Genomic DNA, 230,686 nt, shown 5'->3' on the forward strand with positions numbered 1-230,686 from the left:
TTTTGGAGGTGGCATAGTGAGCCTGTATACGATAGTGAATGAAACAAAATTAACGATACAAGGGCGCGCTCTTCCTTTTGAAATTACAGATGTAGTACCATTAGGATTTAAAACTACTACGGCAGGAACATTTGTCATTAATATTGGGGAGCTGGATGGTATATTTACAGACCAGGATATATTCTTAAAGGATAAGCTATTGCATACCACTCACAATCTCAAGTCCTCTTTTTATAGTTTTACTTCCCAGGCGGGGACATTTGATGACCGCTTTGAAATTGTATATGCAAATAATGCGTTATTGGGCATGGAAGAGAAAGCGATTGACCTGAACTCGATTATTATGTATAGGCAAAACAATACTTTGCATATCGATGCAGGAAAGAATAGCATAAAAAATGTATTGATTTATGATGTAACCGGGAAACTGATTTATACGAAAAACGGGATAGGAGCCTATAAAACAGCATTGTTTGATTTTGTTCCCCAGGAGCAACTCTTATTGGTGACTATAGTAACGGATCAGGATAAAAAAGTGACCAAAAAGATTGTTTATTAATAGTCCATTTTGAAAAATTAAAAGCTCTTTCGGTATTTTCGGAAGGGCTTTGTTTTATGTTGTAGCTGAGGTTTAATCAGGCAACTGAACTTTTGTCAAAAAGGAAATTGTAGATTTTTTGATACAATTCACGATTATGAAGGCTGTGCCCCAATCCTTTGGTTCTGATGAATATTGCCGATTTCCAGGCTTCTGCAATTTGTTTGCCTTCTTCAAAATCGACAATAGTGTCTTCTTCATCATGTGCGACAAGGCCTTTGATTTTAAGGCGGGAAGCGAATTTTTTGCCAGAGAAATCCGCTGCTCTGATTTTAAAATGCTGGAATAGGTATTTTTCCATCATTCGAAATACCTTAGTGTTAAGGCTAAGCATATTCCTGAAATTATTGAGTATGGTCTGCAGTTCACTTGGTGCGCCTAATATCACAACTTTTTCAACAGAAGGATGCTGGTAATGTTCCAGAAAATAAAGACAGGTTGCTCCGCCAAGGGAGTGGCCTACCATCATCTGGGGTTTGTATTTCTCGACCAGTATATTCACAAATTCGGCATATTCTGGAATATTGAATTCGGTTCCGCTGGACAATCCATGGGCTGGTGCGTCGAGGGCGATAATAGTGCTTCCGGATTTTTTGAGGTAGGGCAGGAAGTTTTCCCAGCGCGAAGTATTGCTTTCCCATCCGTGTACTAACAGAATGATCTGGTCATTCCCTTTCCAGGTGTAGGTTTGAAAAATCATATCGTCGTGCGTAATCATATCGGCCATAGCTTCCTTGAGCATCTCAGGGACTTCCTCCGGACGAAAACGGCCCTCCCTTGGCTCGCTGAACAGTCGATAGGCTAAGCGGGTTGCTTTCTCAGGAAAAACATAACTCAGCAGATTGATGTAAAGCCCGATTGATTTGACGATAATTTTTTTAACCAGCTTTCGCATATAAAAATAAAGCCTCCGAGTAGGAGGCTTTGTTATTAGAATTTAGAAAATAATTGTTCCATTTTTTCTTTTTCTTCTTCTGCCAGGGCGCTGTCGACTAATATTCGTCCACTGTGCTCGTCAGTAATGATCTTTTTGCGCGATGCAATTTCCATTTGTGTCTGTGGTGGAATAGTAAAGAAAGATCCTGCCGAAGCACCTCTTTCAATAGAAACTACTGCCAATCCATTACGTACACTGGTTCTGATTCGGGTATATGCAGCTAATAGGCGATCTTCAATAAGTGCCTGGTATTCTGCAGATTTTTCGTTTAAGAATTCTTCTTCTTTTTGCGTTTCAGACATAATCGCATCCAACTCTGATTTTTTATGTTTCAGGTGATTGGATTTAGCTTCCAATCTTTCTTTGGACTGGCTAATAACATCTTTTTTATGATCAATAGAAGCTTTCATCTCGCGGATTTGTTTCTCTGCAAGCTGGATTTCCAATTCCTGGAATTCTACCTCTTTAGTTAAAGAATTAAATTCTCTGTTGTTACGAACATTTTTTTGCTGCTCAGTATATTTTTTAATAGACGCCTTGTGATCATCAATAGCCGTTTTTTTCGATTTGATCTGCTCTTCGATAAGCTCTAAATCGCTGCTTAATTTCTCTGAACGGGTGGTTAAACCAGCAACTTCATCTTCCAGATCCTCTACTTCAAGAGGCAATTCACCTCTTACATTTCTGATCTCGTCAATTCTTGTATCAATTAATTGCAAATCATAGATTGCTCTTAACTTGTCTTCCACACTCAATTCTTTCATATTCGCCATATTCTTATAAGTACTTAACTGGATTTGTATTCTCTTCACATAAAATGATGGCAAAATTAAGAATTTTTTTCGTAAGATACTCAACTATATAATTTTTTGTATAGCGTTCGCTTTCAAAATGTCCAATATCGGCCAATAATAATCGATTTTCGGCTTCATAAAATTGGTGGTACTTTAAATCTGCGGTGAGAAAAGCATCTGCTCCAGCCTGGATGGCATTTGGAATGGCAAAACTTCCGGACCCACCCAGAACAGCCACTGACTTAATTGGCTTTCCGGTAAAAGCGGTGTGGCGTATGCCATGAGCCTGCATGGTGTCGCGTACAAATAATAGAAAATCCTGCTCTGGCATAGCGGTTTCAAATTCTCCAATCATTCCCAGCCCGATATTTTGGTGTTTATTTTGTATGTCATATACTTCATACGCAACCTCTTCATAACAATGAGTAGCGAAAAGGGCTTTTAAAATTTTGCTTTCAACGTGTTTTTCAAAAGTGACTTCGATTTTTATTTCCAGTGCCGTTGTAAATTCACCGCGTTTCCCAAATTCAGGATTGCTATTCTCATTCCCCCGATACGTACCTTTTCCTTCACTGCTAAAACTACAATTGTCATAGTTACCAATATTCCCAGCGCCGGCTTCAAATAAAGCAGTGCGGAGTTGTTCCTGATTTTCCGGTACGGTATAAGTAACCAGTTTGCGTATAAAATGCTGTTTCGGAATAAGGATACGGGTATTTACTAAGCCTAAATGATTGCAGAAAATCTTATTCACCCCTTCCTGATGGTTATCGAGAGCAGTATGTACGGCATAAATTGCAATATCATTTTTGATGGCTTTAATCACGGAACGTTCGACATAATTTTTTCCGGTTATTTTTTTAAGGCCGGAGAAAAGGATGGGATGGAAGCAAACTACAACATTGCATTTTTTTGCAATAGCTTCCTCAATAACACTTTCAAGTGCATCATGGCAAACCAAAACTCCAGTAACAGTACTTTCCGGATTTCCCGTCAATAGCCCCACATTGTCAAAATCTTCTGCATAGGCCAATGGCGCCATTTCTTCAAGGACAACGATTAATTCTTTAATTTTCATGATATAGCAGTAAATTAGTGGAGGAATGCCCATTGATTCCAGGAATAGGTGCAAAGCATAATTCTGGAAACGGACAATTCTTTTGCCGTTTTTAATTAGATTCAAAGATAAATATTATATTTTCGTATGATGAATTTCATTCGAAAAATACTTTTTCCATTCTCCATATTGTATGGAGGAATCGTCTGGTTTCGTAATTTTTTATTCGATTGTGGCGTGTTGAAATCCTATTCTTTTGAACTCCCGGTTATTGCTGTAGGAAATCTTAGTGTAGGAGGAACGGGAAAATCGCCACAGATCGAATACCTTATTCGGTTATTGACCAATTCTTATACCGTTGCCACTTTAAGCCGCGGGTATAAACGGCAATCGGAAGGATTCATACTGGCTGATGCCCATTCCAATGCGATCACCCTTGGAGACGAACCTTTTCAGTTTTATAGCAAATTTCCAAATATTCAGGTGGCCGTAGATGCTAACCGCAAAAATGGGATCGAACAGTTATTGAAAGGTACTGTAAAACCGGACGTAATATTATTGGATGATGCGTTTCAGCATCGAAAAGTAAAAGCGGGTTTTTATATCCTGCTCACGGCTTATGGCGACTTATATGCTGACGATTATATGCTGCCTACCGGAAATCTGCGGGAAAGCCGTAATGGGGCAAAACGAGCCAATATAGTAGTGGTTACTAAATGCCCTCCTGACCTTAGTATGGCAGACCGGCAAGCGATTGCTCGGAAATTAAAATTAAAGTCAAACCAACAGTTGTATTTTAGTTACATCCATTATGATGATTTTGTTTTTGCCGGGCATCAGCAGGAGGATGTGACAGCGGTAAAAGCAATGGATAAAGTGCTGGTAGCGGGGATCGCCAAGCCAGAGCCATTTTTTAACCATTTACAAAAAGAGGGCGATGTAATGATGACCTTTGCCGATCATCATCATTTTTCAGAAAAAGACATTAAGGCTATAACAGAGAAAGCCCGGGGAAATAAAATCATTACAACAGAAAAAGATTATGTGCGTTTAAAAGGCAGGCTGCCGGAGGAACAGTTATTTTACCTGCCGATAAAAAGTGCCTTTATTTCGGACAGTAACAATTTTGATAAAACAATTTTAAATTATGTGGGACAAAGTACAGGAAACCGTAGCGTATATTAAAGAGAAAACAGGAATTACACCTGAATTTGGTGTGATTTTAGGATCAGGATTGGGAGGTTTTACAGAGGACATCCAGATAACCCATACATTGTCCTATGATACCATCCCGAATTTTCCGGTTTCAACAGTAGAGGGGCACCAGGGAGCTTTGGTTTTTGGGACTATTGGAACTAAAAAAGTAGTGGCCATGAAAGGCAGGTTTCATTTTTATGAAGGCTATGATATGAAGGAAGTAACTTTTCCGGTACGGGTAATGAAGTTTTTAGGTGTTCAGAAACTCATAGTGTCCAATGCATCGGGAGGAGTGAATAAAGAATATAAGGTAGGGGATATAGTACTGATCAATGATCATATTAATTTTATGCCTGAGCATCCATTACGGGGTAAAAACGATGAACGTTTTGGCCCCCGCTTTGTCAATATGAGTGAACCTTACTCGAAAGCGATGATTGCAAAAGCCAAAGCATTGGCAGCAACACTGGGAATAGCAGTCAAAGACGGTATTTATTTAGGCTTACAAGGCCCGACATTTGAAACACTCGCTGAATATAAAATGGTAAAAAATGTAGGTGCAGATTGTGTGGGCATGTCAACAGTACCTGAAGTTATCGTTGCCCGACACATGGAGATGGAAGTTTTTGGCGTATCGGTAATAACAGATATGGGGGATGAGGAAAATATAGAAATGGTCAACCATACGGAAGTATTGGAGGCCGCAAAAAAAGCAGAACCTCAGGTGCGTAGATTGATCAGTGAGCTGATTCGAAATTAACCAGATTACTATAGTTACAAAAGCGGCTTTATCTCATGGGATAAAGCCGCTTTTGTCGTTTTTGAAAACGGGTCAATAAAATAATTTTATAAGGAATAATAAAAAAGTGTATCTTGGATGGAGTATATTTTAAAGTATGTGTAAATTTGCATCCTTGTTTTTAATAAAATAACAATAGCGTATGTATCATTCTAAGATAACGGGACTGGGTTATTATGTTCCTGAAAACGTTGTGACAAACGACGATCTTTCGAAAATTATGGAAACCAATGATGCCTGGATTCAGGAGAGAACAGGTATAAAAGAACGCCGGCATGTGGTAAAAGGAGATGGAGATACCACAACTACTATGGGCGTGAAGGCAGCTGAAATTGCTATTGAACGTTCCGGTGTTGCAAAAGAAGATATTGACTTTGTAGTATTCGCGACACTAAGCCCTGATTACTATTTCCCGGGACCTGGAGTTTTGGTACAGCGTGACTTGGGTCTTCGCACTGTTGGTGCACTTGATGTCAGAAATCAATGTTCCGGATTTATCTATGCCATCTCGGTAGCAGACCAGTTTATAAAAACAGGAATGTACAAGAATATATTGGTGATCGGTTCCGAACTGCACTCTACAGGATTGGATATGACAACACGTGGACGTGGTGTATCGGTTATCTTTGGTGATGGTGCCGGAGCGGCTGTACTCAGTCGTGAAGAAGACCTGACGAAAGGAATCTTATCGACACACTTACATTCTGAAGGGCAACATGCAGAAGAATTATCACTTATTGCACCGGGAATGGGGAAAAGATGGGTAACAGATATCCTGGCCGATAATGATCCAAATGATGAAAGTTACTTTCCGTATATGAATGGGCAGTTTGTATTTAAAAATGCAGTTGTGCGTTTCAGTGAAGTAATCAAAGAAGGATTGGCAGCAAACAATCTGCAGGTTTCCGATATTGATATGCTGATTCCGCATCAGGCGAATTTGAGGATTTCCCAATTCATCCAGCAGAAATTTCAATTGACCGACGATCAGGTGTATAATAATATCCAGAAATATGGTAATACCACAGCAGCGTCAATTCCGATCGCTCTGACAGAAGCCTGGGAACAGGGTAAGATAAAATCGGGTGATACGGTAGTATTGGCTGCTTTTGGTAGTGGATTTACCTGGGGAAGTGCCGTTATAAAATGGTAAGATAATCACCTCTTTCTATATCAGGATAGTATTAAAATCGAAAAACCCGAAGGCATCACTCTTCGGGTTTTTCTTTGAACTAACAATATTAATAAAAAAAACTAATACACTTGGCTTAGAACATACCACCACTTCCTTGTTTGGTGTTATCTTCTCTTTGTTTGCGCTGTAGCGCTCTGTTTTTACCGCCGCCGAATAAGTAATTCAGACCGAAATAAACACTATGGCTTTCCCAGGTAAATTGCCCGGTTTGTGGGTAAGGATTCTGTGCGTCAAAAGCATAACGCATCGTGTCGAAGATGTCATTGAAACGTACGCTGAAAGTCAGTTTGTTGTTTAGCATCGCGTAACGCCCACCAGCATCTATTTTATACATTTCCTTACTGTTATTCTGGATTCCATCTACCGGACCTCTGTAAAATCCGAATAGTAGGAAGCTTAACTGTTTTGTAGCTTTGAAATTACTGTTTATGCGGGTGTTGAATGCTGCCACATCTACTTTTTTATTCATCGGTTGTGAATCACCAGTTACAGGATCCAGGACGAATACAATTCCTTTTTGGTTTATGCTTGAGAAATCTACAGAAGGCTGAACATCCCACCATTTCGTTATTTTATAATTTGCAGACACTTCAAAACCATAAGCGGTATTGTTGCTGAAATTGGTATAACTCATAATTTGCTTTTGGTTGGTAGGGTCGGAATCATCAGGATATAATGTTCTGCTGATTTCATTATTGATACTTCTCACATACACACCAGTTGTAAAAGAGCCTTTGCTGAATGTTTTGGTATAATTCACCTCTACAGAATTCGTAAATTGTGGTTCCAGTTCTGTGTTTCCTAAAGAGGTAACCAAAGGTGTGGAAAATTCACGGATCGGTTTAGTTTGTTCTAAGCTTGGGCGGTCAACACGACGGCTGTAGCTCAGTTGGAACATGTTTTTCTCATTCAGGTTATACGTGAAATAAGCAGAAGGATAAACCGTCATATAATCATCTTCAAATGTTTTTTGGCCATAGTTGAGGTTTGCCTGTACTTTATAGCTTTCAAAACGAGCACCCAACTGATAGCTGAATTTCTCAAATTTTTGCCCGAATGTGGCATAAGCAGAATAGATATCAATATCGTATGTGTAATTTGAAATACGGTTTTCGACAGCAATTCCTGGATTTCCAGTCAGGTAATCATTGGTAGTTCGGGTGATACGGGCTTCCGCTCCCAATTCTAATGTTGATTTTTCACTTAATGGATTTACGTAATCGAGGTTCATCGTAGTGTTTTTACGGATATCCTTAATATTGTCCTGATACAGGATATTAGGCTCTACATCCGACCCGGTATTTGGATCGGTATCAAAATTTGCATTTTGGGTTTGCTTGTAGTCGTTGAAATTTCCTTCGAAATCTAAAGTATGTCCCTCTTTTTCGAATAAATGTTTGTACGCCAGATTGTACGATCCATTGCGGCCGTCAGTGTCATAAGTAGCAAACTGTCGGATGTTGCTGCGATCGCCATTTCTGTAATTAATATTGGTTCCGATTTCGCTCAGCCCACTGATCGCATTCTGATTGGTATATACAGAAATGGTATTCTTATCATCGATGTAGAAATCCATTCCTAATTTATACAGATAGGAATCATTATCATTTACAATTTTTAAATCCTGTACCATATTATTGTCCAGTCGTTCGATTTGACCACCATTGAAATATTTACCGAAGTTTTTTCCGCCATTTCCAAAGAAGTTTACCTTCCCGGTTCTGTAATTCATGTCCAGTGAATTGTTGTATTTCGGAGTATCCCCAAAAGTGATTCCGGCATTTAGATTACCATTAAAACCATCATTGGTATTCTTATGTAACACGATATTAATAATCCCTGACATTCCTTCAGGATTATATTTCGCACTCGGATTGGTAATCAATTCAATTTTTTTGATCGAAGAAGAAGGAATCTGCTTTAATAACTGGGCAGGATCTACGTTGGAAGGTCTTCCGTCAATTAAAACCCGTACATTCTGATTACCTCTCAGGGAAAGTTTACCGTCCTGATCCACATTTACCGAAGGGATATTATTCATTATTTCCGATGCGGTAGCTCCTGCAGTCGTAAGGTCACGGCCTACATTGATCACCTTACGGTCAATTTTTTGTTCTATCGTTGAACGCTCTGCTACAACATTTACATCCTGTAATTGTGTTGCTTCTTCTTCAAGAATTACTTTTAGGGTAACATTTTTATCGCCCGTTTCAAGATTTGCATTCGCACTGTATGGCTTGAATCCAATGTATTGAATTTGTATGGTATAATTCTTTGGTGCAAGTCCTGTTATTTTAAAATTCCCATTTTCTTCTGTAATGCCACCACCTACGATTTTAGTGGAATTTACTTCACGGATTTCGATAGTAGCATACCCGATTGGAGCTTTTGTTGCCTTTTCGGTAACCGTACCGGAAATGCTACCCGTGTTTTGGGCATTTACTGAAAAAACTGCGCTGAATACTAAAAGCAGTAATAATTTAAGTTTCATTTTTGAATTTCTTTTTAATATTTGATTTTGATTGATGGAACAAAGATATGTAAAATATATAATACTTTGTATTACATAGTACCGTTTTAACTTTAATACTCTATCAATACTTCCTAATAGACTATCAAAAGTTATTTTTGTTACAGGTTTGCGTGAAATAAATTTTAAAAAATGTAAAATTTATCGGCTCATTGGATTGGAGCGTTTCATAATTAGCGTTTTAGGGTAAAGTGTGCCCTAAACTCTTTTTCTTCCCCGAATTCAGTATAGGTTACCGTAAACCAATAATCTGTAGATGGCAGGGGCTGCCCGTTATAGGTACCATCCCATCCTGCACCCCGGGGTCTTATCTTAGTGATGAGCTTTCCGTAGCGGTCATAGATGTAAATAAAGGAAGAAGGCTGGAAGTACAAATCGGTAATATTCCACGTGTCGTGATACCCATCTCCGTTCGGTGTGAAATAATGGGGATAATTGATGATTAGAGCTTTTATCAGTACAGGTTCACATCCATTTTTATCATTTACAGTTATGGTGTGTTCTCCCGAAGCTACGTTGTTAAATACGGGACTATCCTGAAATGGCCCGGAATCCAGTGCATATTCATAATCGCCTCCAAAGCCGAGTGCTGTTACTGTGATGGAAGGGTTGTCGTCAAAAGCATTACTGGTAGTATAGGTTACTGTCGCTGGTTCGGACTGGATAACTTGTATGGTGACAGGCGCAGAAACGCAGGCTGTTGATGAATTGGTAACTGTCAGGGTAAAAGTCCCGGGTACTGTGGTAGTATAGGAATTTCCGTGCGCATTGCTGAGCACACCGTTGGCATCAGCCCAGATGTAGGTATATCCTGTCGATGGTGGGCCAGTTGTAATAGTATAGGGGTTTAGTAAATTCCCGGTTTTAGAATCAATACATACCGCTCCATTTTTTACTATAGGCTGTGGAAGTTTATGGACTGTAATCGTAATTGGGCGGACTGAAAAACAATCTTCTGCTAATAAGCTGCTCAAACGGACATAAGCAACTGTGCTTATCGTTGATGTGATCGGGTTACTATCGTTTTGGGCAGCTGCAGCGCTTTGAAAATAATCTACCCGGTATTCGGCAGGGTTGAGGTTACCTAATACGGCAGCATTGAGTTGTGCAAGATTGAAAAGTGTAATCCCATCATTTGTCCCGTCTTCGTCACAAACCGTTGTCAGTGTTGCGGGAATAGCGGGGATTTGTGGCGTTTTTACAATAGTGATATAAAAACTGCTTTCATCCGTACAGGCGGGTGTCCAAGGGGCGGTACCATAAACGTATAAAAGAATGGAATTGGTAATCGTGCTACCGCTGGCGACCTGGCCGCCGGTTCCGTTGGGTCCCCGATAGTATTTGCCAAATGTCAAAGGGGGCAACACATAACTCTCACAGGCGAATACATCTTCCGGTTCTTCTACATTAAAGATAGAAACGGAAAAGACTTTTTGATCGGAACAATTAACGGCTGTCCCGGTTTCCGCATACACATATACGACTTCGCTTGCCGTAAGGGTATCACCGGCATGAAGCATAGTGCCAACACCATTGGGCTGCGTAAAGTAATTTCCAACAGCCAGTGCAGGCAGGACATACGCATTGCAAATCTTAATATTGGCAACGGGGGCTACTACAGGAGTAGGGATGATGGTAATGAGAAAAGAATGTTCATCAATACAATTGAACCGTTCATTGGTTTCAGCATAGATATATAAGGTTTGCGTGGTGGTGATACTATCTCCGGCATGCATTGGAGTGCCTGTTTTTCCCGGTCCGGTATAATAATTTCCTACAGTAAGTGCAGGAAGGACATAAAGATCGCATCGGGTTACATCAGCAGGCGCATCAGCATGGATATTATGGATGGTGACGGTAAAACTATTACCAATACCACAGGGTGGATTCGTAGCTGTAGTCGCATAGATATAAATAGTTTGGTTTTCGGTAATAGCGGTGCCGGCAACGAGTTGGGTTCCTGTACCGTCAGGGCCTGTGAAATAATTTCCGACCGCCAGTGGTGTTAAGATATAAGGCGCATTGCAGGTGTCAACATCAGCTCTGGAATCAATCAGGGGATAATCATTAATAATGATGTTCTGGCTGATTTGATTGGTGCAGTTTTGTCCGCTATTGAAAGGATTATAGATGTAAACTACCTGGCTTTGAGTGATTACAAATCCAGGAGTCAATTGTACGCCCGTACCGTTAGGCCCCGTATAATAATTACCGACTTCTAATGAGGGTAGTGTGTAAGTGGCACAAGCCTGTACTTCTGTAGGAATGGTCTCAAAGGGTTGGCTTATGATGATATCAAAATGCATAGCATCCGTACAATTAGGTACATTGTTGGAAGGAACATATACATAAATTGTCTGTGTGCTTGTGATTACAGTACCAGCAGTAAGCAATGTTCCGGTTCCGGCCGGCCCTGTATAATAATTTCCAATCGGTAGTGGCGGTAAAATGTAATTCGAGCAATCTACTGCTGTAGCCGGCGGGGTGATTGTAATGAAAACGGTAAAACTCTTTTCGTCATGACAGATGTTATTGGTTTTGTATACATAAATTTCCTGCGTACTTGTAATTACAGTACCAGCAGTAAGTAATGTTCCGGTTCCGGCTGGGCCAGTATAATAATTTCCGCTATTGAGTTGTGGCAAGGTATAGGAAAAACAATCAAATACATCTGTAAATTCTGGTAATGCTTCAAACGGGATAACGGTAACCTGAAAAGAAGAATTAATCTGGCAGAAAGGCGGATCGGGTGAGACATAATGCACATAAACGGTCTGTGAAGTGGTTAGCGTAGCGCCAAAAGTAAGTGGCGTACCATTACCGCCCGGTGCAGTGAAAAAATGACCATAATCCAATGCGGGTAATGTATAGCTATTGCAACTGGTTGCATTATTGGGCGTTACCTCCTGGGCACTGACAACAGTAACTTTAAAACTGCTTTGACTCGTGCAAAACGGGGTAGTAGTGAATGCATTAAAAATATAAATCAATTGGGTACTGGTGATTACATTACCGGCAAAAAGAGGTGTTCCGGTTCCGTTAGGCCCTGTAAAATAGTTTCCGTTAGTGAGTGCTTCTAAGGTGTAAGTATCACAAACGATCACATTGGAAAGTATATCCACAGGCGGCAGTGGGCTTACACTGATCTCAAATTGTGTAGTGGTGTAACATTCAGGATCTGACCCATTTTGGACACGCACATAAATTGTGCCTGCCGGGGCTTCATAGCTTGTAGCATTCAAAGGTAGATTGCCGGCATTGGCATTTTCCGGAGTGGTATGGTAGGTCACGGTATAAATTGATGGCGATTGCCCATGGAGTATTTCGGCGTTTAACTGTGAGAAATTGAAATTTCCATTTGCGGGATTCCCGGGTACTGCACAACTCACTAAATTATGGGGAACTGTAGCTGTTGGAGGAGGAGTGAGCAATAACTGAAATGATTTTACAATAAAGCAGGAATTGGTTTTCGTAATGCGAACATAAATGGTCTGATTCCCGGTGCTGTTATAAAAGTTGGGTAACGGATTGTTGTCAGAATTGGCATCAGCAGCACTTTCGTAATAGGAAATTTGCATTCCGGGATTTAGGCCGGCTAAAAGGATTGGGGTATTGAGTCCAAGGTTATAACTGTATGTTGTAGCCCCTGTATTGCATTTGTAAAGCGGAATAGGATTTTGGGTGATCAAAGCCGGATAGAATTCAACGATAATCGTGTCGCTGGCAGGATTCACACAGGGAGTATTGATATTATTGTAAATAACACCATAGGTGCCAGGCTGGCTGACGATCAGGTCCGGGCCATTTTGATTGGCAATAATAACGCCATTTTTGGTCCATACAAAAGTATATTCCAAAGGATTTAATCCCGTTGTGAGCGTATGGGACGTTCCGGCACATACTGCATTTTGAGCGGCAATTGTGAGATCAGGCCCTAATACGTTTTGCCCGATGTTAAAGCTGCTGGCGGAAAGAAAAATAGCAGAATCTGACTCATAATCCAGCCGGTCTGCAATGACCAGTTTGATATGGTAAGGCGTGTTGGGAATCAATACTGCAGAGGCCTGCATGACTACTGTCTGACCATTGTAATTTGTTGCCGAAGCCAAAGCGTTCGATCCTCCGTTAAAACGATGGAAAAACTGTGAATTGGCAGAAGGGCAGGTCGAATTGTAAAGGTAATCCCGTATCGTCTGTACAGAGATGGGAAGGCTCGTTCCGGGCACAACGGCTAAATTGGTTGTCTGTCCGGTAGCAGTATTCGTCAATAAAAAGGCAAAAGCATCTGAAAACTGGCATTGGTAATTTCCATATTCCTCTGAGGCGAAAAGAAAATCAAAGCTGAAACTGGGAGAAATAGGCGTAAAGTCGAATTCCAACACTGTAGCATTAGTAGAAGTCATAGGAATCCCCGCTTGTGCCAATATTGCCTCAAGATCGGTGTCGCCAATCCAGCTGGCATTACCGTCATTGAGTATGCTTGTATTGGGACCGGGTGCATTGGCAGCATTCCCACTGGTGAGGATAACCCCACTTTGCATCGGAAATCCCGGATTGGTATTTTCAAAATAACCAATCCCGTTAGTAGTGCCAAACTGGGTACCCGTACGCCACGTGACGTTGGAAGAAGGGTTACAAGGAGAATTGATCAGTACTTGGGATACTAATTGGGGTACGGTGTACGTGGAAGTATCCACTGTTATAGACTGTGCCATACAAATAGCACCGCCGTACATCATAAAAAAGAGTAGTAGGCCTTTTTTCATGACAGGGGAATTTACGTGATGCAAAAAATAAACTAACTTTTAAAATGGGGCTCTTAAAAATTAATTTCTCATATAAAGTTACTTCAAAAAAACATACGTTATTTAAAAATATGCAGCCAAAACGCATTAATTATCAATATATTAACGTTAAATAGTGGTCTTTTGCCTGCTAAATGAATCATCAAACTAAAATGATGGAACTTTGGGTTTTAATTCCCTTTTTGGAGGGTAATTGTTAGGGGATAAAATGAAAAAAATTCCCATTCATAATTTGGGTCAGAATGATTATCTTTGCACGCTTAAATAAAAAGAAAAATGACTTTACAGGATATTTTACAAAAACCTATTGAAAATGCAGTTCAGAATTTGTTTGGAATAGCACTTGAAAAAGTGGAATTTCAGGCAACACGACGAGAATTTGAAGGGGATATTACTGTGGTATTGTTTCCTTTGGTAAAAATAACAAGAAGCAATCCAGCCGATATCGGAACTAAAATCGGTAACTACTTAGTCGAGAATATCGCTGAGGTGGATCGTTTTAATGTAGTATCAGGATTTTTAAATATTGTAATTTCTGATGCATTTTACCTCAAGTTTTTCAACACGATTAAAGATGATGCCCAATTTGGTTTTGTAACACCCAAAGAAGGCGATACCTCCATATTGGTAGAATATTCTTCTCCCAACACCAATAAGCCACTCCATTTAGGGCATGTTAGGAATAATTTATTAGGATATGCTGTTGCAGAAATTATTAAAGCTTCCGGGAAGAAAGTTTATAAAACCCAAGTGATTAATGACCGTGGTATCCATATCTGTAAATCCATGCTGGCTTGGCAAAAATTCGGTAATGGTGAAACTCCGGAAAGTACCGGATTAAAAGGAGATAAGCTGGTAGGAAAATATTATGTTGCATTTGATAAAGCCTATAAAGCAGAAATAAACGAATTAATAGCGGAAGGCAAAACAGAGGAAGAGGCAAAGAAAGTAGCGCCAATTTTACTTGAAGCCCAGCAGATGCTTCAAAAATGGGAAGCTGGTGATGAAAAGGTAAAAGCCCTTTGGGAAATGATGAATAAGTGGGTGTATAAGGGATTCGAAGAAACCTATGCAAATTTAGGCGTTAATTTCGATAGCCTTTATTATGAAAGCAACACCTATCTGTTAGGAAAAGATATTGTGCAGGATGGCCTGGAAAAAGGCATTTTCTTTAAGAAAGAGGATGGTTCCGTATGGATCGACCTGACACCTGACGGATTGGATGAAAAAATTGTATTGCGTTCTGACGGTACTTCGGTTTATATGACACAGGATATCGGAACCGCAATCCAGCGTGTTAAAGATTTGCCGAATGTTGGCGGAATGGTGTATACCGTAGGGAATGAGCAGGATTATCATTTTAAAGTGCTGTTCCTGATCCTGAAAAAATTAGGATTTGACTGGGCAGAGAACCTGTACCATCTTTCTTATGGAATGGTAGACTTACCTTCGGGAAAAATGAAAAGCCGTGAGGGAACTGTCGTAGATGCTGATGACCTTATGGAAGAAATGACACTGACAGCCCGAAAAATTTCAGAAGAACTGGGGAAACTGGAAGGATATAGTGAAGAGGAAAAATCAAAATTATACCGTACCATCGGACTTGGCGCTTTGAAATATTACCTGTTGAAAGTAGATCCTAAAAAAAGAATCCTTTTTGATCCGGAAGAATCGGTTGATTTTGCCGGGAATACAGGCCCGTTTATCCAATATACCTACGCGAGAATCCAGTCGATTATCAGAAAAGCTGATTTTGATTTCTCCGGAGTATTGGAAGGTATTGTATTACATGAAAAAGAAAAAGAACTACTGAAACAATTGATCTTATTCCCTGAAGTGATACAATCTGCTGCACAAAATCATAGCCCGGCGCTTATTGCGAATTATACCTATGACCTGGTACGCGAATACAATTCATTTTACCAGGGCGTGCCTATTTTGGCCGCTGCCGACCTGAATGAAAAAGCATTCCGTGTGCAATTGTCTAAAAAAGTGGCCGATACCATCAGTGCGGCACTGAAACTTTTAGGGATTAGTGTTCCCGAGCGAATGTAAAAATGGGTACTAAGAATGTTGTTTATACGTTAGTGTTAATCCAATGAAGACACCTAAATCATATTTTTTTCAGTCTTTCAGCATATTGTTGCTGGCAGCAGCAGCTTTTTTAATATTTAAAAAAGTACTTCCCAATAAAATCTTCTCGGAGAAACCAGGCCTTACTAAAAATGTCCTGGTGGACAGCCTGATGCTGGAAGCCGTGGCGGAAGATGATACTGTTGCAGAAGCCAATGATTCTACATTAGCCAAAAAAGCCGTGGTTTTCGATGAAACCAATGGTATTGTTTTTCCGAACGAAACCTTTACTGATTATAAAGGGTACCAATACCTGATTTCTTTCTTTGAAAAATTATTCAAGCTGGAAACCGAACAGTCAGGCGCAGTGCGCATCGCTTATTTTGGTGATTCGATGACCGATGGGGATATGATTGTTCAGGATATCAGGTCAAATTATCAGGCCAAATATGGAGGACAGGGCGTAGGGTTTGTATCCATTAACTCGGAATCTGCAGCTTCCCGAAGCACCATTACCCATGAGTTTTCTAAAAACTGGAAAATGCAATCCTACCTTAACGTAAAACGACCAATTCGCCCTTTTGGGGTGAATGGCCGCGTATTTTTTGCCAATGATACAGCCCACGTGGAATGGGTACGCTATAAAGCAAACAAAACACGTTTTGCTACCGAATTGGATAATCCTACATTATTTTATGGTAAATCAGGAAACAGAAGTGGCTCATTGTCCATTCTTGTAGATAAGGATACGGTAAAAATGACTAAAAAACTAAATCCTTCCGGAATATTAAATACCCTGCAGATCGCTCCTCATGCGATCAAAGGATTTAAAGCCAATTTTATACATGCCGATTCCATTCCGATTTACGGATTTAACTTTGATGATGGAAAAGGAGTACATGTCGATAACTTCTCGCAAAGAGGAAATTCAGGTTTGCCGATAACGACTTTTAATGTAGGGTTGATGCGTGCCTTTCAAGAAAAATTAGATTATGACCTGATTGTATTGCATTATGGGACCAATGTATTGAACTACGGAACCAAAAATTACAGTTGGTATGAAAAGAGCATGACCAAGGTAATAAGCCACCTGAGGGAATGTTTTCCAAATGTGCCGATCCTGATTATTTCTTCGGCAGATAAAGGCACAAAATATGACCTGGAAATGAAAACGGATTCCGCTGTCGTACCGTTAACAACGGCTCAAAAAAGATACGCACTTAATAATAAAGCAGGATTTATCAATTTATATACCCTGATGGGAGGAGATGGATCGATGGTGAAATGGGTGGAAGAAGTTCCGGCTATGGCCAATAAAGATTATACCCATTTTAATTTCAGAGGGGCTAAAAAAGTGGCTGAAATGTTATATGGCCAACTGGATCAGGGGTATGAGCAATATAAGGTTTTACGAAAAAATAAAAAGATAACCGTCAAAAAAGCACCTGTAAAAAAGGATAGCATTTTTACACAATCCGATACTACAAATGCTCAATAAAGTACTGTTTACTTTTATCGTGATGCTGTTCGGGTTTACCGGATGTGCGCAGACACCCGATTCCCTGATTGTGGAAATCGATTCCATGTCGGTCGATTCAACCGATATACCTATTGCCCCAAATGTATTGGTGAATGCGGCAGTATTGAAACCATTTTTTACCAAGTTGCAACGACTGGAACAAGATAAAACAGGCCAGATTAATATTGTCCATATCGGGGATTCGCACATACAGGCCGATTTGTATTCCGGGGTTGTGCGCAGTGGCTTCCAGCAGGCCTTTGGAAATGCCGGGCGCGGATTGCTGTTTCCACACAATCTGGCACGTACCAATGGCCAATTTGATGTTCGGTTTTCGTCCAATGAAACCTGGCAGAGTTACAGGAATATTTCTCCGGTAGTCGGTAATCCTGTAGGATTAAGTGGGATTGCTTTGTTCACGAAGTCCGATGATTTTGCGATTGAAATCAATATCAAATCAGAAGAGAATTACTTCAATACCCTAAAGCTGATTACACCTCAGAACAAGAATATGTTTGAACTGGCTACCAGTAAAAAAATAATCAAACTGGAAAGTACCAAACCCAAAACGGTTACACATCGCATCCGGAATGGAGAAGCACTTTCAATCATTGCAGACAAATACAATGTTTCCCTTGCGGCCCTGAAAAAAGCCAATAAGTTAACATCAAATAATATCAGGGCTGGGCGTACGTTGAAAATCCCTTCCAGCCAAACGGAGAAAAGAGTAATTGAGCGTTCGGAATTCATCAATTTCCCGCTTGAAACCGCTGCCAATTACCATTATTATAAAACTGGCGAAGCATTGGGTAAGATTTACCTGTTGCCCAATAAAGAAGAGCGTGATTTTGCTTTGAATGGAATAGTCCTGGAAAATAATAACCCCGGTGTACTGTACCATAATATCGGTGTCAATGGCGCTAAATTTTCGGATTACAACAAATACCCGGTCTTTTTTGAACAGCTGAAAGCCCTACAGCCCGATTTGATTATCCTGTCTTTGGGAACCAATGAAAGCTTTGATAAAATGATTGTGGAGCAGTACATGGGCCAGCTGGATCTGTTTATTAAGAGCTTAAAAGATAATGACATTAAAGCCGAAATCATTGTTTCAACACCACCGGTATCTTTATTCCAGCGCAAATACCCGAATGTTTTTTGTGCAGATTATGCCAAAAACATCCTGGATGGAGCGGTTAAAAAACAATATGCTGCCTGGGATCTCTATACCCAATTGGGTGGATTGTACGGCGCACAACGCTTGTCGGAAAAAGGATTATTAGGATCAGACAAAGTACATTATACAAAACAAGGCTACGAAAAACAAGGGAATCTTCTTTTTCAGGCGATTATGGATGCTTATTCAAATTACAAATTAACTAAAGTAAATTAATGACTGCCGATATTCTAAATTGGTTCACGGAAGATCAGAACAAACTGACCTGGGAAAATATTCAGTCCTGGTTCATTTATAATCCTAAACAGCCGCTTTTATTCAATTCGGGTTTGTTTCTGGGGATGTTTCTTCTATTTTATATCGTTTATATTACGACGCGAAAAACGTTCTACCTGCGATTGGTCTATGTGATTTTATTCTCGCTGTTCTTTTACTACAAGTCGAGTGGGATTTACTTTCTGTTGCTGATATTGTCCTCCGTAGTCGATTATTCACTCAGTAGTGTCATTTATAAGGAAGACCGCGTAGGGTGGAAAAAATTCTATTTGTTCATTAGTATCGTCGTTAACCTGGGGCTATTGGGGTATTTTAAATATACCAATTTCCTGATTGGAACGTACAACGATTTATTTACGGCACATTATGCTTTCCATAATATTTTGCTGCCTGTAGGGATTTCATTTTACACCTTTCAGTCGATCAGTTATATCATTGAGATTTACCGTAAGGAAATTGTACCGACCAATAATTACATCGAGTATTTATTTTTCGTCTCCTTCTTTCCGCAACTGGTGGCGGGACCGATTGTACGTGCAAAAGATTTCCTGCCACAGATTTACCAAAAGCTGAACCTGACGCGGGATGATGTAAATCGGGCATTATTCCTGATCATCGGTGGATTATTAAAGAAGACGGTAATCTCTGATTATATCTCACTGAATTTTGTGGACCGGGTTTTTGACAGCCCCTCCAGTTATACCGCTTTTGAAAACCTGATGGCTTCCTATGGATATGCCATCCAGATCTATTGTGATTTCTCCGGATATTCCGATATGGCCATTGGAGTAGCATTATTGCTTGGTTTTAAATTGCCAACCAATTTCCGCACTCCTTACCAATCGGTATCGATTACCGAGTTTTGGAGACGCTGGCATATTTCGCTTTCCACCTGGTTAAAAGATTTCCTTTACATTTCTGTGGGAGGGAACCGGGAAGGTACTTTTGCCGGATTCTTATTTCCAACGGTCTTTTTTGCCGGTTTAATTGCCTGGGGCGTATATTATATGAATGTGAGTATGATACCGCTGATCATTAGTATTTCGGCTTCGGTAATTTTTATCTTGACTTTTTTGCTATCCAAAGAAAAAAACAGGACAATGTATACCAATGTCAATCTGATGACGACTATGTTATTGGGAGGATTATGGCATGGCCCAAGCCTTAGGTTTATTATTTGGGGAGCCCTGCATGGTATGGCCTTGGCTGTTCATAAAATTTTCATGGAATTTTTTCCTTCCAAAAAAGATTCAAAAACCGTTTGGAGTAAAATCTCAATGGTGCTTTCAGTATTACTGACTTTTCACTTTGTTGTTTTTTGCTGGTTGTTTTTCCGGGCAAAAGATTTTGCAACCGCATTACAGATTATCGATAATATAGGACAGCTGCAGTTCAATATAGAACAATGGCAGACTATCATAATGGGGTACCAAAATGTATTTTTACTGATGCTGATTGGGTATGTATGGCACTTCCTGCCGGAAAGAGTTATCGGATTCTTGCGGGATGGTTTCTATGCCATGCCAATACCGGTAAAAGCAATAGTGCTTGCGCTGATATTCTGGGTAGTTTATGCAACCGCTTCTGCCGAAGCACAGCCCTTTATTTACTTCCAGTTTTAAGATTAGACCATCAAAGGATCCGTAGTCACTCCAGATCCTTTGTTGCTTTTAGAATGTATATTTCACCGATAGATTTGGTGTCCGTGACAGGGAATACGTATTCACGCTCTCAATGGAGTTCGTGTCGGTGTTCACACGGTAATAGCGATTGATCAGGTTCTTTTTATCCAATATATTTAATACGGCTGCTGCTAACTCCAATTGAGCGCCACATTGAAGCTGCCAGGTATAGGCTGCTGAAAAGTTTACCTGGAAATAATCACTTAATGTCGTATTGTTGGGCATATTGTAGTTGATTGTTGGTTTTAACGGATTGTCCAATGCTACTACAGAACTCAGCGGAGTAGTTTCGGGCCTTCCGGAATGCCATTTGGAACCCACAGCTATTTTCAGCTGCTTGTATTCATAAACTCCCGCCCAGGAGATACTATGCACAACCTGAAAGTTATTGGTAAACTGGGACGGAATATAGGTGTCGAAGGTATATTCGCTATTTGTTATCCCATAACTCAACCAGGAATATACCCGGCCAAAATTGCGCTGTATCAGGAATTCCGATCCCAAAACGCTGTAATCCCCATTGATCTTAATAAATTCCAATTGGTTTTGAAAAGCCTGGCTCCGACTTGAAATCCCGGAAACTTTCTTGTAATAGTTATCCATGCTTAACAGCCAGTCCTGTGTTTTATAAGTAAAGCCTATTGCTATTTGGGAGCTCCTTTGAATAGGGATTGTGGTTTCATTAGACAATGTCCATCGCCTTTTTTCGATTCCTAAAAAGTCCTGTTGCAGGTCAATGATTTGGGATGCGGTCTGGCTTTTTCGCTCTCCGGAAATCTCAAGATGCAGGGATGTTGTCAGGGCATAATCCAATTGCAGCCTTGGTTCCAGGATGAATTTAGAAAACGTTTCGATGTAATTGGTACGCAAACCCGTTTTTAGAAAAAAACGATTGTTGGGCTGGTAGACGGTTTCCACAATGGCAGCATGGCTCCTTACTACTTCTTTTACTTTTCGGGAATATACCGGTTTGTTGATATTGTCATTATTAGTGATGCCAATTTCATTGTATTGATAACCGCTGCTAAAGGTGAAATCGGAGGTGATTTTTTGATGGTCTTCAATCCGGATTCCCATGTCTGTAACCCTATTTTGCTGATTCAGGTTTTGATTGTTTTCCAGTGCATTGTTGGTTGCATCGAGATTGTAATACGAAATATAACCATCAGCTTTAGTAGTATGGTTTTCGTTCCAATGGTGCTGTATACCTGTTGTGACGCCAAAATTTTGTTGTTCCAACTGGCTGTTTTTTGCACGGAATTGTATGGCGTTAGCATTTTCCTGATGGATGTCCAATACATTGCTGATCCCGATTACTGCTGCGGTGACCTCCGAACGGTTTCCTATTTTCTGCTGGTATTGCGCAGTAAAATCATAAAAATAGAATGTTTCGGCGGAGTGATAGGCTGCATTTTTTTGACTGTGGATGTCGGTTACAATGGTATTTTGAAAAACCCTGTCGTAGTAGTTCTGATAAGTTGGGGTTGCTAATAAATCAGTATAGGAACGACGTGCCGAAATCCGGAAATTGGCACGTTCAGAAAGCGGCATTTGCGTATGAAATTCAGCACTGATAAGATTACTGCTAAATCCCGTCGCCGGTTTGACTTCATTTTCTGTAAAAGACGTAATAGCGACGAGGCTGGAAGTGCTTTCACCATAAAAAGCAGAAGTGCCATTTTTAAAAATAGTGACCTTTTCTGTCAGGGTGGGACTGAATACCGAGATCATCCCGAAAAAATGACCAGTCTGGAACAGCCGGATGCCATTCCATAAAAATAAATTCTGATCGTGTGTCCCACTGCGTACATTCAGGTTGGAGGTAGTTTCGTCAGCACTGTAAATACCCGGTAGCTGTTGCATCGTTTGTAAAACATCAGGTTCTGTAAGGCCGGGGAGGATACCAAAATGTTTGGGTTTTATAATAAATGCTCCGGTTAGGCTTTTGGAGATACCGGTAGTCAGGTACCGGGCAATGGTGATTTCCTGAAGCGGTATAGTGATTTTTTCCAGTGATTCTGTCTCGGGAATTGATTCGGCCTTTTTCGAAGAAACAGCAATGTATTTTTCGTTGATTCGGGCAAATTGTAATCCGGTCTGCTGTTCCAGATAGGTAAGCTTGGCCGAAAGAGATAGCTCTTTTGATGGCGGAACTACTTGGATAGCGGCTACTTCTTTTTCGAGGTAATTAAACTGGACCTCATGCATCTTGGAGATTGTAGCCAATATGTTTTGTAAAGGAACAGGGCGTGCGTTGTGCTGGCAATATACAAATTGACCGATTAAAAGAAATGCAAGTAGCCAAAAGGATTTAACGGGTCGAATCATTTGGGGTTAAGCTATACTTTTTATCCGATATTTTAGAATAGGTCAGGTGATAAGTGGCAGAGATGATTTTTAAAGTGGTTTCCAAATCATTTCCGGGTAGCGTTCCGGTAAAATGAGCCTCTGAAATAGGTCCCTGATAGGTAAGGCTAATCGCATAGGTACGTTCAATTTCGGTGAGCATCATCTTCAGGGAACTATCATAAAAGGCAAGTGAGCCCGAAATCCAATCCGGCGCTGTAGCCTGCAATGGCAAAGCATTACTGTTTTTTTTATCCCGGATAATAAGCTGTTCGCCTTTATGGAGTTTCGTTTGAATGGTACCCGAAACGACCCATACACTCCCTTCATAACAGGCAACTTCAAAAGCACTGTCACGGGATTTTACATTAAATTGTGTTCCGGTTACAGTAACGGTTCCCTGTGGTGTAGTGACTTCAAATTTTTTGCCCTTTGCCACTTTGAAATAGGCCTCACCATCCAGGTGTAGTTTACGGCGGGAAGACCAGAACCATTTGGCATAGGAAATTTCAGAGCCGGAATTCAGGGCTACTTCGGAATGATCTGGTAAGGAAAAGTTTAACTTCTCTCCGGCTACTGCTACTACGGCAGTGGTGCTAGTGTAGGCCAGCACGAATGCCAGCCCTAATACAACGACAATCATGGCGGCTATTTTTAAAAAAACACTCGGTTTCCAGATCCTTTGCGGTTGCTTTTTTAAAGTGGTTATTGTTTCTAGCTGTGATGTTGTATCAAAATCCGGAGCTTCCAGCATACTGGAATAATGCTTGATTTTGGCATACGTTTCAAATTCCGGAGTAGCTTCAAAAGCCTCCAGTTCTTCATTAGTCATTTCTCCAGCAAGCCATTTCGCTAAGTCAAAATTGCGTTCCATCCTTCTCTTTATTAGTTCAGTTTAATCATTAAAAAAACGTATTCACAGTATCGATCTCCTTTCGGAGTGCGACCAAAGCGGCATGAATCCTCTTCTCAACTGCTTTTACACTAATGTCCATTATTTCAGCAATTTCACGGTATTTTTTTCCATCAATGCGATGCAGGAGAAAAGCAGTACGCTGGGCTTCTGTAAGCTTTCCAATTACTCCGCTCAATTTGGTTTTAAATTCAGCTTCTTCCAGTATAAATTCGGGGCTTTCAATAGTATAAAACGTGTTGTTTTTGGATTTGGAATACTGCAGCACAACCTTTTGATGGGCAATCTGGTTCAATGTGGCATTGTTAGCTACTTTATAAACAAAACCTTTTGCTTTTTCCAAAGGCACTGCTGCACAATTTTCCCACAGTTTTACAAACGCTTCCTGTGAAATGTCATTTGCCTGTTCTTTATTCCCGAATTTATAAAACAGATAGTTCCGTAATGTTTGGGCATTCAGCCGAAAGAAATTGGAAAAGGCCAATTCTTCACACATGCCGGCTATTTTTTGTATTTTGTTCATGGATGCAAAATAGACAGTGTTGGTTACAGAACAGCCAGAAGCATAAAAACCCTACTTTCAGTTGTTTATTTTTTTCAAATATAGTTTTAAATTAAAATAGTGACTTTCTTTGGGGAGGGTTTTTTGAAATTCATTTGTTTACTATCCAACAACCTAAAACAAATCCTTATGAATAATTTTAAAAAATTACAATTGTTGCTTCTCTGCGCTCTTTTTGTAGGGTTACTTTTTGCAGCATGCCAGAATGACGATGTTGATATTAATGATCAGGACACGAAGCTATTAACCAGGAATTCTCCCTTAACCAATTTATTGCAACGTGCTTCCATGTACGATACGACATTGGATAACGCGATTGACAGCACCAGTTGCTTTTCGGTCAAACTACCCGTACAGGTAGATGTTAATGGGCAGTTGGTGACACTCAGCAGTCCATCCGATTACCATTTGGTGGCCGATATTTTTTTACAATTCCCCAATGCCGACAATTATATGGGGTATCAGTACCCGATAACAGTAATTTATTCTAATTACGATGAAGCAGTAGTAAACAATAGCGATGAATTGAATAGTTTACGTCAGGAATGTGGCGTTACGCTTCCTGGTGAACCCATTTATTGTTTTGCGATTAGCTATCCGATACAGGTTTTTGGATATGACAGTAATTTTCAACTCGCCCATACCTATACCGTTACTAATAATACAGCATTATTCCTGTTGCTATACAATTTGGAGGCAAATGAATTTTATGCGATTGATTATCCCATATCCATAATGATTAACCCAGTAGGGGAATCGGTTCCTGTGAATAGTAATATGGAACTTATGGCAGTGCTCAATACTGCTATTATAAATTGTAGTGGCACGACACCACCTTGTATCCCTACCAATCTAAATGACGGCCTGATTGTGTATTATTCTTTTGGAAATGGCAGTTTGCTGGATTCTAAAGGTGGCGCACACCTGACCAATACAACTACAGCCCATTTTGCTGCCGATAGGGGAGGGAATCTAAATTGTGCCTACGAGTTTGATGCCGCAACCGGTACGTTTTTAAGCGCCACGAATACCACCGCATTAAATGGCCTTACCCAAATGTCAGTTTCCTTATGGTACCAGCCGGGAGTAGATCAATCGGAATATGAATTGCTGATTGGACGTGATACCGGAATGCATTGTCCCGATACAAATGGGCAATGGTCTGTAGGGTTGTATGACCTGAGGCGGGCAGTATTCGGTTACAAGAACTCCGTATGGCAGGTCAACGGATCCCAGGAAAATATCTGGTATCATGTAACAGCAACTTATAACCAGGTAAATAATACGATAAAAATATACACCAATGGGGTATTGGATGAGACTGCTACCGGAATTGCAAATTGTGGTACGGCAGGACCACCGACAGTACAGGATATTGGGGATTTATTTATCGGTAAAAATTTCACGGGCAAAATTGATGATGTCGCTATTTACAACCGGGAACTGAACGCTGCAGAAGTTACACAGTTGTATGGGCTTCAGCCTTGTTGTCAATAAATTCAAAAATAAGAACAAAACGAAACCAGTCTGTAACAGACTGGTTTTTTTATTGGCAGAAATCTGAAAATTTCAAAATCAAATCCTTAAATTTGCACCTCAATAAAAGCGATATAACGTATGTTCGATAATTTAAGCGATAAATTAGACAAAGCCTTTCATATATTAAAAGGGCACGGAAAAATTACAGAAGTAAATGTGGCCGACACTTTAAAAGAAGTACGACGCGCACTTTTGGATGCCGACGTCAATTTTAAAATTGCCAAAGAATTTACCACCAAAGTAAAGGAGAAAGCGATTGGACAGGATGTATTGACTACGTTGCAGCCAGGACAACTTTTGGTAAAACTGGTAAAGGATGAACTGACAGAATTAATGGGAGGGGATGTAGCTGGGATCAATCTTTCCGGGACACCTACAGTAATCCTGATGTCAGGGCTTCAGGGATCTGGGAAAACGACTTTTTCCGGAAAACTGGCTAATTTCCTGAAAACAAAGAAAAATAAAAAACCACTTTTGGTGGCTTGTGATATCTACCGTCCGGCGGCAATCAACCAGTTGCACGTTGTGGGAGATCAGATTGGGGTGGAAGTATATTCTGAACCTGAAAATAAAAATGCTGTTGCTATTGCAGAAAATGCAATCAAGTATGCAAAAGCAAATGGTTTTAATGTCGTTATCGTCGATACAGCAGGTCGTTTGGCTATTGACGAAGAGATGATGAACGAGATTGCCAATGTGCATAAAGCGATTCAGCCGCAGGAAACCTTATTTGTTGTGGATTCCATGACAGGTCAGGATGCGGTAAATACAGCAAAAGCATTTAACGACCGTTTGAACTTTGACGGGGTAATCCTGACAAAATTAGATGGTGATACCCGTGGTGGGGCTGCTATCTCGATCAAGTCTGTTGTCAATAAACCGATTAAATTCATCGGTACAGGAGAGAAAATGGAAGCGATTGACGTTTTCTATCCGGCTCGTATGGCAGAACGAATCCTGGGTATGGGTGACGTTATCTCCCTGGTGGAAAGAGCGCAGGAACAATTTGACGAAGAAGAAGCCCGTAAATTACAAAAGAAAATTGCCAAGAATGAATTTGGCTTTGATGACTTCCTGACACAGATCCAGCAGGTGAAGAAAATGGGAAATATGAAAGACCTGGTAGGGATGATTCCTGGTGCAGGCAAAGCCCTGAAAGATGTAGAAATTGAAGATGACGCCTTCAAGCATATTGAAGCCATAATCCACTCCATGACGCCTACTGAAAGGACCAAGCCAGCGATCATCGACGCCAAGCGTAAAACGAGGATTGCCAAAGGTTCCGGAACCAATATCCAGCAGGTAAATCAACTCATGAAGCAATTCGACCAGATGAGCAAAATGATGAAGATGATGCAGGGCGGCGGCGGAAAAAACCTCATGAGAATGATGGGAGGAATGAAAGGAATGCGATAAAAATACTTTGAGGTTTAAAATTCTACGGAATCTTAAACCTTAAATTTTTTACATAAACAACACTATTACCAACTGAAGTATCCAGGGTTCCAAAGGACTCCGGGCTTCAAATTTTAAAACTACTACGAAATGCAACTACTAGACGGAAAAAAAACATCCGAAGACATTAAAATTGAGATTACTGCCCAGGTGCAGAAAATGAAAGACAATAACGAAAAAGTGCCCCATCTGGCGGCTATTATTGTTGGGAATGATGGTGCAAGTCTTACCTATGTCGGAAGTAAAGTAAAAGCGTGTGAGCGTGTAGGATTTGAATCATCCCTGATTAAAATGCCAAGCACGACCTCTGAAACGGAATTACTGCAAAAAATAAAAGAATTGAATGAAGATGATAACATCGACGGATTTATCGTTCAGTTACCATTACCGGAACAAATTGATACCCAGAAAGTATTATTAGCCGTAGATCCAAGTAAAGATGTGGATGGTTTCCACCCGGAAAATTTCGGTAAAATGGCACTTGATATGACTACTTTTATTCCAGCAACACCGTTTGGGATTTTAGAATTATTGGAGCGTTATGGTGTAGAGACCCAGGGGAAACATACGGTAGTAATCGGTAGAAGCCATATCGTAGGCCGTCCAATGAGTATTTTAATGGGAAGAAAAGGATTTCCTGGAAATTCAACCGTAACATTGACACATAGTTATACCAAAAATATTGCACAAATAACGACACAGGCAGATATCATTATCACTGCTTTAGGAGTGCCTAATTACCTGAAAGCAGAAATGGTTAAGGATGGAGCTGTAGTAATTGACGTGGGTATTACCAGAGTAGCGGATGACAGAAATGAAAAAGGGTATGTGATCACAGGTGATGTTGATTTTGAAAATGTAAGCAAAAAAGCGTCATTTATTACCCCGGTTCCTGGCGGTGTAGGTCCTATGACCATTGCGATGCTGCTGAAAAATACCTTACTGGCCCGAGAGCAAAAAAGATTAAAACAATAATAGTTTACCGAAAGCCCCAAGCAATGTTTGGGGCTTTTTTATGAAGGAGGCATAAAAAAAATCTTAAAGTTGGTGATTGCAACTGTTTTTTAGGAAATAAACAATACTTTTGCAGTCGAAATAAAAAAACACTTAGAAATGGACGATTATTATTCGAGTTGTTAAACCGGAATAGAGCTTAATTAAGGATTACTCTATTCAAACTCACCCCCACGATTAGAGAATTATTATAAAAGCTTTACCGAAACAAAACGAATGTGTTTCCATTGAAGTAGGCAATCCAAAACTCCGGATTGCTTCCGAATTCTATTTTTATCTACTATAGATTCTTTCAATGATTACCCTTTTTTGCTGCTTTTTATAATGATCAGTTACCAAAATCATTTAAAAACAATTAATAACAAATTAGCGTTATGACATTGAATATTCAAGAACTGAACAAAAAACACCCAAGTGATATTGCTGAAGCCATTGCTAAACTTAGCAAAAGCGAACAGGCACTTTCTTTTCTCATGCTTTCCGGAGTAGTCGAAGGGGAAGTTTTTGCCTATTTTGATAAAGATACTCAGGAAAATATATTAAAAAGCCTCGGTTCCAACGAGATTGTTGAGATCCTTAAAACCATGTCGCCTGATGACCGGACCCAGTTATTCTCTGATTTTCCGGATCATATTGTGAAAAAGGCGGTGAATTTATTACCTGAGGAAGAAAGAAAAATAGCTCTCACACTTATCGGATATGATGAGAAAAGTGTGGGAAGGATGATGACACCTTATTATATCCAGGCCAATAAAGAATGGACCATCCGGCAGACTTTGTCCCACATTAAAAAAAATGGGCAGAAGGCAGAAACACTCAATTTCGTGTATGTGGTAGATGAAGCCCTCCGGCTCATCGATGATATCCGGATCGGGAACATTCTTATGGCTGATGAAGATGACACTATCGAATCCGTAATGGGAAACCATTATGTCGCTTTATATGCAACGCAAAATGTGGAAGAAGCCATTACCATATTTGAAAAATACGACCGTGCAGCCTTACCGGTGATTTCGGATAACGGAATTTTGGTAGGGATTGTTACATCAGATGATATCTTGGACCAGGTAGAAAAAAGAGATACGGAAGACATCCAGAAATTCGGTGGACTGGAAGCTTTGGAACTTCCCTACGTGAAAACACATCTTTTGGAGATGATTAAAAAACGTGCCGGATGGCTCGTGGTTTTGTTTCTCGGAGAAATGCTTACCGCTTCGGCAATGGGCTATTTTGAAGGTGAAATTGATAAAGCTGTCGTGCTGGCGTTGTTCATTCCTTTGATTATCTCCAGTGGGGGAAATTCCGGATCACAAGCTGCAACACTAATTATCCGTGCGATGGCATTGAAAGAGTTAAAGCTCAAAGATTGGTGGTACGTGATGAAACGGGAAATCTCTTCCGGCTTCATGCTGGGGTCTATTTTGGGAATTATAGGATTTCTGAGGATAATGATCTGGCAGGAATCAGGATTGTATGACTATGGCGTATATTGGGAGCCTGTAGCATTCACAGTATCCTTATCATTGGTATTTATAGTGTTATGGGGTACATTATCCGGGTCAATGATTCCGTTCGTTTTGAAACGGCTGGGACTTGATCCTGCAACATCATCAGCACCATTTGTGGCGACACTGGTAGATGTGACCGGATTGATTATTTACTTCTCCATCGCTTCTGTAATATTGAGCGGTAAACTATTATAAAAAGAAAACCCTAAACGATTCGTTTAGGGTTTTCTTTTATCATCAGATCGGTTAGTGTACCGTGTTGGTGCCGGTCGGCCAAAAGGCCTTGGAGCATTCTCTTTCGGTAAAGAACCTTCTTCGGTTTTAGTAGAGGGAGCAATTAACTGGTTTAATTCAGTAATTTCAGCCTCGGTCAGTTCACGATAGCGGCCTACAGGAATATCCAGGGAAATATTGATAATCCGGATTCTTTTCAGGGCGACAACTTCATAACCTAAATATTCACACATTCTTCGAATTTGCCGGTTCAATCCCTGGGTCAGGATAATTTTAAAAATGTATTTGCTTACCTGTTCCACCTTGCATTTTCGGGTTACCGTGTCTAAAATAGGAACACCATTTCCCATCCGTTCTATAAAACGATCGGTTATCGGGCGGTTTACGGTAACAGTATATTCTTTTTCGTGATTGTTTCTTGCCCGTAATATTTTGTTGACAATATCGCCATCATCTGTCATAAAAATCAGTCCCTCACTCGCTTTATCCAATCGTCCGATTGGGAAGATACGCTTTGGGTAATTAATATAATCAACGATATTGTTTGGCGTGTCAAGATTGGTAGTGCACTCAATGCCTACCGGTTTGTTAAAAGCCAGATAGATATTTTTGCCTCTTTTCTCCAATATAAGTTTACCGTCAACGCGTACTTCATCATCAGGCGATACTTTAGTGCCCATTTCCGGTACGATACCATTGATGGTCACACGGCCTTCTTCAATAAGTTTGTCTGCCTCACGGCGGGAGCAATAGCCGGTTTCTCCTAAAAATTTATTCAGACGTTTTAGATTCTCTTCCATACAGCAAAAATAAGTATTTAGATCGTGGTTTGTTAGTGTGCTTTATTGAGGAATAAAATCAAATCGATAATACGGGACGAATACCCGATTTCGTTGTCATACCATCCCACAACTTTTACCATTTTGTCAATAACAGAAGTCAGTTGCGCATCGAAAAGGCAGGAATTAGGATTGCCAATGATATCTACAGATACAATAGGGTCTTCCGTATAGCTTAATATGCCTTTAAGGCTGTTTTCGGCAGCATGTTTAAAAGCAGCATTAATCTCTTCAATGCTTACTTCCCGGGTAACATAGCAGGTAATATCGGTTAGGGAGCCGTCCGGTACAGGTACGCGTATGCCGCTACCTCCAATTTTATCATTCAGTTCCGGGAAAATTTTATTTAGTGCTTTTGCTGCACCGGTAGTGGTGGGAACAATAGATTGTGCAGCACCCCTTGCTCTTCGCAGGTCCTTATGGGGCTGGTCATGCAGGCTCTGGTCTGTCGTATAGGAATGTACTGTCGTGATGTAGGCCTGTTTGATACCGCAAAGCTCATTGATGACTTTAATCATCGGTGCAGCATTATTAGTGGTACAGCTTGCATTGGATACTATGGTTTCAGAACCGTCAAGGATGTGTTCGTTAACGCCTAAAACTACGGTTTTAATCTGGTCGGTTTCTGCGGGTGCCGAAAGGATTACTTTCTTCGCGCCAGCAATAATATGGGCATTGATATCCTCAAAGGATTTATATTTCCCGGTCGATTCAATTACGAAATCAATATCCAGGGCTTTCCAGTCCAGGTTAGCGATTTTCTTTTCGTGAAAAAATAAATAAGGCTTTCCATCGATTAAGATCGCTTCTTCAGTATGAGTTACGTCTAATGGTAAAACACCATGAATGCTATCGTATTTGATAAGGTGTGCCATTGTCCGGTTGTCTGCGATATCGTTAATCGCTACCACCTCTATTTCGGGATGGGTTAAAAGCAAACGGAAAAGATTACGGCCAATTCTTCCGAATCCGTTAATGGCAACTTTGATTTTTGTATTCATTTAAAGTGACTAAAGAATATGTTTTTGGGCTTTATAAGAAGAACGTACCAAAGCACCACTCTCCACATGGCGGAAGCCAAGTTCAAGTCCTATTTTTTCGTATTTTTCAAATTGCTCCGGCGTGATAAATTCTTTTACCGGAAGGTGTTTTTTGCTCGGTTGCAGGTATTGTCCAATGGTAACCACATCAACTTTGGCATCGCGTAAGTCATGTAAAGTCTGGATTACTTCTTCTTCCGTTTCGCCCAGTCCAAGCATGATACCTGATTTTGTCCTATTGATACCTTGTTCTTTTAAATATTTCAATACAGCAAGGCTACGGTCGTATTTCGCCTGAATCCGTACTTCACGGGTTAAGCGGCGAACTGTTTCCATGTTGTGGGAAACTACTTCCGGGTTGGCTTCAACAATACGGTCAATATTACGCTCTATTCCCTGGAAATCAGGAATTAGGGTTTCTAGTGTTGTATTAGGGTTCATCCGCCTGATGGCTTTAACGGTTTCGATCCAGATGATGGAACCTCCATCTTTAAGGTCATCACGGTCTACACTGGTTACTACAGCATGTTTGATATTCATGATTTTAATGGAGCGGGCCACTTTTTCAGGCTCGTCCCAGTCAACCGTTTCCGGGCGTCCGGTTTTTACACCACAAAATCCACAGGAACGTGTGCATACATTTCCTAAAATCATAAAAGTAGCTGTTCCTTCTCCCCAGCATTCGCCCATATTAGGGCAGCTTCCTGAGGTACAGATGGTATTCAGTTTATATTTGTCGACCAAACCGCGAAGTTCAGTATATTTTTGACCCGTTGGGAGTTTTACCCGTAACCATTTTGGTTTTGGTGCAGGTAGTATATTGGTTTCTAAAACAGTTTCCATAGACACAATTTTCAAGCTACAAAGATAAGGAATGTTGTTGGAATGCATAAAATTTAACCAATAATTCGCAACAACGTTTCAGTACTGGAAAATCAATGCGTCCTATCGGGAGGTAAAATGACAAAAGCAGGACTATTGTCCTGCTTTTGTTGGCTTTATCATACTATGCTTATTGTACATTTACAGTAATGGGGAGGTTATAGGCAGTTCGTACTGCTTTGCCATTTTGCATTCCCGGTGTCCATTTGGTTTTGATGGATCGTAAAACACGGATGGCTTCCTGTCCTAATCCGTATCCCGGATCTTTAATCACCTGGATATTGGAGATGCTCCCGTCTCTTTCTACTACAAAATTCACATAAACGCGTGCAGTTGTTACTTTTTCTTCTGCACTGCTTGGTACTTTGAATTTACGGCCTACCTCACTAAGAAACTGTTTTATACCTCCGGGGTAGGTGGGCATTTTTTCAACAGCTGCAGTATTGTAAATAGTTCCTTCAGTATCACCGGTTCCGGTAGTAGCTCCCAGCACTTCAGGGCCGTTGCCTTCTCCGGCTCTTCCCAGTACCACACTGCCATTCTCGCTACCAATCACATCGGTGCTACCTGCTTTTGTGGTTTCCAATACCGCAACAGTCGGAAGCTCTTTCACGATTTCCGTTGTGTTGGTTACTACCGGAGCGACGTAGCTCGTCTGCGTTTGGATAGCTTTTGGGGCAACTGCCTTTGGAGCAGCCACAGGTTCAGTAGGAGCGGGTGGGTTATATATTTTTTGAAAATCAGTGACTACAAGAACATCATCTATCGTACGATTAGTAGGGATTACGATGGCCTCTTTCATGTAATTACTGATTACCGGAATACTAATAAAAGCAGCAATCAGGCAGGTGCCTAAAAGGAAAGCTTTTATTGTAGTTCTGTCATTTTCATTTCTGAGCTGATAGGCTCCGTAAGATTTGTTTCTGCCTTCAAAAACAAGATCATTCCAATTGGTTTTAAAAATAGTGAGATTTGACATAACTATACGTTTTTAAGGTGAGATGAAATAGAGTGCTCTTGTTAAAATAACGAATAATATTTTGATATTATTGTGTACGTTTAGGAATAATTTACAAAACAAATCAAAAAAATGGATTTTTGAAAATAACTTGTTTGCGGTAGATGCTTAGTTGTATTTTAAAATAGAAATGGCCTGTCAGGGGTAGTGTCTTTGTAGTCAGTATTTTATAAAATCCTGCAGGAGATTATATATGTCTTTTGGTGATAATTTCGGTGAGTAATTTTTTGGCCCGTAACAGTTTAATTTTAACATTACTGAGGGGTTCCTTTAGTTCATCGGCAATTTCCTGATAACTCATTTCCTGAAAATAGCGGAGTTGGATTACTTCCTGGTAATTCGATTTAAGTTCCTTGATGCATTGGAGTAGCATGGAAAGGTTTTGTTCGGTAATGAGTTTGTCCTCAGGGGAAGGAGCGGTGTCGGCTACGTTATAGGCTTGTTGGTCCTCCTGGTCGGTGATATCCAAGAAAAGATGGGATTTCTTTTTCCGCAACAGGTCGACATGGGCATTTTTGGCAATAGCAATCAGCCAGGTATTGAATTGAAATTCAGGGTTGTAGGTGGCTATCTTGTCAAAGGCCTTAGCGAAAGTTTCCAATGCAATATCTTCGGCATCCGTCTCGTTTTCAGTGCGCTTAAGCATAAAACCGTAGACTTCATTCCAATAAAAATCCAATAGGGAAGTAAAGGCATTCTGGTCGCCTTTTTTTGCTTTTTCTATTTGAATGTTTATTTCCAATGCATTGGTTTTGAGAAGGTGTTGGTGATGAAAATATTCAACTGGGTAAATACCATTATAAATTCAATTACAGGATACCAGTACATGACATCTTTTTCATTTAATTTTTTAGCCGCATATCCCAAAGAGATATAAGCATAGGTATAACGTAAAAGTACAATAGGTAGTACAAATTTCCAGTTAAATTGAAAAGAAAATAACAGGATCGCCAGCAGTAAAAATAACAATTGGGAACTATAGAATAACCCCAGCTGCATTTTGTCAAACGTTTTATAAAATGAAGCTGTAGACGTATGCCTTCTTTTTTGTTGGAACCATTCTTTGAAAGTGGTTTTGGGTTTCGATAATGTAAAACTTTCTGGGCTATAGCAAATAGCGGTATTTTTTCCGGTAGCGGCCTGGTTGATGAACAGGTCGTCATCACCCGAACGGATTTTCATGTGGTCGATAAAACCGTTCATATTGAAAAACTCCTCTTTTTTATACGCAAGATTTCTTCCCACGCCCATATAGGGATGACCGGCTTTGGCCCAGCTGAAATATTGTACAGCCGTAAGTATGGTTTCAAAACGAATTATTTTGTTCAGGAATGATTTGGCTATTTTTTCATAAGCACCATATCCCAATACAATAGTTTTTCGCAGGGTAAGCTGGGAGCTCATATTCGTGATCCAGTTTTTGGATAGCGGGTAACAATCGGCATCGGTAAACAGGAGGTAATCTTTTTTGGCAGCTTTGATCCCCAGGGTAAGGGCAAATTTTTTGTTGCCCCAAAAAGCTTCATTATTTTCTACATTTACGATACGCACATGCGCATATTGTTTTTCGAATTCTTCAAAAATATCCAGTGTAGTATCGCTGGAAGCATCATTGATTAATATGATCTCATAATCCGGATAGTCCTGCTCTGCTAAAAGGGGGATGAAACGGGCAACATTATCTTCTTCATTTTTCGCACAAACGATTACGGAAATCGGAATTCGCTTCGGGGTAATTTTTTGCTCTTTGGCAAAAGAGAACTTTCCAAAAACAAAAATATAGTAGCAAAACTGGATTGCGGTGATTCCAATAAACAGATAAAAAATAATATTCAGCATATAGGCTTATCGTTTTTTTAAGTGTGCAAATGTACAACTCAAATATGGAATATTAGAATGGAAAAGGTAATAAAAAGGGCTAACTGTGAGCTTATTTTTGAAGTATAAAATAGCGTAGAAATAGGAATAAGGCATGAGTCGTTTTTTTGATCAGGGTAATTTAGGCATTCAGTGGGAGTAGTCGTTAGATTGTGTAAACGTAGAAATTGATTTTAATTTGATTTGAGATTTTAAGGCTTAGCCAAAAAACAACAGATCATTAAGTATAGAATTTAAAAGAACTACATTTAAATAATTTAAAAAGAGCGGATTATGATCGAAGATGGTAAATTACCCAAAGATTTTGCAAAGCAATTTAAAAACAAAGAAGACTTCCATACTTTTTTTCAAGACCTGTATAAACAAGGCATTGAACAGCTACTCCAGGGAGAATTGGATGCTCATCTGGGATATGAGAAGCATAATATTGACGGATACAATACAGGCAATAGCCGTAATGGTTCTTTCTCAAAGAATATAAAATCAGAGACTTTGGGCAATATGGTCCTGGCTATTCCCCGGGATAGAAATGGTGAATTCGAGCCTCAGGTCATCGGAAAAGGCCAATCGATGAGTGAAAAGATTGAAGATGCTATTTTAGGAATGTACAGTCGTGGAATGACCCGTAGTGATATTGTAGAACAAGTTAAAGAAGTTTATGGGATATCAGTAAGTGAGTCCACGATTTCGACCATCTCTGATAGAATACTGGCTGATGTTGATTTATGGACTAAAAGGGCTTTAGAACCACAGTATCTGATTGTTTGGATGGATGCTGTGCATATGAAAGTAAGAACAGATGGGAAATATGAAAACCATGCAATTTACATTGTAATCGGACTAAAAACAGATGGTAAGAAAGAAGTATTAGGAATGTGGCTAAATAAAGAAGAGTCGGCTTCATTTTGGATGACTGTACTCTCTGACATAAAATCTCGTGGAGTAAAGGATATTCTCATTGCCTGTACAGATAACCTTACCGGATTTACAAAAGCTATCAGAGGTGTTTTTCCAAATACAGAATCCCAGCTTTGCATTGTTCATCAAATAAGGAATAGCCTTAAGTTTGTAGTAGTTAAGGATAGAAAAGCATTTTGCAGTGCAATGAAAGAAGTATATACTGCAATAAATCAGGAAGAAGCCGTTTTAGCTCTGGCTGAATTTAAAAAAAACTGGGAAGCAAAATATAAATATGCCGTTTGCTCCTGGGAAAAGAATTGGGAAAATCTCATGCCTTTTTTGGCCTATCCTGCTGAAATCAGGAAAATAATGTACACCACAAATACAATAGAAAACTTAAACAGGGGAATTAGAAAATATACCAAAACAAAAGTGCAGTTCCCAGATGAAAAAAGCGTCAAGAAATCAGTCTATTTAGCAATACAAAATTGTGAAAAAAGCTGGATAAATGCAATACCAAGCTGGGGATTAATCATGAATCAGTTCTTGGTCATATTTGGAGAAAGGTGTAATATTAAACACTAAGAACTGTTTACACAAAATTTCGACCAGTCTCAATTCAGTTAAAAAACGGCGCCATTTGATTGCAATGGCGCCATTATTTTTATTCCTCTGTGATTACAATGTAGCTGGAAACATTTCCGTTGGTAGGGTTTATAACCTCTGTCCATACTGCTTTAAGTACCGTTCCCCAAGGTGTTGGCGATTGTAAAACGTCATTGTAGGCGGTGCTATCGTAGAAGTTCAAGAAAAACTCACCTGTAGCATTGTTTTTATAACTCCTCTCGTCTTCTGTCATAGTATATTCTGTGTCATTGTAGCGTGAAGGATAAGTAAGATATCCTGCGACAACTGCATCACCGTTTCCGGCGGCCAATTTGATTTCATGCCATTTTTGAGAAGGACCATAGGTAGTCTGTGCAAGCTGTTTCGTTATTGTTGACCATGTGGTCCCGCTAAGGAGGACGCTTACTGTTGGGATTATGGGCAGGCTTGCAAAAGGTAAACCATTAAACGAGTTGTTAACGATCGTCATGTTGCTATAAGGTCCTACGGTATATAATGTCGTATAAACTAAAGGGTATCGATCATTGAGATCATGCGTTCGGGGTTCAAAACGTAAGTCGTAATCAGTTAAGTTGGATACATATAATGGTCTTCTTTGAGCAAATGAAAACAGGGAAACCAATAAACAAATAAATAGGGCTAATTTTTTCATGATTTTACTTTTTTAAATTGTTATTGAGTTTTTGAATCATTTCCAGGTGTTTGTCTAATGCAGCTTTAAGAAGGTCTTCCTGCGGAATGTCGGTAGTCGCTACTCCGTAATAGGCAAGGTATTCTTTTGCTTTTTCAGTAAGATCCACTGTGGCTTTTTGACGGGAAGCAGGATCGGAGGCGAGCTGTCTGCTGTAATCACCAAAGGATTTTTCAAAACGTTGCATTTCCTCTGTTTTCTGCATTTTTGAAAATTTTGCATGTTCAGCATTTTTGTTGTAGCCGGACTGATCTGTGACAGCATCATTCGCTTCACATGCAATGCACAGCGTTGCTGCAGCGACCATAAAGATTAATTTTTTCATGATTAAATAGGAATTTGGGGTTGAATAATTAAATATATAGGTTGTACTATATCGTATAAAGCGCTACTGATAATAACCATAATGAGTTATACTGGTGCCAATTTGATTTTAGATTCCTGATTAAAATAAATGTGCATAAAAACAGGCCAATTATTTTTTGAATCCTGTCTGGTAATTCTAAACAGGTTTTCTCTCAATACGGATTATTTTAAAGTCAAAGCAGTAGCTAACTGTAAAGTGTAGGAGGTTGCAGTATAGTGTAATATTCTAAATGGACGGAATGATGTATTCTGCAAAGGGTAAAATACGTTAGGAATGTTTTTTCTGATATCATTAGATTAAAATTTGGGGCTTAAATAATAATAACGACTTAACTTGTAGGAAGTTAATCCTTTGCTAATATAGAAAAATAAACTGATTTTAATCTTTTAGTTGTAAGAAAAATAAAGCATAATTATGTTTTCCCAGTGTTTGTTACCTGTGACGTGAGAATTTATTTTTGGATCGTGTAACAGAAGGATTGTTTTTAAAATAAACAAAAGCGCTGTTTTAACTGTGCTGTATCGGGCATTTTGCCATGATAGCTGCAACAGCGGCTGCTTCTGGAGATCCGGTTTTGTTTAATTCCGTGATAATGTTACTGTGGTTTTTGGCATCGCGATTTTGTGACATCTTATTGACGGCTTCGATACTGGTAATCTCAATTTCAAAAGCGACAATACCGCGCACCTGGCGCAGGGATGATTTGGATAAATCCTCAAAATGCACCGGATTTGCTGAGAAAGCCTCGTATTTGTCCATAAGTTTTTTTAAGGAGGATAGGGCTGCATCACCTTCGATGATTTTTATAGTGCCATAGACATGGACTGCGGCATAATTCCAGGTAGGGACGTTTTCATGATCGTACCAGGAAGGAGAAATGTAACTGTGAGGCCCTGAGAAAATAGCCAGTACAGACTGATTGGAGGCAAAACTATGCCATTGGGGGTTTTCTTTTGCAATATGGCCCTGCAGTACTTCCTTTCCGTCAGCATTGATGTCGAGTTCCAGTGGAATATGGGTTGCCCATAATTTGCTGTCCAGCTGGTTGATTAATATGCCAAAGCTGTTTTGTTCTAAAAAAAGCCTGATGTCTTCTTTGTTTTCGTTCTTGTAAAGGTCTGGAATGTGCATGAAGCCTTATTGTTTTTTAGATGATATTTACTTCGGCTTCAATTTTGATTCCAAAAGTATCGTATACGGTTTGTTGTATCGTTCGGGCTACATCCAGGATTTCCTGTCCGGTGGCATTTCCATAGTTTACCAATACCAAAGCCTGGTTTTTATGGATTCCCGCATCGCCAAAACGTTTGCCTTTGAATCCTGCCTGTTCAATAAGCCATCCTGCAGGGACTTTTACTTCCGTGTCTGAAATAATATAATGGGGCATTTCGGGATGCAACGATACGATGCGTTCGAAATCGTTTTTAGGAAGTATCGGATTTTTAAAGAAACTACCGCTATTGCCTAATTCTTTCGGGTCTGGAAGCTTGCGTTGGCGAATTGCGGTAACGGCATCGCTCACATCTTTTAACGTGGGCGTTGTAATTCCTTTTTGGGTCAGTTCGGCAGCGATATCGCCATAGGAAACATTGATTTTATGGGAATGTTTTGTGAGCTTAAATACAACCGATGTAATGATATATTTGTTTTTCTCTTCATTTTTAAAAATACTTTCCCGATATCCGAAAGCGCATTCTTCTTTGGTAAAGGTGCGGGTTTGTAATGTGGCAATTTCCAAAGCCGTGCAGTACGCAAAAGTATCTTTGATTTCGGTTCCATAAGCGCCGATATTCTGTATGGGTGTTGTGCCTACATTTCCGGGAATCAGGGACATGTTTTCCAGTCCGCCGAAATCCTGGTTGATGGTCCATAAAACAAATTCATGCCAGTTTTCGCCGGCGTGGGCTTCTACCCACACGAAATCATCGGAAGTTTCAATAATTCTTTTTCCTTTCAGGTCTACATGAATAACAAGTGCGTGGATATCCTGGGTCAGCAGCATATTGCTGCCACCGCCTAAAATGAATTTAGGGTCATCCGGATGCTGCTCCAATACCGTTTTTAATTCGTCAGTTGTATGTACCGAAATGAATTTTTGCGCTTTGGCTTCAATGCCAAAAGTATTGTAGTTTTTTAAAGAAAAATGAGACTGAATTTCCATGAATGAATTGAGTTTTTATCGGCGTAAAAGTAATGGAAACCTTTTGGAATTCATAATTAATCTTCGGTGGTGAGGGCGCGGTTTAAAAAATCATTTAAGGGCTTCAGCAGTATAAGTTTCTGGGCTATTTCTTGGACAAAATCAGGATCGGTCAGAAGGCTGTCGTCCAGTTTATGCATGGCTGTAAAACTTTTTAGTTTTAAAAATTCAATGGCCGGATGATCCTTTTCGTAGCCCTTTGGTGCATTTTTTAAGGCAATGGTATCGTTGTGTTCCAGGCTGCCAAACTCCTTTTTGAAATTTTTATCGGCTAACAATTCATCAAGGTCTTCGGTGAAATAAGCGATTTCCTTCCTGATTTTTTTCAGGTCTTCCGCATTAGGCCACCAGACACCACCGCCAATAAAGCTTGCGCCCTTTTCGATATGGATGTAATAACCGGCTAAATTGGTGTTTTTAGTCCCCGGAGAAAGCCAAATGCCCATGTGGGTTTTGTACGGTGTTTTGTCTTTTGAAAAACGGATATCACGGGCTATCCGGAAAGCACAGTTTTTAGGTTCCAGATTTGCTAATGAAATGTCTTTTGGGATCATTTCAGCCAATACATTTTCAATTAACGTGTGGTATTCCTGTTTGTAGGTTTCATAACGGGATTTGTTGGCGTGGAACCATTCCCGGTTATTGTTGGCTTTGATATCGTCTAAGAATTGGATGATCTTTTTTGAAGGCATAATCTTATTTTTTGAAGATTAAAAGTAAGGATAAAATATGAGAAGGTAAAAAAGGAAATGCTAAAAGGTAAAAGCGAAATCTGGGAAATAAGGGTAGGAGTACCATAAGTAAAACGGATGCAGATTGTGGTCTTGGATACGGATTTACAGCTGGAAAATTTTGTAGCTCTGATGCGTCGACTGGATTACGGCTTCCGTTCTCTCTGGGTGTGTATCGGATATAAAAAGCTGCCCAAAAGTGTCATTGTTGACCATTTCGACAATTTTCGCTACACGGATCTCGTCCAGTTTGTCAAAGATGTCATCAAACAATAGAATTGGTTTTACACCACTTTGTTTTTTTACAAATTCAAACTGCGCGAGTTTAAGGGCAATCAGGAAAGACTTTTGTTGTCCCTGGGAACCGAATTTTTTAATGGGATAAGCGTCAATTTCAAAGGACAGGTCGTCTTTGTGGATTCCTGCACTGGTATATTGCAATGCCCTGTCTTTTGGGAGTGTTTCTTTGAAAAGAGCTAATAATTCCTTGTCGTGCAATTGACTGTCATAGACAATTTGTACGGTTTCGGCACCATCGGTTATGGCCTGGTGGTGTTTGTTGAAAATGGGAATGAAATTTTTCAGGAACTCTTTCCGCTTTTCAAAAATGCTTTGTCCTAATCCATCCAGTTGCTCGTCATAGATGGACAAAGTGTCGTTTTCAAATACATGGTTCAGGGCAAAATATTTTAATAGCGCATTCCGTTGGCTCAATATTTTTTGATATTGAATCAGGTGTAGCAGGTAGGTGTTGTCGAGTTGTGAAATCACGCTATCAATGAATTTCCGCCGTGTTTCACTACCCTCTACGATCAGGTCGCGATCAGCGGGGGAAATTATGACTAATGGGATAAAACCGATATGATCTGAAAATTTATCGTACGCTTTCCCATTGCGTTTCAGGATTTTCTTTTGTCCTTTTTTCAGGCTGCATACGATTTGTTCCGTGCGCTCGTTTTTTTCAAATTCGGCATCAATAACAAAAAACTCTTCTCCATGACGGATGTTTTGTACCGCCAAAGGATTGAAATAACTTTTGCCGTACGATAGGTGGTAAATGGCATCAAGGACGTTGGTTTTACCAATGCCATTCCTGCCGACAAAACAATTTATCCTGCTGTCAAAGTCAAAAGAGGCTTCGGAAAAATTTTTGTAATTGAATAAAGATATTTTTTTTAAATACATCTGCAAATGCCGTGCTGATAGTGAGAACTTTGTGGTTTTAACCGCTTTTTTTCTAAGAAGCTGCAAATTATTGAAAAATAACGAAAAAACATCTTTTACATTTGAATAAAAATTTTATTTTTGCACCTCATTAAATTAAATGTAAATGGCAACTTATAACAAGAGAGGATATAAAGCTCCAAAACCAGAACAAGAAAAAGAAGTTTTAGAATACGACCCGATTGATGCAGTTTCAGAAAAAGACAGTACTACAGCTGAAGTGTTTAATTCATTAGATACTGGAGCTTCAAGAATTGAAGAATGGGTTGCCGGTAATCAAAAAATTATCTTTGGAATTGTAGGTGCTTTAGCTCTTGCTACAGTTGGATATTTTGCATACGACCGTTTCGTTGCAGAACCAAAAGAAGAGGTGGCTGCAAATGAAATGTTTCAGGCACAACAATACTTTCAGCAGGCTGTTGATGGTGTAGCCAGTGATTCCCTATACAACCTTGCGCTGAATGGTGGAGAAGGTAAAATGGGCTTCCTTAAAGTAGCAGAACACTATTCTGGTACTGATGCAGGAAACTTGGCACACTACTATGCAGGAATCTCTTACCTGAACCTACACAAGTATAAAGAAGCAATTACAGAATTGGAAAAATTCAGTTCTAAAGATGCTTTCCTTTCTGCACTTTCTAAAGGAGCTATTGGAGATGCATTTGCTCAAAACAATCAATTGCCAGAAGCTTTGGACTATTATGAAAAAGCAGCAACAAGCAATGAAAATGACCTGACTACACCACGCTTTTTGCTAAAAGCAGGACAAGTAGCTTTGGTATTAAAGAAAAAAGATAAAGCTTTAGAATATTTCACTAAAATCCAGGACAAATATGATACTGCTCCTGAAGCAGCGAATATTGATGCCCTGATTGGAATGGCACAATAAATTATGGCTACAGAAAATAAAAATTTATCAGAATACGATAAAACAAAACTCCCAAACGTAGCACAGTCTTCGTTTGGGATTGTTGTTTCTGAATGGAACGAACAGGTAACGGGCGGCCTTTTTAAAGGGGCTTATGATACGCTGATTGATAATGGGGTATTGCCGGAAAATATTATTAAGTATGATGTTCCGGGTAGTTTCGAACTGATCTATGGCAGCCGTAAGATGATGGAGAAACAGCCACATCTTGCAGGCATTATCGCGATAGGCTGTGTGATTCAGGGCGAGACCAAACATTTTGATTTTGTATGTGAAGGCGTGACTCAGGGCATCAAAGACCTGAATATCATGGGGAAAATGCCTGTGATTTTCTGTGTGCTGACGGATAATAACCTGCAGCAGTCAATTGACCGAAGCGGTGGTATTCATGGAAATAAGGGCGTGGAAGCGGCAGTAGCAGCAATTAAAATGACGCCTTTTTTATAAAAGAAAATTTCGAAAATAAAATTAGTCACAAAAGCCTGTACATGATGTTGTACAGGCTTTTGTGTTTCGGGGAGTTGGCCGGAATGGTGATGGTTGATAAAAACCCGGGTTTCCGGAGAATAGTTTTTTTTATCGTACTATTAATTCCTTAACTTTGAAAACTTTATTTTTTAGGGCTTCAGCCTTAAATTTTAAACCTGAAACCCAAATAGAAATGTCGAGTATAATACAATTGCTTCCGGATCACGTTGCGAACCAGATTGCTGCCGGTGAAGTGGTACAGCGTCCGGCTTCTGTCGTAAAAGAATTATTAGAAAATGCTGTTGATGCGAAAGCAACGGATATTAAATTAATCATTAAAGATGCCGGGAAATCCCTGGTGCAGGTGATTGATAATGGGGTAGGAATGTCAGTAACCGATTCCCGTTTGTGTTTTGAACGGCATGCCACCTCTAAAATCAGGCTGGCGGAAGATTTGTTTTCACTGGACACCAAAGGATTCCGGGGTGAGGCTTTGGCTTCCATCGCGGCGATCGCGCATGTGGAAATGAAAACCAAACAGGACCAGGAAGAATTGGGTACGCATATCATCATCGAAGGAAGCAAATTTGTTTCTCAGGAGGTAGCTGTTTTGCCAAAAGGAACCTCCTTTGCTGTAAAGAATCTTTTTTTTAATATTCCTGCCCGCCGTAATTTCCTGAAATCGGAAGTGGTGGAACAACGCCATATTGTAGACGAATTTCAACGGGTGGCATTGGCTCATGCCAATATCCATTTTACAATGTACCATAATGGCAGCGAAATGTTCAACCTGCCACCTTCTAATTTCAGGCAGCGTATTGTCAATGTTTTTTCTGGTAAAACCAATGAAAAATTAGTGCCGATCCAGGAAAGTACCGAGATCGTTTCCATACAGGGATTTGTAGGGAAACCGGAATTTGCCAAAAAGAACAGGGGAGAGCAGTTTTTTTTCGTCAATGACCGTTTTATAAAAAGCGGGTACCTTCATCATGCAATTATGTCTGCTTATGAAGGATTGCTGAAAGATGGTTGTCAGCCCAGTTATTTTATCTACCTGAATGTACCTCCCAATACGATCGATATCAATATACATCCGACCAAAACGGAAATAAAATTTGACGATGAGCATGCACTTTATGCGATATTGCGTTCCTCGATCAAACACAGTTTAGGGCAGTTTAATGTGGCTCCGGTGTTGGACTTTGACCGGGATTCTAATTTAGATACGCCTTATGACTATCAAAATAAAGATGCTTCCATGCCTTTGATCCAGGTCGATGCCGCCTTTAATCCATTTTCTCCGGAAAAACCGATTAAGAATTCCTATTCCTCATCTTCTTCCTCTTCCTATCGCAAGCCGGATACTTCCCATTGGGAAGGATTGTATGTCGGATTGAAGAATACAACAGAAGAGTTTTCCGGTATGACGGAAATCACCGAAATGGAATTTGAAAGCGAAGAAGTAACGGGTTCGTTATTTAATGAGCGTGAGGTAGAAGAGAAGATCAATGCGACCTATCAGATCCATAAAAAATATATTGTGAGCCCGATAAAATCCGGGATGGTGATTTTAGACCAGCAACGGGCACATCAAAGGGTTTTGTATGAGCAGTTTTTGACGAATATTACGGTACTTCAGGCTTCCAGCCAACAGCTTCTTTTTCCATTGCATTTGTATTTTTCTCCGGGAGAAATAGAGCTGATCCTGGAATTGCAGGAATCGCTGGTACAAACCGGATTTATATTTGAAGAGATCAATAGCGATAGTATCGTGATTTCAGGGCTTCCGGTCAATGTGACAGAAAGTGAAGTTTCGATACTGTTGGAACAGTTATTGAGTGATCTGCAGGACGGGATTCCTGAAAACAGTTTTAGCCAAAACGACAGCATTTCGAAATCGATGGCCAAAAGTTTAGCTGTAAAAACAGGAACATTACTGACCGAAAGGGAACAGGAGAACCTGGTGAATTCGCTTTTTGCCTGTAGAGAACCCGGAGTTTCACCTTTTAATAAACCAACTTTCATCACGATGAGTGTGGAAGATATAGATAAAAAATTCGCGATATGATGAATGTTACAGAGACGGTAAAACACCTGATCATTATTAATATTATTTTCTTTATAGGAACCTACTTGTTGGGGGATGTTGCTTACCAGTATTTGTCGCTTTACTATCCTGAAAATGCGAAATTTCAATTTTGGCAACCGATAACCCATATGTTCATGCATGGGGGGCTAATGCATATTTTCTTTAATATGTTCGCGCTTTTCTCCTTTGGGAGTGTGTTGGAGCAATTTTGGGGATCTAAAAAATTTCTGTTTTTCTACATTTCCTGTGGGCTCGGAGCTGCTTTGCTACAGGTGACAGTTAATTATTTTACTTTTCATGAAAGCATTGCAGTATTAGTTGACAATGGTTTTGCCAAAAGTGATATCATTGCGACTTTAAATCATCAGGGGAAATTAAGTCCGGACTGGATCCCATTTTTGACGCCTAATGGGATTGAAAATATTAAGATGAGTTTTGGTGCGCCAATGGTAGGTGCTTCCGGGGCTATTTACGGATTATTGATTGCTTTTGCTTTCATGTTTCCTAATGCAGAACTGATGATGATGTTTATTCCTATACCAATTAAAGCCAAATATTTTGTACCGGGTATTATTGCAGTTGATTTATATTCCGGATTTAGCGGGAATTCAATTTTCGGGGGTGGTAGCAATGTGGCACACTTTGCCCATATTGGAGGGGCTATAACCGGGTTTATAATGATGTGGTACTGGAAGAAAAACCAGTTCGACAATAAACGGTGGAATTAAAAGATAACTGTATTCGCATACTGTAAACAAGCAATAAGTAAGGCAACACCACGTTTGATACATGAGGGTGGGCTGTAATTTAATCAGTCAAATAATACAAAATAAATGGGGATTCTGGAAGATATAAAACAGCAGTACAAGTTTGGAGGGATTTCGCAAAAACTGATTTTTTGGAATGTCGGATTGTTTATACTTTCCCTTATTTTCTTTTATAATTTCCAAAACCAGTTTTTTATATATCCCGAATGGCTGAAACTGTCTTCAGCTCCCGGGAATTTACTATACTATCCCTGGACACTGCTTACGTATTCATTTTTTCATGCTGGATTTCTGCACCTCTTTTTTAATATGATGGTGCTCAATTTCTCAAGCCGGCTGTTCCTGACCTTCTTTAATGAAAGACAATTGTTAGGGCTTTATCTTTTGAGTTCCATATTTGCCGGAGTTGTTTTTGTAGTGGTCTATTTTGTGTTTCCGGGGCTTTCTCCTGTAGCGACATCGGTAGTGGGTGCGTCTGCTGCTATTATGGCGGTTCTGGTCGCTACGGCCACCTATGCGCCTTTGATGTCTATACGCTTGTTGCTGATCGGAAATGTGAAGCTTTGGCATATTGCAGCCGTGATTATACTCCTGGACCTGCTTCAGATCAGGGCCGAAAACACAGGTGGGCATATCGCGCATCTTGCCGGTGCTTTTTTTGGATTTGTGTTTATCAAATTATTACAGCAGGGAACCGATTTAAGTAGTGGTATTGCGCGCATTATTACTTTTTTTACGGGGTTATTCCAGCCTAAAAAAACAACACCTTTTAAAAAGGTACATAAGAATCCGGTGCGGACTACTATTGCTCCGGGAGCGGGTAAAGATATCACGCAAAAACAGATTGATGAAATTCTGGACAAGATCAGTCAGTCCGGTTATGACAGCCTGACAAAACAGGAAAAAGAATTTCTTTTTAAAGCCGGGAAATAATACTCCCTGCTACACTACTAAATTTAGGAAAAATGACGAAGCTTTCATGGTTTAATAAGGTAATGTTTGTGCTTAATATAGTGTTGACTGTATTGACATTTGCTGCTTATGTATTGCCTTTTTTAGCGCCTAAATTTTTCCCTTTCCTGTCTGTCCTTACTTTAGTAATGCCATTGATGCTGGTTTTTAACCTGCTTTTCTTTATGTATTGGCTGTTTCAGGCCCGCAAGCAAATGTTGTTGTCGGGGTTGGTACTGCTGTTGGGGATTACTTTCATTAATAAATTCTACAAGCTGTCTTCGCTGGATCTTACCGTAGAAGAATCGGATTTTACCGTAATGAGCTATAATGTGAGAATGTTCGATTTATATGAATGGATCGATGACAAATACATACCGGAGAAGATTTCTGATTTTGTAAAAGACCAAAACCCGGACATTATATGCATCCAGGAGTATTCGGGCAACTTGGCCGATTTTGACCAGTACCGGTATAAATTTATTTTCTTTGAAAATAAAAACAACAAAATGGGGCAGGCGATCTATTCTAAATTCCCTATAGTAGAGAAGGGCGATATTCACTTTCCGAATTCGGGGAACAATGTGATTTTTGCCGATATTAAAAAAGGAAAAGATACTGTGCGGGTGTACAGCATGCACATGCAATCTATAAAAATCAGTCCCGATGTACATGAGATCGACGAAGACCTGAACCAGATTGACAAAAAGAAATCCAAAATGATCTTCCGTAGGATGAGCCAGGCTTTTAAAGAGCAGCAACAACAGGCCGAGCTTTTTAAAGAACATAAGAATTCATGCCCTTATCCGCAAATTATCTGCGGAGATATGAATAATAGTGCTTTCTCGTATGTTTACCGAAGCATTAAAGGGCAGCTCAATGATAGTTTTGAAGAAGCCGGAAGCGGTTTTGGAACGACCTACAATTTTAAGTATTATCCGGCCCGTATCGACTACATTTTTACCGATAAGAAGATGAAAATTAAAAGTTTTAAGAACTTTACCAACTTCGTAAATTCAGATCACTATCCGATTATGGCACGGATGTCGTTTGAGTAATATTCCTTTTACAGAACTTCCCAGATATACTATTTCAGTTCCAGTTTCCTTTGAGCCTATAGCGTATGTTCTTTTAGGTAGTCTAATGCATAACGGCCTTCATTGAAAAGAAGATCCAATATGCTGAGGTTGTTCAGGTACCCGTGCTTTTCTCCAAATACCTGTGTGTATTCACTAAATAGGGTGTTGTCTTTTTTTCCGTTGGCCAAATACCGAAAATCAGTAATGCCCGCCTGAGGCTCCCGAAAGTATTCGATGGTTTTATCGTACTGGAATTTCATGCCCAAGCAGGATTTTAGGATTTCAATCGTTTCATAATTGAGGTCGATCAGGAAATTGTGCTTTTTCTCAAATACAGGCATCAGTTCGTCTTCAAAGTATTCGAAGAAAGGGGAGCTCCGGTAGGCGGCTTCCAGCGATTTAAAATGGATCTTCTGCCAGTTAAAAGCCGATTCAATTTGGACATCCTTATATTTTTGATGCAGGTCATTGCTGTGCTTAATGGGAATATTGAGCATTTGCAGGCCATTAGGACTGTAGATATACATCCTGTTACGGTTGGTCTGCTTTTGGAAGTTATCGTCCATTTCAAAGGTAATGTTCTCTGCCTGTGCTAAGGCTACAAAATGACTTACGGATGGGAAATAGGTAGGGTGGAGTAAAATATTCATGAGGTGCAGGTATCAAAAATCCTCCCGGTGAGGGGAGGATGTATATTTTTAAACGGGTAACTATTGCAACTTATTGGTTTTCCATTCTTTTTTTCTTGCGGGCTTTTATGCCGTAATCCAGTGCGATACACAGTCCTACAAAAACAAGGAAGTAACGGAAATAAGATTGTGGTTGTCCTTCGCCACTTACGGTGGTAAACATCCTGTCCCAACGGATTTTAGCAAATCCTTTAGCATTCGGATCTAAACTCAGCCAGATGAAAACCGGTTTTCCAACGATATGCGTTTCCGGAACGAATCCCCAATAACGGCTGTCTTCAGAATTATGACGGTTGTCTCCCATCATCCAGTAGTAATCATCTTTAAAAGTGTAACTTGTAGCTACTTTTCCATTAATTCTGATTTCGTCTCCAATAACCTGAAGGTCATTCTTTTCATATTCTGTAATGATCATTTTATAGAATGGTAATGAGGCGGTGTTCAGGGCTACTGTTTTGCCTTTTTGAGGCACATAGATCGGTCCAAAATTATCCACATTCCAGTTTTTGGTATAAGGGAAAATTCCCGGATCCGGAACATTAGCAAGCTGGAGCGTGACACTTTTGATGTTTGGCGCATTTTTCAATCGGTCTACAGCGTTTTGTGTTACCGACTGGAAAATATAGCTGTTAGGTTCATTAGGATATACCCCGATGTAATCGGTAATCTGCAATTCCCGGCGAATGAAATCCTCATTGAGCTGTGTGCCGTCTGTTGTAACGATATACGTCATTTGTGGGCGGGCACGTCCTGGCAGGATCAGCTCCTTACCGTTGATATACACTACGCCATTTTTGCCCTGGATGGAATCCCCCGGAGTAGCTACGCAACGTTTTACGTAGTTTGATTTTTTGTCGATAGGCTTGCGGATCCCTACACTTTGGGTGTCGCGGAAATACCGCACGGTGTCTACCGGCCAGTTGAATACTACAATATCATTTTTCTGGACTTCCCCAAAAGCAGGAAAACGGAAATAAGGAATCTGTGGTTTGTTCAGGTATGATTTTGTATTGATTACCGGAATAGTATCGTGTACCATTGGAAAAGCTACTTCTGTCATAGGAGTACGCGCACCATAGTGGAACTTACTCACAAAAAGATAGTCGCCTACCAATAAAGATTTTTCAAGGGAAGGTGTTGGGATGGTAAAAGGCTGCATTACATACGTGTGTACTAATGTTGCAACGATTACAGCAAATAATATCGAGCTGATAACATCCGAAGCCTGATTTTTAGGTTTGGTGCTCCGATCACGGATATAATCGGCATCCTGGGTGTAATTGATATAGACGATATAAAACCCAAGGGTTACAATACCAAGGATAGCATCTGAAGTTTTGTCTTTACCAAAGGATCTCAGGGTTTCTACCCATATTACAGGAGCCATGATGATATTGATAACCGGTATAAAAAGCAGGATTACCCACCACACCGGACGGTTGATGATTTTCATCAGGACGATGGCATTGTATACGGGAACTAAGGCTTCCCATGGTTTTCTGCCTGCTTTGGCATATAGTTTCCAGGTACCCAAAAAGTGTATTACCTGAAGTATCAAAAAGAATATAAACCACTGAATTGCTGTCATTGTAGGTCTGTTTTTATTTTAATTCTAAAACGTCTTTCATCGTGAAAACGCCTTTTTTATCCAAAAGCCATTCGGCTGCAATAACCGCGCCTAAAGCAAAACCTTCACGGTTATGTGCCAGGTGCTTGATCTCAATCTGATCGACATCAGAGTCATAATAGACGCTGTGTGTACCCGGTACATTTTCAATACGCTGGGCATCGATGTGGATGTCATGTACTCCGGCATCGTCCAGTTTCCAGGCGGTATAACCCGAATCGGCAATAATATCGTTTGCCAGTGTGATGGCTGTTCCACTCGGGGCATCCAGCTTTTGGGTATGGTGTATTTCTTCAATGCGGACTTTATATTGGTCAAACTTAGCCATAATGCGGGCCAGGTGACTGTTCAGTTCAAAAAAGATATTCACGCCAAGGCTAAAGTTTGATCCGTAAATGAAAGCGCCGTCTTTTGCTTTGCACAAGGCTACCATAGCATCATACTGGTCTAACCAACCTGTGGTTCCGGAGACTATTGGTGTATTAGTATCCAAACAGGCAGAAATGTTACACACTGCTGCGTCCGGGATACTGAAATCGATAGCGACATCTGCATTTTCAAGCCCTTCGTAAGAATCAGTGCTGGATTTTCGCATCGTAATCTCATGGCCGCGTTCCAAAGCAATCCGTTCGATTACTTTCCCCATTTTGCCATAACCTAAAAGTGCAATTTTCATTCGTATTATTTTTAAAAAGAATAATTTAAAGTCAGTCCGACATTGCGTTTGTAATCAATGTCGTTCTGTGGGAAGTCCGGTCTTAGCGAAAGGTTGTCATTGACGTTAAACTGCATCAAATGGGCACTAACATTCGCTTCGACGATATTCAGGATGTAAAAGCCCACCGTAATCAACAGGGATAAATCCCGGTTGCGCTGGTAGTATTTTTGGGCATCTACGATTCGTTCGGTTTTCAGGCGGCTCCAGTACGGATCAGCAGGATCGCTGGTTCCGGCAAGCCTTCGTTTGTATTCGTCACGGTAACGGTGGTATTGCCTGTTATTGCTGACATAGAAATAGGTACTCGTTCCAATCGCGAGGTATACGACCGGGACTTTCCAGTATTGGCGGTTATAGGCCTGTCCAAGACCCGGAAGGATTCCGGAATAAAAGGCGGCTTTGGCCGGGGAAAGCGGGTCAATTTCGTCACCTTTGATACTGTCAGCGGCAACCAGCTGCATTTCGGTAGTTTTGGCCTGGGCAAAAACAGAAAAATTTCCACAAAGGAAACCGAAAAGTGCTATGAGTGCAATATTCTTCACTAGTCCCTTATTAGTTTCATAATACGATTGAAATCCTCTTCGGAATGAAAAGGAATCGTGATTTTGCCTTTCCCATTCGCTGCAACTTTTACATCTACTTTGGTTCCGAAATAATTGGTAAATGCTTTCTTTTCGGATTCTTCGACATCAAAAGAGGTGGCTTTGGCTTTAGTAGCCGGTTTCGGCTTCAGGCTTTCCTGGTAGTTTTTAACCAGGGTTTCGGTTTCCCGGACAGAAAGATTCTGGCTTACTATTTTTTGATAGATATCGGTTTGGATATCCTGGTCTTCAATATTAATAATGGCACGCCCATGTCCCATACTGATAAAACCATCACGGATACCGGTCTGAATGATCGGATCCAGTTTTAAAAGGCGCAGGTAATTGGCAATTGTAGAGCGTTTTTTTCCGACCCGGTCACTCATCTGTTCCTGTGTCAGCTGGATTTCATCCATCAGGCGTTGGTAGGATAAAGCGATCTCGATAGGATCCAAATCATGACGCTGGATATTTTCTACCAGGGCCATTGTCAGGGATTCATTGTCGTTCGCAATACGGATATAGGCAGGTACAGCGGTAAGTCCGGCTAATTTAGAGGCCCTGAGTCGTCGTTCTCCCGAGATCAGCTGGTATTTGTTGAAATCCAGCTTTCGAACGGTGATCGGTTGGATTACACCAAGTTCCCGAATGGAAACCGAGAGTTCACGCAACGCTTCTTCGTTGAAGTTACTTCGGGGTTGGAAGGGGTTTATCTCAATCGCATCAAGTTCAAGCTCAACAATACTGCCAACGACCTTATCTGCATTCTTGTCATCTACAGATTTGATGTCATTTTCAGGATCTTTTAATAATGCTGATAATCCTCTTCCTAATGCTTGTTTTTTTATAGCCTTTGTCATAAACCTACTAACTGTTTTTCTTTATAATTTCTTCTGCAAGATGCAGGTAATTTGTTGCGCCTTTGCTGGTTGCGTCATAGTTGATGATGCTTTCTCCAAAACTCGGGGCTTCACTTAATTTTACATTACGCTGGATGACGGTATCAAAAACCATATCATGGAAGTGTTTTTGCACTTCTTCCACTACCTGGTTGGATAACCTCAACCTGGAGTCATACATCGTCAATAGTAACCCTTCAATATCTAACGCCGCATTGTGTATTTTTTGTACACTCTTAATCGTATTTAACAGTTTGCCTAATCCTTCCAATGCAAAATATTCACACTGAATCGGGATAATGACAGAGTCTGCTGCCGTAAGGGCATTCAGGGTTAAAAGTCCCAGTGAAGGGGCACAATCAATCAGGATATAATCATATTTGTCTTTGACACTTTCCAGCGCCTGTTTCAACATATATTCCCGATTTTCTTTATCTACAAGCTCGATTTCAATCGCTACCAGGTCAATATGAGCCGGAATAACGAAAACATTCGGAGCAGAACAGGTAATCGTTGCGTCATCCGGAGTGTTGCTGTGTTCTAATATCTGATAAGTCCCGATCTCGACAGTTTCTACATCAATACCTAAACCTGAGCTCGCATTGGCTTGAGGGTCAGCATCTATAAGTAAAACTTTTTTCTCTAAAACCCCTAAAGAAGCGGCTAGATTTACTGAGGTCGTTGTCTTTCCAACACCCCCTTTTTGATTGGCAATAGCAATGATTTTACCCATTTAAATTTTAAAATTTTGAACCGTAAAAATACAATTATTTATGGGTTTTGAAAATCTAATTTGTTAACAATTCCAGAAAGTACCAAAGTCGTACTGTATGATGGACATTAGGAGAGAATAGCGCAAGGATGCATAGTGGGATAATACCGAGGGCATAAAAAAAGGAAAGCCTTAAAAGGGTTGGAGCCTGCTGGAATGAAGCGTCGGATTCCTTTTTTGGGCTGTAGTGCCCGGAATTCCTGTGCTGTATTTTCCAGACTGCTGTCCCGTATTTGGGGGCAGCTGTCTCGTACCGGTTTAAGGCTTTTATGTCCTGATAAAAAGGACTTTATTCTTTGTTTTTCTTGGCTTTAATCATCGCTTCCAGCTGATCCCAAAGTGCTTCGGGTATCGCTTCCAGCAGGTTAAACTGCCCGGCGCCTTTTAGCCATTCGCCACCATCGATCGTAATCACTTCACCATTGACATAGGCAGAGAAATCGGAAACGAGGTAAGCGGCAAGATTGGCAAGTTCCTGGTGGTCTCCCACACGGTTCAGCGGCACTTTTTTGGCCATATCAAATTTTTCAGCCAGGTCTCCGGGAAGTAAACGGTCCCATGCTCCTTTGGTCGGGAAAGGGCCCGGTGCAATCGCATTGGTACGAATGCCATATTTAGCCCATTCGACAGCCAGGCTTCGCGTCATTGCTAGTACGCCGGCTTTGGCTGTTGCCGAAGGGACAACATAGGCCGATCCGGTCCAGGCATAGGTGGTTACTATATTCAGCACTGTGGCTGTTTCCTGTTTTTGGTCGATCCAGTGTTTTCCGAAAGCCAGTGTACAGTTTTTAGATCCTTTCAGTACAATGTCGATTACGGTATCAAAAGCATTGGCAGATAACCTTTCGGTAGGGGAAATAAAATTGCCGGCAGCATTGTTCAGCAATACATCCACTTTTCCAAAGGCTTTTAATACTGCCTGTAACATGTTTTCGACTTCGTCATAATGGCGAACATCACATTGTACGGGAAGGCATTGGCCTCCGGTTTGGGATTCGAGTTCCTGTGCGGTATTTTTTAGCTTGTCAAGATCCCGGGAGGTAATGGCTACTTTAGCACCCAGTTCCATGAAATATTTTGTCATTGCTTTTCCCAGGCCGCTTCCGCCTCCGGTTACTACGATTACTTTTCCTTCCAAAGCATCGTCACGAAGCATTTTCTTTGTAAAATCCATTCTGAATAATTTAGTATCGTAAATATATAAAATAATGGCTGACTTCGACCGTCCGAATCGCGTATTGCGCTTTTTTTGATGATTTTACCGCCTGGTCCGGATTGTGCCCGAATGGCTATTTCAGGTGCAATCATCAGGCTGTACACCGGTCATTACTCTCCCTGATGGAATCGGTAACCCAAAATTAACGGGATAGTTTATTCGCTTCGGGGACGATCCTTTTTCTCGGTTTTCGGGTAGTCGTTTTGGTTTCTGCAGCACTTTTGTTTGCCTGTTCACTACTGTAGAACTTTTGTATCGTTCGGGTAATGTGCACTGCCTTGTTGTAAATCGTATTAAAATCCCGAAGGGCTTCCATACTGGTTTCCGGCATTCCTAAAGGTGCATTTTTCATCATGCTGTGATCGGCAAGGCTTTCGGTAAGGGTACAGATCTGATCCAGGATTTCAACGGTGATTCCATCAGCTATCAGCTCACTTTTCAATTCCGGAGTGAGTTGGGTCGTAAACTGGTGCAGGAAACAGACCAAGGCTTTTTGGTTTTTGCCAATGATATTTTTCAGGTAGGTCTTGAAACCCAGTTGTTTCAACAGGTCTTTTTTGCGGGCCGGATTGTCTTTATAGTGTTTGTTGAACTGGGATTTGGCGACTGTCACGGTTTCAATTGCCCCGGGAAGGATGTCGGTCATCTGTTGATTCGCTTTTCGCAATGCGGCAACATCCTCTTCGTTCAGGTGTGTGCGTATGGCAACATTGATCTGGTCCATGATGCTGTCAAAATAGGGGTCTGCCCATATTTCGCGTTTGGATTGCAGCCAGGCCTTATTGGCAATCGCATTCTCGATTACGGTTGCTGCGGTAAGCACCATATCTACATCTTTAACTTTATAATCTCTTTTTCTTTCAGCCATACTACTTTAAATTTTTATTGTGCATTGATAGCAAAATTAAATAAACAAAAATGTTTATTTATGAATTTTAATAAATGTTTTTATTTCTATGGTACATTTATTATAGTAGTGGTCGGGGAGCGCCATGAATTACAGGGGGATTGCAATACATGGATTTGCGTACTGTTACGTTACGCTATAGTAAGATTCTATAGTGCCGTAAAGGTTGCGTGGCAAAGTTGAAAAAAATAAACGTAAAGCCGATTTATTTGGTATTTGTTTAACTAAAAAAAAGGCTTTTTTTAGTATCATTTGCGGAAGCGTGATTTTTTTTGAGCTACATTCGTAGACTATCTATCTTAATTCAGACTGCTATGCCGCTTTCATTCCTACGATGTTACTATTTTATAGTATTGGGTATTTTTTCCTTAAACGCGCAGGCGCAAATGACACCCAAGAAGTTTGCCAGCCCGGATTATGAGGAATTTGATCTTGTGGGTAAAGTAAAAAAATGTGTGTGGCAGGTTTGGGATTACGATGTTATAGGAACGAATACCGATTTATATTCGGGCAGTTATAAAGGGCAGGTGAGCAGTATTGCAGTTCATTTCAGCGGGGCTGGAATATTGTTGGATGCAACTGGGGAGCGCAGGGCCATCACAACGTATAGTGTGCAGCACCAGGCTATGGTTGCCAAAGCAGATAACGTAGTGCTGGAGCGGCTTTCCAAAGTACGGGGTACGGCGATTGATTATAATGATTATACGAAATATAGGGTATCGGTTTCGAAATTGCTGGCTCAGGATGCTTATTTTGAGTACCGCTATAATGCACAGGGTGACCTCATCACAATGGTGTACCGGGACAAAGATGAACCCCGGCATTTTACAATTACCTATCGGTATGATACGCAGGGAAATTGGGTGGAACGCATCCGTGCAGAAACGGGAGTACAGGAGCCAATCCAGAAAATAATACGGGAAATCACCTATTATTAAGCAATCGGGATTTTGACAATACTGTAGTGTAGGGGGACAGGGCTGCCATTTGTAAGGTATTATTCAGATTCATCCATCCATGCTGCGGGATACAGGGCATACAGGCGGTCTACTAATTCCTGTTGTTCGGGATCCTGCAGGTCTTTTAGGAATGATGTCAGGATCCAGATATGGCTTCGTTTATCAGGCAGTACGCGTGCGGTATCGGTAAAACGGTACAGGCAATGTTGGGAAGCGGCTGTTTTGCTGAGTACCAGTATGAATATAAATCCCCAGAAGGTAGCATCGCTAACGAGCGGGCAATTGTGTACGAACTGTATGTGTTCCAGCGCCCTGATGACACGTTGTACTATTTCTGGATTTTGTGCATAAGTCTGGAAGAGTGCCTTCTTTTTCCGCATATTGGGAAGGCTGCTGTACTTGTTGCACTGTACGATAACCTCCCTGTAGCGCATGTAATCGGTATAGGTGGTGGCGGTTACTTTCTCGGCATCGTTGGCTTCCAGTGCGCCAAAGAGAAAAGCGCCCTCGAGCTTATTAAAACAATTCCGTGGATAATGCTCTTCCATTACGGGCAGCAATTCCTGGAAAGCCTGCTGCAGGAATACATATTGTTTTGAAGTGCCGGGATGTATAACATGGCCCAGCCGCATTAGATGATAATAAAATAAAACAGCTTCCCGGTCGTCTAATCCGTAGGGAAGTTTCTTCATCATCGGAGTGATTTGATGGTGATGCAAAGGATAAAATCCACCCTGTGCCCATCCCTGAAATGCATTTTCTTCATCATTGATGAATTCCAACGCCAGTAGCGTTTTATCCATATTATTTTTTGTTTAAGCAGGTGAATGGCAAATATAACCATTGCTGTATTAAATAATGTTCGTTTTATGATGAAAAACAGTTTTTGTGTGAGTTTTTTATTTAAAAGACATTAAATGTATAAAAAAGCAACAGAAAGTAGTATTTGCCTTATTTTTTGATTGTACGGTTTATAGGAGGGGTATTGCGGTACAGTATATACTTTTTGCAGGAAGCGTATCTAAAGTTGCTATAGGTATGTATTGACCTTCGGTAGGGAGTAGTCGTTAGATTGTGTAAACGTAGAAATTGATTTTAATTTGATTTGAGATTTTAAGGCTTAGCCAAAAAACAACAGATCATTAAGTATAGAATTTAAAAGAACTACATTTAAATAATTTAAAAAGAGCGGATTATGATCGAAGATGGTAAATTACCCAAAGATTTTGCAAAGCAATTTAAAAACAAAGAAGACTTCCATACTTTTTTTCAAGACCTGTATAAACAAGGCATTGAACAGCTACTCCAGGGAGAATTGGATGCTCATCTGGGATATGAGAAGCATAATATTGACGGATACAATACAGGCAATAGCCGTAATGGTTCTTTCTCAAAGAATATAAAATCAGAGACTTTGGGCAATATGGTCCTGGCTATTCCCCGGGATAGAAATGGTGAATTCGAGCCTCAGGTCATCGGAAAAGGCCAATCGATGAGTGAAAAGATTGAAGATGCTATTTTAGGAATGTACAGTCGTGGAATGACCCGTAGTGATATTGTAGAACAAGTTAAAGAAGTTTATGGGATATCAGTAAGTGAGTCCACGATTTCGACCATCTCTGATAGAATACTGGCTGATGTTGATTTATGGACTAAAAGGGCTTTAGAACCACAGTATCTGATTGTTTGGATGGATGCTGTGCATATGAAAGTAAGAACAGATGGGAAATATGAAAACCATGCAATTTACATTGTAATCGGACTAAAAACAGATGGTAAGAAAGAAGTATTAGGAATGTGGCTAAATAAAGAAGAGTCGGCTTCATTTTGGATGACTGTACTCTCTGACATAAAATCTCGTGGAGTAAAGGATATTCTCATTGCCTGTACAGATAACCTTACCGGATTTACAAAAGCTATCAGAGGTGTTTTTCCAAATACAGAATCCCAGCTTTGCATTGTTCATCAAATAAGGAATAGCCTTAAGTTTGTAGTAGTTAAGGATAGAAAAGCATTTTGCAGTGCAATGAAAGAAGTATATACTGCAATAAATCAGGAAGAAGCCGTTTTAGCTCTGGCTGAATTTAAAAAAAACTGGGAAGCAAAATATAAATATGCCGTTTGCTCCTGGGAAAAGAATTGGGAAAATCTCATGCCTTTTTTGGCCTATCCTGCTGAAATCAGGAAAATAATGTACACCACAAATACAATAGAAAACTTAAACAGGGGAATTAGAAAATATACCAAAACAAAAGTGCAGTTCCCAGATGAAAAAAGCGTCAAGAAATCAGTCTATTTAGCAATACAAAATTGTGAAAAAAGCTGGATAAATGCAATACCAAGCTGGGGATTAATCATGAATCAGTTCTTGGTCATATTTGGAGAAAGGTGTAATATTAAACACTAAGAACTGTTTACACAAAATTTCGACCAGTCTCCTTCGGTAGGCGTGTTTACAATTTCTATAGGCGTGTATTGACCTTCGGTAGGTGTGTTTACAATTTCTATAGGCGTGTATTGACCTTCGGTAGGTGTGTTTACAATTTCTATAGGCGTGTATTGACCTTCGGTAGGTGTGTTTACAATTTCTATAGGCGTGTATTGACCTTCGGTAGGCGTGTTTACAATTTCTATAGGCGTGTATTGACCTTCGGTAGGTGTGTTTACAATTTCTATAGGCGTGTATTGACTTTCGGTAGGCGTGTTTACAATTTCTATAGGCATGTATTGATCTTCGGTAGGTGTGTTTGCAATTTCTATAGGCGTGTATTGACTTTCGGGAGGCGTGGATCGAATTTCTGTGTGTGTATTGGAAATGGAAGAATAGTTGTATTGGCTTTCGGTGGCTGCTTGTAATCGTTGAATGGGTATAAAAAATCCCGTGGGGTTGCGGGATTTATGGGCAGTGGTTTAGCGTTCGATTTTGGTTTCCCTTGCTTTGGTCGCCCTGCTGTTTTTAAGCGTCTTGGCAATTTTGATAAAGCTGAACTGATCCTTTATTGTGGGTTCTTGCTTGTAGAAGTTCTGCGCAATCCGGCTAATGCTGATTACCGTATCATATACTGCATTGAATTCCGTGATACTTTCAACAGTAGTGTTTTTACGGTTTCCTTTTTGGGTTTCCTGAAATACATTGGTTCCTGCGAGTGCATCGGCCTGGGCGACGATTGCTTCCAGTGTTGCTGCTGCAGTACCTTTGGCAATAATAGCGGCTTTTAGGTTTTCATTCAGGTTGGTTTTAAACTGGAAAAGCAGATTGATCATGGATTCCTGGCTGCTGTTCCGAACGCCTTCCATGTAGGTGGTAAAGCCGAGTTGCTTTAGGATTTCATCCCGAAATCCAGGTTCTGATTTAAAATCTTCTTCAATCTGCACTTTTACTTCTGCCAGGTCTTTTCGGGCAGCAAGCTGGATCGTAGCTACTTCCTGGGTGGCGTTACGCAATTCTTTGGCACCGTCAATACCCAGATGTACCTGGATCGCGGTATCAATTCGCGTTTTGATGTCTTCAAAGTAAGAATCGCCCCAATTTTCCCGTTTGGATTGCAGGAAGGTTTTGTTTGCAATCGCGTTTTCAATGAGCGTAGCAGCTGTCATTAGCATTTCGACATCTTTGACATTGTAATTTCTGGCTTTGTCCATAATTGTAAGGTATTTGAAATTAATAAAAATAAGTTACATACTATTTCGGGGAAGCAAGACTTGTTATAATATTGTATGATATTGAGATTAACGTTTGTTTTTTATTGATGTTGTGTTGTAATTGTAAAATAAAACACTTTTAACATCATTTATTTTTCTTTAGAGGCTCCAGCTGTACCAGGACGCATCATTTGTTTTTAATTAACAATGTGTGTTAAAATTATTTTTAAATTAGGTTGGAAATGGATAATTACTAAATTTACGAAACCTATTCTACCCCTAAAAACAGGTTTTGTGTACCGCAATGCCTATTTGCTTCTTTACTAATTTTAATTATAGATAATGATGAGAAAACAATTGGGTTCAGAAATTGGGGTATGCGGGGTGGTACTGATACTGCTTTGGATTGGTATTTTTAAATTTACGCCTGTTGAAGCTCACGCGATTCAAAGACTGGTGGAGTACAGTCCGCTGATGTCCTGGATGTACAAGGTAGGCAGTGTTCAGGCGGTATCGAATGTCATTGGGATATTTGAAATTATCACTGCATTTTTATTGGCAATTTCGCCTTTTTCAAAAAAAATCGCTTTTATGGGTGGGCTTTTAGGTACTGTTATCTTCTTGACAACCCTGACTTTTTTACTGTCCACACCGGGTGTATTCCGGATTGTGGATAATGTTCCGGTAACCGACTTCTTTATCTTAAAGGATATTATGGCCTTGGGAATCTGCCTGCAGGTCCTTTTAGACCACTGGCCGGAAAAGCGAAAAATAACAGCATAAAAAAATCCCGGAATACAGCGTATTCCGGGATTTTTTTATGCATTTCAGTATAGCTTTATCTTAGAAAATACGGGATTCAGGTTTGGATTCAAAAATGGTATCCAATGCTGAAAGGAGGGGAGCATCTAATAGCGGTGCCACAGTGGCGGCTTTGAGGTTGTCCTCCAGTTGCCCGGTAGTGGAAGCGCCAAGCAGGACAGTGGAAGCATTAGGATTTTTAAGGCACCAGGCAATGGCCAATGCTGCCGGAGTACACCCGATCGTTGTAGCAATTTCCATCAGCTGATTGACCTGCCCGATTCTTTTTTCGGTATGCATCACGTCTTTCAGCCACGAAAAACCTGCAGTAGTGAGGCGGGATCCTTCTGGAATGCCTTTGTTGTATTTTCCGGTAAGCATGCCACTGGCCAACGGGCTCCAGGTTGTTGTTCCCATTCCAAATTGTTTGAAAAGCGGCAGGTAATCCAATTCCATTTTATCCCGGTAGAAAAGGTTGTATTGTGGTTGTTCCATAGAGGGGCCAATGAGGTTGTAACGTGCTGCGGCATAATGGGCTTCGGTTATGGCCTGTGCACTCCATTCGCTGGTACCCCAATAGAGAATCTTGCCCTGGTTGATCAGGATGTTCATCGCCCATACAATTTCGGCAACAGCGACATGGGGATCGGGACGGTGGCAGAAATACAAATCGAGGTAATCGGTTTTAAGGCGTTGCAGTGCTTCTTCACAGCCTTCTATGATGTGCTTCCGGTTTAGTCCTTTTTGGGAGGGCCTGGTTGCTGCACCATGTGCGCCAAAATAAACCTTGGAAGAGAGGATGTAACTGCTTCGGTCCCAGCTTTTTTTAGCGAATACTTTTCCCATGACTCTTTCACTTTCGCCATCGGCATAGACTTCCGCATTGTCAAAAAAGTTTATCCCGGCGTCATAGGCCGTACCGGTAAGGCTGTCAAATTGCTTTTCGTCTACTTTCATTCCTGTAGACAGCCAGGTGCCCAGTGATAATTCGCTTAGGGGAAGCCCGGTGTTTCCCATGTATCGGTAGTTCATAATGTATAATTTTAAAATTAGTAAGTAGGATATTTTGGAATATATGTTCCATTTTTGCTGCAGTTTATTTTACGCCTTGCAGCCATCCCAGGCCGATTGGATGAAAAATTCAATGTCCTGTTCGGAGATTATGATGTACTGGCTGTGGTGGAGTTTGACTAATGCCAGTAAGGATCCGCTTGTAAAACCAATCCATTTCCTGATAGCACCCGGTTTTATAATTTCCAGTGCCTGGCCGTCAGTGTATACCTGATCTAATACTTCAAGGTGGAGGCTGCCCTGGTGCTTGGCTTCGGGATTTATGGTTGGGGAATAATAGAACTGCTCGAGGAACATAAAGTCCAGCGGTTCCTGCAGGAAATACTGCATCATCTTTTTCCATAGGTATACAAAACGTTGTTTTACAGGTTTCGTATCGTCGTACCCTTCCATAATCAGCTGTGCTTCTTTGCGTTTTAAGTGGAAGTAGAGTTCATTTAATAATAGTTCCTTGGTAGGGAAATAGTTGTAAATGGTACCCATTCCCGTATGGGCCGCTTTGGCAATTTCGGACATTGGTGTGGCATGTATTCCTTTGGAAACGATAAGCTGGAGGGTTTCCTGAAGGATTTGCTCTTTTTTTGTCATGGTGTTTGGTAATTGATACCATCAAAAGTAGAGTTTTGGAATGAATATTCCAAAAGTTTGCAATTTAAAACTTTTTAAAGTCCTACTGTTGGTGTGTAACACGCATTTTGTATTTCAATTTTTATATATTTAGGGGATAAAAGCATGAGGGGATACTCTGTATGCTATCAATACTACTTTTATGATGAAAGCAATCACCTGTCCTTATGCCTGGGACTGCGGAATTACATTTGAACCTGAAGCATTAAGTAACCACAATCTGGACTTTTTACAAACTGCGACAGAAAAAAGAATGACTTTTATGATGCTGGATTGTCCACATTGCTCCCGTGAATTTAATTTTGATACCGTAGCATGGCAGGCAACTGGGATGGGCTATACTGATCCTGCTATTCCAGTTGCAAAGCAGAAAAAAACGGTTCCACAATTAAAAGCTATTCTTAAAAAAGCAAAGATTGAAATCCCGGCTCCTTATTTGGATTATCTGAATAGTGGTCACTTTCGTCCCGAACTGACCGTTTTTGAATCGGAAGCACATTTTATCGTGTATGATCTTGCGGAACTTTGTGAACCGACCGTAGTGGACGGAAAGTCTTACCTCACAGTAGCGCAATTAAAGGGTTTTGCACATTCCCTGGCAGCGCTCTTTCCTTTCCCTAAAAAGGATACATCTGAATTTACATGGGCTATGCTTTCTGAATGCCTGGTTATAGGGTACGAGGGTACCCGTTTGCTGTTTATCGATTGCCGGGACAACAACGATTTGTGGATTTTTCATCCTGACGGAGGTGATGTGGAGCAAACACACCTAACCATAACGGCGTTATCGGAGCAAACACCATAGCTTTAATGGCTGTAAAGTAACGGCTTATTTCTTTTTGGCTTTCAGGAGCCGGCTATAGGTGTTGGCTTCCTGCAGTAAAATTTTTTCCGGATCGAGGGCATCGTCTTCAAACCGGTTGTGTCCGGTAGTACTAAGATCTCCCAGATGATTTTCTTTAAAATAGTACCGGCCTTCAAACGTCCGGCTTGTTTTGGTATAGTCAAAAGTGCCTTTGGATTCAGTATAGTCATAGGCATTGAATACTTCATACACAAAAATCAGCTGACCATCCTTAAAATAATATTCGATTTGAGTCATACCGTTGGAAAGTCCTATTGTGGCCACAATTTTACGGAGCTGCCCCTTTTTATAATATCCGGAAAGCTCCCGTCCTCCATCAGTGGGAGTGTCTAAAAAGGCACTGTTGTCGAGTGTGACCTTTTTTAGGCTTTTGTCGGCAGCAATTGCCTGGTATTCTTTTTTGATGGCCAATAGGTCCTGTGCTTTCGTTTGTGCTCCAACAGTAGGGGACAAAGCAAAAAGGAATAACAGGAGGAGGAATTTAGGATAGGCCATAGCTGTAGATTAAAGACTTGTTTTTTGCTGGTCCATGAATAGGGTTAACTGACGGGTAAAGTCATCGAGTTCTTTCAGCTGTGGGTATAACGCTTTCAGTAATTGTCGTACTTCCTGCGGATTGTGCTGTGGGTCTTCGATTTCTTCGGCTATACCCAACATGTTGGAGATAGGGTGACGCACTTTGTGGTTGGTGATAAACAGCATTTCTTCCAATGCTTTCCGCTGCTTTTCTTTGATCCCTTCTTTCCGGTCGCGGACGATACGATAGCGAATAATCACATAGGCCACCACCCAAACGGATAATACCGAAAGCGCGCGGTCGATATAAACGGAAGTACGGGTGCTGCCAAAATAGGCAAGATTTTCCAAAATAAGGAAGGAGATGATTGCGGCAAAAATGACAATTGTTTTCTTGCTACTATCGATAAGCATCGGAAGCGCAGCTAAATAGAGCATTCCGATAGCGGTCCCAGGCGGGATATAATAATCCAGGATAAATACAAATACGATGGTAATAATGGCCGCAAGCTGCGAAGAACTGATGATGTTTTTCATACACAAAGGAATCTTGAATGAAGTTAATTTACGACTTTATTCTGAAAAAAGGGAGGGGACGCCTGAATCTGAATGAATTATGGTGCAAAAGTAAAATATTATTATATACAAAAAACAAAAAAGCGCTACTTGCTTCGAAAAGAAGCAAATGAACATGTAGGCATTACAGATAAGAGCCTTAGCTACTGAAAACAGTACCCATAACAGTGTTATTGTGCTTGTTTTTACGGTTTTACCGTAACCTACTAAAGGCTATTTGGGGTTAACTTGCCTTTAAATTACGAAACCCAATGGGAAAGACGATTATAACTATTGAAATGAGCGATAAACTGAAAACATCCCCACAATTATCGTATGAAGAGAATAAGAGATATGTACTGGATCAATTGAAAAAAATCATAGCGCATGAAGAGATGAAAATTATCACCTACATCGAAAGTAAGGAAACCCGGAATACCTATGTGATGCTGGATTCCGATGCCGTAAAATAAAGTACTACCCAATAAAATTCTACAATAAAAAACACCTTACAGGGTGTTTTTTTTATGCCTTAGTAATTAGAGGTTTACGATTTCCTGTAGGAAAGCAATTCGTTCCTGTACGGTTTTTTTAGGCACTTCAATAATGGTGTATCCATAATCCTGATAGGTTTCGGCCATTACAGTATGGGTACGCACGGCTTCTGCCCAATCCTGTTTTCGTTCGCTATCAGTAGTATAAATCGCTTTCCAGGGTGGGAGCAGGAATACCGATTTATGATACCGGTAATCCCAGGCTGCCTGCTCCATCTCAGTACTGATTTCCAATCCAATTAAACGGGCATAACAAAGGGTGTCGGGAAGGCCACGGTCGAAAAAAGCCGGGCTGTTGTTTTGGGCGGCTTCCTGATAGGAAACGATAGAACGTTCCAGCATGAGTTGGGTATAGCGTTCCCGGTTTTTCCAGGGCAGCGCATCACCACCGGTTTCCATTTGTTCCTTTATAATATCCCGGGCTACTTCGGGAATGGTTCGGAATCCGGAGGTATGGAGAGCTTCAATCAAAGTGGTTTTTCCGCATCCGGGACCACCTGTAAGGACAAAATAAGGGTGTTGCTCTGTGGGTAACATGTAGTATAAATTAGGTTACTATTCGATTTCCAGTCGGTGTTCGGGGCTACTGGCATGGTCAAAAACAACAATTAGGGGAAAAGAAACGGCTACAGTATCAGTTGGGAACCAGTTTCGGTTGTCTTTTACCAGTATCAATAGGCCTGTTTCATCACCCAAGGCTGTAAAGTTTTCTGCAGCCGGCTGTTTGGTGTATACTTCGAGCGGATAGCGCTCTATTAGTTGCTCTGCCAGTTTAGGCACATCATGGGTTACAATCCCAATTTCACTTATAGCGACTATAGCGGTACTGTCAAAGGGTTGCGTGGAAGCGGTAGCGCTATCAAAACGGGCAATGCATTCCAACAGGTTGCCATTATTGTCATAAAAGTAAAACGATTTGGCATTCCACAATGTAAATTCTGAAAAATCGGATTCGGGACTTACAGGCAGAATGGCAGTGCGGGGTTGGAGCCAGGCATAGGCTTCCTCCAGTTGGTTGTGGGGAATGTCAAGCGCAATATGATAGACTGGATTGCTATTGGGCACCAGTGTAAATTGTACAAGGGTAGTTCCTAAATAAAAGGTTACCTGGTTTTCCTGCTTATGCCTGACAGGTATTTGTAAAACAGTAGTGTAAAAATCGATTGTGGCAGCAAGGTTGCCAGTAGTGAGGTATAGGGCTTTAATTTTCATGTGGAGCGTGTATTAAGTGTAACAGGGTTACCTGATAATGCTCCTTCAAATGTACAACCTCCATTGCCATAACCTGCGTTCAGGGCAATGATAGTGTCGATACTAACATAACCAGAACTGATACAGGTTTTTTAAAAGCGCAACTTTTTGGCTGCCATATCCGTTTTCCATTCCGAAGGAAAAAGACCATTCTTGTCTTTCTCGATCCGGCCCATAATGGAAGCGATTTCATGGCGTATTTTTATGGGTAGGGTATAAAATGCAGCATCCACTTGTATATTCCTTTCTGAATCGAGTGGGCTTTCATGGTGGCGAATCATAATTTTCCTGCCTTTGTAAAGCACCAGGATTTTTATTTGCCCATAAGGGCCTGCATCTTCTCCTATGGTTCCCCATACGATTATGGGATCGGTGAGGCCATCACCATCCAGGTCTTTTAGCGTAAGGTATTTGGTCCAGAAGGTAATCGAAAACTCATCGGATACCTCGTCTTCTTTGGGTTTGATATAATCGAATACAGTAGCTTCGGTTTGGAGTACTCCTGATTTTTCAGTAATTAAAAAAGCACGAATGCTATCATTAAGCACGCCATCCTTTGTTTTTTGGTACTCCCTTTCGGTAAGGGCCAGGTAATGCAATCCCGAAGTGTCCCTGTAGCTATAAGTTCGAAAGATTGGAAAGGTAATCTTAAGGTTTTTTCGGACTGCTGGCGTTATTACTTTTGCAGCAGTAGCTGCATCAAGCAGGTTTTCTACAGGTTTTTGGGACCAGCAGTTTAGCGGTAGGAGGAGTAACAGGAATATTGTTCGGAGCATCTGGGATTGTTTTTACTTATAGAAATCTTTCATGTATTGCTCTTTGTCGCAACCGCCAAAATCGATAATGCCATTAAACCCATCATAATAGCAGGTTTTGGAAACGGTCGTTTTATTGATGATGGTCAGGTAGGAATAATCGGGTGCGAAAAGGACAAACTTATTTTCTTTTTTCAAATCCCAATAGATCCCATTGTCGCTATTCGGATTTTTAGTGCCTTTACCATAGCGTGCCATAAGGCGTTTGCCTACTTCAGGGATGTCTTTGTCCTTGAGCTGTATCATGCAGGCATATACGTTAGGGTCGGCTTTAAATTCCGCTAATAACTTCCGGATGGCTTCATTGGATTTAGCCGGCTTCATATCAATTGAAGCACCACCAGTACCGGATTCCATACGTTTTTTGAGGGTTTCTGTAGCGACTTTGGAATGGATTTTAAAGTACACATCCACAACATCCAGCGCATAGCCATCAATACTGTAATTGGGGCTGTCACTGACCCATACCGCGAGGGAATTGGGGGCTTCCATTGTGGATATTCCAATAAGGACGTTTTCTTTCCCGGCATAGACTACTTTTTCGAGCGGTTCATCCATGGACAATGACAGCAGGTCAATAGTAGGTATCGTTTTTTGACAGGAAAGCAGGACCAAAAGCAGTAGCAGGGCAATCGGGATGGATCTTTTCATGATTCTCAGGGCTATTTTTTTCTTGGGTTTACCAATGGCAGTGCTTTATAAACACTATTGTGAAGTATCGTCAGGTGGTTTTCCTCCGGCATTGGTGTCCAGTAGACGGTTAGTTTTTTAGGATCTGCTTTTTTCAGTGTTTTCGACAATTGTGCAGCATCTTTTTCCATTTGTTTGCCTTCGGTTCCTACGGCAAGAAAAACGGTAGTTGGAGTCTCAGGAAGATTTTTTAGCAATTCCGGAGCCTGATTTAGCAGGGATTCGTCATCCCACCATAAACTTGGACTGATAATAATGTAGTTATTGAATAAAGCTGGTTTTTTCAGCAATATCTCTGTTGCAAGCAAACCTCCCAATGATTGCCCGATCAGGGTTTTGGTTCCATTGGTTTTGTATTTTTTTTCAATGTAAGGTTCTAATTCTTTTTCGACAAAGGCAATAAATTTATCGGAATTACCACTGGAAGGCATACTAACTTTATCGGCACGTATGGAAGTAGGATAAGTGAAATCCCTTTTTCGGTCAACATTTGCGATACCTACTACAATAGAATTGGGCATGGCCTGGATCATGGATTGAAATTGGATTAATCCGGCGATATGGAGGAAGTCTTCATTCACGCTGCCATCCAGAAGATAGATCACAGGATATTTCATATCGGAAGTGTTGGAATAACCGTCCGGGAGGTAAATATTCAGGATCCGTGTTTCGGCTAATTCCTTAGATTGTACCGCATCAATAATACCGATAGACAACGGCTGTGTGGTTGTCTTTTCTATTGTTTTATGGACTTTCTTCTTGTACTTTTTCTGGGCGTGTAGCGGCAAGGCGAAGAGCGCAATTACCATTACACATAGTAGATTTTGTTTCATAAGAGGTGATTTAAGGTGGTTTAATACAACCAAATATACAGAAGTTTGTGTAAAAAATACAATTGGCAGGGCGAATTGTGATAAATGCATATGCCTGTCAAGGCATTTGAGGCATAAAAAAAGCCGGATGTAAGCATCCGGCTTTTATTGAGCGTATCTGAAAATTATTTTTTACTCCCGCTGATCATGTTGGAAACGATTCCTTTTTCGGAGGTCATTTCGGCAATCAGGACGCCACCGATATGAAGGACGATAAAGGTGATGGCATAATATAACGATTGGACATGTACGGTTTCCATGGCATCTTTAAGTGTTTTAGGCCCATTAACCACCATAAATCCGGTAAACAGGGAAACGCATACCAAACCATAAAACAGGATATAAATCCAGGATTTGAATTTTTCTTTGGTGCTGCTATCGGGTGCAAAAGGATTGGCAAATCCCACTCCCTGCCTGATTGTGATAGCAATCCGGATAACATAAAGTCCGATAAGGACATAACCGGCTATTACATGGTACTGCCACATGGGGCGCCGTACTTCTTTACCAATTTTAGCTGCGTCTTCTTTACTGATGGTAATCCCGGACTGGCTGAGGTTCTCCTGGATAATATTGCCCATACTTCCTTTATTCATCCAGCCTGTCCGAAGGAATACGGTGAGGAGTATAAAAAGGAAGGTAAGAGCAAGCGCCCAGTGAATCAGGCGGTTGGCAAGATTAAATTTATTCGTTTTCATGATGAAAGGTTTTGAAATGATATTTGGGTTATGCGGGTTCTACATGGATCATTACATCGGAGAACTGTGGCAGTTTTTCCTGTATGTGGTTTTTGACTTCATGGGCAATAGTGTGCCCTTCGGCAACGGTGAGGTCTTTGCCTACCCGGATGTGCAGGTCGGCATGGCTCATGATTCCCATTTTTCGAGTCATGCATTTCTCCACATTAACGACGCCATCAACTTCATTGGCTAATTTTTTCAAGGTATTGCCAAGTTCGGGATCCAGCTGTTCATCCAGGAGTTCTCCAATTGCAGGGCGGCAGATTTTATAAGCATTGATAATAATAATCCCTGATGCGAGCAAGGCTGCCCAGTCATCGGCAACTTCATAGCCCGGACCACCGATGAGCCCGATTGTAATTCCGATAAAGGCTGCGGCAGAGGTGATCGCATCACTACGGTGGTGGAATGCATCTGCTTTGACCACTTCACTATTGATTTCAGTTCCTGTTTTAATCACATACCGGAATAGTACTTCTTTGGTAAGAATGACCAGCACTAAAATAATTAATGTAAAGGCTTTTGGTGTTTTGTGCGGGGTATTGATATTTTCGATGCTCTCCCGGGCTATCACGAAAGCCGCAATGCATAACGCAAGTGCAATTCCGAGTGCAACCAGTGCTTCTGCTTTTCCGTGTCCATACGGATGTTCCTCATCTGCGGGTTTGGCAGACCATTTTAAGCCGACCCATAACAGGGCTGACGTAACAATATCTGCTGTGGATTCGATGGCATCTGCAATCAATGCATAGGAATTGCCATATATTCCTCCAAGTCCTTTTATTACGGCTAAGATGGCACTGACGATAATGCCGATAAGCGTTGATTTTAACGCCTTTTTTGAGGTGTCTGATTTGAGGTTTGTAACTTCCATCCTAAATTTTTATGCTAAATAATTACCTTTATTACTAAATGTACCAAAAAGAGAAACATTCTTTTCTTTTTTAGTATCATGATTGTCTGTCGGAAATTAAACTACTGATGGAGGGCGGAAGAGTGCGGCCAAGGCCGGGTTATTATGTTGGTTTGCCTTGTAAAAAGGGACTTTAAGATCTTGAGTAGCATGTACGACTACAGGAATATAGTGCCGCTGAACGGGAATGTACAGTAGGCTTGGGGAATGGAAATCGAATTTTTTTAATGGTAGTTGCATATCGCGGGCCTCATCGTCGTCATTCTGATCCTGTCCCCAGTAATGCATTGCCAGGAAATCGATAGCACTTATAGCAGGCTTTTGCTGGTGGTGTTCGGCAAAATGTTCTACCAGTACGGGAATTTTAAAAAGTTGATACACAACAGAATTGTTGGCAGCAATCAGAAAAATTAATATGTAGAGGTATATTTTTTGCACGTCACAAAAATAAGTTTAAAAAAGGGCTTTACAAAATAAACACTGCCCAAATAGGAACAGCAGTGGCATCTCTAAAATACGGTATAAAAAAAGACAGCATAAATGCTGTCTCAGTAGTAAGTGTGATGGTAGGTATTATCGTGCAGCAATAGTTTCTACAAACATTTCATTTTTGTATTTCATGACAAAAGTCAATTTGCCTAAAGCTGAATTTTTAACGTCAAATTTTTTGGTCAGTTCCTGTTTTCCAGTCATCGTTTCATTGTATAACTCTACATTATTCTGATCGTATACTTTAATTTCTACCGGAGTTCTTTCCGTATTCGGGATCGTAACCGTTACCATTCCGTCTTTGTTGAGCAAGGTTGGTTTTGCAATTTCAGCAACCGCTTTTTCAGAGATAGTAGCTGTTTTATTGCGTACCTGTATTTCATAACGTGCTACTTTAGATCCTGTTTCCGCTTCTAAAAAATACGTTCCGTTTGGGAAAGCTGTAAGGTCATATTTTCTGTTGGTATTGTTTTTACCGAAAATTGTTTCTTCAAAAAGCAAATCGTTTTTAGTGCTGTACAAGGACAGGTGTACCGATTTTACTTCGTTAATGGAAAAACTTACCATTTTTCCTGTTTCACTTTTTACTTTCAGCAGGATGTCTGCTTCATTGGCATGCGCCCCAAAAGAAAGTACGCTCATCGCCAGAACTAAACCGAATTTCATTACATTTTTCATAGTAGCCCTTTTTTAGTATTTTGTTAGGGCTAATTTAAGGAGCAAGTATAATTTTTATCGCTGCCATATTGGCTAATATCTATGGTATATTGTCTTTACGAAAACGTTTTCATGTTAAAAAAGGCAATTTTGTATATTTATTTTGATTAACTTGCGGTATAAATCCGATTGAAAATGAAGATCATCAAGCCTGCTTTAGAACTTATTGTGCCTTCTTTTGGGAGTTCATTTTATTATTCCCGTTATGTGGAAAACGAGAATATCAAGACCCATGTATGGCATTACCATCCCGAAATTGAATTGGTATTTGTAAATGGTGGTTCCGGCAAGCGCCAGATAGGGAGCCATATTTCGTATTATACCGATGGCGACCTCATCCTGATTGGCAGTAACCTGCCACATTGTGGGTTTACGGATGACCGCACGGGAAATACAAATGAAACAGTAATCCAGATGGCCCCTGACTTTTTAGGACCTGATTTTCTAAAACTTCCCGAAACCCGGAATATTACAGCACTTTTTGAGCGTGCCCGTGGTGGTATTGCTTTTGGTGCCGAGACTAAAAAAAATATGGGTGCTACTATTGAAGCAATGGCAGGGCTATCGCCATTGGAACGTTTGCTTTCGATGATCCATGTATTGGATGCATTGGAGCAGGCTACCGACTTTAAGGTATTGAATGCTGCGGGTTTTTCGATGGAAACGCAGGTACAGGACAATGATCGTATCAATATGGTCTTTAACCATGTGAAAGATCATTTCCGGGAACCGATCAGCTTAGAAGAAGTGGCGGCAATGGCTAGTATGACTGTACCTTCTTTTTGCCGGTATTTTAAAAAGATGACCAAAAAGACCTTTACGCGTTTTGTGAATGAATACCGTATTGTGCATGCGCTGAAACTACTGGCCGAAGAACCGATGGGAATTACGGATATCAGCTATGAAAGCGGGTTTAACAATTTCAGTCACTTCAATACGTCATTCAAGGAATTTACCGGAAAAAGTGCCTCTCAATACCGACAGGAACTCCGTTCTGTCATGAAATAAATTCCGGTACTAAGCGTGTTACCATAAAGTAATTTTCGCAAGGTACTTCCTGTACTTATTTCTTCAATTTCTTTACGATCCAGGGTAAGGTGAGCCCTTGTCCCAGCAATGTAAAAAGCACGACTACCACCGAAATAAAAATAATCTCATTCCGGAAAGGGAAGGGTGTCCCATCGGATAAGGTGGTGGGTAAACCGATGGCCAGGGCGAGGGATACAATGCCTCGCATTCCGGCCCAGCTGATGATAAGGCTGTTGGAAAAATCCAATAACGCTTCTTCGGAGACTTTTCGTTTTTGGGATTGAAAGGCGCGTTGTAAATTAATCTTTTGCAAAAATACCCTCGCCAGCCGTAATCCTAAGGCTACAATAGTAATGATAAGTGCATAACCGATATAAGGCAGCACCTGGGTTTTGTCGATGTTTTTCAATACATAGGGAAACTCGAGTCCAATCAGGATAAAAATTAAGCCATTGAGCAGGAAAACGATAATATCCCAAATGGTCCTGGACTGCTCTTTTAGGTTTTCCGGGAATACATTGCGGCTGATGCGGGACATTCCCAAGCCTAAAACAACAACAGCAATGACGCCCGAAACACCAAATTCTTCCGCAATCAGGTACGTCACAAACGGGATTACGATAATAAAACTAATGGTCACCATCCTGTCCCGGTGAACCAGTTGGAGCAGGCTTGTGAGGAGTTTACCCATGAGCATCCCAATCAGGAAACCACCCCCCATAAGGAATAAGAATTCCAAAGAAGCTTTCCAGAAAACAAATGAGGCTCCGGTTACTGCAGCTACGGCAAAACGGTAGGCTACTAAGGCAGAGGCATCGTTGACCAGGCTTTCGCCCTCCAGTATCGTTGTGGTTTTATGGGATAGCCCCAATCCTTTGGTGATACCAATGGCGGCTACGGCATCTGTGGCCGAAAGGATGGCCCCGAGCACAAAAGCCCCGGGCCAGTTCATATCCGGAATTAGGGAATGAGCGGTAACAGCGATGCCGGTAGTGGTCAGGAAAACCAAACCAATAGACAATGTTCCGATGGTATTGCCATGGGTTTTGAAATCCTGGAACGAAATATTAAAAGCCGCATCATAGAGCAATGGGGGCAAAAAGAGCAGGAAAACAACTTCCGGGCTCAGTTCAATTACGGGCATGGTAGGAATAAACCCAATTGCAATTCCGGCAGTGATTAATAAAATAGGATAGGGCAGTTTGATTTTATCGGCTATGGCCGTAAGGGCAATCATTATGACCATAATGAATATGACGATGCTGTAATTTTCCATTAATACGATTTAAGTTAGGCTATCATTTTGACCGCCAGGATGTGTTTGCAAATTCCCCTTTTCCCCTGATAGGCCGTAAACCAGTCACAGGTACAGCGTTGGCTTTTGGCATCGATAGTTACTTTGTGGAAAACCCCGGAACCTTTTACAATGGCTTCCACATGGCCGTTGGTATTGGCCACGATCTGGATGTCTTTATTATCGATTAGTTTTTTTGCGTTTTTGAGCCTTGGATTTAAACTCAGGATGCGTTCTGTTTTAAAGGGTAACTGTCGGTAGAAATGATTTCTTTCGGTTAGGTCATAGCCCAGAAGCCCGATGGACGATAAACTTGATGTTAGGTGATCCATGGTGCCAAAGTCAATATCATTTTCGATAGCCAGCATAGTAGGATCAAATGCCTCATTGGATTTTAATAGCTTGTTCAGGCCGAAGATCCATTCTTCGGGCAGGCTTTGGGTCATGTTTTCCAAGGCTTTGCCTTCACCGGAAAACCCTCTGTAGGCGTCGGGAGAGAATGCCATCAGTAATTGCATCTTAGGAAAATCACACACTAACGCACAGGTCTGTTTGTCGGAAGATTCATAAATCGATATTTTTTCTACAATAGGCAAAATGCCTTCGAGCAACCGCAACCGCTGTACTCCGCCAATTCTCACACTGTCTGGTGTAGCCAGTGTGGAAAACATACATTTTCCGGCTCTTTTGGTGATGAAGAAATCCCCTTTTATAGTGCCTTTGGGCAAACTTTGGAACAATTGTATGGCCTGTAACCTGCTTACTTCTAACTTGAGGTCCATATCGGCCAGGTAAAGCTGCACACTGGTAAGCCCTTTTATCCATCGTGTAGGGAGTGTTACTTTTTTTTCTGATGCACTGGTTTTGGCTGTAATCACCTGTACTTCCTGTTGCCCTACAGCCAATGTTACTTTCTCTCCTTTTTGTATCGCATTCAGTGCATTCAGCAGCGGATCATTGAAATCTACATTAGTGGTGCCACTGGCGATGAATTCACCATCAATGGCTTCGGGTTTCATGTCGAGTCTTACATAGACACCATTGCAGGAAGAGAAGCCTTCAAACCGCATGCGTTCGGCACCTGCAGAGACAATTGGATCCCGCAAACTGGGCGGTACGGGACCAAAGCTGGAGCGCACGACTTTCGCAAGGGTAGCCCAGCATTTTGCAGTAGTGTAAGGCTCCGTGAGTGTACCCCAGAAAAAGCAGGGTATACTATTTACAGTTTCAATTTCCGTTTGATGAGCCAACACCAAATTATGAATGCCGTTTGTTTTGGTATGGGTAGAAACGCTTTGATAATCGTATTGTAAATCCGTCATGTGGCTTATTTTAAAATTTGTTTGAGCAATGGCTTTAGTGCGGTATTGGTTTTCCACTTCTCAAAAAACGCGATGGCATGCTGTGAGGGTTCTGCCTTAGTTTTGTAACAGACATCGATATAATGCTCTACCATTTTTTTGAAATTAACCGGAAGCTTATCGGTGATATCAAGGTTTTTGAAAAAGTGGTCATAGATTATCAAGAGTGCGGCGTTATGCAGTCCGGAAATATCTTTGAGGCTGCTCAGTCCATCTGCCAATCGTAGAAACACCCCATATTTATGGGAAGCCAATAGACTTATTTTCTCAGCAAATAATTCCAGTAGGATGGATTGTTTTTCGATGCGGTTCATTAAAATTTCGGATGCTAAGAGCCTGATTTCTTTTTTCTCTACCAAAAAACAACAAGCAAATACTATCATAGGTGTTTCAGTCAGTACAAATCCGGGACTGTTGACACAATGAAGGAATCCTTTTAAGTCTTTTTTGGTTCCATCATCGGCAATTACGCAAGAGGACTGCAAGAGTAGGCAGGATAATGCGCTATCATTTTGCGGCATCAGGCTGTGCCAAAAATAAACATTGCCTTCGGTCTCGAGCATATGATGCCAGGGTGAAGCCTCACGACGATAGGCATCGATACTGTAAATCAGGTTCGGGGGTGTTTTTTCATAAGAGGGCATTTCCGCCTTCAGTTCATACCAGGACGGTGTCCTGACAGTTTTATTGGTTGAATATTCCTTGTATTCATTCCACCGCTCTTTGAAATGGATTTTGGGAACGAAAGGCTTTTCTACAAAAGGAAGGCCTTTTAATGCGGTTTGTTCAAATTCCGTAAAGGTTTCTTCCGGATAATATGTCTGTGCAGCTACTGCCCACAGGCTCATGATTTCGTCTTCCCGATTGATCCCCGGCGTTGTTTTTAGAATATTCGAAAATAAATCGGTATTCTGGGAGATCTCTTTTGTGTTACCCAGACAAAAGCTCATCAGTTCTTTAATTCCACTCTCTAATCGATCCAGTAGCGGAAGTGCTTCGGCTGTATTTTCGCGTGGCATCCTACTAATTGCAATACTAAAATCCACGGAGTCTATTTTTTCCTGTTGATCCTGATAGGAGATCAGTCGTTCCATTAAAACTTTAGGAGTAATCCAGTAGGGTTCATGGGTGGGGAATGAAAGTAATGGCAGTACCGATCCCTGTTTTATTTTTTCCTCGATCTGGGCCAGCCTCCGATTGACAATAGCTAAAGTCACCGATTTGTAATGGCTGGCATTTTTTTTATGGAATACAGCATTGATGTCGGCTATTTTTTGCGTCAAAAAGGCTTCAAAAGAATATTTGTGAGCACTGTCAAAGTAACTATTTTGAAGTTGTTTCGCATAGGGTTGCAACTGTTCCGAATAGTCGGATGGGAATAAATGCCGTTGCGTGGTATAGGCATTCATCAGCAGTTCGGCATCGAGCACCTCATGAGAAGCAATAAAACTACCGAAAAGATATACGATATCATTCCAGTCTTTTGGCAGTTTCACAGGCTGGGTAAGCAGTTCCTCTTTTACAGGAGCATAACGGTAAACGGCGGTTTCAAATTCAGGTTTTGGAGTGCTTTCTGCGGTTAAAAAGTCGGTGAGTGCCGATTTGATATTTCCCTGCATCAATGGGCTATATTCTGATAGTTTAACGCTGAGGTCAGTATCTTTTTTCGAGGCTATTTTCAGGAGGCTCTTTGTCACTTTTTCCTGCAGGCTTAAATCCGGGATGACATAGGCATTGGCCAGGACGGCAGTAATTGTCGTATTGTAGGCTGGATTTAATTGATGTATTTTTTCCAATAACGGAATGATGCTCTTGATGGCTGCTTTACAATCACTTCGCAACAGTAAAGGTTCGAGCCATTCTAAAAAGGATCCGGTAGTAAATTGCGGGCTTTCATATATTTTTTTAACCAGTTCTATGGCATAACTCGTCACTGGAGCATAGGGATGGTGCAAACAGGCAAATATACTTTCCTGAAACGGAATAAGTTCTTCCGACGTTGGGTTCAATGCTGTCAGTCTTTTTCGGAAAAAGGATTTCAGGTTGTTATTCCATTCTTTGGTTTGTAGCAATATAGACTGCTCTATAAAGTGGCTGCGATCCAGTTTTCCGGCAGCTAACAGATTGGTAAAAATAATATCCCAGGTGCTGAATTCATTATAAGACTGGCGTTCTTCTTCCCGGAAATTATTATTCTGTAGGCTGGTTTCGTAATGAAATAATTCGGGGATGTCTCTTTGATATGCGCGAGGATCATTTTCTATTGCCTTAATAAAATCCCTGGTTTTTATACCCGAAGTCCATTCATTGAAATCGGCTAAATGCAGGCAAAATAATTCCGGATTATAGGCAATCAGCCCATGATCTTCCAAAAAGCGTAGGGAAAAGTAATTGAAGGAACGCCAATCCTGTTTTTTGCTTTTTGATAGTAAATAGTCCTGGATCCAGTCTGGTTTCGACCATTGTAGCAACGCCAGGGTATGTGGTGCTTCGGGCTCGTTCAAAAGGTCAAAAACTTCATCCCAGGACATGATTTCCGATTTATTAAACAGCGCAATCGCACTGAGCGTAATAATATTGGTATGTTTTTCATCACCGCGGGTATCCCAGTTGCTGGTTTTGGAGGTGAGGTATTGCTTTTCGGCCGTTAAATCCATGTAGGTCATCCAGAAGCGTTTGTTTTTCCGCACCTGCTTTTTTAAGATCTCCAGGTTTCCCTTTGCATTTTCCATCAGGAATGGTAATAGTGCTGCTATTTTTTTGGATTTTATGATAGCATCATATGCCGCGAGCATTTCGGTTGTATTGGATTTATCACCAGATTTTGTCACCGATTTCACAGCGGATTTCACTTTTTCGGTACCTTGTACTTCACCGTTTTCCGAATAGCCTTTTTTTAGTTTTTCAGCTACAAGTTTTTCGGCCATTTTCAGGCATTCCGCAGCATCTGAAAATTGCTTTGTCTGTACGGTTCCATTGGTTCCGTTTTTACCATAAGTAACCGTGTACTCTGATTCGTGTGCTTCAATCTGCCAAAATTTATCGGAATTTCCGTCAATATATTTTAAGTGTTTTTTCATAGGTTCATTTGATTTTTCGGTACGGGGATTACCGAAGTCAATTTTAATTTAGGACATATTCATAATTTAGGACTTACCTATTGTGGTACGGTAAGTATTCGAAAAGTACTAATTTTCCGGTAAATTTCCATATTGCTTTCGAACTCTTATTCGAGAATTGTCTGTAATTATAAATAACAATTGATCGGAATAAAAAAATGAGGCAGTACAAAATAAATTAGGACTATACCTGTTCCTTCAATTGTCTTCCGGCTTTCATACGGGTTTTTCCGGTATTCCCTTCTTTTCTATTGAAATAACGGTAAGGAGCCCGTAGTATTACCAGTAATCACTCGTAAAAAAAACAGACATACAAATTACGATCGCAGGTTATGCAAAACATCTTATGGCCAGCTAAAGTGCTACGGCTTTGTTTCGGGAGTGGGTAGACGCGTAGTAGCGCAGGAATATTAAGTCAGGATTAGTATAGCTACTATATTTTTGCCGGCTTGATTCGATTATCAAAGACCAGTTTTGCAGTGGAAATAACTTTGATTTTTTTAGCATCGGGATGCTGTGGATTTATTAAGTAATTATATTCGGGAGGAACGATACAACTGGGAACTTTTAGCACTGCTCCATTGTTTTGTTGTACAAAGTCATCTCCTATGTATTGTGTTTCCAGTAGTGGTGGCCTGGAATCCCATCCTTCGGGCATGTCGTCAATGGATAATTCTGTTATTTCAACCTCATCGGGTATTTCGATCTCAACATAATGCCGGTCTGTGGGCAGATCCTCGCTTAAATCCAAATGAACTGATACTTCGAGCGTGGCCAGTGCCCTTGATTCTGCTGTGTAAACCAAATAGGTATTTAAACTATTCCATCGATAGCCTTCGGTTAAAGCAGCACCAATTCCCTGGAGGGTTGTTTTAAGGTATTTTTCTCTTTCGATTCGATATACTTTCATTAGGCCAGGTTTCCAAATTCAAGCCTGTTCAGACAATTTCTCACTTCCTGTATCCCTGTGATAGAATCCAACAGGCTTTCCGGGGTATTATCGCCTAAAGCGACATTGGTCTTTTTTAACCACCGTTGAAACTTGTCCTGTTCATTATTGAAAACGTCAATCCCAAAATCGATGAGTTCGGTTAAAAGCAAAACGATCTCACTGTCCCTACCGTTAAGCAATGATTTTTCTTTCTTTTTTTTATTATAGGTAGTCTGTGGCAGATCAAAAATGTGCAGCATTTTTTTGACGGGAAGATTGATCCTGTTGCCAATTACTTCAAGGGTACCATAAGGAACACCTTCTCTAATGATGCCTATTTTGTCCATTTTTGATTCCCATACATATTCTTTACCCTCTGCAGCGAGTCGCCATTTAGGATACGTTTTCTTTACTAAGAGTGCACGTTCAATGCTTTTTTTAGGGTCGAATTTTATTTTTTTATCATCAGTTTTCATAGTAAGCAGCATTTATACTGTAAATGTACAACATATTTGCTTTCTATTATTCTTTTACACAAAAATTAAGACATACCATTTAATGGCCTGTATTGAAACTACCGTTACAGAGGGAATTAAACGTTTCGGTAAAATCGATGCTTTGGTAAACAATCCGGGCTATGGTGCTTATAGCCCACTGGAAGTTTTTGAACGGGAAAATATTATCAGCAAATTTAATACGAATGTTATCGGTTTACTCGATGTAACGAAATAGATACTACCTGATGACCGTAATGATAGTTTTGTAAAGCAACAGGGAAAATGGCTTTTTTCGATCGTATATTGCTCTTGGGCTGAATTGAAAACCGATAACCTGAAATAACTTTTGTTTTACATGACAGGATGATTTTGTACGCTCAGCGCATATCGATTTCTTAAATAACAATAGTATTAATTGTAATGAGTATAAACGAAAAAAAGAGGCTATTGCCTCTTTTTTAATTCGAAGTCGGGATGACTGGATTCGAACCAGCGACCCCTAACACCCCATGCTAGTACGCTACCAGGCTGCGCTACATCCCGATTGTGGAGTGCAAATATATTTTTTTTCGGGATAAAAAAAGTAGTTTTCCGGAAAAAATTTATACTGTAAAACAGCAACTGAATTATTTTTTTTAGCCAATCGCTTGGATAATTAAAAAAATAATTGCAACATTTGCGTCTGAAAAAATAAGTAACCTTTTAAAAACGAAGAACAATGTTTGTATACAAACTATCCTTACAAAGCTTCACGCCAAATAATTTTGGTGGGGCATTCCTTCGTGGCTTATTTCAATCGTAGAAAAAACTTCTTATACATAGAAAAAGCCCGAAGACATTTAGTTTCGGGCTTTTTTATTTTTATTCCAAAACGAAAATAGTTCCCCGAAGAACCGATTTTAATTTATCCACACTGGATAAAATGTTGTGCATTCCTGCATCACCTCCACCTGCATTGCAGTTTGGGTAACGCAGCTTGCAAAAGAAAACAATTGTATAAAAATTTATGGGAAATAAATTATCCGGAAGAGACCTGATTAAATTGGGCTTTCCAAAGAATAATAGTATCAATATAGCCTTAGGGCAAATCAGCCGATATCGGAAAAGAGAAAAAAAGGAAAGAATTATTGCAGAGGCAAAAGATGTTTTGCTGCATCCTGAAAACTATAAAAATGACGGAACCTGGGGGAAAGTAGCGGAAGGATTGGTAAATCCGGTACAAATGCGCATGCACCAGCTGAATACCACCCGCGCACCATTTACTATTTATGGTGAAAATGAAATTGACCAACAGGCAAAATTCCAGTTGTACGATGCCCTGAAGCTGCCTATTTCGGTCGCAGGTGCCCTGATGCCCGATGCACATTCGGGCTATGGGTTACCGATTGGTGGCGTTTTGGCAACCGATAATGCCGTAATCCCTTATGGGGTAGGAGTAGACATCGGGTGTCGTATGAGCCTCTCCATTTTTGATTTACCGGAATCCTATAGCAAAGGGCGGGAACTTCAACTGGAAGCGATCTTAAAAGACCATACCAAATTTGGGATGTATGAGGCACATGCGGTTAAAGCAGATCATGAAATTTTCAGCCGGGCAGCATTCCAGGATATTCCATTGCTAAAGGGATTGTTAGGCAAGGCCTATAAACAGCTGGGAACTTCAGGAGGCGGCAACCACTTTGTAGAATTTGGAGTGGCCAAAATCGACTATCCGTTAGCAGAATGGAAACTGGAGGCAGGAAGTTATTTTTGTGTGTTATCCCACAGTGGATCGCGTGGAATGGGAGCCGCGATTGCGAAACATTATACGTATCTGGCAACCAAACAATGCCCGTTACCTAAAAATGTACAACATCTCGCCTGGCTGGATCTCAATACACATGACGGTCAGGAATACTGGTTGGCGATGAATCTTGCCGGGGATTATGCGAAGGCATGCCACGAGGATATCCACCGTAGAATTGCAAAAGCATTGGGCAAACGTATCGTTGTGACGATTGAGAACCATCACAATTTTGCCTGGAAAGAAATGGTCAATGGCAAAGAATGTATCGTGCATCGCAAAGGGGCAACACCAGCCCATGAGGGAGCATTGGGAATCATTCCGGGATCAATGACCGCTCCGGGATTTATTGTGTTGGGAAAAGGAAATCCCGATGCATTACACTCGGCTTCACATGGTGCGGGACGATTGTATTCCCGATCCAAATGCAAGAGCATGTTTACCCATGGCGAAATAAAAAAAGTACTGAAAGCTCATGATGTACACCTGATTGGAGGCAATGTCGATGAGGCACCCATGGCTTATAAAAATATTCAGGCTGTAATGGGACATCAGGAGGGGTTAGTAAGCGTATTGGGGACATTTACCCCCAAAATTGTCCGAATGGACCGATAAGAAATCAATATGGAAAAAATCATACAAATTACTGCGGGAAGAGGTCCTGCAGAATGCACCTGGGTAGTAGCCCAGGTGCTAAAAAAAGTTTTAGAAGAAGCGAACGCCTGCCAATTGGAGGCTACGGTATTGCAACGGGAGAAGGGATCTGAAAATGGGACAGTAGAATCGGCATTGGTACTACTGAAAGGGCACTCCGCCAGTGTATTTGTCAATTCCTGGACGGGAACGGTGCAGTGGATTGGGCAGAGTACGTTCCGGAAGTTCCACAAGCGCAAAAACTGGTTTATTGGAATTTTTGAAGTGGGTGCGCTGCAATGCCAAGCTATTTCGGAAAAAGACATCCAGTACCAGGCAATGCGAAGTTCCGGAGCTGGGGGACAGCATGTCAACAAAGTGAGCTCCGCCATCCGGGCAACACATCTTCCCACGGGGCTCAGTACGGTGGCGATGGATTCCCGTTCGCAACATCAGAATAAAAAACTCGCTACCGAAAGAATACTGGAAAAAATAAAACACCACGAATTGGAAGCATTGAAAAAGCTTGAAAATAACCAGTGGGAAAACCAATTGAATGTGGCACGTGGAAATCCAATCCGGACGTTTCAAGGCAGTGACTTCAAAAAACAAAAAATCGAAAAGCGCTATAAGCCAGAACGGCTCAAGCTAAAAAAACAAATGCATGATGAAGGATAATAGGCCAAATACCGGCATTCCCGAATCGTAAACACAAAATACTACAATGAAAACAATAGATAAATACCTATTTCAGGCATTGGATAATTACCCATTTTGGTTGGAAGGGACTGTAGAATCCCTGGATTATGCCTTGTCATATGATGCTAAAAATACAACGGCCCTGTGCTTGTATGGCCGGGTGCATGCGGAACAATTACTGGATTATGAAACTGCCAAAGCTTATTTTCAGGAAGCTTTAGGAATTGACGTTTATGCGCTGGAAGTATATCCGTATTATATCCAGACGCTTTTATGCAATGAAGATTATGAAGAGGCGGAACGACTGATTGCTTTTGCCCTAACGATTAAAGGGATTTCTAAAACGGCTATCCTGCTTGAAAAAGCAGCGTTACTGGAAAGACGCGGAGAAATTAAAGCGGCATTGAAGCTGATGAAAACGATAAAACTTTCGTGTTTTACCCTGTCTGATGCTGATGCTGTTGCAGAGTTGGAAAAGCGCCTTAAAGGGAAAAGAGGCTTACTTTTTGAAAAGAAAAAGAAGAAGCCGGAAAAAAGTGCATCAAAAAAGGAATCCAAAACAAAGAAAAAATGATCCTGTTACTTCAAAACGAGTGGTATTCGAAAGCGTACCACTCGTTTTTTTTTGCCTGTAATTTATTTCTTTTTCAAGGTATAAATGGATTGATTGGCTTTGGAATTACTGATTAGCAGGGCGTAATCAATAAAATCTGTAGTGACCTGGCTTTTATAGGATGGGCCATCTACTGCGGGGATTGTGATGATTTCGATAAGGTCGCTACAATCGGGGATCGCATAGGGGCTGTTTGGAGCATTGACTTTAAAGAGTGTAAGATCGGAAACCTTACTTTTCTTAAGGTTTTCTATTCCTTTGAAATACTCATTATCGGCATCGCCAATTCCAAAATCACCTTCGGTGGTGGATTTTACATAATGGCCTTCGGGATCATAGATGTCATCCCACAGTACTTCAGATTGGGTCAGATAGCCTGTAATGGAGACGATTTCATTTTTGGTATATTTCCCGGAAGCAATTAATTGTGCTAAGAATGAAACGGCATTTCCTTCCCGAACCTTAAGCAGATGAGCAAAACCATACCGGAAAAACTGGAGCTTATCATTCAGTTTATATTGTGTTGCCAGTTTTAAATAGTTGGTAAAAATCTGTTTTTCCCGCCCGCCTTTTTCAAAACTTTGTTGTAGGAGTTCCATGAGGTATTGAAAGCTCTTGGGGTTGGTGATTGATTCGGCATAGGCGATGCTATTTTTATCATAATCAGCAACGAAAGCCTGTAATTCTTTTTTAGCAAAACTTTCATAATAGGGAGAATAATCTGTAGTATCGGTACGAATTGTCGCTTTAAGCTGTTCCATCATTTTCCAGGAACCGGTTTCTTTTTTTGCCAATGCTACAATATGGCGGTATGCATATTTATAACTTACAATAGGATCAGCTCCAAGAACTGTAATTTTACGTTTTCGGGGTAATGCATCGTTTATTATTTTTATCTTTTTCCACTTTTCAAAAACGGCTATCGCTCTTTCCTGTGGTACCCGAATGCCATATTGGATCACGAGATCCTGTAATAGTACTTCATCGCCTGTTTTTAGGTACTCATTAAAATAGAACGCAATACTATAATCAGTTTCCGGAAAATAATACTGCAATGCCTGATCTTTTACGATTGCTTGCAACAATAGTATTTCGGCATCTTCTGTTTTGGCACTTCCGTGAAAAGCACCGAAGGCAATAATCTTAGCATTCTTCTGATCGAATCGGGATAAGGTGTTGAGGTCGGTGGCCTGCTGTTCGAGGTACTGCTCTGTAGTGATTTGGGCAGAAACAGTAGCATACAGAACACAAAACAATAGGGTTAAGGTACAGGATATTTTAGAAAAGTGCATGGTAGGTTATTTTGAGTACAACAAAGATCGTATAGTTCAGTGGCGGATAATTGTAAAATTGGGACAATATTACGTTTCCTGTGTCCAATATAATTCTTCACTTCCCAGCGTACTTATTTTAGACAATAGAGTAGCAGGTGTTATTTGGGTAATGGATCTGAATTCATGGTTGAAATGCGACTGGTCATAATAGAGATTGTAGAGCGCGACATCGGTAAGATTGAGGTGTTCCCGATTTTGTTGGGCGTAATTTAAAGTATTTCGGAAGCGCACGGATTTTTTATAGGCTTCAATGGTGCAGCACAGGTGCTTCTGAAACTGCCGTAATAATGTTTTTCGATTTATGCCCAGGCTTTCAGCAAGTGCTGCTACTTTAATCGTACCATTGGTATGGATGATTTCCTGTACGGCTTTTTGTAATCCTGGTACTTCAAACGGTACAAATTGACGCTCAAAAAATGCATCCAGAAGCGCTGTTTTTTGGACAATTGTTTCTTCCTGATATACTTTTTGAAGTTGCTCTTCGAATTCAGTTCCAAAAGCATCAAATACTGAAATCTGATCTTGTAGTATGGCCTGTAACGGAGCATTAATAAAGTGATTGATTCCCAAAGGATGAAAAACCACGCCAATTTTGTCAAATTTCCCCCTAAGCTGTACAGTGACGCTTTTTTCTAAATTGATGGCGTATATAATGTGTAATTGTGCTGTGGCAGATGGCGTGACGATAGAACTTTCGGGAGTCAGTACAATAGCTGAATTCCTGTAGATGGTCAGTGCATGCTGATAATTGGGGTAATAGGTATATTTTTCCTGATATTCCGGATCGGTAGCATGGTGGAAATAATAATAGGCAATGTATTTGGAGGCCAGTTTCCCAAAGGGCCTGGCTGTTACAAAGCACTTCCGATACGGGAATTCCAGGGTATTGAAAGGTGCATTGGTAACAGCCATACGCTTTTATTTATTGGGTACTTTCGATCAGGATGTCTAAGATTTTTATGGCTGCTTCGCTAATTTTAGTCCCTGGACCAAATACGGCAACAGCACCAGCATCAAATAGGTATTGATAATCCTGAGCCGGGATAACCCCGCCTACGATGACCATAATATCCTCACGCCCATATTTTTTCAGTTCTTCGATTACCTGGGGTACCAGTGTTTTATGTCCTGCTGCCAGCGAGGAAACGCCCAATATGTGTACGTCATTTTCCACGGCCTGTTTGGCTGCTTCTGCCGGAGTCTGAAATAATGGGCCTATGTCTACATCAAAACCCACATCGGCATATCCGGTCGCGACTACTTTGGCTCCACGGTCATGTCCGTCCTGACCCATTTTGGCGATCATTATCCGTGGGCGACGGCCATCAATTTTGGCAAATTCATTCGCTTTTTGTTTCGCTTTTTCAAAGCTGACATCATTTTTGATTTCTTTACTGTACACGCCGCTAAAAGATTTAATTTGCGCTTTATACCTTCCGAAAACAGTTTCGAGTGCATCACTAATTTCGCCCAGAGTGGCGCGATTTCGGGCTGCAGCGACTGCTAATTCCAACAAATTGCCTTTACCGGTTTTAGCCGCTTCGGTCAATTGGTGTAAGTTCTCCTGTACTTTTTGAGCGTCCCGGTCTGCTTTAATCTGTTCCAGCCGCTCTACCTGCTGTTTCCGAACCATTTGGTTGTCAACATCCAGGATATGCAACGGATCTTCTTTTTCGAGACGGTATTTATTCACTCCTACAATAATATCCTGTCCGCTATCGATACGGGCCTGTTTTCGGGCGGCGGCTTCTTCAATCCGCAATTTTGGAATTCCGGCTTCTATGGCTTTGGTCATTCCACCCAGCTCTTCGACCTCTTCAATCAGTGCCCAGGCTTTCTCGGCGATCTCCGCAGTCAGGCTTTCAATATAATAACTTCCGGCCCAAGGGTCGACTGTTTTGGTAATTTTGGTTTCTTCCTGCAGGAATATTTGGGTATTTCGGGCAATCCTGGCAGAAAAGTCAGTTGGTAATGCAATGGCTTCGTCGAGTGCATTCGTATGCAGTGACTGGGTGCCGCCAAATGCAGCAGCGGCAGCTTCGATACAGGTTCGGGCCACATTGTTAAAAGGGTCTTGTTCTGTAAGGCTCCAGCCCGATGTCTGGCAGTGGGTTCGTAAAGCCAGGGATTTTTCATCCCCCGGATTAAACTGTTTTAGTAGTTTGGCCCACAACATTCTCCCGGCCCGCATTTTGGCAATTTCCATAAAATGGTTCATGCCAATGGCCCAGAAAAAGGAAAGCCGTGGTGCAAATTCATCGATTTTCATTCCTGCCGCCAAACCCGTACGGATGTATTCCAGTCCGTCGGCAAGGGTGTAGGCCAGTTCGATGTCGGCAGTGGCACCAGCTTCCTGCATGTGGTAGCCTGAAATCGAAATGGAATTGAATTTCGGCATTTTTTTACTCGTGAAATCAAAGATATCAGCGATTATTTTCATGGAAGGTGTTGGCGGATAGATATAGGTATTCCGCACCATAAATTCCTTCAGGATATCATTTTGTATGGTACCGGAAAGCAATTCGGTTTTTACGCCCTGTTCTTCGGCAGCGACAATATAAAAAGCCATAATGGGCAAAACCGCTCCATTCATTGTCATGGAAACAGACATTTCATCCAGGGGAATCTGATCGAAAAGCACTTTCATGTCTTCTACAGTATCAATGGCTACACCTGCTTTCCCCACGTCACCTACGACGCGTTCGTGATCGCTGTCATACCCACGGTGAGTGGGCAGGTCAAAGGCAATGGAAAGCCCTTTTTGGCCGGCAGCAAGATTTCTCCTATAAAAAGCATTACTTTCTTCGGCGGTCGAGAATCCAGCATATTGGCGTACGGTCCAGGGACGGCGTACATACATGGTGGAATAAGGGCCTCTCAGGTTCGGGGCAAAACCAGCTCCAAAGCCGAGGTGCTCCAGGTTTTCAAGATCTTCTTTTGTATACGCCTGTTTCAATTCGATCCCTTCGGCAGTAAAAAAAGGTTCTTTTTCTACCGTGGTATTTTCATGGGTCAAAGGCGTGCTGTCAAGCTGTAAATGTTGTATGTTTTTTCTCATTTTGACTGATGTAAAGTCTGTATGGTGGCTATGGACTGTTGTTGAATGACCTGAACTAAGGATTTAATTTTTCGCTTTCCAGCCGTTCCTGTTCCATCTTTTCAGCCAGTCTTTTTGCTATAATAGGCGTAATCAGTGTTTTTCGGGGTTTCATTTTTACAAAAGGAAATAACTCGAGGTCATGTGCCATACGGTCATTTTTGTTCGGGTATTTATTGGTCCCCAACAAAATTTCTTTTCCATTATCAAAGAGTTCCTGCTCTTTGGCAGCACTTTCCTGGATTTTTTTCTGAATGGTTCCGTCTTTCAATAATTTAAGGAAGCCTCCATTTTCCTCGATGTCTTTAAAAAGTGCGAGTCCTTTTTCTGCCAGTTGGCGGGTGAGGCTTTCGATATAATAAGCTCCATCGGCAGGATTGTCCACTTTACCAAAGTAGCATTCATTTTTGAGTACTAAAAGTTGGTTTCGGGAAATCCGGTCTCCAAATTCATTATTTTTATGGTAGAGTGCATCATAAGGCATATTGGATACCGCATTGGCACCACCTAATATCGCACTCATACATTCTGTTGTAGTACGAAGCATGTTGACATTATAATCGTACAGGGTTTTATTTCTTTTGGAAGGACGGGCAAAAATATGGCAGTCCGTTGTGATTCCGTATTCTTTGGAGGTAATGTTGTATAATAACCGGATGGCCCTTAGTTTGGCTATTTCGAAGAAATAATTCGTTCCCACAGCGACCTGGAAGGTTAACGGCTGTTTCAGGACTTCAATACGGTTGAAATACTCATTAGCGTGTGCCAGCGCATAAGCAATTTGCTGAACAAAATTAGCGCCTGCATTTTGATAATGGGCCACATCAACACTTACTACTTTCACCGATTGCACGGTTTTTATGATGGTATTGAGGCGATCGAAATCTTTTTCGAGATTTTCAAACCAATTCCCATCCTGGGTAAGTTGGCCGATAGGATCGATATTGCAATAGATATCAGCATTTTGGGCTGTCGCTATAGTATCGATAATTTTTACGAAATCGATTGAAAGGAATTGCAAATGAAAGTAGACTGTAATCTTTTCCAAAGGAAGGCTTTCCAATAGTTTTTTGACATCAGTCTGCTCATCTTCGATAGTAAAGCTCAGGCTTTCCGCACCACGTTGTACAGCATCATTGGCGCGGTAAATTGAAATGTCAAGGTCAAAAACGAAAATGTCCTGGCAGATTTTAGAGCTTGACGCATGGGTTGAAACAGGAAGTGGCACTTCCGAAGCATCAGCGTGATAAAATGGTTTGACCTTAATATCTTCCGGACTGCTCCAGACTAATGTATCGTTATAATCGGCCCCTTTTAGATCAAACTGGATTTGCTGTTTCCATTGTTTGGATGAAACGGGTTCGAATTCCCCGAATAATTGCTTACTCATTTTGGTTTTGCTTAAATAGATTTTGTATCCTCCTCGTCAGGAATAGCGTCCTCTTCAAATTCAATGATATATATATCCTCGCTGTCGCGCTTCATGTAATACTTTTCCCGGGCATATTTTTCAATCTGATCCGGATTCTTCAACAGCTTGATATTCTGCTGGTCTTTCCGGATTTCATCCTGATAGTATTTCTTATTATCCTCCAGTTCGTCCAGTTGCTTGTTCAGCATCCGGTGTTCAAAGTAGGATGTATTATCCAGAAAGAACATCCAGATGGCAAAAAAGAACAACACCAGTACATACCGGTTCCCGATGAATTTCAGGAAAGGATAGCGGGAAGTTAATTTTTTAAATGGATTTCTCATTGTATTAGTACTAGTATCCGGATGTTGTATTCGTTTTTATAATATCCGTTGATTGATCACGGCTCTTACCACATCAATGGCAACAGTATTGTATTTGTCATTCGGGATGATGATATCTGCAAAGGCCTTGGTAGGCTCGATAAATTGCTCATGCATTGGTTTCAGGGTGTGCTGGTAGCGGTTAATAACCTCTTCCATGTCACGGCCTCTTTCGGCGATATCCCTTTTAAGCCTGCGAATCAGCCTTTCGTCTGAATCGGCATGTACATATATTTTGATATCAAACATATCCCGTAATTCCGGATTCGCAAGAATCAGGATCCCTTCAATAATCATTACTTTGCGTGGATGGGTAGCGACTGTATCCTCTGTCCTGTTGTGGGTTACAAAAGAATAGACAGGCTGATCGACTACATTTCCAGCTTTTAATTGTTTCAAATGCTCGGTTAGCAAATCAAAATCTATGGCTCTCGGATGATCAAAATTAATCAGTGCCCGTTCATCAAAACTTAAATTAGGATTGGCTTTATAATACGAATCCTGTGAAATTATGCCTACTTCTGTTTGAGGTAATTCGTTCATAATCTGCTGAACGACAGTTGTTTTTCCGCTTCCGGTTCCTCCGGCAATTCCGATAATAAGCATAAAGTGTTGAATTATTTTTTAATTAGGGCAAAAATAGGAATTAATCAATGATTATTTCAAATTCATTCACTTAATTGTTATTTGTATGGAACTGCCATAATGTATGCCTGGAAATTCAGAAAACCGGACTATTCTTTAATCAGCCTTGCTTTGTTGTATTCGGAGTTCATCCGGGCAATATTCAGTACGGATATTCCCTGTGGACATTTGACTTCGCAAGCCTCTGTATTACTGCAATGCCCAAAACCTTCCTGATCCATCTGGTGGACCATTTCAATGACGCGTTTGGTAGCTTCTTTACTGCCCTGCGGAAGTTTGGCCAAATGGGCAATTTTAGCGGAGGTAAAAAGCGCGGCGCTTGAATTTTTGCACGTGGCAACACAGGCCCCACAACCGATACAGGCTGCGGAATCAAAAGCCGACTCGGCAGTATCATGTACGATAAGGATAGTATTGGCTTCTGCAGCATGTCCGGTGCTGGCAGAAATAAAACCATTGGACTGTATGATACGGTCTAAGGCAGACCGGTCAATTTTCAGGTCTCGTTTGAGCGGGAAGGCTTTTGCGCGGAACGGTTCCACATAAATAGTCGATCCGTCCTGAAACTCCCGCATGTGAAGTTGGCAAACCGTAAGTCCCGGAACCGGACCGTGTGCCTGACCGTTGACCATCATACCGCAGGTGCCACAAATCCCTTCGCGGCAATCATGGTCAAATTCTACCGGGTTATCCCCCTTAAGAACCAATTGCTCATTCAGGGTATCCATCATTTCTAAAAATGACATGTCTTTATTCACGGCATCCAAATCGTAATCAACCAGGGCGCCTTTGCTGTTAGCATCTTTCTGACGCCATATTTTGAGGTGTATTTTCATAACGACTGTTTTTAACTGTAACTTCTTACTGAAGGTTTTATATATTCAAAGACCAGTGGTTCAGGATGTAATACCGGTGCTGCATTGGCTCCCGGCCATTCCCAGGCAGAGACATAACAGAATTTAGCATCGTTTCGTAAGGCTTCTCCATCTGGTGTTTGATATTCTTCGCGAAAATGAGCGCCGCAGGATTCTTCACGGCTTAAAGCATCGTGACACATCAGCTTGGCGATTTCAAGATAATCGGCGACACGCCCTGCTTTTTCAAGTTCCGCATTGATTTCCCCTGCTTCTCCGGAAACTAAGAGGTCTTTGTAGAACTCTTCGGATAAGACATCAAGGGCGGCCAATGCTTCGGTTAATCCCGCTGCCGATCGGGACAAGCCACATTTGTCATAGAGTAATTTCCCGAGTTGCTTGTGGAAATAATCTGTTGTTTTCGTCCCCTTTATTACGATCAACTGTTCGAGTTGTGCTTTTACAGCAGTTTCCACCCGTTTAAATTCTGGATGTGCTGTGGTAATTCTCTCGCTTTTTAATTCCCCTGAGAGGTAGTTGGCTAAAGTGTAGGGGAGTATGAAATATCCGTCGACACAGGCCTGAAGCAGGGAATTGGCACCAAGCCTGTTGGCACCATGATCGGCAAAGTTGGCTTCTCCGACAGCAAATAACCCGGGAAGGGTAGTCATCAGTTCATAATCTACCCAAAGGCCTCCCATAGAAAAGTGGGCGGCAGGGGAAATTTTCATCGGGGAACTATAGGCATCATCATCGGTAATTTTTTTATACATGGAAAAAAGATTCCCGAATTTTTCCGTAATCTTATTGACGCCCTGTTCCAGTATGGCTTTGGAAAAATCGAGGTATACGGCATTTTTAAGCGGGCCAACACCGAAACCGGCATCAATACGTTCTTTGGCAGCCCGTGATGAGATATCCCTGGGAGCGAGATTCCCGAATGAAGGATACCGTCGTTCGAGGTAATAATCCCGTTCTTCTTCGGGAATGGCATTGGGTTCCCTGGTTTCGTTTTTTTGTTTTGGTACCCAGATCCTACCATCATTCCGGAGGGATTCGGACATCAGGGTTAATTTGGACTGATAATCTCCGGATTGGGGCAGGCAGGTAGGATGGATTTGTGTCCAGCTGGGAGCAGCCATAAAAGCCCCGCGTTTGTGGGCACGCCAGATAGCCGAACCATTGCAGCCCATGGCAAGGGTAGAGAGATAATAGATTTTCCCGAAGCCCCCTGTCGCGAGTACTACTGCATCAGCCGCATGCCGTTCTATAGCACCGGTGTCGAGATTCCGGACAATAATACCTTTGGCTTTGCCATCAATCACCACCAGATCCAACATTTCGTGGCGCGTATGCAATTGTACTTTATCGAGTTTTACCTGTCGCATCAGGGATTGATAGGCGCCGAGCAGCAATTGCTGTCCGGTTTGTCCACGGGCATAAAAAGTCCGGCTTACCTGTACACCTCCAAAAGAGCGATTGCTAAGGTACCCTCCATATTCCCGGGCAAAAGGGACGCCTTGCGCCACGGCCTGGTCAATCAGGTTCAGGGAGCATTCTGCCAGGCGATACACGTTGGCTTCCCGGGACCTGAAATCACCACCTTTAAGTGTATCATAAAACATACGGTATACAGAATCGCCATCATTTTGGTAATTCTTAGCCGCATTGACACCGCCCTGTGCTGCTACGGAATGCGCTCTCCGGGCCGAATCCTGAAAGCAGAAAGAGGTGACATTATATCCCAGTTCTGCTATAGAAGCCGCAGCAGCCGCACCCGAAAGTCCGGTGCCTACTACAATAATAGTCAGTTTTTTGCGATTGGCCGGATTCACCAGCTTCGCCTGTGCTTTATAATGGTCCCATTTATTTTCTAATGGTCCTTCGGGGATTTTGGCATCTAATTTCATTGTATAAACTGTTTTAAGTAGATGTAAAGCGGAATAATGATAAATCCTATGGTGATGGCATAACTATAAACGATACCAAATTTCTGAACATAGGCGGCATAACGGGGATGGTATAATCCAAGGGAGCGGGCAGCACTTTTGAACCCATGGAGCAGGTGGTACCCGAGAGCCAGTAAGGACAGGATATAAAATACAACATACCATCCTGTATGAAAGGCATTGACTACAATTTGGTATAAGTCTTTGTTTCCATTGGTATCATACGGAATGCTGCCAAACTTATACGAATACCAAAAGTCCTTGAAGTGAATGACAAGGAATACCAATAGGATCGTTCCGAGTATACCCATATTCCTGGAATACCATTTACTCGCTTTTTTGCGATCGTCATAGGCATATTTCACGACTGATTTTCGATTCCGGAGTGTGATAAATAAAGCATCCACCGCATGGGCGATCAGGGAAAAATACAACACATAGGAAACGATCTTTATAAAAATATTGCCTGATAACAACGTGGAATAATTGTTAAAGGAAACTACGGCTTTGTCTTCGGGAAGCAATAGCTGCATATTCCCGAGCAAATGAATGACGAGGAAAAAGCATAAAAACAATCCGGTTAATGCCATCAGGTTTTTACGGGATAAGGTGCTTTGAAGAATGGGATTCATTGTTATCATGACTACACTGCTTTATTAATTAATATACACCTATGGCTTTCCACCATAAGCCACCTAATCCCATCCAGATGAGCATTAAAGAGATTCCCACAATGAGCCCCATAATCCACCATTTCTTGACATCGACATAGCCGCTTCCAAAAAATACCGGTGCCGGACCATGGGCATAATGGGTTAGTGTCCCATATAAGGAACCGGTATAACCTAACATGAGGGCGAGCAGCATCGGAGGCACTTCCATTGCCATTCCTACTGCCAGTAAAGCGGCATACATGGCTGCAACGTGCGCAGTGGCGCTGGCAAAAAGATAATGACTTAAAAAGTAGGTAAGCACAATTATAGGAAAGGCGGTAGTCCAGGACAATCCGAGTAGTTTCGTTTGAATCAACTGACCGAACCAGGGGATAAAGCCCAATTCATTAAGAGAGCTAGCCATCATGACCAGGGTGGCAAACCATACAATGGTGTCCCACGCCCCTTTTTCTCCTTTTATATCTTCCCACGTAAGTACCTGGGTGAGCAGTAATATGGAAAGGCCGATAAAAGCTGTGGTGGTAGCATCAATCTGAAAGAAATCTCCGGAGATCCACAATACCAGCAAAATAACAAATGCCAATACCATCAGCCACTCATTTCGGGTAACAGGCCCCATTTCTTTCAATTTTAATCGCGCCATGGCTGGTGCTTCAGTAGTTTTTTTTAACTCGGGAGGGAAGATGCGGTACAGCAATAATGGAATTAATATGGCAGAAGCAAGCCCGGGTACTATAGCGGCCCAAAACCAGGACATCCAGGTGATTTCTATGCCTAAGTCGGCAGCAAATTTCTGGCACATGGGGTTACTTGCCGTTCCGGTAAGAAATATTGCAGAAGCAATAAGGTTCATGTAATAGCTGTTCAGTGTCAGGTAGGCGCCTACTTTCCGGTGGGTCTCCGGTTGGTCCGGCATGGATCCCAAACTCATGGACATCGATTTCATAATAGGGTAAATGATCCCGCCCCCGCGGGCTGTGTTGCTGGGAATGGCCGGAGCCAGTAATAAATCGGCAGCACCAAGGCTATAGGCAAGTCCTAAAGAACTTTTTCCGAATAATGTGATAAACAAATAGGCGATCCTGCTTCCGAGTCCCGTTTTTATAAATCCCCTCGCAATGAAGAAACTAATTCCGATAAGCCAGATGATCTTATCGCCAAAGCCACGCAGGGCCAGTGAAATCGATTCTAGGGGATTACCGGGAGCAAGTACGCCAGACATCGCCACCAGCGCTATTGCCAGCATGCAAAGTGTCCCCATACTGGCGGCTTTCAGGATGATTCCGATGATGGTTGCCAGGAAAATTGCCAACAGGTGCCAGGCTTCGGGCGTTACACCTTCGGGCGCAGGAATAAACCATAATGTGACACCAATTACAACGGTAATCAGTAATGGAATCAGCTGGATTTCTTTGGCAGCAGCAGGAACGGTAACTGCAATTGGTGTTGGAGTGGAGTTCATAAAGCTAATATTTATAGGTTATAATCGGGACTGTACTTGTATGATGAATAATTCGTTTCGATACTGTGTGGTCTCAGCGATATTCCGTTTGTAGCGTTCGATGACCACCCCAAACTGGATCCGTGCATTATAAGACTTTAAAAATTCGGCACTCAACATGGGTGTCCAGGTTTGCCTCGGATTACTGGAATGCCTGAAATCCTGGTCGAAATATTCATAGCGGCAGGAGAATTCCAGGGAACTCAGGCGATGGTAATTGATGTCGTACCTTAGATTCGGGAGTACATACAGGCCGCGCATCTGATACTGGCCCACACCGCCCCGGCGCTGTAATGAATCCAGGCTGTAATAAAGGGTTTGATTATTACCCTGTTTGAATTCTGCTTCCGTGATGAGTGACCATTTTTCTGCCAGTGGAAATACGCCTGAAACGTCCACTCCGGCAGCATATATATCCCCTGCTTTTACGGATCCTAAACCACCATTGATTCCAAATTTGAGATTAGTCTTCTTATCGATAACGGTCTCAATCCGGGAAGAAAAGTGCTTGCCATTATCATTATCACTGATTTGGTTCCGGTTGTTTCCATTGACAACTGAAAATTCGTAACGGATGGGTAATTCGGTGTTGAGGTTCCCATAGACACTGGCACCAATCTGGAAACTTTGCCAGCCATTATTCCCAAAGGCGGTATACTGGTTGGAGTAGTCCATGGATTTGATCACATCGACAGGGTACATATCTTCCAGTCCGAAAGCAGGACGGAACTGCCCCATCTTTAAATTGATATAGGGATTGAGCCGATAAGTGATATAGGCATTTTCGAGAACTTTATTTTTGGGATCGCTTTTGAAATCGGCTAGGTTAAGCAATAAAGAGACTTCGGTACGATCGGAAATTTTTGATGTAAACTGGAGTCTTGCCCGTTTGATTTCAAAGCTATTGTAGATCGCCTCTCCATCGGTATGTTGAAGTCCGGTAAGGTCAATGTCTTTATGGGAACTGAAGGAATAACGTCCCTGAAACAATCCTTTAATCGAAATCTTCAATTTTGTTTCAGCATCTACACCAACTACATCCTGTGCAGTAGTGGCCCAAAAACAAAAGAATACTAATACTAAAATGAGATAGTGTTTCATTGGAATGAAATTAGAATCACAGATTGCTACGATAGCTATCTTTTAAATCGTTCTCAAAGGTCGTAAGCCGGTATGTGTTAAAACATGATATAGGTCATGTCTCTCAGGAATTCTATGTAATGGATGGGATGCTGTAATTAAATTACTACATAATAATGTATTAGCTTGTGAATCAGGCGCTATTTTTTATTAAAGTTAGAAAATAAAATGAGACTAATGACGTTGAATTGTTTTCTTTTTAATTTTTTTTGGTTAAAAATGTAGTATTTTAATGACTATTAGAGGTGCTAAACAAAAAACTCCATCCTAAAAATTTAGAATGGAGTACACGTGGGAAATAAAATACTGAAACTTATGCCTGGCTGATGATAACGGTACTAACTAGTATTGCGAGTAATAAAATAGCAAGGTTGGTATTGCGTAAAATGTATTTTTTCTGAATGTGCAGCACAATAGCTTCAATCAGTAAAAAGAGCATAACGGCTAAGAACACTACAGCGATTAAAAGCAGGAAAGCCAGAGAATCATTAGTGCCTTCCCATTCCCAGTAGGCACATATCAAAAGGACGAATGCTATTGGGTAAAAAATACGCAACAGCAGGTGTTTGACTATATTTTGCTTTGGCCGGGCTAAAAGTTGTTGGGGTGATTCTTTTTCCGGAGTATTAATTTCCAATAGATCATAAATCGTTTCTGGTCTCATCTTCTTGCGTTTTTTGAACTTGTTTTTGGTATAACTGATAAAAAAATGCGACAAAAGTACAGCTGCTGAAGAGGCTTAACCCACCTAAAACCATTTGTACCTGTGAATTGTAAGTAAAGAATTGCAAAGCATTATTTAAAAGGTAATACAGTTGTATGAGTACCTGCAGTGCCGCACCAATGAGGGCAAGTTGTGTGATTGATTTCATTTTGTATCAAATTTTAGTGGTTTGGGAAATAGATAATGATTAATCGTTTTTCATGTCTTTAATAAGGCTATATGAAAAATAAAAGATAATAAGTGCACCGGCTGCAATACACGCCCACATAATCCAGGCCTCATGCCAAAATCCTGTTTTAGGGCTATCGGAATCAGGAGTTTCTGCTTTTTTTAGCTGTGTAATTGTAGCTTCTGGAAGTTCTTTGGAAATACTATTTCGGAATGAAGAAATATCATATTGCGGTTCTGATAGATTTGGATTTCCTGTTTTTAGGGTATAGTGTTCTCCCACTTTCAGGTCGGCAATGATATGGATCGGGCTTTGGAATAGTTTTATGTCCGAAAATACCAATGGAGGATTGTCCTGGTTGTCAATTTCAATGATAAATTCCTTTTCATGAAGCTGTGGAATATCAAAAGTATTGGAGTTATTTGAAGCCAATTCAAAGAAGTCCATTTCCTGCTCATAGTGCTGGATTTTACGTTTGTATTTTTTAGTGCGTGGTACGGCAATAGTGACCTCGCGGCGATAGAGCAGCGGGCTTTTGATCGCAAACGAAATCTGATCAATGATCTGCGGATTATGAAAGCTTAAGGTAATGCGGGTTTTCTTTTTTTCGGTCAGTTGCTCCGTTCGGTAATTTTCAATTTTAATTTCCTGCATTGCTGAGGCAGCAGTAATACTAGATAAATTACCAATTTTTAACAGTTGTATCGGAAGCGTTTTCGCATCGTTGAATTCGATCTTAAAATAGTGGTACTGGCTTTTCGGTAAGGCTATGGTCTTGTAAATCCACGTGTTTTCTGCGTTGGACAAATCTGACAATTGCTGTTTGTTGAGCAGCCCAAACCAGGATTTTTGGTCGCTGCTACCACTAATATTATAGGTTTTAGTGACTTCGGAATTACTGATCGCTAAAGTGATTTCATTCAGCACCTTTTCCGACGGATTTTCAAAAATAACCACAGAAGATTTTCCCGGGATAATATTCCTGGAGATTATAGGGAATTCTGTAAAGGCAGCGGTAGTATTCTGGACGTTTCCCGCCTTAAAATAGGGCACTTCATTATTGTTCGAATCGAATATCCGAAGATCATTCAGGTTTTCATCAGAAAAGGAACGTATTTCGGGAACTAACAATACAGAATGCAGCCCACTGGTTTTTACTCCCGTCAGCGTGGCCGATAGCGTATAGTCTTCCTGCTCTTGTGCAAAAAGGGTTAAGGATAGGAATAGCAGCAGTGCAGTCCCTGTTTTTTTTAGGATGTTCCTAAGCGTTATTTTCATTGTCTTGCTTTTGTTTATTGGCATCACTTAAAACGAGTACTTTGAGTTTTTGGTATACAAATGAAATCACTAATATTAATATTCCCAATAGGATAAAGGCAATAATTTTTCCAGTTTCAGAAGCATTACGGATATCATACAGGAATAATTTTAGAATCGTGATTCCCAGTAATACCAGTGCAATGATACGTAATGGTTTCAATTGCTTACGAATACCCATGATCAGGAAGACAAAAGCAATTGTTCCCCATAATATTGGAAATCCGGTACGTACCACCTGGTTTTTAATCTGGCTGATGCTATTGTATGCAAATTGGGATAGGGCGTACTCACTTGGATAGTCGTATTGATTTTTAGCCAGGATATTGTGAATTTCAGCACCAGTCAATACATGTACCGAAGCAGCAATACTATGAAGCATCAGTTCTGAGCTCGCGAGATAAACCAATAGGAAAGATCCTGCGAGTAAAAGCTCCCGTTGCCCAAATTTTGCAAGAAATCCGTCTTTTTTAAACAAATAAATGAAAAACCAAATGCAAAGCCCCAATGTGATCCAGTGTAAGAGATAAGCCAATCGGAAATGAACGGATCCGGTGACGTATTCTGTTTGTTCCCGGAATGCGAAAAGCGAAAACAGAAACACAAACAGTAAAATATTGGCAACCGCCAAAGCGGAAGCGAAATTTTGAACGGCAATGCTTTTGTTTTTACAATAGAACTGTATAAAAATGACACTGAACAGCATGTGGTAGAATACAATTACGGCAGCTGAAGCATTACTGCTTTGCAGGTAATCATTTGCCTGATAGGCGACTTCGATAAATCCGGCACAATATAAAAGCAATAGGGTAAGGACTTCTACATACCGGCTATAAATTTCCGGATCGAAGTTTAGGCCATAGAAGCTGGAATTTTCAGATTCATTTTTTAGCAATCGAATGATGCAATAATAACTGGCAATCCCAAAAATACCGGTCAGGAATGCTGGATTCACGACGATATTCAGCACCTGGTCACTTTGATAGATTTTACTCCAGTCCATAAGCAGGCTAATCAGCATTAGGGCGTGAACCACCACTGAGGCAAAACGAAAGGTATTGATCTTTGATTTTTGTGAAAGCCATAGCAAAAGTACCGCTTCAGCAGCCCAGAAGAGCGTTATCTGGTTCCCCTGAAACTGTATCGGAATAGCGAGTGTTGCAAAAGAGAGCGTAAGACCGATAAGCAGGTAAATGACCTTTTTTTCAAAACGGAATTTCTTGTATAAAAACCAGGCATAAAACAAATTGAAAAAGGCAAGCACCGTTGTAAATAACCCTTTATATCCGGGATGAGAATGTTCTAAGATGATTATTCCGGCAGTATAAAACAAAAAAGTATTGCTGATGAGTACGGTAAGCTGTGTGTTGGAAAATTCCCCTTTGACCCTGAGGTTATTGGCAATGTTCATCAGGATGAATATAAAATAGAAAACAAAACCGTAAATCAGGGCATTTGTATAAGGCGCATTCGTTTCCCCAACAATACTAATGAGCCATCCGCCATAGAGCAATACTGTAAATATGTAAGCCAGGATATTAACCAGGTGCCATTTTTTGAAATAGGCTACGATGAGCATTCCAATGTCGATGATAGCGATATAGGTCAGTAAAACGATATAATTGCCTTCTCCTGTACTCACGATAAAAGGTACTGCAAAAGCTCCAATTAAAGATAATACAGCCAATTCGACGCGGTCATAAGCAATTGATATAAAAGTGCTAAAGAGCGTAATCAGTACCATAATAATAAAAGCAGTAGTCTGATTGATCAGATGGTAATCGTGGAAAGCAATGGCGATTGTAAAATAAAAAATCGAGATTGCCCCGGCTACCAAAACAGAACTGAATGCTTTATAGTTTTTTCTTAATCGGTGTGCAAATACCATGACCAGCGCACCAGAAAGGACTCCAATACCAACACGCATTGGTTCTGTGATCACATTTTGGTCAATACCGAGCTTGACCAGGTAGCTGATACCAAGTGCAAGAATCAGGATTCCAATTTTATTGATGAGGTTTTCGCCTATGAATTTTTCGAGATCGGGATTGTTTTCTTTAAAAGTGGCCCACCATGATTTTCGCGGTACATACGCAGGGGTTGGAAAAGAGACTTTTGGAGCTTCCGGTTTCGAACTGATAGGTTGTGGAGCATGTACTGTAGTAGGAACTACTATTTTTTCTTTGGATTCCACCGGTATTGCTACGGGCGGTTTGTTTTCTGCCGCTACAATTGTTGGTATTGGGGGCGGAACTGCCGGAACTGGTGTTTCGGGAAGTATAGGTTGTACCGGAGGGATTGGCTTCGGTGTTGGAGTGATAGTAGTTGGAGATACTTCATTTTCAACGGGAGGCTGGAGGAGATCGGACTGTTTTCTTAAATATTCCAGCCTTCGGTTCACATCCAATAGTTTTTTGTCTATGGTATCAAACCGTGTTTTAAGATCGGTTCGAATAACAAAAAGAAAAATTAATATGACAATAAATAAAACAATTTCAAATCCCATACATATGATTTTAGTATCTTATTTGTAAATGTACTATTATTTTATGATAAGTATTTTTTTTACAAATAGGAAATACTAAAAAAAGAAGCGATTAGTGATAGTGGGCTGTTTTTGAGAATATTGACTCAAAAAGGACTATAAACAAATAAAAGCACACAAAAATCAAATTCATTTTGTGTGCTTGAAAAATTAATATAGTAGTTATCTTAGGCGAAGCCTACTGGTGACTGTAGTTCGATTTCGATCTCATTTCTATAGGTTTCCAGCAGGGACAGATTGATTTCACGATCTACCAGTCCGGCTTCTTTTTCTGCAAATAATTCGGAATAGTACCGAATGCCTTCCAGGAGATTTTGCCGGAATTTTTCATTTTTTTTAAGTACCATTGCTGTAGTAGCTGAGGTGTAGGCACTGATTTCATTACGAAAATAATCCACATACATTTTTAATTCATTTATAAATACATGGGGACGATCTTTCCGTTCCAGGATGTTGTCATTGCCATAAATATGGGCAACCATAGCCGACAGACTTACTTCTTTTGAAAAATAGGCAATATTAGGCCCGGGACATACCACGATACCCTGTTGTTCTCCCTTTAAAGGGAGGTTATGTTCTAATAATGCGGTATTGGAAAGCCCCACACAAAGACACGATTTTACTGTGATTTGTTGGTGTTTGGCTTCATAATCTGCAGCGCTCATACTATGCTTGTGGCTGTTGAGCTCCAATAATTTTTGTTCCTGGTATTTTCGGGATGCGGTGCAAACAGCCTTTCCTGAAAACTCCTTATTCAGTGCCAAATATTTTTTCGGGCAGGAGCTTCCACTTTTACCATTGTAGATCCGTTGTTGCTTCAGTAACTCATTGGTAGTGCCTTTGACGCTATTAAAGGGAATGCCCAAAGGTGAAATCAGGCTTAGGAAAAGATCTTCTTCTCCTGCTTTACAAAGCAGTTCACGTGTCGCCGAATCTACAGCAGTAGCTTCCGGAACGAGGAGGAAAGGAGAGCCCCAGCCTATCGCATCAATACCATAATGATCTAATGGGAGTAGTCGTTAGATTGTGTAAACGTAGAAATTGATTTTAATTTGATTTGAGATTTTAAGGCTTAGCCAAAAAACAACAGATCATTAAGTATAGAATTTAAAAGAACTACATTTAAATAATTTAAAAAGAGCGGATTATGATCGAAGATGGTAAATTACCCAAAGATTTTGCAAAGCAATTTAAAAACAAAGAAGACTTCCATACTTTTTTTCAAGACCTGTATAAACAAGGCATTGAACAGCTACTCCAGGGAGAATTGGATGCTCATCTGGGATATGAGAAGCATAATATTGACGGATACAATACAGGCAATAGCCGTAATGGTTCTTTCTCAAAGAATATAAAATCAGAGACTTTGGGCAATATGGTCCTGGCTATTCCCCGGGATAGAAATGGTGAATTCGAGCCTCAGGTCATCGGAAAAGGCCAATCGATGAGTGAAAAGATTGAAGATGCTATTTTAGGAATGTACAGTCGTGGAATGACCCGTAGTGATATTGTAGAACAAGTTAAAGAAGTTTATGGGATATCAGTAAGTGAGTCCACGATTTCGACCATCTCTGATAGAATACTGGCTGATGTTGATTTATGGACTAAAAGGGCTTTAGAACCACAGTATCTGATTGTTTGGATGGATGCTGTGCATATGAAAGTAAGAACAGATGGGAAATATGAAAACCATGCAATTTACATTGTAATCGGACTAAAAACAGATGGTAAGAAAGAAGTATTAGGAATGTGGCTAAATAAAGAAGAGTCGGCTTCATTTTGGATGACTGTACTCTCTGACATAAAATCTCGTGGAGTAAAGGATATTCTCATTGCCTGTACAGATAACCTTACCGGATTTACAAAAGCTATCAGAGGTGTTTTTCCAAATACAGAATCCCAGCTTTGCATTGTTCATCAAATAAGGAATAGCCTTAAGTTTGTAGTAGTTAAGGATAGAAAAGCATTTTGCAGTGCAATGAAAGAAGTATATACTGCAATAAATCAGGAAGAAGCCGTTTTAGCTCTGGCTGAATTTAAAAAAAACTGGGAAGCAAAATATAAATATGCCGTTTGCTCCTGGGAAAAGAATTGGGAAAATCTCATGCCTTTTTTGGCCTATCCTGCTGAAATCAGGAAAATAATGTACACCACAAATACAATAGAAAACTTAAACAGGGGAATTAGAAAATATACCAAAACAAAAGTGCAGTTCCCAGATGAAAAAAGCGTCAAGAAATCAGTCTATTTAGCAATACAAAATTGTGAAAAAAGCTGGATAAATGCAATACCAAGCTGGGGATTAATCATGAATCAGTTCTTGGTCATATTTGGAGAAAGGTGTAATATTAAACACTAAGAACTGTTTACACAAAATTTCGACCAGTCTCGATCTAATAAAAACTGGTGCTCTTTGGCTGTGCCAATTCCGCCCTGTACTGTGATCTTCAATTCCGGAGGTTGTGATGGTAATGGCTTTTCCTGTAAGGAAAGTGCTTTGGTCATCAGGGCAAAGGCGCTCTCAACCAGGTTTTCTTTCTTCTGTTTGAACTCTTCCAATATCGGGCCCAGCAGGTATCCTTCTGTAGCAAATGCATGGCCACCACAATTTAAGCCGGATTCAATACGGTATTCGGAAACCCAAAGCCCTTTTTTAGCCAGGTAATTTCCCTGGATCATTGCCGAACGGAAATCACTCACTTTCAGTATGATTTTCTTTTTTAACTGATTGTCCGAATCCGGGAAAAAATCACTGAATTGTTCAAAATAACCATAAAGCGAAGGATTCATTCCTGCCGAAAGTACAACGGAGGAACAAAGGTTGCTTTGCGCAAATCCCCGGAGTGCCGCGTGGGCATCGTTATAGATTACCGGAAGTGGTTGGCCGTCAGGAGCGAAGTTCTCCTTATCTACCTTGGTCATGATATTGACGTCTATAGCTCCCGGAGTTACATTCTCCTCGATGAAATGTGAAATAGTTTCTTTAAGGACACTGCCACATTGGAGAAAATCAGTGAGTTTTTTTCGAATCTCAGATTGATTCGGTAAAAGGGCAATATAGTTTTCCAAGGCACTTTTGCTTTCTGAAATGTCAATTTTCAGTTGTTCAAATTTTTGTTTTACCAAAGTATCGACCAGATTCAGGTAGGAAGTAATGCGGGCAGCACGAAAATCATGCATCTTTTGTGTAATTTCCTGATAGGGAAGCTGGAATTTCCGGCTGTAAAAGGCATTCATTTTTTCTAGCAGGTCGTCATCCATAATGGAGATGACGGAAGAAATGCCGTAATGCGCTACCCGTATCGGAGTGTCAATGGTATAGGCCAATCCCATAACCGGGATGTGGAAGGTATGTAACGGGGAAGTTTTCATGTTAGTTCTTTTGCGATTTAACTGCAAATATTAAAATTGAGCAGCACTTAAAACCTGATAAATATCATGTACCTTATTTTTTAAAGCGTAGGGTACAGTTTTAAATTTGTAAATTTGACTGATACAGATAGCCATGAAATACAAATACGAAACGATTGCCGATACATTACGGGAAGAAATCACAGGAGGGAAGTATAAAGCAGGAGATAAATTACCCTCAGTACGGGAGCTGAAAAGCCGGCATCAAAGTAGTGTTACTACAATCCAAATGGTGTACGAATCCCTTATCGTCCAGGGTTTAGTGGAAAGCGTTCCCAAATCGGGCTATTATGTGAGCGAGGCGATACCACCAATACTACCGAAGCATCAAGCTAAAAAACAATTGCCAGATGTATTTTTTAGGGATAATCTTGCGGCAATAACAAAGCATCCGGAAAAACAATGGGCAGAGTTTAATGTAGCGATGGCAGGTGATTTGCTGGTACCTCAAAAGTTGATATTGCGCACCATGCAACACGTAATCCGAGAAAAGGGAACACGGCTTTTACGCTATTATCCTTCTAATGGATCAGAAGAACTCCGGATTCAGATTGCAGCACAGGCACGGCAGCACGCTATTTTTCTGAATCCTGAAAATTTGATTATTACCGATGGCGCTTTGCAGGCTTTATACATTGCACTTAGTGCAGTATGTATGTCTAATGACATCATTGCTGTTGAAAGTCCCTGTGTCTTTTCAGTATTGGAAGTAATCAGGATGTTAGGGTTGTCGGTAATTGAAATTCCGGTAGATCCCGAAAAGGGTTTTGATATTGATTTTCTCGAAGCTGCTATCAAAGATACTCCCGTAAAAGCAGTAGTGCTAACACCGAATTTCCATAATCCCACAGGGAAGATGTTATCCGATACAGGAAAGAAAAAAATAATAGCCATAGCCGTGGAGCACTCCATTGCAATTATTGAAAATGATATATATGGCGACCTGAATTTTTCAGGAGATCGTCCCCGAACCATACAATCGTGGGATGAAAGTGGGCTGGTGCTTACTTTTTCTTCTTATTCGAAAACACTGGCAGGGGGAATCCGGTTGGGATGGCTGTCTCCGGGGCGTTTCTTTGAAAAAGCAGAACAATTGAAATTTTCGTTGGGGAGTACTGTCGCCCCCGTTTATCAGGAGACGGTGTGCCGGTTATTGGAAACGAAAAGTTATGACAGGCACATCCGCCGTTTTAGGATGCAATTGGCCAAACAGGCCCGACAGGCTATTGTATTATTGGGACGTTATTTTCCGGAGCATACTTTTTTTGTGCCGCCGCAGGGAGGTTATGCCATATGGGTGCGTACAGCTGAAGGTACAGACATGCAACAGTTTTATGCCTATTGTGAAGCGCTGGGCATCCGCTTTACTCCAGGTACTACTTTTTCCCTGACTCCCAACTATTCTAATTATTTCCGAATTGTTTTTGCCGATGCCTTTACACCTTTGAGGGAAAAGGCACTAAAAGCCGCTGGGAAAGGTTTCCGGGATTTATAAGACCTGAAATGTTAGGCCAACTGTACCCATTGGATTTCTACGAACTGTATTCTTTTCTGGTGGACAGAGCATGTAGCTTTGTGCTACTTAGAATACTAAAAATGGAAAATACAAAAATAAAATTTATCATTGCCTCAGAAGAAAGCATGCGTCAGTTAAAAGAAGTAGGATCGCAATACCTTCATGAAAAATATAGCGGCATTTTACCCGTTGCCTCAATTGAAGCCTACAATAAAAAACAATTCCATACCGATCGTCTGATCGCCTACCTGAACGATTTCTCGAACCAGGGCATTATGGTGTATGTCGATGAGATTCCGGTGGGCTATGCTTTTCTAAGGGAAGAAAAAGAGAAACCTGCCGCACTGGAAAACAGGAAGTCTTCCTGTATCGTCGATTTTGTAATTATAAAGGAATATCGTGATAGTGGCGTAAAAAATGTATTGTTGCAAAAATGCCTGCAGCTTTGCCGTTCATATGAAGCCTTATGGATATCAGAATCGGAAAACGCGGTACCAATGCTACACTTTTTTAAGAGAATAGGTTTCGAAAAATCAGGCACAGTACGTAATACTAATTTTAGTACTGAAATGGTGGATGAGGTTTTAATTTGTGAAACAATCCCGGCAGCACTTTTAAAAGTCTCCGGAAACTAAAGCTTTTTCTTATACGTAGGCAGTATGTAACGAGCCATAATCTCAAATGCTTGTTTGGCTTTGGAAGAGTTGTAGTTCCCCTGATTAAAAACGACTACAAGATCCATGTCCTGAATTATAAATATATATTGTCCGCCATTGCCCGAAGCAAAAAGCAAAGGCACTTCGAGTTCCGGTGTTTTAATGACTTCGCGATACCAATAGTAGCCGTAATAGGTAGGCTGTGGAATGCCAATGGTGTTTCGTCTGGAGAACGAAAAGTCGGGAATAGGAATGGCACAGGCCGTAGATTCCCGGAGCCAACTTTGGGAAACAATCCGCTTTCCATGCCACTTCCCGTTGTTTTGAACCAATTGCCCTAACTTCAGGGCATCCTTAGGCAACATATAAAAAGATCCTGCGGTCATTCCATGTCCTGCGGGGTCAGTTGTCCATCGGTATTGGGTAATGTGTAAAGGAGCGAACAAGTATTTTTTGGCAAAATCCATGACCGAGAGTCCGGTAGATTTTTCAATAATACCACTAAAAAGCATAGGATCGACAGACGTATAAGCCCATTTTTCGCCAGGGAGGTCTTTCATGGGTAAATCCAGGGAAAATTGTACCCAGTCTTTACTTTGGCTCATGCTTTCTTCGCAGTCTTTGGTTTCATTAAATTCTTCACAATCAAATCCGGACTTCATTTCGAGTAGGTTTTTGAGTGTCATCTCCTTCTTATAAGGATCCGTTTTAAAAGATTCATTTTCAGGAAAAAAATCAGCTACTTTTTGATTGACATTTTTTATAAAGCCTTTATCAATAGCAATGCCCACTAATAAAGATGTGATGGATTTGAATGAGGAACGGGTATCGTGTAAAGAATCGGCACTATAACCGTTAAAGTAGTGTTCATGTAGAGGTTGGCCTGGTTTCGAAATTAAAATACTATGGATTCCCGGGTATTGGCCTGTCGTTACAGCTTCGGTCATTTCGAGTAACGGCGACTCCGATTTTTTTGAAATCACTTGTGCTATAGCTGTAGCACTCATCAATAGAATCAAAAGATAAAGAAGGATGTTTTTCATTGTTTTTTAAGATAGGGGCTACGGAAATTACGGTCTAAAGTACTGAAATTTAAAATGCTCTGCTAAACATATTTTCAGGTGGAAATAGATTTGTACTACTGATAGTAGAAATAAAGGTCTTTGTCATGCGGTAGGAATAATTTTCAATCCTGAGGATCGGAGCGTAGTAATTCGATTTGTTTTTGAAACTTCTGTGTAGTGGGTAATTGAAAATAGCAGTAAAAGATTATTTAGTATCTTCCCCGCCTAATACCATAACAAGCAATAGAAATTATTAAAAAACAGAATAGTTTATGATTAAAAAGGTAATCCCTGTATTGGCAGGATTTGCATTGATGTTGATTTTATGCAGTTTTGAATCATCCTATTTGTCGGATAAAAAACAAGAAAATAAGATAGCGGGCGAGATTGTTTACAATAAAAAGAAACACAACATACTATTATCATGGCCAACCTTCGGTTTATCCGGGAATTATGTGATCACCAAGGGAGGAAGCCGTTTGGCATCCGATTTTAAGCCTGTAGGCTCGACTTCCAAATTGACATTTACAGACAATACGCCCAATGCAAATAAATACGAAAACTATTATAAGGTTACCCGTAACGGTATAACAATACTAATTTCGTTAGAGCACCAAATTTTTGGTGACAATATGTATTTCTACGATAGAAAATATGAAAAATCAGAAACTGCACGAAACGATATTAATTCGCATTTTAGTACTACTGGCTTAGGCGGATCAAATGGCGAGTGGACCACAAAACGGCAAGCTTACTATTTTAAAGCCAATGTTGGCAATCAAACGTACGATTCGGGTGGGTCGGGTTCGGCATCGTCGGCAGCAGCTAACGCCATAGAATTGGGATTCTACACCCACATTGGAGGCTTGGGCAAAGTACCGGCAGCAGTTAAATTAGGGGCTGTATTCACCAGACCCCACCTTTCAGGCGGAGCCAATGCCACATGTACCTTTTGGCGTTCTATTGAAAATGTGGCAGTGATGCGCGATTTTGCCTGGACTGTTTCGCAATCCACTAGTGCACGAAGAATGCTCATTGAAAGCACTTCGAAATATATTTCAGATGTTGGGGACACTAACTTTTGGGGCAGTGGTGGTTTTATAGCCGACACCCACTATACATCCCTTAGGCCAAATTGGGGGGCACAACAACAATGGTATACCAGAAATGCTGTTTTTCCTTCCGGTTCGGGTGCTATGGGTGGTTCCTATAATATGGTTTGGCAAGGTTGTGTCAATCCTCCACAATCGGATGATAGCAACACTCCAATTGCTACAACACCAATTATCAGAGAAAAACCTTTCCTTTTTATAGATGACGATGGCGAATACAAAGTATTTGTTCCGGCATGGCAAAAGGATAGAATTGGCGTTTCCTGGTCGTCAACCGCTATGGGCGAAGGCCAAATTCAGGAGTTGCTTGCCGACTGGTATGTTGCTAAAGAAGGCGACACCGATGTAGCAATCAACGCCGCACTAAAAGCAGGTAAAAATATATTTTTCACCCCAGGACATTATGCCCTGAGCGCTCCGATCCAGGTGAATAGAAAAGATGCCATACTTCTGGGTGCAGGAATCGCTTCGGTAACGCTGGAGCCTACCGAGAAAAATACTTGGGGCTGTATTTATGTTGACGACAAAGATGGAATTATCATAGCTGGACTTCTTATGGACTCCTTCAATAGTACAACATATCAGGTTAGAGTTGGTGGAGAAGGAGTGAATGCAGACCATGCTGCAAATCCGATCTTGCTTACAGATATTACGTGTAGAGTAGGTGGAGTGCAATCAAAAAATATTCAGATCCATACTTCTATGCAGATAAACAGCAATAATGTGGTGGGCGACCATTTTTGGTTATGGCGTGCAGATCATGGTTCGCAACAGGGCGGAAATGCACGCTGGATACTGGATAGATGTAAAAATGGACTTATCGTTACTGGTGATGATGTTACACTATATGCCTTATTTACCGAACACTATCAGGAATATGAAGTGCTCTGGTGGGGCGAACGTGGCAGAACCTATTTTTTTCAAAACGAACCACCATACGATGCCCCAAATCAGGCAAGTTGGAGCAGTCAGGGAGGAAGGGTTGATGGTTATGCCGCATTCAAGGTTGCTAATACTGTAAAAGAACACCAGAGTATAGGAATGGGATCTTATGCGGTTTTCACAGGAACTGATGGTAATGTGAATAAGAAAAACGGTTTTGAAATCCCCAATAGCCCGAATGTAAAGCTCGAAAAAATGTGTATTACCCGTTTTGCTGGCCCGGGTAATATCCTAAATGTCATTAATGGTACTGGAGGTAGCACAGCAACGGGTGCAAAACGTGTGGCATTATACAACAATGGAGTAGGTACACTACCTTACGATGAAGCTTTTGATTTACCCAATCCGGAATCATATCCGGCGTATATTGGTATCGATAAGTAAATAAGAAAAGTATACCCTATTATAAAATGTTTCAAAACGCTGAAGACCGATTCATCTTCAGCGTTTTTTATTTTCCCGATGGCTATCGTAAGAACAGTGTGAAAATAATATAGTAGGTTGATGTTTATTGTATATCTGAGATGAAGTAAAACAAAAAGAAGCTGTCTCAAAACTGAGTCAGCTTCTTTTTTTTTAGTTTGTATTTTTATATGCAATTTTGTAAATTTAATCAGTGATAAACAGCTGATTATATATGAGATTCAAACATTATAACCAACAACAAACGATGCTTCTACCTTATTCGTTTGATGATTTAATTCCACATACACATGCGGTTCGAATAGTTGACCAAGTTGTGGAATCCCTTAATATCCAGCCTCTTTTAAAAGCGTACAGTAAAGAAGGTAATCCTGGATATCATCCAAAGATGTTACTCAAAGTGATGTTGTATGCTTATATGACTAATATCTATTCTTCGAGAAAGATAGAACTTGCACTTCGTGAGAATATCAATTTTATGTGGCTTACTTCTATGACTATTGTTGATCATAATACAATTAATAGATTTAGAAGTGATAAACTAAAAGAGAGTTTTAAAGAAATCTTCAAGCAGGTAGTTTTGATGTTGGCCTCAGAAGGACTGGTGAATCTAAAACAAATTTATACCGACGGAACAAAAATAGAAGCTCAGGCCGGCAGGTACACTTTTGTGTGGGGTAAGAGCATAAAAACCAATAAAGCAAAAATGCTCACCCAGTTGGAAGAATTATGGAACTATGCCCAAAGTATCGACAATGAAGATGACCCCAACCCGGAACCAACAGAGTTCAAAGAAATCAGCAAAGAGGTAATTGAGAAAACTGTAGCTAAAATAGATGCCAAACTCTCTGGTAATGAAAAGACCAGTTCTAAAGCAAAAGCTAAATTACGCTACATAAAAAATAATTTTACTTCCAATCTTGAAAAGTATGAAAAGCAAGAAGCTATTCTGGGAGAAAGAAACAGTTACAGCAAAACTGACACCCAGGCTACTTTTATGCGCATGAAAGAAGACCATATGTTAAACGGACAGCTCAAACCAGCTTATAATACTCAAATATCTACACAAAATCAGATCATTGTTCATTATACCATCCACCAAAATCCGACCGATACTAAAACACTCCAGCCTCATTTAGAAAATTTGGAACAAACCTTTGGTAAAAAAGTATTTAAAAAGATAAAAGAAATAACTACTGACGCAGGTTATGGAAGTGAAGAAAACTACGATTATCTGAAACAGAAGAAACTCAAAGCTTTTGTGAAGTATAATACTTTTGAAAAAGAACAAGATCAAAACTACCAAAAGAAACACAAGGCTTTTAGCAAGGAAAATCTCTATTACAATCCAGAAGAAGACTATTATGTATGTCCAATGGGACAAAAAATGCATAAAACATATCAAAACCAGAAAACAACAACTACAGGATACACCCAAACCTTATCGCATTATCAGGCCAAAAACTGTGAAGGCTGTTCACTTCGAGGTCAATGTTTTAAAGCTCAGGGAAACAGAAGCATCGAGCGAAACCACAACCTTGAAAGACATAAACAACAAGCAAGGGAATTACTACTAAGTGAAATAGGAATACAAAGAAGAAAGCAACGCTCTGCCGATGTAGAGCCTGTATTCGCTCAACTCAAGCATAATAACGGTTTTAGACGGTTTTCTTTAAAAGGACTTCAAAAAGTAGAATTAGAATTCGGATTAATGGCTTTAGGTCACAACTTAAGAAAGAAAATTGCAGCATAAAGGCAATTTTTTACTCCCGTTAAAATCTAGATAGTTAAAATCCAAAATTGTATCAAATAAAAAAACCGTCTCAAAATTTGTTTTGAGACGGCTTCTTTTGACAGCTTTTAAAACCTGTCAGTCGGGGTGGCAGGATTATCTACCATTTCCTTAAATCTTTGATTTTATGTTTGATATCAAGTCTGTTTGCAAAAGGGGAAACCGAATAGGTCTCATTTATAGTGACTTACGTTGTAGCCCTTTGTGTCCTTGATCAATTTAATCGCAGTCAGTCAATGTATAAATCATAATGTCTATCAATATGTAAAAAATTGTACTGTTAATTTACATCCACCTTTTGTAACCAACACCAGCCTGTAGCTAGGTGATTGTCCATTATATAAATTTTTCCCTGATTGCATAATATATTTTAAATCATATACCCCGAATGTTTTTTGCTATTAAATACAATTGTTTCCATATTTTGCTATCACTTATTAAAAGTTGTATTTTTATCAGAACTACAGGAAATATTCTTTACGAAACTTTTTTGCAGTAAAATAGTAAATTTACAAATCACTTTTTTCTCTATTATATGGTCTTCTTTTAATCATTATTAAAACTTGTAAAATACTTATTTTAATGATTAAAAGAAGACTGTATAAATTGCATATTTATTTGTTGGTATTGAAGTTTTTTTACAATAAGCAGATTGGGAAAAGTTGCTAGCTTTTATACAATGAGTGGTAAAAGTAAAGCAAATGATAAAAAATTTTCAGACTGACTTATTAAAAACGGGGAATTTCCTAATGGTGTTAATTTTGCTATTATACTTGCAAGAATAACTGATTTAATTATATGTTGTAGTTGTCCATTTCAGAAGTGATCCTATTTTTTAACTAACTAAAATTAAATTATATATTAAGCAGGTATAACCAATATTTTTTTCCAAACATTTCTTCCAATTCCATTACCTGATTAAAACCTAAATTTTCATAAATGTGTCTTGCCGAATTCATGAATTCAGAAGTGTGCAGCGCCACGATTTTTTCGTTCGTTTCTTTAGCGTAATTGATACATGATTCAACAAGTTTTTTCCCGATTCCATTACCTGTGAAATCAGGGTCAACTCCAACCATCCGTATATAACACCAGTCTTCATTAAATATTTCCGTAGGATTTCCATTAGGAACCAAATAGGCCATCCCAATCAAATCACTTCCAGATTCACATACAAAGCATTTTGATCTACCTAAAAGTTCTGTATAAGAAGTTTCAGCAGACAGAAAATCATTCATTTTATTCCAATTCTCTTCTGATAAGACCACCTTAAATTGCTCGTAAGACCTTAATCCTAATTGCTGAAGTTTATATTTATCGTGAAATGTACCGGATCTAAAAACAATTGCCATTCAGTTATAAATTTTAGTTGATGTGAAGATATGTAATTGCAGTTATTAAATAAGTTTGTTATAATAGCGGCATACTGTTGACCGCAATACTCTTAGCTCACACTGCTATAGAATCTCGACTATTCGCCAATTATTTTCGTTTCTCATTGCTTGCTGTGATTTTTTTCCATTTAATAATGATATTCACAGGCTCTGAACGATAACTAACGCAGCAGAGGTTGCTTGGGTTTAAAAATAGTACCTGCCGGAGTGATCCCAGCACTTTTAAACTCAACATTTTCCATTTTGAAGTCTGGGCGATAATTAGAATCTATTGTAGTTTGTGCAAACGAGTTAAAGCTGAAACAGCAGAGCAGAATAAGTAAATATAGTTTCATAGTATTATATTTTAAAGGAAAATATTCCTTGATTATAATTAAATATTAAACAATATTAATATTTATGGCACATAGATTTTAATAAATTGTGACCGATTAGTGAATAAATGTGACGAAATACAATTTATTAATGAATAACAGATTCATTAACCAGAATTTTAGACCATCCTAATTTTTACAACATTGAATATGGGTGAATTTCTGTCAATTATTCTTTTGACCTGCCAATAACATTGCTAAATTTAGTTGGACATCATTCTTATTGATAATATCCAAGATTGTCGACTGAACCTTATATTGCGGTATGATTCCCCTTCCAATCTCCTTAGCTCTATTTACATCCATTTCGTATCTAATTGTACCAAATGAAATCTCCATTTTGGTATTCGGTAAAACAATTTCATACTGTACACCAGAAGTATTCCCATCGTAAGTTCCACCCGTTTCTTCTCCAATAAACTTACCACGCTTATTGCTGTAGGCTATCGCACAGAATTCCGCTGTTGTAGAGAAAGAAGATCCATCAATCAAAAACCATACTTCGCCATTATAATTTTGATGCGGGTAAATAACTTCGAGATTTGGATGAGCTTCTTTTCCCAATAGAAACTGATGATCATTAACCTTTTTAAACATTTTAGGGGTCAAATTATTAAAGGAAGACACGTTGTTTTTGAATTTATCAAATTCCATCTCCATCGTAACTGTCTGCAAGTTCTTGTAATATGTAAAAGGCTTATTGGCTAAATAGGAATAAAGCAGACTACCGTAGGTATCTCTTCCACCTCCATTTCCACGAAAGTCAATTATCAATTTTTTTATATTAAGGACTTCTATTTTCTGAAAAGAATTCTCCAAAAAATCATTAAAATCAATTTTTAGTTCAGCCGGATTAAAGCTTTTTATAGTCATTAACGCAATATGGTTAGGTTTTACAGAAAAATCAAGAAGTGGTTGAGCTAGCTCTGCAATTTCATCCTTAATTATATTTCTCTCAAGATCAGCCATTATTTTCGAACTTCTTATTTGTCCATTTTTCAATTTATACACAACATTAAAGGAAGGTGTTTCACCAAATGCAATGAAATAATAGAAATAAAAAAAATTGTTTAATATTTGATATTTTTTTGTCTGGATGTTTCCATCAGATACAATATACTTCAACAGCTCAGTTATTACAGCATTAGTAGGTTGATTATTAATGGAGATGATTTCAGATCCAGTAGGGATTTGAGAATTAAGTGCAAATTCTACAAATACCTTACTGTTAATGAATTTGAGTTTTACCGGAAAGAACAACGCTTTTTCATTCCTGTAAGTTTCAAATGCAGGAGGCAAACTGCAATATAAATGTCCATCCTTCATCTTACTTAGTAAAATTTTAAACATTTTGTAAAATTCTAAATCCGATGTCCTCTCATTGATGGAAGCATAGCTACTGTCAAGTACAGTGTCCATCTTCATTTTATCAGCATATCGGTAAAGTGATGGATACTTATCTTGAAGAATATTTCTAAAAAAAGTGAAATCTTGCCTGTATCTATCAGTACGAATTCGGTTAGCTCTCAAGCTTTCAGTTTGTCCATAAGAAACTAGCGAATAGCAAGATATAAATATGAATGTTATCGTTTTATAAATTTTATTCCCAGTCATAATTGGAGATTTCATTAATTGACAAATATAAATAATAAGATGATAATAATCAATGTCTGACTTTCTAATTAAACAGGATCAGCAGGCATTTCATCATGTGTTATTTTGGGTAAGGGTTAATTATTCGAAATTGGTTTTAAAAGATAAAGACGACCACTTTCCTATGTAATGAAGGGGTTAGCTTGCAGAGTATAAAAGGGTCAGTTTAGCGGATACTTGCCTAACATTTTTGTTGAAACTCCTACCTTATGCAAAAGAATGTTAATGATTATGGACATATCTAATATTATGCGCTAAAACTATACCTTTAAGAAAATTTCTATTCAAACCCTTATATGAAAGCTATTATTAATTTTTTTATCTATATTATATTACCTCTTATTAGTTTAAGTATTTACGCACAGGAACTTCCCCCAGCAGATAAGTATAGCAGAAAGGACGTTATGATTAAAATGCGTGATGGCATTAAATTAAATACCGTAATATTTACCCCTAAGGACCAAAAAGTAAAATTACCATTTCTGTTACAGCGTGACCCTTATCAAGTTAGTGTTATGGGAAGTCCGGAAAAAGATTACTATGTACAAGATATGGCTGAAGACGGCTATATTTTTGTATATCAGGATATCCGTGGAAGATATCTCTCAGAAGGAAAGTTTGAAATGCTGGATTTTGGCAGAGATAAAACTGACCCCAAATCAACTGATGAAAGTACTGACACTTACGATATCATTGATTGGTTATTAAAGAATGTACCTGATAATAACGAAAAAGTAGGAATGTGGGGAATATCTTATGATGCTTGGGTTGCTTTAATTGCCACAATAGATCCCCATCCAGCATTAAAGGCAATTTCAGAACAGGCTTCTCCGGCGGATATGTTTCTTGGGGATGATTTTCACCATAATGGGGCTTTTAGATTAAGCTATGGCTTTGAATATGCATTTATGGAAGAAGCGGCTAAAACTGACTCCCTTTTTCAATTTGAAAATTATGATACTTATGAATGGTATCTCAAATTAGGCTCTTTGGCCAATGTAAATAAAAAATATTTCCATGGTAAATTACCAAGTTGGAATGATTTCGCCAAACATCCGAACTATGATACATTTTGGAAAAAGCAATCTCTTTTATTTCACCTTAAAAGCCCAAAAGTCGCCATCCAACATGTTGCAGGTTGGTGGGATGCCGAAGATTTTACGGCCCTCAAGCGGATTATCATACACTGGAGAGAAATGATGACCAAGATCAGAATATTATCATAATAGGCCCATGGAATCATGGTGGCTGGGCAATGGGACCAGGAAATAAACTGGGTAATCTTGATTTTGGAATAGAAACAGGGCCGTTTTTCAGAAAAGAGATACAGGCTAAATGGTTTGCTTACCATTTGAAGGGCAAGGGAGATGGAAAATTTCCTGAAGCTACTGTTTTTCAGACAGGTTCAAATCAGTGGAAAAATTACACTGCTTGGCCTCCTAAAAACACAACCCTTAAAAATATATATTTTCATTCTAATGGAAAACTCTCTTTCGAAAAGCCGGATTCTCAAGAGCAATCAAATTCAGACAGTTTTGTTTCTGATCCCGCTAAGCCTGTTCCTTATCGTGCTCGACCGATTGAAGCGACTTACAGTCGGGATTCACGTTGGAGTAACTGGTTAACCGAAGATCAACGCTTTGTTCATAATCGTCCGGATGTATTGAGTTGGGAAACGGAAGCTTTGAAGGATGATCTTACAATTACAGGAAATGTAATGGCTAAAATTTATGCAGCGACTTCAGGAAGCGATGCAGATTGGGTAGTGAAACTGATTGATGTTTACCCCGCAATTGATATTAAAGACCCTAAAATGTCTGGTTATCAGATGATGATTGCTAATGATGTTTTTAGAGGAAGATTTAGAAACAGTTTCTCTAATCCCGAACCCATAACACCAAATAAGGTAGAACTTTATACGATAGATCTACATGGTACAGATCACGTTTTTAAAAAAGGTCACAAAATAATGGTGCAAATTCAAAGTAGCTTGTTTCCTATTATTGATCGAAATCCTCAAAAATATGTACCCAATATATTCGAAGCAAAAGAAAGCGATTTTCAAACCGCCATTCACAAAGTATTCCATTCCTTAAAATTTTCTTCTTCACTCGTCTTGCCTATGGTGCAATGAAATGGCTAAAATTAGGTTATTTTGGTAATTTATTTGAAACGTCAGAAGCAGTATGAGATATGGTATTGGAGAATTTGGTATTGGAGAATTTGGTATTGGAGAATTTGGTATGTTTGTAAACTCATATCAGGGCTACAACTGATTAATTTTTAACTCTCTCAAAACTGGCAACCTTTTCAGTATCGGACAAAACGACGAGTAAATTCAGGGCTAGACAGTCAGATTTGGGGTTTTGCCAAAATTGGCTACAGTTTTTCGTCCATCATGGCCATCTTTTTCAGCCTATATTAGTGCGGAACACTGGTGTCTTTTCGTCGGAATCTATTTGGAATTATACCTGTGTGAAATATTAGTAAAGATGTACATTCGTCATTATATTTAAAACAATTAATTACAACATATGATCTTATTAAGATTAAACTATGGCAATAAAAAGCACAAAGAATTCGGAGCATTATATTTGGGGAGATAACTGTGACGGTTGGCACTTACTTAAATCGGATTCATTAAGTATAATTCAAGAAAAGATGCCTGCTCATACTAGTGAAGGGTTACACTTTCATAGCATTGCGCAACAATTTTTTTTTATTTTAAAAGGTATAGCAACTTTTCAAATCGAAGGAGAGGTCTTTGAGGTGAATGAGAATAAAGGCTTTCATATTCTCCCCAATCAAAAACATCAAATATTCAATCACTCCGAATTAACATTGGAATTTTTAGTTATTTCAGAGCCAAAATCACATGGAGATAGAACAAATTTATAAATCGTAGAATCCTAATATGTTGTGATTCTGGAAAAACCGGTCAATTTGACCACCTAATTCCGGAGCAAATTGACCACCAAGTTTTGTGGTTAATTAACTATTGATTTTTTCATTTTGTTAGAACCTCACATTCGTTAAAAATATACGGATTATGGCAAACAAAATAACAGACATGAGTAAAATTAGAAAAGTAATTAAATTCTATTGTGATGGAAAGAGTAAGTTGTTTATAAGTAGCTACTTATCCCTTTCAAGAAATACGATAAAGAAATATATATCTTATTTGAAGTTCTCGGATCAAGCTTTGAATTAATCGACTGGACATGCTAACTTAGCCTGCATTGAAAGTTAAGAAATAATCTTAATTTTAATCTATGAAACAAGTCCGCAAAATTTACGACAAGGCTTTTAAGGAAAAAGCCGTTGAATTGAGTTATGATAGAACAAATGTATCAGAACTTGCCAGGGAGTTAGGAATAACAGCCCCCCAGCTTTATAAATGGCGTAAAGAACTCCAGGAATTTGGAGAAGGAAGTTTTCCTGGAAAAGGAAATTTAAAACTAACTCCCGAGCAAGAAAAAATCCATGAACTGGAGAAAAAACTCAAAGATGCAGAGTTAGAACGTGACATATTAAAAAAAGCAATCGGCATTTTTTCCAAGAACGGTCGATGATTTATAGTTTCATTAAAAACAATGAACAGCTATTCCCGATTGAAAAAATGTGCAGAGTTCTACAAGTAAGCAATGGAAGTTATTACCGATGGAAAAAACAAATAAATACTGCAAGACAGCAACTAAAAAGCGCCATAAAAAAACAGATAGCATTGATTTATTTTCAAACCAAGCAACGATACGGGAGTCCTAGAATAACATTAGAACTTCGAAGCATTGGTTATAAAATTTCAAGAGTTACAGTTGCAAAGTATATGAAAGAACTTGGCTTGCGAAGTAAATTAAGCAAGAAGTTTAAAGTAACAACCAACTCTAGTCACAATTATTTAGTTGTCGAAAATGTATTAAACAGAGAGTTTACTGTAAAAATGCCATCAAAGGTTTGGGTTTCAGATATTACATACATCCAAACTAAAGAGGGATTTGTATACCTGACCACTATTATGGATTTATACGACAGAAAAATTATAGGCTGGAGTTTGAGCAACGCAATGAGCACTGAGCAAACGACACTTGGAGCTTGGAAAATGGCAATTAAAAACCGAGATCTTAAAAATGGTTTGATTTTTCATTCCGACAGAGGTGTCCAATATGCCAGTAAAAAGTTTGTAAATGTTCTTGATTCCTATAAAAAAATAACTCGCAGTATGAGCCGTAAAGGAAATTGCTGGGATAATGCTGTAGCCGAAAGTTTCTTCAAATCTTTGAAAACGGAATTGATTTATGGCAACAAACTCATTTCTAAAGAACAAATGAAACTGGAAATCTTTGAATACATTGAAATTTGGTACAACAGAAAAAGAAGGCATTCTGCTTTAAATTATGCAACTATTGAAGAATTCAACAATCAAATTAATTACAAAAATGTAGCTTAACTTACTGTGCAATTTTTGTTTGCATATCCAGACCATCTTAAGTTATATTTCAAGTGAAATAATATAAAAAAAACACGATTTAAGTATAATTGTGTAATAGAGTTTATTAAATTTCGTTTTTAAATAAATTAATAACATAATGAGATATTTCGCCATTGCATTATGTACTTACTTAAAATAATTTATGAGACGATATTTAGAATTAAGTTTCTTCGCCTTTATTTCTCCAAATAGTAAAGCAAATTTATCCCCCCAAAAATTACATACTGCTTACGAAGAATTTGTTGAAGTGATATTCGGAGATAGCGAAACTGAATGCAACATTACCTGCTACTATAACCGATTAATTTATACCCGTGTTGAGCTTGAGAGTATTCAGGCTAATCTACAGATTGGGTCGAAAAAAAATGCACTAATTGGACCTTACCTGTCAAAAGCTGTAGCGATTATTGATGCACAATTAAACTATTAAAGTGGAAAAAGCCATGTATCAATAATTGTACAAAAACTGTTCAACCGCAGCATCGGAAGCAAGGAATTAATTGGACCGGAACAATTACGGATCTGGTCGAATTTGCCTATGCTGCTTTGGAATCAAAAGTATTCAATGATGGAGATGTCGAAATCAAAGAGCTTATACAAGACCTTTGCAGCAAATTCAATATAAGTCAAAGACTGCTATAGGACGTTTATTGACATTCGTCGAAGGACAGGCAGCAGAACATTGTTTTTAGATAAAATGACGGAAAAGATAAATGCAAGAATGAATCAGAGGGATGAGTAAAAATTACTAAAGCGTGTAAATTGATAAGAGAGCTACTTATTACAATCATATCATTTGATAATGAATTTATGTTCCTTTAAGGTGTTGCATTTGCATATTGATAATTTTAGTTACCTCTTATTTTGTTTCTTTTGTAATTCTTATCAATTTCATTTTGCATTTTATCCATTCCTTCATCATCAATAAAATTGGTAATTGCCAGAATAGGTTGGTACTGTTGTACTTCTTTAGTGATTGATTGATTGTTCAGTACAATTTCCGAGTGAAATATTTTTTGATGGATTCGTTAATCAAAATTATCAGAAACAGCACCTACAAAAAAGCCTTGGTTAAGGTTGCTAATTTTCGAAGGAGGTATTAAGGTATCTATTTGGTGCTGATAGAGGTGGACTTATCGTTGCGGTTGATACTCATCGTTTGTCTTTTTTGCAGTATTTTGCCAAAGCGCTCGGATAAGTGTCATCCTTGCACAGATAGGAGCCGAACCTTGAATCCTGGTTTTTTGTGTCTTTAGGTAAAAAAGTACCCCGAATGTAGTGCTTACTGTTTTCATATCTCAAAAATTTAATGTTTCAGATCATTTGCACATTAAAATGGGTTCCGATAGTGCTCGCTTTTAAGATGGATACGCGCAGCACTGTTCAAGGAAGCATCAAATGTTGAAAATTTGGCACATTTGACTGAATTTTAGTATGTTAAATTGATTTTTGGAACCTAAAGATAAAAAAGAAAAAGTATAGCCGAATAGGTCCCATTTTCTTTGATATAACTTGAACAACTTTTAAGTGGAATAAAAAGAAAAACCCCTTAAATCATACGATTTAAGGGGTTTTGATTGCCTTTGTAAGGCTCTTTAGTCGGGGTGGCAGGACGACCTACCTATTCCTTAATTCGTTGATTTTATTAGTGTTTCAAGGTGTTCACTCCAAAAGGGGTAGCCGAATAGGTCTCATATTTAATGAGTTACCATGGAGCCCTTTGTAGCCTTGATCAATTTAACCGCAGTCAGTCAATGTACTTTTATAAATGTAAATATATGAATTATTAATTGGGAGTCAAATTTATTTAATGTTTGTTGAGTAATATTTAATTATGAAGTGATTTAAACTTTTTTTAGAATTAAAAAAGGGTTGTCGATATTTGTGTCGCTAAACATACAATTATCAAAACCAACCCTTTATGTACAGTGTACTTGACAAAGATACAATAGAATTGGAAATTGTTGCATATATACCTAAAGCCCGTCGTGGATTTCCTGTAACAGTTCCATTATCAGAAGTGATAAATGCTATACTCTACAAACTTAAAACGGGCCTTCAATGGCATCAGCTACCCATTAGGGCTCTTTTTGAAAATAAGGTTATAAGTTGGCAATCTGTTTACTATCACTATCGCAAGTGGAGTCTTTGCGGTTTCTGGAAAGCTTGTTGGATTAAATTCCTTAGCCGTCATCACTCAAAACTTGACCTTTCCAGTGTGGATTTGGACGGAAGCCATACTCCTGCTATCCGAGGCGGTGAACAGGTTGACTATCAAGGTCGGAAGAAGCGAAAAACAACTAATTCACTCTATCTAACCGATAGGCAAGGCTTGCCATTAGCAATGTCAGAACCTCTTGCGGGAAACCACAACGACCTGTATAATATTGAGGTTCAGTTTGAAGACATTACAGCAACATTAGAACAAGCCAATATTTCTGTAGATGGATTGTTCCTCAATGCAGACGCAGGTTTTGACTCTAAAGACTTAAGAAAAGCATGTTCAGATAAGAACATTCAAGCTAATATCTGTTTTAACAAACGTAACGGTCATAGTGAGAGGGATGAATATTTTGATGAGCAACTCTATAAGCAGAGATATACAATCGAACGCACAAATGCCTGGTTAGATGGGTTTAGGTCAATCTTAAATAGATATGACACAACAACTGAATCTTGGAAAGGATTCAATTATATAGCATTTATAGTAATAGCATCAAAAAAATTTAAAAAGGAAAAAGTTTAAACCACTTCTATAAAAAAAAGGATGCAATATTTAAGCAAGTAGAGGAATTTATTATTTTTTAGAAGATACTCCACTTCAAAAAATATACTCTGTTTTTGATAGAAACAGATGTTTTTGGTTATTTTTGAATAAAATTCAATGATGTTTCAGAATTTAAAGACTTTCTGAAAAAATATCGTCTGAATAACCAATTTTTTAAAACGCTGGATAATTCCATATATGAACTTAACGTTAAATAGTCCTAAAAAATCACTCAATAAAGCTTACCTGAAAGAAAAGGTAAGTCGTTCTGATATAGAGGATTTCAAAAGAAATCTTGAATTATTATTTGAAAGAATTAATGAAAATGAGTCTGAGGAACATTTAAAGAATGTTCTAGCAGTATTTTTGAATGATACTTGGTATAAGAATCAAAATGAAATAAATACAAAAGGTCGAAGCGACCTTGCAATTTATAATGGGAGAACTAGTAAAGATAGTGTTGGCGTAATATTTGAAGTAAAACATCCGAATAATAAATCGGAGATGATAAACACTTCCCGATTTAACGTTAAGGCATTTCATGAACTTATTTTATATTATCTTAGAGAAAGAGTAGATCATAATAATTTAGATATTAAGTATTTAGTTGTAACGAACATTTATGAATGGTTTATTTTTGATGAGAATTGGTTCGAAATCAATATTTACCGGAATCCAAAACTTAGAAAGGAGTATGAAAACTGGAAACTTAGTGGAAAGGATACTCGCTCATTCTATGAGGGCTACGCAAAAGATCATCTAAGCACTATTACTGAAAATATAGATTGCACTTATTTTGATTTAAGGAATTTTAAAGATTCATCTTCTAAAAATTCAAAATTAAATGATAAAAACTTAATTCCTCTATATAAGGTTTTATCGCCAACAAACCTGTTAAAACAAGCGTTTGCGAATGATAGTAATTCGCTTGACAAGAAATTCTATTCTGAATTGTTATATATCATTGGACTTGAAGAAAAAAAAGTTGGTGGTAGGAAAATAATTCAACGTAGTTCTAATCCATCCTATGCAACATTAATAGAAAATACTATCCTACAGTTAGAGGAAAGGGATTGCATAAGAAAACTGGACACCCCTTCTAATTACGGAATAAATATTACAGAGCAACTTTATAATGTTGCATTAGAACTTACTATTACGTGGATTAATAGAATTCTGTTCATCAAGCTACTAGAGGCACAGCTTTTTAAATATCACCATAAGCAAGAAGAGTATAAATTTTTGAATAGTAATCTGGTACATGATTATAATGATTTAAACACCCTCTTTTTTCAGGTTTTGGCGGAACGAAAAGCAACTCGACGATCACATTTAGTAGAAAAATTCCAAAAAGTTCCGTATCTTAATAGTACATTATTCGAGCGCACTGATTTAGAAATACACACATTTGATATTAGCTCACTATCCAATAGTGAACTACTTTCTTTATTGCCGGCAACTGTATTAAAAGATAATAAGGGGTCTAAAAAAACAGGTCAACTGCCACCTTTGCAATATCTTTTTGAATTTCTAGATTCATACGATTTTACTTCTGAAGGGTCAGAGGAAATACAAGAAGAAAACAAGAATCTGATTAATGCATCTGTATTAGGGTTAATCTTCGAAAAGATCAATGGATTCAAAGATGGCTCATTCTTTACTCCAGGAACTGTCACTATGTTTATTTGCACAAAGACGATAAGAAATGCAGTGATTAAAAAATTTAATGAAGAATATGAATTAGATTGTAACTCTTTCGAGGATTTGAAAAACTTCATTTCCTCAAAATATAAAGCTCAGGATATCCTAAGCTTTAATCAGGCAATTAATAAACTTAAAATTTGTGATCCGGCTGTTGGGTCAGGCCATTTCTTAGTATCTGCATTAAATGAGATTATTGCTATTAAAGCGGATCTTGGGATTCTAGCAGACTCAAATGGAGTAAGACTTACTGGATATGATGTGAAGATTGAAAACGATGAACTTATTATTACATACAATGATAACACAGACATCTTCGAATACAAAGTGACTAATAATTCTGTGCACAATGAAACACAAAGAGTACAAAAAACATTATTTCATGAGAAGCAAAACATAATTGAAAACTGTCTTTTTGGGGTTGATATAAATCCCAGCTCTGTTAAGATATGTCGTTTAAGGTTATGGATCGAGTTGCTTAAGAATACATACTATTTAGAAGATACGCAATTCAGTGAGTTAGAAACACTTCCTAATATCGATATAAATATTAAGTGCGGAAATTCATTGATTAATCGATTACCTCTTAATGAAGAATTGGATACAGCTTTACAAGGTAAGTATTCTCTTGTTGATTATAGAGAAGCATTCCACAAGTACTATCATGCAGAAGGAAAGGAGGAGAAACGTACTATAGAAAAAATTATTGAAGTAGTAAAAGGAGATTATACGTCGCAAATTTATAACCGAGATCCACGGTTTAAGGATCTTTCTAAGTTACGGGGTAAAAGATTAAACCTGGAAAATTCAGTAAAAATTGGTGACCTATTTGCAAAATCAAAAAAATCTGATATTCAAGGTAAATTGTTATCTTTTCAAAAAGCTATTGACAAAATTACATCGGAAATAGAAGACGTTAGAAATAATAAAGTATATCAAAATGCATTTGAATGGAGAATTGAATTTCCTGATGTATTAAAGGATAATGGTTCGTTTGAGGGATTTGATGTATTAATTGGAAATCCCCCTTATATGTTTGGTGGAAATGAGGGAATAGCTTCCATTGATAAGCGCTTTTACAAAGAGCAATATCTAACGGGAGGCGGCAAAATTAATTTATTTACATTATTTATAGAACGAGCTTTCAACTTATTGAGGCCTAATGGGGATTTTTCATTTATAATACCCAATACGTTTTTACGTGTGACCTCATACAATGAATCTCGAAAGCTTCTAATTGATAATTACAAAATAGATACAATTGTTGATTTAGGAGATGCTGTGTTTGACGATGCTGTTACAACAGCAGTAGTAATCGTGGCAGAAAAAGAAGTTGCGTTGGAAGATCATAAAATCGTAATAAGTGATAAGGATAGAAAAAATACAAACACTATCAACCAACAGGCACTCAAAGATAGAAATTACGTCATAGCTACAAATATCAACGAGGAAAAAGACATTCTTATTAATAAGATAGAACAAAATAGTATTCCCTTAGGCTCAATATGTGCTGAAATGATATTTGGAATTGTTATTACTAAAAATAAGGATGAAGTAATTAGCGACAGGCCAAGATCAGGTTGGAAACCCTTTTTGGAAGGAAAAGACATTGCAGCTTATTCAATTAAATCCATAAATAAATTCATAAATTACGACGCTGGTCTGCTCCATCGAGCAAGAACTAAAGAAATTTTCGAACAACCTGAAAAAATTCTGTTACAACGTATAACTGGCGGTAGTCGTCCCTTGAAAGCTGCATATGATAATATGCAGTATTATAATAAAGAATCTATTAATAACATTATCCTAAAAAATAACTATGATTATTCTTATAAGTACATTTTAGGACTATTGAATTCTAAATTAATAAACTGGTATTACAGTAATATGTTTACTAATGAGTCCAGATTGACTGTTAATCTATCAAAGGAATATCTGTCACAGATTCCAATACCAGTTGCTGACAAAGTTGCACAAGTTCCATTTATAATTCTTGTTGATTATATTTTGGCACTATCTGGGGATCTTTCAGCAGTAACTATAGATGATTTCGTACCAAATACCTTTCTTATAACGATTTTTGAAGAGATTCTCGATGCAATCATATTTGAATTAGTATTTAAAAAAGATTTTTTGGATGCTGAGATCAAATTGAGTGAATATATTTTATCTGATTTTAAACCCATTACTCAAAAATTATCTTTTGAAGAACAAAAAGTAATAATTTTTGAGGCATACCAAATGTTTCGACGAAAAGATAGTCTGATACGAAATAACCTGAAATTAATGGATTTACGATTATCAGAGATTGTAATGCCTATAAAAAAAATTAGCTATAATGAATCAGCTTAATAGAATTATCTTAAATAATTTCAAGTTTTTCCATGGTCAAACGGTAATTGATATTAATTCAAAAAATTTAATTATCTATGGAGAAAACGGAAGCGGTAAAAGTTCATTATACTGGGCACTGTATACTTTTCTTCATAGTGTATATAAACCAGATGACACTGATATTCAGAAGTATTTCGACCCAACAAATGACCAAAATCTTATAAATAGCTTTATAAAGACTGGCGAAGAAAGTTCTATAGTCGTTGAATTTGAGGATCAGACGAAAACTATCACTCAAAAAACACTTTCTTATCGAGTATTAAACACAAAAGCAGGTGATTTAGTAAGAGAAGCAGCTCATTCAAGCGATTTTGTTAACTACAGGATTCTTTCTCGATTATATGATTTTAGTAATCGAGAGCAAATTGACCTTTTCTCCCTTTTTGAACGAGAAATTTTAATGTTTATCAATTTTCCTGTTGAACTGTCCCCTGGGATTAGCTGCAAATTCCGGTTATATTGATCACCCCATTCCGTTTTAAAGTGAGCACCTGATTCCAGTTCAAAATGACCACCTAATTCCGGTGCAAAGTGAGCACCTCCGTTTTGATTAAAAACTATATTTTTTCATCTGTTAATTAGTATTCAAATATAATAAAATATCACTCTTTGTTTATTCCTCTTTTCTTTCTCATGGATTCTCCATGTAATTCAAGCCTATGAGATTGGTGTATAAGTCTGTCTAATATTGCATCGGCTATCGTTTTTTCTCCAATTATATCATACCAGCCTTGAACTGGTATTTGTGATGTCACGATTATAGAGCCGTTATTATGCCTGTCCTCTATGATCTCTAAAAGAGTAATTCGGTTATGGCTGTCAAGTGCCTGGAGTCCAAAATCATCAAGTATTATAACATCCTGTCTTTGTATTTTGGTAAGTTCCCGTAGATAAGTACCATCTGCTTTAGCCATTTTTAGTCTAGCGAACAATTTTAAGGTATTAAAATAACTTACCTTAAAACCCTGTATACAGGCTTGATAACCTAATGCAGTACCTAAATAACTTTTACCGACACCGGTGCTTCCAGTGATTAAAATGTTTTCGTTTTTCTCTATAAATTCGCATTCTGCCAGACGCAGTACCATGTTTCGGTCCAGGTTACGTGATACATCAAAATTGATACTTTCAATATTTGATTTGTAATGGAATTTGGCATTAGTGATACTTCGTTCAATACGACGATTGTACCTTTCATCCCATTCTGCATCAATAATCATCGATACAAACTGGTCAAGGGTATAATGATCTGTTTTCCCGCTTTCAATGGCTGTTTTAAAAGCATTAAACATGCCATAAAGCTTCATTTGTTTCATTTTGGTTACTGTGGATTCATTCATTTTTTCAAGATTTAATTTAGTTATAATAGTGTTTTCCTCTTATGTTACTGTGATCGGGAAGTTCCTGCTCAGGTTCTTGATCAAAATCAATATGATCCAAGTTGTTTTCTAAAATGTTTTGTATGGTCTTAAAATTGTAAATTTTAAAATCAAGTGCCCGCCTGCAGGCATTTATTAATCGCTGTCTGCCTACCTTTTTTTCAAAATTCAGTATTCCTAAACAGCTTTTATAAGCCTGTTCTGGATGATTTCTGCTTTCGATTATCTGCATTATATATTCTCCTACTGACTCATCAATATTATTAGCCCATTCAATGAAGCGGGCAGCACTCCATTGGGCTACAAATTGATGTGTACTGGCTAAATGCTCAGGAGTTGTTGTATAGACATAAGGTTTGTAGTTTCTTGGATGTACAGCTATTCGATTGTATTTATAATAAATCTCTACTGTTGATTTGGTATATAACAGCTTGGCTTTCTTCTTTACATATTGATACGGAACGCTGTAATAGTTTTTGTCCTGGCTTAATTGAACATGACCGTTTTGCATTACTGTTGCAAAAGACTGGTATTTAATTTCAAAACGATCTTGTGGGAGTGGACGCAGTTTTTCTTTCTCGTCTTCTAAAAATAATTCAAAGCGGGAATAAGGGCGTCCTGTCAGTTTTCTGTTATTGTGAGAGTCAAGTAAATCCCAGATCTGCTGGTTTAATTCTTCCAGAGAAAAGAACTTAGTTTCTTTTATGGTTACATAAATCCTTCGATATAATATCTTAACAGCTCCTTCAACTAGTGACTTGTCTCTGGGCCTGTAAGCTCTGGCAGGTAAAATTGTGGTTTCGTAATGTTCTGCTAAATCAGCCAGGGTTTCATTGATTGTCGGTTCAAAACGACTGCTTTTTATTACGGCAGATTTTAAATTATCTGGAACAATGGCGGCAGGAGTGCCTTCAAAAAAGCGCATGGCATTTTCTACCGAGTCAACAAAGTTTTCCTTTTGCTGGCTCATGGAAGCTTCAGCATACGTGTATTGGCTAGCGCCCAATATTGCTACAAAAAATTGTACTTCTTTGACTTCTCCAGTATCTATATCAATAATTGAGAGTGTCTTTCCGGCATAATCAACATACATTTTATCACCAGCCTTATGGTTCATATGCATGACCGGATTAACTCGTTTGCCCCATATATTGTAATGATAATGAAATTGTGAAGTTCGATAACCATCAGGATTTACAGCAATATATTGTTCCCACATATGCTGTACGGTAACGCCAACTTTTTTTAGTTCACGTTCCATTTTAGGAAAAAAATCATAAAGTGTCTGTAATCTCGGGCTAATGGCCTCTACACTAGTCTGGGAGAATAAAAGTTCCAGCTCTGCATCGGTTTTTTGGTCGATTAATTCAAAGCTTAATTCGAGAACTTCAAATAAAGAAATATATTTCTTTACCGTATTTCTTGAAAGGGATAAGTAGCTACTTATAAATAACTTACTCTTTCCATTACAATAGAATTTAATTACTTTTCTAATTTTACTCATGTCTGTTATTTTGTTTGCCATAATCCGTAAATTTTTAACGAATGTATGGTTCTAACAACATGAAAAAATCAATAGTTTTTAATACTTAATTCACCACAAAACTTGGTGGTCAATTTGCTCCGGAATTAGGTGGTCAGTTTGCTCCGGAACGGGTGGTCAATTTACTCCGGAATTAGGTGGTCAAATTGACCGGTTTTTCCATCATACGATCAAAATCCCATTTTTTTAAATTTAAAAAGACTCTTCCAGGTTCCATTCTTCGTTCACCTAAGAATTCAAGCGCTTCCTCAGATATAGGTAGTGTGACTGGCCTATCAGTTTTCTGCTGTTTAAATCTTATATAATACCCTTCCTGTTTGCTGTATTGTACTTCTTCCCATGTTAGTTTTGATATATCAGAGTAGCGCATACCAGTGAGCAGAGAAAAAAGACTGACACGTTTTACTATTTCTTTTTCACAAGGGGTATTAAATAACCTTACCGCTTCTTCCATGGTTAGAAAATTCCTTTGAGACTCTTGTTCTTTTATACCTTCAACTGCAGCATTAACATCAGTTTGCAGTAATCCTTTTTTGTAAGCTTTTCGTAAGGTGGCCTTGATCTTATTAAAATAAGATAAGGCAGTGTTTTGAGCCAGAAACTGGTTTTTTTTTCTGAGGCATTTTGCCTTCAAGAGGTATGCTCTAAAGTCCTCAATAATTATCACGTCAATGTCCTGCATTAATATGTCCTCATTTTTTAAAAACATTTCAAAGTGAATAATTGCGTACTTCCAACTATCTGCAGTATTGCCAGTCCGGCTTTCTGCCGTATGCTTTAGATAATGTAGAAATGATTTTTTACCAACTTCCTTGAGATGAATGCGCTCGAGCTCAAATGGAGTATAAATCTGCTCCTTATTTACTTCATTAAACCTGTTTCCACGAATGATCTCAGCCTTGTATGAGTTCTCAGAATTTAAAGCTTTTTCAATAGCATTTTTTGGTCTTGCCACCAAAAATAAACTTAAATACTCCCTACGGTAAAGTTTATTAGTCTTAGGATTGTATATTGGAGGGAAAAAATCAAGATATAGTGTAATCTTACCACTTGGCAGTATCCTCTTTCTTAGCGTAACATTTATATTTTTCATCTTCCCACAGTATTAAAAATTATATCAATATCCTGTTTGGCAACACAGGTGAATTTTCCAACAGAATATTTCACTAAACCCTGCCGTTGAATCAATAGATAGAGCGCTCCTGAAGAAATATTATACTTCTGTTGAATTTCCGTTATAGTGTAGCAATTGTCAAAGCCAGGAAATTGCTGTCCAGTTTTCAAGGTTACATCCTGTACAGGAATTGCAAAAAAAGCTTCAAGATCGCACCTGCGGATAACAGTTCGTTTGCCAAACTTTGCAATGTCCAGCTGTCCATTGTTAACTAACCTGTAGAGCGTGCTTCTGCTGATTCCAAAAAGAATGGTTGCTTGAGTAATTTTTAAAAACTCAAGAGGCTTTATTTTTTCCAAGTCTGTGTTTAAAAGCTGAACGATCTCCGTATTGCTTTTTTCCACTTTTCCTTTGCGTACTAGTGATTTATAACCGCGACTGTTGCAAATGTGCGAACAATATCGTGTGCGCGTTGTTTTGGCTGTGAACTGTTTTTTGCAGTGCTCACAAATTCTGATAACCTCAATGTTAGAACTCATAATATGACTCGTTTTGTGTCCCATTGTGTCTATGTGTGTCTCTATGTGTCATAATTTCGCCAAAAAAATTCTCAATCATGAAAATTATTTTTGTGGTACAATAATGGTACAAAAAGGAGCAAACTATCTGTAAATAAAGCTAAATAAACAGAAAGAAGAATCCCAGTTAAAATGCCGTTTTATGACATTTTAACTGGGATTCTTTGTTTTATTTTATGATGTTTTGTAAAATCTATTTCCCGATACAGAAATTAGCAAAAATATTCCCCAGCAATTCGTCATTGGTTACCTGTCCTGTAATCTCTCCAAAGTGGTACAATGCCTGTCGGATATCGATTGCCATCAGGTCACTGGGCAGATTGATCTGCATGCCATAATTCACTTTTTGAATTTCCTCCAGGGCTTTCAGCAGGGAATCATAGTGACGTGTATTGGTCACAATCGTTTCATTATTGCGCAATGCTCCGGTATTGACAAAAGACAGCAATTGCTCTTTTAGTGTTTCCACTCCCTGATTGTCTTTGGCAGAGATCAGCAAAATTTCCGGAACCTGGTTTTTGATGCTTTCCTGTTGATTAGCATCCAATTTGTCCGCTTTATTTCCGATAATCACTAAAGGTTTTAACGGAAACTGGTTTTTGATTTTTCCAACTTCAGTCTGTAGTAGTTCCATAGAACTGCCATCGGCCATCAGTTGGAAGCTGTCTACGAGGTATACGACTACCTGAGCCTGTTCAATTTTTTCAAAGGTTTTGCGTATTCCGATGCTTTCCACCACATCCTGGGTTTCGCGTATTCCCGCAGTATCAATAAAACGAAATCCAATACCCTGTATCACCAGTTCATCTTCAATCGTATCGCGTGTTGTTCCGGCAATATCTGAAACGATCGCACGCTCCTCATTCAGTAAGGCATTCAGCAAAGTGGATTTTCCTACATTCGGTTCCCCTACAATAGCCACCGGAATACCATTTTTGATAACATTTCCAACAGCAAAAGAATCGATCAGGCGTTTTAGGACAAATTCTATCCGGTTCAGCAAATCAAAAAACTGGGTCCGATCGGCAAATTCGACATCTTCCTCAGCAAAATCAAGTTCCAATTCAATCAGGGAGGCAAAATTCAATAGTTCTTCCCGTAGCTTGGCAATCTCACTGCTAAAACCACCACGCATTTGTTGCATGGCAATTTGGTGTGAAGCCTCATTATCAGAAGCAATCAGGTCCGCTACCGCTTCTGCCTGGGAAAGATCGAGCTTCCCATTTAGGAAAGCGCGAAGGGTAAATTCTCCGGCGTTGGCCATACGGCAGCCTTTTCGTAGTAAGAGCTGTATGATTTGCTGCTGTATGAAAGTCGAGCCGTGGCAGGAAATTTCAACCGTATTTTCGCCCGTGTAGGAATTTGTTCCCTTAAATAAGGAAAGCAATACCTGATCGTATATTTTTCCATCGTCGACAATATGGCCGAGATGAAGTGTATGTGATTTTTGTTTGGTAATGTCTTTTCCGGAAACCGACTGGAATACCGTAGCTGCAATGCCAATCGCATCCGGTCCCGATAGCCGGAGTACTGCAATAGCTCCTGCTCCGGAAGGAGTAGCCAGCGCTACAATCGTATCTTGTAAAATCATCTTTTTCGATTAAGCTGCAAAGGTACAATTTTTACCACCAATCTGTGCCATCGTCTTCATTTACGAACCAGTACAGCGCTTTGAATCCGACAAAAAAATGTATAATATCTTGTTAATTGAACCATTTTAAAAATAACATTTGTAACTTTAGGGTAAGTTCCTAAGGGAAACAAATTGTAGATTAACCAAAAATCAACCGTATGAAACGTATTCTTTTTCCGACCGACTTTTCCGAAGTCTCTAACAATGCTTTTATTTATGCATTACAGATGGCTGATCACTTACAGGCGGAAGTTATTGTGCTCCATACCTATGAGCTTCCCTATTTTCAGGCCGATGGCATTCCGCTCAACCTGATGGAAGTCTATACCACGCTCGAAGAGCAGCATACCCATACTTTTAAAAAACACCTGGATGAACTGAACGATATTGCCAAGCAACACGAATTATTCCATGTACCGATACGCAATGTCCTCAAACAGGGGGAAGTCGTTTGGGCTATCAATGAAACCGTAAACACCGAAGCAATCGATTATGTAGTGATGGGAACCAAAGGCGCTTCCGGATGGAAAGAAACCTTTTTAGGCTCTACAACCGGATCTGTGATCACCGATACCAATGCGTATGTGTTGGGAATTCCTGAAAATTCCATTTACCATCCGATCAAAAACATTGTATTCACAACTAAATTTCGGGAGAAGGATATTAAGGCATTACACAAAGTGATTGAAATTGCTGATACTTTTGGCGCTACAATTCATTGTCTGTATGTTAAAACGTCAAAATCCGATGTTAAAGAGACTACGATTCAGGATTGGAAAATGCTGTTTAGTGGCAACAACGTCGATTTTCATATTGTAGAAAACGAACATGTCAAAGATGCTATCATGATCTTTTCGGAACTCAAGCAAATTGATATGATTGCCATGCTCACACAAAACAGGGGATTTTTTGAAGACCTGTTCCATCAGAGCCTGACCCAAACGATGTCTTATCATGCCAAAGTGCCGATATTGGCCATACAGGAAAGCCGACTGTAATCGTTTATTATTAAAAGATATAGAAATCCTGATACACATCAGGATTTTTTTTGGAGCAAATGATCTCGTTTTTTAGCACACTCGTCCCGCCATACGCTTGTATCTTTTGCCGTAGTAGTTTTTGGAACGATAAGGCATCCTGTGATCGGCCAAAAGGATACCGCTGCTGTCGGGGCTATACAATACACTTTTGTGATAGTAAAACATACACTGAATATGCTGATGACTACCAGCATTCGTTTATAAATTCTTACATTTGTTTTAGACCAAAAAGGAAATAATGCAAATTTACCAAACGAAAAAAGAGACGTTCCGCAATGAACTATCAGAAATTAATACCAAATACAATACAATAGGCTTTTTAAGGCTGCTGACTATAGTAGGCTTGATTGCCGGAATATACTACACAGTACAGACAGGTAATAATTATTACTTATTAGGTTCGGGAGGATGTTTCCTGGCTTTTATTGTACTGATGCGGATACACAACAAGCTGTCAATCCGCAAAAAAATAAAAACGGCTTTGCTGGAAATCAATACCGATGAAATGGCTTTTTTGAATAAAGAGAAAATACCCTTTGGAAATGGAATTGAATTTGAAGATTTAAGCCATCCTTATGCCTATGACCTGGATCTTTTTGGAAATCATTCCCTCTATCAGAATATCAACCGGACAGAAACATATAGTGGAAGCAGCAAATTGGCGGAGCTTTTGCTCAAAACAATTCCGGCAGATGAAATAGTGCACAACCAGGAGGCGATTCGGGAATTGGCATCAAAAATAGATTTCCGCCAGGATTTAGGCGCTTTGGGTAAAGTCTATAAAGATTCCAAATCACTGCACACAGCATTAGTAAATTGGAGCCGGATGCCAAACAAACCGCTATCCCGCTTGATCAATGTCATTTCGTATGTAACACCGGTTTTGCTTGTGGCTTTTTTAGTAGCTTACTTCACTACCGATAATCCTCTTTATGTTGAGTTTGTAATATATATATTCCTATTTAATACGACGTTGTTATTCAGCCAGTACAAGAGTATTCAACACGAAAATGCCTCGGCAGATCAGGTCGATAAAACGATTTTCCAATATGCACGCATTATAGAAAAAATAGAAGATCAAAATTTTCAGGCGACAAAACTCAAGGCACTGCAGCAGCAACTGGCGCAGGAAAACCAAAACGCCAGCCGTGACATGAATGAACTCGGGGAATTATTTTCCCGTATGGACTCCATTGCCAATCTGGTGAGTACGATGTTGTTTAATGGGACGTTTTTGTTTCATATCCATACGTTGCGTTACCTGCAGCAATGGCGTGCGAAAAAAGCAAAAAATATACCGCTATGGCTGGATGTTATAGGTGAAATGGAAACGCTGAGCAGCCTCGCGAACCTGAGCTATAACAATCCCGAATTTGCCTTTCCGGTTTTGAACAATGAGTATGTAGTGGAATTCAGTGATCTGTCTCATCCACTGCTTAATAAAGCAACACGGGTTGGGAACACGGTAGTTTTTGATCCAAAATTCATGATATTGACCGGATCCAACATGTCCGGGAAAAGTACCTTTTTACGCAGCCTTGGTATCAATATGGTCTTGGCCGGAATAGGATCGCCTGTATGTGCTACTGCGGCAAATGTACATCCATTACCAGTTTTGGTTTCCATGCGACTGTCCGACTCTTTGTCGGATAGCGAATCCTATTTCTTTGCAGAAATTAAAAGGCTCAAACTCATTATGGATAAATTAGAGGAACAAGTCTCTTTTGTATTGCTCGACGAGATATTAAGAGGAACCAACTCCGACGATAAACGCAGCGGAACAATTGGGGTAGTCCAGAAAATGATGGCAAAAAAAGCCATTGGAGCTATTGCAACCCACGATATTGAAGTATGTGAAACCACCCATCAATATCCGGAACAGCTTACCAACCAGTGTTTTGAAGTACAAATCGTAGACAATGAGCTCTTTTTTGATTATACCTTACGGGCGGGAATCTGCAAAAACAAAAGTGCTACTTTCCTGATGAATAAAATGGGAATTGTTTAACACTCAACGTGTTTTAAAATTTTCTTAATTGATTCGATACTATTTTTCTTATCGGTAACTTTAGTAAAAATTGCTAACCTTATAAAAAGAAAATTGTATGAAATTTATTAAAAGTGCACCAGATTCAGCCAAAGAAGTCAAGATTTATTACCAGGATATCGGATGCGGGAAATCGGTAATCTTTATTCATGGATGGCCTTCCAGCCACGAAATGTGGGAATACCAACTGGATACTCTTCCGGAACATAATATACGTGCTATTGCCTACGACAGAAGAGGGTTTGGTAAATCCGATCAGCCGTGGGGACCTTACGATTATGATACGCTGGCCCTTGATTTAAATTCCCTGCTCGAGGAACTTGATCTTAAAGATGTAACGCTTGTTGGTTTTTCTATGGGCGGTGGTGAAGTGGTCCGTTACCTATCCAAGTACAATACGGAAGGTCGCGTGACAAAAGCAGCACTGATCAGTTCTGTAGTGCCTTATCTGTTGCAAACATCGGATAACCCAACCGGAATCCCACAGGAAGAGTTTGATAAAATTGAAGAAGGAATCCGTAAGGATCGCCCTAAATTCCTGGCTGATTTTGCCAAGCAATTTTATGGCGTCTCTTTATTGAATTCCCCTGTAAGTGATGAATTCCTGAACTGGCACCAGTCGCTGACATTGATTTCCAATGGAAATGCAACAGTCAAAACAATGCATTCGTGGTCTCAAACTGACTTTAGGGCGGACCTGGCCAAAATATCAGTCCCAATTTTGATTGTACATGGTGACGCTGATAAAACGGTTCCTATAAAATCATCCAGTGACTTAACTGCTAAATACCTTCCACAAGCAGAATACCTGATCTATGAAGGTGCACCACACGGATTATTTTACACCGAAAAAGACCGACTGAATCAGGATTTACTGAATTTCATCAGCCGCTAATACTGAAACAAGAAGCCACATGCCCTACTAATGGAAATGTGGCTTTTTATTTTAAGGAAGTTTAACACAATGAATTCAAGGGTGTTAAACTTCTGCTATCTTTTATGGATTGGGTTTTATTCCCACGTTAGAAGCCGTAAATTTAGTAAAGAACCGATGTTTAACTTAAAAAAAATGAATTATGGCCATTGAAACCATTAATCCTTATACGAATAAATCAGTAAAGAAATTTGACGAACTGAGTGATGCAGCTCTTGAGAATAAAATAGCCCAAGCCGAAAAGGCCTTTGGGACATGGAAGACGACTCCGGTAAAGAGCCGTGCCGAACTACTGCATAAAGTAGCAGCGCTCATGTTAAAGAAGAAAGAACAATTAGCCGGGTTGATTACACTCGAGATGGGAAAATTAATTGCCCAAAGTGTGGGTGAAATTGAACTGAGTGCTTCCATATTTGAATATTATGCAAAAAATGCCGAAAAGTTTTTAGCCGATAAGCCTTTGGAAGTAGAAGAGGGAAGTGCATTCATCCGCTATAGCCCTATTGGGATTGTGCTGGGGGTAGAACCCTGGAATTACCCTTTCTACCAAATTGCCCGTATTGCTGCACCCAATATTGCTGCCGGAAATGTAATCGTGATCAAACATGCATCAAGTGTGCCACAATGCGCTCAGGCCATTCAGGAACTTTTTGATGAAGCTGGTGCCACAGCAGGAATTTATACAAATTTATTCATTTCGAGCAAAAAAGTAGCAGGTCTTGCGGCAGATACCCGAATCAAAGGACTTTCGCTTACCGGAAGTGAAGAAGCAGGTGCGAGCCTTGCGGAAGCTTCAGGTAAAAACCTGAAAAAGTCAGTATTGGAATTGGGCGGTAGTGATCCGTTTATCGTATTGGAAGATGCCGACCTTGAAAAAGCAGTAGCAATGGCTGTAGAAGGGCGAATGGGAAATATGGGGCAGGCCTGTACTGCTGCGAAGCGTATTATTGTAGTAGAAGAAATCGCCGATACTTTCCTTGAAAAATTCAAACAGCAGATTACAGGACTTAAGGTTGGAGATCCCGCTGATAAAACCACACAGGTTGGCCCTTTAAGTAGTGAAGGAGCCGCACAGCATCTGGACGAACAGGTACAAAAAAGTATCAAAGAAGGAGCTACGCTGGTAATGGGTGGTAAGCGTATTGACCGGGAAGGTGCTTTTTATGAGCCTTCTATACTGACCGATTTAAAGCCAGGCATGACAGCCTATCACGAAGAGTTGTTTGGGCCTGTAGCGTCTTTCTATCGTGTAAAAAATGAGGAAGAAGCCATTAAGCTTGCCAATGATTCACCATTCGGTTTGGGCGGGGCGGTATTCAGTAAAAATATTGACCGTGCTAAAAAAATTGCTGATCAGATTGATACCGGGATGGTCTATATTAATGAGCCAACCACTTCACAGCCGGATCTTCCTTTTGGAGGTACCAAACGTTCCGGATATGGACGCGAGTTATCCGGATTGGGAATCGAAGAATTTGTAAATAAAAAGCTGATTCGCGTTAGCGGAAAATAGTTCGATTACTACATAAAAACGTAAAGCCACAGTGTCTCAAAGATACTGCGGCTTTACTATATAAAAAAGGGTAGTTAATAGCGTAATTTAGTTGTTCAGCATTACTGGCATTACCAGCATCGTCACCGTTTCACCATCTTCAAGACCATCAACAGGGGTAAGAATACCCGCGCGGTTTGGTAATGACATTTCAAGCATGATATCATCAGACTGAAGGTTTGTCAGCATTTCGGTAAGGAAACGGGAATTGAATCCAATCTGCATATCGTCTCCCTGGTAATCACAGGTCAAACGTTCTTCGGCTTTGTTCGAATAATCGATATCTTCAGCAGAAATATTAAGTTCAGCTCCTGCAATTTTCAATCGGATCTGGTGTGTGGTTTTATTGGAAAAAATCGCCACACGACGTACAGAACTCAAAAACTGAGAACGCTCAATCATTAACTTGTTAGGGTTTTCTTTTGGGATAACCGCTTCATAGTTTGGATATTTACCATCAATAAGACGGCAGGTCAATGTATAATTGTCAAAAGAGAAGGTAGCATTGGAATCGTTATATTCGATTTTTACTTCCGCATCTGAACTTCCTAAAATCCCTTTCAGGATATTTAAAGGTTTTTTAGGCATGATAAAATCAGCTACTTGAGATGCTTTAACATCGGTACGCGCGTATTTTACCAATTTGTGCGCATCAGTAGCGACAAACGTGAGGCCTTCCGGAGAAAATTGAAAGAATACACCAGACATTACCGGGCGTAAATCATCATTACCGGCAGCAAAGATTGTTTTGCTGATAGCAGTGGCCAGTACATCCGAAGGCACAAGTGTAGTGGAAGGGTCTTCCAGGCTAACAGATTTTGGAAATTCATCACCAGGAGCATACGCCAAAGCATATTTACCCGAGTTAGAACTGATTTCTATAGTGCTGTTTTCTTCAACAGTGAATGTTAGGGGTTGTTCTGGAAAGGTTTTCAGGATTTCCAGGAGTAATTTGGCAGGAACAGCAACGCTTCCCTGACTGGAAGAATCGATCTCCAAAACCGCAGACATGGTTGTTTCAAGATCAGATGCTGACACAGTTAATGAATTGTTATCCAATTCAAATAGGAAATTATCCAATATAGGCAGCGTGTTACTGCTGTTGATAACACTGCCCAAAACTTGCAGTTGTTTTAGTAAATATGAACTCGATACTATAAACTTCATCTTCGTGTATGTTTTTTAAGCGTGTGTAAAATTCAATATAAATTTTACATTTTACAAATATATATTTTAAATAATGATTATGAAAAGGAAATTACCTTCCAAAACGTCTTTTTCTTAAAAAGGTGAGTAAAACCCCAAATAGTGCGAGGATCACAAGTGGAAGCCCAACGGTCAGTAATTGGGTATACGTATATTCAGCAGCCACTTTTTTCTCATTGAGGAGCGGCAGGCTGATATCTTTGCTTCGGATTGTAATCAGCCCCGAATCGTCTAACAGGTAGTTCACACTATTCAGCAGGAATTCTTTGTTGGAATATACTTGTTGTGTCCATTGGTCAATCGTATTGTTGAGTGGTTTTTTATTCACATACAGGTAATTGACAATATCACCATCGGAAATTACAATCATTTTATTTTTTACACCGGTATCAGTAGCTTTAAATGATTTTACCGGCTTAACGCGATCTTTAAACGCTGAGGTAAAAGCACCTTCCAGCAGTAATCCTACGATCTGGTTGCCTTTCCCGTCATATTCCGCTTCATCAATACCTTCCATGAATTGGTTTAACCCTATCGTTACCGGAGCTCCTATCGCTTTTGATTGGGCTGAACTCTGGAGCAATACCGTTTTTCGGATTCCGTTTTTCAAGGTATCCATAGGATTGGCAAATTCTAATTTTACCAGGTTGAGGTTTTTATTGATCGGGTGGTTGTCCCTCGATTTGATAATAGGCGAATACAGCCAGTCAATAGGGATATCGCCATTGGGTGTTTGTGCCGTGATGGGCGTCGATAAAAGATCCTGTACCAATCCATAATTGATGCGTACACCATAACTAAAAAACAAATCGTCCAATTGCAAATCCCTTGGGTAAGCCATAGCGGTTTGCTGTTCATTATGGAGGCTGTCAAGATCTATAGATACTTTGTCAATCAGCCACATCGTTTTCCCACCACCCATAATATATTGATCCAGGATGTATTTTTCAGAATCGGAAAAAGCTTCTGTAGGCTTGGCGATAATGGCAAGATCAAAACGTTTCAGGTTTTCCAGTGTTTTTGCTTCGTCCGTTTTCAGGGAATCCAGGTTGAATTCACCCAGGCGGTAATACTCTTTCAGGTTCATTAGAAAGTCACCCATGTATTTTTCACTGATTTCACCATTCCCTTTCAGGATGGCTATTTTCTTTTTGTCTTTCAGGGTTATTTTGGTAAGCGCATCGGTAATGCTGAATTCAAGCATTTGTACCGATTTATCGATGTTCTCATCAGCACTGTTGCCAAAATTATTGACCAGTAAAGGAATTTTTACGGCTTTATCGCCTCGTCGTGCAATGGCCCATGGGAATACAGGGATAAGCGATTTCTTTCCATTTTTAGTACTGTTGATATTGGTCGGTGCCATACCCAGATTATTCAGTTCTGCCACAAACTGGTCTGATTTGGAAGCATCAGCCAGCGGATTGGTAAACAGGAAAATAATTTTTGAATTATGGGCGTGGTATTCTTCCAGTAGCTGTCGGGTTTCCGTTTCCAGCCTTTTGAATTCAGCAGGAAATTCTCCATCCAGATATACATCAATGTACACCGGGCTATCAATTTTTTTAGCAATGGCAATGGAGGTCTTGGATAAGGTATAGCGTTGGTCTGCCGTTAAATCAAAACGCTCAAAATAGAAGTAGGCCAGAAGATTGACCAATACTAATCCAACCAGGACAAATAACAGTTGTTGCAGGTTCTTTTTTTGATGTACGTTCATTACCATTTCAAAGATTTAATTTTAAAAACTGTCAGAGACAAAAACAGCAGGGCAATACTGATAAAGTAAATAATATCACGGGTATCAATTACGCCGCGGCTGATGCTCTTGAAGTGGTAATCCATTCCAAGATTAGCAACTACGGGACTAAATTCACCTGCAAAAGAAGCAATGCCTTCAAAACCGAAGTAAAAGACAAAACAAAGGAATACGGAAAGGATAAAAGCAACGATCTGGTTGTCGGACAACGTAGAGGTGAAAATACCTATGGCAGTATACCCTCCTATGAGGAATAATAAACCAAAATAAGAACCAATGGTACTTCCCATATCAATATTGCCTTCTGGGAATCCAAGGCCATAGATCGCATATACATAAATCAGTGTAGGGACAAGCGCAATGATGATCAACAGGAAAGCACCGAAAAACTTACCATTGACAATTTGCCAGACACTCAGTGGTTTTGTGAGTAATAATTCGATTGTACCCTGCTTTTTTTCATCTGAAAAACTACGCATGGTAACAGCCGGGATCAGGAAAATAAGAATCCAGGGCGCTAAGGTAAAAAAGGGGCCCAAATCGGCATAACCGCTGTTGAGGATATTAAAATCACCCTCAAAAACCCAAAGGAAAAGCCCGTTGAGCAATAGGAAAATGGCAATAACCAAATAGCCAATCGGAGAACCGAAAAAAGATTTAATCTCTCGTAATAATATCGATTTCATGTAATGGTTTTTAATAGTAGGATCGCATCCCGATTAGTTAAGGGTAACCCGTTTGTCAACACTCCAGGCCTCAGGTTTGTCATTGAACAACCGTTTTGTAAAAGCCCAGACTTCCTGAAAGAGTGCCGACTGACGGTAGTTTTCAAGATCGCTTTCTGCTTCCCAATAACTATATGTAAAAAAAATACCCTTTTGGTTTTTATCCTGATACAGTTCCAAGAAACGATTGCCTTCAAATCCACGGATTTTCTCCTTATTCAAATCAAAATTTTCCAGAAAGGCAGGAATATGCTCTTCATGAAAACTCATCTTAACAATTCGTACAAACATAAATATTATTTATTTAAAACGGATTACTATTCCGTCGTTTACTTTAACACCTAATAAACTTGAGGCACCACCGGTTTTATTGGGGTTGCTTTTGTAGACGGCTATTTCCAAATACCCCGCTTCATTAAAGATGGCGAGTTTTTCCCCTTCATAATTCTTGAAATTGGTATTGGAAATAGCGATAGAAGAATAATTTGGGAAAATGGTTTTTAGCGTATAGCCTTTAAAGGAGATTTCATATTCCCGGCCTTTACCGATTTCCAGAAAAAGTTTTTTAGAAATATTACTGACGACATTCCCAAAATGATCCACATAGATGATGTTGCCTTTTAAGACCGAATTCTCCTCCGCCAATACCGGTTGAAAAGCATTGATGTCTTTCAGGGTTTTGATCTCCCGTCCAATCACATTCAGCAGTCCGCCACGGGCAAGGTGGCAGGCAACAGTGACAAATACGTCCATGGCTGTGGCTTCTGAAGGCAACCGGTCATGAATATTGATGGAGACGATTTTTTGGGGAATTATTTTTTTGGTCAGGAGGCTTAAAATCCCATTGTCCGCACAGATAAAGTATTGATCATTCCATAACATTGCGACATGCTGGTTTTCGGCATTGAGTTCCGAGTCCACTCCGATAAGATGTACCGTACCTTTGGGAAAGCTGGCATACGAAGCACTAATAACATAACAGGTCTCACTGATATTGAATAAATCGATACAGTGTGAAATGTCCACAATTACAGCTTCCGGATACTCCGAAAACACTTTTCCCTTCAAAGCACCCACAAAGTGGTCTTTAATTCCGAAGTCGGTTGTAAGGGTAATTATTGACATAAAATTGTTTATAACTATTAAGAGGAAATGCTGTAATTTTTCATTAAATTTGAAATGCAAAGCTAACAATTATATGGCTATACTAAAATTTTTATGAAGCAAAACATCAGGGATTTTCTGTTCGCTGAATTCGGTCTTCCGGATCGATATTTGCCGCTTTAGCGTATAGATTTTGTTGGAACCCGGAATAATTCAGGTTTGAGAAAAGGACAAAAGCAATATGGAGGCGGAAGGATAAGAATAGCAGGATGTTGAAGCATAAAGATAAGGCCGGCTTTGAACACTAAAGAAAACGTAAACTAAAAATTACCGCCTTTGAACGAGAGAACGATTGAGCTAAACGATATTGCCCCAAAAGATTTCTGGGGCGCTCAGGATACACATCTTGAGACCATAAAAAAATACTATCCGAAATTAAAAATTGTTGCCCGAGGCACCACTATTAAGGTATTCGGAGAAAAAGAAATCCTTGATGAATTTGAAAATCGCTTCCAGCGATTAATGCTTCACTTTACCCGTTACAACAATATTGATGATAATGTTATTGAAAGGGTGATTCAGAGCAATGCCCGTGACGACCAGCGTATGGATCCTATGGATAAAATCCTCGTACACGGCGTAGGGGGTAAGCTGATAAAAGCCATGACTCCCAATCAGCAGCTTTTGGTAGATACCATGCAAAAAAATGATATGGTATTTGCTGTTGGGCCTGCAGGAACGGGTAAAACCTATACCGGTGTGGCACTTGCTGTAAAAGCACTGAAAGAAAAACAGGTCAAAAGAATCATACTCACACGTCCTGCTGTTGAAGCTGGTGAAAACCTGGGTTTTCTGCCGGGTGATATGAAAGAAAAACTGGATCCGTACATGCAGCCCTTATATGATGCGTTACGCGATATGATTCCCAATGAAAAGCTGGAAGATTATATCCTGAAAGGTGTAATTCAGATCGCGCCATTGGCTTTTATGAGAGGAAGAACCCTTGATAATGCATTTGTGATTTTAGATGAGGCGCAAAATACGACCCATTCCCAAATGAAAATGTTTTTAACGCGTATGGGAAAAAATGCCAAATTCATGATTACCGGAGATCCTGGGCAGGTTGATTTACCAAGGAGAACAATATCAGGATTAAAAGAAGCACTTTTGGTCTTGAAAGACATTGACGGAATCGGTATTATTTACCTGGATGACAAAGACATTGTACGCCACCGCCTGGTCAAAAAAGTAATAGATGCGTATAAACAAATCGAAAATCACGATTAAAGCTGATTTTGGACTTAATTCAAAAAATAATAAAGTATGTCAGAATACAGTAACGTTTTCAGTGGTCCCAATTATGAGGGGATGATTGTGAAAAATATCTTAGAGAATAATGGAGTTGAAGTTTTTGAAGTTAGCGCGCTAATGGCTTCTATAGAGCCGTGGGCCGTTACTGCAGGTGGAGCAAATCCATTGACACTTCAGGTGAACCATGTGGATTTTGAAAAAGCTGCGGCAATAGTAGCGGCCTATGAAAATGGGGATTATGCACTTGAAGATCCGTCGTAAAAAGAAGAATCATATTTTTTATTAAAAAATAGAAAGACACTATAAAAAAGTGTCTTTTTTATTTAAATTTGCTGCGGTTTAATTCCTTTAACAACAACGACAACAACTATCCGACTATAATGAGCAACACTTTAACGACAACAAATTTTAATTTCCCAAAGCAGCAATCCGTTTATCGAGGTAAAGTTAGGGAGGTTTACAATATTAATGATGACCTATTGGTCATGGTGGCAACAGACAGGCTTTCGGCTTTTGATGTGGTCCTTCCAAAAGGCATTCCGTATAAGGGGCAGATATTGAATCAGATTGCGACTAAATTCATGCATCTTACGGAAGATATCGTTCCGAACTGGCTGATCGCTACTCCTGATCCTAATGTCGCTATTGGGCATTTATGTACGCCTTTTAAAGTTGAAATGGTAATCCGTGGTTACCTCGCGGGTCATGCAGCCAGAGAATATGCATTAGGAAAACGCACCTTGTGTGGAGAAAGTCTTCCTGATGGATTAAAAGAAAACGATAAACTTCCGGAACCGATCATCACACCTACAACAAAAGCAGATTTTGGTACGCATGACGAAGATATTTCACGACATGCCATCCTGGAAAATGGAATTGTTTCCCAGGAAGATTACGTGACGCTGGAGCATTATACTAAAGCGCTTTTTCAACGTGGTACTGAAATTGCGGCCAGCCGTGGTTTGATTTTAGTAGATACAAAATACGAATTTGGAAAAACCAAAGAAGGGCTGATTGTGCTGATCGATGAAATCCATACACCGGACTCTTCCCGTTATTTTTATGCAGAGGGCTACGAAGAGCGTCAGGAAAAAGGAGATGCACAAAAGCAATTGTCTAAAGAATTCGTTAGGCAATGGTTGATTGCTAATGATTTTCAGGGTAAAGAAGGACAGGTAATTCCAGAAATGACTGATGAATACATTCAGACTGTATCAGAAAGGTATATTGAACTGTACGAAAATATTGCAGGCGAGCCATTCGTTAAAGCAGATATTAATACTATAGAGCGACGTATCGAGCAAAACGTACTGCGCTTCTTGGAAGAAATCAATATGATATAAGTAAAAAGAAGTCTATTTGATGAATAGTGATATAAAAACCGCTTTCGAGCGGTTTTTCTTGTTTTATATGGTTTTGCAAGCGTTATTAGTGTGCAGATGAAGATATATAAATGTTAAATATTTGTTATAGTCGATTTTTTCAGTAACGTTTTGTAGGTGATATGCGTCTATTAATAAACAATCAAATCATCAATCATTAAAATCAATCATCATGAAAAAATCAATCATTTATTTAAGTTTTGCCATTGTAGCTTTTACAACAAATGCTGTGGCATCAAATCCTGTAGTAGCTCGTACTGTAACAACTGCTACGTATGAAAAAGCCACACCATTATGTATGGCAATTAGTAAAGGCGAATTGGAAATTGTGAAAAAATTCGTAGAATACGGTGCTGATGTAAATGAGCAATCGAACGGAATGTCGCCTTTAATGGTGGCGGCACGATATAATAATGTAGAAATTGTAAGGTACCTGATATCAAAAGGAGCTAAGATCTCTGATAAAAGCAGCACGGGTTATACCGCGCTTAAATATGCAGAAGTATCAAAAGCAACAGATGTTATCGCTTACTTAAAATAAGGCGTCAATCATCATCATCAAAAAACGAAACCGGGCTGCGAAGCCCGGTTTTTTTGTTTATTTGAAATAAGAAAAACTTTCGTTATTCTCTATTTTTAATAAAGTTTCATAGATCAGCTTGATCACATTTTCTACATCGTCACGATGAACCATTTCTACGGTAGTATGCATATAGCGTAAAGGCAATGATATCAGGGCAGAAGCTACTCCGCCATTGCTATAGGCAAATGCATCCGTATCAGTACCGGTAACGCGTGAAGAAGCCAGGCGCTGAAAAGGGATATTGTTCGTTTCTGCGGTTGTGATAATAAGCTCTCTTAGATTGTTTTGTACAGCAGGCGCGTAAGTAATTACCGGACCTTTTCCAATTTGTGTATCCCCTTCAATTTTTTTCTCAATCATTGGTGTGGTGGAATCATGGCATACATCGGTAACTATAGCAATATTCGGTTGGATCGTTTTTGTGATCATTTCAGCGCCACGCAGTCCAACCTCTTCCTGTACTGAATTCGTTATGTACAGTCCGAAAGGTAGTTTTTTCTTATTTTCGTGTAATAAGCGTGCTACTTCAGCAATCATGAATCCTCCCATACGATTGTCTAGTGCACGGCAAACAAACTTATTTTCATTCAGTTGCATGAATTCGTCAGGATAAGTGATGACGCAGCCCACATGAACTCCTAATTTTTCAACCTCTTCTTTAGTATCACAGCCTAAATCGATAAAAATAGTATCAATTCGGGCGCTTTCTTCTTTACTTCTATTTCGGGTATGGATAGCCGGCCAACCAAAAACACCTTTCACAATACCATTTTTCGTATGGATGTTGACCCGTTTTGATGGAGCGATCTGGTGATCGGATCCACCGTTACGGATTACATAAATTAATCCGTTGTCAGTAATGTAGTTTACGTACCATGATATTTCGTCAGCATGCCCTTCGATTACAACTTTATATTTTGCATCGGGATTGATTATTCCTACTGCAGTGCCATAAGTATCGGTGATAAAGGTGTCCACATACGGTTTTAGGTAATCCATCCATATTTTTTGCCCTTCTGCTTCAAAACCAGTAGGTGAAGCATTATTAAGATAGCGTTCTAAAAAGGTTAATGAGGACTCTTTCAGTATTGTTTTAGTATTCATATGATAATTTTTGGCTAAAATATAAATTTGACTTCAGAGTTATGTATATTATGTATAATTTTGGCAAACAAATAATATTTCAAATGAATACATTCAGGTGCTACGTATTGCTTTTCATGATCACTTCTTTAGGCTATGCCCAGGATACGAAAAATGGTACTATTAAAGGACAGTCTCCTGAGTCGGCTATCCCTGATTCTATTGTGCAGCTTGATGAGGTTATTATTACAAACGTCAAGATGACCGAAGAGGAGAAAGAGCGTATTAAAATGCTGATCTTGCAAAGAAGGGTCTTTCGGGCCTATCCGTTTGCGAAAATTGCTGCGGAGAAACTGGTGGTGTTGAATAAAAATTTGTCTGTTCTAAAGTCAGAGCGTGAAAAGAGAAAGTATATTAAGATTGTAGAAAAATATGTAGAAGACGAGTTTGAGGAAAAGCTAAAGAAGTTATCCCGTAAAGATGGCCAGGTTTTGGTGAAGCTGATGAACCGCCAGACGGGTACTACTACTTTTGCTTTGATCAAGGATTTGAAAAGCGGCTGGAAAGCTTTTTGGTTCAATCAAACGGCCAAGCTTTTTAATATTAACCTAAAAACTTCGTACGAACCTGAAAGTAATCTTGAGGATTACCAGATAGAGCTGATTTTGCTTCGTGCTTTCGCAGAGCGCAAACTGGAACAACAGGCTCCTTTTAAGAAAATTGATATTATGGAATTGAGCCGTGTTTGGGAATCCAGGCGTGTAGCGAGTGAGGCTGAAAAGCAATAAGCGCAAAACGAATACTGCTTATACTATATATAGTAGTGTAAAAATACAGCAATCCCCTTTTTGATTCAGATCAAAAAGGGGATTTTGTTTTAGGGTAGTAGCTGGAGTTGCCTATTATATAGGAGTGGTACTGTTGTTAAAACAGAAATCAACGCACGGCTGAAGAAAGTTTCAAAACCTTCCTGTGGTTAGTTTATTGTTTTCCAGCGGATTAAAATATAATATTAAATAAAACCTAAAAAAAGGGTATTAAAGGCTAGGAAAAGCGGAAAAAGGGGTTACTTTTGCACCCGCAATAAGGGCGAGTTCATAATTATATTGAGATGAGTTGTAGTACAAGGATTGAAAAAATACTTTACAAAAAGCTTGTCAGAAATAAAGAGATGATTTACCTTTGCGCTCCGCAAAACACGGGAAGTTCGTTGAAAGATTGAGTAAGTAATAGAAGGAAAAGGAGGTATTAAATCTTCCGAAAAAAAAACTTCAAAAAAAGCTTGCGAGATAGAAACGAAAGATGTAGTTTTGCAGCCGCTTTGAGAGACAAGCGAAACACAAGAAGACACGTTCATAGACATATTGAATTGACAGCAAATAAGAGAGAGTAAGGCTACTATAAGTAGTAAAGAATACGCTAAAATTTTCGTCGACAAATTATTAAAATTATACGATGAAGAGTTTGATCCTGGCTCAGGATGAACGCTAGCGGCAGGCTTAACACATGCAAGTCGAGGGGTATGGTTCTTCGGAACCAGAGACCGGCGCACGGGTGCGTAACGCGTATGCAATCTACCTTTTACAAAGGGATAGCCCAGAGAAATTTGGATTAATACCTTATAGTATTATTGAGTGGCATCATTTAATAATTAAAGATTTATCGGTAAAAGATGAGCATGCGTCCCATTAGCTAGTTGGTATGGTAACGGCATACCAAGGCAACGATGGGTAGGGGTCCTGAGAGGGAGATCCCCCACACTGGTACTGAGACACGGACCAGACTCCTACGGGAGGCAGCAGTGAGGAATATTGGACAATGGGCGCAAGCCTGATCCAGCCATGCCGCGTGCAGGATGACGGTCCTATGGATTGTAAACTGCTTTTATACGGGAAGAAACCCTGGCTCGTGAGCCAGATTGACGGTACCGTAGGAATAAGGATCGGCTAACTCCGTGCCAGCAGCCGCGGTAATACGGAGGATCCAAGCGTTATCCGGAATCATTGGGTTTAAAGGGTCCGTAGGCGGCCTCGTAAGTCAGTGGTGAAATCTCCCGGCTCAACCGGGAAATTGCCATTGATACTGCAGGGCTTGAATTATTAGGAAGTAACTAGAATATGTAGTGTAGCGGTGAAATGCTTAGATATTACATGGAATACCGATTGCGAAGGCAGGTTACTACTAATATATTGACGCTGATGGACGAAAGCGTGGGTAGCGAACAGGATTAGATACCCTGGTAGTCCACGCCGTAAACGATGGATACTAGCTGTTCGGGTGCAAATCTGAGTGGCTAAGCGAAAGTGATAAGTATCCCACCTGGGGAGTACGTTCGCAAGAATGAAACTCAAAGGAATTGACGGGGGCCCGCACAAGCGGTGGAGCATGTGGTTTAATTCGATGATACGCGAGGAACCTTACCAAGGCTTAAATGTAGATTGACAGGACTGGAAACAGTTTTTTCTTCGGACAATTTACAAGGTGCTGCATGGTTGTCGTCAGCTCGTGCCGTGAGGTGTCAGGTTAAGTCCTATAACGAGCGCAACCCCTGTCGTTAGTTGCCAGCGAGTCATGTCGGGAACTCTAACGAGACTGCCAGTGCAAACTGAGAGGAAGGTGGGGATGACGTCAAATCATCACGGCCCTTACGCCTTGGGCTACACACGTGCTACAATGGACGGTACAGAGAGCAGCCACTGGGCGACCAGGAGCGAATCTATAAAACCGTTCACAGTTCGGATCGGAGTCTGCAACTCGACTCCGTGAAGCTGGAATCGCTAGTAATCGGATATCAGCCATGATCCGGTGAATACGTTCCCGGGCCTTGTACACACCGCCCGTCAAGCCATGGAAGCTGGGGGTACCTGAAGTCGGTGACCGCAAGGAGCTGCCTAGGGTAAAACTGGTAACTGGGGCTAAGTCGTAACAAGGTAGCCGTACCGGAAGGTGCGGCTGGAACACCTCCTTTCTAGAGAAAGACGTAAAATGAAGCTCTTTATGATGTATATGATGCATTACTCTCGCTGTTAGTTCAAATAATACAAATTAAGCAAAAAAACAGAGTCTCGTAGCTCAGCTGGTTAGAGTACTACACTGATAATGTAGGGGTCGGCAGTTCGAGTCTGCCCGGGACTACTATTTTAAGCTTAATTAAAAGGAAATTTTAGAAGTATGAGTATGAATTACCATTAATTCAAAATTCAACATTCATAATTTAAAATTAGGAAATGGGGGATTAGCTCAGCTGGCTAGAGCGCCTGCCTTGCACGCAGGAGGTCATCGGTTCGACTCCGATATTCTCCACAATTCACGTAGAGTGAAAAAAGTTCATTGACATATTGAGATAAGAAAAATATTAAAAAGTAGAAAGCACAATTTTTTACATAGTAATATGTAAAGAGAAAGTACAATAAGCAAAATAAGGGCGTATGGGGAATGCCTAGGCTCTCAGAGGCGATGAAGGACGTGATAAGCTGCGAAAAGCTACGGGGATCGGCACACACGACTTGATCCGTAGATATCCGAATGGGGCAACCCGGTATGTTGAAGACATGCCACACCGATAGGTGAGCAAACCCGCTGAACTGAAACATCTAAGTAGGCGGAGGAGAAGAAAACAAAAGTGATTCCGTAAGTAGTGGCGAGCGAACGCGGATTAGCCCAAACCAAAGTTGTTACGGCAATTTTGGGGTTGTAGGACCACGCGATTTCTTGCGGATAGAATAAGAATTAACTGGAAAGTTAAACCATAGAGGGTGATAGTCCCGTATTAGTAATAGAAGATAAGAATAGTGGTATCCTGAGTAGGGCGGGGCACGTGAAACCCTGTCTGAATTTGGCGGGACCATCCGCTAAGGCTAAATACTCCTGAGAGACCGATAGTGAACCAGTACCGTGAGGGAAAGGTGAAAAGAACCGTGAATAACGGAGTGAAATAGATCCTGAAACCATACGCTTACAAGCGGTCGGAGCCCTTTCGTGGGGTGACGGCGTGCCTTTTGCATAATGAGCCTACGAGTTAACGTTGCTGGCAAGGATAAGTGGTTAAGCCACGGATCCGTAGCGAAAGCGAGTCTGAATAGGGCGCTTTAGTCAGTAGTGTTAGACGCGAAACCGTGTGATCTACCCATGGGCAGGATGAAGCTGTGGTAACACATAGTGGAGGTCCGAACCGGTTGACGTTGAAAAGTCTTCGGATGACCTGTGGGTAGGGGTGAAAGGCCAATCAAACTCGGAAATAGCTCGTACTCCCCGAAATGCATTTAGGTGCAGCGTTAGTTATAAAGTTATATAGAGGTAGAGCTACTGATTGGATGCGGGGGCTTCACCGCCTACCAATTCCTGACAAACTCCGAATGCTATATAATGTTCACTAACAGTGAGGGCATGGGTGCTAAGGTCCATGTCCGAGAGGGAAAGAACCCAGACCATCAGCTAAGGTCCCCAAATATATGCTAAGTTGAAAAAACGAGGTTTGTCTGCCCAGACAGCTAGGATGTTGGCTTGGAAGCAGCCATTCATTTAAAGAGTGCGTAACAGCTCACTAGTCGAGCGGACGAGCATGGATAATAATCGGGCATAAGCATATTACCGAAGCTATGGATTTGTAATTTATTACAAGTGGTAGGGGAGCATTCTAACAGGGCCGAAGGTGTATCGTGAGGTATGCTGGACCGGTTAGAAAAGAAAATGTAGGCATAAGTAACGATAATGCGGGCGAGAAACCCGCACACCGAAAGACTAAGGTTTCCTCAGCTATGCTAATCAGCTGAGGGTTAGTCGGGTCCTAAGGCGAACCCGAAAGGGACAGTCGATGGCCAACGGGTTAATATTCCCGTACTACTGATAACTGTGATGGGGTGACGGAGTGATGAAAGTGTCGCGAACTGACGGAATAGTTCGTTGAAGGCTGTAGCTATATTCTCGATAGGCAAATCCGTTGAGAATGGCAAAGGCCGATAGTACTCGGAGTCTTCGGACAAAGAGATAGTACACCTAAGGGCTTCCAAGAAAAACCTCTAAACTTCAGGTTATTAGTACCCGTACCGTAAACCGACACAGGTAGTCGAGGAGAGAATCCTAAGGTGCTCGAGAGATTCATGGCTAAGGAATTAGGCAAAATAGACCTGTAACTTCGGGAGAAAGGTCGCCAGCGCAAGCTGGCCGCAGTGAAGAGGTCCAGGCGACTGTTTATCAAAAACACAGGGCTCTGCAAAATCGTAAGATGAAGTATAGGGCCTGACACCTGCCCGGTGCTGGAAGGTTAAGAGGAGATGTTATCTTCGGAGAAGCATTGAATTGAAGCCCCAGTAAACGGCGGCCGTAACTATAACGGTCCTAAGGTAGCGAAATTCCTTGTCGGGTAAGTTCCGACCTGCACGAATGGTGTAACGATCTGGACACTGTCTCAGCCATGAGCTCGGTGAAATTGTAGTATCGGTGAAGATGCCGATTACCCGCAGTGGGACGAAAAGACCCTGTGCACCTTTACTATAGCTTAGTATTGACTTTGGATAAGTGATGTGTAGGATAGGTGGGAGACTTCGATCCAGCGTCGCCAGGCGTTGGTTAGTCATTGTTGAAATACCACCCTTTGCTTATCTGAAGCCTAACCCCGTATTGCGGGGGACATTGCTTGGTGGGTAGTTTGACTGGGGTGGTCGCCTCCAAAAGAGTAACGGAGGCTTCTAAAGGTTCCCTCAGTACGCTTGGTAACCGTGCGTAGAGTGCAATGGCATAAGGGAGCTTGACTGAGAGACATACAGGTCGATCAGGTACGAAAGTAGAGCATAGTGATCCGGTGGTTCCGCATGGAAGGGCCATCGCTCAAAGGATAAAAGGTACGCCGGGGATAACAGGCTGATCTCCCCCAAGAGCTCATATCGACGGGGGGTTTGGCACCTCGATGTCGGCTCGTCACATCCTGGGGCTGGAGAAGGTCCCAAGGGTTGGGCTGTTCGCCCATTAAAGTGGCACGCGAGCTGGGTTCAGAACGTCGTGAGACAGTTCGGTCTCTATCTACTGTGGGCGTTAGAAATTTGAGTGGATCTGACTCTAGTACGAGAGGACCGAGTTGGACAAACCTCTAGTGTATCTGTTGTCCCGCCAGGGGCATCGCAGAGTAGCTACGTTTGGAAGGGATAAGCGCTGAAAGCATATAAGCGCGAAACCCACCACAAGATGAGATTTCTTTTAAGGGTCGTGGAAGATGACCACGTTGATAGGCTATAGATGTAAAGGCAGTAATGTCATAGTCGAGTAGTACTAATAACCCGTAAGCTTATGTACGAATCCTCCCGGGGAACCGGGAGGGTGCAACTTTCTAAAAATAGTAAATAAAAATACTTTCTTTATCTCAGTATGTTAAGATATTGTCTGTTGTTTTGCATCAATTTATGGTGTATTAATAATAGAAAGATTGCCCAAAGCAATTGTAACGACTTAAGGTGGTTATTGCGGCGGGGCTCACCTCTTCCCATCCCGAACAGAGAAGTTAAGCCCGCCTGCGCAGATGGTACTGCAGTTATGTGGGAGAGTATGTCGTCGCCTTTCTTTTAAAAACCCTTCATCTATGATGAAGGGTTTTTTGTTTTACAAACTTCTGTACAACAAAACAAAACAAAACAAAACAAAACAAAACAAAACAAAACAAAACAAAACAAAACAAAACAAAACAAAACTAGGATCAAACGCAAAGCTTGGGGATTACCCAAAAAGATTAGATAATCTAAATAAGAAGAAATCTACTTTACGCACTCCTCTAAATTGACTTCTAAATGCTTTTACTTTAGCATTAAAAGATTCTGCTGAAGCATTTGTACTTCTATTGTCAAAATAGTTTAAGATTGACTGGATCAAACGCAAAGCTTGGGGATTACCCAAAAAGATTAGATAATCTAAATAAGAAGAAATCTACTTTACGCACTCCTCTAAATTGACTTCTAAATGCTTTTACTTTAGCATTAAAAGATTCTGCTGAAGCATTTGTACTTCTATTGTCAAAATAGTTTAAGATTGACTGGTAATTAACCGTTATAGTATTTAAAAGGATATTAAAATTTTTAAACCCTGACTCCTCTACATTCCTGTACCAATGTGCCAGTTTTGTCATCGCAACGTGTTTATTGTTATGATTGTTGTAAATACCTCGTAGTTGTTGGGTTAAACTGTATGCTTTTTTAATATCGGGATATAAGCTAAATAACAATTGGGCTCGTTCATTTTGTCTTTCGGTCCATTTATTGCGGGATTTATAAAGAACATATCTACTTCTGGCGAGCAACTGTTTTACAGAGTCTCCATTAGATAAAAGATCTGGGCGATAAGTTTTGTTTTCTCTTTTCGCTTGTAATATCAATCGATTCTCAGTATCCATCGCTTCCCAACGATATTTTATTCTAATCTCCTGTAATGCTTCTAGAGCCAATTTTTGAACATGAAATCTATCGGTCACCTGTACCGCTTTTGGAAAACATTTTTTGGAAATCAACTTCATGGAATTAGCCATGTCAAGTGTTATTTCTTGAACCCAACTTCTTTTTTTGTAATCAATTTTACAGATATGTTCAATGACCTGATCTGCCTTTGTCCCTGCAACAATAGCAACTAGGCAACCTTTTTTACCTCTAGCTTCCTTATTGGTTACAATAGTAAAAAGCTCACCCTGAGACAAGGCTACTTCATCAATTGACAAGTGGGTACCTATATTTTCAGGATAAATAATCCACTCATGTGCATGTTCACGTGGAGCCCACGTACTAAAGGAGCTTAAATATTTTTTGTATTGTCTTTGTAATTTTTTCCCATTGACTCCAAAGAAACCTCCAATGGTATGACAGTCAATAGCAGTTTTATCTATTAATTTCTTTTAAAAAAGCCGCAAACTCCTGAGTCATGCGGGTTCCCTTGGCAACTAGATTCCAATCTCTTTTAACGATCTCACTTGTGTCTTTATTGGTCCAGCGACGTCTTTTGATGTGTAGATACACAAACTTCCCTCTCAAAGGAAAGTCCTGAATAGTGATCTCATCCTGGAAACCCTTTGAGATTAACTGAAGTCCATTAAATTCTGACGGAGGTTTGGCATGCTCTTCAAAGTATAGGTGTAATATTTCTTCTGTATTAGTAGAAGAAACCACTTCAAAATGGTCAACTAAAAAATCAGGAAGCATAAACTTCAAAAGCTCTATAGGGGTCATATCAAATTCTTAGATTGCAAATTTCTGATTTTATTTTGACATTCCTCCCCAAGTTTTGTTCTTGATCCTTTATTGTTATGATTGTTGTAAATACCTCGTAGTTGTTGGGTTAAACTGTATGCTTTTTTAATATCGGGATATAAGTCAAATAATAATTGGGCTCGTTCATTTTGTCTTTCGGTCCATTTATCGCGGGATTTATAAAGAACATATCTACTTCTGGCGAGCAACTGTTTTACAGAGTCTCCATTAGATAAAAGATCTGGGCGATAAGTTTTGTTTTCTCTTTTCGCTTGTAATATCAATCGATTCTCAGTATCCATCGCTTCCCAACGATATTTTATTCTAATCTCCTGTAATGCTTCTAGAGCTAATTTTTGAACATGAAATCTATCGGTAACCTGTACCGCTTTTGGAAAACATTTTTTGGAAATCAACTTCATGGAATTAGCCATGTCAAGTGTTATTTCTTGAACCCAACTTCTTTTTTTGTAATCAATTTTACAGATATGTTCAATGACCTGATCTGCCTTTGTCCCTGCAACAATAGCAACTAGGCAACCTTTTTTACCTCTAGCTTCCTTATTGGTTACAATAGTAAAAAGCTCACCCTGAGACAAGGCTACTTCATCAATTGACAAGTGGGTACCTATATTTTCAGGATAAATAATCCACTCATGTGCATGTTCACGTGGAGCCCACGTACTAAAGGAGCTTAAATATTTTTTGTATTGTCTTTGTAATTTTTTCCCATTGACTCCAAAGAAACCTCCAATGGTATGACAGTCAATAGCAGTTTTATCTATTAATTTCTTTTAAAAAAGCCGCAAACTCCTGAGTCATGCGGGTTCCCTTGGCAACTAGATTCCAATCTCTTTTAACGATCTCACTTGTGTCTTTATTGGTCCAGCGACGTCTTTTGATGTGTAGATACACAAACTTCCCTCTCAAAGGAAAGTCCTGAATAGTGATCTCATCCTGGAAACCCTTTGAGATTAACTGAAGTCCATTAAATTCTGACGGAGGTTTGGCATGCTCTTCAAAGTATAGGTGTAATATTTCTTCTGCATTAGTAGAAGAAACCACTTCAAAATGGGCAACTAAAAAATCAGGAAGCATAAACTTCAATAGCTCTATAGGGGTCATATCAAATTCTTAGATTGCAAATTTCTGATTTTATTTTGACATTCCTCCCCAAGTTTTGTTCTTGATCCAATAAAACTGCTTTTTTAGATTTCCATAAAGCATACGAAACTTCATAAAGTATTGTAATAGAACAGTTAAACGACAAGCTTGAATAAATAGCTGTGTTTGGTATAGTTCTTTCATACTGATTATACAGAGAACAAGTATAACCTATAAAATATAGCATTATGAAAAATTTATTTTTAACAGCCGCTCTAGTAATCGCCTTATCGTTTAATGCCTCTGCTAACACAGTAACTGAAACAACATCTACAAACACTATCCACCAGGAGAAAGAATATAAAAGAATCGACGGATCGGAAGTATCCCAGGAAGCGCTTCAAAATATCTCTAAAAAATATGGAGGTTATAGCATGGAAGAAGCGTATGTAGCTGCTGATGGAGAATACAAATTAGTACTCTCGAAAGATGGGCAAAAAGTAACCGCACTCTTCACCGCTGCCGGTGAATTTGTGAAGGAAGCTTAAAAAGTAAGCACTATAACAGTTCTAACCAAACAACAAAAAAGCCAATGATGGAAATCATTGGCTTTTTTTGTGTATTGACAGGACATTATAAAAATTATACCGCTATTTCTTTAATATATTCATCATATTCGGCATAAAAGTTCTCTAAAGCCGCCATATTAGTATTGAAAAACTCGAATATTTGGTCCCAGTTTGTGGGATTATTAAGGCTAATGCCTGGTTTTTCCACCCAAATCCGGCTGATTACTTTACCGGTTTCCAGTATATGATCCTGTTCGAAAACTAAATCTTTAATGAATTCATCTTCGAGAATGCTCTTAAGGCTCACCATTTTTTCATAATAAGCCATTCTTTTTTCCAGTTCTTTATTTTCAATATCAATAATTACCTGGGCTTTTTTGCTGTCTGCATAGAATTTAAATGAAAAATCTTTGATTTTGGTATCATATAGCATCCATTTGCGTGGATAGGTATTGGCAAATGAAATCCAGAATACGCGTTTTAATTTTTGTGCTTCGGCTTTACTATACATGGTTTGTATTTGATTTCAGTGTTTACTTTTCTTAAATAGTTTGTGGATTAGGCAATTGTAAATTACCTTTATGAGATCTAATTTTAGAAAAGATACAATGGATTTTGAATTGTTTTTAAAATATTTACCAAAAATACTAAAAGAAAGCCTACCAGCAACGGCAGCTCACTTAAAAATGGCTCCTTTCGAACGGGTAGAGATGATGAAAAAGTGGAATTATGAGGATAAAAATCCAAGGAAATCCGCGGTCATGATGCTATTTTATCCTAAAGGAGGGGTAACACACCTGATTTTGATTGTGCGTAATGCATATCCCGGAGTACATTCGTCCCAAATTTCTTTTCCAGGGGGTAAAGCAGAAAGTACTGATGCTTCTTATCAGGATACTGCATTGCGGGAGACGTATGAAGAGGTTGGGATTTCTAAGGATCAAATTAAAGTAGTACGGGAATTTAGTGAAATTTATATTCCGCCAAGTAATTTTATCGTTTATCCTTTTATGGGAATTAGTGAGCAAGAGCTTGTTTTTAAACCTTCGGAATATGAAGTAGCAGAATTGATAGAGCTATCGCTGACTGATTTCCTAGACGATGCTAAGGTCGTTAATGTCATTCTTTCGACTTCCTATGCTACGGAAGCCCAGGTACCGGCTTTTAAAATTGACAATCATATTATCTGGGGTGCTACTGCGATGTTAATGAGTGAACTGAAAGAAGTTTTAAAAAGTGTACTATCGCACTAAGTTTTGTATGTTTGCTGCTGAATAGCTGTGCGAGCAGTACAATTGGGTCTATAATAGCCCCGATAGCAGCGGTATCCTTATTGGGATGCCTTTATCCCAATACGATACAAGCGAATAGCGGGACTACAAGTTGGTTACGACTGGGAATGATGTGCTCCTAAAAAGCTTAATTACATTAAAAGAATTCGATTATGGGGTTATTTAAAAGAAATCCTTTTGGACATATATTATTTTTAAAAAAATGGCTGATCCGTATCTTTGGGGGCTTAACACACAAAAGGTACCGGGGATTTAATGATTTGCAGATTGATGGATCAGAGATTATCCGTAGCCTGCCACCGACTAATGTCCTTTTTATCTCGAACCACCAGACTTATTTTGCTGATGTAGTAGCGATGTTCCATGTTTTTAATGCCAGCCTAAAAGGACGGGAAGATAATATTAAGAACATTGGATATATTTGGAATCCGAAGCTGAATATTTATTATGTGGCTGCAAAAGAAACGATGAAAGAAGGACTTTTGCCACGAATACTGGCCTATGCAGGAGCTATAACGGTGGAACGTACCTGGAGGGCAAAAGGACAGGATGTACAGCGTGACGTGAATCCGAATGATACTGAAAATATCCGGATTGCATTGGACGATGGCTGGGTAATTACGTTTCCACAGGGAACAACCAAACCATTTAAGCCCATTCGTAAAGGAACGGCTCATATCATTAAAGAACATAAGCCAATAGTAGTCCCAATCGTTATTGATGGTTTTCGGCGCTCCTTTGATAAAAAAGGATTACGACTGAAGAAAAAGGGGATTTTACAATCTTTTATTATCAAAGAACCTTTGGTTATTGATTACGAGAATGAAACGATCGACCAGATCGTCGAAAAAATTGAATATGCGATAGAGCAGCATCCTTCTTTCCTCAAAGTAATTCCGACTGAGGAAATTCAGTTACAGGAAGAACTTAATAAACAACGGAAGTGGGAATATTAGCACAAAAAAAGAGGTGATCGCTTAGTTCACCTCTTTTTTTATATAGTATATTTTGATATTAGCCAGGCCTGAAATCAGGATTGGTAATTTTATATTTAGAGATCCAGTTTTTTGAGTTCCTGATAATTTTTTACGAGCCTTTTTAATAGGATACCGTATACGAGTTTGTAAAATAACCAGATGATCAGGATACAGATTCCCATATAGATTAGCATGAAAATAATGGAGATCGAATAAAAGAGCATACTATGGCCATCTTTCGCCATTTGGTGCATGAGCGTAATGGTCTTGGGATCGTAGTTCAGGAAAATATACGATACTAAAATCACACTGACGATAGCATATCCAATATTGAACATTACATATTGTTTTACTGTTTTGCGGGTTCGGAGGATACTGGACATTAGTTTCTTTAAATCATCCGTCACTGATATTTTCCGGTAATTCATAAAAAACTGGTAGAAAAAATACAGGATGGTGATGTAACCAATGATGTTAAATGGCAATAAAAGATGCTCCACATGCATTTCGTTGAAAGATTTCATGTAATCGAGATCCTGCATGCAAAAAGATAAAATACCCCATAAGGAGAATTCTAAAAGGCTAATGATAAAAATCCACTTCACAATAGAAGAAGACTTCTTGTGAAGCATTTTGTAAATATCGAGTTCTGTGACTTGCTTGAAAGAATTTTCATTCTTTTTCCAGTCTTTTTTTAGTATATCTAATTCGTCCATTGTCGTTTATGGATTTAATATTTTTTTTAATTTCCCTTTTATCCTGTTCATTTTTACCCGCGCATTCACCTCGCTGATCCCTAAAGTTTCAGCAATTTCGGTGTAATCCTTATCTTCAAGGTACATAAAAACTAATGCTTTTTCGATGTCATTCAGTTGATGGACCGCACTGTAGAGCAATTTGATTTGTTCTTCCTCTTCATAATTATAATCTTCCTGTTTGAAATAGTGTATGGTGTTATTGAATTCCGTTGTATTTACCGTTCTTTTTTTCTTTCGAAATAGGGTAATCGCAGTATTTAAGGCTACGCGATACGCCCAGGTAGTAAATTTGGAATCTCCCCGGAATTGAGGGAAAGCTTTCCATAGCTGTATGGTGATCTCCTGAAATAAATCTTTATGTTCATCAGCGTCAGAGGTATACAGCCGACAGATCTTATGAATAAGATTCTGATGTTGCTGTAATTGACTTACAAATGATTTTTCCAACGATTCGCTCATACCAAGTTAGTGTAACGACGATTGATTTTGTTACAAATAAAAACAAAAAAAATGGTATTGCGGCATTTTATAAAGGCTGTGGAAATAGCTATAGCTACTATTTCAAAAATAATGCCATCCCAAAAAGATCGGTAGTGACAGGTATAACGATATATTAAAATAGGATCAACCGAAATAATAACTTTGTATATTTGGGATATATACCCTAAAACTGAAATATGAATATAGTCCGTTCTACTTTCCCGAGAATTGTAATCATTGGTGGTGGCTTTGCCGGAATCACCTTCGCCAAGAAAATGAAAAACCAAAACTTTCAGGTCGTATTACTGGACAAACACAATTATCATAACTTTCAGCCCCTGATGTACCAGGTGGCTACCGGAGGATTGGATGCGGGTTCCATTGCTTATCCCATGCGTAAAATCGTACATGAGCATGAGAACTTTTATTTCCGTCTGGCACAGGTAAATGAAATCGATACTGCAAATCAAAAAATCATTGCCGATATCGGGGAACTGCAATACGATTACCTGGTTATTGCCAGTGGCTCCAAAACTAATTTCTTTGGCAATAATGAAATTCAACGGAATAGCATGTCTATGAAAACCATTCCGGAATCGTTGAATATCCGCAGCCTGATATTGGAAAATTTTGAGCAGGCTTTATTGACGAATGATATTAACGAGCGAAGTGCCCTGATGAACTTTGTGTTAGTTGGCGGTGGCCCTACAGGGGTGGGGCTGGCAGGCGCACTGGCGGAGATGAAAAAAGGCATTCTTCCAAAAGACTATCCCGATCTTGATGTACGGAAGATGGAAATCAACCTGATCCAGAGCGGAAACAGGATATTGAATACTATGAGTGAAAAGTCTTCTGAAAAAGCAGAAGAATTCCTTCAAAAACTGGGTGTGAGCGTATGGAAAAATGTGCGCGTTACAGGATATGATGGTAAAACCGTTACAACGAATTCGGAACTGACCTTTGATACGGCAACTTTTATCTGGACTGCAGGTGTTGAGGGTGCACTGATCAAAGGAATCCGGGAAGAGGCGATTGAAAGCCGCGTTTCCCGTATTAAAGTAAATCGTTTTAATCAGGTATTTGGATATGGTAATATTTTTGCCATTGGCGATATTGCCCAAATGGATGAAGAAGGGTACCTGCAAGGGCATCCTATGATGGCACAGCCGGCGATACAGCAAGGAAAATGGCTGGCGGACAACCTGCTTCGCAAATCGAAAAACCAGGAAATGAAACCTTTTACCTATAAAGACAAAGGCTCAATGGCCACTATTGGCCGTAACAAAGCTGTAGTCGATTTGCCCCACTATCAGTTTAGCGGTGTATTTGCTTGGTTTGTATGGATCTTTGTACATCTCTTTTCCCTGATTGGATTTAAAAATAAAGTGGTGGTTTTCTGGAACTGGATGTACAATTACATTCGCTTTGACCGGGAATCACGCTTGATCATCCGCCCCTTCAAGAAAAAAAGTTTCAGCACTTTTACGTCCGACGAAATTTAATTTTAGAATGGGTCATTCCAGCCTTGTGGGCTATTGTAATAATTGACCATGAGGCCTACAAATTTAGCATATCCTCCCAAACCGTCTTTTTGCTGGTTCATTTTTAGGTAATTGTCATAGAAAACTTTAAATACTACTTCTGATGGATTTTCATACCGATCCCAAAATTCTTCAGTTTCACAGATATTCAGGATAATACCATAATTGATTTTTGCCATTAAGCTTTCATACAGTGCTTCATCGTCTCTTTCGACAAGGCGCAGGCAGTATTTGAGGGCAAACGTATAACCGGAGTATTGAAAATAAACATCATCATTGTGTACGGAAGCGAGGAATCCGATAAAATTAGCCTCACTTTCCGAAGCATAACCAATCTGGTGTGCCATTTCATGGCAGGCCGTTGTTGGATAATTGTATAAAGGAATCATATCATTTACCTGTGCTTCGTTGGTAAACGGATTCAGGTAGCCGGCAAACCCCATATACGTTAATGGAATACTGAGTAGCGAATTTTTGATACTCAGGTGGTCGTATTGGAAATACGGATGTTGAAGCGCAATGGCAGTATAACCATTGAGGGTACGTTTATAAATTTCTCGTTGGGTATAAGGAGAAATGACGCGGGAGCTGTCATTGTGGGTAATCTGATTTTGGAGGGTATTGCTTTTTAAGATCAGTTTTTCGGTAAAGGCCAAAAGTTCTTTTTTATTTAATTCTTTGGCAATGCCTAATTTTTGATATAAAGGCACGCGATGGTAATTGACTGCCCACAAAAAATAGAAAAAGAAGTATCCTACAGAAATACAAGTGGTAATGGTCAGCAGATTGGATTTGTATTCTTTCTTCCAGGTTTTCCGGGTTTTCCAGCCCCAACGGAGGATTAAAAGCACGGCCATGCTATAGGCCAAATCTCCAAATGAAAATGGAATCCAGCCCAGTAAGATTCGAAGGGTTTTTGAAATAGGAGGATAAATTCCGTTGCTATAATACCGTTCTATAAATTCTGGAAAAGAGGAAAGGATTTTTAAGGCAATTATCTGGACAACCAAAAAGAGGCTCCAGAATACTTTTTTGTTTTTCATTTCGGGTACTTTGTCCCGTAAATATAAAAAGAAAGAAAGAGATGATGGGGTATGTGGGTGGTTTTAAATAAATATTAATAGTGTATTCGAATAGCATTCGGATTATTAATCGTAAAATTGCACAGTGTAATGAGAGTTGATTACCAGTAGTATTACGCCGATAATTGTATGGGAAAGAAAGATGAAAAGGAACAGGTTATTTTTTTCTGTGATGGAAAGAAATGTGGTAAATATAATAAAGACCCGAAAGCGTATCTGAAAGAGCAGATTGTAGATTTCGGACTCGAAGACAAGGTGACATTTCGCAAAATGGATTGCCAGGGTATGTGTAAAAAAGCCCCGATATTCTGTTTGGAACCTCAGGATATCTGGAAAAAGGAAGTCACTGTTAAAAAAGCAAAGAAATTATTTGAGAAGCATATTTTACCCAAAAGCAAATAGGAGCAAGACGGTATTCCCGGTTTATAATTATAGCTTTTCGGCCTTTTCAGAATATAACTTTGTAACTTTACCACTTTAAAAATTGAAAAAACTACTATAATGAGTCAGGAAATAAGAAATCTGGAGCCAAAACAGCTTTGGAACAAATTTGCCGATTTGAATGCGGTACCGCGTCCTTCTAAGAAAGAGGAAAAGGTAATTGCTTTCATGAAAGATTTCGGAAAAAAATTAGGCTTCGAAACTATCGAAGACGAAGTGGGGAACGTTATCATCAAGAAACCGGCAACCAGCGGAATGGAAAATCGTAAGACCATTGTAATGCAGTCGCATTTGGATATGGTGCACCAAAAAAATAACGATACCAATTTTGATTTTGATACACAGGGCATTGAAATGTATGTCGATGGTGACTGGGTTCGTGCTAAAGGCACTACGCTTGGAGCTGACAATGGTTTGGGTGTGGCTACAATAATGGCGATATTAGAATCTACCGATATCCCGCATCCAGCAATTGAGGCTTTGTTCACGATTGATGAAGAAACCGGAATGACAGGCGCTATGGGATTAAAAGGGGGGCTTTTAGATGGTGAAATCCTGCTTAATCTGGATACAGAAGAAGATGATGAAATTGATATCGGTTGTGCTGGTGGCGTGGATGTAACTGCTACCAGAAGCTATAATGAAGAAGAAACTCCAGAAGGATCTGTAGGGTATACCATTACCGTAAAAGGCCTGAATGGAGGACACTCCGGAATGGACATCCATAAAGGATTGGGGAATGCCAATAAAATCATGAACCGCCTCTTGTTTGACAGTTTTGAGAATTTTGGATTACAGATTGCTGAAATTAATGGTGGTAGCCTTCGTAATGCGATCCCAAGGGAAAGTGTTGCCAAAATAGTAATCTCTACTGTATTTGATGAAGCATTTGTTTTTGACATGCAAGAAATCATCCGTGATATCAAAGCAGAGTTTAAAACAACCGAGCCGAATCTTACCATTGATATCCAGGGATCGGATTTGCCTAAAAAAGTAATGGACTTAGGCGTACAGGAAGGATTAATTCGTGCCATTTATGCAGCACATAACGGAGTATACCGTATGAGTCCTGATATGGCTGATTTGGTAGAAACTTCAAATAATATTGCCAGAGTCATTGTAAAAGATGGGGAATTGTCTATCGGCTGCCTTACCCGTTCTTCTGTAGAATCATCCAAACAGGATTTAGCGAATGCTTTGCGTTCTGCGTTTGAATTGTTCGGATGTGAGGTAACAGAAACTGGATCTTATCCGGGCTGGACACCTAATGTAACTTCACCAATACTGGATGTACTTGTTGGGATTTACGAAAAACAAAATGGTTCAAAACCAAGCGTTGTGGCTTGCCATGCGGGCTTGGAATGTGGTATTTTAGGAACCAATTATCCGGATATGGATATGATTTCCTTCGGTCCAACGATCAAGGGGGCACACTCTCCGGATGAAAGAGCGAATATCGCTTCAGCACAAAAATACTGGAAATTTGTTTTGGAAATCCTGAGCAATATTCCATTGAAATAAAATAATAGTATGGCATTTGCCACTATTGCAAAAGGCCCGTTTATTTTTAAGCGGGCCTTTTTGTATCCGGCTAAAAGTAAAATCTTAGTTTCGTTTTTTCATGCCAAAAACTTCCTTGCTTTCTTTTCCTTTTCGTAATCCAGAGATAATGGCGGTAAGGCTATCCGGAGTGCTAAGGGTATAAGTTATTTTTTGTGGGAAATCATGCTCCGGATTTTCAAACACCATTTCTTTTTCAGTACTGCTCGTCAGTATAAAAACGATAGGTTTTCCTAAATTTTGGTTGCTGACAGTTGGGATGTAATACAACTGTCCTAATTTTTCTTCTATGCGTATGGTTTCCGAGAACAGTGTATCTTTTCCAGAGATAAAATAAGATTTACCCTTGTATGCAGTACCATTACCCGGATCGGTCCAGCTTTCGACCGATAGGCCTTTCGGGGTTTTATTTTCCCAATTTCCGATAAGCCATGCTGCTTTTTGAAGTGCCGGGGCCACAGTAATACTGCTGGGTTTTTTACAGGCTGTGAAGCCAAGACATACCAGGATAATGAATAAGAATTGAACTTTCATAGCTATTGATTATAGGTTGATTAGCGGCATATTGCCTTTTGTTTCGGTATTGGATATCCTATCCTTTCAGGGGATACGATTGGCGAATTTAAAAATATAAAATACGTTATAAAAACTGTAGCATCCACACTGTATACTGTAAACAATTTTTTTGTAAATTTGCACTCCAAATATAAGGAAAGAAAAAGATGTTAGACAGATTACAGATAGTAAAACAACGTTTCGATGAGATTTCCGATTTGATTATCCAGCCGGATGTCATTTCTGATCAGAAGCGTTATGTCCAGTTGAATAAGGAATATAAAGACCTGAAAGCACTGGCAGAAAAGCGCGATGAGTACGTTAATATCATGAGTAATATTGATGAGGCTAACGAAATTATTGCGGATGGTAGTGATGCGGAAATGGTAGACATGGCCAAGATGCAGCTGGATGAAGCAAAAGACAGATTACCGGAACTGGAAGACGAAATCAAGTTCATGCTGATCCCTAAAGATCCGGAAGATGCTAAAAATGTGATGGTGGAGATCCGTGCCGGTACTGGTGGGGACGAAGCGAGTATTTTTGCAGGAGATCTTTTCAGGATGTATACTAAATATTGTGAAAGCCGCAACTGGAGAACCAGTGTAGTGGATATGAATGAAGGTACTTCAGGTGGTTTCAAAGAGGTTATCTTTGAAGTTACTGGTGAAGATGTTTATGGAACACTGAAGTTTGAAGCTGGAGTGCACCGTGTACAACGTGTACCACAAACGGAAACACAAGGACGTGTACACACTTCGGCAGCGACAGTAATGGTGCTTCCGGAAGCAGAAGAATTTGATGTGCAAATCGACATGAATGATGTTCGTGTAGATTTCTTCTGTTCTTCAGGACCTGGTGGACAGTCGGTAAATACGACCAAATCGGCAGTGCGATTGACGCATACCCCAACAGGATTAGTGGCCCAATGCCAGGATCAGAAATCACAACACAAGAATAAAGACAAAGCCTTGATGGTATTGCGTTCCCGTCTTTATGAGATGGAACTTGCCAAAAAACAGGAAGAAGATGCGGCAAAACGTACTTCACAGGTAAGTAGTGGTGACCGTTCGGCTAAGATCCGTACCTATAATTATGCTCAGGGGCGTGTAACCGATCACCGTGTAGGGCTTACATTATATGATCTGGGTAATATCATGAATGGTGATATCCAAAAAATTGTAGATGAGCTGCAGCTGGTAAACAATACTGAAAAATTAAAAGAAGCAAGCGAAGTATTTTAATCGCTTTCCCAATACTATGAACCACACCAAGCCCTTCCAAGCCCAGTGTGGTTTTTTTTTGAACTAACACTAACAAACTACAACTACCACCCGATGACACACCAACAACTTACTGCCAATATCCGCCGCAAAAAATCATTCCTTTGTATTGGGCTGGATGTAGACCTTACAAAAATACCACAGCATTTATTAACGACAGAAGATCCGATTTTCGAATTCAACAAAGCGATAATCGATGCGACCCATGACCTTGCTGTGGCCTATAAACCCAATACTGCTTTTTATGAAGCTTATGGCATTAAAGGCTGGATTTCACTGGAAAAAACCATTCAGTACCTGAATGAGAAACACCCTGAAATTTTTACCATAGCCGATGCTAAAAGGGGCGATATCGGGAATACCTCTTCCATGTATGCAAAGGCGTTCCTGGAAGACCTTGCGTTTGATTCGGTGACAGTGGCACCTTATATGGGGAAAGATTCGGTAGAGCCTTTTCTGGCGGTAAAGGATAAATTTACAATCCTGTTGGCGTTAACATCCAATGCCGGTGCTTTTGATTTTCAAACCCAGACAGTGGACGGGAAAGAATTATATAAGAAGGTTATTGAAACATCCAAAACCTGGAAATACAGTGAGAACCTGATGTATGTCGTTGGAGCCACCAAAGCCGAATATTTTACCGAAATCCGTAAAATCGTTCCTGATAGCTTTTTATTAGTGCCGGGAGTTGGAGCACAGGGTGGAAGCCTTGCGGAAGTATGCAAATATGGGATGGCGGAGAATATCGGTTTGCTGATCAATTCTTCCCGTGGGATCATTTATGCTTCACAACAACAGGATTTTGCCGAAAAAGCCCGTGAAGAAGCCCTAAAGATACAATTGGAAATGCAACAGATTTTATTTCGATAGATCAGCGGCGCAATATAAAAAACATGAAAACATTTATAGACCAAATCGGTAACCTGGTAACATTTGAACATTCCCCAAAACGGATTGTTTCATTGGTACCTTCACAAACGGAGCTTTTATCCGATATGGGGCTGGAAGAAAAAATCGTTGGGATCACTAAATTTTGTGTGCATCCCTATCATTTTAAATCCACAAAAAAGATTGTTGGCGGGACTAAAAAAGTAAATTATGATAAGATCCGGGAATTGAACCCTGATATCATTATCACCAATAAAGAAGAGAATACGCTGGAAATGGTGGAAGAACTTCGGAAAATTGCTCCGGTTTGGGTGACTAATGTGATTACACTGGAAGACAACCAAAAGATGATTGATGATTTTGGGCGTATTTTTAACTGCCGTACCGAAGCTCAAAAATGGAACGATAAAATCCATTTTGCATTTAAGGATTTTGTCGATTTTATGAAGGATGTCCCGGTTCGTAAAGCGGCTTATTTCATCTGGCGGGATCCATATATGGCTGCCGGGCAGGATAATTTTATCAATGCATTATTGCAGCTGAACCATTTCAAAAATATATATGACGATAAAGGGCGTTATCCCGAAGTTGAGATTCGTAGAATCCGTTTAGAAGGAGATCCCGATGTTGTTTTCCTCTCTTCGGAACCCTATCCTTTTAAAGATGAGCATGCTTTTGCGATTGGGAGATTCACCCATCACGCCAAAACAGTTTTTGTAGATGGTGAGATGTTTTCCTGGTATGGAAGCCGGATTCTAAAAGCATTTGACTACTTTAAAGTACTTCAGGAAAAGTTAAAAGACCAATCCTAAAATAAAAAAGCCAGCACCCGAAAGTGCTGGCTCAAACATTATAACTAACCCTAACCAATTGAGAAAACTATTTATACTGCAAAGTTGAAAAAAAAAATGCAATATAGTTGTTAAGGGAATGTTATTTATATCTAATTGATTACTAAAATTTTAGCTTTAAAAAACCAGTTGTAATGCGATAGTTTTTATCCCGTTTTAAACCTGTATGAAAACAGAGACAAAAGATTAATCCTGTAGGGCAAATACCTTTTTTAATAGCGGTGAAGTACGTGCAGCAATATCAGTTCGAATGGTTTTTTCTTCCACAGAAATCATTTTGAAAACCCCTTCCATTGCTTTATTGGTCACATAATCATTAATGTCCGGATTGACCTTTTTTACTAAAGGTAACGCATTGTATTTTGTGATTATCGTTTCCCATACTTTATCAGCGCCCACATTCCCCAAAGACTCCTTAACGACCGGATTGAATTTAGAATACAGCGACGTCGAAGTAGCCGTTTGCAGGTAAGTTGTGGCTGCACTTTCATTGCCTAACAAAATACTTTTTGCATCGGTAATTTTCATGTTGGTAATGGCATTAACGAAAATCGGTGTTGCTTCTTTTACCGCATCTTCGGCGGCACGGTTCAGTACTTTGATCCCTTCATCTGCAAGGCTTCCCATTCCCATTGTTCGTAAGGTTTTGTCTACCCTTTGCAATTCTTCCGGCATCAGGATTTTTACCGCTTCATTTTTGTAAAAACCATCCACAGCGGTTAATTTTTTTACCTGCTCTGTGATCCCTTTATTCAGGGCTTCTTTAAGTCCGGCGGTAATATCCAATCCACTGGTTGCGCTGCTACCCGATGTAGTAGTCGTTTTTTCGGTTACTTTTTTAGAAACCTTTTTCAGCACATTATTCAGTTGGGCAAAACTAAATGCGGGGATCAGTAATGCGATGATAAATAGTTTTTTCATATCTTTAATACTTTAAGATTCCAAAGATACTCAAAGATTATACCGCTTGTTTATAATTTAAAACTATTAAAATATAAAAACAATCGATTTTGTTTATAAATACAAATCCCCTAGCTTTGACCTAACAAAATAATAGAGATATGGAAAATCACAACAAACTAACTACTGCATCGGGAATTCCGTATGCTGAAAATGAAGATTCACAATCAGTAGGAGCGAGAGGGCCTTTATTGCTTCAGGATTTTATCCTGCATGAAAAAATGGCTCATTTTAACCGGGAACGTATTCCGGAACGCGTGGTACACGCCAAAGGATCTGCTGCATTCGGGACATTTACAGTGACTCATGATATTTCAAAATATACAAAGGCAAAAATTTTCTCTGAAATAGGAAAACAGACTGAAATGATTCTCCGTTTTTCCACCGTTGGAGGCGAGCGTGGTTCTGCCGATACTGAAAGAGACCCAAGAGGTTTTGCCATGAAGTTCTATACGGAAGATGGGAATTGGGATCTGGTAGGAAACAATACGCCAGTGTTCTTTATTAAAGACCCTAAAAAATTCGGGGATTTCATCCATACCCAAAAAAGAGATCCGTATACCAATATGAAATCTCCAACTATGATGTGGGACTTCTGGTCACTGAATCCGGAAAGCCTGCACCAGGTGACGATATTGATGTCCGACAGGGGAACGCCACACGGTTTCCGTCACATGCATGGTTTTGGAAGCCATACTTTTTCTTTTATCAATAGAGAGAACGAACGTTTCTACGTAAAATTCCACATGCTAACGCAACAGGGGATCAAAAACTTCACCGATGCGGAAGCAGCAGCAATGAAATCCAAAGACATGGATTTTGCCCAAAGGGACCTGATTGAAAATATTGATAAAGGCAATTTCCCGAAATGGGATATGAAAATCCAGGTAATGACCGAAGCAGAATCCAGAACTTATCATATTAATCCATTTGACCTGACTAAGGTATGGCCTCATGGCGATTATCCGCTGATTGATGTAGGAGTGATCGAACTGAACCGTAATCCCGATAACTATTTCCAGGACGTAGAGCAGGCCGCTTTTGCACCCGCACACGTGGTAGACGGAATTGGTTATTCTCCTGATAAAATGCTACAGGGGCGCTTACTGTCTTATCCCGATGCACAACGCTATCGTTTGGGGGCCAATTACGAGCAGATTCCGGTAAACCGTTGTCCATTTGCCACCAATAATTACCAAAGGGATGGCAGAATGCGTGTGGATGGTAATGGCGGAAGCAAGCCCAATTACTTCCCTAACAGTTTCGATGATATCCAGGTAGACAAAGCTTATAAAGAACCGGCATTGGAATTGGAAAGCAATGTAGCCGACTGGTATGACCGCAATGCAGCAGGGGAAAATGATCATTACACCCAACCCGGAAACCTCTACCGACTCATGGTTCCGGAACAGCAGCAACATTTAGTAAACAATATTGTTGGTGCGATGTCTGGTATCGAAGGGCCAAAAAGAGAAGAAATCATCAACCGCCAGTTGTGCCATTGGTTCCGTGCCGATCCACGATTAGGTATGGGCGTTGCACAGGGACTCGGTATCCAGATTGATCCTGCCATGTTACGCTAATAGTAAGATAACGATAAAAAGAAACCCTTTCCAGATTTGGAAAGGGTTTCTTTTTATATGGAATTTTTGATGACTGTTATATGCAATGGCTTCCTTTTTAAAAGCACTCCTGCATTAAAAATGAGAATGGAAAAAAAGATAAGGGAATAGGCAATAATCTGAAAAGAGGTAATGTCTTCCTTATAATAAAAGATAGCCAGCATAAAATTAATCAGCGGATTTAGGTACAGCATAATGCCTACTGTAGAAGAATTGATTTGTTTTAACGCATACAAATTCAGAAACAAAGGGATAATCGTGAAAAACATGACAATGAGTGCGATGTAAAAATAGAACTTAGGTTCGGTGGGCAAGGTACCGCTGTAAAAAGGATAAAACGGGAGTAATATAATGCCAGTCACCAGCAATTGCAGGCTCAGTAAAAGAAACTTATCAATCGAAGTGTTTTTCTTCTGGCTGACTAAATATAACGCATAGGTCGCTGCTACAATCAGGCTGTAAAAGATATCCATAAAGTGATTGAAACATAACAATACACAACTGAAAATACTAAGCCCTACCGCAGCCCATTGCAGTTTATTCAATTTTTCCTGGAGTATGAAATAGGCAAATACAGTGGTTAGGATCGGGCAGACGAGGTAGGCAAATGAGGCGGCTTTCACACTGACATGGTTCATTACATAAATGAAGAAAAACCAGTTGGCCGATAACAGTAGCGCCCCGCCTAAGGTCAGTATAACAGCTTTACGCTTTTCACTGCTGGACATTCCTTTAAAATTTGCAGCTGCTGTTTTTAAAATCTTCCTGCGAAAGAGCAGGTTAATACCCACCATCAGCGTCACACATAAAAAGACCCTGTAAAATAAAATATCCAAAGAGGGATAATCGTGTAATGGCTTTAAAACCAGGCTAAAAAAGCCCCAGATTATAAAAGCAGTAATAGCAGCCAGATAGTATTTTGCCTGTTTCATCAGCATCTAAAAATTCGCGTAAATGTACTAAAATAGCTGGTGTAGCGATGCGAAGAAAAAAGATTTTCAATTTAATTTTTTATCGAATGGAGAACGGGATTTTTACCCCAACTATTTCTCAAAAGAGCACTTTGGTATTGGATAGCAGGTCGAATAAGTAAGCTATTATACTTTGGCGGAATTTATAAACAATACAAAAAAATTAGTGCCGTATTTTTAGGAATTTCGTAAATTGCCGGCTCAAAATATACAGTATACTAAAAATGGAACAAGCAAAACCTTATATTCCTAAAAATAAAGTAAGAATTGTAACCGCAGCTGCCCTTTTCGACGGACATGATGCTGCCATCAATATAATGCGCCGTATTATCCAGACGACCGGCGTTGAGGTCATCCACTTAGGGCATGACCGTAGTGTAGAAGAAGTAGTGAATACCGCTATCCAGGAAGATGCTAATGCTATTGCAATGACTTCATACCAGGGTGGGCATAATGAGTATTTTAAATACATGTACGACCTGTTAAAAGAAAAAGGAGCAGGCCATATCAAAATCTTCGGTGGTGGAGGTGGTGTTATCCTTCCGGATGAGATCAAAGAATTACAGGAGTATGGGATTACCCGTATCTATGCGCCCGATGATGGACGTGAATTAGGGCTACAGGGTATGATCAATGACCTGGTGGAAAAATCTGATTTTCCGGTTGGGGATAAACTCAATGGTGAAATCAATCACCTGGAAGATAAAAATCCAACGGCTATTGCCCGGGTAATTTCTGCTGCAGAAAATTTTCCTGAAATTGCGAAGGAAACACTGGATACTATCCACAAACAAAATGAAACCAGTAAAATACCTGTATTGGGAATCACTGGAACGGGTGGTGCCGGAAAATCATCCCTGGTGGATGAATTGGTACGCCGCTTCCTGATCGACTTTCCGGAAAAAACAATCGGATTGATTTCGGTTGACCCTTCCAAGAGAAAAACAGGAGGTGCATTATTAGGGGACAGGATCCGTATGAATGCGATCAATAACCCAAGAGTCTACATGCGTTCCCTGGCGACACGTCAGTCGAATCTGGCCTTGTCAAAATATGTAGCAGAAGCCATTCAGGTATTGAAAGCCGCCAAATACGATATTATCATATTGGAGACTTCCGGTATTGGCCAGTCCGATACGGAAATCATGGACCACTCTGATGTTTCGTTATATGTAATGACACCGGAATTTGGAGCCGCAACCCAGTTGGAAAAAATCGATATGCTTGATTTTGCCGATCTGGTAGCCATTAATAAATTTGACAAACGTGGTTCTTTGGATGCCCTGCGTGATGTGAAAAAACAATACCAACGCAACCACAACCTGTGGGAAGCCAATCCGGATGACCTTCCGGTATTTGGAACTATTGCATCTCAGTTCAATGATCCGGGTATGAATACGCTTTATAAAGCGATCATGGATACCATTGTTGCAAAAACCGATTCGGAGTTAAAGTCAACTTTCCAGATCACACGTGAAATGAGTGAGAAGATCTTTGTGATCCCACCACACCGTACCCGTTACCTGTCTGAAATTGCAGAGAATAACCGTAAATATGATGCTACCGCCCGTACACAACAAGAAGTGGCACAGAAGTTATACGGTATCTTTAAAACAATAGAGAGTGTTTCCGGTAAAAAAGCAGCGATCAATAAAGTTGGAATTGATGAAGAAACGGTGCTGCCAAGTGCTTTGGAAGAACACAATGACGATCGTATTTTCCTGAACCTGTTGCTCAACCAGTTTGATAAAGTAAAAATGGATCTTGATCCGTATAACTGGGAGATCATACTTACCTGGGATGATAAAGTAAACAAATACAAAAATCCGGTCTACACTTTCAAAGTGCGGGACAAGGAGATTAAAATAGCCACCCATACCGAATCGCTTTCCCATTCTCAGATTCCAAAGGTAGCCTTACCGAAATACCAGGCTTGGGGCGATATTTTACGCTGGTGCCTTCAGGAAAATGTACCGGGAGAATTCCCATTCACTTCCGGATTGTATCCGTTCAAACGCGAAGGGGAAGATCCATCCCGAATGTTTGCCGGAGAAGGTGGCCCGGAACGTACCAATAAACGTTTCCACTACGTAAGTGCCGGATTACCCGCCAAACGATTGTCTACCGCTTTTGATAGTGTGACACTCTATGGTAATGATCCACACCTGCGTCCGGATATTTACGGAAAAATCGGTAATGCCGGAGTTTCCATCTGCTGCCTGGATGATGCTAAAAAATTGTATTCCGGTTTTAACCTGGCGCATCCGCTAACTTCTGTGAGTATGACGATCAATGGTCCGGCCCCGATGTTATTGGGATTCTTTATGAATGCCGCTATCGACCAGCAATGTGAAATTTACATCCGGGAAAATGACCTGGTAGCTGAAACAGAAGCGAAGATCAACGCGATATATAAAAAGAAAGGCCTTGAAAGGCCACGCTATAATGGTGACCTTCCGGAATCCAACGATGGCCTTGGTTTAATGCTCCTTGGGGTAACCGGAGACCAGGTATTGCCAGCTGATGTGTATGAACAAATTAAAGTGCGTACCCTGTCACAGGTCCGTGGTACCGTTCAGGCGGATATATTAAAAGAAGACCAGGCGCAAAATACCTGTATCTTCTCTACCGAATTTGCACTACGACTGATGGGGGATGTACAGGAATATTTTATTACGAATAATATTCGTAATTTCTATTCGGTATCCATTTCAGGGTACCATATTGCCGAAGCCGGAGCCAACCCTATAACACAATTGGCCTTTACGCTCGCTAACGGATTTACCTATGTTGAATATTACCTCAGCCGTGGTATGGACATTAATGATTTTGGCCCGAACCTGTCGTTTTTCTTCTCCAATGGTATCGATCCTGAATATGCAGTAATCGGACGTGTAGCGCGTAAAATATGGGCAAAAGCCTTAAAGAATAAATACGGGGCCAACGAAAGAGCCCAGATGCTAAAATACCACATCCAGACTTCCGGACGTTCGTTACACGCTCAGGAAATCGATTTTAACGATATCCGTACGACATTACAGGCTTTGTATGCGATTTACGACAACTGTAATTCCCTGCATACCAATGCCTATGATGAAGCGATTACTACGCCTACAGAAGAATCCGTACGCCGTGCAATGGCCATTCAGCTGATTATTAATAAAGAGCTCGGTCTGGCGAAAAATGAAAACCCAATCCAGGGATCTTTCATTATCGAAGAACTGACTGATCTTGTAGAAGATGCCGTATTACAGGAATTTGACCGTATCACAGAACGTGGTGGGGTATTGGGCGCTATGGAAACGATGTACCAACGTTCAAAAATACAGGAAGAAAGTATGTATTATGAAATGCTGAAACATACGGGTGAATTTCCTATCATCGGGGTGAATACCTTCCTGAGTTCCAAAGGTTCTCCGACTGTAATTCCTGCTGAGGTAATCCGTGCAAGTGAGGAAGAGAAGCAATTCCAGATCAAAACACTGGATAGCCTTCATAAAGTCCACGCTGATAAAACCAAAGAACAGCTTTCCATTATTCAGGACGTTGCTATCAACAACCAGAATATTTTTGCCCAACTGATGGAAGCTACTAAAGTATGCTCTTTGGGAGAAATCACCGCTTCCCTTTTTGAAGTGGGCGGACAGTACCGTAGGAATATGTAAGTTGTAAAGATAAATATTTAGGGGTTTCCCCTGAAATAAAATAGAAGACCTTCCTCTAATTACATAGGGGAAGGTCTTTTTGTTGGAAGTGTTTTATTGTATCGATGTGATCTGAATATATTTAGTGATAATATTCAAAATCACGCCCCATTATTTCCTTGATTTGACCTTTGTTATCCGTTGCAGTACGAGTGAGCCAATTTCCGATGCTATCATAAGTATAACTATGAGTAGTCGTGTTTCCGGTGATGGAATCTATGACTGTAATGGGATTACCGTATTTGTCATTGGTATACACATTTTCATTTTTAAAAGAATTGTTTCCTACGTTTTTGATAGGATAAAATCCTTCATTTGATTCTTTGATTATATAATGCTGGTTATCATACACATATTCCTTTGCAGAGGTGAGCATACCAGTGGCATCAAAACGTTTGTCTGTTAATATGTTTCCATTTTTATCCCGGGTATAAATAGTTTGGAATTTCAAACTGTCGGACTGGTAAAAGGAAAGTGTTTTTTCTTTTCTTTCGGTATTGTAGGAAATATGTACTTTATATGATTTGGTTTCTTGAGTTTCAAGATTTGTCTGTACTGTTGTACTAAATTGCCCCTTGCTATCATAGTGATATTGAGTTTCACTAACGCGTTCATTATAAGAAATGAAGATACTTGATATAAGAAAACCTTTTTCGTTGTAGGTATTTCCAATTCCCATGCGACACATTTTATTGATATCACTATCCTCTATGGAATTACCTTCCAAAAAGCACTCAACAAAGTATTTTACTTTCCCTTTTAGATTGACATCTGTCAAGTCATTAGATTGTGCATGTGATGCATTAAAAGTAAAAAAGAACAAATAGAAACTTGCAAATACTATTTTCATTTTGAATATACAGAAATTAACGATTACAAAAATAGCTTTTCTATTATTAAGAATCCTTTTTGTGTAATTGCATGTACAGGAATTTTACTACTGAATCCTTATCTTTGGGTAAACAGTAATTAGTATGGAAAACGACAGCACCAAACGATTTAGTACGAGGGTAGTTGATTATGTGAAATACCGGCCTCATTATCCGGAGGCTATAATTAATTATCTACAGCAGAATTACGGATGGTCAAAGGATATGGTTTTGGCTGATATTGGTGCTGGAACCGGAATTTCATCGGCTTTATTTCTCCACGCAGGATATACCGTTATCGCGGCAGAACCCAATAAGGAGATGCGTGAAAAATCGGTGGCGTTGCTGCAGGATTATCCGGCTTTTACGGCTATTGATGGAACCGCTGAACATACCGGATTAGCAGCTTTCAGTGTGGATGCTGTTATTTCCGGGCAGGCATTCCATTGGTTTGATCCTGAAAAAACCAAAGTGGAATTCAAAAGAATACTAAAAACCAACGGTACAATAGCCTTAATCTGGAACGAACGCAAAACCACTTCCGACTTTGAACAGGAGTATGACGAATTGATCCGGAAACATGGTACTAATTATGTCGAACTGCAGCATCGGAATATTGACGATCAGCATATCGGTGCTTTTTTTAGTCCGGAAGTTTTTCATTTGGAGCATTTCGAAAATGCACAGGTCTTTGATTTTGAGGGATTGCGTGGGCGGTTGGTTTCCTCGTCGTATATGCCGCTACAAGGGGATGCCGGGTATGCGCCTATGATAGCCGATCTCGAACAATTGTTTAAAAAGTACCAGAAGCACAATAGTATCATCATTCAGTACGATACAAAACTATACGTGGGTAAGGTCGCTTCCTAATGATTTCGGGAGCCGATTTATACAGCTTCTTTCCGCATTTCCCGCATGCCTCTTCCAAAATGTTTCTTCATCATCCGGTTGAGGTGGCTGCTATCGGTAAATCCCAGTTCCCAGGCAATTACCTGTAGCGTGGCATCAGTATACCGGGCCCGGGATTCCGCGATCTTTAAGCGTGATTTTAATACGAAATCCTGAAAGCTTTCCGACGCATTCCGTTTGAAATATTCACTAAAATAGGTTTCTGAAATATGGAATTTATCCGCCAGGTAGCGCACTGTAATCTTGTTTTTATCTAATATATTAAAGCTGATAAAGTTCAGTACATCGGCAAATCGGGTATCGGTAAAATCACGGTGTTTTAAAATTTCCTTTTGGATATTCCTTGATACTATCGCCAGTACAGCCACAAGGGTGCTTTGGATAATAAAGGCAGAACCGGGATCTTTCCGTTCGTACTCGTACAATACCGCATCCAGCAATCGTTTTACCTGTACCTTATCTTCAGGATCGGGAACCAATTCTCCCGGCTTATGGTTGGCAAGGATAAAATTCAGGCGACTGAACCACGAGCTGTAATCCACTGCTTCCTGGGTGAGCGGTACAAAATAGCTTCCTGTAAAACGGACTATCAGGAACCGGGCGGGCGACTCGATAATATAGCGGTAGCACTTGGTTGCCGAAACGAGGTGTATCGCATGCTCTTCAAAATCATGCAGTACATAGTTAATGCTTTGCTTCCCGGTTCCGCTCAGCACATACACCAGTTCGAAAAAATTATTCGTCCGGCTTCTTTCGTGCCATTTGTCATAGTCTACGATCTCGATGGCAAAGGTATCATGTAAAAAATCCATAGATCAAAATTACGGAATTCTAAGCCACTAACTACAGCCGTCCAATGATGTTACTGTTTTTTCAGGTTTGGGTACTGATGGGCGCCTGCTCCGTTTTCTACATTTGATCCAGAAAAACAAATACCAATACCATGAATTATATTGAAATTTCCAAAGAGGCCATAGGGAATATGTACAAAGCACATGCAGCCTTGAGAAAATCCGAACTCGACGAGAAGCTGATTGCCCTTGTAGAATTACGCGTTTCCCAGATGAATGGTTGCGCCTATTGCTGTAGTTTCCATACCAATGAGCTGCGGGCGTTTGGGATGGAACAAAGCCTGATCGACAAATTACCGGGGTGGAAACTGAGCAAGGCATTTGATACCCGCCAGCGGCTGGTATTGGAATGGGCTGAAGCCGTAACATTGGTTTCAGGGAGTATTTCCGAAGTCCACTATTGGCTAAAAGATCATTTTACAACCCGTGAAATCGTCGATCTTACAGCGAGTATTGCCTTGATGAATGCGCTCAACAGGCTTCGGATTACATTGGGTGAAGCCGAATAAAAATCTTCAAAATCGAATACTAATGAAAGCAATAGTCCTGCAACAACAGGTTTTCGAAAGTACCGAACTGCCACAACACAAACTGCCGTTTAACCACTTGAGCATTTTTTTAAATAGGTGAACTGATTAACCCTGCCGGATATATAATTATCCAACAGGGTTAATTCCACCATTTCCGTTACTTCCACCAATAGTAATAATTGTGATTGCTGTCGTACTCAAAGCCGCAACGTGGATAGAGAGTGTTGCCTATATCGTTTGTTTTTTCGGTTTCGAGCATCAATCCGCAAGCTCCTGTTTCATCACACAATTGTTTGGCTCGGTCTATCAAAGCCACAGACAAGCCTTTTCCTCTGTAGTCCGTGTGAACGAACAAATCACTCAATAACCATTGCTTTTGAAGTTTGATATAATGATATAGTTTGTACAACTGGACAAAACCGACTGCTTTGTCATCTGCGTATACGACAAAAATATGCGACTGTTCATTGTTCAATCGTTCTTGTATGAAGTTTTTGCACTTTTCATAATCGTCCGCCTGACGGTAGAAAATCCGATAGGCGTTGAATAATGCTGCTGTTGTGTCCAAATCTTTCAGGTCTGCTTTTCTGATGTTGTAATTCATGATTTTAATTATTTTGAGATGGTAAAATTATTTATTAATTGGACTACCTTTGTAGTCCAATTAATAGATATAAGGCAGTCCATGATATTTCCTTACAAACATATCATCATTATAGATAAAGAAAGCAAAGTGCCTGTTTACAGGCAGATCGCTATATCAATCATCAGTGCTATTAAAAACGGTACTTTGAAAGCGGGAACACATTTGCCGAGTAGCCGCGAATTGGCTAAAATATTGGGTGTACACCGTAAGACCGTGATTGCGGGTTATGAGGAATTGGACGCACAGGATTGGATTATGATTGTGCCACGAAAATACGTTGCTGTTTCGGAAGATATTCCGTTGCTCAAACCTCAACAATGGGGGGAAACTAATATCCTTACACCTTACGAAAAAGAATTGGCCATACCGTTTAGGATCATAGAAGAAAAGGCCGTTAACAAAAATGCAATTTCTTATCCTGACATTATTATTGATGACGGACATCCTGACGTAAGATTATCACCAATAGATGATTTATTGAAAACGTATCGCTCACTCACCTCCCGAAAATATGCTATTAAAAATGCAAACATCGGAACTACACAGGGAACTTTGAACCTTAGGGAGGAGCTGGTTACTTACCTGTCGGTAACGAGAGGGTTAAACATTTCGGCAGATAATATTTTGATTACCCACGGAGCACAAATGAGTATTTATTTGTCCGCACAACTTCTTTTAAGGCGTTCGTCCAATATCATCGTAGGCAAACCTAATTATCCTGTTGCCAACAAAACTTTTGAAGAAACAGAAGCGAGCATCATCGAGGTAAATGTAGACGACAAAGGTATTGATACCGATGCTATTGAAAAGATCTGTAAACGGAAAAATATCACTGCAGTGTATGTGATTCCGCATCATCATTACCCTACAACCGTAACGTTAAGCGTGGAAAGACGAGTGAAATTATTGGAACTTTCCAGGCAATTTTCGTTTGCTATTATTGAAGATGACTACGATTATGATTATCATTATACATCTTCGCCATACCTGCCTTTGGCTACTGGCAACCATAATGGAAACGTGATTTACATTGGCTCATTTTCCAAACTGTTAGACCCTGCTTTGCGTATTGGTTTTATGGTAGCGCCTAAAAATTTCATTAAACAATGTACGGCTTTCAGAAAAATAATAGACGTAGGCGGCGATGGATATATGCAGAATGCGTTGGCTGCCTTGATAAAAGAGGGCGAACTCAAAAGGCATTTGAAAAAATCAAAAAAATGTTATCATCAACGGAGGGATTTTTTAGATGTGTTGCTAAAAGAAAAATTAGGCAACTACGTTTCTTATACAGTACCAACAGCGGAATGGCTATTTGGATACTATTAAATCGCAACTTTTCTATTGCCCGGCTTGTTGCCAATACCCAGTTTAAAATTATTAGGTGGAATGCAGAACAAAACGCATTCAGATTTGGTTTTGCCTCTATGGACGAAACAGAACTAATACAGGCTGTTGAAGCTTTGAAAATGGGGTTAGAGAAGGGATAGTAATGTGCTTACTATACAGAGCTACCGCATTACCAAAACCTTTGATATATTTTGGCTTAAAATTTATTTTAAAGTTTTTAGGAAAAACCTATATCGATTGGATACAAGCCATTTATATAGATTCTCAAAGAAGTCAGGTAACGATTTAGTAACGGTGCTTGTTGCTCTGTCTTTCACAGTGTTTCCGCCAGCTGGAAGCAAATATACAAAAAGATACGCTACACTATAATCCTATTCTTAAAAATTCCGGGAATCATCATGCTGACTTTTTGTAGACCAAAACACCCTATCACAGAAACACAATTCTAGAAACATATAACCTTCTTGAAAGCTAAACCATACAAAAGAAACACACCGCAAAACAGACGTGTTATCTCCTTCGTGATTCCAAATTACAAAGCAGGCAGCTGTTTGATCATTCTTAAATAATACCGCTGCTGATGAACGATTTTAAATTGTATTTTTGGTAGTGAAAATAAGATATTTTTCTGGAGTATTACTTGTGTTTTAAAATGAATCTACCTTCATCCTTTTTGTTAAATTTATCCACAATGAAATTTTTGAATTGTTCAGGATATTTTTCTAAACCTGTTGTCAATATAACTTGATAAGAATCCTTTTTTGCTTCAACTACATTTAGTGCTTCTTCCAGAAGAACTAAATCCTTTTTTAGGTTGTCGTCATCAATTCCAGAATCTTCAGGAGTATCAATAATTAAAAGTCTTGGATGTTTAACTGTATCATATTTCAAAGCTAATGCTAATATTGTATAGTAATAAACTAACCTTATTGGAACTCCAGCACTTTTATTCTTATAAATTCCATCATCTACTATTGGCATGTAGTCTTCATTTATTTCTGCTTTTGAAACATCTGCCGAAGATTGAGTAATTAAACCTTTGTAAATGATATTAAAATCCTCAATTATACTTTTATTTTCTTTATCAAATTTTCTTTGAAGAGCATCAAACTCAATTTTAACGCTTTTATAGCGATCACTAATTTTTTTATAATTAAGTAATAATTGATCTCTTTCAATTGAAATCGTTTTACGGTAATTTTCACTCTCAATTGATTTCATTAGTGCAAGAATTTCATTATGCAAATGATCTATTGCCTCATTATTTGAATTTACATCTGTGGAATTTATTAATGCTTTAAGTTTGTCAGTATCTTCCTTAACTTCAATTTCAAGTTTTTCTTTCTTTGTTTCTGCTTTCGCTATTTCTGAACTGTAGGAGTCAAGAGCAATTTGAATAGTTTCTAAACTCTTTTTTTTGTGTTTTAGAATATTTTCATATTCTTTGGATGTATAAATAAACTTTTCATAGTCCTTATCAATGATTTCAGAGCCACATAAGCAATGATTTTCTTTAGACAAATGTTCGTTCATACAAAATGGGCATAATTTGAAAGAAAACAAGTTCAGTTTTTCATTTGTAAAAATTATTTTTTCAACTTCATTAATCTCATTTGTTTGTGATTGAAAGTAGGTAAGGATTTTACTGTATTCAATTTGATTTGACCTTAGTTCTGAGTTTGTATTCGATAACAATAATTCATGCTGAATAATCTGCTCCTGCATTGAAGAAATTACATTTGTCTTTTCATCTACTTTTTTATTTGAACTTATAAAAATATCTCGTTGATTATAACGTGCTTCTAGTTTAGAATTTAATTGCTCTAAATTTTCTATGATTTTCGGCAATTCCAACTCTATACCTGAAAATTTTTCATTGAAATTATCAAGCTTTAATTGTTCTTTATCTCTAAAAACACTCATTTGTTTAAGTTCTTCAAACTTTCTAAAATATTCATCAGATGAAATTCCAAGTAGAACTTCAAAAATAGTTTTACGAATAATAAGAGAATCCGTTACAAAATTAAGATTTGTTGGTTCTTTAAAAATTTTTTTCGAAATTGTATCTTGGTCATATATAATTAAACGAAGCAGATCGTTTATATTTAGTTTCCATGATTTAGTACCTAAATTTAATTCTTGTTTAACAATTGATAATTTATCAAACAACCAATCAGAGAAAATTTCATTCGAAATAGTATCAGTCTGTTGTCTATAAACAGGTAAAGAAAAATATTCTTCTTTATAATTTATGTGAATGATATTACCATTAATGAATCTCTTGAGAGAATATTTTTCAGAGTTGATTATAATATCTAACTCTAGGAAGTTGTTTGTATCCTTAATGATTTCAAGATATTTTTCAGTTTCATTATCTTGATTGAAATATTTTAGGTGACCTCCAAGACAATATTCTATGAAGTACGTAAATGTGCTTTTTCCAGAGCCGTTATCACCAATAATTATATTTATTCCACTACTAAGTTCTGGAGATTCATAAGTATATAAATCCCCGTCATATTTTACTCTCTTTATTACTAAACTTCCCATGTAATTACTTTGTTGTTAGTAAATATTGTGTCAACAACATTTTTCAAGGTTAGAATTTTCAGTCGTGGTAATTCGGATTTTATAATTTTTAAATTTTCTATCTCTTTCATAAAAAGATTTTTATTAAAAAAAATATCAGGAATATTTTCTTCAATTAACCATATATCCAATGAATTTCTACTATGATTTACATCAACGCCAATAAAATTCTTATTCTTCAGTATTAAAATTAAATGAGATAACAATTGCTTTTTTAAATGACTCTTCGAATAGATTATAGCAAGTTCCTCTTTTGTGTATTCATTAAAATTTGAATTTGTAGAAATGAATTGAATTAAATATGATATTTTTCTGTAATCTTGAAACTTGCTTTGTTTTGAATTTGCCTCCAGGTATTTAAGTGTCAGCAATAGGCTGTATGTCAAGAAGTTATAGTCTTCTTTTTGGACAAACATTATCCTTTTTTTAGCCTCTTGTTTTGTAGTAATCATGCGTAAATTCCTTTTTCGTCAAATGACAAATAACAATCATTTATAAGAGCTAATACTATTTTTTTAAGTAAATCTTTGTTCTTTAATGGATAAGAGTAATCTTTAGACTTTTCTTCAATTATCAAACATGCTTTTTGCGTGTATTTTTCAATCAATTCATTTATGATTGAAAAATCCATATTATGAAGTGATTTAAACTTTTTTTAGAATTAAAAAAGGGTTGTCGATATTTGTGTCGCTAAACATACAATTATCAAAACCAACCCTTTATGTACAGTGTACTTGACAAAGATACAATAGAATTGGAAATTGTTGCATATATACCTAAAGCCCGTCGTGGATTTCCTGTAACAGTTCCATTATCAGAAGTGATAAATGCTATACTCTACAAACTTAAAACGGGCCTTCAATGGCATCAGCTACCCATTAGGGCTCTTTTTGAAAATAAGGTTATAAGTTGGCAATCTGTTTACTATCACTATCGCAAGTGGAGTCTTTGCGGTTTCTGGAAAGCTTGTTGGATTAAATTCCTTAGCCGTCATCACTCAAAACTTGACCTTTCCAGTGTGGATTTGGACGGAAGCCATACTCCTGCTATCCGAGGCGGTGAACAGGTTGACTATCAAGGTCGGAAGAAGCGAAAAACAACTAATTCACTCTATCTAACCGATAGGCAAGGCTTGCCATTAGCAATGTCAGAACCTCTTGCGGGAAACCACAACGACCTGTATAATATTGAGGTTCAGTTTGAAGACATTACAGCAACATTAGAACAAGCCAATATTTCTGTAGATGGATTGTTCCTCAATGCAGACGCAGGTTTTGACTCTAAAGACTTAAGAAAAGCATGTTCAGATAAGAACATTCAAGCTAATATCTGTTTTAACAAACGTAACGGTCATAGTGAGAGGGATGAATATTTTGATGAGCAACTCTATAAGCAGAGATATACAATCGAACGCACAAATGCCTGGTTAGATGGGTTTAGGTCAATCTTAAATAGATATGACACAACAACTGAATCTTGGAAAGGATTCAATTATATAGCATTTATAGTAATAGCATCAAAAAAATTTAAAAAGGAAAAAGTTTAAACCACTTCTATTTGTCATATCATTTTGCTCACAAAAATCGATTAATTCTTCTTGGCAAACTTCGAAAATTCTATATTTCATTGATCTAATTTGCCTTTCTGAAAATTTACTAAGTTCAGCTTCACCAGATGCAATATCTCTCGAATATTTAATCAATCTAAATTGATTTATACTAGGGCACACAGCTATAAATTTATCTGAAAAATTTCTAATATCTTTTTGCTCTAAATTGTCATAATCTTTTGTAGCTGATGTATCTTCGTTTTTTGAATAATTATCATACAAACTAGGAGTTATCTGATTTAAAACAATTTTTTGAATTTCTAAAATATCCTCATCTTCCAAGTCATTTATTTTATTACATAAATCTTTAATAGACCATTCTTCGATTTCTATCTTATCACCTGATTCTTCATTAATATCTTTAGAGCGACTAGGTTTATCCATTTTGGCATATAGCATGACTATTTTTTTGTAATCGTACTCTTCTTTATATTTTTCAATTGTCTTTCTAACTTTTGCTAGTGAAGTTGTAGATGTCACTTGTATTGCAAGGTCTTTTATGTTGTCTCCCAAATCGATTGATGCGAAATTTCCTTCTACAGAATTTAAGTTTTTGAACTTTCGATCTTTGTAAATAATATTTAAAATATCTCTAAAAAAATTTTCGAGAAGAATATTTATATCTTGAAGATTAAGATGATTATGTAAATCGACTTTATTAGCTATATGGCTTAAAGCTTCAGTTATAATTGATAAATTTGATCTACTCATTGGCTATGTTATTGGTTGCTTGCCTATATCGTTCCGGCGCTTTTCGAGGTTACGAGCTTCGGAACCGAGTATTTTCTGCTAAAGATAAAATTTCTTGCGAAAACTAAACGTGAATTTTGCACTTATTTCGCAATTGCACAATCGCCTGTTACCAGCCGTTACTTTTTGGCTCTAACTAATCGATTATCCAAACCTTCACCACTTCTAATTTTTAAGCGCCAAAGGAAAAAACTTTTTTCATTATGTGAGAGTTTTAATTTAATTCAAATATAAAGCGTTATTTTATTTGAACTTTACGGTTAACCATACACAATAAAATAATTTATCTTTGACCAAATTCATCAAAATTTGAATTTAGCGATTATATATACACTAGATTAGTTTACTTTCCTACGTTTACGGATTTCGCATTTTTCTTTCCATCGCTTTTTCGTATGTTTGTTTAATTATAAAATAGTTAAATATTTTTACATTTAATAAGGTATGTCTAAAATTTTATCCTCAGAAATTGTTTCTCTAGTTCACCACGTAAAGCTTAATGAAAGTGGTTGGTGGGAAAAAGCTATACAAAATATTATTATTTCAACTTTTGGAATTAACAACAATGAACCTATTTCAGATAAACAAATTTTTGATAATTTAATTACAGAAATTAAAACAGAGATAGATATAGTTAGACTATTAAAACAATTTGAAACACTTAAAAGTAAAGGTATAATCGTTAATGCTCCAGGTAATCTTTATGTTTTATCGAATGAAAAATATGAAGAGTTTAACAGCTCATTTACGAGTCAAAAAGAAATAGAGTTAGAAGCCGAGAATAGGTTTAAAGAATTATGTACTAAAGTATGTCCTGAAATTGGGGAAAAAAAATTATGGGGCGATTTAAATGATTATTTAGTTATTCCATTAATAAAAGAAATAGGAGCAAAAACGTATGAATTAATAAGTGGTGTTGATTCAAAAAATATCGCAGAATACGGACAATTTCATAATTTCTTGTCACGGTTTAACGGTGAGAGAGACAAAATACAAATTTTATTACTACAATATTTTGATTTTTCAAATGACTTTGTGAAAAAATATATATTACATCAACTAAATGCATATTTTTTTATTGAAGCAACTAATCTTAATCAAAAAACTGTTGAAGAAGTTTATGCGTTATCTAAATCACAATCTAATCTTAAAATTTTTGTAGACACAAACTTTTTATTAACATTATTGGATTTGCACGATAACCCTTCAAATGATGCTGGATTTGCCTTATTGGAATTGATTGAAGAAATTAAAAATAAAGTTGTTATAAAGTTTTATGTTCTACCAAAAACTGTGGAAGAGTTTCAGAATTTAATTAAAAAATTTAAAGATCATATAAAAAAATTAAAACCAACACTAAATCAGGCTATTGCTGCTGAAGGCACTGAAGAATTTACTGGGATTGTAAAAAAGTATTTCCAGAAATGTCACGAAAAAAATGTAATTCTTGATTTAGACGATTATTTTGATCCTTACTTAGATAATTTTTCAGTTAATATTAGAAAAAAAGGTATAGAAATCCAACAGGATAATATGGATAAATATACATCTGACCAAAGGGTTATCGATGATTTATTGCAACAAGCTGATTACCGATATGATAGATATGCAAATAATGGAAAGTTCCAAGGTCTAAATGAAGAAGAAAAGAAAATAAAAAAAGATATTATTTATGACAAATTCAACCACGATTGTCAGATATGGTATTATGTTAAAGACAAAAGACCTGCTTATATAGACTCAACTAAAGATGTTTCAAGTTGGATATTAACCTTGGATTATAGTTTCCTTGAATATGATAAGTTTAAGCAAAATAATGATACTAATATTAAAATAAGTATTTGCCTTCACCCAAATGAATTTATCTCAATGCTTCAATTTTGGGTTCCAAGAACTGAAAAATTTGAGAATGCAATTTTAGGAAGTTTTAGATTACCATTCTTTTTCAAAGAAGTAGACTCTGAATCTGAAAAGATTAGTATGGATACACTACGTGCAATGACTCAATATGAGGACAATAATAAATTTAGTAGTGAATTGGTTACTGAGATTTTAACAAACAAAGCTTTAAGACAAAAAATAAAACCAAATAATTCTGTTGAGCAAAATGCTGAATTGTTAAAAGACGAAATTTTTAAAAGCTATGAATTAAAAAAAGAACAACTAATACTAGAGACTGAAAAGAAAAATGAATTGTCTGACAAGCTTACTTCTGTTGAGTCTGTCGTTCAGACCTTAAGCAAAAAAATAGATGAACTTCAGGAAAAAACTAATGTTAAGATTGAAAAAGAACTAGAATTAATTAGACAAAGTAGAATTCAAGAAATTACGAATTCGAAGAACATTTTAAACTATCAAAAAGAACAATTAGAATTACGGATAAATGATTTTGAAGAACTGATAAGAAATGCAGATGATGAAATCAATTTGTATTTAAATTCGCTTAGCAGTCAAATCCAGTCATTTTTCGTAGGTAAGGTTAAATACGAGGAAGAAACCAAAAATAAAATATACAAAAAGTATTATGATACAATTAAGTTCAATACTCTAAAATTAGAGCATCTAGAGACTATAAAGAAATTAGAAAATTTAGATATCCCTTCCAATGAAGGTAAAATTATCATTTACTGTGAAAATCAAAATGCTCATCTGTTTAACAAACTAAGTTTTCATAATATACATTTTATTCCAGAAACAAATAGTAATGGAGTTTACATTAAAGTTCAGGCAAACCCCACCCATTTTGGTGTTAGAGATAGAGATTATTTAACTGATAATGAGGTAATTAAATTAAAAAAACTTCATAAAAACTACTTTATACTTGATTACTACTGTTTTGAGAACTATTTATATCATCCTGATAATTTAGTAGAACTGGAACTAGATAATTTTAACAAGGATCTATATATTAATGAATTAATAATTCAAAAAGAATCAAAATATGATAGTATCGTTGCAAAGCTCATCAATTCTAGGAACTCGTACCAAGAATTTAAACTCCCAGATGTAAAAATTCGAGAAAAAAATGATCTGATTATTTGTGAAAATTTAAAATCAGATGAATTAGAAATCTTTTTAAAATCATTTAGTTTAAAAACTGAATTTGATAGAACTTTTTTGTCAAAATATCAATTGAAGGACGAAAACCTGATCAAAACCGAATGGTTTAGAGACAGAATAGAAAAACTACTATCATTTACACAATAATAAATGAAATAAAAAAATCGCAATCAAATAATAACTTTTATTGAGAGTATTCCCGATTCTTGGTACTCTTATTTATTCGCTGAATGGGCACTGGAAAGATGTTTCCTGCTTATTGCCAATCGGCACACCGTTGTTAGCCCTATCATATAGACCCAAATGGTGTTGTGTTCCAGACTTTTGTCATTACGAAGATAGTAATCAAATTCCTGAATAAATTCACAATCAATAGTATTAAAAGAAATATCGGAACTTTTATATTTTGAACGGGCAAAACTTCTGAGATGGATTAAAAGGCTTTTGTATTTTTCAAGCGTTCCGTATGCCCTAAGTCCGCTATCAACTTTTTTCTCAAAATTCAGTATAAATCTATCATAGAATTTGAAAAATGTCAGTTCTCCGCTTTCCATATCGAGGAAAACATCTTTCAGCTTATCGCTATTTACACTTCCATCACTCTCCATAATTTTTGAATGGTATTTTTCAATGCCCATACGAATATTGTCAAGTTTGACGTTGAGGTTCTGTGCTTCCTTGCTTTTGCCTAAAACCCTGCCATATTTCAGATCTCACGCAGAAGCGGAAATGTCCAGCTTGGCACTGAATGTGGATTGCTTGCCATTTACGGTTATCCTGCACATAACATGTACCATTCCGTTTTTTTTGGGTGCATTCTTTTTAAGGTAGAATAATACCTTGAATGTTGATTTTTTTGTCGTTTCCATAACTCACGATTTCTTAATGTTAAATTAAAACTTATCGAGCTGGGAAACAATATGAAATACAATGCAATAAACTGAAAAAAAATCAAATACAAATAATTAAAAGTAACGATTTGGTAACCCAACTTTTGTTATCCATTGCTTTTTCCTGCTTTTAATTGCAATATCATAAAGTAAAAAACAGTTACAAATCCTTTATTTGCAACTGTTTTACCTGTTTTCTATCTTTGATATATTTTGGCTTAAAATTTATTTTAAATGTTTCGGTTCCTGGATTTCCCCATTGCCAAAGGACCAGTTTTCCCGGCCATTATTTTCGAGTAATACAATGATAATATTGTTTTTGGTGATTACGGTGGCTGCCGTAATCAGTTCGGCGATGGTGGCGTATAGGTTTTTCTTCTGTAAGGCGGTACGCCCTTGTCCCGCAATAATCTGGATATAGACAATGGCATCCGAATGTTCGATACCCAAATACGATTTTGGATATTTAATCTGGGTAGGTTCGAGTTCTTCGATCACATGGAAATAATCATCTTCAGGAATGGCAAATTCCCGGATAAGCGCCGTATGGATGGCAACTGAAATACGATCTTTCGTTTCCTGTGGCAGGCGCTTGGGCAGGCTGATACGTACAAATGGCATAGTGTTTATTTTTAAAGATTAATTGTTGAGTCGCAGTTAACCTTCTGGTAGTAAGTACCCAAAAGGCCTAAAACGTACTATCGGGCCATATTAAGGAATCATTAAAATTGGGTTACCGATATCGATTCAAAGATACCGAATAGTTCCAACAAAAAACTGCCCCATAAGGGCAGTTTCGTGTATAAAGCAAGTAGATCAGGTCGGGGTTATGTCATGGGGATTGAGGTTTAGTTAACGCTACCGATTAAAGTCCCTACTGGGAAATCGGAGGCGCTGCAGCCATCCGTGCCAAAAAGGCCTTCACTACCCTGGCAAGCGGTATAGTTCCAGAAGTTACGATCGCGGAATAAAGGGCCTTTACCCGGGCTGCCCCAGTTACCGCTAAAGTTAAATTCCGATTTCTCGCAGGACATTGGAACTAAGTTGGTCCAGGTTCCTTTTTCATCTCCCGCATCGGCAGGATTACGGTAATCGCCATAATACGTACATTCGAATCCAAAGAAACTGGACGAACGGGAATCATGGTACATTCCATGTGCTTTTTTACCTACAAAGGCCACCAGTCGTGTTCCGGCAGGAACATTACGCCAGTCTTTGGTATACCAGCCCGCATGTTGGAAATAGGTTACAGTAAGGATTTTTTGAGTCGATTTTTTAAATTGTACCACCACATGCTCCAGGTCATAATCATGGCCGCCCTGTCCGGCTGCACAAGGCTCCTGGCGTTTGTATACGAACCAGTATTCGATAAATACTTTATCCGTATCCGTTGGGTACTGCTGTACATCATAATAGGTAGGGAATTCCGGGGTAGCAGGGGAAGTCGCATTGGTCAGAATCATTTGCCCGCCACATACGATACTGGTCGGATTGGTACTTGCCCAAATATCTTCTACAGATGTTGGATAGTCGGGAGCGGCACGGTCAAATTTTACCAGCGGTGCAAACTGGGCAGCCCAGGAAGCAGCCGTAGCACCCGATATTTTGGTAGGGCTTTCGACACAGTTGCAATTTAAAAATGGATTGGTATTTACCACAGCTGCTTTGGCAGCAGTACCCAAATCACCTTCAGATCCTTCGATCTCCGGTGTGGAACATTGTACAATAGTAAAGGCAAGAACGCTGCACAGGGCAAGCACTTTAAAAATATTATTTTTCATCTTTATAGGTTTTAGTGAAATAAGACTTGAAACTGATTTACTAGCTTTATAAAGAAGAGATAACCACGACTCCCTGCAAAGAACTACTTTTCCTTCGAATCGTAGGTGTGCAAATTATTGTGATACCGTTATTGGTGTGTTAAGCGAATTTTGGAGAAGCGTGTTGCAATGGGAGTGACATACTATTCTTAATGATTTGATGTTTCGTTAAAAAGTATTCCAAACTATCATCTTAGAAGTAAATTACCGGAACGGCTGTTGTTTAAAATGTATTTTTTATATTTATAAAAAAGAACCCGTATGACTATAGCCATTATAAGTAAACTAGAAGATATCTGGACCTTAGCGATTATTCATCTTTTCCTGGCAGTTCTGGCAATTTATAAACTCTTTACGACCGAAAAGAGCCAGGGGATCAAACTCGTTTGGCTCCTGTTAATACTATTGGTTCCTTTTGTCTTTTCAATCGTATACCTCTTCAAATTGTATTTAGAAAAGGAGAAAACAAATCGGTAAAGATTCCATGATAAAGCACCAGCAATACTGGTGCTTTTTTGTTGTAGTCTTCTTTTTATGTATTAATTGTTGGCCACAATTTGGAAGGGTTGCCTGATGATTATTGCTACTACAGATTTAGAATAATACGATTATTTTTTGTTTTTATTAAATAGGTACTTGTTTTTTTAGGATTTATTGTATTGATTTGTGATGCTAACCATAAATCATCTCTTAGAAATGAAAAAACTATTCATCCTATCATTCGTATTATTGTCCACATTATGCTATTCCCAAGCCGAGGAAACGGGCAAGGCTTTTATTACGACACTTTTTGGAAAAAAAGACATGGCCAAATCCATTACGTATTTAGATGCCACGATATCGAGTGAATTGACCAAAGAGAACTTGGGCGAAATCATCCAGCAGATTGAAGGGCAGCTGGGGAAATTCAAGAGCATTATCAGCGTAAAAAAGGAAGGTAGCGTATTCTATTATTATAGCGATTTTGAAAAAGCAAAAATCGATATCCAATTGTCCTTTACCGAAGCCAATAAAATTAATGGTTTCTATTTTGTACCCCATGAAGAGAAATAAAGAATAACGATTGCTACAGCATGACTAACCCCGAAGTGTACTTCGGGGTTTTTTATAACCCATTTTGAAAATTATAGTGCTATTTAGGAGATTGGTACTAATGATTTAAATTTCACTTTACGGCAAACCGTAAGGAAGTCAAAATGCGATGCTTTAGGTTTGTTATAGCAAATAAACCAACTATGAAAAAGAATATAGCATTAGCATTCCTGAGTTTCCTGATGTATTCCTGTGCCACTTATGACCTGGCGACAGTGAATGAAGATACCAAAATCTATAGTTCCCGGGACAATGGATTATCTGAGATTACGGTTATCCCCAAAGACAGCTACATTTATGTAAAAGGCAGTAAAGCCTACAAGAAAGTAAAATCCGGGATTTATGAAGGCTGGGCATACAATCCGGTCTATACTTCCATCGCTTCGGGCGTTACCACCACGACACACACTACTTTAACGACCACGACTAAAAGCAGTTCCAGTAGTAGTACCTCTTCCTCCCAAACCAAAAGTGATACCCCATCTGCGGGTAAAAGCGTACATGTAAAAGGCTATACCCGTAAAGATGGAACATATGTAAAACCACATACGAGAAGTTCGCCGGGGAGGAGGAGATAAAGAATATATTAATTGCTTGGCGTAGTTTGAAAAGAAAAAAATATCTTGCAATTAAGGATAAATTACCATTATTACTAATAGGCTTTTCATATAATTGTTTTTAATTTACATATTAAAAAATAAAAAAACTTAATTGTAGTAGGATATATTTTTATTTTTTAATATTTTTAGTCAAACATAAGAGACGTTATCCTACTTTTGTCCCATTAATAAAAAAAAAATGAAAATATCCCTAATGGTTAGGAATATAGTAGTTGTCGGTACATTCATACCATCAAAATTTGATAAGTTTTTCTTTATAAAAAATCAAATTTTTACTGAAAAAGAATTAGATGACTCATTGTTCACAGAACATTTTTCCCGTATTGATACCCAAAAATAAGTCTATTTATAACTAAATCTTCATTGAGTATTACTCTGAAGGATTTCGAATTTGAAGATAATATTGATTTGGTATTGCATGAAATTATAAAAAATTCAATAGTGAATTGTAGTGCTATAGGAGTTAATTATAATTATTATATGTTTCTCGATGATAGACTTTTAGAAATAAGTAAACGACATTTTTATCAAGACAGTAAACTAGTTAATAATTTTTTTAATTCCGATGATGTTGCTTTTGGTTTTTATGTTTCTAAAGATTATAAACAGTCGCGCTTAAAACTCGATATAAAACCTTTTATAGTAGCTTCATTAAATGATAATATATCGAGGAATGTACTTGCATTTGATTTTAATTTTCACTCTGATTTAGAGGAAGATAAATGTCAAGAACAGATTTTAAGTATTCTTAAAGATGTGCCATCCTATACTGAAGAAAGTAAAAAGATAATGGAAATTTATTATGAATGATATCAAAATAGAATATCGTAGAAAAGATGTAGATACTTCTACTCCTGAATTTGTCAAACTTAATATTGATAATAATTTTCAGTCAACTATTAGAAAAGATGCTTATTTGTTTGCAATTGCTGAAGGAGAAGAATGCAGATGGCATATTGGAGAATTAAACACTCACGTCAGCGGAATTTACGGCGTCATGGATAATTACCAAAAGAAGGAGCACTTTCTTATGAAAGCGGTAAAAAATCTTTTGAAAAAAAATGAATTTTTGCAACTAACTTTGCAAATGGAGCAGGAATTATTGGATCATGAAGGTTTTTTTGAAGAATTAGAAAGAAATGAAGATAAATATTTAATTCAGATGGATGAAAATTTTAAGTATGAAAATTTTAAGTTTATATCTCATATTATGAATAAGCTTGAAAGAGATTTCTCAAGCGATGAAATAGCTGAATTGTTTTCTGTTCCAATTGAGTTAGTAAATAATTTTATTGATGAACATTATAAAACTCTTCATTTATGAAAGGTGTCTGGAATGGTTCTGCAATTGAATGTGCTGCTGCAGAAGTAATATCAAGAAAAATTATACCTTCATCCTATATGGAGATAAATAATGTAGGAAAATGTTTAGTTTATAAGTGCTATAGAAATAGCGAAGCGAAGGTGTTAAAAGAATTAAAGCCTAAAAAGGCTTTACATAATCAGAATTCATGTTTAAATATTGATGATAGGGTAGAAGGTGAAAATTTGCTTATAGTAGTTAACATTAAGAAAATATTAAAAATTGAATTAAAAAATCATACATCTACGCATAAAGCACAATTCGTTAATACATCTAACTATACATACGCAGAAATTTCACGTCAAATTCCTTGCATTCCCTTATTAGATCCACCAATTGTATTTAAACCAGTTATAATTGAAAAATAATAGTGTAGAGATTTATAATTTAATAATTTTATTATTAAACTTTATGATAAGAGTATAATTCTTAGCTCAAATATTACAACTTCATGATCCCGAAGCTCCCCCTTCGGGGTTTTTTATACCCCAACCTCAAAAAATCCTAACTTCAATTTAAAAAAATAACCAAAAACCATCCTATCCCAAATATTTTTCCAATCTTTGTAACGCGAAATTTATCATTACATACATCCTTTTTAGACTATGTCTGAAAATCCAAAAAGTTTAATCTCTTAGGAGGTAGCAAATCGGTGCAAGTCCGTGGTTTTTCACATAGTCTAAGGAGTATTGATAAATTTCGCAGTGACTACCTCTCATTTTAAACTTTGGAAAATATGCGAAATTTAGACACCAGCAAGGCGTTGCCAGGCAACAAAATTGCATCTTCCGTACTTTTGGACCGGCTCTACGAGTACAACTCCCAACTTTTTAGCGAATTTGATTTTAGGGCGGTACGGCAATGTATCGAATCCTTGTTATTAGGTTGGATTGCCTCCGATCATGCGATTGAGGCTACCCAAAAAAGGACGGCCATTTACCAGTTCAACCGGCGGTTACTGGATTTCCTACACTGTTCGGAAGTATTTTATACTGCCAAAACCCGGTCAGAATCCGATACTGTTCTTCCACACCCTTTGATTTCGGAAGGCTATATCAAAAATGTGGATGTATTTTACTTAGATGCCTTTATGGAATTCTGTAGTACACTACAACCCAGGCAGGCCATCAAATACTTCCGGGCCATTCAGTATGCGTGGTTGCACATGGAGTATGCCGATGATTGCACCACCCGCTGCGAAACCATCTTTTACCATAAAGAGATTGCCAGTTACCTCAAGCGCATTTATAAATTGTATGCACATTCCTGTACCGCTACGGCATTAGCCTAAAAACCCTTGTCGTTAATTTTTGCACTACTTCTCCCAATAGTACCATTTTATGGCAGCGCTATAGTGCAACTTTGGCTATAGTTACTGCCTGTATTTCGTCTTTATACAAATTTGTCCAGCCCCTAAAAAGTGGTTCCATCATGGTTTTAATACGTCGGGTGACGTATTAAAAGTGGTCTCTGACGTATTTTAATACGTATAGGGACGTATTAAAAGTGGTTCCCGACGTATTTTAATACGTAGTGGTACGTATTAAAAGTGGTCTCCGACGTATTATAATACGTCCGGAACGAGACTGGTCGAAATTTTGTGTAAACAGTTCTTAGTGTTTAATATTACACCTTTCTCCAAATATGACCAAGAACTGATTCATGATTAATCCCCAGCTTGGTATTGCATTTATCCAGCTTTTTTCACAATTTTGTATTGCTAAATAGACTGATTTCTTGACGCTTTTTTCATCTGGGAACTGCACTTTTGTTTTGGTATATTTTCTAATTCCCCTGTTTAAGTTTTCTATTGTATTTGTGGTGTACATTATTTTCCTGATTTCAGCAGGATAGGCCAAAAAAGGCATGAGATTTTCCCAATTCTTTTCCCAGGAGCAAACGGCATATTTATATTTTGCTTCCCAGTTTTTTTTAAATTCAGCCAGAGCTAAAACGGCTTCTTCCTGATTTATTGCAGTATATACTTCTTTCATTGCACTGCAAAATGCTTTTCTATCCTTAACTACTACAAACTTAAGGCTATTCCTTATTTGATGAACAATGCAAAGCTGGGATTCTGTATTTGGAAAAACACCTCTGATAGCTTTTGTAAATCCGGTAAGGTTATCTGTACAGGCAATGAGAATATCCTTTACTCCACGAGATTTTATGTCAGAGAGTACAGTCATCCAAAATGAAGCCGACTCTTCTTTATTTAGCCACATTCCTAATACTTCTTTCTTACCATCTGTTTTTAGTCCGATTACAATGTAAATTGCATGGTTTTCATATTTCCCATCTGTTCTTACTTTCATATGCACAGCATCCATCCAAACAATCAGATACTGTGGTTCTAAAGCCCTTTTAGTCCATAAATCAACATCAGCCAGTATTCTATCAGAGATGGTCGAAATCGTGGACTCACTTACTGATATCCCATAAACTTCTTTAACTTGTTCTACAATATCACTACGGGTCATTCCACGACTGTACATTCCTAAAATAGCATCTTCAATCTTTTCACTCATCGATTGGCCTTTTCCGATGACCTGAGGCTCGAATTCACCATTTCTATCCCGGGGAATAGCCAGGACCATATTGCCCAAAGTCTCTGATTTTATATTCTTTGAGAAAGAACCATTACGGCTATTGCCTGTATTGTATCCGTCAATATTATGCTTCTCATATCCCAGATGAGCATCCAATTCTCCCTGGAGTAGCTGTTCAATGCCTTGTTTATACAGGTCTTGAAAAAAAGTATGGAAGTCTTCTTTGTTTTTAAATTGCTTTGCAAAATCTTTGGGTAATTTACCATCTTCGATCATAATCCGCTCTTTTTAAATTATTTAAATGTAGTTCTTTTAAATTCTATACTTAATGATCTGTTGTTTTTTGGCTAAGCCTTAAAATCTCAAATCAAATTAAAATCAATTTCTACGTTTACACAATCTAACGACTACTCCCTAAAGCCATTACGGTACTGTTGCAGCAATAAATAACAATCCTTTACAGGCTTGTATTTTGACAGAATACATAGACTGCAAAAGCACCTTAGCAATGAGGTGCTTTTGTCGTATTGGAGTACCACCTTTACTATCATTAAAAGTCCGACATCTACAAGATGAAATAGTTGTGATAATATATATGGTTATCTGATATTTTTCATATTTTTACTTTTACAAAGTTAAATTTGTAAAACCCCTCTTCGTACAAATTCCCCGATAAAAAATCAAATTGCGTATAAAGCATTCCGATGCCTAATGGAATGCCTTTGTCTTTTAGGCAGATTATTATTTGTCACATGACGACTAATACGCTCAATCTATGCTTTTATAGTCCTGGCAGTAGCAGGCTATACTAAGGCTGTCTTTTGTATAATGAATACCAACATAAAACCAATCGCGGATGCAGAAACACTACTTGCTTGTCGTATTATTTCCACTGCTTACCTTAGGACAGAGTGCGGACCAGAATTATGTAAAAACGACCACGTATAAAAAACCGGTGACACAGGTGTATTCTGGTATTCCTGAACCCGATGAGGCGGATATCCAGATTACTTATTTTGATGGATTAGGCCGCCCGATGCAGCAACGTGCCCACCGGCAGTCCGGCAGTGGCAAGGATTTGGTCACGCCGATTGCGTATGATGCCTTCGGGCGCCAGGTAAAACAATACCTGCCCTATCCCACAGAAAGCGCTTCACTTGCTTATGATGGGAATGCAATAACGGCACTTGAAACCTATTACAACACAGCTGTTGGAGCGGCGCAACCCTATTTCGAAACGACTACTAATCCTTATAGTGAAACGCTTTATGAAGCTTCTCCATTAAATAGGATACTCCGGCAAGCCGCTCCCGGGAATGATTGGGTGATGGGCAGCAATCATGAAATAAAAACAGAGTATCACGCGAATTCCGTTGCAGATACCGTACGCTATTTTAAAGCCTCGGCAACCTGGGACGGCAGCCTGTATAATGTCGCGTTAACAGCAGCAGGGACTTCAAATTATGACCCCGGGCAATTGTATAAAACGATAACCCGGGATGAAAATGACACCCCAACGGAAGAATTTAAAGACAAGGAAGGCCGTGTAGTACTGAAAAGAGGATATAACAATACGGTACCGCATGATACGTATTATGTATTTGATCAATATGGCAATCTTACCTATGTGATGCCACCGATGGCTGATGGAATCATTAGTCCAACTGTTTTAGACGAGGTGTGCTACCAGTACAAATACGATAGCCGTAACCGTTTGGCAGAGAAAAAACTACCAGCGAAACAATGGGAGTATATTGTTTATGATAAATTGAATCGTGTAGTAGCCACAGGTCCTGCCTATTCGCCATTTGGTGATGGGATTGTTGGCTGGATGGTCAATTATTACGATGCTTTTAACCGTCCGGCTTATAGTGGGTGGTTTCCGGGAGATGTGACGGGCGTTAGCCGTAATAATCTTCAACAGGGTATATTGGGACAGGTCAATTCAGCAATTCGTGGACCTTATACGATTGATAATATAACCGTAGATTATGAAAACCGGAATCTTCCGGCAGGTTTTAAACTACTTCGGGTAGATTATTATGATGATTATAATTTTCCCAACGCCCCTACCGATTTTACCGCCACAGCAACAGCGGCCGTATATTATAACAACAGTACCCTAAAACCCAAAGGACTACCTACTGGTAACTGGACCCGTACTATTCAGGCAGCAACTGATAGTGCCGGGGCAACTGCCTATATGTTGTATGATCTCAAAGCCCGGGTAGTACAAAGCCATACTACCAATTACCAGGGCGGTTTTACCCGAGTGGAGCAGCAATATGATTTTGTCGGCAAAGTTTTAAAAAGTAGTACAACACATAACAATCAGGGCACCACAGCTGCAATAACCACCACCGAAAGTTTTGAATATACCAACCAAAATCGCTTACTACGCCATAAACATCAGGTGAATGCCCTGGCAGAAGAGGTATTGGCCGAGAATACCTATAATGAAAGAGGGGAGCTGACCCGGAAAAGAGTAGGAGGCATTCCAGGGAATCCTTTACAAAATGTAGATTATGAGTATAATTCCAGAGGATGGCTGACTACTATTAATCCTGCAGAAACAAGGACCTACGCTCCTTTTGACCTTTTCTTTTTTAAGATCAATTACAATACAGTGGAAAATGATTTATGGGGAACAATACCCAAATTGTATAACGGCAATATCTCGGAGACATTTTGGAGGACCAGATCTGATGGGGTTTGGAGAAAATACGGCTATGTGTATGATGGATTAAATCGTTTTATACAATCCTATTACCAGCGTCCTAATGACACCAATCCTGTTACAAATTCTTATAGTGAAGGGGTGGACTACGATAAAAATGGAAACATCTTTATTTTGATTCGTTTTGGAGGGCAGGATAGTGCGCCGCTGCGGACGATTGATGAATTGCATTATACGTATGATCCCAATAGCCCGAACAGATTGATGAAAATAAAGGATAGTACCAATAGCCCTCAGGGTTTTAAAGACAGTCCAACCGATACGGATGATTATACGTATGACGACAATGGCAATATAACCGTGGACAATAATAAAGGAATTACTACCATTAGCTACAACCATCTGAACCTTCCCGTGAAAATAGTTTTCGGTAGTGAAAGTCAAAAAAATGAATACCTTTATGATGCGGTGGGTACCAAATTACAGAAGAAGGTCACAGAGGGCGCAACCATAGCCACAACGGATTACTCAGATGGATTCCAATATAAGGATGCGGTATTGCAATTTTTCCCAACGGCTGAAGGGTATGTGAATTGTACCACAGGGATGTATAATTATGTTTACAATTATACCGATCATTTGGGTAATGTCAGGGTTTCCTATGCTAAAGATCCTGTAGATGGCCTCACTAAAATTATAGACGAAAATAATTATTATCCGTTTGGATTAAAACATGCGAATTACAATTCGTATGTTCCGGTAAACACTTATAATTATAAGTACAATGGGAAAGAATTACAGGAGGAACTGGGGCTGAATATGTATGATCATGGGGCTAGGAATTATGATCCTTCCATTGGAAGATGGATGAATATGGATCCGCTCGCTGAGGTATCAAGACGTTTTAGTCCTTATACTTATGCGCTTAATAATCCTTTGCGTTATATTGATCCAGATGGGATGATGGCTGTTGAAAATGAAGACTTTATTGATATAGACATTAACACTGGTAGCATTAGTATTACAGAAACTGAAGGTAATGATATTGTAAGAGCGGTAGATAATGGTAGTGTGACTCAATCATATGAGTATGGTGAAAATGGTAGTTTTAAGACAGAGAATTCTATACAAGAGGAAAATGTTTTAGGCTTTAAAAACACAACTGTAAAATCCAATAATATTGAAAAGCTGCAAACTCTTTTCGAATTTGCAGCTGAAAATACGAATGTTGAATTTGGTTTGATTAATGCTGAAAAAAACGGAGTTAATTTATCTACTCTAACAACAATTGGGGAAAAGGAAAGTGTAAATGCCAATCTAATTGCAAAGAACATGAGTGAATTAGGATATACTATAAAAAATGTTTCACACAGCCACCCTAATGGAACACAGAGCGAACCAACTGGTTTTAATCCGGATGGTAGTAAGGTTGGAATTTTTGATAAAAGAGCAGATATGGATAATGCTAAGGCTTTACAAAATAGGCAGCAGCAAAAAATAATATTTAAGGTATTTCAGCCATCTACTAATTCAGTATTTAAATATGATGGAGAAGGATTTACAAAGTATAAGTTTAAAAATTAGTTACTATGAAAAAAAAATATACTATATTATGTTTTCTCTTTTTTTTGTAATGTGTGCATCACGTACAAATAAAACAAATTCTGACAATGTAATTTTGAAAAAGGAATTAAAAGAAGTAATAAATTTATATTTGAATTACAACGGAAATAGGCATTTAAATCATAAACGATATTACATAAGTCTTGGAATTGAAAAAATTCCAAATGGAATAACTAGAATTTACTTAGCTAATGAATTTAGATATTCGGACTCAATCCCTAATAATTTTTATGGCAGAACAACTTATAAAAACTATCAGATATTAGTATCCGGTGATTTCAATCAAGAATTACTGTCTATTGATAAATCTAAAAAAATATTACAAAAAGAGTATTCAGGTGTTATTCTATTAGAGAGTAATCCTTTACAATGGAAAATAGATTTAGATCAAAAACTTAGAATTATAAGATTTAAAGATAATGTAGGTGGTACGACAATTCCTACTATGTATAAAAACTTGTAATATGGGATTTTTAAAAGATAATTTTACAAGACTGATCATTCTAGTAATTGTAGCGATAGGATTTTTTATTATTATTGATTATTTTACACCAAATGAAAATTTTTATAAAAGGATGCTAATGATGAGAAAGCAAGAATCATATTCTGGTATTATAATAGAGAAATATATTGATAAAGCAGAGCATTCAACACCAATGTTGAGACTTACTGATACAGTTATATCTTTAGAAAATGACTTTTGGGATAGTATAATGGTTGGCGATTCCATTGTGAAAATTAGGGGACAGGCAGAAATAAATGTATACAGAAAAGATACTACTAAAATAATATTTGATTATGATGATTATTTTAAAGAATTAATTGAAAGGAGTAAAAAACAATGAGAAAACTAATCCTATTTTTTCCTGTCTCTCTTCTCCTTACACTATCCCTGTGCGCAAAAGCAGTATAAAAAAGCAGTAGGTAGTATACAGGATAAGTTGCCACAGTATTCTAAAGAAAAAAAATAAAAGAAAGTTTATAATGCCATTAAAAATAATTCTACCATTGTTATTATTCTTTGTATTGATGAGCTGTGATAAAACAAAAACAACTTATTATGAGAATGGTAAACTCAAATTAATATATAATCTCAATTCATTCGGGAAAAAAGAGGGATTGGAAAAAATATTTTATCCAAATGGTCAAATATTATCATTGATTAATTATGAAAATGGAGTGTGGATCGACTCTATTGTTAAGTTTGATAACGATAAAGCTATAGCATCTATTTTGAAAAAGGATAACGGTGTGTTTGTTTTGAAAAATTTCACAAAAGGTGTGGTGGATAGCGAGGGTAAGGTGGATAGCCTTTTAAGACCGATAGGATGGTGGCTCTTTTATAAAAACCATAAAGTTTATAAAACAGAAGAAAAAATAATTGTCGAGAATCAGAGCATTACTAATAGAAGAAATATTTATCAGGATAGTAAAATAGATTCAATACGGAGCGACTTTTATACCTTAGCCATACCTTCAGCGATAATCAAGGATAAGCAATATTCTTTTAAATTAAAATACCATTTTGATGAAACAGGTGAAGATAAAAATCTTTTGGGCAAAACATATTATTTTTTAATGATGTCGAATGCTATAAATGATGATTTTTCCAATTTGAACAGAATTACTTTAGATACATTTGTACCCATTCAAAAGGGGGAATTTATTTATAATTTAGGCTTTAGAACTGTGGGAGATAAAAAAATCAGAGGGATAATTGAAAAATCCACGATGGTTAATAAAAATGGAAAATTAATTATTACGAAATCAAGATTATTCATAAACGAAAAACTTAAAATTGCTCTCCAACCATTAGAATAAAATTTGTGCTATTAAGCCTGCTTCAATTTAAGGATAATACTCAATACTACGGGATTCTATTATTGCCGGCTTTCCGTCTTCGGAAGTGGTTACGGACTTTTTCCAGTTGCCTTGTGTATCGTACGTATACGTAGTGTGGGATTTGGTTGTTTTGCCAGCAACTGTAGTAGTCATTACAATTGGGTTGCCGTGTGAATCGTTTTCAAAAAGAATATCGAGATTATCAATCATAGAGCCTTCGGTCGTCATTCTGCTATAAAAATCAACGCCAGCATATTCATAGGTTACTTTTGTCAATACTTCTTTATTCTTAAAAATCGTATGGCTTACCTGATTCCCGTGATTGTCAAATTCCTCGATCACAGTAGGATCAGAGTTACCTTCCGGGATGTGCTTTCGTGTAATTCCTTTGGGTGTAATTTCTATGGTGACATGATCCTTTGGCAAATCTTCATATTCAAAATGGAACACAAGCATATTCAACTGTCCTTTACTGCTGTATTGGTAAATCGTGTAATTGTTGGGAATACCATAGGAATAAGCCGTTTGTTTTTGGAGTAAGCCTTTAGTGTCGTATTCATTTTGGGAACTAATATTCCCCTCATGATCAAGGATGCTTAGGGATTTTACTTTGCCTTTCAGGTTATTCCTTTGCAGGTCGGTCTTTATTTTCGGTACCGATTGAGCAAAGAGACTGGCTGTAAAAAAAATAAGTAAGAGTGTGATATGGTTTCTCATCGGATATACTATGGCGTGCTATAATTCAAATTTACATTTTTTTCGTAAAAGTTTAATGAAGGTTTGAACGTACTCTTAATAATAGTCAATCGTTCGTTTTTCGATATACTGTACCATACCGTTTTGAGAATAGGCGGTACGTTGTATCCAGTTTCCCTTAGTATCATACTGGTAGGTAAAAGTGGTGGTGGTTTCGGGAATCGATTGCGCGATCCATAGTTTGGTTGCGGCATCCCGATAGGTAAGTCCGCTATAGGCTCCTTCGCCTTCAATCTGGGTAAGGGGATTCCCATTGAAATCATTTTTGTAGGTAAATTGCTGGTGCAAATTGGCAGGGCTTTTTTGCCACAACCGCTGTATCACACAATGGTTATGCTCATCAAATGCCTGTTGGCGTTGTGCGGTCAGTTCGCCTCGAGGGGTATATTCTGCTATGCTGATGAGGTTGCCATGGATATCCCGGACCTGGATGGTTTTCCATTGGAAGCTTTTATGCGAATAATTAGGGTAATAATACCGGATACTTTCTTTTTTCAGGGTATCATTTTTATAGCAGATGGCATAGGATTTTAAACGTTCCGCAGCAAGTTGGTCTATAGTATAGCCGATCAGAATGCCTTTGGAATCATAGCGGTACAACTCCCTGGTAGTAGGTATGCCATTATGGGCTGTCGTAATCTCGCTATGGTACCCTTTTTTGGTATAGCGTGTACAGCGTTCCAGGCGTGGCACAGCCTTTTCAGCAATCCGGTCCTGAACCAGGGAATCATAAGTGCTGTGGCAAAGCTGCCTGACTTTTCCCTTTAACCGGGTATCCCTCCAGTCGTTTGGTAATACCTGTGCCGGGCCACAAGAAAGTAATATGATGCCCACAAAAAGAAGTATAACAATTTTCTTCATGTCTTAAGGATAATATTTGAACAGTAGCAATAATACTAGCGATTGCTTCATAGTTATAGGCTTACTTATAATATTCAATGATACGTTTTTTTAAAACAGGGACATCCGCAGTACCACTTACCGTAGTCCGGGTAATCCAGTTGCCCCAGCTGTCAAAAGTATAGGTATAATGGCTGGTCCACTGTTGTGTAGGGATTTCTTTCTTTCCTTTTTCAGGTTTTGAAAGCGGAGTTATTTTTACCGATTCACTGATGGGATTTCCTTTGTCATCATTCGTATAGGTTATTGACTCATGAGTACCCGTATTAAAATTATCGACCTCATGAGCCGTTTGATAATGATGTGTATCATAGTCATATCGCTGGATGAGGTCAAATTCCCGGGACTTGTCAGTAAGGTTGATTTTGTAGGATACGTTGATCAGGTCCCCAACAGTATTGTATTTGAAAATCCCAAAAAGGAGTGGTTCTCCCCAATCGATTTTGTTCAGGGTAATCGTTTGTGCATCGGTTTTTGTAGCTAATGCCCGTGAAGTGGGCTGCAGATCAGCAGTGGTTGTGATGAGTTCTTTTAAAACTGTTTCCCCTTCATATTTCAAAATTACATTGGTCGCAAATACGCCCGAATATTCCTGTTTTTCCTGGGTTTTATAGCCTTTTGAATTGAAGGTTTTGGTATTGACGAGAATTGGTTCTACGGTATCCTGTTGGGTAAAAGTAGATTCGGTGAGTTGTTTTACCGGGCCTTGTAGGTTATGTTGTTGCCACCCATTTCTTGGTTCAGTCTTAGTGAAAGCTAAAGCAAACAGAGTACCGAAAAGTAGAGCGATTATTGTTTTCATAGAGTGGGAGGTTAATGCTGTTTGTTGTACTGCTTTTAATTTCCAAAAGAGAATTGTTCCCAAAGGCTAAATGGTTGTATTGTAATTTAACTAAGAAAATGCTACTGGTTTTTGAGCGTGTTTATTGGCGGTAGTATGCAAAGTACTGCTTTATTTTCTGCTGTCCAATTCTTGCCGAAGATAACTTCGATGCGCTAATAGTATTCTATTTCCTGCTTTTCGGTTACAACGGTTCCGCTATCAGTTACTATTGTTTTTAGCAGCCAGTTTCCAACAGCGTCATAGGTGTAGGAAGAATGTTGTAGGACTTCTTTTTCCGGATGCTGGGAGGATATCGTAATCGGATTTCCATTAGTGTCATTATCATAGCGTACTACAACATCGGGGATAGTTCCGGGATAATGATGGGTGGTTTGAATCTTATAGCCCAGGCTATCATAGGTATTTATAGTTTTTGATTCGAAGTTACGCCTCTCCACTCCATATTTTATTTCTGAGATAAGATGGCCGTTAGCATCATAAATGCGTGTCATCTCCGGATGGGAGTTGGGTGTGGCGTGCCTGAAGTGATAGGTATTGCTTTTTTGTAGCGGATGATAGCTATGGCTAATTTCGAAAACCCTGTTTCGCTTACTATCGGGCATATAGCTGTATACATAAGAATCCAGGAGGCCTTTAAGCGTATAGCGATAGGTTATGGTGCTATCGGGGGTATCATGTTCTACGGACGGTACTGTATAATATTTAATTTCGAAGAGATTGCCCCGCGGATCAAAGTAATAGACGTCTTTTACATCCAGTTGGCGGTACCGCGTCAATGTTTTTACAGCGCCTTTCAGGTTCAGGCTTTCCCAGTCGGTCCTGATCTTGTATTCCGGTTTACAGCCTGCAATTGCAAAGAGCAGTAACAGGAGCATGGTTTTCTTTTTCATAGTTTCTGGTCGAATTAAACGAACGCTACAGCAAGAGCAAAAGTAAATCACCCTATCGGATCGTGATGACTGTAAACGTTTTAAGAATAATAGATAAGGACATTTATGCTATTCGGTAATTTGGATACCATTATCCGGAATATGGCTACTTGAAAAAGGGACTGCTTCCGTAGCTTTGTACCGTATAAAAGTAGAAATCCAAATGCAATATCAGTTAGGAAACCAGGTACCAGGTACCAGGTGCAAGGATAAGCGGTATAACAGCATTAGTTTTTCCTGATTTTTATCTCTAAATTTAACCACTATACAACAAAACTATGGATATCAAAGAAGCAAAAGTAATTATAACCGGTGGGAGTACCGGAATAGGCTATGAGACAGCAAAATTATTGGTGAGCAAAGGGGCTTCCGTAGTCATTTGTTCCCGTAATCAGGCAGTAATTGAAAAGGCAGCACAGGAAATAGGTGCGATAGGCCTGGCGGCAGATATTTCTATTGAAGCGGATGTACAGGCTTTATTCACTGCTGCGTCCGAGAAATTAGGTGGACTGAATGTCGTAATCAATAATGCCGGAATTGGCTATATTGGATCGCTGGTGGAAACCTCTGTGGACAACTTTACCAAAATTTGGGAAACCAATGTCAAAGGTGCTTTTTTAGTAGGTCGGGAAGCGGCTAACCATTTTATTCTGCAGCGTAGTGGGAATATTGTAAATATAGCTTCTACGGCAGGGCAAAAAGGATTTGCTGGCGGCACTGCTTATTGTGCGAGTAAATTTGCCGTATCGGCGATGACCGAAAGCTGGCGTGCTGAATTGCGTAAAGATAATATCCGGGTGATGCAGGTAAACCCGAGTGAAGTGGTAACACCTTTCATTGAAAAATGTGGTTTCGAACCGACGAACGTAGCCTCCAAATTAAAACCTTCCGAGATTGCCCATACCATTGTAGCCATGTTAGAAATGAATGATATCGGTTTTATTACCGATGCCACTGTTTGGGCGACCAATCCGTAAATTCCGGATGTGATACAAAATGAAAACTACAGTCTCTCGGTTGTAGTTTTTTATTTGGGCTTACCATACATTTTCGATCGTGTAATCCGTACCATTTACGGCAAATGAAAATCCCACTGCTTTACCGATCATCTGGCTGGCTAATGGGGACTTTGGCGATACTGCAAATACGGCTTTCCCCTCTATTGTGATTTTGGGCAAGGCAATACTGATAAACAGTAAGAGGCCATTTGCCTGTACCAGGCTGCCAAGGACAATAATTTCCGAAGCCGCTTCGGGATCAATTTTATCCAGTACGGCTTTCTGGTCGAGTATTTCAGCCAGCTTGTAGTTGAGTTTTTCCTGTTCCAGATGCATCATGGATAAAGCTGTTTCATGTTTATCCCCTGCCGATCCTTTGGCATCATTTTTAGAATCTTCTGTCAATGCCGAAATCATATCCCGGAATGCATCAATTTTATCCTGAACCTGCTGTTGGTAATACTGGTAGATCTTCTGTTTTAATGTCATGGTAAATAAATTGGCAAATGGATACCCGGCAAATTTAAGCGAATATTCGGATCATGCATAAGCCGATAAGATAATCTATTGTAAAACAGAAATCATTCAGGCATCCTTCTGTCGGTATTTTTTCTCTTTTGCCCCTTACGATTGTCCGTTCTTCCCTATGTCTGATTCGATAAAAAACACCAACTTTATGCTATAATAAATTGATATACAGGATAAATAGGGACAAAGTCGAATTTTAAATACTACTATTATGGCAATTCAGCAAAAAATAACAGCTAACTTATGGTTTGACGGACAGGCAGAAGCTGCAGTACAATTTTATACCGGGATTTTCAAAAATGCATCCATAGGAAGGGTGACGCGATATGGAAAAGAAGGTTTTGAATTCCATGGCAAGCCCGAAGGTACAGCAATGACGATCCAGTTTTACCTGGAAGGGCAGGAGTTTGTTGCCCTGAATGGCGGCCCACAGTTTAAATTTACCGAAGCACTATCCTTTATTGTAAATTGTGACACCCAGGAGGAGATTGATTATTACTGGGAACGGCTTTCCGAAAAGGGCGATCCGGCAGCGCAGGTATGTGGCTGGCTCAAAGATCAATATGGACTTTCCTGGCAGATTGTACCTACACTATTGGTAGACCTGATAACGAATGCAGAAGGGGCAAAGGCGCAGAAAGTGATGCATGCCCTGATGGGGATGAAGAAAATCAATAGTAAAGAATTACAAGAAGCCTTTGATAGTTAGGTACCAGCTATAATTATAATAAGGGCTACCCCAATACCATCAGGAAGCCCTTATAATTGCAGTTCTTGCGAATTTGTTTTTAATTGTGGAATCTATTATTGATGATGATAGTCTTAAGTTTTAACTTTAGGTCGGTACTGGTATCAGAAATCATCTGCTCATTGGATGGAAAAGGAACTTGTTTTTTATCAAAATAGCTATAGTAACCCGTATCAGCGGCTTTTTTGTTGCCTTTGTATTTGGCATAAATGGATTCAAAAACAAATTCACTGGACAAGGGAAATGATCCTATAAGTTGGTTCGATTTTAAATTTAGATATTCAATTTGTGCTTTCACAAAACAGGATTTGTATTGGCGAAATTCATAAATGGTTACTTTTCCATGTGTATAATTCGGGACTTTTACGGGATTGCCTTTGCCGTCTTTAACAGTATTTCCCTTTCCATCAACTTTATTCTTTTCTCCGTCTTCTACATCCCTTTCTTTGACAAATTCTTTTTCATGTGTTTGTTCCGGAGAAATTACAATGTCTTGAAAACGAATTGTAAGGCTATAATCGTAGGAGATGTTTTTATCTTTACTATTATGAAAAATTGTCCATTGGTCATCGAGCCCAAAAGTGCTAAAATCGAGCAGCTCATTTTGCAAGCGTTTAGGGATGGCAATACGGGTTTCATTTTTAGTGGTGACGTATACAAATTCTGTCCCTTTTACCAAAGCTTTTTCCATTAGTATTGTAACATCTTTATAATTGGGATAAATCGTATTCAGATAAGCGAGGTTTTCGTATGCTTTTCGTGCTGCTGCTTTGTCGTACGACTGTAAAAGCGCGGATGCATTTTGATAAGAGAAGGCAGCAAATGCATTTCTACTTTTTGTAATCTCTGAAGTATAGTCGTGGAAAGTGAATTGGGCTTCCCGCGCTGGTGTCAGCAATCGTAAAGGGAGTAATGGAATTATTTTTTCCTGGCGCTGATGCAATCCGATATATAAATTATATATTTTTTCAGATTCCGCAGCATTTTTTGCGGCTTCCAGCATTTTAATTTCCCGTTGATCCCGTGCGACCGCTTTAGAGAAAGCTTCTTCGAGCAAGTATATATATTCCTGCTTTCCTTTACTGTCCTTATTGGAACGTAAAGCGGCGACAGCAGTATCAATTGCGGCATCATAATTACCGGTGTTCAGATGGTTTTGTGTCGTTTTGACCCCACAGGCTATAAAGAGGAGTAACAGGAAGACTGTAGTTGTTTTTTTCATTGTATTTTTTTTTAATGCGCAAAATTAAGTGCCTCCTCTCACTATAGTCGCCCCTAAACGTCATTTAAATATCATATAAAGCTTTTTATACAATCTGTCTAGTCCTAGAATAGCAATACAGGATTAATAATAATAAAAGTACATTTTTTAGACAGAAGTAGCTTCATGGTTACTTCTGTTTTTTGTTTTATAGGTTTTCATTTCTATTTCTTTTTGCTGATGCATTTGCATCGGAGTAAGCATATGATTAGAGCAATGCGGTCTTACTAGATTATAAATCTGTATAGATTCCTTAACTACTAACTTAATAATATTAAGTTGCTGATCATTATACCTATCTACTAAAAACTCCTGTTTTAATATTCCATTTACCCTTTCAGCGACCGCATTTTGATATGGATCATAAGACTCAGTCATGCTACAGCGCAGGTTTTTAGTCTTGCGTATCACTTTTTGATATTCATCAGAACAATATTGTATACCTCTATCTGAGTGATGGATTAACGACAAACAACTATTTTTCCTGCTCTTAAGAGCCATTTGTAAAGCTTTAAGACTATTTTCGGCATTTAAATTAGTAGCTACATTAAATCCCATGATCCGTTTTGAATATGCATCTGTTACTAAGCTTAAATAGCAGGGCTTACTTCTTTTTCCGATGTATGTAATATCGGATACCCAAACCTGTTCAGGACGTATTATTTTTAAGTTTTCAATTAAATTCTTGTGTTTTTTAAAACGATGATATGAGTTAGTCGTAATATGATAGCTCCGTTTTGGAGATATTAGCAGATGGTTTACTTTGAGGATATTAAAAAACATATCTCTTCCAATCTTCAATGCTCTAAGCTCCTGGTTTAATAAATAATACAACTTTCTCGTACCGATACGAGGCATTTTCATCCTAATCTTTCTTACCATAAGAATGACTTGTTCAGACTTTGATTGCTTTAAGATTTTTCTTTTAATGCTACGATAATAGACCTGCCTGTCTATCCCGAACAAACTACAGGTAAAACCTAAGGTTTGTTTTTGTTCTTCTTTAAATAGGACAATTGTTCGGGTGATGAGTTTTTTCGGATATCGATATTATATTCTTTCTCTGCAATATCAATAAGCATATCAAAAATAATAGCTTTCTTATCCGTAAAATTAACTTGTTGCTCCAGATGAGCTTTCTGTTTTTCAAGAAGCGTAACTTTAGCTTCGAGTTCCATGATTTGCTGTTCAGGTGTTTTAGCCATTTGAGATGGGGTTTGGGTTTCCCAATCAAAGTTACCAAATTTTCTAAGCCAACTAACAACTGTTGAACGTGCTTGCACACCATATTTTTTACAAGCTCCATGTGTAGATAACTCTCCTCGTTCAATCTCATGGACGATTTGCAATTTGAGAGACATACTGTAATCTCGCTGGGTTCGCTTTACATAATTTTTCTCTTTAGACATAATTGAGTTTTTTTTTGTATCGCTATTTCAGGACGGGACAATCAAATTCATAAAAAAACCTGTCAATTTATAGTGACAGGTTTTTTATAATGCATTGTCCAGATATACTTGTTACAGTATCAAAATAGGGGCCTTCTTTAAACTCGCTAAAAACTATTTACGGTCAATCTGTCTGAGTACTGTTGGATCCTGGATCTCCTGATCCCTTGCGAGGAGCAGTACTTTGGAAATCACCTCAGCCGATTTTGGGTCATCATCTGCAAAAGGCAGGAAGATGCGTCCGCGGTGTTGGGAATGTACCGGTAGGATCGACAGGTATTTTCCCGGTACCTGATGGACAATAGCACTCCCGAGGTGTACACTATAATCGGCCAAAGTCCCTTTTATGAGGGCGTGGCTTCCTGTAATCGTCACATTATCGAGTTTAAACAGTCGGGCCGTTTCCCGTAATATTACCGAACGCATTGCAATCGAAGAATGACTGGCTTCAGGGTCGGTAGCTCCCACATGTGCCACACTAACCACCAGGTCGATATCGCGCATCACTTCGGAGAAGAGACGGGGATTAATGGATTCAAAAGGAATATTCTTATAGTCTTTCAACGAATGGAATTCAATGGTTTCCAAAGTTGGGCTTTCTACATCGGCAGGAGAAAACCAGTCAGCCAGGGCATACAGTTTTACCTGGAAGCCTTCTTTATGGAATACTTTCTGTAACCCTTCCTCGTAATCCACTTTCCAGCCTCTTGATTTCAATAGCGCCAGGGTTTGTTTCGGATGTACCTGATGTCCGGCATAACGTCGGGAGATGGATTTTGCTTCCAGTTCATCCGGTGTAGGGACATACAGCTCCCGGAAGATTTGTTTAAAAGGCTGTTTTAGCTGATGGTCAAAAGCATACGACTGGAATGCGCTCCATACGCCCGCCTGATACAGGTCGGTACAATGGACGATACGCAGGGTCTGGTCTTCGGATAGCAGAATAATTTCGCCATCTGCAGTAATAAGGCTACCTTTTTCATAAAATCCGATAGTGCCGTTAGTACTGATGAATAGTAATTTTTCAAGGTGCTTGGCAATCACCGGATGCTCAAAAAGGTTGTGTATTTCGACATAGAGAAATTCATCCCCACGAACCATTGCTTCTTCCAGGCCTTTACGGGATCGGGTAAACTGTTCGCGCAGTACTTTGCGGTTTGCGGTCAGTTCGAGTATCGCCGGGTGCTTTTTGATTTTAGCAGGTATCGCTTTCAGTTGTTTGTCGTCTTTAAAGGTAACCAGTTCCGCTTTTCCTTCCTCGTCAATGATCAATCCGGTAAGGATCCCCTCAATAGTGACTTGTGTTTCTTTGGAAAGGATTTTTTGGACTTGTTTGGTTTCCATGGCCCACGTTAGGCGTATTGGATCCGGATAACCCGCATTCCGTGCTAAGTTTTCCAGTGCCACCCGAATTGCCAGTCCTTCGCTGGCCTGTTTCATAGAACCGAATTCACGGCTTTCTTTCTTAAACTGCTGAATGTATTCGTAACGGGAAAGTACATCCTTTTCAGGATTGGCCTTGCTCAAAGGCACGAGCCCATAAACCCGAAGGTAATCCTGGTCGCGTTTGTCTTTTACCTTAGCCGTAACTTCCCGGATTTTCAGGTCTCCGAGTAAGGTATCGGCATAGAGCCTTGCCCTGCGATGGCCATTACCATCGGTAACGTATTTGGCCGAATCGTAAAGCATTTCCCATTTGGCTTTGCCCAATTGTTTATATGCGCTTTCAAACCAGTTCTTGTCGACCGCACCATCATTAAAATCCTGGAGGTCTACGGCCGAATATTTGGCCACTTCACTTTCCAGTTCCGCATTTACGGCCTGGTAGCCGGCTGATTTTGTATGGGCATGCATCCACCAAATCGCGGAATCGAGCCCTTTCCATCCGAGGTAACTACTGATGAAATTCTGCCATTGGGGAGCATAAATAGCGGCCTGTACCAATCGGAGTTCGGCGATTTTGGCTTTTTTTACCAAATCATTAAACTGTTCCTGTGTATCGTCCTTTCTCGGGTAGCAGCGTTTGAGCAGGGTACTGAACAATTGCTGTTTGTTGAGTTCTTCCGTGCTATAAGCATAGATGTACCCTTTGTAAAGACTTCCTTTGCCAAGCCCGGACAGGATTTCAGTAAAGCGATCGCTGCCATAGATTTTGCGGAAGCTTTGAACAAGTAGCGTCACCGGAGTACTGCTATCCCCACGCAGCAGTTCTACATCCAGAAAGGCCTCACGCATGGTGTCCAGTATAGGGGAGAGGAAATCAAATTTTTTGATCAGCTGGTCTTTATAGTGGCGTGCATCTTTCCGTTCATTCGTCAGGTTTTCGATACGCTTTGGATGCAGTATGCCGGAAATCAGTTCATCTTTGGTGATAATTTTGTTTTCAAAAGCACGGCAATAAAGGTACAGTGGCGGAAGGTTGAGCGGAGCATTTTGTGGAAGCCCGTTAAACTGGCGCCAGCGGTACAGGTTCCACACTTCCGCTACCTGGGTAGGGGTCAGTGTGTTTAATTCGATGCCATTAAGAAATACATCAAAGAAACCCTGGGACTGCCATCCGTTGCCACTCTCCTGTTGGGTATAATAATTATTGTTGTCCTGTGGCTGCTCGAAATCGATCAGTTTTTGCGGCAAATTGGAATACAAATGGGTAGCAGCACCGATCAGGAAGTCATTTTTGGCTGCAAATGGATATTTGTAAATCAACGCTTTCAATATATTCAAAAACGGATGATTCCAGTCGTAATAGTGCTTCTTGGAAGGATTAGGGATGTAGTCTTTGTAGTAAAAGACATAATCGTCCAGGAAATCCCGGAACAGCTTACGGCTGCAGTTTTCAGTATGGGTAAGCAGGAACAGGTCAATAGGCTGCAGGCCCGATGCGATGTACCATTCATCCCAAAGTTCATGTAAGGGATAATTTTGGAATTGTTCTTCGGCAGTATACTTGTCGGTATTACGGCGGATAATCTGGAAGCTGTTTCCTAACAATACTTTTTCCCTGGAGTCATCCCAGTACTCGACTTCATATTCATAATTCTGGTGCTGGTTAAAAATAGCCACGAGTTGTTCCAGATTTTTCTGGATCTCGGTCAGAGGTTTTGTAAAACCATATTTGTTTTTGTGCGTGATAAGTTTATAAACCGAATTGTTTTCCGGCTTAGGTAGTGCATAGGGAGTAATTACTTTAGGGTCGTATTGCCCATACCCATTTTCGACAGAAAGTACGATCTTGTCCGGTGCTGGTGCCAGGAGTTCCAGGTATTTTTCTTCCCGTTCCGAGATTTTTTTCTTTTCCTTATAGTCCGTAGTCCAAAGGCTGATTTGTTCCGGGATTCTTTTTTGCTGCTGGAGTTCTACCATCAGCTCCAGTGCCGCAGCGCGTTGCTCAACATCGCCATTGTGGAGCATATTCCCTATGGCCGGGGATATTGTCGTATCAGTTACGTTAAGGAGCAACTGGAGCAGGCTTTTACGCAGTGTTGCATTTTTGCGTTTTAGCAGTTCCTGGAACACTACCAACTCTTCTTCATTGATAGCAACCCTCGAGAAAACATTAATTGCCGAAGCTATCATTGCTTCACCACGGTCTTTAAGGATCTGTGCTGCAAATTTACGTTGGTAGTCCGTGGGAATCTTGTTGTTCTGTTTGGAATGGTCAAGGGCATAAAAACCATAGCAGTAAAATTTACCCAATACCTGTTCTGTCAGGGATTGCCTAAGATTGATGGTATAAGTGTCAAAATGCTGTAAGAGCAATTCCAGGCGTTCCGGATGGTCACCTGTCAGGTAAATCAGGCATTGGTACAGGGCCTCTTTTTCAAACTTATGGGTAAGCCACGAAAATACTTTCCCCGGGAAAACTTTTTCTTTGTCGGTAATTTTCTGGGCCAGCTCGTAGATCGTATCAAACAAATGAGGATAATCAGGATTGTCGATATAGAATTTTGAAGCTACATTGGCAGCCAATAGCGGTTTCATTCCCACCAGGGCAAATGCGAGTAACTGGAGGTTATCTTCAGCCAGGGCTTTAAAATACAACGGCATTTCCAGGTAGGGATCTCCGGTCTGCCGTACAAATTGCAGGGCAAGGCATTTCTTTTCGAGAGTGCCTTTGTCCATAAGTTCGTGCAGGTAAGGGGCAGTTTTTGCTACATCCAGGACACCCTGTACCCAAAGTGCCATATACACTTCGTTATTGTTTTTACTTTTTACCGCTTCGGGGATGCTTTCGGGATGGCTTAAATACTGGTGTGCCAATCCAATGATTGTACGGACAGTAGTTTCCTTTTCGGTTTCCCATCCGAGGCCCGCCCACGTATCGATCGCCCTTACTACCGAAGAAAAACGGGTCAGTTTATGTTCGATAATCACACCGATCATATAGTGTAATGCACCAATACTGGTTTCGTCCAGCGCTTCAAGTATCATTTGCCGTAAGCCTTCCTGGCGTTGTGCCGACAGTAATAGTTTTTCAACGAGTTCCCAGCACTGTTGTTGATTGCTGTTGAGTAATGCTTTAATAATTCCGCGGCTTACTTTTCCGGTAGTTTCCTTATTAAAGATGATATCTTCCATCAGCTGGTATATGTTACTATTCCCGGAATCAATCGCGGCACTCCACACCATAAACTCCCGGCTGTTATTGTATATATCGTTATCAAAACGGATTTCATCCTCGAGTGTTAGTTGATAATACTTATTATCAGTACCATAGTAACCGGTTTTGGGTGCGTTAATCACAGCCCGGAGGAAGTTCACTTGGTTGAGCAACAGGAAGGTTTCATTTTCCGGCGCGCGGAAGGAGCGTCGGCTGTATCCATTCTGGTACATAGCGAACGGGAGGCGATTCCAGGCCTGGAGTATATAAGCGGCTTTTTCGGGACCGGCAAAATAAACTAGCAGAGCATAATAATCCGGATCTTCCCATATTTTAGGCTGGATAAGTTCCTTGAATTGGCTGGCTTCCTTGGAGCCCATTGTAATATCGGACTGGTAATAGTCTTTTGCAGGTGCCAAAAGTGCCAGTCCCAGTTGGGCGACTTCTTTTTTGAGCGGCTGTTTATGGAGCAGGGAATTAAAAAAACCGGCTGTTGTTATGGCAGTCAGTTCTTTCTTGAAATGTTTCGCAGGGTTTTCAATCACCCGGCTTTCCAGATAGGATTCAATAGACATAATTGTAGGATTAGTTTACCAGATACTGCCTGCTAAAAATACCAGGCGTATGAATGTAAAAGTTAAGGAATGCGAAAGATCGATTGGGGTAGTCAGGCTACTGAGTTCTTCATCACCATAAAAAACGGCAAAGAGGCCGTCTTCAAAAGCCAGGAGTGCATTTTCCTGTGCCTTTGGCAGGTCGGCTTTTTGTGCATTGTAAATGCTGCCAAAACCTGCTTTTCCGGTTTCGGTCAAAACCTGTAAGTACTTGTGAGATGGAGCATGAGTGCGGTCTTCTGTATCCGTATCAGGCTCTCTTGCATTATATAGTGCTACCTGTTGCGCGACTACAGCTTCCAGTAATTCTTTGACAGTAGGTGCACCAGTATTCAGGTCGATATCCAATACCTGCTCCTGCAATAGTGGATGTTTACGCCCCAGCTGTTTGACGGTGACTTTTATTTCCAAAATAATTTCTTTAGTATGTGTAAGATAATAACTAATATAATGCCCCTAAATTGCAATTCATTTTTCAAAAAACGTTTAAATAAAAGTTAATGTTATGGCATTTAGCTTTTAGGGAAACTTTCCAAAATAGCTGGTTTTTTTACAGTTGGCAAAATTAAGTAGTGGACTTTGTGTTGTATTGCCTCATAACGTTTTTTAAATGTCAGATTGCGCTTTTTATGCGGATAGCACCTAGTATAATCCTGCGTATTTGCTATAAGTTTCCAGAGAATACCGATTGGTTTCCTAATTATTTTTTACATTTATACTATAATTAAACCTGCTCCCATTTCTTATGATTACCAAAAGAAAAACCAACTGGTTCCGGATGCTTTTTGAATGGAAAGGCTCTGTGTTACCGCAGTTATTACCCCGTTTGTCCCTCTTATTCCTGTTTTCGCTACTGATCGTTTATTTTCGTGAGTTTTTGCTGCACCACCACATTCACCTGAATCCTGCCATCTTTACGTTATTTGGTATTGCACTGGCTATTTTCCTGGGATTCCGCAATAGTGTGAGCTATGATCGTTTTTGGGAAGGCCGCAAACTTTGGGGTGCCCTCCTCAATGATACCCGTTCCCTCGCACGACAGGCATTGACACTATTAGAAAGTACGAATTACAAACAGCAGCAATCGGAATTTATCAGGATGCTGATGGCTTTTGTATATGCTCTGAAACACCAGTTGCGGCACACCGATGCTACAACTGATCTGGAACGGCTGCTTCCGCCAGCCTTGTGCAAAGAAATTGCTACTGCAGATTTTAAACCCATACTCATTATGAAAGCACTGGGCGTTTGGGTACAGCAGGCAAAGCGCGATGGCAAAATCGATTCGATTACCCAGGTTGCTTTTGACGATAACCTCAACAAATTATCGGATAGCGTTGGGGGCTGCGAAAGGATAGCTAGTACACCCATTCCTTATACCTATAGTGTTTTACTGCACCGTACAGTCTACCTCTATTGTTTTATGCTTCCCTTTGGTTTTGTCGAAAGCTTAGGGTGGATCACACCTTTTATCATTGTGTTTGTGGCCTATACCTTTACCGCATTGGAAGCGATTGCCGATGAACTGGAAGATCCATTTGGCACCCAGCCCAATGATCTTGCGCTGGACACAATGAGCACGATGATCGAAAGCACACTGGCAGAACTTGACGGTTACCGTATCGAACGTAACGTACAGCCCCAAAGCTATTACAGTACCTGATCGTGATTTAAGCCAATCGGTTATTGAAATCACAATTTGTTTCCTAAATTTGTCCCTGCAATATTCCTTTCAAAAGATATTGTACTAAAAAAATAAAATATGCCAAACAAGGATATCAAAGAGGAAATTGCAGGATATGCACACTACAATTACCCTAAAAATGAAACAATAGAACGCTTATTGCGGGATGGATTCACACAGGAAGAAATAGACATGCACCTACCGGCTCAGTTTGATGCTATTGATGCTAATAATATTACCAATCTATGGTGTTTTCTTCCCTCTTCGGTATATATGATTTTTCTGTGCATCGGGGCGTTATATGGTGTTTATACTGCTGATGACTGGTGGTATAAATTACTTTTCCTGTTGCCTTTTATTGCATTGGCACTCATTACCAAACGCTATTATAAAGAGAAGAAAGAGAGTGTCATCATTGTAATGGGATTGCTTTTTCTGGGATTACTGTATACTATTTATACTTTCGTTTCCGATCTTGTTACACATTCCTCTGATTCCGTATTTTATTATGTCGTTTTAGGGTTATTGGCATTATGGCTGTATTCTTTGGTAAAAGGCAATTATACCTTATATGTAAAGAAACAATCGTAGTGAATCATAAAGTTCTCTTTTTGTTTAGTATACAAAAAGAGTTGTAACGCTAAAAGAATAGCCTGCCAATTTGATATTGCAGGCTATTTTTTTTAAATGGTAGTGTAAAAAAATCTACAAATTAGAATTACCTTTAAACTTCAACAAGGCACTATGAATACAATAAAAACCGGCATTTTGTTCCTGTTGCTTTTTGGTTGGATAGTTCCGTCCAGGGCACAAAACTCCGGATGTACCGATCCGCTATCGCTGAATTATAATCCACAAGCCGTCACCAATGACGGGAGTTGCAGCTATGCCAAGGCGACTGTAAAACCTCATTTTTCGGTAGGGATTGATGCCAAAGTATTAGAAACCTCCGGGCTTATGATGTGGGACGGGAATTTGTGGGCCATGAATGATGATACCGATACCAACCTTTATCGGCTCGACACGCTAACCGGAAACGTTGTAAAGAGCTATCCGTTGCCGGGAGTGACGAATACCGATTGGGAAGAATTGGGGCAGGACAGCACCTATCTGTATGTAGCGGATACCGGGAATAATGGCAGTGGCAGCCGTACCGATTTGCATTTTCTACGAATCAACAAAACTTCATTTTTGGCAGGAACACCGGTAATCGATACGATTCATTTTCGTTATGCGGACCAAACCACAATTACACCACTGGCACCCAACAGCACCGATTTTGATATGGAAGCTTTTGTGGTAGGACAGGATAGCCTGTACCTGTTCTCTAAGCAGTGGCAATCCCAAAAGACCCGGCTGTACGCCATCCCGAAATTACCGGGGGATTATGTTGCACTTCCTAAGGCTGATTTGGACGTACAGGGCCTGGTGACAGGAGCGGCTTTTCTGGAGCAGGAAAAATTGGTAGTACTCTGTGGGTACAGTCGTACGCTACAGCCTTTTGTGTATTTATTATACGATTATAAAGGGCAGGATTTTTTTTCCGGGAACAAGCGGAAGCTCTACCTGAATTTTGGGCGGCATCAAATTGAAGGGATCACGACACTAAATGGGCTCGATTATTATCTAACGAATGAGCGCTTTATGAGGCGGCCTTTAATCAATAGCCCCGAACAGCTGCACAAACTGGATTTACGGCAGTATTTGGGCGATTATCTCAAACGCCCCTGAGTATATTAGGTTCGAATTTACATTTTTTTAGGCTCCAGATAGCCGATATGCAGGATATCCGCGGGCTGCATGAGTACCGGGGTGAGCTCCAGGCGATAGTGTAACGTGTAATGCTTCGGCAATATCTCTTCTACGGCATAAGCATCATCTACATCCACACCATATTGGTCATCGATATGGGAAAATGCTCCTTTAAAATTATAGTGTTTGTAAAAAGCTGTGGCTGTGGCTTTTTTAATGGCCTTAGTGAGATTGGCCGTTACTGTAAGTACTTTATAATGGTATTCTTCAAATTCGCCAGGTTTGTATCCTCCTAAATTTAGGAAGAATAATTTTTCTTTGCTATTTTTAGCAGGATCTGCAGCTGCAATACTAATGTTGTAGCTATCCACAGTTGTGACTTCCCGCCAGGCATCAATGTGGAAACGGCCTTCTGCTTCGGGCCAAAAAGCATTCATGTCCGGAAGGAGATCTTTTAAGTTTTCGGCAATTCCGAAAAAAACATCATGTTGTTCCGTAAACCGCCCCAGTGGTTTACATCCCAGAATTACCATGTAAAGTTTTAGATTTTCATACATACAGTCAAAGCTATTGAAACAATCTGGAATAAAAAATACGCTTAATCCTATAAAATTATTATTTTTGGTCTGATTATTGGGTATCTTTATGAAATCAATTAAAAATAAAAAACTATGAAAAAATTACTCTCCATTCTGTCCCTTATCGGGTTTATAACTTTTACAAGCTGTAATGATGATGATACTGCCAACCAGGTAGATCGTGATACTATTGCTGAAGTATTTGAAATTAATCAGAATACAACTTTTACAGCTGCAAATAATTACAGGATCAATTACAGTTTAAATCCTGTAATCTACAATTCCGATATGATTATGATCTACAGGCTTGCTGGTACCAGCGGTACATTGGATATCTGGGAACAATTGCCACAAACGTATAACTTTACCGATGGTGAATTGTCTTATACTTTTGACTTCACAGTACAGGATATCAATCTTTACCTGTTCTTTGATGGAAATGTTTTAACACCTGCTTTTACAGACAACCAGGTTTTCAGGGTAGTAATTATTCCAGGATACCTGTCTAATAAAGGCGGAGCTGCACCAGTTGATTTCAGCGATTATAATGCTGTAGTGAAATATTACAATATCAACCAGCAAAATATAAAAAGCCTTACACCAGGCAAAAAATAATTAAAATACAGAATTAAAACCTAAAGGGAGCTACAGTGTAGCTCCCTTTCTTATTTGTTCCACAACCGCTAAAAGAATGTTAATCTTAATTTGATTTTTCAGCTGCCTTACGATTAGTTTATAATTTTGCCCCCTATCAAAAAAGCAATCCTATGTCGAAACTGGCCCTGTTAACAAAATTAGAAGCGATTCCGGGTAAAGAAGCTGCAGTAGAACAATTCCTTCGGGATACCTTTCAGATTATCGCAGAAGAAGAGCATGCTGTGCATTGGTTTGTCCTGAAAATTGGAGCACATACTTATGGAGTCTTTGATACCTTTGAAGATGAAGAGCATCGGGAAGCACACATCTCCGGCAGGATATGGAAATTGATTATGGATCGGGATACCGAGCTTTTTTCGAGATCACCGCAGGTTCATACAGCAGAAATTGTCATTGGCAAAAGCACATAAAAAAAACGACTTACTAGCAATAAGTCGTTTTTAGGTAAATAGGGTTTTCTTTTTCGGTATTCGGTTAGGAATAATGGTCTAGTGTATAGAATTGGCTTTATTGATCCATTCTTTTGCTTTACTTGCTCTGGAATCACCTTCTTCCAGTGCTGCTTTTAAATCTTTTTTGGCTTTTTTCTTCAACTCGTTCAACTTGCTTTTGAAGTTTTCAGAAATATCTTTTGCTTCTTTAGAAAGCTTATCGGATTTTAAATATCCTTTTTTACGTGCCACAAGCACACTTACAATACCAAGGGCTGCAACTCCGGCTGCGATACCCAATACTACTTTTCTATCACTCATAATTATTATTTTTAGTGTTACCAGTCTACTGGGATTAACCTCTGTTTTTTCGGATTCCTTCGGAAGTGTTGTTGTTTCTTCCCGATGTATTTTTCACCACACGTTTCGCTTTAGGGCTTAGGCTGTGTACTGAAAATGTATCATCATACATATCGGTAAAATCTTCGGCGCTAAAATTCTGATGGGCTAAATTTCTTTTGAAATCGTAATTGCTGTTTAAATTTTTATTCTGTCCCATTATCGTAGATTAATTAATTTGGTTGGTTATAGTGTTTTATTGTATTACAAATATGGGTATTCATCATACAATTTGCTTTACACAATAAATTTTATTCTTACATAATTACCATACCGTGTGGAAAATAGGGGAATTTGATCCCTATTATATATAATTAAGGTGTCATTTTTGAGGATCTGCTATGCATCGCTTTCAATAATCTGTAATTTTTAGTCCTTAAAATGTATTTTGTGTATTTAGCCCCAAAAATAATAGGGGTAAAATATCAGATGTTTATATTTTTTATATATTTGCATCATCTTAATCGGGGTATAATTTAAAAACAACCAATTTTATGTCAACATTACGTTTTGAAGCGTTGAAAGTTTCATCAGCAAGAAAACCTGTAAAATTTGAAGAGCTCGATAAAAAATCGGCCATCTTCGGTAGCAATGTATTTAATGATAAGTCCATGCGACAGTATCTGACTTCAGATGCCTACCAAGGTGTGAAAGATGCAGTACAACACGGAAAAAAGATTGACAGAAAATTAGCCGATTATATCGCTTTAGGAATGAAAGAATGGGCACTGTCTAAAGGTGTGACTCATTATACCCACTGGTTCCAGCCTTTGACCGGAACTACAGCAGAAAAGCATGATGCTTTCTTTGAAACTTCTTATGACGGATCTGATCCGGTAGAGAAATTTGGTGGTGGGCAATTGGTACAACAAGAGCCGGATGCTTCCAGTTTTCCAAACGGAGGAATCCGTAATACGTTTGAAGCCCGTGGTTATACTGCCTGGGATCCAACCTCTCCAGCTTTTATATTCGGTACTACTTTATGTATTCCAACAGTTTTTGTATCCTATACAGGAGAAGCTCTGGATTACAAGACACCATTATTAAGAGCTTTAAATGCTATTGATGAAGCTGCAACTTCGGTATGCCGCTATTTTGATAAAAATGTAAAAAAGGTAACCGCTACTTTAGGATGGGAACAGGAATATTTCCTGATTGATTCCGCTTTGGCGAATACACGACCTGATATCCTGATGACCGGAAGAACCTTATTAGGGCATACTTCTGCGAAAGGGCAACAATTGGACGATCACTATTTCGGATCGATCCCAACCCGTGCCTTGGTATACATGCGCGAATTGGAATATGAGTGTATGTTATTGGGAATCCCGGTAAAAACACGTCACAATGAAGTAGCTCCGAATCAATTTGAGCTGGCTCCAATTTTTGAAGAGACCAACCTTGCGGTAGACCATAACTCTTTATTGATGGATGTAATGCAGAAAGTAGCAGAGCGCCATGACTTTAAAGTATTGTTCCATGAAAAACCATTCAAAGGTGTAAACGGATCAGGGAAACACAACAACTGGTCACTGGCAACAGATACCGGAGTGAACTTATTGAGTCCGAGCAAAACACCAATGAGTAACTTACAGTTCTTAACGTTCTTTATCAATACGATAAAAGCAGTAAATACGTATGAGGCTTTATTAAGAGGCGCTATTGCTTCTGCAAGCAATGACCACCGATTAGGGGCTAATGAAGCACCACCAGCTATTATTTCGGTATTCATCGGAGAGCAATTGACGAAAGTATTGGCTGAACTGGAAGGAGTATCTACCGGTAAATTATCACCAGAAGAAAAAACCGACCTGAAATTGAATGTAGTGGGTAAAATTCCAGATGTACTATTGGACAATACCGATAGAAACAGGACTTCTCCATTTGCATTTACAGGGAATAAATTTGAATTCAGAGCTGTCGGTTCCAGTGCAAACTGTGCTAATTCTATGACAACCCTGAATACGATTGTGGCCAAACAACTGAAAGAATTTAAAGTTGAGGTGGACAACCTGATCGAGAATAAAGACATGAAAAAAGATGATGCGATCTTTAATGTTTTAAGAGAGTACATCAAACAATCGAAAAATATCCTTTTTGAAGGTGACGGTTATAGCGATGCCTGGGAAATTGAAGCAGGAAAAAGAGGACTGAGCAACTTTAAAACAACTCCAAAAGCTTTACAGGCCAGAGTTTCAGAACAAGCGATCAGCCTTTTCAGCGAAATGAATGTAATGAACCATGTAGAAGTGGAAGCACGTTACGAAATCGAATTGGAAGAATATACAAAAAGAATCCAGATCGAAGGGCGTGTATTAGGTGATATCGCAAGAAACCACGTAATTCCAACGGCTATTCGCTACCAAAATACACTGATTGAAAATGTACGCGGCCTAAAAGAGATTTTCGGTGCAGAATATGAAACTATCGGAAAAGAGCAAATCGTTTTGATCCGTGAAATTTCTGAGCATATTGCTGGAATCAACATGAAAGTGGAAGAGATGACTGAAGAACGTAAAAAAGCAAATGAGCTTGGTGCCCAGGAATCTGCGGAAGCCTATTGTGATGCTGTACGACCTTATTTTGATGTGATCAGAAACCACTGTGATAAATTGGAGTTATTGGTTGATGATGAAATCTGGACCTTGACGAAATACAGGGAATTATTGTTTACAAAATAATAAACCTTCAAAGTATAAAAGACCTCTGCAAAGAGGTCTTTTTTTGTTTAGAATCCATGGGAAACAGTTCCTTTAAAATGGATTTTTAAAGAAGAAAAAGCAGGGTTAGAATAAAAAGTATAATTTAGGGGTAAAATTAAGTGGGTTATGAAAATTAAAATTACATTTTTTCTGTTGGTGTTTTGCGTTGCCACTACGATGGCACAGTCGGAATTTCCAGTCTATTTTGACAGCAATAAATCGGAAGTAAAAAAGTCGGAATTGCCAAAACTGGAAAGCTGGATTGCCTCCCATGGTACGGTGAAAATTGTAGCAATAAATGGTTTTTGTGATGAGGATGGAACCGTAGGATTTAACGATACACTGGCCCGCAAAAGGGTGAATGCTGTACTGGCACTGATTAAGGATAAAGTAAAGATACGGTCTGATTTTAAAACCCGCAGTTATGGGGAACGCCACAAGCATTCGGCCATAAAATCCGAAAATCGAAAAGTGGTAATTTATTATATTGAAGCCAAAGACCTGTCGCGTGAAAATGAAATCCTTGGGATTCAGGAAGAAAAGCCTGTGGCAAAAGTGAAAAAAGCTCCGGTATACTCGGATAAGGTAACGGTGCGCAATCCCAACGGATCGGAAACTGTCATTCCACTGGATGTGGCTTTTATGAAAAAAATATCCGATGCCGAAACAGGTACCAAAATAGCCTTACAGGATTTGAATTTCCAGATTAATACCTTTGCTATTGTCCAGGAGTCGCGACCCAAACTGTACGAACTCCTGATGGTCATGCAACAGAATCCGGATCTTAGGATTGATATCCAGGGCCATTTGTGCTGTATGCCTAATGACCGCATTGACCTGTCTACCAAAAGAGCCAAAGCCATTTCCGGATTTCTCCAGGCCAACGGGATTGACAAAAGCAGGATTACCTATCAGGGATTTGGAAGTACCAAAGCCATCTATCCGTTACCGGAGAAAAATGAGGAAGAACGCGCAGCAAACCGCCGTGTTGAAATTGAAATCCTTTCCAAATAATCCGGTGCTGTTTTTAAATCGCTAAAAGCGTAATTGTTGTAGCGGATAATTGCAGCATTATTATATTAAATAATTATCTTTGCGCGCAACAACAACACAAAATAATTTATGAGTTCTGATACCAGCAAACGTTATGCTTTAAGAGGTGTTTCGGCATCTAAGGAAGATGTACATAACGCCATAAAAAACATTGATAAAGGGTTATTTCCACAGGCATTCTGTAAGATTGTGCCGGATTACCTGACCAATGATGACCAATATTGCCTGATTATGCATGCCGATGGGGCAGGTACCAAATCGTCACTGGCCTATATGTACTGGAAAGAAACCGGCGATATTAGTGTATGGAAAGGAATTGCCCAGGATGCACTGATTATGAATATTGATGATTTGCTGTGCGTTGGTGCGACAGACAATATATTACTTTCGTCTACTATTGGAAGAAATAAAAACCTCATCCCTTCGGAAGTAATTTCGGCGATCATTAATGGAACGGAAGAACTGATCAATGAACTCAAAACTTTTGGCGTGACCATTCATTCTACCGGTGGCGAAACTGCCGATGTGGGGGATATTGTGCGTACAATTATTGTAGATTCAACAGTTACCGCCCGAATGAAAAGGGAAGACGTAATTGATAATGCCAATATTAAAGCAGGTGATGTGATTGTAGGACTGGCATCTTTTGGCCAGGCGACCTATGAAAAATCATATAACGGTGGTATGGGAAGCAACGGATTGACATCGGCTCGACATGATGTATTCCATAAGCTGCTGGCCCAGAAATACCCGGAAAGCTTTGATGCTTCGGTACCAGCTGAACTGGTGTATTCCGGAGCAGTAGCGCTTACCGATGCAGTAGCGGACAGCCCGATTGATGCGGGTAAACTGGTACTTTCGCCAACCCGTACGTATGCACCGATCATAAAAAAAATACTGGAAAAATATAACGCTGCGTTCGTACATGGTATGGTTCATTGCAGTGGTGGGGCACAGACGAAAATATTGCACTTCGTAAAAGATGTACATGTTATAAAAGACAACCTTTTTCCGGTTCCGCCATTGTTTAAACTGATTCAGGAGCAATCCAAAACCGACTGGAAGGAAATGTACCAGGTATTCAACTGCGGACATCGTATGGAACTGTATGTTCCGGAAGCAGTAGCTGCGGATATCATCGCTATTTCGGAATCATTTGGTGTACCTGCACAGATTGTAGGACGGGTGGAAGCTTCGGAGACAAAAAAACTGACCATTACCAGCGAATACGGCACATTTGAATATTAATTGCAGCCATTTCGGGACATTATTTTTTAACGGGATCGGATACTAAAAGTATGAATCAGGAATTAGATTGGAATAAGGAAATTGTACTGGAGGACGAGCGTGTTTTATTACGTCCCTTACAGGAATCAGACGTGGAATACCTGGAGGTTTTTTCGGAACAAGAGCCGGATACCTGGAAGTATTCCCTGATACGGGCGAATGGACGTGGGAATCTGGTCAACTATATTCGTATTGCCCTACAGGCGAAAGCCAACAAAACAGAGTTCCCTTTTATCGTGTTGGACAAAAAAACCGGGAGCTATGCCGGAAGTACGCGTTTTTATGATATTAACTTAGTCTATAAGACCCTGCAATTGGGCTATACCTGGTACGGTAAAGCATTCCAGGGAACGGGGCTTAACCGCCACTGTAAATACCTGCTGCTGGAGTTTGCTTTTGAAACGCTGGGGATGGAACGTGTGGAATTTCGTGCTGATGCTTCCAATGCCCGTAGTATTGCTGCTATGAAAAGCATCGGATGCCAGGTAGAGGGAATATTCAGGAGCCATATGCCTACGGTCGAAGGAGGACGACGCGACAGTATTGTCCTGAGTATACTGCGCCAGGAATGGTTTGAAAGTGTAAAAGAAAATTTAAAAAATAAATTATAATGAAAATAAACCCTAAAACGGGAATCGATAAATTGATTTTCGGTATGAAGCAGGAGGATGTGACCAAGCTTTATGGAAAACCAAGCCGTACCTACAAAGACGAGGAAGAAAATATCATCTACCTGTATAACGATAAGAAACTGCGTATCACATTTTATACCGAAGAAGACCTTAAATTAGGGTACATTATCGCTTCAGATCCTTCATTACAATTGTTCGACAAAAAAATCATCGGTAGAAACATTACCGAAGTTCAGGAAGAACTAAAAGCCAAAGGGCTTACCAAGTGGGAAAAGGAAGATTTCGATACCTATGAGAATTTCTTTAATGAAGCCCATTGGACGATACTGCAAACGGAGTTTAACGAAGTAATCAAAGTTGAAATTGGAGCGGTATTCAATGATAAAGACGAATTCGACTGGAAATTCAAAAAATAATCAATAAGTTTAAATTGAAGTAAAGAGGCCTGGCGCCTCTTTTTTTGTGACTGAAAGGTAGAAATGCGGGCTTCTCTGAAATAAATGAAGGTGCTTCTTATGGTAAAATTACGATTTAGTAATGCTTTTTTGGCAGATAAATCATACGTTATGCTATAAGAATCAGATTTTTAATGAATTTAAAAGTATAGCGTAGGTTCTTGTGTATTTAGGTGTAATTTGCTGTCAATTATAC

Annotated in this window: 207 protein-coding genes, 3 tRNA genes, 3 rRNA genes and 4 pseudogenes (1 of these 217 cut by a window edge); 97 read left to right on the forward strand and 120 right to left on the reverse strand. The window is 39.3% G+C overall.

Features of this window, described 5'->3' with window-relative positions; genetic code table 11:
* Nucleotides 1-559, forward strand: the 3' portion of a protein-coding gene (locus FK004_RS09350; RefSeq protein ID WP_157956065.1) for an Ig-like domain-containing protein. The gene continues 2,525 nt to the left of window position 1, outside the view; 559 of the gene's 3,084 nt are visible here — the last part of the coding sequence; the start codon falls outside the window, past its left edge; it ends in the stop codon at nucleotides 557-559.
* 76 nt (nucleotides 560-635) lie between these two features.
* On the opposite strand, the gene FK004_RS09355 is transcribed toward FK004_RS09350, so the two are convergent.
* Genes FK004_RS09355 through FK004_RS09365 form a run of 3 tightly spaced genes read right to left on the reverse strand, consistent with a single transcriptional unit; the run spans nucleotide 636 to nucleotide 3,407 of the window.
* Nucleotides 636-1,493 carry an alpha/beta fold hydrolase gene (locus FK004_RS09355; RefSeq protein WP_108737029.1) on the reverse strand — a complete coding sequence of 286 codons (858 nt, stop codon included), beginning with the start codon at nucleotides 1,491-1,493 and terminating at the stop codon, nucleotides 636-638.
* 35 nt (nucleotides 1,494-1,528) lie between these two features.
* Complete coding sequence (locus FK004_RS09360) at nucleotides 1,529-2,308, reverse strand: zinc ribbon domain-containing protein (protein WP_108737030.1); 780 nt, start codon at nucleotides 2,306-2,308, stop codon at nucleotides 1,529-1,531.
* Nucleotides 2,309-2,312: 4 nt separating this feature from the next.
* Nucleotides 2,313-3,407 carry a Nif3-like dinuclear metal center hexameric protein gene (locus FK004_RS09365; RefSeq protein WP_108738803.1) on the reverse strand — a complete coding sequence of 365 codons (1,095 nt, stop codon included), beginning with the start codon at nucleotides 3,405-3,407 and terminating at the stop codon, nucleotides 2,313-2,315.
* Nucleotides 3,408-3,536: 129 nt separating this feature from the next.
* Between FK004_RS09365 and lpxK the strand changes: the two genes are divergently transcribed.
* The 3 genes from lpxK to FK004_RS09380 all read left to right on the forward strand — a co-directional run bounded on the left by lpxK (nucleotide 3,537) and on the right by FK004_RS09380 (nucleotide 6,535).
* On the forward strand, nucleotides 3,537-4,571 hold the full coding sequence (gene lpxK, locus FK004_RS09370; RefSeq protein ID WP_108737031.1) for a tetraacyldisaccharide 4'-kinase: 1,035 nt from the start codon (nucleotides 3,537-3,539) through the stop codon (nucleotides 4,569-4,571).
* Nucleotides 4,534-5,343, forward strand: coding sequence for a purine-nucleoside phosphorylase (locus FK004_RS09375; RefSeq protein ID WP_108737032.1), 810 nt, complete (start codon nucleotides 4,534-4,536; stop codon nucleotides 5,341-5,343). Before lpxK ends, FK004_RS09375 begins: the two co-directional genes overlap by 38 nt.
* Nucleotides 5,344-5,524: 181 nt before the next feature.
* A complete protein-coding gene (locus FK004_RS09380) occupies nucleotides 5,525-6,535 on the forward strand; it encodes a 3-oxoacyl-ACP synthase III family protein (protein WP_108737033.1) in 1,011 nt (336 codons plus the stop codon).
* 115 nt (nucleotides 6,536-6,650) lie between these two features.
* Here FK004_RS09380 and FK004_RS09385 read toward each other — a convergent pair whose 3' ends face one another.
* Together FK004_RS09385 and FK004_RS09390 are read right to left on the reverse strand one after the other, a co-directional pair.
* The gene (locus FK004_RS09385; protein WP_108737034.1) at nucleotides 6,651-9,068 is read right to left on the reverse strand and encodes a TonB-dependent receptor; all 2,418 of its coding nucleotides are present in this window, start codon (nucleotides 9,066-9,068) and stop codon (nucleotides 6,651-6,653) included.
* A 212-nt stretch (nucleotides 9,069-9,280) separates the two neighbouring features.
* The gene (locus FK004_RS09390; protein ID WP_227871573.1) at nucleotides 9,281-13,873 is read right to left on the reverse strand and encodes a choice-of-anchor L domain-containing protein; all 4,593 of its coding nucleotides are present in this window, start codon (nucleotides 13,871-13,873) and stop codon (nucleotides 9,281-9,283) included.
* Nucleotides 13,874-14,188: 315 nt separating this feature from the next.
* On the opposite strand from FK004_RS09390, the gene argS reads away from it, so the two are divergent.
* From argS to FK004_RS09410, 4 genes are read left to right on the forward strand one after another with little or no spacing between them, the layout of a single operon-like run.
* On the forward strand, nucleotides 14,189-15,967 hold the full coding sequence (gene argS, locus FK004_RS09395) for an arginine--tRNA ligase (protein WP_108737035.1): 1,779 nt from the start codon (nucleotides 14,189-14,191) through the stop codon (nucleotides 15,965-15,967).
* A 43-nt stretch (nucleotides 15,968-16,010) separates the two neighbouring features.
* Nucleotides 16,011-17,483 (forward strand): SGNH/GDSL hydrolase family protein, encoded by a 1,473-nt coding sequence (locus FK004_RS09400; protein WP_108737036.1) that lies wholly within the window; start codon nucleotides 16,011-16,013, stop codon nucleotides 17,481-17,483.
* Entirely contained in the window at nucleotides 17,473-18,897 is a 1,425-nt protein-coding gene (locus FK004_RS09405; protein ID WP_108737037.1) for a LysM peptidoglycan-binding domain-containing protein, read from the forward strand. The genes FK004_RS09400 and FK004_RS09405 overlap by 11 nt, the downstream gene beginning before the upstream one ends.
* A complete protein-coding gene (locus FK004_RS09410) occupies nucleotides 18,897-20,579 on the forward strand; it encodes an MBOAT family O-acyltransferase (RefSeq protein ID WP_108737038.1) in 1,683 nt (560 codons plus the stop codon). The genes FK004_RS09405 and FK004_RS09410 overlap by 1 nt, the downstream gene beginning before the upstream one ends.
* A 48-nt stretch (nucleotides 20,580-20,627) precedes the next feature.
* Here FK004_RS09410 and FK004_RS09415 read toward each other — a convergent pair whose 3' ends face one another.
* From FK004_RS09415 to FK004_RS09425, 3 genes are all read right to left on the reverse strand, one after another.
* Nucleotides 20,628-22,847, reverse strand: a complete 2,220-nt coding sequence (locus FK004_RS09415; RefSeq protein ID WP_157956066.1) for a TonB-dependent receptor plug domain-containing protein — start codon at nucleotides 22,845-22,847, stop codon at nucleotides 20,628-20,630.
* 103 nt (nucleotides 22,848-22,950) lie between these two features.
* Nucleotides 22,951-23,859, reverse strand: coding sequence for a FecR family protein (locus FK004_RS09420; protein ID WP_108737040.1), 909 nt, complete (start codon nucleotides 23,857-23,859; stop codon nucleotides 22,951-22,953).
* A 28-nt stretch (nucleotides 23,860-23,887) separates the two neighbouring features.
* Nucleotides 23,888-24,421, reverse strand: a complete 534-nt coding sequence (locus tag FK004_RS09425) for an RNA polymerase sigma factor (protein ID WP_108737041.1) — start codon at nucleotides 24,419-24,421, stop codon at nucleotides 23,888-23,890.
* 168 nt (nucleotides 24,422-24,589) lie between these two features.
* Here FK004_RS09425 and FK004_RS09430 point away from each other — a divergent pair, with 168 nt between their 5' ends.
* From FK004_RS09430 to mgtE, 4 genes are all read left to right on the forward strand, one after another.
* Nucleotides 24,590-25,957: a LamG domain-containing protein gene (locus FK004_RS09430; RefSeq protein ID WP_108737042.1), complete on the forward strand. Its 1,368-nt coding sequence runs from the start codon at nucleotides 24,590-24,592 to the stop codon at nucleotides 25,955-25,957.
* 120 nt (nucleotides 25,958-26,077) lie between these two features.
* Nucleotides 26,078-27,415, forward strand: a complete 1,338-nt coding sequence (gene ffh / locus FK004_RS09435) for a signal recognition particle protein (protein WP_108737043.1) — start codon at nucleotides 26,078-26,080, stop codon at nucleotides 27,413-27,415.
* A gap of 129 nt (nucleotides 27,416-27,544) precedes the next feature.
* Entirely contained in the window at nucleotides 27,545-28,429 is an 885-nt protein-coding gene (locus FK004_RS09440) for a bifunctional 5,10-methylenetetrahydrofolate dehydrogenase/5,10-methenyltetrahydrofolate cyclohydrolase (RefSeq protein WP_108737044.1), read from the forward strand.
* Between the two features lie 413 nt (nucleotides 28,430-28,842).
* Nucleotides 28,843-30,171, forward strand: a complete 1,329-nt coding sequence (gene mgtE / locus FK004_RS09445) for a magnesium transporter (protein ID WP_108737045.1) — start codon at nucleotides 28,843-28,845, stop codon at nucleotides 30,169-30,171.
* A 23-nt stretch (nucleotides 30,172-30,194) separates the two neighbouring features.
* Here the strand turns inward: mgtE and rluF are convergent, their stop codons facing one another.
* The 6 genes from rluF to FK004_RS09475 all read right to left on the reverse strand — a co-directional run bounded on the left by rluF (nucleotide 30,195) and on the right by FK004_RS09475 (nucleotide 35,828).
* A complete protein-coding gene (gene rluF, locus FK004_RS09450) occupies nucleotides 30,195-31,010 on the reverse strand; it encodes a 23S rRNA pseudouridine(2604) synthase RluF (protein ID WP_108737046.1) in 816 nt (271 codons plus the stop codon).
* Between the two features lie 32 nt (nucleotides 31,011-31,042).
* A complete protein-coding gene (gene gap / locus FK004_RS09455; protein ID WP_108737047.1) occupies nucleotides 31,043-32,050 on the reverse strand; it encodes a type I glyceraldehyde-3-phosphate dehydrogenase in 1,008 nt (335 codons plus the stop codon).
* Nucleotides 32,051-32,059: 9 nt separating this feature from the next.
* Nucleotides 32,060-32,932: a lipoyl synthase gene (gene lipA, locus FK004_RS09460; protein WP_108737048.1), complete on the reverse strand. Its 873-nt coding sequence runs from the start codon at nucleotides 32,930-32,932 to the stop codon at nucleotides 32,060-32,062.
* Nucleotides 32,933-33,101: 169 nt separating this feature from the next.
* Nucleotides 33,102-33,950, reverse strand: coding sequence for an energy transducer TonB (locus FK004_RS09465; RefSeq protein WP_108737049.1), 849 nt, complete (start codon nucleotides 33,948-33,950; stop codon nucleotides 33,102-33,104).
* A gap of 226 nt (nucleotides 33,951-34,176) precedes the next feature.
* The gene (locus tag FK004_RS09470; protein ID WP_108737050.1) at nucleotides 34,177-34,731 is read right to left on the reverse strand and encodes an RNA polymerase sigma factor; all 555 of its coding nucleotides are present in this window, start codon (nucleotides 34,729-34,731) and stop codon (nucleotides 34,177-34,179) included.
* Nucleotides 34,722-35,828, reverse strand: coding sequence for a glycosyltransferase (locus FK004_RS09475; RefSeq protein WP_108737051.1), 1,107 nt, complete (start codon nucleotides 35,826-35,828; stop codon nucleotides 34,722-34,724). Before FK004_RS09475 ends, FK004_RS09470 begins: the two co-directional genes overlap by 10 nt.
* A gap of 312 nt (nucleotides 35,829-36,140) precedes the next feature.
* Between FK004_RS09475 and FK004_RS09480 the strand changes: the two genes are divergently transcribed.
* Entirely contained in the window at nucleotides 36,141-37,352 is a 1,212-nt protein-coding gene (locus FK004_RS09480) for an IS256 family transposase (protein ID WP_108735429.1), read from the forward strand.
* A 79-nt stretch (nucleotides 37,353-37,431) separates the two neighbouring features.
* Here the strand turns inward: FK004_RS09480 and FK004_RS09485 are convergent, their stop codons facing one another.
* The 6 genes from FK004_RS09485 to recF form a co-directional block, all read right to left on the reverse strand.
* Nucleotides 37,432-37,863 (reverse strand): hypothetical protein, encoded by a 432-nt coding sequence (locus FK004_RS09485; protein WP_157956067.1) that lies wholly within the window; start codon nucleotides 37,861-37,863, stop codon nucleotides 37,432-37,434.
* A 187-nt stretch (nucleotides 37,864-38,050) separates the two neighbouring features.
* On the reverse strand, nucleotides 38,051-38,410 hold the full coding sequence (locus FK004_RS09490; RefSeq protein ID WP_108737053.1) for a hypothetical protein: 360 nt from the start codon (nucleotides 38,408-38,410) through the stop codon (nucleotides 38,051-38,053).
* 549 nt (nucleotides 38,411-38,959) lie between these two features.
* Nucleotides 38,960-39,583: an FMN-binding negative transcriptional regulator gene (locus FK004_RS09495; RefSeq protein ID WP_108737054.1), complete on the reverse strand. Its 624-nt coding sequence runs from the start codon at nucleotides 39,581-39,583 to the stop codon at nucleotides 38,960-38,962.
* A gap of 16 nt (nucleotides 39,584-39,599) precedes the next feature.
* Complete coding sequence (murB, locus tag FK004_RS09500) at nucleotides 39,600-40,613, reverse strand: UDP-N-acetylmuramate dehydrogenase (RefSeq protein WP_108737055.1); 1,014 nt, start codon at nucleotides 40,611-40,613, stop codon at nucleotides 39,600-39,602.
* A gap of 56 nt (nucleotides 40,614-40,669) precedes the next feature.
* Complete coding sequence (locus tag FK004_RS09505; protein WP_108737056.1) at nucleotides 40,670-41,344, reverse strand: DUF2461 domain-containing protein; 675 nt, start codon at nucleotides 41,342-41,344, stop codon at nucleotides 40,670-40,672.
* Between the two features lie 144 nt (nucleotides 41,345-41,488).
* The gene (recF, locus tag FK004_RS09510; RefSeq protein WP_108737057.1) at nucleotides 41,489-42,568 is read right to left on the reverse strand and encodes a DNA replication/repair protein RecF; all 1,080 of its coding nucleotides are present in this window, start codon (nucleotides 42,566-42,568) and stop codon (nucleotides 41,489-41,491) included.
* 145 nt (nucleotides 42,569-42,713) lie between these two features.
* Between recF and FK004_RS09515 the strand changes: the two genes are divergently transcribed.
* From FK004_RS09515 to FK004_RS09540, 6 genes are all read left to right on the forward strand, one after another.
* Nucleotides 42,714-43,496, forward strand: coding sequence for a tetratricopeptide repeat protein (locus tag FK004_RS09515; protein WP_108737058.1), 783 nt, complete (start codon nucleotides 42,714-42,716; stop codon nucleotides 43,494-43,496).
* Between the two features lie 3 nt (nucleotides 43,497-43,499).
* Nucleotides 43,500-43,982 (forward strand): 6,7-dimethyl-8-ribityllumazine synthase, encoded by a 483-nt coding sequence (gene ribH / locus FK004_RS09520; protein ID WP_108737059.1) that lies wholly within the window; start codon nucleotides 43,500-43,502, stop codon nucleotides 43,980-43,982.
* Nucleotides 43,983-44,196: 214 nt separating this feature from the next.
* Nucleotides 44,197-46,071 (forward strand): DNA mismatch repair endonuclease MutL, encoded by a 1,875-nt coding sequence (gene mutL / locus FK004_RS09525; protein ID WP_108738805.1) that lies wholly within the window; start codon nucleotides 44,197-44,199, stop codon nucleotides 46,069-46,071.
* On the forward strand, nucleotides 46,068-46,820 hold the full coding sequence (locus FK004_RS09530) for a rhomboid family intramembrane serine protease (protein ID WP_108737060.1): 753 nt from the start codon (nucleotides 46,068-46,070) through the stop codon (nucleotides 46,818-46,820). Before mutL ends, FK004_RS09530 begins: the two co-directional genes overlap by 4 nt.
* A gap of 105 nt (nucleotides 46,821-46,925) precedes the next feature.
* Nucleotides 46,926-47,792 (forward strand): rhomboid family intramembrane serine protease, encoded by an 867-nt coding sequence (locus FK004_RS09535; protein ID WP_108737061.1) that lies wholly within the window; start codon nucleotides 46,926-46,928, stop codon nucleotides 47,790-47,792.
* A 32-nt stretch (nucleotides 47,793-47,824) separates the two neighbouring features.
* Nucleotides 47,825-48,868 carry an endonuclease/exonuclease/phosphatase family protein gene (locus FK004_RS09540; RefSeq protein ID WP_108737062.1) on the forward strand — a complete coding sequence of 348 codons (1,044 nt, stop codon included), beginning with the start codon at nucleotides 47,825-47,827 and terminating at the stop codon, nucleotides 48,866-48,868.
* Between the two features lie 56 nt (nucleotides 48,869-48,924).
* Here the strand turns inward: FK004_RS09540 and FK004_RS09545 are convergent, their stop codons facing one another.
* From FK004_RS09545 to FK004_RS09580, 8 genes are all read right to left on the reverse strand, one after another.
* A complete protein-coding gene (locus FK004_RS09545) occupies nucleotides 48,925-49,539 on the reverse strand; it encodes a WbqC family protein (protein WP_108737063.1) in 615 nt (204 codons plus the stop codon).
* A gap of 70 nt (nucleotides 49,540-49,609) precedes the next feature.
* Nucleotides 49,610-51,166 carry a signal peptidase I gene (lepB, locus tag FK004_RS09550; RefSeq protein ID WP_108737064.1) on the reverse strand — a complete coding sequence of 519 codons (1,557 nt, stop codon included), beginning with the start codon at nucleotides 51,164-51,166 and terminating at the stop codon, nucleotides 49,610-49,612.
* A 13-nt stretch (nucleotides 51,167-51,179) separates the two neighbouring features.
* Nucleotides 51,180-51,881 carry a 4-hydroxy-tetrahydrodipicolinate reductase gene (dapB, locus tag FK004_RS09555; RefSeq protein WP_108737065.1) on the reverse strand — a complete coding sequence of 234 codons (702 nt, stop codon included), beginning with the start codon at nucleotides 51,879-51,881 and terminating at the stop codon, nucleotides 51,180-51,182.
* Between the two features lie 11 nt (nucleotides 51,882-51,892).
* Nucleotides 51,893-52,465 carry a DUF5683 domain-containing protein gene (locus FK004_RS09560; protein WP_108737066.1) on the reverse strand — a complete coding sequence of 191 codons (573 nt, stop codon included), beginning with the start codon at nucleotides 52,463-52,465 and terminating at the stop codon, nucleotides 51,893-51,895.
* Nucleotides 52,465-53,364, reverse strand: coding sequence for a ParB/RepB/Spo0J family partition protein (locus FK004_RS09565; RefSeq protein WP_108737067.1), 900 nt, complete (start codon nucleotides 53,362-53,364; stop codon nucleotides 52,465-52,467). Before FK004_RS09565 ends, FK004_RS09560 begins: the two co-directional genes overlap by 1 nt.
* A 7-nt stretch (nucleotides 53,365-53,371) precedes the next feature.
* A complete protein-coding gene (locus FK004_RS09570; RefSeq protein ID WP_108737068.1) occupies nucleotides 53,372-54,136 on the reverse strand; it encodes a ParA family protein in 765 nt (254 codons plus the stop codon).
* A 328-nt stretch (nucleotides 54,137-54,464) separates the two neighbouring features.
* The gene (locus FK004_RS09575) at nucleotides 54,465-55,349 is read right to left on the reverse strand and encodes an SDR family oxidoreductase (protein ID WP_170108553.1); all 885 of its coding nucleotides are present in this window, start codon (nucleotides 55,347-55,349) and stop codon (nucleotides 54,465-54,467) included.
* Between the two features lie 184 nt (nucleotides 55,350-55,533).
* Nucleotides 55,534-56,259, reverse strand: a complete 726-nt coding sequence (locus FK004_RS09580) for a hypothetical protein (RefSeq protein ID WP_108737069.1) — start codon at nucleotides 56,257-56,259, stop codon at nucleotides 55,534-55,536.
* A gap of 425 nt (nucleotides 56,260-56,684) precedes the next feature.
* On the opposite strand from FK004_RS09580, the gene FK004_RS09585 reads away from it, so the two are divergent.
* Entirely contained in the window at nucleotides 56,685-57,236 is a 552-nt protein-coding gene (locus FK004_RS09585) for a hypothetical protein (protein WP_108737070.1), read from the forward strand.
* 59 nt (nucleotides 57,237-57,295) lie between these two features.
* Here FK004_RS09585 and FK004_RS09590 read toward each other — a convergent pair whose 3' ends face one another.
* Nucleotides 57,296-58,060 (reverse strand): hypothetical protein, encoded by a 765-nt coding sequence (locus FK004_RS09590; protein ID WP_108737071.1) that lies wholly within the window; start codon nucleotides 58,058-58,060, stop codon nucleotides 57,296-57,298.
* A gap of 392 nt (nucleotides 58,061-58,452) precedes the next feature.
* On the opposite strand from FK004_RS09590, the gene FK004_RS09595 reads away from it, so the two are divergent.
* Nucleotides 58,453-59,664 carry an IS256 family transposase gene (locus tag FK004_RS09595; protein ID WP_108735429.1) on the forward strand — a complete coding sequence of 404 codons (1,212 nt, stop codon included), beginning with the start codon at nucleotides 58,453-58,455 and terminating at the stop codon, nucleotides 59,662-59,664.
* On the opposite strand, the gene FK004_RS09600 is transcribed toward FK004_RS09595, so the two are convergent.
* Nucleotides 59,661-59,981 (reverse strand): hypothetical protein, encoded by a 321-nt coding sequence (locus FK004_RS09600; RefSeq protein ID WP_108737072.1) that lies wholly within the window; start codon nucleotides 59,979-59,981, stop codon nucleotides 59,661-59,663. The two genes, FK004_RS09595 and FK004_RS09600, sit on opposite strands and share 4 nt — an antisense overlap.
* Before the next feature lie 186 nt (nucleotides 59,982-60,167).
* Nucleotides 60,168-60,899, reverse strand: coding sequence for a hypothetical protein (locus tag FK004_RS09605; RefSeq protein ID WP_108737073.1), 732 nt, complete (start codon nucleotides 60,897-60,899; stop codon nucleotides 60,168-60,170).
* A 342-nt stretch (nucleotides 60,900-61,241) separates the two neighbouring features.
* Here FK004_RS09605 and FK004_RS09610 point away from each other — a divergent pair, with 342 nt between their 5' ends.
* Nucleotides 61,242-61,682, forward strand: a complete 441-nt coding sequence (locus tag FK004_RS09610; RefSeq protein WP_227871574.1) for a DUF417 family protein — start codon at nucleotides 61,242-61,244, stop codon at nucleotides 61,680-61,682.
* Between the two features lie 60 nt (nucleotides 61,683-61,742).
* Here FK004_RS09610 and FK004_RS09615 read toward each other — a convergent pair whose 3' ends face one another.
* Both FK004_RS09615 and FK004_RS09620 read right to left on the reverse strand, forming a co-directional pair.
* Entirely contained in the window at nucleotides 61,743-62,732 is a 990-nt protein-coding gene (locus FK004_RS09615; RefSeq protein ID WP_108737075.1) for an aldo/keto reductase, read from the reverse strand.
* A 69-nt stretch (nucleotides 62,733-62,801) separates the two neighbouring features.
* Nucleotides 62,802-63,359, reverse strand: a complete 558-nt coding sequence (locus FK004_RS09620) for a TetR/AcrR family transcriptional regulator (protein WP_108737076.1) — start codon at nucleotides 63,357-63,359, stop codon at nucleotides 62,802-62,804.
* Between the two features lie 181 nt (nucleotides 63,360-63,540).
* Between FK004_RS09620 and FK004_RS09625 the strand changes: the two genes are divergently transcribed.
* Nucleotides 63,541-64,203, forward strand: coding sequence for a hypothetical protein (locus tag FK004_RS09625; RefSeq protein WP_108737077.1), 663 nt, complete (start codon nucleotides 63,541-63,543; stop codon nucleotides 64,201-64,203).
* A 24-nt stretch (nucleotides 64,204-64,227) separates the two neighbouring features.
* Here the strand turns inward: FK004_RS09625 and FK004_RS09630 are convergent, their stop codons facing one another.
* Together FK004_RS09630 and FK004_RS09635 are read right to left on the reverse strand one after the other, a co-directional pair.
* Nucleotides 64,228-64,758 (reverse strand): hypothetical protein, encoded by a 531-nt coding sequence (locus tag FK004_RS09630; RefSeq protein ID WP_108737078.1) that lies wholly within the window; start codon nucleotides 64,756-64,758, stop codon nucleotides 64,228-64,230.
* A gap of 9 nt (nucleotides 64,759-64,767) precedes the next feature.
* Complete coding sequence (locus FK004_RS09635; RefSeq protein WP_108737079.1) at nucleotides 64,768-65,316, reverse strand: ATP-binding protein; 549 nt, start codon at nucleotides 65,314-65,316, stop codon at nucleotides 64,768-64,770.
* A gap of 290 nt (nucleotides 65,317-65,606) precedes the next feature.
* Between FK004_RS09635 and FK004_RS09640 the strand changes: the two genes are divergently transcribed.
* On the forward strand, nucleotides 65,607-65,807 hold the full coding sequence (locus tag FK004_RS09640) for a hypothetical protein (protein WP_108737080.1): 201 nt from the start codon (nucleotides 65,607-65,609) through the stop codon (nucleotides 65,805-65,807).
* A 66-nt stretch (nucleotides 65,808-65,873) separates the two neighbouring features.
* Here FK004_RS09640 and FK004_RS09645 read toward each other — a convergent pair whose 3' ends face one another.
* The 9 genes from FK004_RS09645 to FK004_RS09685 all read right to left on the reverse strand — a co-directional run bounded on the left by FK004_RS09645 (nucleotide 65,874) and on the right by FK004_RS09685 (nucleotide 72,336).
* Nucleotides 65,874-66,425 (reverse strand): AAA family ATPase, encoded by a 552-nt coding sequence (locus FK004_RS09645; RefSeq protein ID WP_108737081.1) that lies wholly within the window; start codon nucleotides 66,423-66,425, stop codon nucleotides 65,874-65,876.
* Between the two features lie 18 nt (nucleotides 66,426-66,443).
* The gene (locus FK004_RS09650; protein WP_108737082.1) at nucleotides 66,444-67,100 is read right to left on the reverse strand and encodes a VOC family protein; all 657 of its coding nucleotides are present in this window, start codon (nucleotides 67,098-67,100) and stop codon (nucleotides 66,444-66,446) included.
* 131 nt (nucleotides 67,101-67,231) lie between these two features.
* Nucleotides 67,232-67,915 (reverse strand): M949_RS01915 family surface polysaccharide biosynthesis protein, encoded by a 684-nt coding sequence (locus FK004_RS09655; protein WP_108737083.1) that lies wholly within the window; start codon nucleotides 67,913-67,915, stop codon nucleotides 67,232-67,234.
* A 12-nt stretch (nucleotides 67,916-67,927) separates the two neighbouring features.
* Complete coding sequence (locus FK004_RS09660) at nucleotides 67,928-68,605, reverse strand: hypothetical protein (protein WP_108737084.1); 678 nt, start codon at nucleotides 68,603-68,605, stop codon at nucleotides 67,928-67,930.
* Nucleotides 68,606-68,616: 11 nt separating this feature from the next.
* Complete coding sequence (locus tag FK004_RS09665) at nucleotides 68,617-69,477, reverse strand: alpha/beta hydrolase (RefSeq protein WP_227871575.1); 861 nt, start codon at nucleotides 69,475-69,477, stop codon at nucleotides 68,617-68,619.
* A gap of 164 nt (nucleotides 69,478-69,641) precedes the next feature.
* Complete coding sequence (locus FK004_RS09670) at nucleotides 69,642-70,214, reverse strand: cytochrome b/b6 domain-containing protein (protein WP_108737085.1); 573 nt, start codon at nucleotides 70,212-70,214, stop codon at nucleotides 69,642-69,644.
* A 28-nt stretch (nucleotides 70,215-70,242) separates the two neighbouring features.
* On the reverse strand, nucleotides 70,243-71,130 hold the full coding sequence (locus tag FK004_RS09675) for a cation diffusion facilitator family transporter (RefSeq protein WP_108737086.1): 888 nt from the start codon (nucleotides 71,128-71,130) through the stop codon (nucleotides 70,243-70,245).
* A gap of 96 nt (nucleotides 71,131-71,226) precedes the next feature.
* A complete protein-coding gene (locus FK004_RS09680; protein ID WP_108737087.1) occupies nucleotides 71,227-71,607 on the reverse strand; it encodes a hypothetical protein in 381 nt (126 codons plus the stop codon).
* 135 nt (nucleotides 71,608-71,742) lie between these two features.
* Nucleotides 71,743-72,336: a hypothetical protein gene (locus FK004_RS09685; RefSeq protein WP_108737088.1), complete on the reverse strand. Its 594-nt coding sequence runs from the start codon at nucleotides 72,334-72,336 to the stop codon at nucleotides 71,743-71,745.
* A gap of 174 nt (nucleotides 72,337-72,510) precedes the next feature.
* Between FK004_RS09685 and FK004_RS09690 the strand changes: the two genes are divergently transcribed.
* Nucleotides 72,511-73,383 (forward strand): AraC family transcriptional regulator, encoded by an 873-nt coding sequence (locus FK004_RS09690; RefSeq protein ID WP_108737089.1) that lies wholly within the window; start codon nucleotides 72,511-72,513, stop codon nucleotides 73,381-73,383.
* A gap of 55 nt (nucleotides 73,384-73,438) precedes the next feature.
* On the opposite strand, the gene FK004_RS09695 is transcribed toward FK004_RS09690, so the two are convergent.
* From FK004_RS09695 to parS, 5 genes are all read right to left on the reverse strand, one after another.
* On the reverse strand, nucleotides 73,439-74,680 hold the full coding sequence (locus tag FK004_RS09695) for a Na+/H+ antiporter (RefSeq protein WP_108737090.1): 1,242 nt from the start codon (nucleotides 74,678-74,680) through the stop codon (nucleotides 73,439-73,441).
* Between the two features lie 14 nt (nucleotides 74,681-74,694).
* Entirely contained in the window at nucleotides 74,695-76,020 is a 1,326-nt protein-coding gene (locus FK004_RS09700; RefSeq protein ID WP_108737091.1) for an SWIM zinc finger family protein, read from the reverse strand.
* A gap of 5 nt (nucleotides 76,021-76,025) precedes the next feature.
* On the reverse strand, nucleotides 76,026-79,139 hold the full coding sequence (locus FK004_RS09705) for a DUF6493 family protein (RefSeq protein WP_108737092.1): 3,114 nt from the start codon (nucleotides 79,137-79,139) through the stop codon (nucleotides 76,026-76,028).
* A 472-nt stretch (nucleotides 79,140-79,611) separates the two neighbouring features.
* Nucleotides 79,612-80,088 (reverse strand): RES family NAD+ phosphorylase, encoded by a 477-nt coding sequence (locus FK004_RS09710; protein ID WP_108737093.1) that lies wholly within the window; start codon nucleotides 80,086-80,088, stop codon nucleotides 79,612-79,614.
* Entirely contained in the window at nucleotides 80,088-80,585 is a 498-nt protein-coding gene (parS, locus tag FK004_RS09715) for a type II RES/Xre toxin-antitoxin system antitoxin (RefSeq protein ID WP_108737094.1), read from the reverse strand. The genes FK004_RS09710 and parS overlap by 1 nt, the downstream gene beginning before the upstream one ends.
* A gap of 82 nt (nucleotides 80,586-80,667) precedes the next feature.
* On the opposite strand from parS, the gene FK004_RS09720 reads away from it, so the two are divergent.
* On the forward strand, nucleotides 80,668-80,841 hold the full coding sequence (locus FK004_RS09720) for an SDR family NAD(P)-dependent oxidoreductase (protein ID WP_227871576.1): 174 nt from the start codon (nucleotides 80,668-80,670) through the stop codon (nucleotides 80,839-80,841).
* A 234-nt stretch (nucleotides 80,842-81,075) separates the two neighbouring features.
* On the opposite strand, the gene FK004_RS09725 is transcribed toward FK004_RS09720, so the two are convergent.
* Nucleotides 81,076-81,149: transfer RNA gene (locus FK004_RS09725), tRNA-Pro, on the reverse strand.
* Nucleotides 81,150-81,612: 463 nt separating this feature from the next.
* Between FK004_RS09725 and FK004_RS09730 the strand changes: the two genes are divergently transcribed.
* The 3 genes from FK004_RS09730 to FK004_RS09740 are packed head-to-tail and all read left to right on the forward strand — an operon-like array spanning nucleotide 81,613 to nucleotide 84,295.
* The gene (locus tag FK004_RS09730) at nucleotides 81,613-83,004 is read left to right on the forward strand and encodes an RtcB family protein (protein WP_108737095.1); all 1,392 of its coding nucleotides are present in this window, start codon (nucleotides 81,613-81,615) and stop codon (nucleotides 83,002-83,004) included.
* Between the two features lie 9 nt (nucleotides 83,005-83,013).
* On the forward strand, nucleotides 83,014-83,700 hold the full coding sequence (gene prfH / locus FK004_RS09735) for a peptide chain release factor H (protein WP_108737096.1): 687 nt from the start codon (nucleotides 83,014-83,016) through the stop codon (nucleotides 83,698-83,700).
* A gap of 46 nt (nucleotides 83,701-83,746) precedes the next feature.
* Nucleotides 83,747-84,295 carry a tetratricopeptide repeat protein gene (locus FK004_RS09740; protein ID WP_108737097.1) on the forward strand — a complete coding sequence of 183 codons (549 nt, stop codon included), beginning with the start codon at nucleotides 83,747-83,749 and terminating at the stop codon, nucleotides 84,293-84,295.
* 62 nt (nucleotides 84,296-84,357) lie between these two features.
* On the opposite strand, the gene FK004_RS09745 is transcribed toward FK004_RS09740, so the two are convergent.
* The 16 genes from FK004_RS09745 to FK004_RS09820 all read right to left on the reverse strand — a co-directional run bounded on the left by FK004_RS09745 (nucleotide 84,358) and on the right by FK004_RS09820 (nucleotide 102,943).
* A complete protein-coding gene (locus FK004_RS09745; protein WP_108737098.1) occupies nucleotides 84,358-85,626 on the reverse strand; it encodes a TraB/GumN family protein in 1,269 nt (422 codons plus the stop codon).
* A 69-nt stretch (nucleotides 85,627-85,695) separates the two neighbouring features.
* Nucleotides 85,696-86,580: a helix-turn-helix domain-containing protein gene (locus tag FK004_RS09750; protein ID WP_108737099.1), complete on the reverse strand. Its 885-nt coding sequence runs from the start codon at nucleotides 86,578-86,580 to the stop codon at nucleotides 85,696-85,698.
* A 10-nt stretch (nucleotides 86,581-86,590) separates the two neighbouring features.
* On the reverse strand, nucleotides 86,591-88,789 hold the full coding sequence (gene scpA, locus FK004_RS09755; protein ID WP_227871710.1) for a methylmalonyl-CoA mutase: 2,199 nt from the start codon (nucleotides 88,787-88,789) through the stop codon (nucleotides 86,591-86,593).
* Entirely contained in the window at nucleotides 88,782-90,155 is a 1,374-nt protein-coding gene (locus FK004_RS09760) for a methylmalonyl-CoA mutase subunit beta (protein WP_108737101.1), read from the reverse strand. Before FK004_RS09760 ends, scpA begins: the two co-directional genes overlap by 8 nt.
* A gap of 11 nt (nucleotides 90,156-90,166) precedes the next feature.
* Nucleotides 90,167-90,520, reverse strand: a complete 354-nt coding sequence (locus FK004_RS09765; protein WP_108737102.1) for an FtsB family cell division protein — start codon at nucleotides 90,518-90,520, stop codon at nucleotides 90,167-90,169.
* Nucleotides 90,521-90,556: 36 nt separating this feature from the next.
* Entirely contained in the window at nucleotides 90,557-91,165 is a 609-nt protein-coding gene (udk, locus tag FK004_RS09770; protein ID WP_108737103.1) for a uridine kinase, read from the reverse strand.
* 128 nt (nucleotides 91,166-91,293) lie between these two features.
* The gene (locus FK004_RS09775; protein ID WP_108737104.1) at nucleotides 91,294-92,040 is read right to left on the reverse strand and encodes a succinate dehydrogenase/fumarate reductase iron-sulfur subunit; all 747 of its coding nucleotides are present in this window, start codon (nucleotides 92,038-92,040) and stop codon (nucleotides 91,294-91,296) included.
* Between the two features lie 11 nt (nucleotides 92,041-92,051).
* Entirely contained in the window at nucleotides 92,052-93,968 is a 1,917-nt protein-coding gene (locus FK004_RS09780; RefSeq protein WP_108737105.1) for a fumarate reductase/succinate dehydrogenase flavoprotein subunit, read from the reverse strand.
* Nucleotides 93,965-94,648, reverse strand: coding sequence for a succinate dehydrogenase cytochrome b subunit (locus tag FK004_RS09785; RefSeq protein ID WP_227871577.1), 684 nt, complete (start codon nucleotides 94,646-94,648; stop codon nucleotides 93,965-93,967). The genes FK004_RS09780 and FK004_RS09785 overlap by 4 nt, the downstream gene beginning before the upstream one ends.
* Nucleotides 94,649-94,667: 19 nt before the next feature.
* On the reverse strand, nucleotides 94,668-96,143 hold the full coding sequence (locus FK004_RS09790; RefSeq protein ID WP_108737106.1) for an anion permease: 1,476 nt from the start codon (nucleotides 96,141-96,143) through the stop codon (nucleotides 94,668-94,670).
* A gap of 18 nt (nucleotides 96,144-96,161) precedes the next feature.
* Nucleotides 96,162-97,283: a porin gene (locus tag FK004_RS09795; protein ID WP_108737107.1), complete on the reverse strand. Its 1,122-nt coding sequence runs from the start codon at nucleotides 97,281-97,283 to the stop codon at nucleotides 96,162-96,164.
* A gap of 352 nt (nucleotides 97,284-97,635) precedes the next feature.
* A complete protein-coding gene (locus FK004_RS09800) occupies nucleotides 97,636-97,986 on the reverse strand; it encodes a hypothetical protein (protein WP_108737108.1) in 351 nt (116 codons plus the stop codon).
* Nucleotides 97,964-98,194, reverse strand: coding sequence for a hypothetical protein (locus tag FK004_RS09805; RefSeq protein ID WP_108737109.1), 231 nt, complete (start codon nucleotides 98,192-98,194; stop codon nucleotides 97,964-97,966). The genes FK004_RS09800 and FK004_RS09805 overlap by 23 nt, the downstream gene beginning before the upstream one ends.
* Before the next feature lie 39 nt (nucleotides 98,195-98,233).
* Nucleotides 98,234-99,493: a DUF3999 family protein gene (locus FK004_RS09810; protein ID WP_108737110.1), complete on the reverse strand. Its 1,260-nt coding sequence runs from the start codon at nucleotides 99,491-99,493 to the stop codon at nucleotides 98,234-98,236.
* Nucleotides 99,477-102,038, reverse strand: a complete 2,562-nt coding sequence (locus tag FK004_RS09815; RefSeq protein ID WP_108737111.1) for a DUF2339 domain-containing protein — start codon at nucleotides 102,036-102,038, stop codon at nucleotides 99,477-99,479. The genes FK004_RS09810 and FK004_RS09815 overlap by 17 nt, the downstream gene beginning before the upstream one ends.
* Nucleotides 102,039-102,244: 206 nt before the next feature.
* The gene (locus FK004_RS09820) at nucleotides 102,245-102,943 is read right to left on the reverse strand and encodes a hypothetical protein (protein ID WP_108737112.1); all 699 of its coding nucleotides are present in this window, start codon (nucleotides 102,941-102,943) and stop codon (nucleotides 102,245-102,247) included.
* Nucleotides 102,944-103,224: 281 nt separating this feature from the next.
* Between FK004_RS09820 and FK004_RS09825 the strand changes: the two genes are divergently transcribed.
* Nucleotides 103,225-104,436 carry an IS256 family transposase gene (locus FK004_RS09825; protein WP_108735429.1) on the forward strand — a complete coding sequence of 404 codons (1,212 nt, stop codon included), beginning with the start codon at nucleotides 103,225-103,227 and terminating at the stop codon, nucleotides 104,434-104,436.
* 32 nt (nucleotides 104,437-104,468) lie between these two features.
* On the opposite strand, the pseudogene FK004_RS09830 reads toward FK004_RS09825, so the two are convergent.
* A pseudogene (locus FK004_RS09830) lies at nucleotides 104,469-105,449 on the reverse strand (hypothetical protein); the annotation flags it as partial.
* A gap of 133 nt (nucleotides 105,450-105,582) precedes the next feature.
* On the opposite strand from FK004_RS09830, the gene FK004_RS09835 reads away from it, so the two are divergent.
* Together FK004_RS09835 and FK004_RS09840 are read left to right on the forward strand one after the other, a co-directional pair.
* On the forward strand, nucleotides 105,583-106,983 hold the full coding sequence (locus tag FK004_RS09835; protein ID WP_108737113.1) for an aminotransferase-like domain-containing protein: 1,401 nt from the start codon (nucleotides 105,583-105,585) through the stop codon (nucleotides 106,981-106,983).
* A 101-nt stretch (nucleotides 106,984-107,084) separates the two neighbouring features.
* Nucleotides 107,085-107,639 carry a GNAT family N-acetyltransferase gene (locus tag FK004_RS09840; protein WP_157956068.1) on the forward strand — a complete coding sequence of 185 codons (555 nt, stop codon included), beginning with the start codon at nucleotides 107,085-107,087 and terminating at the stop codon, nucleotides 107,637-107,639.
* Here the strand turns inward: FK004_RS09840 and FK004_RS09845 are convergent.
* Entirely contained in the window at nucleotides 107,636-108,703 is a 1,068-nt protein-coding gene (locus tag FK004_RS09845; RefSeq protein ID WP_108737115.1) for a serine hydrolase domain-containing protein, read from the reverse strand. The genes FK004_RS09840 and FK004_RS09845 overlap by 4 nt on opposite strands.
* A gap of 293 nt (nucleotides 108,704-108,996) precedes the next feature.
* Here FK004_RS09845 and FK004_RS09850 point away from each other — a divergent pair, with 293 nt between their 5' ends.
* On the forward strand, nucleotides 108,997-111,162 hold the full coding sequence (locus tag FK004_RS09850; protein ID WP_108737116.1) for a hypothetical protein: 2,166 nt from the start codon (nucleotides 108,997-108,999) through the stop codon (nucleotides 111,160-111,162).
* A gap of 253 nt (nucleotides 111,163-111,415) precedes the next feature.
* On the forward strand, nucleotides 111,416-112,954 hold the full coding sequence (locus FK004_RS09855; RefSeq protein WP_108735475.1) for an IS1182 family transposase: 1,539 nt from the start codon (nucleotides 111,416-111,418) through the stop codon (nucleotides 112,952-112,954).
* 893 nt (nucleotides 112,955-113,847) lie between these two features.
* Here FK004_RS09855 and FK004_RS09860 read toward each other — a convergent pair.
* From FK004_RS09860 to FK004_RS09865, 3 genes are all read right to left on the reverse strand, one after another.
* Complete coding sequence (locus tag FK004_RS09860; protein WP_108737117.1) at nucleotides 113,848-114,345, reverse strand: GNAT family N-acetyltransferase; 498 nt, start codon at nucleotides 114,343-114,345, stop codon at nucleotides 113,848-113,850.
* Between the two features lie 203 nt (nucleotides 114,346-114,548).
* Complete coding sequence (locus tag FK004_RS19195; RefSeq protein WP_157956069.1) at nucleotides 114,549-114,722, reverse strand: hypothetical protein; 174 nt, start codon at nucleotides 114,720-114,722, stop codon at nucleotides 114,549-114,551.
* A 204-nt stretch (nucleotides 114,723-114,926) separates the two neighbouring features.
* Complete coding sequence (locus tag FK004_RS09865) at nucleotides 114,927-116,390, reverse strand: S41 family peptidase (protein WP_108737118.1); 1,464 nt, start codon at nucleotides 116,388-116,390, stop codon at nucleotides 114,927-114,929.
* A 320-nt stretch (nucleotides 116,391-116,710) separates the two neighbouring features.
* On the opposite strand from FK004_RS09865, the gene FK004_RS19550 reads away from it, so the two are divergent.
* From FK004_RS19550 to FK004_RS19690, 7 genes and pseudogenes are all read left to right on the forward strand, one after another.
* Complete coding sequence (locus FK004_RS19550; RefSeq protein ID WP_262497639.1) at nucleotides 116,711-117,640, forward strand: CocE/NonD family hydrolase; 930 nt, start codon at nucleotides 116,711-116,713, stop codon at nucleotides 117,638-117,640.
* Nucleotides 117,556-118,548, forward strand: coding sequence for a CocE/NonD family hydrolase (locus FK004_RS19555; protein WP_262497640.1), 993 nt, complete (start codon nucleotides 117,556-117,558; stop codon nucleotides 118,546-118,548). The genes FK004_RS19550 and FK004_RS19555 overlap by 85 nt, the downstream gene beginning before the upstream one ends.
* Nucleotides 118,549-118,970: 422 nt before the next feature.
* The gene (locus FK004_RS09875; RefSeq protein WP_108737119.1) at nucleotides 118,971-119,312 is read left to right on the forward strand and encodes a cupin domain-containing protein; all 342 of its coding nucleotides are present in this window, start codon (nucleotides 118,971-118,973) and stop codon (nucleotides 119,310-119,312) included.
* Between the two features lie 374 nt (nucleotides 119,313-119,686).
* Nucleotides 119,687-120,861, forward strand: a protein-coding gene (locus FK004_RS09880) for an IS3 family transposase (RefSeq protein ID WP_420358875.1) whose coding sequence is annotated in 2 segments (ribosomal slippage) — nucleotides 119,687-119,954 and nucleotides 119,954-120,861 — 1,176 coding nt in all. Because the reading frame shifts where the segments join, the coding sequence is not laid out codon by codon here.
* Nucleotides 120,862-121,045: 184 nt separating this feature from the next.
* Nucleotides 121,046-121,333: a hypothetical protein gene (locus tag FK004_RS09885; protein WP_108737120.1), complete on the forward strand. Its 288-nt coding sequence runs from the start codon at nucleotides 121,046-121,048 to the stop codon at nucleotides 121,331-121,333.
* 17 nt (nucleotides 121,334-121,350) lie between these two features.
* On the forward strand, nucleotides 121,351-121,545 hold the full coding sequence (locus FK004_RS19685; RefSeq protein ID WP_420358897.1) for an RteC domain-containing protein: 195 nt from the start codon (nucleotides 121,351-121,353) through the stop codon (nucleotides 121,543-121,545).
* Nucleotides 121,544-121,645 (forward strand): annotated as a pseudogene (locus FK004_RS19690) (RteC domain-containing protein); the annotation flags it as partial. The gene FK004_RS19685 and the pseudogene FK004_RS19690, both read left to right, overlap by 2 nt.
* 106 nt (nucleotides 121,646-121,751) lie before the next feature.
* Here the strand turns inward: FK004_RS19690 and FK004_RS19430 are convergent.
* Nucleotides 121,752-122,101 (reverse strand): annotated as a pseudogene (locus FK004_RS19430) (conjugal transfer protein TraG); the annotation flags it as partial.
* A 723-nt stretch (nucleotides 122,102-122,824) separates the two neighbouring features.
* On the opposite strand from FK004_RS19430, the gene FK004_RS09905 reads away from it, so the two are divergent.
* The 3 genes from FK004_RS09905 to FK004_RS09915 all read left to right on the forward strand — a co-directional run bounded on the left by FK004_RS09905 (nucleotide 122,825) and on the right by FK004_RS09915 (nucleotide 128,228).
* Complete coding sequence (locus FK004_RS09905) at nucleotides 122,825-123,649, forward strand: IS5 family transposase (protein ID WP_108735890.1); 825 nt, start codon at nucleotides 122,825-122,827, stop codon at nucleotides 123,647-123,649.
* A 219-nt stretch (nucleotides 123,650-123,868) separates the two neighbouring features.
* The gene (locus FK004_RS09910) at nucleotides 123,869-127,723 is read left to right on the forward strand and encodes a DUF7149 domain-containing protein (protein WP_108737122.1); all 3,855 of its coding nucleotides are present in this window, start codon (nucleotides 123,869-123,871) and stop codon (nucleotides 127,721-127,723) included.
* Entirely contained in the window at nucleotides 127,710-128,228 is a 519-nt protein-coding gene (locus tag FK004_RS09915; protein ID WP_108737123.1) for an AAA family ATPase, read from the forward strand. Before FK004_RS09910 ends, FK004_RS09915 begins: the two co-directional genes overlap by 14 nt.
* A gap of 139 nt (nucleotides 128,229-128,367) precedes the next feature.
* Here FK004_RS09915 and istB read toward each other — a convergent pair whose 3' ends face one another.
* From istB to mnmE, 5 genes are all read right to left on the reverse strand, one after another.
* Nucleotides 128,368-129,105 (reverse strand): IS21-like element helper ATPase IstB, encoded by a 738-nt coding sequence (istB, locus tag FK004_RS09920; protein ID WP_108736446.1) that lies wholly within the window; start codon nucleotides 129,103-129,105, stop codon nucleotides 128,368-128,370.
* Between the two features lie 16 nt (nucleotides 129,106-129,121).
* The gene (gene istA, locus FK004_RS09925; protein ID WP_108735486.1) at nucleotides 129,122-130,669 is read right to left on the reverse strand and encodes an IS21 family transposase; all 1,548 of its coding nucleotides are present in this window, start codon (nucleotides 130,667-130,669) and stop codon (nucleotides 129,122-129,124) included.
* Between the two features lie 151 nt (nucleotides 130,670-130,820).
* A complete protein-coding gene (locus tag FK004_RS09930) occupies nucleotides 130,821-131,780 on the reverse strand; it encodes a tyrosine-type recombinase/integrase (RefSeq protein ID WP_227871579.1) in 960 nt (319 codons plus the stop codon).
* Nucleotides 131,777-132,340: a helix-turn-helix domain-containing protein gene (locus FK004_RS09935; protein WP_227871580.1), complete on the reverse strand. Its 564-nt coding sequence runs from the start codon at nucleotides 132,338-132,340 to the stop codon at nucleotides 131,777-131,779. Before FK004_RS09935 ends, FK004_RS09930 begins: the two co-directional genes overlap by 4 nt.
* Nucleotides 132,341-132,572: 232 nt before the next feature.
* On the reverse strand, nucleotides 132,573-133,970 hold the full coding sequence (mnmE, locus tag FK004_RS09940; RefSeq protein WP_108737125.1) for a tRNA uridine-5-carboxymethylaminomethyl(34) synthesis GTPase MnmE: 1,398 nt from the start codon (nucleotides 133,968-133,970) through the stop codon (nucleotides 132,573-132,575).
* 200 nt (nucleotides 133,971-134,170) lie between these two features.
* On the opposite strand from mnmE, the gene FK004_RS09945 reads away from it, so the two are divergent.
* From FK004_RS09945 to FK004_RS09965, 4 genes are all read left to right on the forward strand, one after another.
* Nucleotides 134,171-135,010: a universal stress protein gene (locus tag FK004_RS09945; protein WP_108737126.1), complete on the forward strand. Its 840-nt coding sequence runs from the start codon at nucleotides 134,171-134,173 to the stop codon at nucleotides 135,008-135,010.
* A gap of 280 nt (nucleotides 135,011-135,290) precedes the next feature.
* Complete coding sequence (locus tag FK004_RS09955) at nucleotides 135,291-137,060, forward strand: MutS-related protein (protein ID WP_108737128.1); 1,770 nt, start codon at nucleotides 135,291-135,293, stop codon at nucleotides 137,058-137,060.
* 97 nt (nucleotides 137,061-137,157) lie between these two features.
* On the forward strand, nucleotides 137,158-137,994 hold the full coding sequence (locus tag FK004_RS09960; RefSeq protein ID WP_108737129.1) for an alpha/beta fold hydrolase: 837 nt from the start codon (nucleotides 137,158-137,160) through the stop codon (nucleotides 137,992-137,994).
* Nucleotides 137,995-138,175: 181 nt separating this feature from the next.
* A complete protein-coding gene (locus tag FK004_RS09965; RefSeq protein WP_108737130.1) occupies nucleotides 138,176-139,546 on the forward strand; it encodes an NAD-dependent succinate-semialdehyde dehydrogenase in 1,371 nt (456 codons plus the stop codon).
* 87 nt (nucleotides 139,547-139,633) lie between these two features.
* Here the strand turns inward: FK004_RS09965 and dnaN are convergent, their stop codons facing one another.
* The 5 genes from dnaN to FK004_RS09990 all read right to left on the reverse strand — a co-directional run bounded on the left by dnaN (nucleotide 139,634) and on the right by FK004_RS09990 (nucleotide 144,400).
* Nucleotides 139,634-140,752, reverse strand: coding sequence for a DNA polymerase III subunit beta (gene dnaN / locus FK004_RS09970; RefSeq protein ID WP_108737131.1), 1,119 nt, complete (start codon nucleotides 140,750-140,752; stop codon nucleotides 139,634-139,636).
* Between the two features lie 91 nt (nucleotides 140,753-140,843).
* On the reverse strand, nucleotides 140,844-142,517 hold the full coding sequence (gldG, locus tag FK004_RS09975) for a gliding motility-associated ABC transporter substrate-binding protein GldG (protein WP_227871581.1): 1,674 nt from the start codon (nucleotides 142,515-142,517) through the stop codon (nucleotides 140,844-140,846).
* Nucleotides 142,511-143,236 (reverse strand): gliding motility-associated ABC transporter permease subunit GldF, encoded by a 726-nt coding sequence (gldF, locus tag FK004_RS09980; protein ID WP_108737132.1) that lies wholly within the window; start codon nucleotides 143,234-143,236, stop codon nucleotides 142,511-142,513. The genes gldG and gldF overlap by 7 nt, the downstream gene beginning before the upstream one ends.
* 33 nt (nucleotides 143,237-143,269) lie before the next feature.
* Nucleotides 143,270-143,566, reverse strand: a complete 297-nt coding sequence (locus tag FK004_RS09985) for a putative quinol monooxygenase (RefSeq protein WP_108737133.1) — start codon at nucleotides 143,564-143,566, stop codon at nucleotides 143,270-143,272.
* Nucleotides 143,567-143,575: 9 nt separating this feature from the next.
* Nucleotides 143,576-144,400, reverse strand: coding sequence for an SAM hydrolase/SAM-dependent halogenase family protein (locus FK004_RS09990; protein WP_108737134.1), 825 nt, complete (start codon nucleotides 144,398-144,400; stop codon nucleotides 143,576-143,578).
* 315 nt (nucleotides 144,401-144,715) lie between these two features.
* Between FK004_RS09990 and FK004_RS09995 the strand changes: the two genes are divergently transcribed.
* The 4 genes from FK004_RS09995 to FK004_RS10010 all read left to right on the forward strand — a co-directional run bounded on the left by FK004_RS09995 (nucleotide 144,716) and on the right by FK004_RS10010 (nucleotide 147,613).
* A complete protein-coding gene (locus FK004_RS09995; RefSeq protein WP_108737135.1) occupies nucleotides 144,716-145,666 on the forward strand; it encodes a PhoH family protein in 951 nt (316 codons plus the stop codon).
* A gap of 36 nt (nucleotides 145,667-145,702) precedes the next feature.
* Entirely contained in the window at nucleotides 145,703-145,951 is a 249-nt protein-coding gene (locus tag FK004_RS10000; RefSeq protein WP_108737136.1) for a hypothetical protein, read from the forward strand.
* A 119-nt stretch (nucleotides 145,952-146,070) separates the two neighbouring features.
* Entirely contained in the window at nucleotides 146,071-147,033 is a 963-nt protein-coding gene (locus FK004_RS10005) for a phosphoribosylaminoimidazolesuccinocarboxamide synthase (protein WP_108737137.1), read from the forward strand.
* Nucleotides 147,034-147,244: 211 nt separating this feature from the next.
* The gene (locus tag FK004_RS10010; protein WP_108737138.1) at nucleotides 147,245-147,613 is read left to right on the forward strand and encodes an ankyrin repeat domain-containing protein; all 369 of its coding nucleotides are present in this window, start codon (nucleotides 147,245-147,247) and stop codon (nucleotides 147,611-147,613) included.
* Nucleotides 147,614-147,670: 57 nt separating this feature from the next.
* Here FK004_RS10010 and FK004_RS10015 read toward each other — a convergent pair whose 3' ends face one another.
* Nucleotides 147,671-148,759 (reverse strand): M42 family metallopeptidase, encoded by a 1,089-nt coding sequence (locus FK004_RS10015; protein ID WP_108737139.1) that lies wholly within the window; start codon nucleotides 148,757-148,759, stop codon nucleotides 147,671-147,673.
* 83 nt (nucleotides 148,760-148,842) lie between these two features.
* Between FK004_RS10015 and FK004_RS10020 the strand changes: the two genes are divergently transcribed.
* From FK004_RS10020 to rrf, 6 genes are all read left to right on the forward strand, one after another.
* Complete coding sequence (locus FK004_RS10020; protein ID WP_108738811.1) at nucleotides 148,843-149,526, forward strand: DUF4294 domain-containing protein; 684 nt, start codon at nucleotides 148,843-148,845, stop codon at nucleotides 149,524-149,526.
* Between the two features lie 664 nt (nucleotides 149,527-150,190).
* Nucleotides 150,191-151,706 (forward strand): 16S ribosomal RNA (locus tag FK004_RS10025).
* Between the two features lie 93 nt (nucleotides 151,707-151,799).
* A tRNA-Ile gene (locus FK004_RS10030) sits at nucleotides 151,800-151,873 on the forward strand.
* A 94-nt stretch (nucleotides 151,874-151,967) separates the two neighbouring features.
* Nucleotides 151,968-152,041 (forward strand) — tRNA-Ala (locus FK004_RS10035).
* Between the two features lie 104 nt (nucleotides 152,042-152,145).
* A 23S ribosomal RNA gene (locus tag FK004_RS10040) occupies nucleotides 152,146-155,026 on the forward strand.
* A 154-nt stretch (nucleotides 155,027-155,180) separates the two neighbouring features.
* A 5S ribosomal RNA gene (gene rrf / locus FK004_RS10045) occupies nucleotides 155,181-155,290 on the forward strand.
* The 16S, 23S and 5S rRNA genes sit together here with 2 tRNA genes alongside, the layout of an rRNA operon.
* A gap of 153 nt (nucleotides 155,291-155,443) precedes the next feature.
* Here rrf and FK004_RS10050 read toward each other — a convergent pair.
* The 5 genes and pseudogenes from FK004_RS10050 to FK004_RS10070 form a co-directional block, all read right to left on the reverse strand.
* Nucleotides 155,444-155,584: pseudogene (locus FK004_RS10050) on the reverse strand (transposase); the annotation flags it as partial.
* Between the two features lie 28 nt (nucleotides 155,585-155,612).
* Nucleotides 155,613-156,596 (reverse strand): ISAon1 family transposase, encoded by a 984-nt coding sequence (locus tag FK004_RS10055; protein ID WP_108736800.1) that lies wholly within the window; start codon nucleotides 156,594-156,596, stop codon nucleotides 155,613-155,615.
* Nucleotides 156,589-156,936 carry an ISAon1 family transposase N-terminal region protein gene (locus FK004_RS10060; RefSeq protein WP_108737012.1) on the reverse strand — a complete coding sequence of 116 codons (348 nt, stop codon included), beginning with the start codon at nucleotides 156,934-156,936 and terminating at the stop codon, nucleotides 156,589-156,591. The genes FK004_RS10055 and FK004_RS10060 overlap by 8 nt, the downstream gene beginning before the upstream one ends.
* Nucleotides 156,933-157,742 carry an ISAon1 family transposase gene (locus tag FK004_RS10065; protein ID WP_420358898.1) on the reverse strand — a complete coding sequence of 270 codons (810 nt, stop codon included), beginning with the start codon at nucleotides 157,740-157,742 and terminating at the stop codon, nucleotides 156,933-156,935. The genes FK004_RS10060 and FK004_RS10065 overlap by 4 nt, the downstream gene beginning before the upstream one ends.
* Nucleotides 157,735-158,082, reverse strand: a complete 348-nt coding sequence (locus FK004_RS10070) for an ISAon1 family transposase N-terminal region protein (protein ID WP_108736669.1) — start codon at nucleotides 158,080-158,082, stop codon at nucleotides 157,735-157,737. Before FK004_RS10070 ends, FK004_RS10065 begins: the two co-directional genes overlap by 8 nt.
* Before the next feature lie 227 nt (nucleotides 158,083-158,309).
* Between FK004_RS10070 and FK004_RS10080 the strand changes: the two genes are divergently transcribed.
* The gene (locus FK004_RS10080) at nucleotides 158,310-158,609 is read left to right on the forward strand and encodes a hypothetical protein (protein ID WP_108737141.1); all 300 of its coding nucleotides are present in this window, start codon (nucleotides 158,310-158,312) and stop codon (nucleotides 158,607-158,609) included.
* A gap of 94 nt (nucleotides 158,610-158,703) precedes the next feature.
* On the opposite strand, the gene FK004_RS10085 is transcribed toward FK004_RS10080, so the two are convergent.
* Nucleotides 158,704-159,141, reverse strand: a complete 438-nt coding sequence (locus FK004_RS10085; protein WP_108737142.1) for a DUF4268 domain-containing protein — start codon at nucleotides 159,139-159,141, stop codon at nucleotides 158,704-158,706.
* A gap of 70 nt (nucleotides 159,142-159,211) precedes the next feature.
* Here FK004_RS10085 and FK004_RS10090 point away from each other — a divergent pair, with 70 nt between their 5' ends.
* Nucleotides 159,212-159,883: an NUDIX hydrolase gene (locus FK004_RS10090; RefSeq protein WP_317046936.1), complete on the forward strand. Its 672-nt coding sequence runs from the start codon at nucleotides 159,212-159,214 to the stop codon at nucleotides 159,881-159,883.
* 191 nt (nucleotides 159,884-160,074) lie between these two features.
* A complete protein-coding gene (locus FK004_RS10095) occupies nucleotides 160,075-160,878 on the forward strand; it encodes a lysophospholipid acyltransferase family protein (protein ID WP_108737143.1) in 804 nt (267 codons plus the stop codon).
* Between the two features lie 95 nt (nucleotides 160,879-160,973).
* Here FK004_RS10095 and FK004_RS10100 read toward each other — a convergent pair whose 3' ends face one another.
* Nucleotides 160,974-161,615, reverse strand: coding sequence for a hypothetical protein (locus FK004_RS10100; protein ID WP_108737144.1), 642 nt, complete (start codon nucleotides 161,613-161,615; stop codon nucleotides 160,974-160,976).
* Nucleotides 161,616-161,621: 6 nt separating this feature from the next.
* Nucleotides 161,622-162,116: an RNA polymerase sigma factor gene (locus FK004_RS10105; protein ID WP_108737145.1), complete on the reverse strand. Its 495-nt coding sequence runs from the start codon at nucleotides 162,114-162,116 to the stop codon at nucleotides 161,622-161,624.
* A gap of 218 nt (nucleotides 162,117-162,334) precedes the next feature.
* Between FK004_RS10105 and FK004_RS10115 the strand changes: the two genes are divergently transcribed.
* Complete coding sequence (locus FK004_RS10115) at nucleotides 162,335-163,639, forward strand: NAD(P)/FAD-dependent oxidoreductase (RefSeq protein ID WP_108737147.1); 1,305 nt, start codon at nucleotides 162,335-162,337, stop codon at nucleotides 163,637-163,639.
* A gap of 2 nt (nucleotides 163,640-163,641) precedes the next feature.
* On the opposite strand, the gene FK004_RS10120 is transcribed toward FK004_RS10115, so the two are convergent.
* The gene (locus tag FK004_RS10120; RefSeq protein ID WP_108737148.1) at nucleotides 163,642-164,721 is read right to left on the reverse strand and encodes a DUF3810 domain-containing protein; all 1,080 of its coding nucleotides are present in this window, start codon (nucleotides 164,719-164,721) and stop codon (nucleotides 163,642-163,644) included.
* A gap of 168 nt (nucleotides 164,722-164,889) precedes the next feature.
* Here FK004_RS10120 and FK004_RS10125 point away from each other — a divergent pair, with 168 nt between their 5' ends.
* Nucleotides 164,890-165,162, forward strand: a complete 273-nt coding sequence (locus FK004_RS10125) for a (2Fe-2S) ferredoxin domain-containing protein (RefSeq protein ID WP_108737149.1) — start codon at nucleotides 164,890-164,892, stop codon at nucleotides 165,160-165,162.
* Between the two features lie 99 nt (nucleotides 165,163-165,261).
* Nucleotides 165,262-166,722, forward strand: coding sequence for an aminoacyl-histidine dipeptidase (locus tag FK004_RS10130; protein WP_108737150.1), 1,461 nt, complete (start codon nucleotides 165,262-165,264; stop codon nucleotides 166,720-166,722).
* Nucleotides 166,723-166,806: 84 nt separating this feature from the next.
* On the opposite strand, the gene FK004_RS10135 is transcribed toward FK004_RS10130, so the two are convergent.
* A complete protein-coding gene (locus tag FK004_RS10135) occupies nucleotides 166,807-167,295 on the reverse strand; it encodes a DUF6265 family protein (protein WP_108737151.1) in 489 nt (162 codons plus the stop codon).
* A 188-nt stretch (nucleotides 167,296-167,483) separates the two neighbouring features.
* Between FK004_RS10135 and prfA the strand changes: the two genes are divergently transcribed.
* The 3 genes from prfA to FK004_RS10150 all read left to right on the forward strand — a co-directional run bounded on the left by prfA (nucleotide 167,484) and on the right by FK004_RS10150 (nucleotide 170,299).
* Nucleotides 167,484-168,560: a peptide chain release factor 1 gene (gene prfA / locus FK004_RS10140; protein ID WP_108737152.1), complete on the forward strand. Its 1,077-nt coding sequence runs from the start codon at nucleotides 167,484-167,486 to the stop codon at nucleotides 168,558-168,560.
* 93 nt (nucleotides 168,561-168,653) lie between these two features.
* Nucleotides 168,654-169,469 carry an orotidine-5'-phosphate decarboxylase gene (pyrF, locus tag FK004_RS10145; RefSeq protein ID WP_108737153.1) on the forward strand — a complete coding sequence of 272 codons (816 nt, stop codon included), beginning with the start codon at nucleotides 168,654-168,656 and terminating at the stop codon, nucleotides 169,467-169,469.
* 23 nt (nucleotides 169,470-169,492) lie between these two features.
* Nucleotides 169,493-170,299 carry an ABC transporter substrate-binding protein gene (locus FK004_RS10150; protein ID WP_108737154.1) on the forward strand — a complete coding sequence of 269 codons (807 nt, stop codon included), beginning with the start codon at nucleotides 169,493-169,495 and terminating at the stop codon, nucleotides 170,297-170,299.
* A gap of 225 nt (nucleotides 170,300-170,524) precedes the next feature.
* Here the strand turns inward: FK004_RS10150 and FK004_RS10155 are convergent, their stop codons facing one another.
* The gene (locus FK004_RS10155) at nucleotides 170,525-171,259 is read right to left on the reverse strand and encodes a DUF4197 domain-containing protein (protein WP_108737155.1); all 735 of its coding nucleotides are present in this window, start codon (nucleotides 171,257-171,259) and stop codon (nucleotides 170,525-170,527) included.
* Nucleotides 171,260-171,399: 140 nt separating this feature from the next.
* On the opposite strand from FK004_RS10155, the gene FK004_RS10160 reads away from it, so the two are divergent.
* Nucleotides 171,400-172,881, forward strand: a complete 1,482-nt coding sequence (locus FK004_RS10160; protein WP_108737156.1) for a catalase — start codon at nucleotides 171,400-171,402, stop codon at nucleotides 172,879-172,881.
* 53 nt (nucleotides 172,882-172,934) lie between these two features.
* Here the strand turns inward: FK004_RS10160 and FK004_RS10165 are convergent, their stop codons facing one another.
* Nucleotides 172,935-173,852, reverse strand: coding sequence for an EamA family transporter (locus FK004_RS10165; protein ID WP_108738813.1), 918 nt, complete (start codon nucleotides 173,850-173,852; stop codon nucleotides 172,935-172,937).
* Between the two features lie 263 nt (nucleotides 173,853-174,115).
* On the opposite strand from FK004_RS10165, the gene FK004_RS10170 reads away from it, so the two are divergent.
* Nucleotides 174,116-177,556 (forward strand): methylmalonyl-CoA mutase family protein, encoded by a 3,441-nt coding sequence (locus FK004_RS10170; protein WP_108737157.1) that lies wholly within the window; start codon nucleotides 174,116-174,118, stop codon nucleotides 177,554-177,556.
* A 121-nt stretch (nucleotides 177,557-177,677) separates the two neighbouring features.
* On the opposite strand, the gene FK004_RS10175 is transcribed toward FK004_RS10170, so the two are convergent.
* The gene (locus FK004_RS10175; protein ID WP_108737158.1) at nucleotides 177,678-178,445 is read right to left on the reverse strand and encodes a hypothetical protein; all 768 of its coding nucleotides are present in this window, start codon (nucleotides 178,443-178,445) and stop codon (nucleotides 177,678-177,680) included.
* Between the two features lie 124 nt (nucleotides 178,446-178,569).
* Between FK004_RS10175 and FK004_RS10180 the strand changes: the two genes are divergently transcribed.
* Entirely contained in the window at nucleotides 178,570-179,334 is a 765-nt protein-coding gene (locus tag FK004_RS10180) for a class I SAM-dependent methyltransferase (protein ID WP_108737159.1), read from the forward strand.
* Between the two features lie 17 nt (nucleotides 179,335-179,351).
* On the opposite strand, the gene FK004_RS10185 is transcribed toward FK004_RS10180, so the two are convergent.
* The gene (locus tag FK004_RS10185) at nucleotides 179,352-180,185 is read right to left on the reverse strand and encodes a helix-turn-helix domain-containing protein (protein WP_108737160.1); all 834 of its coding nucleotides are present in this window, start codon (nucleotides 180,183-180,185) and stop codon (nucleotides 179,352-179,354) included.
* A 131-nt stretch (nucleotides 180,186-180,316) separates the two neighbouring features.
* Here FK004_RS10185 and FK004_RS10190 point away from each other — a divergent pair, with 131 nt between their 5' ends.
* Nucleotides 180,317-180,733, forward strand: coding sequence for a carboxymuconolactone decarboxylase family protein (locus FK004_RS10190; protein WP_108737161.1), 417 nt, complete (start codon nucleotides 180,317-180,319; stop codon nucleotides 180,731-180,733).
* 178 nt (nucleotides 180,734-180,911) lie between these two features.
* Here the strand turns inward: FK004_RS10190 and FK004_RS10195 are convergent, their stop codons facing one another.
* Entirely contained in the window at nucleotides 180,912-181,358 is a 447-nt protein-coding gene (locus FK004_RS10195; RefSeq protein ID WP_108737162.1) for a GNAT family N-acetyltransferase, read from the reverse strand.
* A gap of 81 nt (nucleotides 181,359-181,439) precedes the next feature.
* Here FK004_RS10195 and FK004_RS10200 point away from each other — a divergent pair, with 81 nt between their 5' ends.
* A complete protein-coding gene (locus FK004_RS10200) occupies nucleotides 181,440-182,729 on the forward strand; it encodes an aminotransferase-like domain-containing protein (RefSeq protein WP_227871583.1) in 1,290 nt (429 codons plus the stop codon).
* A gap of 657 nt (nucleotides 182,730-183,386) precedes the next feature.
* Here FK004_RS10200 and FK004_RS10205 read toward each other — a convergent pair.
* Genes FK004_RS10205 through FK004_RS10215 form a run of 3 tightly spaced genes read right to left on the reverse strand, consistent with a single transcriptional unit; the run spans nucleotide 183,387 to nucleotide 185,970 of the window.
* Nucleotides 183,387-185,300: an AAA family ATPase gene (locus tag FK004_RS10205; protein ID WP_108737163.1), complete on the reverse strand. Its 1,914-nt coding sequence runs from the start codon at nucleotides 185,298-185,300 to the stop codon at nucleotides 183,387-183,389.
* Nucleotides 185,288-185,791 (reverse strand): hypothetical protein, encoded by a 504-nt coding sequence (locus FK004_RS10210; protein WP_108737164.1) that lies wholly within the window; start codon nucleotides 185,789-185,791, stop codon nucleotides 185,288-185,290. Before FK004_RS10210 ends, FK004_RS10205 begins: the two co-directional genes overlap by 13 nt.
* On the reverse strand, nucleotides 185,788-185,970 hold the full coding sequence (locus FK004_RS10215; RefSeq protein WP_108737165.1) for a hypothetical protein: 183 nt from the start codon (nucleotides 185,968-185,970) through the stop codon (nucleotides 185,788-185,790). The genes FK004_RS10210 and FK004_RS10215 overlap by 4 nt, the downstream gene beginning before the upstream one ends.
* A 90-nt stretch (nucleotides 185,971-186,060) precedes the next feature.
* On the opposite strand from FK004_RS10215, the gene FK004_RS10220 reads away from it, so the two are divergent.
* Entirely contained in the window at nucleotides 186,061-186,885 is an 825-nt protein-coding gene (locus tag FK004_RS10220; protein ID WP_108735890.1) for an IS5 family transposase, read from the forward strand.
* Here the strand turns inward: FK004_RS10220 and FK004_RS10225 are convergent.
* Entirely contained in the window at nucleotides 186,856-187,659 is an 804-nt protein-coding gene (locus FK004_RS10225) for an SMEK domain-containing protein (protein WP_108737166.1), read from the reverse strand. The two genes, FK004_RS10220 and FK004_RS10225, sit on opposite strands and share 30 nt — an antisense overlap.
* Nucleotides 187,660-188,142: 483 nt before the next feature.
* Between FK004_RS10225 and FK004_RS10230 the strand changes: the two genes are divergently transcribed.
* Complete coding sequence (locus FK004_RS10230) at nucleotides 188,143-190,905, forward strand: coiled-coil domain-containing protein (protein WP_108737167.1); 2,763 nt, start codon at nucleotides 188,143-188,145, stop codon at nucleotides 190,903-190,905.
* Nucleotides 190,906-190,973: 68 nt separating this feature from the next.
* Here the strand turns inward: FK004_RS10230 and FK004_RS19435 are convergent, their stop codons facing one another.
* The 4 genes from FK004_RS19435 to FK004_RS10245 form a co-directional block, all read right to left on the reverse strand.
* Complete coding sequence (locus FK004_RS19435) at nucleotides 190,974-191,396, reverse strand: phage integrase SAM-like domain-containing protein (protein ID WP_227871584.1); 423 nt, start codon at nucleotides 191,394-191,396, stop codon at nucleotides 190,974-190,976.
* A 75-nt stretch (nucleotides 191,397-191,471) separates the two neighbouring features.
* Nucleotides 191,472-191,627: an Arm DNA-binding domain-containing protein gene (locus FK004_RS19440; protein ID WP_227871585.1), complete on the reverse strand. Its 156-nt coding sequence runs from the start codon at nucleotides 191,625-191,627 to the stop codon at nucleotides 191,472-191,474.
* Nucleotides 191,628-191,873: 246 nt separating this feature from the next.
* Entirely contained in the window at nucleotides 191,874-192,269 is a 396-nt protein-coding gene (locus FK004_RS10240; protein ID WP_108737168.1) for a tautomerase family protein, read from the reverse strand.
* Between the two features lie 227 nt (nucleotides 192,270-192,496).
* The gene (locus FK004_RS10245; RefSeq protein WP_193844338.1) at nucleotides 192,497-193,429 is read right to left on the reverse strand and encodes a hypothetical protein; all 933 of its coding nucleotides are present in this window, start codon (nucleotides 193,427-193,429) and stop codon (nucleotides 192,497-192,499) included.
* Nucleotides 193,430-193,729: 300 nt separating this feature from the next.
* On the opposite strand from FK004_RS10245, the gene FK004_RS10250 reads away from it, so the two are divergent.
* The 7 genes from FK004_RS10250 to FK004_RS10280 all read left to right on the forward strand — a co-directional run bounded on the left by FK004_RS10250 (nucleotide 193,730) and on the right by FK004_RS10280 (nucleotide 197,834).
* Nucleotides 193,730-193,945 carry a PLDc N-terminal domain-containing protein gene (locus FK004_RS10250; protein ID WP_108737169.1) on the forward strand — a complete coding sequence of 72 codons (216 nt, stop codon included), beginning with the start codon at nucleotides 193,730-193,732 and terminating at the stop codon, nucleotides 193,943-193,945.
* A 219-nt stretch (nucleotides 193,946-194,164) separates the two neighbouring features.
* The gene (locus tag FK004_RS10255) at nucleotides 194,165-194,521 is read left to right on the forward strand and encodes a DUF3887 domain-containing protein (protein WP_157956070.1); all 357 of its coding nucleotides are present in this window, start codon (nucleotides 194,165-194,167) and stop codon (nucleotides 194,519-194,521) included.
* 182 nt (nucleotides 194,522-194,703) lie between these two features.
* The gene (locus FK004_RS10260) at nucleotides 194,704-195,138 is read left to right on the forward strand and encodes a hypothetical protein (protein ID WP_108737171.1); all 435 of its coding nucleotides are present in this window, start codon (nucleotides 194,704-194,706) and stop codon (nucleotides 195,136-195,138) included.
* 405 nt (nucleotides 195,139-195,543) lie between these two features.
* Nucleotides 195,544-195,990 carry a hypothetical protein gene (locus tag FK004_RS10265; RefSeq protein WP_108737172.1) on the forward strand — a complete coding sequence of 149 codons (447 nt, stop codon included), beginning with the start codon at nucleotides 195,544-195,546 and terminating at the stop codon, nucleotides 195,988-195,990.
* The gene (locus FK004_RS10270) at nucleotides 195,983-196,504 is read left to right on the forward strand and encodes a hypothetical protein (protein WP_108737173.1); all 522 of its coding nucleotides are present in this window, start codon (nucleotides 195,983-195,985) and stop codon (nucleotides 196,502-196,504) included. The genes FK004_RS10265 and FK004_RS10270 overlap by 8 nt, the downstream gene beginning before the upstream one ends.
* A complete protein-coding gene (locus FK004_RS10275; RefSeq protein WP_108737174.1) occupies nucleotides 196,501-196,911 on the forward strand; it encodes a hypothetical protein in 411 nt (136 codons plus the stop codon). Before FK004_RS10270 ends, FK004_RS10275 begins: the two co-directional genes overlap by 4 nt.
* 368 nt (nucleotides 196,912-197,279) lie before the next feature.
* Entirely contained in the window at nucleotides 197,280-197,834 is a 555-nt protein-coding gene (locus FK004_RS10280; protein ID WP_108737175.1) for a hypothetical protein, read from the forward strand.
* Between the two features lie 322 nt (nucleotides 197,835-198,156).
* Here FK004_RS10280 and FK004_RS10285 read toward each other — a convergent pair whose 3' ends face one another.
* Nucleotides 198,157-199,368, reverse strand: coding sequence for an IS256 family transposase (locus FK004_RS10285; protein ID WP_108735429.1), 1,212 nt, complete (start codon nucleotides 199,366-199,368; stop codon nucleotides 198,157-198,159).
* A gap of 580 nt (nucleotides 199,369-199,948) precedes the next feature.
* Here FK004_RS10285 and FK004_RS10290 point away from each other — a divergent pair.
* The 4 genes from FK004_RS10290 (at nucleotide 199,949) to FK004_RS10305 (ending at nucleotide 205,213) form a co-directional block, all read left to right on the forward strand.
* Entirely contained in the window at nucleotides 199,949-203,353 is a 3,405-nt protein-coding gene (locus FK004_RS10290) for a DUF6443 domain-containing protein (RefSeq protein ID WP_108737176.1), read from the forward strand.
* Entirely contained in the window at nucleotides 203,313-203,855 is a 543-nt protein-coding gene (locus FK004_RS10295) for a hypothetical protein (RefSeq protein WP_108737177.1), read from the forward strand. The genes FK004_RS10290 and FK004_RS10295 overlap by 41 nt, the downstream gene beginning before the upstream one ends.
* Nucleotide 203,856: 1 nt before the next feature.
* On the forward strand, nucleotides 203,857-204,237 hold the full coding sequence (locus tag FK004_RS10300; protein ID WP_108737178.1) for a hypothetical protein: 381 nt from the start codon (nucleotides 203,857-203,859) through the stop codon (nucleotides 204,235-204,237).
* A 139-nt stretch (nucleotides 204,238-204,376) separates the two neighbouring features.
* The gene (locus FK004_RS10305; RefSeq protein ID WP_108737179.1) at nucleotides 204,377-205,213 is read left to right on the forward strand and encodes a toxin-antitoxin system YwqK family antitoxin; all 837 of its coding nucleotides are present in this window, start codon (nucleotides 204,377-204,379) and stop codon (nucleotides 205,211-205,213) included.
* Between the two features lie 27 nt (nucleotides 205,214-205,240).
* On the opposite strand, the gene FK004_RS10310 is transcribed toward FK004_RS10305, so the two are convergent.
* The 4 genes from FK004_RS10310 to FK004_RS10325 form a co-directional block, all read right to left on the reverse strand.
* Nucleotides 205,241-205,951 (reverse strand): hypothetical protein, encoded by a 711-nt coding sequence (locus FK004_RS10310; RefSeq protein WP_108737180.1) that lies wholly within the window; start codon nucleotides 205,949-205,951, stop codon nucleotides 205,241-205,243.
* A 75-nt stretch (nucleotides 205,952-206,026) separates the two neighbouring features.
* Nucleotides 206,027-206,851 carry a hypothetical protein gene (locus FK004_RS10315; RefSeq protein ID WP_108737181.1) on the reverse strand — a complete coding sequence of 275 codons (825 nt, stop codon included), beginning with the start codon at nucleotides 206,849-206,851 and terminating at the stop codon, nucleotides 206,027-206,029.
* 61 nt (nucleotides 206,852-206,912) lie between these two features.
* Entirely contained in the window at nucleotides 206,913-207,692 is a 780-nt protein-coding gene (locus FK004_RS10320) for a hypothetical protein (RefSeq protein ID WP_108737182.1), read from the reverse strand.
* A gap of 194 nt (nucleotides 207,693-207,886) precedes the next feature.
* Nucleotides 207,887-208,624, reverse strand: a complete 738-nt coding sequence (locus FK004_RS10325; RefSeq protein ID WP_108737183.1) for a hypothetical protein — start codon at nucleotides 208,622-208,624, stop codon at nucleotides 207,887-207,889.
* 317 nt (nucleotides 208,625-208,941) lie between these two features.
* Here FK004_RS10325 and FK004_RS10330 point away from each other — a divergent pair, with 317 nt between their 5' ends.
* Complete coding sequence (locus tag FK004_RS10330; protein WP_108737184.1) at nucleotides 208,942-209,640, forward strand: SDR family oxidoreductase; 699 nt, start codon at nucleotides 208,942-208,944, stop codon at nucleotides 209,638-209,640.
* 60 nt (nucleotides 209,641-209,700) lie between these two features.
* On the opposite strand, the gene FK004_RS10335 is transcribed toward FK004_RS10330, so the two are convergent.
* Nucleotides 209,701-210,150, reverse strand: coding sequence for a hypothetical protein (locus tag FK004_RS10335; protein WP_108737185.1), 450 nt, complete (start codon nucleotides 210,148-210,150; stop codon nucleotides 209,701-209,703).
* A 250-nt stretch (nucleotides 210,151-210,400) separates the two neighbouring features.
* Here FK004_RS10335 and FK004_RS10340 point away from each other — a divergent pair, with 250 nt between their 5' ends.
* A complete protein-coding gene (locus tag FK004_RS10340) occupies nucleotides 210,401-210,898 on the forward strand; it encodes a VOC family protein (RefSeq protein WP_108737186.1) in 498 nt (165 codons plus the stop codon).
* A 79-nt stretch (nucleotides 210,899-210,977) separates the two neighbouring features.
* On the opposite strand, the gene FK004_RS10345 is transcribed toward FK004_RS10340, so the two are convergent.
* The 5 genes from FK004_RS10345 to FK004_RS10360 all read right to left on the reverse strand — a co-directional run bounded on the left by FK004_RS10345 (nucleotide 210,978) and on the right by FK004_RS10360 (nucleotide 219,271).
* The gene (locus tag FK004_RS10345; protein ID WP_108737187.1) at nucleotides 210,978-212,159 is read right to left on the reverse strand and encodes a hypothetical protein; all 1,182 of its coding nucleotides are present in this window, start codon (nucleotides 212,157-212,159) and stop codon (nucleotides 210,978-210,980) included.
* Nucleotides 212,160-212,306: 147 nt separating this feature from the next.
* Complete coding sequence (locus FK004_RS10350) at nucleotides 212,307-213,164, reverse strand: IS3 family transposase (protein ID WP_262497642.1); 858 nt, start codon at nucleotides 213,162-213,164, stop codon at nucleotides 212,307-212,309.
* A 14-nt stretch (nucleotides 213,165-213,178) separates the two neighbouring features.
* Complete coding sequence (locus FK004_RS19445) at nucleotides 213,179-213,607, reverse strand: hypothetical protein (RefSeq protein ID WP_227871586.1); 429 nt, start codon at nucleotides 213,605-213,607, stop codon at nucleotides 213,179-213,181.
* Nucleotides 213,608-213,760: 153 nt separating this feature from the next.
* A complete protein-coding gene (locus tag FK004_RS10355; RefSeq protein ID WP_108737188.1) occupies nucleotides 213,761-218,821 on the reverse strand; it encodes a DUF4132 domain-containing protein in 5,061 nt (1,686 codons plus the stop codon).
* A gap of 15 nt (nucleotides 218,822-218,836) precedes the next feature.
* The gene (locus FK004_RS10360; protein WP_108737189.1) at nucleotides 218,837-219,271 is read right to left on the reverse strand and encodes a hypothetical protein; all 435 of its coding nucleotides are present in this window, start codon (nucleotides 219,269-219,271) and stop codon (nucleotides 218,837-218,839) included.
* A 334-nt stretch (nucleotides 219,272-219,605) separates the two neighbouring features.
* Between FK004_RS10360 and FK004_RS10365 the strand changes: the two genes are divergently transcribed.
* From FK004_RS10365 to FK004_RS10375, 3 genes are all read left to right on the forward strand, one after another.
* Nucleotides 219,606-220,523, forward strand: coding sequence for a bestrophin family protein (locus FK004_RS10365; protein WP_108737190.1), 918 nt, complete (start codon nucleotides 219,606-219,608; stop codon nucleotides 220,521-220,523).
* A gap of 99 nt (nucleotides 220,524-220,622) precedes the next feature.
* Entirely contained in the window at nucleotides 220,623-221,135 is a 513-nt protein-coding gene (locus FK004_RS10370; protein ID WP_108737191.1) for a hypothetical protein, read from the forward strand.
* 153 nt (nucleotides 221,136-221,288) lie between these two features.
* The gene (locus FK004_RS10375) at nucleotides 221,289-222,275 is read left to right on the forward strand and encodes a T9SS C-terminal target domain-containing protein (protein ID WP_227871587.1); all 987 of its coding nucleotides are present in this window, start codon (nucleotides 221,289-221,291) and stop codon (nucleotides 222,273-222,275) included.
* Between the two features lie 17 nt (nucleotides 222,276-222,292).
* On the opposite strand, the gene FK004_RS10380 is transcribed toward FK004_RS10375, so the two are convergent.
* Nucleotides 222,293-222,853 (reverse strand): DUF1543 domain-containing protein, encoded by a 561-nt coding sequence (locus FK004_RS10380; protein WP_108737192.1) that lies wholly within the window; start codon nucleotides 222,851-222,853, stop codon nucleotides 222,293-222,295.
* 114 nt (nucleotides 222,854-222,967) lie between these two features.
* On the opposite strand from FK004_RS10380, the gene FK004_RS10385 reads away from it, so the two are divergent.
* Nucleotides 222,968-223,489 (forward strand): hypothetical protein, encoded by a 522-nt coding sequence (locus FK004_RS10385; protein WP_108737193.1) that lies wholly within the window; start codon nucleotides 222,968-222,970, stop codon nucleotides 223,487-223,489.
* 152 nt (nucleotides 223,490-223,641) lie between these two features.
* On the forward strand, nucleotides 223,642-223,941 hold the full coding sequence (locus FK004_RS10390; protein ID WP_108737194.1) for a putative quinol monooxygenase: 300 nt from the start codon (nucleotides 223,642-223,644) through the stop codon (nucleotides 223,939-223,941).
* A 78-nt stretch (nucleotides 223,942-224,019) separates the two neighbouring features.
* On the opposite strand, the gene FK004_RS10395 is transcribed toward FK004_RS10390, so the two are convergent.
* Together FK004_RS10395 and FK004_RS10400 are read right to left on the reverse strand one after the other, a co-directional pair.
* Nucleotides 224,020-224,283 carry a hypothetical protein gene (locus FK004_RS10395; RefSeq protein WP_108737195.1) on the reverse strand — a complete coding sequence of 88 codons (264 nt, stop codon included), beginning with the start codon at nucleotides 224,281-224,283 and terminating at the stop codon, nucleotides 224,020-224,022.
* A gap of 34 nt (nucleotides 224,284-224,317) precedes the next feature.
* Nucleotides 224,318-224,521 (reverse strand): hypothetical protein, encoded by a 204-nt coding sequence (locus FK004_RS10400; RefSeq protein WP_108737196.1) that lies wholly within the window; start codon nucleotides 224,519-224,521, stop codon nucleotides 224,318-224,320.
* Nucleotides 224,522-224,855: 334 nt separating this feature from the next.
* On the opposite strand from FK004_RS10400, the gene FK004_RS10405 reads away from it, so the two are divergent.
* The 5 genes from FK004_RS10405 to FK004_RS10425 all read left to right on the forward strand — a co-directional run bounded on the left by FK004_RS10405 (nucleotide 224,856) and on the right by FK004_RS10425 (nucleotide 230,451).
* Nucleotides 224,856-227,042 (forward strand): glutamine synthetase III family protein, encoded by a 2,187-nt coding sequence (locus FK004_RS10405; protein ID WP_108737197.1) that lies wholly within the window; start codon nucleotides 224,856-224,858, stop codon nucleotides 227,040-227,042.
* 147 nt (nucleotides 227,043-227,189) lie between these two features.
* Nucleotides 227,190-228,077 (forward strand): OmpA family protein, encoded by an 888-nt coding sequence (locus tag FK004_RS10410; RefSeq protein WP_227871588.1) that lies wholly within the window; start codon nucleotides 227,190-227,192, stop codon nucleotides 228,075-228,077.
* Between the two features lie 108 nt (nucleotides 228,078-228,185).
* Nucleotides 228,186-229,364 (forward strand): AIR synthase related protein, encoded by a 1,179-nt coding sequence (locus FK004_RS10415; RefSeq protein WP_108737198.1) that lies wholly within the window; start codon nucleotides 228,186-228,188, stop codon nucleotides 229,362-229,364.
* Nucleotides 229,365-229,414: 50 nt separating this feature from the next.
* Nucleotides 229,415-230,014 (forward strand): GNAT family N-acetyltransferase, encoded by a 600-nt coding sequence (locus tag FK004_RS10420; RefSeq protein WP_108737199.1) that lies wholly within the window; start codon nucleotides 229,415-229,417, stop codon nucleotides 230,012-230,014.
* Nucleotides 230,014-230,451 (forward strand): hypothetical protein, encoded by a 438-nt coding sequence (locus FK004_RS10425; protein ID WP_108737200.1) that lies wholly within the window; start codon nucleotides 230,014-230,016, stop codon nucleotides 230,449-230,451. Before FK004_RS10420 ends, FK004_RS10425 begins: the two co-directional genes overlap by 1 nt.
* Nucleotides 230,452-230,686 lie beyond the last annotated feature (235 nt).

Origin of the sequence: Flavobacterium kingsejongi (assembly GCF_003076475.1) — a bacterium.
Classification (GTDB): Bacteria; Bacteroidota; Bacteroidia; order Flavobacteriales; family Flavobacteriaceae; genus Flavobacterium; species Flavobacterium kingsejongi.

Coding starts and splice junctions, on each gene's coding strand:
- FK004_RS09600 (WP_108737072.1), bottom strand. CDS start 59,981: ATGCCTATAGAAATTGTAAACACGCCTACCGAAAGTCAATACACGCCT.
- FK004_RS09760 (WP_108737101.1), bottom strand. CDS start 90,155: ATGAGTAAGCAATTATTCGGGGAATTCGAACCCGTTTCATCCAAACAA.
- FK004_RS09490 (WP_108737053.1), bottom strand. CDS start 38,410: ATGAAAAAATTAATCTTTATGGTCGCTGCAGCAACGCTGTGCATTGCA.
- FK004_RS09965 (WP_108737130.1), top strand. CDS start 138,176: ATGGCCATTGAAACCATTAATCCTTATACGAATAAATCAGTAAAGAAA.
- FK004_RS10370 (WP_108737191.1), top strand. CDS start 220,623: ATGCCAAACAAGGATATCAAAGAGGAAATTGCAGGATATGCACACTAC.
- FK004_RS10085 (WP_108737142.1), bottom strand. CDS start 159,141: ATGTATAGTAAAGCCGAAGCACAAAAATTAAAACGCGTATTCTGGATT.
- rluF (WP_108737046.1), bottom strand. CDS start 31,010: ATGGAAGAGAATCTAAAACGTCTGAATAAATTTTTAGGAGAAACCGGC.
- FK004_RS09780 (WP_108737105.1), bottom strand. CDS start 93,968: ATGAAATTAGATGCCAAAATCCCCGAAGGACCATTAGAAAATAAATGG.
- FK004_RS09590 (WP_108737071.1), bottom strand. CDS start 58,060: ATGGATAAAACGCTACTGGCGTTGGAATTCATCAATGATGAAGAAAAT.
- FK004_RS09585 (WP_108737070.1), top strand. CDS start 56,685: ATGACACCCAAGAAGTTTGCCAGCCCGGATTATGAGGAATTTGATCTT.
- FK004_RS10335 (WP_108737185.1), bottom strand. CDS start 210,150: ATGACATTAAAACAGAAGATCTACCAGTATTACCAACAGCAGGTTCAG.
- FK004_RS09865 (WP_108737118.1), bottom strand. CDS start 116,390: ATGAAATCTCCAATTATGACTGGGAATAAAATTTATAAAACGATAACA.
- FK004_RS09785 (WP_227871577.1), bottom strand. CDS start 94,648: ATGATAACAATGAATCCCATTCTTCAAAGCACCTTATCCCGTAAAAAC.
- FK004_RS09475 (WP_108737051.1), bottom strand. CDS start 35,828: ATGCTGAATATTATTTTTTATCTGTTTATTGGAATCACCGCAATCCAG.
- gldF (WP_108737132.1), bottom strand. CDS start 143,236: ATGAAATCGATATTATTACGAGAGATTAAATCTTTTTTCGGTTCTCCG.
- FK004_RS10135 (WP_108737151.1), bottom strand. CDS start 167,295: ATGAAAGTTCAATTCTTATTCATTATCCTGGTATGTCTTGGCTTCACA.
- FK004_RS09545 (WP_108737063.1), bottom strand. CDS start 49,539: ATGAATATTTTACTCCACCCTACCTATTTCCCATCCGTAAGTCATTTT.
- FK004_RS10100 (WP_108737144.1), bottom strand. CDS start 161,615: ATGGACGAATTAGATATACTAAAAAAAGACTGGAAAAAGAATGAAAAT.
- mutL (WP_108738805.1), top strand. CDS start 44,197: ATGTCGAGTATAATACAATTGCTTCCGGATCACGTTGCGAACCAGATT.
- FK004_RS10155 (WP_108737155.1), bottom strand. CDS start 171,259: ATGAAAAAACTATTTATCATCGCATTACTGATCCCCGCATTTAGTTTT.
- FK004_RS09825 (WP_108735429.1), top strand. CDS start 103,225: ATGATCGAAGATGGTAAATTACCCAAAGATTTTGCAAAGCAATTTAAA.
- FK004_RS09655 (WP_108737083.1), bottom strand. CDS start 67,915: ATGCTCCGAACAATATTCCTGTTACTCCTCCTACCGCTAAACTGCTGG.
- FK004_RS09730 (WP_108737095.1), top strand. CDS start 81,613: ATGGGAAATAAATTATCCGGAAGAGACCTGATTAAATTGGGCTTTCCA.
- pyrF (WP_108737153.1), top strand. CDS start 168,654: ATGACACACCAACAACTTACTGCCAATATCCGCCGCAAAAAATCATTC.
- FK004_RS10225 (WP_108737166.1), bottom strand. CDS start 187,659: ATGAGTAGATCAAATTTATCAATTATAACTGAAGCTTTAAGCCATATA.
- FK004_RS10255 (WP_157956070.1), top strand. CDS start 194,165: ATGAAAAAACTATTCATCCTATCATTCGTATTATTGTCCACATTATGC.
- istA (WP_108735486.1), bottom strand. CDS start 130,669: ATGGCAAACAAAATAACAGACATGAGTAAAATTAGAAAAGTAATTAAA.
- FK004_RS10260 (WP_108737171.1), top strand. CDS start 194,704: ATGAAAAAGAATATAGCATTAGCATTCCTGAGTTTCCTGATGTATTCC.
- FK004_RS10215 (WP_108737165.1), bottom strand. CDS start 185,970: ATGGATTTTTCAATCATAAATGAATTGATTGAAAAATACACGCAAAAA.
- FK004_RS09575 (WP_170108553.1), bottom strand. CDS start 55,349: ATGGATTTTACAAAGAAAATGCTTCGTGACGATGCTTTGGAAGGAAAA.
- FK004_RS10160 (WP_108737156.1), top strand. CDS start 171,400: ATGGAAAATCACAACAAACTAACTACTGCATCGGGAATTCCGTATGCT.
- FK004_RS09595 (WP_108735429.1), top strand. CDS start 58,453: ATGATCGAAGATGGTAAATTACCCAAAGATTTTGCAAAGCAATTTAAA.
- FK004_RS09420 (WP_108737040.1), bottom strand. CDS start 23,859: ATGGAACGCAATTTTGACTTAGCGAAATGGCTTGCTGGAGAAATGACT.
- FK004_RS09705 (WP_108737092.1), bottom strand. CDS start 79,139: ATGAAAAAACACTTAAAATATATTGACGGAAATTCCGATAAATTTTGG.
- FK004_RS09605 (WP_108737073.1), bottom strand. CDS start 60,899: ATGGACAAAGCCAGAAATTACAATGTCAAAGATGTCGAAATGCTAATG.
- FK004_RS10150 (WP_108737154.1), top strand. CDS start 169,493: ATGAAAACATTTATAGACCAAATCGGTAACCTGGTAACATTTGAACAT.
- FK004_RS09910 (WP_108737122.1), top strand. CDS start 123,869: ATGAACTTAACGTTAAATAGTCCTAAAAAATCACTCAATAAAGCTTAC.
- FK004_RS10315 (WP_108737181.1), bottom strand. CDS start 206,851: ATGAAGAAAATTGTTATACTTCTTTTTGTGGGCATCATATTACTTTCT.
- FK004_RS10175 (WP_108737158.1), bottom strand. CDS start 178,445: ATGAAAATAGTATTTGCAAGTTTCTATTTGTTCTTTTTTACTTTTAAT.
- FK004_RS10190 (WP_108737161.1), top strand. CDS start 180,317: ATGAATTATATTGAAATTTCCAAAGAGGCCATAGGGAATATGTACAAA.
- FK004_RS09985 (WP_108737133.1), bottom strand. CDS start 143,566: ATGTTTGTACGAATTGTTAAGATGAGTTTTCATGAAGAGCATATTCCT.
- FK004_RS10300 (WP_108737178.1), top strand. CDS start 203,857: ATGGGATTTTTAAAAGATAATTTTACAAGACTGATCATTCTAGTAATT.
- recF (WP_108737057.1), bottom strand. CDS start 42,568: ATGTATTTAAAAAAAATATCTTTATTCAATTACAAAAATTTTTCCGAA.
- FK004_RS19195 (WP_157956069.1), bottom strand. CDS start 114,722: ATGAAACTATATTTACTTATTCTGCTCTGCTGTTTCAGCTTTAACTCG.
- FK004_RS10385 (WP_108737193.1), top strand. CDS start 222,968: ATGAAAAAATTACTCTCCATTCTGTCCCTTATCGGGTTTATAACTTTT.
- FK004_RS09610 (WP_227871574.1), top strand. CDS start 61,242: ATGATGAGAAAACAATTGGGTTCAGAAATTGGGGTATGCGGGGTGGTA.
- FK004_RS09630 (WP_108737078.1), bottom strand. CDS start 64,758: ATGGCCTATCCTAAATTCCTCCTCCTGTTATTCCTTTTTGCTTTGTCC.
- FK004_RS19550 (WP_262497639.1), top strand. CDS start 116,711: ATGAAAGCTATTATTAATTTTTTTATCTATATTATATTACCTCTTATT.
- FK004_RS09380 (WP_108737033.1), top strand. CDS start 5,525: ATGTATCATTCTAAGATAACGGGACTGGGTTATTATGTTCCTGAAAAC.
- FK004_RS19435 (WP_227871584.1), bottom strand. CDS start 191,396: ATGGGCATTGAAAAATACCATTCAAAAATTATGGAGAGTGATGGAAGT.
- FK004_RS09360 (WP_108737030.1), bottom strand. CDS start 2,308: ATGGCGAATATGAAAGAATTGAGTGTGGAAGACAAGTTAAGAGCAATC.
- FK004_RS09625 (WP_108737077.1), top strand. CDS start 63,541: ATGATGAAAGCAATCACCTGTCCTTATGCCTGGGACTGCGGAATTACA.
- FK004_RS10305 (WP_108737179.1), top strand. CDS start 204,377: ATGCCATTAAAAATAATTCTACCATTGTTATTATTCTTTGTATTGATG.
- FK004_RS09620 (WP_108737076.1), bottom strand. CDS start 63,359: ATGACAAAAAAAGAGCAAATCCTTCAGGAAACCCTCCAGCTTATCGTT.
- FK004_RS09670 (WP_108737085.1), bottom strand. CDS start 70,214: ATGAAAACGAATAAATTTAATCTTGCCAACCGCCTGATTCACTGGGCG.
- ribH (WP_108737059.1), top strand. CDS start 43,500: ATGGCTACAGAAAATAAAAATTTATCAGAATACGATAAAACAAAACTC.
- FK004_RS09855 (WP_108735475.1), top strand. CDS start 111,416: ATGAGATTCAAACATTATAACCAACAACAAACGATGCTTCTACCTTAT.
- FK004_RS10125 (WP_108737149.1), top strand. CDS start 164,890: ATGGGAAAGAAAGATGAAAAGGAACAGGTTATTTTTTTCTGTGATGGA.
- FK004_RS10405 (WP_108737197.1), top strand. CDS start 224,856: ATGTCAACATTACGTTTTGAAGCGTTGAAAGTTTCATCAGCAAGAAAA.
- FK004_RS09480 (WP_108735429.1), top strand. CDS start 36,141: ATGATCGAAGATGGTAAATTACCCAAAGATTTTGCAAAGCAATTTAAA.
- FK004_RS10365 (WP_108737190.1), top strand. CDS start 219,606: ATGATTACCAAAAGAAAAACCAACTGGTTCCGGATGCTTTTTGAATGG.
- FK004_RS10165 (WP_108738813.1), bottom strand. CDS start 173,852: ATGAAACAGGCAAAATACTATCTGGCTGCTATTACTGCTTTTATAATC.
- FK004_RS09845 (WP_108737115.1), bottom strand. CDS start 108,703: ATGAAAAACATCCTTCTTTATCTTTTGATTCTATTGATGAGTGCTACA.
- FK004_RS09440 (WP_108737044.1), top strand. CDS start 27,545: ATGCAACTACTAGACGGAAAAAAAACATCCGAAGACATTAAAATTGAG.
- udk (WP_108737103.1), bottom strand. CDS start 91,165: ATGCTTATTATCGGAATTGCCGGAGGAACCGGAAGCGGAAAAACAACT.
- FK004_RS09675 (WP_108737086.1), bottom strand. CDS start 71,130: ATGGAAGTTACAAACCTCAAATCAGACACCTCAAAAAAGGCGTTAAAA.
- FK004_RS10390 (WP_108737194.1), top strand. CDS start 223,642: ATGTCGAAACTGGCCCTGTTAACAAAATTAGAAGCGATTCCGGGTAAA.
- FK004_RS19445 (WP_227871586.1), bottom strand. CDS start 213,607: ATGTCTAAAGAGAAAAATTATGTAAAGCGAACCCAGCGAGATTACAGT.
- FK004_RS09885 (WP_108737120.1), top strand. CDS start 121,046: ATGAGACGATATTTAGAATTAAGTTTCTTCGCCTTTATTTCTCCAAAT.
- FK004_RS09790 (WP_108737106.1), bottom strand. CDS start 96,143: ATGAACTCCACTCCAACACCAATTGCAGTTACCGTTCCTGCTGCTGCC.
- prfA (WP_108737152.1), top strand. CDS start 167,484: ATGTTAGACAGATTACAGATAGTAAAACAACGTTTCGATGAGATTTCC.
- FK004_RS09805 (WP_108737109.1), bottom strand. CDS start 98,194: ATGAAATCAATCACACAACTTGCCCTCATTGGTGCGGCACTGCAGGTA.
- mnmE (WP_108737125.1), bottom strand. CDS start 133,970: ATGATTTTACAAGATACGATTGTAGCGCTGGCTACTCCTTCCGGAGCA.
- FK004_RS09365 (WP_108738803.1), bottom strand. CDS start 3,407: ATGAAAATTAAAGAATTAATCGTTGTCCTTGAAGAAATGGCGCCATTG.
- lipA (WP_108737048.1), bottom strand. CDS start 32,932: ATGGAAACTGTTTTAGAAACCAATATACTACCTGCACCAAAACCAAAA.
- FK004_RS10070 (WP_108736669.1), bottom strand. CDS start 158,082: ATGACCCCTATAGAGCTATTGAAGTTTATGCTTCCTGATTTTTTAGTT.
- FK004_RS10095 (WP_108737143.1), top strand. CDS start 160,075: ATGGGGTTATTTAAAAGAAATCCTTTTGGACATATATTATTTTTAAAA.
- FK004_RS09495 (WP_108737054.1), bottom strand. CDS start 39,583: ATGCACATTCCAGACCTTTACAAGAACGAAAACAAAGAAGACATCAGG.
- FK004_RS09930 (WP_227871579.1), bottom strand. CDS start 131,780: ATGAAAAATATAAATGTTACGCTAAGAAAGAGGATACTGCCAAGTGGT.
- gap (WP_108737047.1), bottom strand. CDS start 32,050: ATGAATACAAAAATCAAAGTTGCCATTAACGGATTCGGAAGAATTGGC.
- FK004_RS10420 (WP_108737199.1), top strand. CDS start 229,415: ATGAATCAGGAATTAGATTGGAATAAGGAAATTGTACTGGAGGACGAG.
- FK004_RS09405 (WP_108737037.1), top strand. CDS start 17,473: ATGCTCAATAAAGTACTGTTTACTTTTATCGTGATGCTGTTCGGGTTT.
- FK004_RS09990 (WP_108737134.1), bottom strand. CDS start 144,400: ATGTCAATAATTACCCTTACAACCGACTTCGGAATTAAAGACCACTTT.
- FK004_RS10205 (WP_108737163.1), bottom strand. CDS start 185,300: ATGGGAAGTTTAGTAATAAAGAGAGTAAAATATGACGGGGATTTATAT.
- FK004_RS09430 (WP_108737042.1), top strand. CDS start 24,590: ATGAATAATTTTAAAAAATTACAATTGTTGCTTCTCTGCGCTCTTTTT.
- gldG (WP_227871581.1), bottom strand. CDS start 142,517: ATGGTAATGAACGTACATCAAAAAAAGAACCTGCAACAACTGTTATTT.
- FK004_RS10060 (WP_108737012.1), bottom strand. CDS start 156,936: ATGACCCCTATAGAGCTTTTGAAGTTTATGCTTCCTGATTTTTTAGTT.
- FK004_RS10200 (WP_227871583.1), top strand. CDS start 181,440: ATGATATTTCCTTACAAACATATCATCATTATAGATAAAGAAAGCAAA.
- FK004_RS10250 (WP_108737169.1), top strand. CDS start 193,730: ATGACTATAGCCATTATAAGTAAACTAGAAGATATCTGGACCTTAGCG.
- FK004_RS09875 (WP_108737119.1), top strand. CDS start 118,971: ATGGCAATAAAAAGCACAAAGAATTCGGAGCATTATATTTGGGGAGAT.
- FK004_RS10015 (WP_108737139.1), bottom strand. CDS start 148,759: ATGAATACTAAAACAATACTGAAAGAGTCCTCATTAACCTTTTTAGAA.
- FK004_RS09915 (WP_108737123.1), top strand. CDS start 127,710: ATGAATCAGCTTAATAGAATTATCTTAAATAATTTCAAGTTTTTCCAT.
- FK004_RS09685 (WP_108737088.1), bottom strand. CDS start 72,336: ATGAAAAATGTAATGAAATTCGGTTTAGTTCTGGCGATGAGCGTACTT.
- FK004_RS09860 (WP_108737117.1), bottom strand. CDS start 114,345: ATGGCAATTGTTTTTAGATCCGGTACATTTCACGATAAATATAAACTT.
- FK004_RS10295 (WP_108737177.1), top strand. CDS start 203,313: ATGATGGAGAAGGATTTACAAAGTATAAGTTTAAAAATTAGTTACTAT.
- FK004_RS10000 (WP_108737136.1), top strand. CDS start 145,703: ATGTCAGAATACAGTAACGTTTTCAGTGGTCCCAATTATGAGGGGATG.
- FK004_RS10245 (WP_193844338.1), bottom strand. CDS start 193,429: ATGAAAAATAATATTTTTAAAGTGCTTGCCCTGTGCAGCGTTCTTGCC.
- FK004_RS10240 (WP_108737168.1), bottom strand. CDS start 192,269: ATGCCATTTGTACGTATCAGCCTGCCCAAGCGCCTGCCACAGGAAACG.
- FK004_RS09565 (WP_108737067.1), bottom strand. CDS start 53,364: ATGACAAAGGCTATAAAAAAACAAGCATTAGGAAGAGGATTATCAGCA.
- FK004_RS10220 (WP_108735890.1), top strand. CDS start 186,061: ATGTACAGTGTACTTGACAAAGATACAATAGAATTGGAAATTGTTGCA.
- FK004_RS09955 (WP_108737128.1), top strand. CDS start 135,291: ATGCAAATTTACCAAACGAAAAAAGAGACGTTCCGCAATGAACTATCA.
- FK004_RS10375 (WP_227871587.1), top strand. CDS start 221,289: ATGAATACAATAAAAACCGGCATTTTGTTCCTGTTGCTTTTTGGTTGG.
- FK004_RS09635 (WP_108737079.1), bottom strand. CDS start 65,316: ATGAAAAACATCATCAGTTCTTCGCAGCTTGCGGCCATTATTACCATC.
- dapB (WP_108737065.1), bottom strand. CDS start 51,881: ATGAAAATTGCACTTTTAGGTTATGGCAAAATGGGGAAAGTAATCGAA.
- FK004_RS09695 (WP_108737090.1), bottom strand. CDS start 74,680: ATGGAAAATTACAGCATCGTCATATTCATTATGGTCATAATGATTGCC.
- FK004_RS09645 (WP_108737081.1), bottom strand. CDS start 66,425: ATGTTACCCACAGAGCAACACCCTTATTTTGTCCTTACAGGTGGTCCC.
- prfH (WP_108737096.1), top strand. CDS start 83,014: ATGGAAAAAATCATACAAATTACTGCGGGAAGAGGTCCTGCAGAATGC.
- FK004_RS09665 (WP_227871575.1), bottom strand. CDS start 69,477: ATGAAACAAAATCTACTATGTGTAATGGTAATTGCGCTCTTCGCCTTG.
- FK004_RS09375 (WP_108737032.1), top strand. CDS start 4,534: ATGTGGGACAAAGTACAGGAAACCGTAGCGTATATTAAAGAGAAAACA.
- FK004_RS09720 (WP_227871576.1), top strand. CDS start 80,668: ATGGCCTGTATTGAAACTACCGTTACAGAGGGAATTAAACGTTTCGGT.
- FK004_RS09740 (WP_108737097.1), top strand. CDS start 83,747: ATGAAAACAATAGATAAATACCTATTTCAGGCATTGGATAATTACCCA.
- FK004_RS10355 (WP_108737188.1), bottom strand. CDS start 218,821: ATGTCTATTGAATCCTATCTGGAAAGCCGGGTGATTGAAAACCCTGCG.
- FK004_RS09795 (WP_108737107.1), bottom strand. CDS start 97,283: ATGAAACACTATCTCATTTTAGTATTAGTATTCTTTTGTTTTTGGGCC.
- dnaN (WP_108737131.1), bottom strand. CDS start 140,752: ATGAAGTTTATAGTATCGAGTTCATATTTACTAAAACAACTGCAAGTT.
- FK004_RS10345 (WP_108737187.1), bottom strand. CDS start 212,159: ATGAAAAAAACAACTACAGTCTTCCTGTTACTCCTCTTTATAGCCTGT.
- istB (WP_108736446.1), bottom strand. CDS start 129,105: ATGAATGAATCCACAGTAACCAAAATGAAACAAATGAAGCTTTATGGC.
- FK004_RS10425 (WP_108737200.1), top strand. CDS start 230,014: ATGAAAATAAACCCTAAAACGGGAATCGATAAATTGATTTTCGGTATG.
- FK004_RS09615 (WP_108737075.1), bottom strand. CDS start 62,732: ATGAACTACCGATACATGGGAAACACCGGGCTTCCCCTAAGCGAATTA.
- FK004_RS09815 (WP_108737111.1), bottom strand. CDS start 102,038: ATGGGATTTGAAATTGTTTTATTTATTGTCATATTAATTTTTCTTTTT.
- FK004_RS09800 (WP_108737108.1), bottom strand. CDS start 97,986: ATGAGACCAGAAACGATTTATGATCTATTGGAAATTAATACTCCGGAA.
- FK004_RS09415 (WP_157956066.1), bottom strand. CDS start 22,847: ATGCATGAGGTCCAGTTTAATTACCTCGAAAAAGAAGTAGCCGCTATC.
- FK004_RS10185 (WP_108737160.1), bottom strand. CDS start 180,185: ATGGATTTTTTACATGATACCTTTGCCATCGAGATCGTAGACTATGAC.
- FK004_RS10280 (WP_108737175.1), top strand. CDS start 197,280: ATGCGAAATTTAGACACCAGCAAGGCGTTGCCAGGCAACAAAATTGCA.
- FK004_RS10310 (WP_108737180.1), bottom strand. CDS start 205,951: ATGAGAAACCATATCACACTCTTACTTATTTTTTTTACAGCCAGTCTC.
- FK004_RS09850 (WP_108737116.1), top strand. CDS start 108,997: ATGATTAAAAAGGTAATCCCTGTATTGGCAGGATTTGCATTGATGTTG.
- FK004_RS09905 (WP_108735890.1), top strand. CDS start 122,825: ATGTACAGTGTACTTGACAAAGATACAATAGAATTGGAAATTGTTGCA.
- FK004_RS10115 (WP_108737147.1), top strand. CDS start 162,335: ATGAATATAGTCCGTTCTACTTTCCCGAGAATTGTAATCATTGGTGGT.
- FK004_RS09540 (WP_108737062.1), top strand. CDS start 47,825: ATGACGAAGCTTTCATGGTTTAATAAGGTAATGTTTGTGCTTAATATA.
- FK004_RS10170 (WP_108737157.1), top strand. CDS start 174,116: ATGGAACAAGCAAAACCTTATATTCCTAAAAATAAAGTAAGAATTGTA.
- FK004_RS10340 (WP_108737186.1), top strand. CDS start 210,401: ATGGCAATTCAGCAAAAAATAACAGCTAACTTATGGTTTGACGGACAG.
- FK004_RS09570 (WP_108737068.1), bottom strand. CDS start 54,136: ATGGGTAAAATCATTGCTATTGCCAATCAAAAAGGGGGTGTTGGAAAG.
- FK004_RS09710 (WP_108737093.1), bottom strand. CDS start 80,088: ATGAAAGTATATCGAATCGAAAGAGAAAAATACCTTAAAACAACCCTC.
- FK004_RS09530 (WP_108737060.1), top strand. CDS start 46,068: ATGATGAATGTTACAGAGACGGTAAAACACCTGATCATTATTAATATT.
- FK004_RS09485 (WP_157956067.1), bottom strand. CDS start 37,863: ATGACGATCGTTAACAACTCGTTTAATGGTTTACCTTTTGCAAGCCTG.
- FK004_RS10210 (WP_108737164.1), bottom strand. CDS start 185,791: ATGATTACTACAAAACAAGAGGCTAAAAAAAGGATAATGTTTGTCCAA.
- FK004_RS09745 (WP_108737098.1), bottom strand. CDS start 85,626: ATGCACTTTTCTAAAATATCCTGTACCTTAACCCTATTGTTTTGTGTT.
- FK004_RS10400 (WP_108737196.1), bottom strand. CDS start 224,521: ATGGGACAGAATAAAAATTTAAACAGCAATTACGATTTCAAAAGAAAT.
- FK004_RS10275 (WP_108737174.1), top strand. CDS start 196,501: ATGAAAGGTGTCTGGAATGGTTCTGCAATTGAATGTGCTGCTGCAGAA.
- FK004_RS10020 (WP_108738811.1), top strand. CDS start 148,843: ATGAATACATTCAGGTGCTACGTATTGCTTTTCATGATCACTTCTTTA.
- FK004_RS09640 (WP_108737080.1), top strand. CDS start 65,607: ATGGGAAAGACGATTATAACTATTGAAATGAGCGATAAACTGAAAACA.
- lepB (WP_108737064.1), bottom strand. CDS start 51,166: ATGACAGCAATTCAGTGGTTTATATTCTTTTTGATACTTCAGGTAATA.
- FK004_RS10325 (WP_108737183.1), bottom strand. CDS start 208,624: ATGAAAAAGAAAACCATGCTCCTGTTACTGCTCTTTGCAATTGCAGGC.
- FK004_RS09750 (WP_108737099.1), bottom strand. CDS start 86,580: ATGGCTGTTACCAATGCACCTTTCAATACCCTGGAATTCCCGTATCGG.
- FK004_RS10270 (WP_108737173.1), top strand. CDS start 195,983: ATGAATGATATCAAAATAGAATATCGTAGAAAAGATGTAGATACTTCT.
- mgtE (WP_108737045.1), top strand. CDS start 28,843: ATGACATTGAATATTCAAGAACTGAACAAAAAACACCCAAGTGATATT.
- FK004_RS09505 (WP_108737056.1), bottom strand. CDS start 41,344: ATGCCTTCAAAAAAGATCATCCAATTCTTAGACGATATCAAAGCCAAC.
- FK004_RS10180 (WP_108737159.1), top strand. CDS start 178,570: ATGGAAAACGACAGCACCAAACGATTTAGTACGAGGGTAGTTGATTAT.
- FK004_RS09515 (WP_108737058.1), top strand. CDS start 42,714: ATGGCAACTTATAACAAGAGAGGATATAAAGCTCCAAAACCAGAACAA.
- FK004_RS09765 (WP_108737102.1), bottom strand. CDS start 90,520: ATGAGAAATCCATTTAAAAAATTAACTTCCCGCTATCCTTTCCTGAAA.
- lpxK (WP_108737031.1), top strand. CDS start 3,537: ATGAATTTCATTCGAAAAATACTTTTTCCATTCTCCATATTGTATGGA.
- FK004_RS09535 (WP_108737061.1), top strand. CDS start 46,926: ATGGGGATTCTGGAAGATATAAAACAGCAGTACAAGTTTGGAGGGATT.
- FK004_RS09840 (WP_157956068.1), top strand. CDS start 107,085: ATGGAAAATACAAAAATAAAATTTATCATTGCCTCAGAAGAAAGCATG.
- FK004_RS10285 (WP_108735429.1), bottom strand. CDS start 199,368: ATGATCGAAGATGGTAAATTACCCAAAGATTTTGCAAAGCAATTTAAA.
- FK004_RS09580 (WP_108737069.1), bottom strand. CDS start 56,259: ATGGCTGAAAGAAAAAGAGATTATAAAGTTAAAGATGTAGATATGGTG.
- FK004_RS09690 (WP_108737089.1), top strand. CDS start 72,511: ATGAAGATCATCAAGCCTGCTTTAGAACTTATTGTGCCTTCTTTTGGG.
- FK004_RS10395 (WP_108737195.1), bottom strand. CDS start 224,283: ATGAGTGATAGAAAAGTAGTATTGGGTATCGCAGCCGGAGTTGCAGCC.
- FK004_RS10230 (WP_108737167.1), top strand. CDS start 188,143: ATGTCTAAAATTTTATCCTCAGAAATTGTTTCTCTAGTTCACCACGTA.
- FK004_RS10380 (WP_108737192.1), bottom strand. CDS start 222,853: ATGTATGAAAATCTAAAACTTTACATGGTAATTCTGGGATGTAAACCA.
- FK004_RS09390 (WP_227871573.1), bottom strand. CDS start 13,873: ATGAAAAAAGGCCTACTACTCTTTTTTATGATGTACGGCGGTGCTATT.
- FK004_RS09650 (WP_108737082.1), bottom strand. CDS start 67,100: ATGAAAATTAAAGCCCTATACCTCACTACTGGCAACCTTGCTGCCACA.
- FK004_RS10090 (WP_317046936.1), top strand. CDS start 159,212: ATGAGATCTAATTTTAGAAAAGATACAATGGATTTTGAATTGTTTTTA.
- FK004_RS09385 (WP_108737034.1), bottom strand. CDS start 9,068: ATGAAACTTAAATTATTACTGCTTTTAGTATTCAGCGCAGTTTTTTCA.
- FK004_RS19440 (WP_227871585.1), bottom strand. CDS start 191,627: ATGGAAACGACAAAAAAATCAACATTCAAGGTATTATTCTACCTTAAA.
- FK004_RS10330 (WP_108737184.1), top strand. CDS start 208,942: ATGGATATCAAAGAAGCAAAAGTAATTATAACCGGTGGGAGTACCGGA.
- parS (WP_108737094.1), bottom strand. CDS start 80,585: ATGAAAACTGATGATAAAAAAATAAAATTCGACCCTAAAAAAAGCATT.
- FK004_RS09400 (WP_108737036.1), top strand. CDS start 16,011: ATGAAGACACCTAAATCATATTTTTTTCAGTCTTTCAGCATATTGTTG.
- murB (WP_108737055.1), bottom strand. CDS start 40,613: ATGGAAATTCAGTCTCATTTTTCTTTAAAAAACTACAATACTTTTGGC.
- FK004_RS09425 (WP_108737041.1), bottom strand. CDS start 24,421: ATGAACAAAATACAAAAAATAGCCGGCATGTGTGAAGAATTGGCCTTT.
- FK004_RS09935 (WP_227871580.1), bottom strand. CDS start 132,340: ATGAGTTCTAACATTGAGGTTATCAGAATTTGTGAGCACTGCAAAAAA.
- FK004_RS09465 (WP_108737049.1), bottom strand. CDS start 33,950: ATGTCAAATCTCACTATTTTTAAAACCAATTGGAATGATCTTGTTTTT.
- FK004_RS09660 (WP_108737084.1), bottom strand. CDS start 68,605: ATGAAAAGATCCATCCCGATTGCCCTGCTACTGCTTTTGGTCCTGCTT.
- FK004_RS09410 (WP_108737038.1), top strand. CDS start 18,897: ATGACTGCCGATATTCTAAATTGGTTCACGGAAGATCAGAACAAACTG.
- FK004_RS09945 (WP_108737126.1), top strand. CDS start 134,171: ATGAAACGTATTCTTTTTCCGACCGACTTTTCCGAAGTCTCTAACAAT.
- FK004_RS09810 (WP_108737110.1), bottom strand. CDS start 99,493: ATGAAAATAACGCTTAGGAACATCCTAAAAAAAACAGGGACTGCACTG.
- FK004_RS10080 (WP_108737141.1), top strand. CDS start 158,310: ATGAAAAATTTATTTTTAACAGCCGCTCTAGTAATCGCCTTATCGTTT.
- FK004_RS10320 (WP_108737182.1), bottom strand. CDS start 207,692: ATGAAAACAATAATCGCTCTACTTTTCGGTACTCTGTTTGCTTTAGCT.
- FK004_RS10010 (WP_108737138.1), top strand. CDS start 147,245: ATGAAAAAATCAATCATTTATTTAAGTTTTGCCATTGTAGCTTTTACA.
- FK004_RS10410 (WP_227871588.1), top strand. CDS start 227,190: ATGAAAATTAAAATTACATTTTTTCTGTTGGTGTTTTGCGTTGCCACT.
- FK004_RS09835 (WP_108737113.1), top strand. CDS start 105,583: ATGAAATACAAATACGAAACGATTGCCGATACATTACGGGAAGAAATC.
- FK004_RS10290 (WP_108737176.1), top strand. CDS start 199,949: ATGCAGAAACACTACTTGCTTGTCGTATTATTTCCACTGCTTACCTTA.
- FK004_RS09355 (WP_108737029.1), bottom strand. CDS start 1,493: ATGCGAAAGCTGGTTAAAAAAATTATCGTCAAATCAATCGGGCTTTAC.
- FK004_RS09700 (WP_108737091.1), bottom strand. CDS start 76,020: ATGACGGATTTACAATACGATTATCAAAGCGTTTCTACCCATACCAAA.
- FK004_RS09775 (WP_108737104.1), bottom strand. CDS start 92,040: ATGAAAATACACCTCAAAATATGGCGTCAGAAAGATGCTAACAGCAAA.
- ffh (WP_108737043.1), top strand. CDS start 26,078: ATGTTCGATAATTTAAGCGATAAATTAGACAAAGCCTTTCATATATTA.
- FK004_RS09960 (WP_108737129.1), top strand. CDS start 137,158: ATGAAATTTATTAAAAGTGCACCAGATTCAGCCAAAGAAGTCAAGATT.
- FK004_RS10415 (WP_108737198.1), top strand. CDS start 228,186: ATGAGTTCTGATACCAGCAAACGTTATGCTTTAAGAGGTGTTTCGGCA.
- FK004_RS10130 (WP_108737150.1), top strand. CDS start 165,262: ATGAGTCAGGAAATAAGAAATCTGGAGCCAAAACAGCTTTGGAACAAA.
- FK004_RS10120 (WP_108737148.1), bottom strand. CDS start 164,721: ATGAAAAACAAAAAAGTATTCTGGAGCCTCTTTTTGGTTGTCCAGATA.
- FK004_RS10105 (WP_108737145.1), bottom strand. CDS start 162,116: ATGAGCGAATCGTTGGAAAAATCATTTGTAAGTCAATTACAGCAACAT.
- FK004_RS10005 (WP_108737137.1), top strand. CDS start 146,071: ATGAGCAACACTTTAACGACAACAAATTTTAATTTCCCAAAGCAGCAA.
- argS (WP_108737035.1), top strand. CDS start 14,189: ATGACTTTACAGGATATTTTACAAAAACCTATTGAAAATGCAGTTCAG.
- FK004_RS10195 (WP_108737162.1), bottom strand. CDS start 181,358: ATGAATTACAACATCAGAAAAGCAGACCTGAAAGATTTGGACACAACA.